General features: G+C 47.0%; 211 protein-coding genes, 1 tRNA gene, 2 pseudogenes and 1 other annotated feature (1 of these 215 cut by a window edge). Of the genes and pseudogenes, 52 read left to right on the top strand and 162 right to left on the bottom strand.

Annotation, left to right across the window (positions count from 1 at the left end; translation table 11 throughout):
• On the top strand, positions 1–162 hold the 3' portion of the coding sequence (locus tag AC58VC_RS25250; protein WP_497372505.1) for an endonuclease domain-containing protein. Its footprint begins 528 nt before the window's first position; only the last 162 of its 690 coding nucleotides appear in the window; its start codon lies off the left edge, out of view; the stop codon is at positions 160–162.
• 671 nt (positions 163–833) lie between these two features.
• Here AC58VC_RS25250 and AC58VC_RS25245 read toward each other — a convergent pair.
• Positions 834–2,594, bottom strand: coding sequence for a methyl-accepting chemotaxis protein (locus tag AC58VC_RS25245; protein WP_497372503.1), 1,761 nt, complete (start codon positions 2,592–2,594; stop codon positions 834–836).
• A 210-nt stretch (positions 2,595–2,804) separates the two neighbouring features.
• On the opposite strand from AC58VC_RS25245, the gene AC58VC_RS25240 reads away from it, so the two are divergent.
• Complete coding sequence (locus AC58VC_RS25240; protein WP_497372501.1) at positions 2,805–3,722, top strand: diacylglycerol/lipid kinase family protein; 918 nt, start codon at positions 2,805–2,807, stop codon at positions 3,720–3,722.
• On the opposite strand, the gene lplT is transcribed toward AC58VC_RS25240, so the two are convergent.
• The 4 genes from lplT to AC58VC_RS25220 all read right to left on the bottom strand — a co-directional run bounded on the left by lplT (position 3,719) and on the right by AC58VC_RS25220 (position 8,558).
• Positions 3,719–4,888, bottom strand: a complete 1,170-nt coding sequence (gene lplT, locus AC58VC_RS25235; RefSeq protein ID WP_497372499.1) for a lysophospholipid transporter LplT — start codon at positions 4,886–4,888, stop codon at positions 3,719–3,721. The genes AC58VC_RS25240 and lplT overlap by 4 nt on opposite strands.
• 14 nt (positions 4,889–4,902) lie before the next feature.
• Positions 4,903–7,062 carry an AMP-binding protein gene (locus tag AC58VC_RS25230; RefSeq protein WP_497372497.1) on the bottom strand — a complete coding sequence of 720 codons (2,160 nt, stop codon included), beginning with the start codon at positions 7,060–7,062 and terminating at the stop codon, positions 4,903–4,905.
• A 276-nt stretch (positions 7,063–7,338) separates the two neighbouring features.
• Positions 7,339–7,716 carry a VOC family protein gene (locus AC58VC_RS25225; protein ID WP_497372495.1) on the bottom strand — a complete coding sequence of 126 codons (378 nt, stop codon included), beginning with the start codon at positions 7,714–7,716 and terminating at the stop codon, positions 7,339–7,341.
• 107 nt (positions 7,717–7,823) lie between these two features.
• Positions 7,824–8,558: a glycerophosphodiester phosphodiesterase gene (locus AC58VC_RS25220; RefSeq protein WP_497372493.1), complete on the bottom strand. Its 735-nt coding sequence runs from the start codon at positions 8,556–8,558 to the stop codon at positions 7,824–7,826.
• A gap of 209 nt (positions 8,559–8,767) precedes the next feature.
• Here AC58VC_RS25220 and AC58VC_RS25215 point away from each other — a divergent pair, with 209 nt between their 5' ends.
• From AC58VC_RS25215 to AC58VC_RS25205, 3 genes are all read left to right on the top strand, one after another.
• Positions 8,768–9,715: a carbohydrate ABC transporter permease gene (locus AC58VC_RS25215; protein WP_497372491.1), complete on the top strand. Its 948-nt coding sequence runs from the start codon at positions 8,768–8,770 to the stop codon at positions 9,713–9,715.
• Positions 9,712–10,533, top strand: a complete 822-nt coding sequence (locus tag AC58VC_RS25210; RefSeq protein WP_497372481.1) for a carbohydrate ABC transporter permease — start codon at positions 9,712–9,714, stop codon at positions 10,531–10,533. The genes AC58VC_RS25215 and AC58VC_RS25210 overlap by 4 nt, the downstream gene beginning before the upstream one ends.
• Positions 10,534–10,619: 86 nt before the next feature.
• Positions 10,620–12,005 carry an ABC transporter substrate-binding protein gene (locus AC58VC_RS25205; RefSeq protein WP_497372479.1) on the top strand — a complete coding sequence of 462 codons (1,386 nt, stop codon included), beginning with the start codon at positions 10,620–10,622 and terminating at the stop codon, positions 12,003–12,005.
• A 127-nt stretch (positions 12,006–12,132) separates the two neighbouring features.
• Here the strand turns inward: AC58VC_RS25205 and AC58VC_RS25200 are convergent, their stop codons facing one another.
• Positions 12,133–12,261, bottom strand: a complete 129-nt coding sequence (locus AC58VC_RS25200) for a hypothetical protein (RefSeq protein ID WP_497372477.1) — start codon at positions 12,259–12,261, stop codon at positions 12,133–12,135.
• Between the two features lie 25 nt (positions 12,262–12,286).
• On the opposite strand from AC58VC_RS25200, the gene serC reads away from it, so the two are divergent.
• Complete coding sequence (gene serC, locus AC58VC_RS25195) at positions 12,287–13,381, top strand: 3-phosphoserine/phosphohydroxythreonine transaminase (protein ID WP_497372475.1); 1,095 nt, start codon at positions 12,287–12,289, stop codon at positions 13,379–13,381.
• Positions 13,382–13,467: 86 nt separating this feature from the next.
• Here serC and lpdA read toward each other — a convergent pair whose 3' ends face one another.
• Genes lpdA through pdhA form a run of 4 tightly spaced genes read right to left on the bottom strand, consistent with a single transcriptional unit; the run spans position 13,468 to position 18,354 of the window.
• Positions 13,468–14,883, bottom strand: coding sequence for a dihydrolipoyl dehydrogenase (gene lpdA, locus AC58VC_RS25190; protein ID WP_497372473.1), 1,416 nt, complete (start codon positions 14,881–14,883; stop codon positions 13,468–13,470).
• Positions 14,884–14,887: 4 nt separating this feature from the next.
• Positions 14,888–16,222, bottom strand: a complete 1,335-nt coding sequence (locus tag AC58VC_RS25185; RefSeq protein WP_497372471.1) for a dihydrolipoamide acetyltransferase family protein — start codon at positions 16,220–16,222, stop codon at positions 14,888–14,890.
• A 32-nt stretch (positions 16,223–16,254) separates the two neighbouring features.
• Positions 16,255–17,235 carry an alpha-ketoacid dehydrogenase subunit beta gene (locus AC58VC_RS25180; RefSeq protein ID WP_497372469.1) on the bottom strand — a complete coding sequence of 327 codons (981 nt, stop codon included), beginning with the start codon at positions 17,233–17,235 and terminating at the stop codon, positions 16,255–16,257.
• A 36-nt stretch (positions 17,236–17,271) separates the two neighbouring features.
• A complete protein-coding gene (pdhA, locus tag AC58VC_RS25175) occupies positions 17,272–18,354 on the bottom strand; it encodes a pyruvate dehydrogenase (acetyl-transferring) E1 component subunit alpha (RefSeq protein WP_497372467.1) in 1,083 nt (360 codons plus the stop codon).
• 263 nt (positions 18,355–18,617) lie between these two features.
• Between pdhA and AC58VC_RS25170 the strand changes: the two genes are divergently transcribed.
• A complete protein-coding gene (locus AC58VC_RS25170) occupies positions 18,618–19,349 on the top strand; it encodes an alpha/beta hydrolase (RefSeq protein WP_497372465.1) in 732 nt (243 codons plus the stop codon).
• Between the two features lie 86 nt (positions 19,350–19,435).
• On the opposite strand, the gene AC58VC_RS25165 is transcribed toward AC58VC_RS25170, so the two are convergent.
• Positions 19,436–20,260 (bottom strand): lipoate--protein ligase family protein, encoded by an 825-nt coding sequence (locus AC58VC_RS25165; protein ID WP_497372463.1) that lies wholly within the window; start codon positions 20,258–20,260, stop codon positions 19,436–19,438.
• Positions 20,261–20,614: 354 nt separating this feature from the next.
• Between AC58VC_RS25165 and AC58VC_RS25160 the strand changes: the two genes are divergently transcribed.
• The gene (locus AC58VC_RS25160) at positions 20,615–21,724 is read left to right on the top strand and encodes an ATP-binding protein (protein WP_497372461.1); all 1,110 of its coding nucleotides are present in this window, start codon (positions 20,615–20,617) and stop codon (positions 21,722–21,724) included.
• Here AC58VC_RS25160 and AC58VC_RS25155 read toward each other — a convergent pair.
• The 10 genes from AC58VC_RS25155 to alaS all read right to left on the bottom strand — a co-directional run bounded on the left by AC58VC_RS25155 (position 21,710) and on the right by alaS (position 33,572).
• On the bottom strand, positions 21,710–23,524 hold the full coding sequence (locus AC58VC_RS25155; protein WP_497372459.1) for a peptidoglycan D,D-transpeptidase FtsI family protein: 1,815 nt from the start codon (positions 23,522–23,524) through the stop codon (positions 21,710–21,712). The two genes, AC58VC_RS25160 and AC58VC_RS25155, sit on opposite strands and share 15 nt — an antisense overlap.
• 150 nt (positions 23,525–23,674) lie before the next feature.
• On the bottom strand, positions 23,675–25,852 hold the full coding sequence (locus tag AC58VC_RS25150; RefSeq protein ID WP_497372457.1) for a methyl-accepting chemotaxis protein: 2,178 nt from the start codon (positions 25,850–25,852) through the stop codon (positions 23,675–23,677).
• 189 nt (positions 25,853–26,041) lie between these two features.
• Positions 26,042–27,325: a peptidase U32 family protein gene (locus AC58VC_RS25145; RefSeq protein ID WP_497372455.1), complete on the bottom strand. Its 1,284-nt coding sequence runs from the start codon at positions 27,323–27,325 to the stop codon at positions 26,042–26,044.
• A gap of 26 nt (positions 27,326–27,351) precedes the next feature.
• A complete protein-coding gene (locus AC58VC_RS25140) occupies positions 27,352–28,281 on the bottom strand; it encodes a peptidase U32 family protein (RefSeq protein ID WP_497372454.1) in 930 nt (309 codons plus the stop codon).
• Between the two features lie 38 nt (positions 28,282–28,319).
• Positions 28,320–29,420, bottom strand: coding sequence for an endolytic transglycosylase MltG (gene mltG / locus AC58VC_RS25135; protein ID WP_497372772.1), 1,101 nt, complete (start codon positions 29,418–29,420; stop codon positions 28,320–28,322).
• Positions 29,421–29,528: 108 nt separating this feature from the next.
• Positions 29,529–29,825 carry a DUF1292 domain-containing protein gene (locus AC58VC_RS25130; protein WP_497372452.1) on the bottom strand — a complete coding sequence of 99 codons (297 nt, stop codon included), beginning with the start codon at positions 29,823–29,825 and terminating at the stop codon, positions 29,529–29,531.
• Complete coding sequence (locus AC58VC_RS25125; protein WP_056610485.1) at positions 29,822–30,130, bottom strand: DUF1292 domain-containing protein; 309 nt, start codon at positions 30,128–30,130, stop codon at positions 29,822–29,824. The genes AC58VC_RS25130 and AC58VC_RS25125 overlap by 4 nt, the downstream gene beginning before the upstream one ends.
• A gap of 6 nt (positions 30,131–30,136) precedes the next feature.
• Positions 30,137–30,553, bottom strand: coding sequence for a Holliday junction resolvase RuvX (ruvX, locus tag AC58VC_RS25120; protein ID WP_497372450.1), 417 nt, complete (start codon positions 30,551–30,553; stop codon positions 30,137–30,139).
• Positions 30,554–30,570: 17 nt separating this feature from the next.
• Positions 30,571–30,831: an IreB family regulatory phosphoprotein gene (locus AC58VC_RS25115; protein WP_028555746.1), complete on the bottom strand. Its 261-nt coding sequence runs from the start codon at positions 30,829–30,831 to the stop codon at positions 30,571–30,573.
• A 113-nt stretch (positions 30,832–30,944) separates the two neighbouring features.
• Positions 30,945–33,572 carry an alanine--tRNA ligase gene (gene alaS, locus AC58VC_RS25110; RefSeq protein WP_497372448.1) on the bottom strand — a complete coding sequence of 876 codons (2,628 nt, stop codon included), beginning with the start codon at positions 33,570–33,572 and terminating at the stop codon, positions 30,945–30,947.
• A 457-nt stretch (positions 33,573–34,029) separates the two neighbouring features.
• On the opposite strand from alaS, the gene AC58VC_RS25105 reads away from it, so the two are divergent.
• Positions 34,030–34,254 (top strand): DUF3951 domain-containing protein, encoded by a 225-nt coding sequence (locus tag AC58VC_RS25105; RefSeq protein ID WP_497372446.1) that lies wholly within the window; start codon positions 34,030–34,032, stop codon positions 34,252–34,254.
• A 233-nt stretch (positions 34,255–34,487) separates the two neighbouring features.
• Here the strand turns inward: AC58VC_RS25105 and AC58VC_RS25100 are convergent, their stop codons facing one another.
• The 5 genes from AC58VC_RS25100 to cymR all read right to left on the bottom strand — a co-directional run bounded on the left by AC58VC_RS25100 (position 34,488) and on the right by cymR (position 38,046).
• The gene (locus AC58VC_RS25100; RefSeq protein WP_497372770.1) at positions 34,488–35,558 is read right to left on the bottom strand and encodes an AI-2E family transporter; all 1,071 of its coding nucleotides are present in this window, start codon (positions 35,556–35,558) and stop codon (positions 34,488–34,490) included.
• A gap of 149 nt (positions 35,559–35,707) precedes the next feature.
• Positions 35,708–35,908: a YrzR-like zinc ribbon domain gene (locus AC58VC_RS25095; protein ID WP_477499452.1), complete on the bottom strand. Its 201-nt coding sequence runs from the start codon at positions 35,906–35,908 to the stop codon at positions 35,708–35,710.
• Between the two features lie 10 nt (positions 35,909–35,918).
• Entirely contained in the window at positions 35,919–36,440 is a 522-nt protein-coding gene (locus AC58VC_RS25090) for a PRC-barrel domain-containing protein (protein WP_497372444.1), read from the bottom strand.
• A gap of 28 nt (positions 36,441–36,468) precedes the next feature.
• Positions 36,469–37,617 carry a cysteine desulfurase family protein gene (locus AC58VC_RS25085; protein ID WP_497372442.1) on the bottom strand — a complete coding sequence of 383 codons (1,149 nt, stop codon included), beginning with the start codon at positions 37,615–37,617 and terminating at the stop codon, positions 36,469–36,471.
• Positions 37,618–37,626: 9 nt separating this feature from the next.
• Complete coding sequence (gene cymR, locus AC58VC_RS25080) at positions 37,627–38,046, bottom strand: cysteine metabolism transcriptional regulator CymR (protein ID WP_477499454.1); 420 nt, start codon at positions 38,044–38,046, stop codon at positions 37,627–37,629.
• 400 nt (positions 38,047–38,446) lie between these two features.
• On the opposite strand from cymR, the gene mnmA reads away from it, so the two are divergent.
• From mnmA to AC58VC_RS25065, 3 genes are all read left to right on the top strand, one after another.
• Positions 38,447–39,535 carry a tRNA 2-thiouridine(34) synthase MnmA gene (mnmA, locus tag AC58VC_RS25075; protein WP_497372440.1) on the top strand — a complete coding sequence of 363 codons (1,089 nt, stop codon included), beginning with the start codon at positions 38,447–38,449 and terminating at the stop codon, positions 39,533–39,535.
• 51 nt (positions 39,536–39,586) lie between these two features.
• Positions 39,587–40,270, top strand: coding sequence for an AlkZ-related protein (locus AC58VC_RS25070; protein WP_497372438.1), 684 nt, complete (start codon positions 39,587–39,589; stop codon positions 40,268–40,270).
• Positions 40,271–40,414: 144 nt separating this feature from the next.
• Entirely contained in the window at positions 40,415–40,789 is a 375-nt protein-coding gene (locus tag AC58VC_RS25065) for a DUF3889 domain-containing protein (protein WP_497372437.1), read from the top strand.
• Here AC58VC_RS25065 and AC58VC_RS25060 read toward each other — a convergent pair.
• The 5 genes from AC58VC_RS25060 to AC58VC_RS25040 all read right to left on the bottom strand — a co-directional run bounded on the left by AC58VC_RS25060 (position 40,784) and on the right by AC58VC_RS25040 (position 47,394).
• Positions 40,784–42,103, bottom strand: coding sequence for a replication-associated recombination protein A (locus tag AC58VC_RS25060; RefSeq protein WP_497372435.1), 1,320 nt, complete (start codon positions 42,101–42,103; stop codon positions 40,784–40,786). The genes AC58VC_RS25065 and AC58VC_RS25060 overlap by 6 nt on opposite strands.
• 680 nt (positions 42,104–42,783) lie before the next feature.
• Complete coding sequence (locus AC58VC_RS25055) at positions 42,784–43,536, bottom strand: tRNA threonylcarbamoyladenosine dehydratase (RefSeq protein WP_497372433.1); 753 nt, start codon at positions 43,534–43,536, stop codon at positions 42,784–42,786.
• 25 nt (positions 43,537–43,561) lie between these two features.
• A complete protein-coding gene (aspS, locus tag AC58VC_RS25050; RefSeq protein ID WP_497372431.1) occupies positions 43,562–45,340 on the bottom strand; it encodes an aspartate--tRNA ligase in 1,779 nt (592 codons plus the stop codon).
• Positions 45,341–45,384: 44 nt separating this feature from the next.
• Positions 45,385–46,650: a histidine--tRNA ligase gene (gene hisS / locus AC58VC_RS25045; RefSeq protein WP_497372429.1), complete on the bottom strand. Its 1,266-nt coding sequence runs from the start codon at positions 46,648–46,650 to the stop codon at positions 45,385–45,387.
• A gap of 438 nt (positions 46,651–47,088) precedes the next feature.
• Positions 47,089–47,394, bottom strand: a complete 306-nt coding sequence (locus tag AC58VC_RS25040; protein ID WP_127455345.1) for a winged helix-turn-helix transcriptional regulator — start codon at positions 47,392–47,394, stop codon at positions 47,089–47,091.
• Between the two features lie 122 nt (positions 47,395–47,516).
• Between AC58VC_RS25040 and AC58VC_RS25035 the strand changes: the two genes are divergently transcribed.
• Both AC58VC_RS25035 and AC58VC_RS25030 read left to right on the top strand, forming a co-directional pair.
• Positions 47,517–47,906: a DoxX family protein gene (locus AC58VC_RS25035; protein WP_497372427.1), complete on the top strand. Its 390-nt coding sequence runs from the start codon at positions 47,517–47,519 to the stop codon at positions 47,904–47,906.
• Positions 47,907–48,246: 340 nt separating this feature from the next.
• Positions 48,247–48,555 (top strand): hypothetical protein, encoded by a 309-nt coding sequence (locus AC58VC_RS25030; protein ID WP_497372425.1) that lies wholly within the window; start codon positions 48,247–48,249, stop codon positions 48,553–48,555.
• 106 nt (positions 48,556–48,661) lie between these two features.
• On the opposite strand, the gene AC58VC_RS25025 is transcribed toward AC58VC_RS25030, so the two are convergent.
• From AC58VC_RS25025 to AC58VC_RS24980, 10 genes are all read right to left on the bottom strand, one after another.
• Positions 48,662–50,608: an FAD-dependent oxidoreductase gene (locus tag AC58VC_RS25025; RefSeq protein WP_497372768.1), complete on the bottom strand. Its 1,947-nt coding sequence runs from the start codon at positions 50,606–50,608 to the stop codon at positions 48,662–48,664.
• A gap of 202 nt (positions 50,609–50,810) precedes the next feature.
• Positions 50,811–50,984 (bottom strand): hypothetical protein, encoded by a 174-nt coding sequence (locus tag AC58VC_RS25020; protein WP_175532206.1) that lies wholly within the window; start codon positions 50,982–50,984, stop codon positions 50,811–50,813.
• Positions 50,985–51,074: 90 nt separating this feature from the next.
• Positions 51,075–51,515 (bottom strand): D-aminoacyl-tRNA deacylase, encoded by a 441-nt coding sequence (gene dtd, locus AC58VC_RS25015; protein ID WP_497372423.1) that lies wholly within the window; start codon positions 51,513–51,515, stop codon positions 51,075–51,077.
• Positions 51,516–51,555: 40 nt separating this feature from the next.
• Positions 51,556–53,742: a RelA/SpoT family protein gene (locus AC58VC_RS25010; RefSeq protein ID WP_497372421.1), complete on the bottom strand. Its 2,187-nt coding sequence runs from the start codon at positions 53,740–53,742 to the stop codon at positions 51,556–51,558.
• 228 nt (positions 53,743–53,970) lie between these two features.
• The gene (locus AC58VC_RS25005; protein WP_497372419.1) at positions 53,971–54,483 is read right to left on the bottom strand and encodes an adenine phosphoribosyltransferase; all 513 of its coding nucleotides are present in this window, start codon (positions 54,481–54,483) and stop codon (positions 53,971–53,973) included.
• Positions 54,480–56,924 (bottom strand): single-stranded-DNA-specific exonuclease RecJ, encoded by a 2,445-nt coding sequence (recJ, locus tag AC58VC_RS25000; RefSeq protein ID WP_497372417.1) that lies wholly within the window; start codon positions 56,922–56,924, stop codon positions 54,480–54,482. The genes AC58VC_RS25005 and recJ overlap by 4 nt, the downstream gene beginning before the upstream one ends.
• 78 nt (positions 56,925–57,002) lie before the next feature.
• Positions 57,003–57,956 (bottom strand): cation diffusion facilitator family transporter, encoded by a 954-nt coding sequence (locus AC58VC_RS24995; protein WP_497372415.1) that lies wholly within the window; start codon positions 57,954–57,956, stop codon positions 57,003–57,005.
• 65 nt (positions 57,957–58,021) lie between these two features.
• Positions 58,022–58,948 carry a protein translocase subunit SecF gene (gene secF / locus AC58VC_RS24990; protein WP_497372413.1) on the bottom strand — a complete coding sequence of 309 codons (927 nt, stop codon included), beginning with the start codon at positions 58,946–58,948 and terminating at the stop codon, positions 58,022–58,024.
• Positions 58,938–60,170 carry a protein translocase subunit SecD gene (gene secD, locus AC58VC_RS24985; protein ID WP_497372766.1) on the bottom strand — a complete coding sequence of 411 codons (1,233 nt, stop codon included), beginning with the start codon at positions 60,168–60,170 and terminating at the stop codon, positions 58,938–58,940. The genes secF and secD overlap by 11 nt, the downstream gene beginning before the upstream one ends.
• Positions 60,171–60,271: 101 nt before the next feature.
• Positions 60,272–60,628, bottom strand: a complete 357-nt coding sequence (locus tag AC58VC_RS24980) for a post-transcriptional regulator (RefSeq protein WP_497372411.1) — start codon at positions 60,626–60,628, stop codon at positions 60,272–60,274.
• 165 nt (positions 60,629–60,793) lie between these two features.
• On the opposite strand from AC58VC_RS24980, the gene spoVB reads away from it, so the two are divergent.
• Positions 60,794–62,359: a stage V sporulation protein B gene (gene spoVB / locus AC58VC_RS24975; RefSeq protein ID WP_497372409.1), complete on the top strand. Its 1,566-nt coding sequence runs from the start codon at positions 60,794–60,796 to the stop codon at positions 62,357–62,359.
• Between the two features lies 1 nt (position 62,360).
• On the opposite strand, the gene AC58VC_RS24970 is transcribed toward spoVB, so the two are convergent.
• On the bottom strand, positions 62,361–63,053 hold the full coding sequence (locus tag AC58VC_RS24970) for a DUF421 domain-containing protein (RefSeq protein ID WP_497372407.1): 693 nt from the start codon (positions 63,051–63,053) through the stop codon (positions 62,361–62,363).
• A 106-nt stretch (positions 63,054–63,159) separates the two neighbouring features.
• Complete coding sequence (locus AC58VC_RS24965; protein ID WP_497372405.1) at positions 63,160–64,500, bottom strand: ArsB/NhaD family transporter; 1,341 nt, start codon at positions 64,498–64,500, stop codon at positions 63,160–63,162.
• A 109-nt stretch (positions 64,501–64,609) separates the two neighbouring features.
• Here AC58VC_RS24965 and AC58VC_RS24960 point away from each other — a divergent pair, with 109 nt between their 5' ends.
• Complete coding sequence (locus AC58VC_RS24960; RefSeq protein WP_246238978.1) at positions 64,610–64,990, top strand: TIGR04086 family membrane protein; 381 nt, start codon at positions 64,610–64,612, stop codon at positions 64,988–64,990.
• Positions 64,991–65,084: 94 nt separating this feature from the next.
• Positions 65,085–65,924: a phosphatase PAP2 family protein gene (locus tag AC58VC_RS24955; RefSeq protein ID WP_497372403.1), complete on the top strand. Its 840-nt coding sequence runs from the start codon at positions 65,085–65,087 to the stop codon at positions 65,922–65,924.
• A gap of 47 nt (positions 65,925–65,971) precedes the next feature.
• Here AC58VC_RS24955 and yajC read toward each other — a convergent pair whose 3' ends face one another.
• From yajC to AC58VC_RS24915, 8 genes are all read right to left on the bottom strand, one after another.
• Complete coding sequence (yajC, locus tag AC58VC_RS24950; protein WP_497372401.1) at positions 65,972–66,286, bottom strand: preprotein translocase subunit YajC; 315 nt, start codon at positions 66,284–66,286, stop codon at positions 65,972–65,974.
• A 15-nt stretch (positions 66,287–66,301) separates the two neighbouring features.
• Positions 66,302–67,441, bottom strand: a complete 1,140-nt coding sequence (tgt, locus tag AC58VC_RS24945) for a tRNA guanosine(34) transglycosylase Tgt (protein ID WP_497372399.1) — start codon at positions 67,439–67,441, stop codon at positions 66,302–66,304.
• A gap of 44 nt (positions 67,442–67,485) precedes the next feature.
• Positions 67,486–68,571 carry a tRNA preQ1(34) S-adenosylmethionine ribosyltransferase-isomerase QueA gene (gene queA, locus AC58VC_RS24940; protein ID WP_497372397.1) on the bottom strand — a complete coding sequence of 362 codons (1,086 nt, stop codon included), beginning with the start codon at positions 68,569–68,571 and terminating at the stop codon, positions 67,486–67,488.
• Positions 68,572–68,581: 10 nt separating this feature from the next.
• Positions 68,582–70,786, bottom strand: coding sequence for a SpoIID/LytB domain-containing protein (locus AC58VC_RS24935; RefSeq protein WP_497372395.1), 2,205 nt, complete (start codon positions 70,784–70,786; stop codon positions 68,582–68,584).
• 775 nt (positions 70,787–71,561) lie between these two features.
• Entirely contained in the window at positions 71,562–72,572 is a 1,011-nt protein-coding gene (ruvB, locus tag AC58VC_RS24930; protein WP_477501130.1) for a Holliday junction branch migration DNA helicase RuvB, read from the bottom strand.
• An 84-nt stretch (positions 72,573–72,656) separates the two neighbouring features.
• The gene (gene ruvA, locus AC58VC_RS24925; protein ID WP_497372393.1) at positions 72,657–73,286 is read right to left on the bottom strand and encodes a Holliday junction branch migration protein RuvA; all 630 of its coding nucleotides are present in this window, start codon (positions 73,284–73,286) and stop codon (positions 72,657–72,659) included.
• The gene (gene ruvC / locus AC58VC_RS24920; protein ID WP_145661431.1) at positions 73,283–73,786 is read right to left on the bottom strand and encodes a crossover junction endodeoxyribonuclease RuvC; all 504 of its coding nucleotides are present in this window, start codon (positions 73,784–73,786) and stop codon (positions 73,283–73,285) included. The genes ruvA and ruvC overlap by 4 nt, the downstream gene beginning before the upstream one ends.
• Before the next feature lie 119 nt (positions 73,787–73,905).
• Positions 73,906–74,571, bottom strand: a complete 666-nt coding sequence (locus tag AC58VC_RS24915) for a BofC C-terminal domain-containing protein (protein ID WP_497372391.1) — start codon at positions 74,569–74,571, stop codon at positions 73,906–73,908.
• Positions 74,572–74,688: 117 nt separating this feature from the next.
• Here AC58VC_RS24915 and AC58VC_RS24910 point away from each other — a divergent pair, with 117 nt between their 5' ends.
• Both AC58VC_RS24910 and sigW read left to right on the top strand, forming a co-directional pair.
• Complete coding sequence (locus AC58VC_RS24910; RefSeq protein WP_497372389.1) at positions 74,689–74,904, top strand: hypothetical protein; 216 nt, start codon at positions 74,689–74,691, stop codon at positions 74,902–74,904.
• A 183-nt stretch (positions 74,905–75,087) separates the two neighbouring features.
• Positions 75,088–75,699, top strand: coding sequence for an RNA polymerase sigma factor SigW (gene sigW / locus AC58VC_RS24905; RefSeq protein WP_145661437.1), 612 nt, complete (start codon positions 75,088–75,090; stop codon positions 75,697–75,699).
• Between the two features lie 72 nt (positions 75,700–75,771).
• Here sigW and AC58VC_RS24900 read toward each other — a convergent pair whose 3' ends face one another.
• From AC58VC_RS24900 to AC58VC_RS24880, 5 genes are all read right to left on the bottom strand, one after another.
• Entirely contained in the window at positions 75,772–77,172 is a 1,401-nt protein-coding gene (locus AC58VC_RS24900; RefSeq protein ID WP_497372387.1) for a LysM peptidoglycan-binding domain-containing protein, read from the bottom strand.
• A 190-nt stretch (positions 77,173–77,362) separates the two neighbouring features.
• Positions 77,363–78,226: a prephenate dehydratase gene (pheA, locus tag AC58VC_RS24895; RefSeq protein WP_497372385.1), complete on the bottom strand. Its 864-nt coding sequence runs from the start codon at positions 78,224–78,226 to the stop codon at positions 77,363–77,365.
• Complete coding sequence (gene thrB / locus AC58VC_RS24890) at positions 78,223–79,200, bottom strand: homoserine kinase (protein ID WP_497372383.1); 978 nt, start codon at positions 79,198–79,200, stop codon at positions 78,223–78,225. Before thrB ends, pheA begins: the two co-directional genes overlap by 4 nt.
• Before the next feature lie 27 nt (positions 79,201–79,227).
• Positions 79,228–80,514: a homoserine dehydrogenase gene (locus tag AC58VC_RS24885; RefSeq protein WP_497372381.1), complete on the bottom strand. Its 1,287-nt coding sequence runs from the start codon at positions 80,512–80,514 to the stop codon at positions 79,228–79,230.
• 33 nt (positions 80,515–80,547) lie between these two features.
• Entirely contained in the window at positions 80,548–81,030 is a 483-nt protein-coding gene (locus AC58VC_RS24880) for an ACT domain-containing protein (protein WP_497372379.1), read from the bottom strand.
• 166 nt (positions 81,031–81,196) lie between these two features.
• Here AC58VC_RS24880 and AC58VC_RS24875 point away from each other — a divergent pair, with 166 nt between their 5' ends.
• Positions 81,197–81,706 carry an NUDIX hydrolase gene (locus tag AC58VC_RS24875; protein ID WP_497372377.1) on the top strand — a complete coding sequence of 170 codons (510 nt, stop codon included), beginning with the start codon at positions 81,197–81,199 and terminating at the stop codon, positions 81,704–81,706.
• A 41-nt stretch (positions 81,707–81,747) separates the two neighbouring features.
• Here the strand turns inward: AC58VC_RS24875 and AC58VC_RS24870 are convergent, their stop codons facing one another.
• From AC58VC_RS24870 to AC58VC_RS24775, 20 genes are all read right to left on the bottom strand, one after another.
• Positions 81,748–82,779, bottom strand: a complete 1,032-nt coding sequence (locus tag AC58VC_RS24870; RefSeq protein ID WP_497372375.1) for a C40 family peptidase — start codon at positions 82,777–82,779, stop codon at positions 81,748–81,750.
• A 186-nt stretch (positions 82,780–82,965) separates the two neighbouring features.
• Positions 82,966–84,039: an anthranilate phosphoribosyltransferase gene (locus AC58VC_RS24865; RefSeq protein ID WP_497372373.1), complete on the bottom strand. Its 1,074-nt coding sequence runs from the start codon at positions 84,037–84,039 to the stop codon at positions 82,966–82,968.
• Positions 84,040–84,296: 257 nt separating this feature from the next.
• Positions 84,297–85,598, bottom strand: coding sequence for a GTPase ObgE (obgE, locus tag AC58VC_RS24860; RefSeq protein WP_497372372.1), 1,302 nt, complete (start codon positions 85,596–85,598; stop codon positions 84,297–84,299).
• Between the two features lie 54 nt (positions 85,599–85,652).
• Positions 85,653–86,408 carry a Spo0B domain-containing protein gene (locus AC58VC_RS24855; protein WP_497372370.1) on the bottom strand — a complete coding sequence of 252 codons (756 nt, stop codon included), beginning with the start codon at positions 86,406–86,408 and terminating at the stop codon, positions 85,653–85,655.
• A 189-nt stretch (positions 86,409–86,597) separates the two neighbouring features.
• Positions 86,598–86,909: a 50S ribosomal protein L27 gene (gene rpmA / locus AC58VC_RS24850; RefSeq protein WP_145661470.1), complete on the bottom strand. Its 312-nt coding sequence runs from the start codon at positions 86,907–86,909 to the stop codon at positions 86,598–86,600.
• Between the two features lie 4 nt (positions 86,910–86,913).
• Entirely contained in the window at positions 86,914–87,267 is a 354-nt protein-coding gene (locus AC58VC_RS24845; protein ID WP_497372368.1) for a ribosomal-processing cysteine protease Prp, read from the bottom strand.
• A gap of 11 nt (positions 87,268–87,278) precedes the next feature.
• Complete coding sequence (gene rplU / locus AC58VC_RS24840; RefSeq protein WP_127455312.1) at positions 87,279–87,590, bottom strand: 50S ribosomal protein L21; 312 nt, start codon at positions 87,588–87,590, stop codon at positions 87,279–87,281.
• Between the two features lie 12 nt (positions 87,591–87,602).
• Positions 87,603–87,693, bottom strand: a sequence feature (ribosomal protein L21 leader region).
• 53 nt (positions 87,694–87,746) lie between these two features.
• Positions 87,747–88,910 carry an Rne/Rng family ribonuclease gene (locus AC58VC_RS24835; RefSeq protein ID WP_497372365.1) on the bottom strand — a complete coding sequence of 388 codons (1,164 nt, stop codon included), beginning with the start codon at positions 88,908–88,910 and terminating at the stop codon, positions 87,747–87,749.
• Positions 88,911–88,933: 23 nt separating this feature from the next.
• Positions 88,934–89,809, bottom strand: coding sequence for a M50 family metallopeptidase (locus AC58VC_RS24830; RefSeq protein WP_497372363.1), 876 nt, complete (start codon positions 89,807–89,809; stop codon positions 88,934–88,936).
• Positions 89,802–90,701 carry a peptidoglycan DD-metalloendopeptidase family protein gene (locus AC58VC_RS24825; protein ID WP_497372361.1) on the bottom strand — a complete coding sequence of 300 codons (900 nt, stop codon included), beginning with the start codon at positions 90,699–90,701 and terminating at the stop codon, positions 89,802–89,804. The genes AC58VC_RS24830 and AC58VC_RS24825 overlap by 8 nt, the downstream gene beginning before the upstream one ends.
• Before the next feature lie 176 nt (positions 90,702–90,877).
• Positions 90,878–92,026 (bottom strand): FtsW/RodA/SpoVE family cell cycle protein, encoded by a 1,149-nt coding sequence (locus AC58VC_RS24820; RefSeq protein ID WP_161410219.1) that lies wholly within the window; start codon positions 92,024–92,026, stop codon positions 90,878–90,880.
• A gap of 7 nt (positions 92,027–92,033) precedes the next feature.
• Positions 92,034–92,828, bottom strand: a complete 795-nt coding sequence (gene minD, locus AC58VC_RS24815; protein ID WP_161410220.1) for a septum site-determining protein MinD — start codon at positions 92,826–92,828, stop codon at positions 92,034–92,036.
• Between the two features lie 42 nt (positions 92,829–92,870).
• Positions 92,871–93,530: a septum site-determining protein MinC gene (gene minC / locus AC58VC_RS24810; protein WP_497372359.1), complete on the bottom strand. Its 660-nt coding sequence runs from the start codon at positions 93,528–93,530 to the stop codon at positions 92,871–92,873.
• Between the two features lie 72 nt (positions 93,531–93,602).
• Positions 93,603–94,130, bottom strand: coding sequence for a rod shape-determining protein MreD (gene mreD / locus AC58VC_RS24805; protein WP_497372357.1), 528 nt, complete (start codon positions 94,128–94,130; stop codon positions 93,603–93,605).
• A gap of 13 nt (positions 94,131–94,143) precedes the next feature.
• A complete protein-coding gene (mreC, locus tag AC58VC_RS24800; RefSeq protein ID WP_161410223.1) occupies positions 94,144–94,995 on the bottom strand; it encodes a rod shape-determining protein MreC in 852 nt (283 codons plus the stop codon).
• 44 nt (positions 94,996–95,039) lie between these two features.
• On the bottom strand, positions 95,040–96,074 hold the full coding sequence (locus AC58VC_RS24795) for a rod shape-determining protein (protein WP_145661496.1): 1,035 nt from the start codon (positions 96,072–96,074) through the stop codon (positions 95,040–95,042).
• Between the two features lie 35 nt (positions 96,075–96,109).
• Entirely contained in the window at positions 96,110–96,799 is a 690-nt protein-coding gene (radC, locus tag AC58VC_RS24790; RefSeq protein ID WP_161410352.1) for a RadC family protein, read from the bottom strand.
• A 106-nt stretch (positions 96,800–96,905) separates the two neighbouring features.
• Positions 96,906–97,358, bottom strand: coding sequence for an RrF2 family transcriptional regulator (locus AC58VC_RS24785; protein ID WP_497372354.1), 453 nt, complete (start codon positions 97,356–97,358; stop codon positions 96,906–96,908).
• A 98-nt stretch (positions 97,359–97,456) separates the two neighbouring features.
• Entirely contained in the window at positions 97,457–98,065 is a 609-nt protein-coding gene (locus AC58VC_RS24780) for a Maf family protein (protein WP_497372352.1), read from the bottom strand.
• Between the two features lie 50 nt (positions 98,066–98,115).
• Complete coding sequence (locus AC58VC_RS24775) at positions 98,116–98,358, bottom strand: DUF4321 domain-containing protein (protein ID WP_161410227.1); 243 nt, start codon at positions 98,356–98,358, stop codon at positions 98,116–98,118.
• Positions 98,359–98,503: 145 nt separating this feature from the next.
• Here AC58VC_RS24775 and AC58VC_RS24770 point away from each other — a divergent pair, with 145 nt between their 5' ends.
• Complete coding sequence (locus tag AC58VC_RS24770) at positions 98,504–99,742, top strand: N-acetylmuramoyl-L-alanine amidase (protein WP_497372350.1); 1,239 nt, start codon at positions 98,504–98,506, stop codon at positions 99,740–99,742.
• Positions 99,743–99,798: 56 nt separating this feature from the next.
• Here the strand turns inward: AC58VC_RS24770 and AC58VC_RS24765 are convergent, their stop codons facing one another.
• The 6 genes from AC58VC_RS24765 to AC58VC_RS24740 form a co-directional block, all read right to left on the bottom strand.
• Positions 99,799–101,145: a hypothetical protein gene (locus tag AC58VC_RS24765; protein WP_497372348.1), complete on the bottom strand. Its 1,347-nt coding sequence runs from the start codon at positions 101,143–101,145 to the stop codon at positions 99,799–99,801.
• A gap of 578 nt (positions 101,146–101,723) precedes the next feature.
• Complete coding sequence (murC, locus tag AC58VC_RS24760; protein WP_497372346.1) at positions 101,724–103,169, bottom strand: UDP-N-acetylmuramate--L-alanine ligase; 1,446 nt, start codon at positions 103,167–103,169, stop codon at positions 101,724–101,726.
• A complete protein-coding gene (locus AC58VC_RS24755) occupies positions 103,120–104,505 on the bottom strand; it encodes a bifunctional folylpolyglutamate synthase/dihydrofolate synthase (protein ID WP_497372763.1) in 1,386 nt (461 codons plus the stop codon). The genes murC and AC58VC_RS24755 overlap by 50 nt, the downstream gene beginning before the upstream one ends.
• 61 nt (positions 104,506–104,566) lie before the next feature.
• Positions 104,567–107,236, bottom strand: coding sequence for a valine--tRNA ligase (locus tag AC58VC_RS24750; RefSeq protein WP_497372344.1), 2,670 nt, complete (start codon positions 107,234–107,236; stop codon positions 104,567–104,569).
• Positions 107,237–107,770: 534 nt separating this feature from the next.
• Positions 107,771–108,919, bottom strand: a complete 1,149-nt coding sequence (locus AC58VC_RS24745; RefSeq protein WP_497372342.1) for a LysM peptidoglycan-binding domain-containing protein — start codon at positions 108,917–108,919, stop codon at positions 107,771–107,773.
• Between the two features lie 110 nt (positions 108,920–109,029).
• Positions 109,030–109,926 (bottom strand): RluA family pseudouridine synthase, encoded by an 897-nt coding sequence (locus AC58VC_RS24740; protein WP_497372340.1) that lies wholly within the window; start codon positions 109,924–109,926, stop codon positions 109,030–109,032.
• Between the two features lie 265 nt (positions 109,927–110,191).
• On the opposite strand from AC58VC_RS24740, the gene AC58VC_RS24735 reads away from it, so the two are divergent.
• A complete protein-coding gene (locus AC58VC_RS24735) occupies positions 110,192–111,709 on the top strand; it encodes a phosphodiester glycosidase family protein (RefSeq protein WP_497372338.1) in 1,518 nt (505 codons plus the stop codon).
• Positions 111,710–111,806: 97 nt separating this feature from the next.
• Here the strand turns inward: AC58VC_RS24735 and hemL are convergent, their stop codons facing one another.
• Positions 111,807–113,105: a glutamate-1-semialdehyde 2,1-aminomutase gene (gene hemL / locus AC58VC_RS24730; RefSeq protein ID WP_497372336.1), complete on the bottom strand. Its 1,299-nt coding sequence runs from the start codon at positions 113,103–113,105 to the stop codon at positions 111,807–111,809.
• A 71-nt stretch (positions 113,106–113,176) separates the two neighbouring features.
• Between hemL and AC58VC_RS24725 the strand changes: the two genes are divergently transcribed.
• A complete protein-coding gene (locus tag AC58VC_RS24725; RefSeq protein ID WP_497372335.1) occupies positions 113,177–113,836 on the top strand; it encodes a Crp/Fnr family transcriptional regulator in 660 nt (219 codons plus the stop codon).
• Here the strand turns inward: AC58VC_RS24725 and hemG are convergent.
• The 15 genes from hemG to lonB form a co-directional block, all read right to left on the bottom strand.
• Positions 113,833–115,293 (bottom strand): protoporphyrinogen oxidase, encoded by a 1,461-nt coding sequence (gene hemG, locus AC58VC_RS24720; protein ID WP_497372333.1) that lies wholly within the window; start codon positions 115,291–115,293, stop codon positions 113,833–113,835. The genes AC58VC_RS24725 and hemG overlap by 4 nt on opposite strands.
• The gene (gene hemH, locus AC58VC_RS24715; protein ID WP_497372331.1) at positions 115,290–116,237 is read right to left on the bottom strand and encodes a ferrochelatase; all 948 of its coding nucleotides are present in this window, start codon (positions 116,235–116,237) and stop codon (positions 115,290–115,292) included. Before hemH ends, hemG begins: the two co-directional genes overlap by 4 nt.
• Position 116,238: 1 nt before the next feature.
• Positions 116,239–117,303, bottom strand: a complete 1,065-nt coding sequence (gene hemE, locus AC58VC_RS24710; RefSeq protein ID WP_497372329.1) for a uroporphyrinogen decarboxylase — start codon at positions 117,301–117,303, stop codon at positions 116,239–116,241.
• A 197-nt stretch (positions 117,304–117,500) separates the two neighbouring features.
• A complete protein-coding gene (gene hemB, locus AC58VC_RS24705) occupies positions 117,501–118,496 on the bottom strand; it encodes a porphobilinogen synthase (protein WP_497372327.1) in 996 nt (331 codons plus the stop codon).
• Positions 118,497–118,524: 28 nt separating this feature from the next.
• Complete coding sequence (gene cobA / locus AC58VC_RS24700; protein WP_497372325.1) at positions 118,525–120,057, bottom strand: uroporphyrinogen-III C-methyltransferase; 1,533 nt, start codon at positions 120,055–120,057, stop codon at positions 118,525–118,527.
• 5 nt (positions 120,058–120,062) lie between these two features.
• Positions 120,063–121,010: a hydroxymethylbilane synthase gene (gene hemC, locus AC58VC_RS24695; RefSeq protein ID WP_497372323.1), complete on the bottom strand. Its 948-nt coding sequence runs from the start codon at positions 121,008–121,010 to the stop codon at positions 120,063–120,065.
• Between the two features lie 13 nt (positions 121,011–121,023).
• Positions 121,024–121,755: a precorrin-2 dehydrogenase/sirohydrochlorin ferrochelatase family protein gene (locus tag AC58VC_RS24690; protein WP_497372321.1), complete on the bottom strand. Its 732-nt coding sequence runs from the start codon at positions 121,753–121,755 to the stop codon at positions 121,024–121,026.
• A gap of 16 nt (positions 121,756–121,771) precedes the next feature.
• A complete protein-coding gene (locus tag AC58VC_RS24685) occupies positions 121,772–122,602 on the bottom strand; it encodes a cytochrome C assembly family protein (protein ID WP_497372319.1) in 831 nt (276 codons plus the stop codon).
• A 33-nt stretch (positions 122,603–122,635) separates the two neighbouring features.
• Complete coding sequence (gene hemA / locus AC58VC_RS24680; protein WP_497372761.1) at positions 122,636–124,039, bottom strand: glutamyl-tRNA reductase; 1,404 nt, start codon at positions 124,037–124,039, stop codon at positions 122,636–122,638.
• Positions 124,040–124,195: 156 nt separating this feature from the next.
• Positions 124,196–124,732, bottom strand: a complete 537-nt coding sequence (locus AC58VC_RS24675) for an S-adenosylmethionine decarboxylase (RefSeq protein WP_161410244.1) — start codon at positions 124,730–124,732, stop codon at positions 124,196–124,198.
• Positions 124,733–124,858: 126 nt separating this feature from the next.
• The gene (speD, locus tag AC58VC_RS24670; RefSeq protein ID WP_161410245.1) at positions 124,859–125,266 is read right to left on the bottom strand and encodes an adenosylmethionine decarboxylase; all 408 of its coding nucleotides are present in this window, start codon (positions 125,264–125,266) and stop codon (positions 124,859–124,861) included.
• 325 nt (positions 125,267–125,591) lie between these two features.
• Positions 125,592–126,179, bottom strand: a complete 588-nt coding sequence (locus AC58VC_RS24665) for a non-ribosomal peptide synthetase module (RefSeq protein WP_127455281.1) — start codon at positions 126,177–126,179, stop codon at positions 125,592–125,594.
• A gap of 244 nt (positions 126,180–126,423) precedes the next feature.
• Entirely contained in the window at positions 126,424–127,092 is a 669-nt protein-coding gene (gene yihA, locus AC58VC_RS24660) for a ribosome biogenesis GTP-binding protein YihA/YsxC (RefSeq protein WP_497372316.1), read from the bottom strand.
• 23 nt (positions 127,093–127,115) lie between these two features.
• Positions 127,116–129,461 (bottom strand): endopeptidase La, encoded by a 2,346-nt coding sequence (lon, locus tag AC58VC_RS24655; protein ID WP_497372314.1) that lies wholly within the window; start codon positions 129,459–129,461, stop codon positions 127,116–127,118.
• 149 nt (positions 129,462–129,610) lie between these two features.
• Positions 129,611–131,329: an ATP-dependent protease LonB gene (gene lonB / locus AC58VC_RS24650; protein ID WP_497372312.1), complete on the bottom strand. Its 1,719-nt coding sequence runs from the start codon at positions 131,327–131,329 to the stop codon at positions 129,611–129,613.
• Between the two features lie 223 nt (positions 131,330–131,552).
• On the opposite strand from lonB, the gene AC58VC_RS24645 reads away from it, so the two are divergent.
• Complete coding sequence (locus AC58VC_RS24645) at positions 131,553–132,242, top strand: N-acetylmuramoyl-L-alanine amidase family protein (RefSeq protein WP_497372310.1); 690 nt, start codon at positions 131,553–131,555, stop codon at positions 132,240–132,242.
• Here AC58VC_RS24645 and AC58VC_RS24640 read toward each other — a convergent pair.
• From AC58VC_RS24640 to AC58VC_RS24615, 6 genes are all read right to left on the bottom strand, one after another.
• Positions 132,229–133,047: a divergent polysaccharide deacetylase family protein gene (locus AC58VC_RS24640; RefSeq protein ID WP_497372308.1), complete on the bottom strand. Its 819-nt coding sequence runs from the start codon at positions 133,045–133,047 to the stop codon at positions 132,229–132,231. The genes AC58VC_RS24645 and AC58VC_RS24640 overlap by 14 nt on opposite strands.
• A 163-nt stretch (positions 133,048–133,210) precedes the next feature.
• On the bottom strand, positions 133,211–134,308 hold the full coding sequence (gene ispG / locus AC58VC_RS24635; protein ID WP_497372306.1) for a flavodoxin-dependent (E)-4-hydroxy-3-methylbut-2-enyl-diphosphate synthase: 1,098 nt from the start codon (positions 134,306–134,308) through the stop codon (positions 133,211–133,213).
• A gap of 98 nt (positions 134,309–134,406) precedes the next feature.
• The gene (clpX, locus tag AC58VC_RS24630; RefSeq protein WP_497372304.1) at positions 134,407–135,675 is read right to left on the bottom strand and encodes an ATP-dependent protease ATP-binding subunit ClpX; all 1,269 of its coding nucleotides are present in this window, start codon (positions 135,673–135,675) and stop codon (positions 134,407–134,409) included.
• A 12-nt stretch (positions 135,676–135,687) separates the two neighbouring features.
• Positions 135,688–136,278, bottom strand: coding sequence for an ATP-dependent Clp endopeptidase proteolytic subunit ClpP (gene clpP / locus AC58VC_RS24625; protein ID WP_145661597.1), 591 nt, complete (start codon positions 136,276–136,278; stop codon positions 135,688–135,690).
• A 199-nt stretch (positions 136,279–136,477) separates the two neighbouring features.
• Positions 136,478–137,779, bottom strand: a complete 1,302-nt coding sequence (tig, locus tag AC58VC_RS24620; RefSeq protein WP_497372301.1) for a trigger factor — start codon at positions 137,777–137,779, stop codon at positions 136,478–136,480.
• 110 nt (positions 137,780–137,889) lie between these two features.
• Positions 137,890–138,783 carry a hypothetical protein gene (locus AC58VC_RS24615; RefSeq protein WP_497372299.1) on the bottom strand — a complete coding sequence of 298 codons (894 nt, stop codon included), beginning with the start codon at positions 138,781–138,783 and terminating at the stop codon, positions 137,890–137,892.
• A gap of 180 nt (positions 138,784–138,963) precedes the next feature.
• Between AC58VC_RS24615 and AC58VC_RS24610 the strand changes: the two genes are divergently transcribed.
• Positions 138,964–139,037 (top strand) — tRNA-Arg (locus tag AC58VC_RS24610).
• Positions 139,038–139,190: 153 nt separating this feature from the next.
• Here AC58VC_RS24610 and AC58VC_RS24605 read toward each other — a convergent pair.
• The 3 genes from AC58VC_RS24605 to AC58VC_RS24595 form a co-directional block, all read right to left on the bottom strand.
• Positions 139,191–139,322 (bottom strand): hypothetical protein, encoded by a 132-nt coding sequence (locus AC58VC_RS24605; RefSeq protein ID WP_268894400.1) that lies wholly within the window; start codon positions 139,320–139,322, stop codon positions 139,191–139,193.
• Positions 139,323–139,397: 75 nt separating this feature from the next.
• On the bottom strand, positions 139,398–139,511 hold the full coding sequence (locus AC58VC_RS24600) for a DUF4023 family protein (protein WP_082562468.1): 114 nt from the start codon (positions 139,509–139,511) through the stop codon (positions 139,398–139,400).
• A gap of 46 nt (positions 139,512–139,557) precedes the next feature.
• On the bottom strand, positions 139,558–139,914 hold the full coding sequence (locus tag AC58VC_RS24595) for a hypothetical protein (protein ID WP_497372297.1): 357 nt from the start codon (positions 139,912–139,914) through the stop codon (positions 139,558–139,560).
• 174 nt (positions 139,915–140,088) lie between these two features.
• Here AC58VC_RS24595 and asnB point away from each other — a divergent pair, with 174 nt between their 5' ends.
• Positions 140,089–141,933, top strand: a complete 1,845-nt coding sequence (asnB, locus tag AC58VC_RS24590; protein WP_497372295.1) for an asparagine synthase (glutamine-hydrolyzing) — start codon at positions 140,089–140,091, stop codon at positions 141,931–141,933.
• 48 nt (positions 141,934–141,981) lie between these two features.
• On the opposite strand, the gene AC58VC_RS24585 is transcribed toward asnB, so the two are convergent.
• The 3 genes from AC58VC_RS24585 to AC58VC_RS24575 all read right to left on the bottom strand — a co-directional run bounded on the left by AC58VC_RS24585 (position 141,982) and on the right by AC58VC_RS24575 (position 144,601).
• Positions 141,982–142,632, bottom strand: coding sequence for an XTP/dITP diphosphatase (locus AC58VC_RS24585; RefSeq protein WP_497372293.1), 651 nt, complete (start codon positions 142,630–142,632; stop codon positions 141,982–141,984).
• Complete coding sequence (gene rph, locus AC58VC_RS24580) at positions 142,616–143,374, bottom strand: ribonuclease PH (protein WP_497372291.1); 759 nt, start codon at positions 143,372–143,374, stop codon at positions 142,616–142,618. Before rph ends, AC58VC_RS24585 begins: the two co-directional genes overlap by 17 nt.
• Positions 143,375–143,551: 177 nt before the next feature.
• On the bottom strand, positions 143,552–144,601 hold the full coding sequence (locus AC58VC_RS24575) for a GerMN domain-containing protein (RefSeq protein ID WP_497372289.1): 1,050 nt from the start codon (positions 144,599–144,601) through the stop codon (positions 143,552–143,554).
• A gap of 274 nt (positions 144,602–144,875) precedes the next feature.
• Between AC58VC_RS24575 and AC58VC_RS24570 the strand changes: the two genes are divergently transcribed.
• Positions 144,876–145,838: a phosphatidylglycerophosphatase A family protein gene (locus tag AC58VC_RS24570; RefSeq protein ID WP_497372287.1), complete on the top strand. Its 963-nt coding sequence runs from the start codon at positions 144,876–144,878 to the stop codon at positions 145,836–145,838.
• Positions 145,839–146,119: 281 nt separating this feature from the next.
• Here AC58VC_RS24570 and AC58VC_RS24565 read toward each other — a convergent pair whose 3' ends face one another.
• Genes AC58VC_RS24565 through AC58VC_RS24555 form a run of 3 tightly spaced genes read right to left on the bottom strand, consistent with a single transcriptional unit; the run spans position 146,120 to position 148,561 of the window.
• Positions 146,120–147,103, bottom strand: a complete 984-nt coding sequence (locus tag AC58VC_RS24565) for an MBL fold metallo-hydrolase (RefSeq protein WP_497372285.1) — start codon at positions 147,101–147,103, stop codon at positions 146,120–146,122.
• Positions 147,104–147,113: 10 nt separating this feature from the next.
• Positions 147,114–147,845: a class I SAM-dependent methyltransferase gene (locus AC58VC_RS24560; protein ID WP_497372283.1), complete on the bottom strand. Its 732-nt coding sequence runs from the start codon at positions 147,843–147,845 to the stop codon at positions 147,114–147,116.
• 17 nt (positions 147,846–147,862) lie between these two features.
• Positions 147,863–148,561, bottom strand: a complete 699-nt coding sequence (locus AC58VC_RS24555) for a DUF6483 family protein (RefSeq protein ID WP_497372281.1) — start codon at positions 148,559–148,561, stop codon at positions 147,863–147,865.
• A gap of 194 nt (positions 148,562–148,755) precedes the next feature.
• On the opposite strand from AC58VC_RS24555, the gene AC58VC_RS24550 reads away from it, so the two are divergent.
• Positions 148,756–148,977, top strand: a complete 222-nt coding sequence (locus tag AC58VC_RS24550; protein WP_028556998.1) for a helix-turn-helix domain-containing protein — start codon at positions 148,756–148,758, stop codon at positions 148,975–148,977.
• A 194-nt stretch (positions 148,978–149,171) separates the two neighbouring features.
• Positions 149,172–149,357 (top strand): hypothetical protein, encoded by a 186-nt coding sequence (locus AC58VC_RS24545; RefSeq protein ID WP_127455261.1) that lies wholly within the window; start codon positions 149,172–149,174, stop codon positions 149,355–149,357.
• 1,158 nt (positions 149,358–150,515) lie between these two features.
• Here the strand turns inward: AC58VC_RS24545 and AC58VC_RS24540 are convergent.
• On the bottom strand, positions 150,516–152,540 hold the full coding sequence (locus AC58VC_RS24540; RefSeq protein WP_497372279.1) for an S-layer homology domain-containing protein: 2,025 nt from the start codon (positions 152,538–152,540) through the stop codon (positions 150,516–150,518).
• A 195-nt stretch (positions 152,541–152,735) separates the two neighbouring features.
• Between AC58VC_RS24540 and AC58VC_RS24535 the strand changes: the two genes are divergently transcribed.
• The gene (locus AC58VC_RS24535) at positions 152,736–157,088 is read left to right on the top strand and encodes a DEAD/DEAH box helicase (RefSeq protein WP_497372277.1); all 4,353 of its coding nucleotides are present in this window, start codon (positions 152,736–152,738) and stop codon (positions 157,086–157,088) included.
• Positions 157,089–157,097: 9 nt separating this feature from the next.
• Here AC58VC_RS24535 and AC58VC_RS24530 read toward each other — a convergent pair whose 3' ends face one another.
• From AC58VC_RS24530 to AC58VC_RS24515, 4 genes are all read right to left on the bottom strand, one after another.
• Complete coding sequence (locus AC58VC_RS24530; RefSeq protein WP_497372275.1) at positions 157,098–159,203, bottom strand: molybdopterin oxidoreductase family protein; 2,106 nt, start codon at positions 159,201–159,203, stop codon at positions 157,098–157,100.
• Between the two features lie 13 nt (positions 159,204–159,216).
• Positions 159,217–159,567: a nitrite reductase small subunit NirD gene (nirD, locus tag AC58VC_RS24525; protein ID WP_497372273.1), complete on the bottom strand. Its 351-nt coding sequence runs from the start codon at positions 159,565–159,567 to the stop codon at positions 159,217–159,219.
• A gap of 25 nt (positions 159,568–159,592) precedes the next feature.
• Positions 159,593–162,013 (bottom strand): nitrite reductase large subunit NirB, encoded by a 2,421-nt coding sequence (nirB, locus tag AC58VC_RS24520; RefSeq protein WP_497372271.1) that lies wholly within the window; start codon positions 162,011–162,013, stop codon positions 159,593–159,595.
• A gap of 310 nt (positions 162,014–162,323) precedes the next feature.
• Positions 162,324–163,565, bottom strand: coding sequence for a nitrate/nitrite transporter (locus tag AC58VC_RS24515; protein WP_497372269.1), 1,242 nt, complete (start codon positions 163,563–163,565; stop codon positions 162,324–162,326).
• Between the two features lie 474 nt (positions 163,566–164,039).
• Between AC58VC_RS24515 and AC58VC_RS24510 the strand changes: the two genes are divergently transcribed.
• Both AC58VC_RS24510 and AC58VC_RS24505 read left to right on the top strand, forming a co-directional pair.
• A complete protein-coding gene (locus AC58VC_RS24510; protein ID WP_497372267.1) occupies positions 164,040–164,687 on the top strand; it encodes an ANTAR domain-containing response regulator in 648 nt (215 codons plus the stop codon).
• A complete protein-coding gene (locus AC58VC_RS24505; protein WP_497372265.1) occupies positions 164,684–165,715 on the top strand; it encodes an anthranilate phosphoribosyltransferase in 1,032 nt (343 codons plus the stop codon). The genes AC58VC_RS24510 and AC58VC_RS24505 overlap by 4 nt, the downstream gene beginning before the upstream one ends.
• A gap of 59 nt (positions 165,716–165,774) precedes the next feature.
• On the opposite strand, the gene AC58VC_RS24500 is transcribed toward AC58VC_RS24505, so the two are convergent.
• The 5 genes from AC58VC_RS24500 to AC58VC_RS24480 all read right to left on the bottom strand — a co-directional run bounded on the left by AC58VC_RS24500 (position 165,775) and on the right by AC58VC_RS24480 (position 169,982).
• Positions 165,775–166,317, bottom strand: coding sequence for a nitroreductase family protein (locus tag AC58VC_RS24500; RefSeq protein ID WP_497372263.1), 543 nt, complete (start codon positions 166,315–166,317; stop codon positions 165,775–165,777).
• Positions 166,318–166,490: 173 nt separating this feature from the next.
• Positions 166,491–167,312, bottom strand: coding sequence for a peptidoglycan-binding protein (locus AC58VC_RS24495; protein WP_497372261.1), 822 nt, complete (start codon positions 167,310–167,312; stop codon positions 166,491–166,493).
• 78 nt (positions 167,313–167,390) lie between these two features.
• Positions 167,391–167,867 (bottom strand): MBL fold metallo-hydrolase, encoded by a 477-nt coding sequence (locus tag AC58VC_RS24490; protein ID WP_497372759.1) that lies wholly within the window; start codon positions 167,865–167,867, stop codon positions 167,391–167,393.
• Positions 167,868–168,266: 399 nt separating this feature from the next.
• Positions 168,267–168,593, bottom strand: coding sequence for a winged helix-turn-helix domain-containing protein (locus AC58VC_RS24485; protein WP_497372757.1), 327 nt, complete (start codon positions 168,591–168,593; stop codon positions 168,267–168,269).
• A 675-nt stretch (positions 168,594–169,268) separates the two neighbouring features.
• The gene (locus AC58VC_RS24480; RefSeq protein WP_497372259.1) at positions 169,269–169,982 is read right to left on the bottom strand and encodes a GT-D fold domain-containing glycosyltransferase; all 714 of its coding nucleotides are present in this window, start codon (positions 169,980–169,982) and stop codon (positions 169,269–169,271) included.
• A gap of 250 nt (positions 169,983–170,232) precedes the next feature.
• Between AC58VC_RS24480 and AC58VC_RS24475 the strand changes: the two genes are divergently transcribed.
• The 6 genes from AC58VC_RS24475 (at position 170,233) to AC58VC_RS24450 (ending at position 175,428) form a co-directional block, all read left to right on the top strand.
• Positions 170,233–170,916 carry a glycosyltransferase family A protein gene (locus AC58VC_RS24475; RefSeq protein WP_497372257.1) on the top strand — a complete coding sequence of 228 codons (684 nt, stop codon included), beginning with the start codon at positions 170,233–170,235 and terminating at the stop codon, positions 170,914–170,916.
• An 18-nt stretch (positions 170,917–170,934) separates the two neighbouring features.
• Positions 170,935–172,026 carry a non-hydrolyzing UDP-N-acetylglucosamine 2-epimerase gene (gene wecB / locus AC58VC_RS24470; protein ID WP_497372255.1) on the top strand — a complete coding sequence of 364 codons (1,092 nt, stop codon included), beginning with the start codon at positions 170,935–170,937 and terminating at the stop codon, positions 172,024–172,026.
• Positions 172,019–173,008 (top strand): polysaccharide biosynthesis protein, encoded by a 990-nt coding sequence (locus AC58VC_RS24465; protein WP_497372253.1) that lies wholly within the window; start codon positions 172,019–172,021, stop codon positions 173,006–173,008. The genes wecB and AC58VC_RS24465 overlap by 8 nt, the downstream gene beginning before the upstream one ends.
• Positions 173,005–173,859, top strand: a complete 855-nt coding sequence (locus AC58VC_RS24460; protein WP_497372251.1) for a sugar nucleotide-binding protein — start codon at positions 173,005–173,007, stop codon at positions 173,857–173,859. Before AC58VC_RS24465 ends, AC58VC_RS24460 begins: the two co-directional genes overlap by 4 nt.
• A gap of 20 nt (positions 173,860–173,879) precedes the next feature.
• Complete coding sequence (locus tag AC58VC_RS24455) at positions 173,880–174,629, top strand: class I SAM-dependent methyltransferase (RefSeq protein WP_497372249.1); 750 nt, start codon at positions 173,880–173,882, stop codon at positions 174,627–174,629.
• A 94-nt stretch (positions 174,630–174,723) separates the two neighbouring features.
• Positions 174,724–175,428, top strand: a complete 705-nt coding sequence (locus AC58VC_RS24450) for a glycosyltransferase family A protein (protein ID WP_497372247.1) — start codon at positions 174,724–174,726, stop codon at positions 175,426–175,428.
• 222 nt (positions 175,429–175,650) lie between these two features.
• Here the strand turns inward: AC58VC_RS24450 and AC58VC_RS24445 are convergent.
• The 3 genes and pseudogenes from AC58VC_RS24445 to AC58VC_RS24435 all read right to left on the bottom strand — a co-directional run.
• Positions 175,651–175,908, bottom strand: a pseudogene (locus tag AC58VC_RS24445) (IS4 family transposase); the annotation flags it as partial.
• Positions 175,909–175,985: 77 nt separating this feature from the next.
• Positions 175,986–177,149 (bottom strand): MFS transporter, encoded by a 1,164-nt coding sequence (locus tag AC58VC_RS24440; protein ID WP_497372245.1) that lies wholly within the window; start codon positions 177,147–177,149, stop codon positions 175,986–175,988.
• A gap of 42 nt (positions 177,150–177,191) precedes the next feature.
• Positions 177,192–178,187 carry an SDR family NAD(P)-dependent oxidoreductase gene (locus tag AC58VC_RS24435; RefSeq protein WP_497372243.1) on the bottom strand — a complete coding sequence of 332 codons (996 nt, stop codon included), beginning with the start codon at positions 178,185–178,187 and terminating at the stop codon, positions 177,192–177,194.
• A gap of 81 nt (positions 178,188–178,268) precedes the next feature.
• Here AC58VC_RS24435 and AC58VC_RS24430 point away from each other — a divergent pair, with 81 nt between their 5' ends.
• Positions 178,269–178,622, top strand: a complete 354-nt coding sequence (locus AC58VC_RS24430; RefSeq protein ID WP_497372241.1) for a winged helix-turn-helix transcriptional regulator — start codon at positions 178,269–178,271, stop codon at positions 178,620–178,622.
• Positions 178,623–178,813: 191 nt separating this feature from the next.
• On the opposite strand, the gene AC58VC_RS24425 is transcribed toward AC58VC_RS24430, so the two are convergent.
• From AC58VC_RS24425 to AC58VC_RS24400, 6 genes are all read right to left on the bottom strand, one after another.
• On the bottom strand, positions 178,814–179,182 hold the full coding sequence (locus tag AC58VC_RS24425; protein ID WP_497372239.1) for a hypothetical protein: 369 nt from the start codon (positions 179,180–179,182) through the stop codon (positions 178,814–178,816).
• A gap of 24 nt (positions 179,183–179,206) precedes the next feature.
• Positions 179,207–179,587 (bottom strand): VOC family protein, encoded by a 381-nt coding sequence (locus AC58VC_RS24420; RefSeq protein WP_497372237.1) that lies wholly within the window; start codon positions 179,585–179,587, stop codon positions 179,207–179,209.
• A 54-nt stretch (positions 179,588–179,641) separates the two neighbouring features.
• Positions 179,642–180,385, bottom strand: a complete 744-nt coding sequence (locus tag AC58VC_RS24415; RefSeq protein ID WP_497372235.1) for an MBL fold metallo-hydrolase — start codon at positions 180,383–180,385, stop codon at positions 179,642–179,644.
• Between the two features lie 65 nt (positions 180,386–180,450).
• Entirely contained in the window at positions 180,451–180,816 is a 366-nt protein-coding gene (locus AC58VC_RS24410; protein ID WP_497372233.1) for a DsrE family protein, read from the bottom strand.
• 108 nt (positions 180,817–180,924) lie between these two features.
• Positions 180,925–181,824: a pyridoxamine 5'-phosphate oxidase family protein gene (locus AC58VC_RS24405; protein WP_497372231.1), complete on the bottom strand. Its 900-nt coding sequence runs from the start codon at positions 181,822–181,824 to the stop codon at positions 180,925–180,927.
• 15 nt (positions 181,825–181,839) lie between these two features.
• Positions 181,840–182,328: an HPP family protein gene (locus AC58VC_RS24400; protein ID WP_497372230.1), complete on the bottom strand. Its 489-nt coding sequence runs from the start codon at positions 182,326–182,328 to the stop codon at positions 181,840–181,842.
• Between the two features lie 198 nt (positions 182,329–182,526).
• On the opposite strand from AC58VC_RS24400, the gene AC58VC_RS24395 reads away from it, so the two are divergent.
• Positions 182,527–183,501: a GntR family transcriptional regulator gene (locus AC58VC_RS24395; RefSeq protein WP_497372228.1), complete on the top strand. Its 975-nt coding sequence runs from the start codon at positions 182,527–182,529 to the stop codon at positions 183,499–183,501.
• A 137-nt stretch (positions 183,502–183,638) separates the two neighbouring features.
• Positions 183,639–184,628, top strand: coding sequence for a ketoacyl-ACP synthase III (locus tag AC58VC_RS24390; RefSeq protein WP_497372226.1), 990 nt, complete (start codon positions 183,639–183,641; stop codon positions 184,626–184,628).
• 74 nt (positions 184,629–184,702) lie between these two features.
• On the opposite strand, the gene AC58VC_RS24385 is transcribed toward AC58VC_RS24390, so the two are convergent.
• From AC58VC_RS24385 to AC58VC_RS24315, 15 genes are all read right to left on the bottom strand, one after another.
• Positions 184,703–184,936 (bottom strand): hypothetical protein, encoded by a 234-nt coding sequence (locus tag AC58VC_RS24385; protein WP_497372224.1) that lies wholly within the window; start codon positions 184,934–184,936, stop codon positions 184,703–184,705.
• Positions 184,937–184,950: 14 nt separating this feature from the next.
• The gene (locus tag AC58VC_RS24380; RefSeq protein ID WP_497372222.1) at positions 184,951–186,384 is read right to left on the bottom strand and encodes a glycosyltransferase family 2 protein; all 1,434 of its coding nucleotides are present in this window, start codon (positions 186,382–186,384) and stop codon (positions 184,951–184,953) included.
• Entirely contained in the window at positions 186,381–187,412 is a 1,032-nt protein-coding gene (locus AC58VC_RS24375) for a GT-D fold domain-containing protein (protein WP_497372220.1), read from the bottom strand. Before AC58VC_RS24375 ends, AC58VC_RS24380 begins: the two co-directional genes overlap by 4 nt.
• A 4-nt stretch (positions 187,413–187,416) precedes the next feature.
• On the bottom strand, positions 187,417–188,628 hold the full coding sequence (locus AC58VC_RS24370; RefSeq protein WP_497372218.1) for a CgeB family protein: 1,212 nt from the start codon (positions 188,626–188,628) through the stop codon (positions 187,417–187,419).
• A complete protein-coding gene (rfbD, locus tag AC58VC_RS24365) occupies positions 188,625–189,521 on the bottom strand; it encodes a dTDP-4-dehydrorhamnose reductase (RefSeq protein ID WP_497372216.1) in 897 nt (298 codons plus the stop codon). Before rfbD ends, AC58VC_RS24370 begins: the two co-directional genes overlap by 4 nt.
• Positions 189,521–190,561 (bottom strand): NAD-dependent epimerase/dehydratase family protein, encoded by a 1,041-nt coding sequence (locus AC58VC_RS24360; RefSeq protein WP_497372214.1) that lies wholly within the window; start codon positions 190,559–190,561, stop codon positions 189,521–189,523. Before AC58VC_RS24360 ends, rfbD begins: the two co-directional genes overlap by 1 nt.
• Positions 190,558–191,124 (bottom strand): dTDP-4-dehydrorhamnose 3,5-epimerase, encoded by a 567-nt coding sequence (gene rfbC, locus AC58VC_RS24355; protein ID WP_497372212.1) that lies wholly within the window; start codon positions 191,122–191,124, stop codon positions 190,558–190,560. The genes AC58VC_RS24360 and rfbC overlap by 4 nt, the downstream gene beginning before the upstream one ends.
• On the bottom strand, positions 191,121–192,332 hold the full coding sequence (gene lhgD, locus AC58VC_RS24350) for an L-2-hydroxyglutarate dehydrogenase (RefSeq protein ID WP_497372210.1): 1,212 nt from the start codon (positions 192,330–192,332) through the stop codon (positions 191,121–191,123). The genes rfbC and lhgD overlap by 4 nt, the downstream gene beginning before the upstream one ends.
• Complete coding sequence (locus tag AC58VC_RS24345) at positions 192,329–193,090, bottom strand: sugar phosphate nucleotidyltransferase (RefSeq protein ID WP_497372208.1); 762 nt, start codon at positions 193,088–193,090, stop codon at positions 192,329–192,331. Before AC58VC_RS24345 ends, lhgD begins: the two co-directional genes overlap by 4 nt.
• Before the next feature lie 28 nt (positions 193,091–193,118).
• A complete protein-coding gene (locus tag AC58VC_RS24340; RefSeq protein ID WP_497372206.1) occupies positions 193,119–193,847 on the bottom strand; it encodes a glycosyltransferase family 2 protein in 729 nt (242 codons plus the stop codon).
• Positions 193,844–194,938 (bottom strand): glycosyltransferase family 2 protein, encoded by a 1,095-nt coding sequence (locus AC58VC_RS24335; RefSeq protein ID WP_497372204.1) that lies wholly within the window; start codon positions 194,936–194,938, stop codon positions 193,844–193,846. The genes AC58VC_RS24340 and AC58VC_RS24335 overlap by 4 nt, the downstream gene beginning before the upstream one ends.
• Positions 194,939–194,943: 5 nt before the next feature.
• The gene (locus AC58VC_RS24330; RefSeq protein WP_497372202.1) at positions 194,944–195,753 is read right to left on the bottom strand and encodes a glycosyltransferase family 2 protein; all 810 of its coding nucleotides are present in this window, start codon (positions 195,751–195,753) and stop codon (positions 194,944–194,946) included.
• Between the two features lie 325 nt (positions 195,754–196,078).
• Positions 196,079–196,384, bottom strand: a complete 306-nt coding sequence (locus tag AC58VC_RS24325; RefSeq protein ID WP_497372200.1) for a hypothetical protein — start codon at positions 196,382–196,384, stop codon at positions 196,079–196,081.
• Positions 196,381–196,731: an alpha-helical endospore appendage domain-containing protein gene (locus AC58VC_RS24320; RefSeq protein ID WP_497372198.1), complete on the bottom strand. Its 351-nt coding sequence runs from the start codon at positions 196,729–196,731 to the stop codon at positions 196,381–196,383. Before AC58VC_RS24320 ends, AC58VC_RS24325 begins: the two co-directional genes overlap by 4 nt.
• Positions 196,732–196,754: 23 nt before the next feature.
• Positions 196,755–197,045, bottom strand: a complete 291-nt coding sequence (locus AC58VC_RS24315) for a hypothetical protein (RefSeq protein WP_161410297.1) — start codon at positions 197,043–197,045, stop codon at positions 196,755–196,757.
• A 453-nt stretch (positions 197,046–197,498) separates the two neighbouring features.
• Between AC58VC_RS24315 and AC58VC_RS24310 the strand changes: the two are divergent.
• Together AC58VC_RS24310 and AC58VC_RS24305 are read left to right on the top strand one after the other, a co-directional pair.
• A pseudogene (locus AC58VC_RS24310) lies at positions 197,499–197,784 on the top strand (glycosyl transferase); the annotation flags it as partial.
• 34 nt (positions 197,785–197,818) lie between these two features.
• The gene (locus tag AC58VC_RS24305; RefSeq protein ID WP_497372196.1) at positions 197,819–198,868 is read left to right on the top strand and encodes a hypothetical protein; all 1,050 of its coding nucleotides are present in this window, start codon (positions 197,819–197,821) and stop codon (positions 198,866–198,868) included.
• Between the two features lie 21 nt (positions 198,869–198,889).
• Here the strand turns inward: AC58VC_RS24305 and AC58VC_RS24300 are convergent, their stop codons facing one another.
• The 7 genes from AC58VC_RS24300 to AC58VC_RS24270 are packed head-to-tail and all read right to left on the bottom strand — an operon-like array spanning position 198,890 to position 206,655.
• A complete protein-coding gene (locus AC58VC_RS24300; RefSeq protein WP_497372194.1) occupies positions 198,890–199,096 on the bottom strand; it encodes an amphi-Trp domain-containing protein in 207 nt (68 codons plus the stop codon).
• A gap of 12 nt (positions 199,097–199,108) precedes the next feature.
• Complete coding sequence (locus tag AC58VC_RS24295; protein WP_497372192.1) at positions 199,109–200,125, bottom strand: CotS family spore coat protein; 1,017 nt, start codon at positions 200,123–200,125, stop codon at positions 199,109–199,111.
• The gene (locus AC58VC_RS24290; RefSeq protein WP_497372190.1) at positions 200,115–201,164 is read right to left on the bottom strand and encodes a CotS family spore coat protein; all 1,050 of its coding nucleotides are present in this window, start codon (positions 201,162–201,164) and stop codon (positions 200,115–200,117) included. Before AC58VC_RS24290 ends, AC58VC_RS24295 begins: the two co-directional genes overlap by 11 nt.
• 32 nt (positions 201,165–201,196) lie before the next feature.
• Complete coding sequence (locus tag AC58VC_RS24285; RefSeq protein WP_497372188.1) at positions 201,197–202,351, bottom strand: glycosyltransferase family 4 protein; 1,155 nt, start codon at positions 202,349–202,351, stop codon at positions 201,197–201,199.
• A gap of 49 nt (positions 202,352–202,400) precedes the next feature.
• Positions 202,401–204,392 (bottom strand): DUF707 domain-containing protein, encoded by a 1,992-nt coding sequence (locus AC58VC_RS24280; protein ID WP_497372186.1) that lies wholly within the window; start codon positions 204,390–204,392, stop codon positions 202,401–202,403.
• 27 nt (positions 204,393–204,419) lie between these two features.
• Positions 204,420–205,286, bottom strand: coding sequence for a UTP--glucose-1-phosphate uridylyltransferase GalU (galU, locus tag AC58VC_RS24275; protein ID WP_497372184.1), 867 nt, complete (start codon positions 205,284–205,286; stop codon positions 204,420–204,422).
• A gap of 43 nt (positions 205,287–205,329) precedes the next feature.
• A complete protein-coding gene (locus AC58VC_RS24270; protein ID WP_497372182.1) occupies positions 205,330–206,655 on the bottom strand; it encodes a UDP-glucose dehydrogenase family protein in 1,326 nt (441 codons plus the stop codon).
• 260 nt (positions 206,656–206,915) lie between these two features.
• Between AC58VC_RS24270 and AC58VC_RS24265 the strand changes: the two genes are divergently transcribed.
• The 6 genes from AC58VC_RS24265 to AC58VC_RS24240 are packed head-to-tail and all read left to right on the top strand — an operon-like array spanning position 206,916 to position 212,211.
• Entirely contained in the window at positions 206,916–207,692 is a 777-nt protein-coding gene (locus AC58VC_RS24265; protein WP_497372180.1) for a glycosyltransferase family 8 protein, read from the top strand.
• Between the two features lie 31 nt (positions 207,693–207,723).
• Positions 207,724–208,845 carry a UDP-galactopyranose mutase gene (gene glf, locus AC58VC_RS24260; RefSeq protein WP_497372178.1) on the top strand — a complete coding sequence of 374 codons (1,122 nt, stop codon included), beginning with the start codon at positions 207,724–207,726 and terminating at the stop codon, positions 208,843–208,845.
• A gap of 23 nt (positions 208,846–208,868) precedes the next feature.
• Positions 208,869–209,645, top strand: coding sequence for a hypothetical protein (locus tag AC58VC_RS24255; protein WP_497372176.1), 777 nt, complete (start codon positions 208,869–208,871; stop codon positions 209,643–209,645).
• 11 nt (positions 209,646–209,656) lie between these two features.
• A complete protein-coding gene (locus AC58VC_RS24250) occupies positions 209,657–210,436 on the top strand; it encodes a hypothetical protein (RefSeq protein WP_497372174.1) in 780 nt (259 codons plus the stop codon).
• A gap of 13 nt (positions 210,437–210,449) precedes the next feature.
• On the top strand, positions 210,450–211,220 hold the full coding sequence (locus AC58VC_RS24245) for a hypothetical protein (protein WP_497372172.1): 771 nt from the start codon (positions 210,450–210,452) through the stop codon (positions 211,218–211,220).
• A gap of 22 nt (positions 211,221–211,242) precedes the next feature.
• Positions 211,243–212,211, top strand: coding sequence for a GDP-mannose 4,6-dehydratase (locus AC58VC_RS24240; RefSeq protein ID WP_497372170.1), 969 nt, complete (start codon positions 211,243–211,245; stop codon positions 212,209–212,211).
• Between the two features lie 718 nt (positions 212,212–212,929).
• Here AC58VC_RS24240 and AC58VC_RS24235 read toward each other — a convergent pair.
• From AC58VC_RS24235 to AC58VC_RS24220, 4 genes are all read right to left on the bottom strand, one after another.
• Complete coding sequence (locus AC58VC_RS24235; RefSeq protein ID WP_497372168.1) at positions 212,930–214,102, bottom strand: glycosyltransferase family 4 protein; 1,173 nt, start codon at positions 214,100–214,102, stop codon at positions 212,930–212,932.
• Positions 214,099–215,232: a glycosyltransferase family 4 protein gene (locus AC58VC_RS24230; protein ID WP_497372166.1), complete on the bottom strand. Its 1,134-nt coding sequence runs from the start codon at positions 215,230–215,232 to the stop codon at positions 214,099–214,101. The genes AC58VC_RS24235 and AC58VC_RS24230 overlap by 4 nt, the downstream gene beginning before the upstream one ends.
• Positions 215,233–215,385: 153 nt before the next feature.
• A complete protein-coding gene (locus tag AC58VC_RS24225) occupies positions 215,386–220,122 on the bottom strand; it encodes a WIAG-tail domain (protein WP_497372164.1) in 4,737 nt (1,578 codons plus the stop codon).
• Between the two features lie 103 nt (positions 220,123–220,225).
• Positions 220,226–221,392 carry a glycosyltransferase family 4 protein gene (locus AC58VC_RS24220; RefSeq protein ID WP_497372162.1) on the bottom strand — a complete coding sequence of 389 codons (1,167 nt, stop codon included), beginning with the start codon at positions 221,390–221,392 and terminating at the stop codon, positions 220,226–220,228.
• Between the two features lie 297 nt (positions 221,393–221,689).
• Between AC58VC_RS24220 and AC58VC_RS24215 the strand changes: the two genes are divergently transcribed.
• The gene (locus AC58VC_RS24215) at positions 221,690–222,790 is read left to right on the top strand and encodes a YheC/YheD family endospore coat-associated protein (protein WP_497372160.1); all 1,101 of its coding nucleotides are present in this window, start codon (positions 221,690–221,692) and stop codon (positions 222,788–222,790) included.
• Positions 222,791–223,157: 367 nt separating this feature from the next.
• Here the strand turns inward: AC58VC_RS24215 and nagZ are convergent, their stop codons facing one another.
• Positions 223,158–224,426 carry a beta-N-acetylhexosaminidase gene (nagZ, locus tag AC58VC_RS24210; RefSeq protein ID WP_497372158.1) on the bottom strand — a complete coding sequence of 423 codons (1,269 nt, stop codon included), beginning with the start codon at positions 224,424–224,426 and terminating at the stop codon, positions 223,158–223,160.
• Between the two features lie 101 nt (positions 224,427–224,527).
• Positions 224,528–224,815: a transposase gene (locus AC58VC_RS24205; RefSeq protein WP_497372156.1), complete on the bottom strand. Its 288-nt coding sequence runs from the start codon at positions 224,813–224,815 to the stop codon at positions 224,528–224,530.
• Positions 224,816–225,046: 231 nt separating this feature from the next.
• Between AC58VC_RS24205 and asd the strand changes: the two genes are divergently transcribed.
• Positions 225,047–225,835: an archaetidylserine decarboxylase gene (gene asd / locus AC58VC_RS24200; protein WP_497372154.1), complete on the top strand. Its 789-nt coding sequence runs from the start codon at positions 225,047–225,049 to the stop codon at positions 225,833–225,835.
• A gap of 15 nt (positions 225,836–225,850) precedes the next feature.
• Entirely contained in the window at positions 225,851–227,104 is a 1,254-nt protein-coding gene (locus AC58VC_RS24195) for an MFS transporter (protein ID WP_497372152.1), read from the top strand.
• Positions 227,105–227,312: 208 nt separating this feature from the next.
• Here the strand turns inward: AC58VC_RS24195 and AC58VC_RS24190 are convergent, their stop codons facing one another.
• Together AC58VC_RS24190 and AC58VC_RS24185 are read right to left on the bottom strand one after the other, a co-directional pair.
• Positions 227,313–228,752, bottom strand: coding sequence for an NAD-dependent malic enzyme (locus AC58VC_RS24190; RefSeq protein ID WP_497372150.1), 1,440 nt, complete (start codon positions 228,750–228,752; stop codon positions 227,313–227,315).
• Positions 228,753–228,829: 77 nt separating this feature from the next.
• Entirely contained in the window at positions 228,830–230,518 is a 1,689-nt protein-coding gene (locus tag AC58VC_RS24185) for an aminotransferase-like domain-containing protein (protein ID WP_497372148.1), read from the bottom strand.
• Positions 230,519–230,686 lie beyond the last annotated feature (168 nt).

Below are 230,686 nucleotides of genomic sequence, written 5' to 3'. Positions count from 1 at the left end.
GTATGCGCTTTGCTTGACATTGGTTCACGTAAGTCCTACCAGATTCTAAAGGCAATGACTGATAAATCATTACTTAAACCTGCCGGCGACGGTAGAAAGTGCATTCGTAGTTACAATTTGCATGAACAAGCATACACAATCTGGGAGAAAAACAATCACTAAACCTCCAGCAAATCCGGTGAATCCAGTCTATTCGGCTCTCTCGCGTTTAATCGGCACACGGACGACTAACCAGAACTGCTGAGGCGGCCTTTTCGGACGGCTCGCACTTCATTTCCTCCGCTACACCTCCGGAGACGGCATTTTAGGCTCTCTCGGGCAGCCTTAGGCAGCTATCCGACTGCCAAACACTCCTGAGGCGGCCTTTTCGGACGGCTCGCTCATCATTTCCTCCGCTACACCTCCGGAGACGGCATTTTAGGCTCTCTCGGGCAGCCTTAGGCACCTGCCCGACTGGCAAACGCTGCTGAGGCGGCCTTTTCGGACGGCTCGCTCATCATTTCCTCCGCTCCACCTCCGGATCCGGCATTTTAGGCTCTCTCGGGCAGCCTTAGGCACTTGCCCGAATGGCAAACACTACTGAGGCGGCCTTTTCGGACGGCTCGTGCTTCATTTCCTCCGCTACACCTCCGGAGAAGGCATTTTAGGCTCTCTCGGGCAGCCTTAGGCACCTGCCCGACTGGCAAACACTGCTGAGGCGGCCTTTTCGGACGGCTCGCTCATCATTTCCTACGCCATAGCTCCAGAGACGGCCTTTTCAGCTCTCTCGGGGAACCGCGTAGCCCTCAGCCCAACCAACAAAAAAACCGCGAGCCTAAGCCCGCGGTCCCAAACTACACCGTAAATTTCTGCAGCGAAATTTGCAGTTCCTCAGCTAGTCCTGCCAGCGACTTAGCCGAATTCTCGATTTCCTCCGTCGTGGACATCTGCTGCTGGCTGGCAGCGGACGTCTCCTGACTGACGGAAATGCCTGTTTCCGAGACGCTGCTGACAATGCCCATCACGCGCTCAATGCGCACATTGGCATCCACCAGCTGGTGAATGTTCTGATTCACATTCTCCACCTTCGCGTTGACTTCATCAACGGAAGTCTCGATGTGAATGAACGATTCTTGCGCCTCGCCGGAAATCGTTAATCCGGCTTGCACTTTGCCCGCTCCATCTTGCATGGAGCTTACCGCGTGATTGATCTGTCTCTGAATCGTAGAGACCAGATTCGTAATATTGCGCGCTGACGAAGCAGATTGCTCCGCAAGCTTACGCACTTCACCAGCAACAACCGCGAAGCCGCGGCCCGCTTCACCCGCACGTGCAGCTTCAATCGCCGCGTTTAGCGACAGCAAATTGGTTTGCGTGGAAATCTCATTGATGACATTCACAATCTCGCCAATTTTATGAGCATTTTTCCCTAATGCTTCAATGACGCTATTCACTTCTTGAACCGCTTCCGAAATCTCGCCCATCTGGCCTGCGATCGATACGACAGAACGTTTACCGTTCTGGGCGGCAGCCGTAGCTTGTCCAACAAGTTTGGCTACTTCTTGCGCAGATTCATCAATCAACTTCGTGCTTGTAAGCATTTGTTGCACAGCCTCATTCGCTTGATTCACACCCGCAAACTGCTTCTCAAAATCTTCCGACAGCTGCTGGCTCGATGACGCGACCTGTTTGGCAGCTTGCGAACTTTGCTCCGAGCTCGCTAGAAGCTCTTCCGAGCTTGCCGAAAGTGTCAGTGCGTTGTCAGCGATTTGCGACACCAAGCTACGAAGGCTCCCAGTCATAACGTTAAAGGAGCCCGTTAATTTACCGACTTCATCTTCATAGGGGTAATCCCCTTTGACGGAGAGATCTCCGCTGGCTGCTTTCTCCATATGCTCCTGCAATTTACGAATCGGAGTCGTAATAATCATATTGAGTGCCATTGCGTTCACAGTCATCACAACAATGGCGATAATTACCGTGAGAATGATGACCCAATGGGATGTTTTAGAATCGCTGCTGCTTGTTTTCTGGAAATTTTCAGCCGCAGTCTCCTTCAGCTTCACCAATTTATCGAGTGCTACAATGGTCTTGTCACCATGCGGAGAGACCTCATTGTTATAAACCTGATAGGCAACTTGATTATTCTTCGTAGCATGTTCGATCGTCATTGTGACGATTTCGCGGTACTTCTTATTCAGCTCTTCAAAATCCTTGAAAGCAGCCGTCTCTTCCTCCGTTAACCGGATTCCTGACAGTTTCGTAACAAGTTCCTGGTTCATAGCGCTGTTTTCATCAAGTTTAGCCTTCAGCTTACCTTTATATTTCACATCTACGGATAACATCATTTCGAGCAAATTCGATTCCGTTTCATTAAAATTCGTTTTTAGTTGATTAATCCATTTGACAGATAACAGACTTTCCTCGTACATTCTAGTAGAATTACCAGACATCTTATCCATGAAGTAATAACCCGTAATACCTACAATCAGAAGGAATAAAATAGCAATAGCGTTCATGAAAAGTAGTTTGTAACGTAGTTTAAGATTGCGAAGGACGGACAGATTGGCTTTCACATTTCTTGTGTTCTTTAGCTGATTCACATTCAAACTCATGTTGAATTTCAAAGTCCAGTTCTCCCCCCGACATGTAGATCCTCTAATAATGTTAGATTACCTTACATGGAAAATATTAATTTACCTATGGTTTATTTTACAAACATGTGCACGTTATGTAAAGACAAAATTCGCCAAAATACGTTTATTTATAGAACTTTTCTCCTAGTCAATTACTACCACTTTCATCTGTAGATCGGGGATATTCTTATGGAATTAATAGGCTTTATTGTGAATCCGCTTTCGGGTAATGGCAGAGGAGCTAACATCTGGAAGGAGATTGAAACGCATCTACAGATGAACCAAATTCCCTATGTCGCTAAAATAACGAAAAAAGCTGGCGAAGCCAAAGAGCTCACCATCTCTATCATTCCAGAACATTCGGTTAAGAAACTCATCATAATCGGAGGGGATGGAACGATCCATGAGGCCACCTGCGGGCTAGCACATTTGCAAAAAGAAGGAATTCACTGCAGCCTTGCCGTCATTCCAGCGGGAACTGGCAATGATTTTGCCAAAGCTTACTGCATTCCCAAAGAGCCGATTCAAGCACTGGGTATAGCCTTATCAGAGAAAAAGAAGGTGCAAATCGACCTCCTCCGCGGGCTTAATGAGCTCGTTGCCGTCAATAGCATAGGAGCCGGATTCGACGGCATGGTAGCCAAGCTAACGAATGAGTCCAGCTACAAAAAATATTTGAATCGCCTCGGACTTGGCAAACTGTCTTACTTTCTGACGATTCTTCGTGTATTCGCCACCTATCAACCTTGCACTGTCTGGTTAGAAGTGGATGGTGCCGTTCATGAGCTGCCTCATACGTGGCTGGCTGCAGTAGCCAATATTCCCTTTTATGGTGGCGCTATTCAAATATGCCCATCTGCCTCGCCTCACGACGGCATTGCTAATATCGTCATTATTCAAAGCAGAGGGCGCTTCCGGCTGTTACCTGTTCTGTTCACCGTGTATCAAGGCAAACACACGAATCATCCCGCTGTTTCATTTTATAAAGGGACATCGATTTCACTTCGCACACAAATACCTTTGCTTATTCAAGCGGATGGCGAGTACGCGGGGGCTACACCTCTGCAAATCAGCTTGGAGCCGGCATCTATCACCGTCATTTGCTAAACGGATAGTTTCAACCGCTCACGCTGTACAATCAAGTACACGACGAAACCAGCGAGGATACACGCAATCCCTGTAATCGACAGGTCCGGTGAAATCCCATCTTTGGATATTTGTGTATAGAGACCAACTCCGGCAAGCATCATCGCATTTTCCAGAAAATTTTGAACAGCAATCGTTTTCCCTGCGCCCACCATTCCCTGGCCTCGATCTTGCAGGACGGCATTCATAGGTACAATAAACACGCCGCCGCTGAATCCTACAAGAAGGAGCAGCCCTATTGTTATATACAAATTGGTGATAAGCGGGAACAGCAGAATACAGATGATCATGAGAATACCGAATATAAATGAATTATAATACCGTCTGGCTGGAACTAGCTTCGGCGTCATCAGTGCCCCAATCATGATTCCTACGCCAGTTACAGCAACAAGCATAGAGATCTGATCGATGGACTCGATGCCAAGATGAGCCGGCACCCACGCGATGATCGCCAACCGAACAACCGAAGACGTCATCCAGAATGAGCCAGTGCCAACAAGCGAGAAACGGGTGGCGCGGTCTTTCAACAAAGCACTCATGTCAGAAAGGAATGTTCTCGCTGCCTTCCCATAGCGAATCGTCCTATCTCCTTGCATCTTCGGCATTTGCAATGTTAATTGCAAAGATAACAAGTACAAGGCGAGGCAGGCGATCATCGAACCTGATAGCGATATTTTAGCCAAAATACCACCACAAACAGAACCAAGCAAAATCGCCATGATCGTATAACCTTCCATGCGCGCATTGGCTCGGAGCAGCTCATGATCGGAATGCGTAAGCGCAGGCAGAATACCATATTTGGCCGGTGAATACACTGCGGCGCCTATGCCGACGATCCCATAACTGACAGCTGGGTCCACATGAAGGAACATCGCGATAATACCGATGCTTTTGATGGCATTTCCGACGAGAAGAATGCGGGATTTGGAGTTTTTATCAGCTAGAGCACCGACAAAAGGCGCCAACAGGACGAAAGCAACTAGAAATGATGCTTGAACAACTCCGATGTAATAGTCGGGAAAAGCATTTTGTTTGATGATAGCCAGCGTAATGAAGAGAATCATATTATCGGCAAAAGCGGAAAGAAATTGGGTCAAGTTGAGCGTCTGAAGCGGTTTCATTTTCATATCATTTCTCTCCCTTAAGATGCATGATGCTCCTCTAGCGCAATTCGCTTAATGGTGACATAGTCTACTTTCCCGCTGCCGAGTAGCGGCAATTTCTCCACGTAGCGCAGCTCGGAAGGCATATAAATCCCCGGATGCCCTTTCTCTTTCATCGATTCTCTAAGAAGCTGAATCTGAGTACCTGCACTATTGTGGTACACCACAATCCGCTCTCCCTTTCGCGCATCTGGAACAGCAACGGCTGCGCACACCGTTTGAGCCGGCAAGCTGGACGCTACGAGCTCCTCGACCATCGGCAGCGATACCTTTTCCCCGCCAATCTTGGCAAAAGACTGCATCCTTCCTTGGATCGACAAATAACCTTCTTCATCGATTTGTACAATATCACCGCAGCTGTACCATTCCGGGCAAGGAACAAATCCCTGTCCATGGATCAAATATCCTTTCATCACATTAGGACCTTTGACAAGCAAATTACCCCCAAGCTCGATGCCGTCCACCTTCTCAATCCTCACCTGAATACCTGGCAACACACGGCCTACGGTTCCCTTTTTAACATACATAGGTGTGTTGAGCGAAATAACTGGCGCTGTCTCCGTCGTGCCGTAGCCTTCCAAAATTCGGATGCCAAATTTATCGGCCCAGGTTTGACGAACTTCCTCTTTCAGCTTCTCGGCGCCAGCCACGACATATTTCAACGAACAGGCGAAATCATAAGCATGCGCCGTTCTCGCGTAAGCAGATAGAAACGTTGACGTACCGAACAAGATCGTAATATTCCGATCGTACACAATCTCTGGAATCACTTTATAATGCAGAGGATTGGGATACATGACCACCTTCATGCCAGAAAGAACCGGCAGCATCGTGCCTGCTGTTAAACCGAACGAATGAAACATGGGCATCGCCCCAAGAAGAATATCCGCAGCATTGAAAGCAATCACAGCCTTGGCCTGCTGAATATTAGCAAAAATATTTCGATGGGTCAGAACAACCCCCTTTGGTTTACTCTCACTCCCTGACGTGAAGAGAACAACCTCATTTTCCCCATCCCCGACTGGCCCTTGCGCTTTCGTCAAGAAATGACGGATTCCTGCCCATTTATGTTTCAAAGCAATACTCTCTTTCACCTCTTCCAGATAGATAACCGAATAAACTCCGCTTGCACTATGGATAAAATCGGTTAACCCCGCCTTCTCGATAAAAGCTCGTGACGTGATAATCGTTTCCGCAGATACGGTTTCGCACGCGTCCAGCATGGCGTTTTTTCCTGCGGTATAATTCAAAATCGCCGGTGTAATGCCTAAGCGGAATAATGAAAATAAAGTGACGACATGCGCCGCCGCATTCGGCAGTAAGACAGCTGCGCGCTTCTGATTACCAAGCAGCTCCTTCAATCGCTCCGCCATCGTATAGGTTGTTAACAGCAGCTTGCGGTAGCTTATTGACGTATCCGATATCATGTCTTCACAAATAACTTTTGAAACTCCGTGCTGTTTGGCAGCAATGAGCAGCTCATTGAATAAATTAAGCTCCGGCTTCATTCGACTGTCCACCAAATGACTCTGCATTCGGCAGCCGATGAGATCTGTTGCCCGCTCCTTCTGAACTCTTCTCGTAAGTGTCTCATTCACAGGCACTTGAAAAGATTCCCCAATCGTGATGGTCACAGCCGGAAACCAAATCTGTTTCATTTTACCGCGAAGATACGAGAATTTGGAATGCTCCAGCCCGCTAATCGCGATCGGCACCATATGAGCTTGAGATCTCGATGCAATGTAACCGATGCCGCCATACACCTTCATCATGCTGCCTGTGGTCGATATACGCCCCTCCGGAAAAATGACTAGCGGCGTACCGCTCTGCACCGTTTTTAGCATTTTCCGTACGGAGTATGGGTTGAGTGGATCTACTGGAATATGTGTACGAAAATGGAGCGGCCACGCAAAACGTTTGGCCATTCGTGTATTCACGACAAAGGCCACTTCCTCGGGCAGGATCAACGCTAGCAGAACAGCGTCCAGCAAAGAAACATGGTTAGGTATGAGCACTGTTTTATCTGTAAAATTAAGCCGCTGCATCCCTTTCACTTTTACACGATAACAAGCTAGTATGACAGGACGCAGCAGTGGAAGCAGAAGCCTTAACAATACAATAAACAACCATTTGATCATGGTGACTCCTCCTAAGCGTTCGCATGACAAAGCTGAGAAAACCTTGGTAAAACCTATTAAGAATCCATTCCTTTATTGGGCTTCTCTTAATACCAGGTCATAATCCCATTGTATGCATTTGGTGCGATTCTGATAGTACTAACTTTCCCTAGTACTACTCACCAATCACTCGCTGGATTCGCGCTGCTGCAACCTTTGTTGCCCTCCTCTCCCCTTTAAATCTTATGAAAAAAAGGACCACAGCATCCGAATGCAGTGGTCCTTCTTGCGACTTATTCATTTCGTAACTTCGCTCGTTAATGCTAGTGTATTCCCCTCGGAGTCCCGGAAGAACGCCATCCAAACATCCATACTGCCCATTTTTGCAACAACATGAGGTTCGCTAATAAATGCAACACCTCGTTCGATGAAAGTTTCATACACCCGCTTAATGTCTTCCACCCTATAATAGATGACCGATCCAGGATGATTAAATTCTGGTTTTTCAGGAAGGCTGAGCATCAACCGAATACCATTGCAATCAAAAAAAGCCATTTGCCCTGCTTGAAACATAAATTTCATGCCTAAGGTGTCGCGATAAAAAACAACTGCCCTTTCAATATCCACAGCATTAACCGAAATTTGCCCTATTTGAGCTAAGATGTTCTCGTTCATACGATTCCCCTTCCAAACCGATATCCCCATATTCTACCATATTAATCTAAGGTGCAATAGAATATCCATCAGAATAGTGAATCGTAGCACTCGCGAGCGTCTACCGCTTACTCGCTTTTTAATAACTCCTTAAGCTTGGCTGGAAAGTCCGTAATAATGCCAGTAACGCCAGCATCGATCATCTTCTTAAAATCTCTCGTAACGTTCACAGTATAAGGATACGTGGCAAGTCCAGCCTCTGCCGCCGATACACCATCTTCTTTTTCAAAATGGTGATAATGAGGGTGCAAGGAATGCACCTCGACCCCGATTTGCTGTGCATAAGCAGCATGGTCAATCAGGTTGGCCGCATACAGCAGCCCTACTTTTACCTCAGGCTCAGCCAGCTTGATCCGCTTAATCACTTTGTGATCAAAGGAGGAAATCACCACGTCTTCCATTCTGCCGCTTTCACGCAAAAAGGCGAGCAGCGCCTTCTCCATCAGTCCTTCATACGCGTGCTTCACTTCCACATTGATGAGGGAACCACGTGGGACCATCTCAAAAACCTCCCGTAGAAGAGGCACTCTTTCCCCAATGAACGCATCGGAAAACCATGAGCCAGCATCGAGTTCTTTGATTTCATCCCAGTTTTTTTCGCAAATAAGGCCAGTACCATTCGTCGTGCGATCAAGTGTAGTATCATGACAAACGACAATTTCGCCGTCTTTCGTGAGGTGTACATCCAATTCAATACCTTCTGCCCCTTGCTCGAAAGCAAGTGCAAAAGATCTTAACGTATTTTCCGGTGCTTCCCCGGCTGCTCCTCTATGTCCTATTACAATCGGTTGATTTGTGCTCATTATACATAACACGCTCCTCACATCATTAACAGCTTATCCTCAAATTATAGTAGAGTAGGTCCGTTTTTGCCCAGTAGTTATTCGTAAATATTATGTAAACAAGCAGGTAAAATTCACAAATCATTTATACCTATTTAACATTGGTCAAATAACAGGGCGTTAAGCTAATAGAGATCGAACTAGTCTAATAATTTTGTGGAGGGCAATAAATGAGTACGCTGGATTCAACTGCTCCAAAAAAAATAACAACACGCACCGAGTTTCCTACCCGTTCCATCTTTTTATCGAAATGGTCGGAGACGCTACTTGGTTATATTTTCTTATTCCCGTCCCTGCTGATCTTTGGCATTTTCCTGTTTTATCCTTTGATTCAAACCTTTTATCTCAGCATGCACGAAACTGACCCTAGAGGCAGGGTAGCTTCCTTTGTAGGCTTTGATAACTTTACGGCTATTTTCACGTCAGAGAAGTTTTATAAAAGCTTAGAGGTCACAGGCTTATTCACCATTCTGACGGTACCAACCAGCATCGCCCTTGCGCTTCTGCTCGCAGCTCTCACACACAATCATCTAAAAGGGATGCGTTTCTTCCAATTCATATTCTCGCTCCCTGTCGTTCTGTCGGTAGGGACCTCCTCTGTCATATGGATGATGCTTTTTCATCCAAGTGTTGGCATGCTTAACTACCTGCTGCAACTTGTGGGCCTAGAGCCTGTTGCTTGGCTTACAGATCCACGATGGGCGCTGCTTTCCGTGTCCATGATGACCGTATGGATGAATCTCGGCTTCAATTACATCGTCCTGTTCAGCGGCCTGCAAGGTATTCCTGATGAAATCTACGATAGCGCAAAAATCGACGGATCCGGTCCAATTCGTACGTTTGTGCAAATTATTATGCCACTGCTTTCACCAACAGTGTTCTTCGTCACGATTGTATCGATCATCGGTGCTTTCCAGTCCTTCGGACAGATTCATATTCTTACCAAAGGCGGACCAATCAACTCCACCGATGTGCTCGTTTATAACTTGTATCAAGATGCTTTCATTAACTTCCGATTTGGGACTGGAAGCGCGCAGGCCCTTGTTCTGTTCACAATCATCCTGATTTTCACCTTTGTGCAATTCAAAGTGTTCGAAAGGAATGTGCATTATCAATGAACCGTCCCTTACAAAAAATTACCGTTTATATCCTGTTGGCCATTGCTGCCGCACTTGTGCTTTATCCGATCTTTTACACGTTTTCAGCCACTTTCATGACGCCTGATGAAGCTTCGGCTTATCCGCCGCGCTTCTTACCGAGCGGGTTCTATGTGGGAAGTATTCTAGCCGTCTTTCAACTCGTCCCCATCGGCACATTTATTACAAACAGCTTCATCGTCTCGCTGCTCATCATGATCGGGCAGTTGATGACCTCTTCGATGGCGGCATACGCTTTTGCCAATATCCGGTTTAAAGGAAAAGCGTTCATATTCTCATTGTTCATGGCGACGATGATGATTCCTTGGGAAGTCACGATCATTCCAAACTATTTAACGGTCAAAAAGTGGGACTGGCTAGATAGCTTGCAGGGCCTAACGGTTCCTTTCCTAGCGACAGCATTCGGTACCTTCCTGCTGCGCCAATTTTTCCTGCAGCTGCCCAAAGAATTATTCGAAGCAGCCCGTATCGACGGTTGTGGTCATATCCGCATCTTTTTCCGCATCGTTCTGCCTTTGGGAAGACCCGCGCTTGCTACACTAGCTGTCTATGCTTTCCTGAACGCATGGAACATGTACCTCTGGCCGCTGCTCATTACGAACAGTGAAGAAATGCGGACTGCACAAATCGGCATCGCCATGCTGCAATTTGAAGAATTAACCGTGTGGAACCTCGTTTTGGCAGGCGTAACCATCGTCCTTTTGCCATCGCTAATTCTGCTCATCCTTGGTTTAAAGCAGCTCGTTCGCGGACTCACCGCTGGGGCTGTGAAAGGGTAATCTTGTTGGCTGCTCTGCGCAGCTATTCAGCTGTGTCAGATTTCCATAAATAAAAATAAAGTTAAAAAAGGGAGAGAAACAAATCAATGAAATCCGTAAACATAAGAGTCACTGCACTAACAGCGACAGCAATCATGATGATGCTGGCAAGTGCATGCGGCAAAGCAGAAGTAACGCCAGCTAGCAGCACTGCACCAGCAAGTTCAGCAGCTGCTTCAACAGCACCAACGAAAGCCGCAGAACCTGTCAAAGTTATCTGGTGGCACTCCATGAGTGGCGAACTTGGCCAAGCAGTAGACAAACTAGTGGCAGATTTCAATGCTTCCCAGAAAGATGTACAAGTTGAGGCTGTCTTCCAAGGTACTTACGATGAAAGCTTGAACAAAATGAAAGCTTCCATGGATACCAAAAGCGGTCCATCCCTCATTCAAGTCTACGAAATCGGTTCCCGTTTCATGATCGATTCCAAGGCCATTACACCGGTTCAAAAATTCGTTGATGCCGATAAATTCGATCTTTCTCAGCTCGAAGAAAACATTTTGAATTACTACAAAGTTGACGGTAAATTGAATTCCATGCCTTTTAATACATCAAACCCAATTCTTTACTACAACAAAGACATGTTCAAAGCTGCTGGATTAGATCCAGAGAAGCCGCCAACAACGTACGAAGAAGTAGCAAAAGCCGCGCAAGCGTTAAGCAAAGACGGTAAAGCTGGCGGGTCCTTCGCCATTTACGGTTGGTTCATGGAGCAATTCTTCGCTGGACAAGGTACAGATTTCTTGAACAATGGAAATGGACGTACAGCAGCAGCTACGGAAACTCTTCTCAACAATGAAGCAGGCGTCAAAACGTTGACTTGGTGGAAGGGAATGGTCGATAACAAGTCCCTCATGAATCTTGGTCGCAAAACCGATGATACGAAAAAGGCTTTCCTCGCCGGTCAAGTTGCGATGACACTTGATTCTACAGCATCTTTACGTGGTATTGTTACAGGTGCGGAAGGCAAATTCCAAGTTGGAACAAGCGTTATGCCTAAACCTGCTGATGCCAAAGACGGCGGTGTCGTTGTTGGGGGCGCAAGTCTCTATATCCTGAACAACAAATCCGAAGCTGAACAAAAAGGCGCTTGGGAGTTCATCAAATTCTTGACGACTCCAAAAACGCAAGCTTGGTGGAACGTTAACACGGGGTACTTCCCAATTACGAAAAAAGCTTATGATGAGCAACTTATCAAAGATAACTTAGCGAAATACCCGCAATTCCAAACGGCAATCGACCAACTTCACAACACGAAAGCAAACACAGCAACGCAAGGTGCGGTCATGGGTGTTTTCCCTGAAGCTCGTCAACTCGTTGAAACTGCCATTGAAGAAGCGCTCACTGGTAAAAAATCACCAAAAGATGCCTTGGATGCAGCTTCAAAAAGCATCGCTGAGAAGCTTGCCGCTTATAACAAAACAGTAAAATAAAGCATTGACCTTTTCAATCTAGAAGCATATACTTTTATTCAACTTCTATATTCGATCGTGCCTATGATGAGAATCCAACTCGGAGGCGTTATCGCCAAGTATGCTCCTAGCTTAGGGTCATGCTAAGTTAACCGGCACCGCCCGTTACCGCGGAACCAAGTGGAGAAGCATTCACGTAATGTTTCTTAAATTGGGTGGCACCGCGAGCAAACGCTCCTCGTCCCAATCGGATGAGGAGCGTTTTTTTGTTGGCCAAAAATCGGTTACGGGAGGAAACACACATGAACTTAACAAAACGCAGGTACAATTTTAATCCAGGTCCAGCTGCACTTCCTTTAGACGTTCTAGAAGAAGCTCAGCAGCAATTTATCGATTACGATGGCAAAGGAATTTCGCTGCTCGAAATGTCGCATAGAAGCCGGACAGTTGAGGAAATAAATCACGAAACTCAGCTCCTCCTGCTCTCACTGCTGGATTTACCTAATGGATATGAAGTACTTTTCATGGGCGGTGGGGCAAGCACGCAGTTCGCTCTCCTTCCGATGAATTTCTTACAGCTTCATCTTTCAGCTAATTATGTTTTAACTGGCAGCTTTGCTGAAAAAGCTTATAAAGAAGCTGCCTATCTAGGTCGCACCCACGTCGCGGCAAGCTCCAAAGAGCAAGCTTGGCGCGGCATTCCTGTCTGGGATACAAAGGATCTCAGCCCAGACGCTGCCTACGTGCATATCACCATGAACAATACCATCGAAGGATCGCGTTATGCCGAGATTCCCGAAGTCGGCGATATCCCTTTGGTTGGCGATATGACTAGCGAAATCCTCAGCCGCAAACTGGATCTTCAGAAGTTCTCGATGATTTATGCCGGTGCTCAGAAGAATCTTGGACCTGCTGGTGTCACGGTTGTCATTATCCGCGAAAGCTGGCTGGAGCAGGCTTCCAAGGAGATTCCGGAAATCATGCGCTACAGCACATTTGCCAAAAATAAATCCCTGTTCAACACGCCTCCGGTCCACGCCATTTATATGACTAATCTCGTGCTCAAATGGGCGCAAAAGCAAGGTGGCGTGGAACAATTAGAACGCCATAATCTTGTAAAAGCCGGTCTCATTTATGAGGTTATTGATAAGAGCGGCGGTTTCTATCAAGGGATTATTGATGCAAAAGACCGTTCTCCCATGAATATCACTTGGCGTATGGCAAATGAAGAGCTTGAACGCCGTTTTATCTTGGAATCCGAGACTCACGGCTTCGAGGGTTTGGCTGGTCACCGCAGCGTCGGCGGTCTCCGCGCTTCCGCCTATAATGCGGTCCCTTATGAAGCTTGCCAAGCTTTAGCTGAGTTCATGCATGATTTTGCCCGCAGGAACGGTTAAAACAAATAAAAGAGTCCCGTAGAGCGGCTTGCGCCATGCTCTCGGGACTTTTTATCTAAAGGTATTGGAAACCGCTCTAATGAAGCTTATTTACCTAGTTGGTGAATGGGGTGTCCAAGCGCGCCTTCAGCTGCATCCATGATCATTTCTGTCAATGTTGGATGTGCGTGAATCGTAAGCGCGATATCTTCCAGGTTAGCACCCATCTCAACAGCAAGAGCAAGCTCGCCAATTAAGTTTGATGCTTCTGGACCAACAATTTGACCACCAAGCAATTGGCCTGTTTCTTTGTCGCCTACAAGCTTCACGAAACCTTGTCCTGCGTTCAAAGAGTTAGCGCGGCCATTAGCTGCGTAAGGGAACTTACCGATCGTAACGTTGATGCCTTTTTCTTTTGCTTCTGTTTCGCTCAAACCAACACCAGCAATTTCTGGATCGGAGAACACAACAGCAGGGATCGCTTTGTAGTCAACGATGCTAGGGTGACCTGCGATAGCTTCAGCTGCCACTTTTGCTTCATAAGAAGCTTTGTGAGCTAGAGAAAGACCAGGTACCACGTCACCAATCGCAAAGATATGCGGGATGCTTGTTCTACCTTGGTTATCCACTTCGATCAAACCACGGTCCGTCAATTTCATGTTAATCAGATCAAGACCAAGCTCGCCATCTGTGTTTGGACGACGGCCAACTGTTACAAGTACGTAATCAGCTGTTACTTGTTTCTCTTCGCCTTTAACAGTGAAAGTTACGGTTACGTCGTTCTCTGTTTTTGTGCAGGATTGTGCTAGCGCTTCTGTATGAACCTCAACGCCAACTTTCTCCAGGTTGCGTGCTACAAGCTTCGTCAGTTCTTTCTCGAAGCCTGGCAGTACGTGATCTGATCCTTCCAAAACAGTTACTTTGGTACCGAACTTCGCGTAAGTTTGACCAAGCTCGATTCCGATGTAGCCGCCGCCGATAACGATCATGCTTTTCGGAACTTCAGGCAAGTTCAAAGCTTCCGTGGAAGAAATAATTCTTCCGCCGTAAGGGAATGCTTTCAGCTCAATCGGACGGGAACCCGTCGCGATAATACAGTGCTTAAAGCGGTAGCGCGGAGCTTCTGCATCATTGAACACACGTGCTTCGTGCTCGTTGATGAACATAACTTCGCCTTGGAACGTTTGAATTTTGTTGCCTTTGAGCAGCGCGCCAACGCCGCCCGTTTGTTTAGCAACAATGCTGTTTTTCCAAGCTTGTACCTTTGCAAAGTCCACTTTCACGTTCTCTACAGAGATACCCATACTGTCAGCGTGCTGCGCATGCTCATAGGTATGAGCAGCGGAGATCAACGCTTTGGAAGGGATACAGCCGCGGTTCAAGCAGACGCCGCCCCACTCCGATTTATCTACAATAAGTACACTTTGACCAAGTTGAGCTGCGCGAATGGCAGCAACGTAACCACCTGGTCCTGCACCTATGACTAGCAAGTCAATATCAAGAGAAGCATCTCCCACTACCATGTTGTTACACCTCCAAGACGAGAAGCTCTGGATCAGCCAGAAGCTGTTTGATGTAGTTCAAGAAGCTTTGCGCTGTCGCTCCGTCTACGATACGGTGATCGAAACTTAAGGAAAGAGCCATAACCGATGCTGCAACGATTTGACCGTTTTTCACGACAGGTTTTTCAGTAATACGGCCAGCACCCAGGATCGCAACTTCAGGGAAGTTGATAACCGGCGTGAAGAACATACCGCCTACAGAACCAATGTTCGTAATGGAGATCGTGCCGCCCTTCATCTCGTTCGGAGACAATTTGCCATCGCGTCCGCGAGTAGCCAAGTCTTTGATGGAAGAAGCGATCGACCATACATTTTTGCGGTCTGCATCATGGATAACAGGTACGAGCAAGCCGTTGTCTGTATCTGTTGCGATACCGATGTTGTAGTACTTTTTGTAGACAATTTCTTGTTTCTCTTCGTCGATCATCGCGTTCAACGCTGGGAATTGACGGCAAGCCGCTACCAATGCTTTCACAATGAAAGGAAGGTAAGTCAACTTCACGCCTTTTTTCTCAGCAAGAGGCTTCGTGCGCTCACGCAAAGCAACTAATGCGCTCACGTCGATTTCGTCCATCAGTGTCACGTGCGGTGCCGTGTACACGGATTTCACCATCGCGTTCGCGATCACTTTCCGGATTCCTTTGAACGGAACCCGCTCTTCTACGCGATCGCCCACAGCAACCTGCGTGCTAGCCGCAGGTGCTGCGCTGCCAGCTGCTTCCGCTGCAGCTGGCTCTGTTGCTGCCGGAGTTGCGGCGTTGCCGGCTCCGTTAAACCCAAGCACGTCCTCGCGTGTTACGCGGCCGTGCTTGCCAGTAGGCTTCACCTCTGCGAGTGTGATGCCTTTTTCTCTTGCTAGCTTGCGCACGCTAGGCGTCGCAAGCACTTCAAGGCCGCCGCCAGCGCTTGGCGCGGCTGGTGCCGGTGTTGCAGCAACTGCTGCAGGCGCTGCTGCAGGAGCCTCTGCTACGGCTACCGCTGTAGCAGCAGGTGTCGCTGCGGCAGCAGGCGCAGCGTTGTTGGAGCTGCCGTGATGCATGGACTCAGCCGGCATCTCGCCTGTTACTTCGATTGTCATCACGAGCTCGCCAATCGTACAGGTTTGTCCGTCTTTTACAGCGACGCTAACGACTTTACCTTCTACTGGACAAGGAACTTCAACAACTGCTTTGTCGTTCTGTACTTCCATAAGAATTGTTTCGTCTGTTACGGTGTCACCCGCTTTTACGAGCATCTTAACGATTTCGCCTTCATGTATGCCTTCTCCAAGCTCTGGGAACTTGTATTCAAACAATGCCACGTGTACTACCTCCTGTTACCTTCGACTGTGAATTAGAATTCGAGTACTTGTTTAATACCGGCAATAACACTTGCAGGGCTAGGCAACCAAGCATCTTCGATTTGTGCGAACGGATAAACGGTATCCGGAGGCGCAATACGCAGAACTGGAGCTTCCAAGTGAAGAATTGCTTTTTCATTAATTTGAGCAATAACCTCTGCGGCTACTCCAGAAGTTTTTTGCGCTTCTTGTACGATAATTGCACGGTTCGTTTTCTTGATTGAAGTGACAATCGTGTCGATATCAAGCGGAAGCAGGGTACGAAGGTCGATAACTTCAACTTTCACGCCTTGCGTTTTCTCGATCTCTTCTGCGGCTTTCACAGATGTGTGAACCATTGCGCCGTAAGTGATGATCGTTACGTCAGAACCTTCACGAACAACGTTCGCTTTACCAAGCTCAATCGTGTATTCACCTTCTGGTACTTCTGCGCGGAATGCGCGGTATAAGTTCAGATGCTCCATGAAGAAGACAGGGTCATTATCGCGAATCGCAGAAATGAGCAAGCCCTTCGCATCATAAGGGTTGGAAGGAACAACAACTTTAATCCCCGGAGTTTGCACCAATAGACCTTCAAGTGCATCCGTGTGAAGCTCAGCCGCTTTAACTCCGCCGCCGTAAGGTGTACGGAATACGATAGGTGCGTTGTAACGACCGCCGGAGCGGTAACGCATACGAGCTGCTTGCACGCAAATTTGGTCAAGCGCTTCGTAAATAAAACCTACGAATTGAATCTCAGCGATTGGACGGAAGCCTTGAACGCCAAGACCTACAGCAAGTCCGCCGATTGCAGACTCAGCAAGAGGCGTATCAAATACGCGCTCTTCGCCGAATTCTTTTTGTAAACCTTCTGTAGCACGGAATACGCCACCAACATGGCCAACGTCTTCGCCGAACAAAATTACATTTGGATCTCTTTCCAGTTCAACGCGCATTGCGTCTTTAATCGCTTGAATCATCGTCATTTGTGCCATGACTTCTCCGTGCCTCCTAAGAGTTTTTGCCAGATTTTATTTATACGCTTGTTTCTGTTCTTCGAGATGGGAAGGTGTAACTTCGAACATGGAATCGATTAAGCCCGGAACTGTCATTTTCTCAGTTTCCTCAGCTTTTTTAATGTGCTCAGCAACAGTTGCTTTTGCTTCTTCTTTCACTTTAGCCTCTTCTTCTTCGCTCCATAGACCTTTTTTGGTCAGGAAAATACGCATACGCGTAAGCGGATCTTTAGGCTCCCAATCGGATTCCTCATCTTTGGTACGGTATTTCGTCGTATCATCGGCTAAGGAATGCGGACGGTAACGGTATGTCAAAGCCTCAATCAATGTAGCGCCTTCGCCTTTGCGGCCTCTTTCAGCAGCTTCGGACACAGCTTGAACAACAGCCAGAACGTCCATTCCATCTACTTGCACGCCTTTGATACCTGCTGCAAGTGCTTTATGAGCAACAGAAAGTGCTCCAGTTTGCTTGGAGTAAGGCGTTGTGATCGCATAACCATTGTTTTGTACAAAATAAATGGCAGGCAGCTTGAATGCTCCTGCAAAGTTCATTCCTTCGTAGAAATCTCCTTCGGAGCTTCCTCCGTCCCCTGTGTACGTAATCGCTACACGCGGTTGGTTACGTTTCTTGAACGCCATAGCAACACCAGTTGCGTGCAGAATTTGTGCACCAATGATGATTTGCGGCATAAGAACGTGAACATCTTGCGGAATTTGTCCGCCATGTTGATGTCCGCGGGAGTATAGGAATGCTTGGTAAAGCGGAAGTCCGTGCCATACGAGCTGCGGCATATCGCGGTAACCCGGGCAAATAAAGTCATCTTTATTTAATGCAAATTCACTACCGATCATGGAAGCTTCTTGTCCGGATACCGGCGCATAGAAACCAAGACGTCCTTGACGACCGAGATTTACAGCTCTTTCGTCCCAAACACGTGTGAATACCATTCTTCTCATTAACTCTCTTAATTGGTCATCGCTAAGTTTAGGCATTTTGTCGGGATTTACAATTGTGCCGTCTGGAGCCAGTACTTGTAAAGGCTCAACCTTCTCTGTGGTCACTTCGTAATTTACTTGGCTGACAAGTGGCTTACTCATACCATTTCACCTCTTATATGATTTTGATGCCTGCTAGCTACACTTCTGTTATAGTATTATTATAAACCTGTTTTTGTGAATTGTACACCGCTATCCTTATGATATATGACCTTTTTTCGCGGAAGCGAATAGTACAGTTTAGGAAAATATATAATACAGTTAACATGAAATTAACAACTGATATAATACACCTTACCCAGATCTTTTCCAATTCACGCTTCACATACCACTTTTCCCCATTAGGATACAAAGGAGAATACGCGATGTCTGATGACGCTCGTTACTACCAAAGAACCATTGTGAAAGATGAACTCACCTCTGTCCTGCTTCAAGAAACACGCCCGCTTCGCATTTATTTGCCTCCCGGTTATAACGAGCTGCTCTCCTACCCAGTTATTTATTGCCAAGATGGCGAGCAATTCTTTAATTTCGGGCGCATTGCCACAACGATTACCCGCTGCATTTTGGATGAAGACCTGGAGCCAGCCATTGTGGTAGGTGTGGATGTGAACGCGGCTAATCGCACGTCCGAATATGCGCCGGAAGGTGAGCGTCATGACGCTTACTGCCGCTTTTTCGCGGAGGAGCTGCTCCCTTATGTGGAAAGCCGCTATCCTGTACGTACGGAGCGCAGTGAACGCATTGTCGCAGGTGATTCCCTCGGTGGGACCGTTTCCTTGCATCTCGCCTTAGATTATCCTAGCCTTTTTTGCCGCGTTATATCCTTATCTGGCGCATTTTTCGACATTACCCGCGAACGCCTTAAAGCGGAAGACGATTTATCTTGGCTTGAAATGTATATGTTGATTGGCTTGGATGAAACGGATGTCAAAACAGAACGAGGAACCTTTGACTTCGTCAGAGAAAATCGTTTGGCCAAAGAGGATCTGGAAAGAAAAAATGCGGTGCTTCATTATATCGAGAAACCTGGCAAGCATTTGTGGGGATTCTGGCAAGGGGAACTGAGCGCGGCGCTGCATTATTTTCTGGGGTAAAGTTGAGCGAGCCATCCCATCCTCCGCCGCCGTATTAGACAAAAAACGGCCCTGCTTGCGTCAGATGACGAAGTCAGACCGTTTTTTTAATTTTTGATCGCGTATCGCTCTTTCATCAGGTTCACCATGTCGCCAATCTGGCCATCCGTCGGATACCCTGGAATTGCTTCGGGACTCAACACTTGCAGCCCTCTGGCAACCATGACTTCAACTAAGTTCGCAGTAAATTGCTCTGCTGTTAACGGAATGTTCAAGCAATCTGCTAGACTTGCCATGCTCCCTGGTGCCACGTCAGGATACTGGCCTGGATCAGCAGATACAGCCGCGCGCTCGTAGAAGCCCCTAGCCAGCGCTGCCCTAGCCTCGCCATCACCATCGACGATAATAAACGCTTGGACTGATATAGCAAGCCGCTGTCTGCGCTGTGCGATCCCACAGAACTTACGACCGCCTACACTTAAGTCGAACTCTCCCGGACAAAAGGACCCCATCACCTCGCCTTGATCGATATGATCGGTAAGTTTGCTCATCACGTCGCGGATCAGGGTAACCATCGCTTCAAAATCCTTGCGATGCTCCATATCCCCCGCCTCTTTGGGCAGCAGTAAAGAGACATTTACAACACTCAGATCCAGCGGAACCGCTGCGCCCCCTGAATTTCTTACAGCCGTATCGTACCCTTGATCGAGTAACCATTGGTTAGCCAGTGCCGCTTCCGGGAGCCTACTATCTCTAAGTCCCATGACAAAAGCTCGCGGGTGCCGCCAAATGTGGAGGATCGGAGGTGCCATTTTACCAATGGATCGGCACAAAAGTTCTTCCAGCGCAAAAGCATATAGAATAGATCTTTCGTTCGTTTCCTGGGTTCGGTCAAGAATGACCATGGAAGAGGAAAGTGGTGTATTCGTCATTAAAATATTCTCCTGAGCCTGCTATTTAAGTCCGTCTTCCGAATTGTAAGCGAATCTAGCGTAAGCCGCAATGTAAAAAATCGGTGTATTTCGCCAAAAAACATCAAAATTTAGGATACAATTCGAAGGAATTCCAAGTTTTGTGTCGAATAAAAAGTGGAACATCAAATTATTATTAAGTAGGCGAGATCTTTGAACATATTTGACGATTTACTCCTTAATATCCTTGTGTTAACCGTCCCCATTGTTTTAACTCACATCTTTTGGCTCGAAAAACCCGGCTCATTAGACAATTATGATAAGTACCGTCAGGTATTTCTCCTATTCATCTGCTCATTAGCCGCCATTTTTTGCATGACCCATCCTTTTTTTAAACCCATAGGCAATCATTTCGATCTTCATATTATTCCCGTACTCATAGCTTTCCTATATGGCGGCATACGCTCAGGACTAGCGGTTTCTGGATTCATACTCGCCTATGTGTACATCATGAATGGCCCGAATTTCGTGTGGATCGTCACCTTATTAGCTCTTCTCGTCCCCTTCATCCTGGCTTTCATTGCACTAAGCAATTGGAAGCACCTAACCCCCAAAGTGATGTTTCCCACCCTGCTTGCTTTCATCAGTGCTCTAGCAACTTTCTGCATCACTCTGCTTTATAGAGTCGGTTCTTTTGTCGCGGTAGATCGTACTTTTTTGGTATACGGTATCTTGTATTGTCTCGTTCACTTATTTACGATGTGGCTGCTCACGTATTTAATTGCCCGAATCCGCGAAAATATCACATTGCGCCAAGAAATCCAGCGCTCTGAGAAGCTGAATGTCCTTAGTGAATTGGCAGCTTCTGTCGCCCATGAAATTCGCAACCCTATGACGGTAGCCAGGGGATTTATGCAACTCCTCAGTCAATCTCAAGTCACTGAAGAGAAGAAACATGTCTACACATCCATGGTCATCGAAGAAATTGACCGCGCCCAAAGCATCATTACCGACTACTTGTCTTTTGCCAAACCCGAGGCTGAGAAACTTGAACCGCTGAACCTATCTGACTTGTCGTCCAAATTAAGCAATCTGATTCTTCCATATGCGGCTATACGCGGGGTTGATATTCAAATCGACTTGAAATCCCCCCTGGTCATTCAAGCTAATGAAGAGAAAATTATGCAATGCCTGCTCAACTTAACAAAAAACGGTATTGAGGCTATGACGAACGGAGGAGCATTACAAATCATAGGCTTCAAAAAGGGCTCCAACGTTATCCTCCAAATTACAGATACTGGCGTCGGTATGACAGCTGAACAGATCAATCGACTTGGAACCCCTTTTTATTCCACCAAAAATAAAAGCACTGGTCTCAGCATGATGGTCTCTTACCGGATCATCCGCACCTTCGGAGGACTCATTGAAGTAACGAGCGAGCCCAATCAAGGCACCTGCTTTACGATCTCACTACCTGCTGTTTGATTCACTTGCCAGAATATCCATGATCCCTTTGAATAAAGGTATGGCCTTGTTGCTTTCGGCTGGGTCCGTGTTCTTGATAACAACGGATACCGCATACTTGGGAGAAGCTGCTGGGCCATATCCGATAAACCACTGGTTCACCTTTTCCTGTTTGCCAACCATCGTTTGTGCCGTACCGGATTTCCCTGCGAGCTGCCACTTCGCATCCTTCAACCCTTGGCCTGTCCCTTCGGTCACGACTTCTCTCATCCAGCTCAAAAGCGTTCGGCTGGTCGAGGCAGACACGTACCCTTCTTTGTCCTTTAATGTTTGCGGTTCAAACTTCTCCATCACGCGATCGGTTTGGTAGCGGATTTCTTGGACCACTCTTGGCGAATAGCCTTTTCCATTGTGCAGCAAAGTTACAATCATATTAGACGCCTGCAAAGGGGTCATCATGACGTCTCTTTGACCGATGGCTGTCTGCATAAGCACCCCCTCATCATCATGCGGGGTATGGGCGCCAAAGAGCTGTCCAGTCTCCTCGCTGTCTAATTGATGGAGAAGGATCTTCGTATCTGTTTTCCCTGTCCAACCGACCTCATCAAGCACGCCAAGCTTATGCGCGAAGCTTTCTAGTTGAGCAGCAGTTAAGCGCTGCATGACTTTGGCAAACACGATGTTGCAAGACTGTGCGAACCCTTGCTCCAAGGTTAAGGGCCCATGTCCCTCTTTCCTCCAGCATGTAAAACCGTACTTGCCAAGAGCTCCTTCACAAGTGAAAGTCTCTTTGGGATTAACTACACCTAAATCTAGAGCAGCGGCTGCCACAATGGTTTTGAAAATAGAGCCGGGAGCCGTCGCCTTAAGCGCATAGTTGCTCCAGCTATTACTGGCAAGATCCACGGACGTGGGATCATAGTTGGGCCTGCTCGCCATGGCGACGATGTCCCCTTGTTCGACTTCCTGAACGACGGCTGCTCCATCGCGTATTTTCAGTTTATCCATCAATGTCTCGATTTGCTGCTGCACGCTTACATCAAGAGTCGTAACTAACTTAACAGGATAAAAAGCATTATTCGGCGCAATCATACGCGCATCCAGTCCCGTCAGAGGCCTTTTCCCAGCATCCATAAAATAAGAGATTGATGTCTCTCCGATGCCGCGAAGCCAGAGATCGAACGTCTTCTCAAGGCCTGCTCCGCCAATCTTCGATGTCAGTGCGACCTTGCCTTTCTCCAAATCCGCGCCGTATAGGTTCATCACGCGATCCGGATTTTGCCCGATGAAGCCAATCAGCTGCCGCGCAGTCATCCCGCTCGGGTAGCGATCCTCCATCTGCACCACCTTCACATTCGGCAAATTAAGTGCTTCAATCTGATCTTCCTGTTCATCTGTTAATTCGACCGGCTTGCCCCCGCCAGCAGCGCTCCACACTTGCGGCTCTTTTAGATCTTTGGTGAATACGCGCCAAGACTCCGCATTCGTCTTCAAAATCTGAACAAGCTGTTTCACTTGCAGCGGCTTTGCTTGCAGTTCGCTATGAATGGGAAACACAACCAGGGACTTCACAATCTTCCCTGTCATCGGTTGCAGATCGCGATCCAGGATTTCTCCTCTTCCGCTTTCCAGCACAAGTGCGCGCTGCCTTTGAACGACTGAGTTTTTAAGCAAATTAACACCGTGTGAGCTGTAGTTTTCCGTTGCTGCGATCTGTATCCAGAATAGCTTACCCGCTATACCAATAAACAGGAGTACGATGGTTAGGAGAATAATAAAAATACGACGTTTTTCAAGTGAAGATAACTGTTTGACCCTCATACACCTAACTCCTTACGATGTCATTCATCATAATCTCAGATGTATTCAGTATCGTCATTCCTGCACGTAGACAAACCGTCCATACACCCTCTCTGAAACAAAAAAAAGCCCACCCTCTTAAACAGAGAGTGGACTTCGAACTGTATACGACTAGACTTCGAATTTGGATAGGGTGTCTGTAAGTGATTTGGAAAGCAGATCCAGTTTATCCGACAATTTCACTAATCCATCGCTAATGCTGAGCTGCTCAGAGCTCAAGGAAGCAACTTCCTCTGAAGTAGCAAGAGATTCCTCCGCTACCGCACTTACATTCGTCATGGCATCCGAAAGAACGACCTGCGATTGTTCCAATGTTGAGATCGAATCGCTCACTGTGCTCAATTGCTCAATGAAACCGCCCATATGGTTCGTTACTTGTTTGAAAATAATATCGGCTTCTTTCACCGCTAGAATCTGTTCTTTGAAAATCGGCGTAGCTGTTGAAAGCACTTTGACCGTCTCATCGATTTCTTTCTGGATCGTTTCTGTAATTTGACCTACGACATCAATCGATTGACGGGATTGGTCAGCCAGCTTCCGAATCTCATCCGCAACAACCATGAAGCCTTTGCCCGCAGCTCCGGCACGTGCAGCTTCAATTGTCGCATTCAAGGACAAAATATTCGTTTGCTTCGTCATATTATTCAAAACATCCAAGATTTTGCGAATCGAACGCGTGCTGTCTTTCAAGTTGTCGACTTTATCAACCATTGAACGAATCATTTCTTCCGTCAAATTCGTCTTCGAAATGAGCTCGGACATGTATTTCGTTCCTTGCTCACTGGAGCTCTGCACATCTGCTGCAGCTGTCCCCATCTCCAGGTTTGCTTCGATAACCTGCTTCATCTGAATACCGATATGATGCGTCAGCTCATTTCCTCGTTCGGACTCCGTCGCCAAGCCTCCGGCACCATTGGAGATTTCATCCGTAGCTACAGCAATTTCTCTAGCCGCAGTAGCAGTCACCTTGGAGGAATTCGTCAACTCTTGCGCTGTTTCAAAAACAGCTTGAGCAGAGGTACTAGTTTGTTGGACCAACGTGGTAATCTGCTGCATCATAACATCGAAACTTGCGCCCAACTGACCAATTTCATCCTGTGTTGTATAGTTTGCACGCACCGTTAACTTACCTTTGGCGCCTTGCTGCATCAAGTTGCGAAGATTAATCAGCGGTCGTCCAATCATTCTGGCAACGAATAATCCGATTAATACGGCCGCAATAGCCGCAAATAAAGCGATTAGAAGCGTGAGGTTGAAGATTTTCTTAGCATCTTTTACAAGTGAGCTAACCGGGATATCCCCAACTAGATTCCAACCTGATAAAGATGATTTGTAGTAGGCTACCAAATGATCGTCTTTCGTTACAAAAGAGCCATGTTCTTCATCCCTTTGCTCTTTCGTTAATTGAATGGCTGCATCTTTTTCGAGCTCTGCAGTTTCTGCAACTGCAACGTTCTTATTCTCTGCATTCGTAATAACGACCTTACTGTCATCTCCTAAAGACATACCCGTAATTTCTTTATTCAAGAGATCAGTGCTAAGTTCCAACATTAACACGGCAGTCGTGCTGTTCGTAAGCGTATTTCTCATAAGACGGCCAATGGCAAATGTATTCGTGGAAGAGCTGGAATATCCTTTGACTTTACTATCCAACCACGCTACTTTTCCCCCATTCTCCACAATCTTCTTAAACCAATCGCTCGTTCCGGAATTTTCACTTAACGTACTTCCACCGGAACCAGTAATGACAATAAGCTTGCCGTCTGGCCGATAAAGATGAAGCGTTTTAATTGACTTGTTAGCGAAGGTCACCACATTTAATTTATCCGTTAATTGGCGAATAACCTCCAGCGATTCGTACGAAGCAGGATCTAATGTAGGAACTTTCTCAAGAAGGTCCTGCAGCTCTTTGTTCAGCATAATTTGTAAAGATGTGTCTTCAAAGGTCTGATAAAGGAAATCCAACTTTTGACCTGCTTGTGTGACGGTTTGCAAGGAGGATTCTGCGACTTTGTTCTTAATGACACTTTTGGACACGCTGTAAGAAATCATCCCTACGATGAGAACGAAGAACAAAATGCTGATAAAAAACATTAAAAACAGCTTCATGCCTACGGATTTCACTGGATTTTCCAATTTAACCTGCCTCATTTCTTTAAAAGCGACTGTGCCCATTTCCTTGGATGTCTTGCCTGCCGCCCCCGCCATACGACCCCATGGAACATTTCGGATTGTTTGAGCGACAGCTTTGTTTACAAATGCGAGAATACTTTGGAGTCTCTTCTTCATCTTCTTCACCGCCATTAGTTTCTGTTCATTGTCCCCCGTACTTTCGTCCTAAAATGAAAAGGGTTACAACTCGTGTTTTTTATTCATTTCGACAACATGTAACAATTTCCTTTAATATTCGCTCTAAAAGAAAATAAAAAAAAGAAACTTTCTCCAATATAACCCAGTCTGGAGAAAGCTTCCATGGTACTATTTTCCTGTTTTCTTACGCATCATATCCCATTTTTTAACAGGTAATTCCGTTTTAAGTTTAATCACTTGAAGTGGATGCCTTGCTGCATCCAGCTCCTGCCCCTCTTCATTCCAGATCACGCCAACCTTTTGTTTAAATTGCGTTCCTTCTGGTCCGAAGAATTCAATTTCCTGCCCTGGCTTGAAATGATTTCTTTGCTGAATTAACGCGGTCCCCGTTGCCTCGTCATAGGACAGTACTAGACCGACAAAATCAAAACCAACTACTTTATCCTCTGGCTCGAAAATGTGATCTTCAGGGCCTGGAGCCTCGTAGAAGAAGCCCTCATTCAAAGGTCGATTGGCCGCTTTATGGATCTCCTCCTGCCAAACAGGATTGAGCTGGAAATGTTCCGGATCCTCAAAATAAGCATCAATCGCTTGACGGTAGGCATTAACAACCGTCGCCACATAATGAATACTCTTCATTCTTCCTTCAATTTTGAAGCTGTCTACACCGGACTCAATCATATCGGCAATATGTTCGATCATGCTGAGATCCTTCGATCCCATCGTAAAGGCATCATCTTCATCCCCAAACAAAGGCAAATCCGTCGCAAGTGGCGCTGATTCAGGCTGATCTTTGGCAAACAGATCATATTTCCAACGGCATGATTGCGAGCAGCCTCCGCGATTGGAGTCGCGATCCGTAAAATGATTGGAAAGCACACATCTGCCGGAGTACGAGCTGCACATCGCGCCATGAATGAAAGCTTCAATCTCGACATCGACATGAGCTTTAATCTGATCAATTTCCTCCATGCTCACTTCGCGGGCCAGAACCACACGTTCAATGCCTTGATCTTTCCAGAACTTCACGGTTTGCCAGTTCATCACTGACTGCTGCGTGCTCACATGAACTTCCAGCTTAGGCGCCACTCTTCGGCACGTTTCCATAATCAGCGGATCTGCTGCAATAATGGCTGAGATGCCTACCTCTTGCAGTCCCCGTAAATACTCATCCAGCCCTTCAATGTCCTCGTTGTGCGCATAAATGTTCGTTGCAACGAACACTTTGGCCCCGTACCCGTTCGCAAACTCAACCGCTTCACGCATTTCCTCGAGCGAAAAGTTGTCTGCGCTAGAGCGGAGACCATATTTCTGTCCGCCAATATATACCGCATCAGCACCGTAGTGGATGGCGAATTTCAATTTTTCCAAATTGCCCGCAGGGGCAAGTAATTCCGGCTTATGCAGTCTAACACGCTTCCCTCTCGCTCGTGCTTCTAATGCTGTCGTCATCTCGAAAACGCACCTTCTTCCATCTATCAATATACCTGTTCTTTATAGAAAAACCCGAAAGACAACTCACGCTCTGGGTCTTGCAATTCTGTTATAGCATCCAGCCACTCTTGCTGGAACTCAAATGCTTCAGGATCAGCGGCATAAGCGTCAATGACAGCACGATAGCTACGAACAACCGTTTCGTTATACGCAGTTGATTTCAAAAGACCTTCGATTTTGAAGCTATCAATCCCGCCATCCATAAGCTCAGGCAAATTTTCTAGCATGCAAAAATCCTCAGAACTCATGATGTGCGTGCCGTTACCATCCTCATACACAGGATAACGCTGATCGCGGCGTTCATGCTCAATTAGGAACAGTCCGCGTTCAATGGAGCGATCCTCTGTGGATGCATCTTTCCCTTGGTGTTCGATATAATTTTTCACTAACTCTCGCTTTGAGTGATAAATATTCGTGATACCGTGTACTTGAACTTCAACGGCTAGCTCCGTGTTCTCTTTAAAAGCCAATACCTGTTCCATATTCAGCTCTCTAGCCAGCACAACCCGGGTTGCCCCCTGTCTGCCCCAATAATTCGCTGTCGCGAAATTGGTTGAAGTCATCTCGGCATTCCAATGCAGCGCAAGCGGCTTTGGCAACGTACGAGCAGCCATGAGGACTGCGGGATCACCGAAAATAACGCCATCCACGTTATATGCTTGCAGCTTGCTTAAATACTCTGACAGCCCCTCCAAGGAGCCATTGTCAAAAATTTTGTTCACAGACACATACACCTTCGCCTGTTTCTCATGAGCCCAAGCTACTGATTCTCTTATCTCCTCCAGCTTCACGTCTCCAGGCAGACGCATAGCATAGCGCTCTTCCCCAATAATCACACTGTCTGCGCCGACTTCAATCATTCTTTTCAATTCAGCGACTGTGCCGCAGCTTATTACTAACTCTGGTTTTTTCACTTGCTTACCCTACCTTCTGTCAGCTTCCTAACGTGGTATTAATTCGCGGCCTTTTTACTATCCGCAATATTTTTTTTGTGCTCCTCAAATGTCTCCGCGAACAAATGCCCTTTGGTTCCGTCCTTCTTCGTTACATAAAACAAATACTTCGTTTCTTGCGGATAAATCGCAGCCTTCATCGAGGCAAGACTCGGACTGGCAATTGGCCCCGGAGGCAGCCCAGTATTTAAGTACGTATTATAAGGGCTTTGTATTTGCAAATCCTTTTCCAACAACCGCTCCTTGGACTTATCAAATAAATATTGCACCGTAGCATCAATTTGCAGAGGCATATTCTTATTCAACCTATTTTGGATAACGCCGGAAACAAGAGCCCTTTCTTCGTCCTGAACAACTTCTCGCTCAATTAAAGATGCTATAGTCAGCATCTGATGGACGCTAAGTCCGCGCTCCTTGAGCTTGTCCTTCCAGTCTGGCGGCAGCGTGGCAAGCATTTTGTCCAGTTGCTGCAGTGTTCGCTCAATAAACTCCTGTTCCGTTGAACCCTTTTTAAACTCATAGGTTTCCGGGAACAAATACCCTTCAAGCCGATGCTTCAGATTCTTGTTGTCCGGAATGCCGCTCGCGGCGTTCTCTTCTGTCAGGCCTGCAGGCGCATCTGCCAGCTTCAGAAAAACATCTTTGTTCCACGGCGTCTGTTCACTTAATTTAGAAGCAATTTGATCAACGGTGTACCCTTCAGGAATCGTTATACGAATAACCTCTTCCTTAACGGTATCCCCTTTATTCAGCTTTTCTATCATCTCTTCGAATGTTAAACCGGGCTTCATCTCATATTCACCAGCTTGAAACCTGGAGCCCTGCTTTTTTACTTTTAAATAATACGTAAAAACGGATGAATTCTTAATAAGTCCCTTTGTTTCAAGCTCCTTAGCGATTTGTACAGATCCGGCGCCTTGGGGAATGGATACCCTCACTGCTTCTTCAGAAGCTGCAACTGGCTGCAGTGCATTCACAATATATAATCCAATACCGCTTGCTGTCCCGATAATAATGAGCAGAAACAGACCCACAATTAGAAGAGTTAGCTTCAGTTTCTTTCGTTTCGTCGTACTCCCTGCATTCTCTTGATCAAGCATGTTGTTCACGATGATCCTCCTAAACGTTTTGCAGCAGCAGAACTCTGCTATCGCAAGTCTCCAAGCAAACAAAAACGAGCGGATGCGCTCCGCTCGGTTGTTTACTTCTTACAAGTCATCCTGATTTGGAAATACCATCTCGTCGTAGAGTTCCGAAACCGTTTCGTATTCGTCGTCATCTTCGATGGTTTCCAGCTCGTATTCGCCGTCCACATTCTGCGTCACTCGGAAAACAGCAACCTCGTCTTCCTTCTTGAGTTCATCGGATTGCAAAACAGCATACGTTCTATTGTCATAAACGAATTCTTTAAGAAGATGATACACCGTTGATTCATTTTGCTCATCAAACAAAATAATATCATCCCCGTAAGCTTTACGCAATACGTCAGAAAGCGTCGTACTCATGCTTCTTCTTCCTCATCGAATTCTGCCATTAATGTGTTAAATGTTTCTTCCACGATATTCCACTCTTCTTCATCATCAATGGTGAACAGCTTCAAATCTTCGCCGTCATCATCTTCTTCATAACGGAATGCATACACTTCGTCGGATTCTTCGTCTCCTCCGTCAGTAGGCACTACCATCATGTACTTCTTGTCAGAACCGTCCACTTCGAATTTCATGATAACCTCGAACTCTTCTTCGTTGCCTTCATCGTCCGGGATGTAAATGATTTCTGGTTCCTCTTCACGCAATTCTTCTTTGGACATGTTCATTCACCTCTTCATATTGGCATCCATATACCCTTGCAGGATGATCTGCGCGGCCATTTTATCAATGACCTGCTTCCGTTTCTTCCGGCTCACATCTGCTTCAAGCAGTGTGCGAGTGGCCGCAACGGTCGTTAAGCGCTCATCCCACAAGTGTACAGGTACACTTAATTTTTGTTCTAATTCTTTCGAGAACTGGATGGCCAATTCGCCACGAGGACCAATCGTGTTGTTCATATTTTTGGGTAAGCCAACGATAATTTGCGTGACACCATACTGCTCGACAATAGCTGCCAGCCGGTCAATGTCTTCTCCTGGCTTACGACGATGTATAACCTCGAGCGCTTGCGCGGTCCATCCTAGTTCATCGCTCATCGCTACACCAATCGTTTTATCCCCGTAATCCAAGCCTATCCATCTCATGCGGTTCTCATTTCCTTCTATTTGTGTTGACCCAGATAAGCACGAACCAACTCTTCAATCAGTTCGTCGCGTTCCCGTTTACGAATGAGGCTACGCGCATTATTATGCCGTGGAATATAAGCAGGATCTCCGGAAAGCAAGTACCCGACAATCTGGTTGATCGGATTATACCCTTTTTCCTGAAGAGCATCGTAAACCGCTAATAACACATCTTTGGGCGATGTCTCAATCTCTTCTGCTTTCACGTTGAATTTCATCGTTTTATCCATGGAACTCATCAGGAGCACCTCACTTTCCTTGTGATACCATTTGTAAATATTTGAAAACTGTTCCGTGTATACTGGTTTATATTCTCTATGGGTTTAAAAATTCCTGTCCCCCAAAAAAATAATTATGCAAATTGTGACAGAAGTCCCTCAACGCCGGAAAGTGCAGCTTGCAACTTGGAAGCGTCTTTACCGCCTGCTTGCGCCATATCTGGTCGGCCGCCACCACTACCGCCAACTGCTGTAGCTACTTCTTTAATAATTTTGCCGGCATGGAAGCCTTTCGCTACAAGATCCGGTGTAACAGCTGCAACCAAATTGACTTTGTCGTCAGCCACTGCACCTAGAACGATAACAGCGGAGCCTAATTTTGACTTCATTTCATCGACAATGTTACGAAGGGAATCCATATCTGCTGCGTTTACTTGGGCAGCCAGCATTGAAACGCCAGCTACTTGCTTCACTTGATCCGTTAGCGATCCCGCTTCAATACGGCCCAGCTTGCCGCGCAGCGATTCGTTTTCACGTGCCAGCTCCTTCACTTGCTGCAGAGCCGCTTCTACACGTTTAGGAACGTCCTGAACGTTCGTCTTGAGCATGCCTGCTGCTTCTTTCAACAATTGCAGCTGCTCGTCAAGGTAAACGTATGCGCTGCGGCCAGAAACAGCTTCGATCCGACGTACGCCAGATCCGATGCCGGACTCGCTTACGATCTTGAACAGACCGATTTGACCCGTGTTCTGAACGTGACAGCCACCGCACAGCTCTAAGCTGTAATCGCCGACTTGCACGACACGCACGATATCGCCATATTTCTCGCCGAACAATGCCATAGCTCCCATCGCTTTTGCATCAGCAATTGGTTTCAATGAAATATCAACATTGATGTTATTCCAAATTTGACGGTTCACGCGCTGTTCAACATCCTGCAATTCTTCGCTGCTAATGCTGCCGAAATGCGAGAAGTCGAAGCGTAAACGATCCGGTTCTACCAGGGACCCTGCTTGGTTAACATGCGAGCCCAGCACTTCCTTCAGTGCTTTATGCAGCAAATGTGTAGCCGTATGATTCTTGATGATATCTCCACGCTCAGCAGATGCTACGATAGCTTCTACCGTGTCACCTTTGCGTAGAACACCAGACTCCACTACAACTTTGTGAACATGCTGTCCATGAGGTGCTTTAATGACATCTTCTACCTTCAGCGTAACTTGACCATTACGGATTGTTCCGAAGTCGCTCACCTGACCGCCGCTTTCTGCATAGAAAGGTGTGCGGTCCAGAATTACCTGGCAGGTCTCGCCTACACCTACGATGTCGACAAGTTCATTTTCATGCACGATTGCTTCAATAATAGCAGTAACTACCAATTCATTATAACCAACAAATTCGCTTTTAACCGTCAAATCAGACAGCGGGCCGCCTTGTACCTTCATTCCGCCTTCTTTTTGACTAGCTGCTCTTGCGCGGTCACGCTGTTCCTGCATGGAGGTGTCGAATCCTGCACGGTCAACCGTCAAACCTTTTTCCGAAGCAAAATCCTCCGTCAAATCGAACGGGAAACCATACGTATCATATAATTTAAAGGCATCTGGTCCACTGATTTGATTCGTACCCGCTTGGCGCGTCTTTTCAACCATCTCCGCAAGGATGACCAAACCATCGCTTAACGTTTCATGGAACCGCTCTTCTTCGGTACGGATGACCTTCTCGATAAACTCGCGTTTGTCTACAACCTCTGTGTAGTAAACGCCCATGATTTCAGCGACAGTAGCAACCAGTTTGTACAGGAACGGTTTATCTTGACCAAGCACTTTCCCATAACGTACAGCACGGCGCAGCAAACGGCGGATGACATAGCCACGTCCTTCATTAGAAGGAAGTACACCGTCGCCTACGGAGAAGGCAACCGTACGAATGTGGTCGGCGATTACTTTAAGCGCCACATCGTGATCATCGTTCATATGATACGTTACACCTGTAAGTTCACAGGTCTTATCGATAATCGGTTTGAACAGATCCGTGTCGAAGTTGGAGTCGACATCTTGCAGAATCGAAGCAAAGCGCTCCAGTCCTGCGCCAGTATCAATATTTTTGTTAGGAAGCGGTGTGTAACTGCCGTCCTTATTATGGTTAAATTGTGTAAATACAAGGTTCCATACTTCCAGGAAGCGCTCGTTTTCTCCGCCTGGCCAGCACTCTGGATCGGATAAATCGCCATATTTGTCGCCACGGTCATAGAAAATTTCCGTACACGGACCACATGGGCCTTCTCCGATGTCCCAGAAATTATCTTCTTTGAGCTTGTAGATTCGCTCTTCCGGGATACCGATTTGGTTATGCCAAATCTCAAAAGCTTCTTCATCATCTTCGTGCACAGTAACGGAAATACGATTCGGATCAAAGCCGATCCACTGTGGATCCGTCAAAAATTCCCATGCCCATGGAATGACTTCTTTCTTAAAGTAATCTCCGATAGAGAAGTTCCCTAACATTTCGAAGAAGGTATGGTGACGGCGCGTTTTCCCGACATTCTCAATGTCGTTCGTACGAATACATTTCTGAGCATTGGTAATACGCGGATTCTCAGGGATTTCCCGTCCGTCCAAATAAGGCTTTAAAGGCGCAATACCGGCGTTAATCCACAGCAAAGACGGATCATTATGCGGAACAAGCGAAGAGCTGGGCTCTACTTTATGCCCTTTACTTGCGAAGAACTGCAACCACTTGGAACGAATTTCACTTGCCTTCATCTCTCTCAAGCCTCCATATTTAAAATGTTTGAAAACAAACAAAAAACGCCCCTGTAACATACAGGGACGAATCATCGCGGTACCACCCTGGTTATTGCGTTTCCCTCCCACCTAGCGTGCGGTAGAGGAAATCAAGCAATCTCCTTGTGCGGATCTGTAACGGGTCCATCCGGTGGAGTTCATCCACACTCCGAAATTAGCGTTCAGCCATCCTAGCACCGAGAGGTTCTTCCAGCCGGATTCGCGATAAAAGCTGCATTCCGGAACCTCATCTCTGACAGTGGACTATGACTTACTTCAATTTCATCAACGCTTTTGCAGTAGATCTAGATAAGGCAAATTATAACTTTATGCCTGAACCGTGTCAATATTCATAAATGTTCATGGAACCAGTTTGGTGTGGGCATCGTAAGTACAATATAAGATCGTCCCAACAAATTAGCGAGGAAGTGATGCTATGGATCTCTCAGCACTTACATTGTTAGGGTTAATTACACCTGTTTTTGTACTCGTGATCTATATCATGGCCAAAACACTAATTAAGAAGGAGATTCCGGATAGCCGTTATAATCCTTTCGATTATATAACAGGTCAGTCCCGCATTGAATTTCAAGAACAAAAGCAGGAAAAAGAAGAAAAAGATGATCAAGGAGACGACAAGGACAAAGGTTTAAAAACGTAGTTGACAATCGTTCTCAATGTCGATATACTAAATTCATTGATAATGATTTTCATTATCGAACAGAGCAACATAAGAATCAACGTATAATTCATTCCGTAGCCCATTCGATGGTTTACGTACGCCACACCCTTTAATATCCTCAACCCTCGTGCAAAACCCCTGTGTACCATGATCCCGCAAGTCATGATGCACGGGGGTTTTGTGCGTCTATTTGTGCTTCTACATTGGATCAGCTAAGTCGTAGGCCTATGAACATAATGCAAGAAGACGTGCTGAATAATTACTTTCATGACCGCGAAGAAGGGTACCGCTAATATTAATCCGACTATACCCGCTACTTCCCCACCTACCAATAAGGCAAAGATAATCATCAACGGATGCATATGCAGCTTTTTACCCACCACCTGCGGCGAAATGACATTCCCCTCAAGGATTTGGACGGTTAGGTTCACGAGCGCGACGAACAGCACCATTTTTAGCGAAATCGTTGAAGCCATAATGATCGCTGGCGCGGCTCCAAAAAACGGCCCAAGGTAGGGAATGATATTGAAAACCGCCACAACGCTAGCGAGCAAGAGCGCGTACGGCATATCAATGAGCCAATACCCCAAATAGGCGAGCCCTCCAATAATGACACAAACCAGCAGCTGTCCACGAATATAATTCCCAAGCGCAGTATCGATATCGATGAGAAGCTTCACTGTTTTCTTACGATGATCCTTCGGTACGATAGCAAGCGCCGTCTTCTCTATGATTTGAAAGTCCTTCATCATATAAAAGGCAACGAACGGCACGATAAATGCGACAAACAACATGCTGATCGTGCTTCCAATTTGATTCATGTAGTTCGATATGGCCATGGAAATGCTATTTTCCAACTTCGTCAATGAGTGATTAAAGCCTGTTCGCACACTGTCAGGCAGCAGCCGATTTTGGTTGAAACCATCCACAATGGATTGCGCGCGAATTTCCATCTGCGGCATGTGCTCATTCAACTCCGCGACTTGAGTCATAAATACGGGGGTCATATTCATGATAATGACAGTGAGAGATGAAATAAAGACACAATAAATCAGCAGTACGGCAATCGTTCTCGGCACTTTGCGCTGGTTCAGCATGTTCACTATCGGGTTCAATATGTAGGAAATAATCACCGCGATGAAAAATGGCGCTAATATCGCTTTCAAAAAAGCAAATAAGCTTAGCAAAATAGGTTTAATAAGCAGCAGCATATACACACATGCCAGTGCCAGAAGCAGGTACACCAACCCTACAAACCATCGATTTCTCCAAAAACGATCCATCCCGTTCACCTCAGTGATTCTAAATATGTCTACGCTCATACAGTATATGTACATGCTGGTCAAATTAACCTTGTGGCCAAAAACAAAGAAACGCTACTTATCAAGCACAGATTGTGCCGAAAAGTAACGTCTCTCGTTTGCTATTATGATTAATTCGCATGTTCTTCGATCAATGGCATTTCTTCTTCAAAAAATAAATCATCCAGAGAACTTAGCGTACCGTCTTCCTCTACTTGATACACGGACATTTTCTCTCCGTTGACGCTGAGTTCGATAAAGCAACCCCAGCAATAAAATTGATGGGAACCGATCTTTCCAATATCTTTGGAATTACAGTTTGGACAACGCATCTTGCTCACCCTATTCTTCTTTGGATACGAAGAGTTCTTCTACTTCCTGAGAGCAATGTACAGGCACTATAATGGCATCTTCACCTTTGGTTGCCGAATCCGGCATGGGAAGCCATTTACGCCCTTCCTTTAAATCAGAAATAAACCCTTCGGACAATTCATAACCTACTATTTGTTTACCCCAATCTTGGGTTAAATAAACATCTTCTACCACGCCTAATTTGTCTCCGCCGACTGTAACGACTGGAAGACCTTTAATTGGGTGGCTTCCTTCCAGAAAAGCATAGCATTCATCTGCCTGCTCAAACTCGACTATGACATTTGCGTTCGGTATGGTAACGGCATCTTCGCCTGCAGCGACAACTCCATCCCACGGTACGTACCGTAAGGAGGAAAACCACATCTTTGCTTCTAGAATAATGCCTCGTATGTTCCATTCAGGGTCAATCATCAAATCTTTCACTTGGCCAATTTGTTTACCGGAATCTACCGTCAGAACGGGAAGTCCGATCAAATCATGCGCTCTGCGCAAGGTGTTTTCCTCCTAGAACCACCCGGTACTAATTATTACGCAGCCGTTTGATAATGGTTGCAATTTTCTGGGCAGCTGTTTCAATTTGATCTTTAGAATTCCCCATTCCAAAGCTAAATCGAACGGCAGAGGCTGTAACATTTTCTGGGAGTTTCATCGCTTGTAGAACGTGAGACACTTCAAGTGAACCTGATGTGCAGGCAGAACCGCTGGCTGCAGCCACATCTTCAAGGTCAAGATTCATAAGCAGCGTCTCTGTGGATACGCCAGGAAAGCTGATGTTCAGAATATGCGGAACTTGTTGTTCGGCATGTCCATTTATCGTAAATTGATCACGGCCTAGTTGCTTCTCCAAGCTAGTAATCATGCACTGCCTAAGCTCTACAGCTTGCTCATAAAGAGCATCCGTCATAGGGAGAATCATCTCAATTGCCTTGGCAAACCCTGCTATGGCAGCTACATTCTCTGTTCCCGCGCGGCGCTTTCTTTCTTGTGCGCCACCATACACATGAGGAACCAACTTCGTGTTCTTGGACACATACAATGCGCCCACACCATTAGGACCATATATTTTATGTGCAGATAAGCTTAGCAAATCAACCGGCAATTCATGTAAATTCAGCGGTAATTTACCTAAAGCTTGAACGGCATCAACATGAAAAGGAATGTTTCGACTTTGTGCTAACCGACCTACTTCTACAATCGGTTGAATCGTGCCTATTTCATTATTCACATACATGATAGAGATGAGAGCCGTATCGGGACGAATAGCCGACTCCACATCTTCGACTTGAATAAGACCAGTCGGACCTACTGGAAGGTAAGTGACCTCGTAACCGAGGTCCTCCAGCCGCTCACAGGGATGCAGAACGGCATGGTGCTCAATCTCTGTCGTAATGATATGTTTCTTGCCATTATTGTTCGCATGGATGATCCCAAAGATCGCCATATTGTTGCTCTCAGTCCCGCCGCTCGTATAAATAAGCTCGCCAGGCAGACAGCCAAGTGACTTCGCCATAGCGTCACGAAACCGGTTAAGTGCGGTTCTCGTCGCTCTACCGAAGCTATGCGTGCTGGAAGGATTGCCAAAATAGGCTGTATAAAAAGGAAGCATAGCTTCCATAACGTCGGGATGCACCGGCGTGGTCGCCGCGTGATCAAGATAAATAGGGTTCATAAATCACCTTTAAATATAAAACATGTAGTTGTCGTGCTGGCCTGCGTCTTCAAAAGAGATCAGGTTCGCAAGCGTTGTAGAATCAAGCACTTCCGCAATGCTGTCGCGGATACGAATCCATAAGTCGCGCTTCGCCGGATCATCTTCCTCCGTAAAGTCGACAGGACTAATAGGCCCTTCCAACACGCGAATCACTTCACCAGCTGTTACTTGATCAGCAGCTTTGGAGAGAATATATCCACCGTACGCTCCACGAATGCTTTTGACCAATCCCGCGTTACGCAAAGGAGCAACAAGCTGCTCGAGATAATGCTCGGAGAGCTGATGCTTTTCGGCAATACTTTTGAGCGAAGTCGGGCCTTCACCAACTCGATTGGCCAGCTCCATCATGATCGTTAAACCATAGCGGCCTTTTGTGGAAATTTTCAAAATTACACCTCATTCAACATTTATGCCATCAAGGGGGCTAATTGATATTACGAGAAATTGTGAGTTGTTTACCTTATGCTTTGTCTACGTTCAGACATCATGCTCGTCCCTATCTAGGTAAACAGCGTTTCCATTTTTAACAAAAACATTCCTAAACATCCGTATATCGTATCTATGTTATCATAATTCCTTGTTCTGTGGGGGAAAAACAATGACATTCTCATGAAATATTTTAATTTTTAACTAGAGAGATGTATAATAGTAAGAGTTTCGAGGATAAACGACTTCGCCGTCCTTTTTGGACGAGCGCGTTTGTCAAGGTAGAGCGAAGCAAAAGTAAAAAACGTACTTTCTTATCTACTAAAAAAGTCTCACAGGATGGAAAAGAGGAACACAAGCCATGAATAAAAAAACACGTGTCATTCTGGGTATGTCCGGGGGTGTCGATTCTTCTGTGGCCGCACTGCTCTTGAAAGAGCAAGGTTATGAGGTCATCGGCATTTTCATGAAAAACTGGGACGATACAGATGAGTTTGGCCATTGCACAGCCGAAGAAGATGCAGAGGATGTCCGCAGAGTATGCGATCAGCTCGGCATCCCTTTTTATACAGTTAATTTTGAAAAACAGTACTACGACAAGGTATTTGCCTATTTCTTGGACGAGTACACCAAAGGTCGCACACCGAATCCGGATGTTATGTGCAATAGAGAGATCAAATTCGGCGAATTGCTCCAGAAAGTCATAGATTTAGGCGGCGATTATATCGCAACTGGCCACTATGCCCAAGTGAAAGAACAAGATGGCGAGTACGTGCTCCTGCGGGGCAATGATCCAGGCAAGGATCAAACTTACTTCCTCAACGTGCTTACACAGCAGCAGCTGTCGAAAGCGATGTTCCCGATCGGTCATCTACCGAAACCTGAGGTTCGTAAAATTGCCGAAGCAGCTGGTCTTGCAACTGCAAAGAAAAAAGACAGCACAGGTATTTGCTTCATCGGCGAACGCGATTTCAAAGAATTCCTCAGCCAGTACTTGCCTGCTAAACCCGGCAATATGGTTGATATTCGAAATGGCGAGGTAAAAGGACGTCATGACGGTCTCATGTACTATACGCTAGGCCAAAGACAAGGTCTTGGCATTGGCGGTTCAGGTTCTGGCGAACCCTGGTTTGTCTTGGATAAAAATTTGGAAACCAATGAGCTTCTGGTCGTTCAAGGGGAACAGTACCCAGGAATTTACTCTAAGGGGCTTACAGCGACAGATGTAAACTGGATCTCTCCGAAGAGACCTCAAGGCTCTTTCACCTGCACAGCCAAGTTCCGCTATCGTCAGCCTGACCAAGGTGTTGTTCTGACTTTTATGGAAGATGGAACGATTGAGGTCGTATTTGATAGCCCGCAGAAGGCTGTAACGCCTGGACAATCCGTTGTTTTCTATGACGGTGACGTTTGTTTAGGCGGCGGTGTAATTGATAAAGTTCATAAATAATATCAGGTAAAATTGATGGTTCAAGAAGGAAGGATGATCCGTTTGGTCAAAATGAATGAAGTGACTCTGCAGGCAGCTACGTACGAGGATGTTACAAAAATCGTGAAAGAGGTCGGCCTTCTGCCTCTCTCATCTTTCATACCGGATCATCCTTCACTTGAATCCATAACAACACAAGAACAATGGCATACGGGCTTAGAGACGGATCCTTGGCTTTGGCGGGATCGCCTGCCTGGTGACGGACTTGCTGCTTATGGTCGTTTTTTTGCAAAGAAACCCCTGTTAATTTCAGCGGACCTCTTCCCGTTAGTGAAAAATTTGTTGGAAGAACCTTATTCCGTGGAAGAACGTTATGAAGACGGGCAGCTTCCCAAATCAGCCGTCGAGCTGTTCCAAGCTATTGAAGCGAATGAGGGCATCGATGTCAAAGAGCTTCGGGCTGTTACTGGATTGAAAGCCAAGGAGTCCAAAAGTGAATTCGACCGTGCGCTCATTGAACTGCAAAGCAAAACGGATATTGTGATTGCGGGCATCAGCGAGCGCTTGAATGCCAATGGGACCAAAAACGGCTGGAACAGCACCTGCTACATGACCGCACTGCATTGGATGGAGCTTCACGGCCAAGCGGTGAACGCTGCCCCCACTCCTGAAGCGAAAAGCCAGTTCAGAGCCTATATTCAGGAGCGTTATAGCTCAAAAGCTGTTCAGTACCTTGGGAAGATTTTTAAGTTATAGGGATTTGGCAAACCAAACAGAGGGCCTCTTATGAGGCTCTTTTTTTGTCTCCTCAATCTGCAAAAAGTGCCCATATTTACCTCAGTGCCAGCAAGTATGCAGCCTCGCGCCTACGCCAACCATAAAGTCGAAAGGTGTGAGCGAATGAGGAAAATCTCAGCCGTGCTTCTCCTACTTGGACTAAGTTGGTGCAGCACAGCACAAGCGAGCATGGAAACAGACATCCTAGAAGCTATAGCCCATCAACCAACTCCGTCTCAAAAACCTGACCTAAGCTATGCCAAATGGAGCCGAGTCGCTTTTCATGAGGCCGGCAAAGTATACCTACTACTAGATTACAAGTATTTGGGACATTCCCGTGTAGCTCCAGGGGTGGATCAGCAGCAATTTCGCTTCTGGGTCAGACATCAAGGTGTCGAATTTCCGCTAATCGTATCCATACGGTATGATCCCGTGTCGGAAAAGCTTTTTACCATTGAAATGGAACAAGAAAGAAGAGGGAACTTACAGATCCTATAGATCTGCAGGCTTCCCTCTTCTTTTGTGCTGATTCTGCCTCATCTTATCTTCTGTTCCCTGCTCACTGGCCGCAAAGATGATTTCACGTTTAATTTCGTCCGGTAAATACTGCTGTTGCACATAATGTCCAGGATAATCATGCGGGTACATATAGCCTTTGTGCCCTAGCTTTTCCGCTCCTTTATAGTGCGTATCACGCAAATGAAGCGGCACGTCAGCAGACTTTACATGGTCCATTAACTGTTCCGCTCGAGAAATAGCGATTGGGATCGAATTCGATTTGGGACTCTCTACAGCGAATAAAATTGCCTGGGAAATGACGTACTTCGATTCCGGCCAGCCAATCTTGTGGTACGCGTCCATGGCTGTCACAGACTGCACCATGGCCTGCGGGTTGGCCAGGCCGATATCTTCGCTGCTGGCGACGATAAGCCGCCGCAGGAACGTCATAGGATCCATGCCGAGCTTCTCGACGGCATACAAGAACCAGAACAGGGCGGCATCGCTGGAGCCGCGCACGCTCTTGTGAAAGGCGGACAAAACGTCGTACTGTGTCGACTCGTCCGCTTTCACGATGGGGCGGCGTATTGACTCCTCCGCCACTTCAAGCGTGATCCGAACCGTACCATCCGGTTCGGGTGAGGTCGTTAGCGCTGCCAGCTCCAGCGCGTTCAAAGAGCGGCGGATGTCGCCAACGGCCATCTGCGCAATATGCTCCAGCGCCTCCTCGTCCACGTGGAGGTGCATGAAGCCGAGCCCCTTATCGGGATCGGCGATGGCTCTTCGCATGGCGATGAGCGCATGCTCCGCCGTGAGGGGCTCGAGCTGAAACAGCGTCGAGCGCGACAGCAGAGCCCCGTTCACATGGTGAAACGGGTTCTCTGTGGTCGCCCCGATGAAGATGAGGATGCCCTGCTCTACGGCAGGCAGCAGCGCATCCTGCCGCGAGGTGTTGAAGCGATGCACCTCGTCCAGGAACAGGATCGTCTTGCGGCCGTACATCGCTTTGTTGGTCTTAGCGAGCTCAATAATCTCTCGCACATCCTTGACCGAGGCATCGACAGCGTTCAGCTTCATGAACTCTCCCTTTGTCTTGTTCGCGATGATGTTAGCCAGGGTGGTTTTCCCTGTGCCCGGTGGACCATAGAGCAGGATAGAGCTCACCTGATCGGCTTCAATGGCTCTGCGCAGCAGCTTGCCTTTGCCGACAATCTGCTCCTGGCCGATATACTCATCCAGCGTAGTAGGTCGCATTCGGTCGGCGAGCAGCTTGCCAGTCGGTTCTTGCGATGAGGCATATGTAAACAAGTCCATATTGGTTATTCCTTTGCTTTGGGTTTAAATAGACATTTTCCATTATACCCCTCATGGAGTAGACTGTCATGTCTTGTAAGTTGATGGCTGTTTGGCATGGGCACGATTGGAAACTGTATTTTGTACAGTAAGTTTGATGCGAAAAGGATATTTCGAGATAGGTTACTGTATTTTCTACAGTAATTAATTGCAAATTGTTTGGAATCGAGAAATCTCTTTGGAATTTGCTGCATATTTTGCAGGATCTGAGCGGTTTAGGGTCGGATTACACATATTTGATGTACAAAATGCAACAAATAGTGGCGGGCGAGGTGGCGGGCGAGGTTGCGGGGTCGGGGTCGGGCTGCGGTTGCGAGTGCGATTGCAGTTCCGGTTGTGATTGCGGGGTCGGACTGCGGGTGCGGGTGCGGGGTCAGGTTAAAGGGAACTGCAGGACGTTATTTCCGCTAAATTAACTATTTCCAGCTCCTGACGGAACTACAGGGTCTTATATCCGCTCCAAGCACCGAATTTCAACAAAATCAGCGATATAGCGGACCACAGTTCCCTACAAGTGGAATAACACCAAATTCCAGCGTAAATAGCGCCCTATAGTTCCCATTATCCCTCCTACGACGCAAAAAGGGCCACCACAAAAGATCATTCCTGATCTTCTGCGACAGCCCCTAGGCCGTTCATCCTTATTTCTTCAAACCAATCTCCAGTAGATCTTTCACGGCCTCGCCCACCATGATCAATCCTGCCACCGGTGGAACGAAAGCGTTGCTCGCCGGAGGCTGCTTCGCTTTACGAATTTCTGGTGCATTCGCTGGTACGATTTGTTGCGTAACGTCTTCACGCGGTTTCATCGGCTCTTCGGTTGAGAAGACGACTTTAACGCCTTTTTTGATGCCTTCTTTGCGCAGTTTCTGGCGCACGACCCGAGCAACAGGATCCATGCTCGTTTTGGAGATATCTGCCACTCTAAACTGCGAAGGGTCCATTTTGTTAGCGGCGCCCATGCTGGAGATGATCGGAATTTTCCGCTCCAGGCATTGCTTGATCAGATGAATTTTATAGGAAATGGTGTCACTTGCATCAACCACGTAATCGATGTGATGAGCGAACACTTCCTCATAGGTTTCCTCTGTATAAAACATCCGCATCGAGATAACATCGCATTCCGGATTAATCAATTTGATGCGGTCGCGCATCAGATCAGCTTTAGGCTGCCCTACGGTCGTTGTAAGGGCATGGATCTGACGGTTAATATTCGTGATGTCGACAACGTCCTTGTCGATCAGAATAAGCCGTCCGATCCCTGTACGAGCCAACGCTTCAGCAGCAATTGCGCCCACACCGCCGATACCTAGAACGACAACGGTGCTGTTTTTCATAACGTCTAGGCCCTCAGGGCCAATGGCTAGTTCAGTCCGCGAAAATTGGTGAAGCATAGAAACACGTCCTCTTTCAATGTTCTTAGGCTTTAGCAGGCTGCTTAAGCGCTAAACGAATCGACAGCTGATCAAGCTGTTTGTCATCTACAGTTCCCGGTGCATCCATTAACAGGTCAGTTGCGCTCGCTGTTTTCGGGAATGCAATTGTTTCTCTCAAGTTCGTACGGCCTGTAATCAACATCACCAAACGGTCGAAGCCGAATGCGAAACCACCGTGTGGAGGCGTTCCATATTCGAACGCTTCTAGCAAGAAGCCGAATTTCTCTGTTGCTTCTTCTTTGGAGAAACCAAGTGCTCCGAACATTTTTTCTTGCACGTCACGTTGGTAAATACGCATGGAACCGCCGCCTACTTCATAACCGTTCAAAACTAAGTCATACGCTTGAGCGCGAATTTGACCTGGGTCCGTGTCAAAGAAATGAATGTCGTCTTCATTAGGACGCGTGAACGGATGATGTTCTGCGACATAACGTTTCGCTTCTTCGTCGTATCCAAGCAGCGGGAAATCTACAACCCATGCGTACTTGAACTTGGAATCGTCGATAAGTCCAAGTTGACGACCGATTTTCAGGCGAAGGTTGCCTAGAACGTCGGCGACGACTTTCTTTTTATCCGCGGAGAAAAGAAGTAGATCTCCCTCTTCAGCACCAAGACGCTCTGTTAAAGCAGCAATTTCAGCTTCGTTAAAGAATTTCACGATAGGCCCTTTGAATTCGCCGTCTTTCACTTGAATCCAAGCTAAACCTTTGGCCCCGTAACGCGCCGCGAATGGCAGCAGGTCGTCGATCTCTTTACGACTCCAAGTACCGCAACCTTTGGCATTCAGCGCTTTAACTTGGCCTCCGCCTTTAACTACATTCGCAAATACTTGAACGCCGGAAGTTTGAACGATATCCGATACATCTTCAAGCTCTAGGCCGAAACGCAGATCCGGTTTGTCTGAACCATATTTCGCCATCGCATCCGCATGCGTAATACGTTGGAAAGGACGCGGAATTTCGACTTGTGCAGTTTCTCTCATCAAGTTAACGACAAGTTCTTCCAAAATATCGAGCAGCTGATCTTGTGCTAAGAATGAAGTCTCAATGTCGACTTGTGTAAATTCCGGTTGACGGTCTGCACGAAGGTCTTCATCGCGGAAACAACGTGCGATTTGGTAGTAACGCTCCAAACCACTAACCATCAACAGCTGTTTGAAAATTTGTGGAGATTGCGGCAGCGCGAAAAATTCACCTGGGTGAACACGGCTTGGCACCAAGTAATCGCGAGCGCCTTCCGGTGTGCTTTTCGTCAAAATCGGTGTTTCCACTTCCACAAATCCTTGGTCATCCAAGAAATTACGGAAAATTTTGGACGCTTTCGAGCGAAGCATTAACGTTCTTTGCATTTCTGGACGACGAAGGTCCAAATAGCGGTATTTCAAACGAACGGCTTCATCCACATCTACACCGTCTTCAATGAAGAAAGGAGGTGTTTTGGCTGCGTTCATGATTTCGATTTCCGTTACTTGAATTTCGATCTCACCAGTTGGGATGTTTTTATTAATTGTTTCCGCATCACGTTCTACGATTTTCCCTTTTACTGCAAGCACATATTCGTTGCGTGCACGGTCAGCAATAGCTAGAGCGTCCCCTGAGAAATCCGGGTTAAATACAGTCTGTACAAGCCCGCTGCGGTCACGAAGATCAATAAATAGAACGCCGCCTAAGTCACGTCTTCTTTGTACCCACCCGTTTAATATTACAGTCTGTCCTACCTGGGCTTTCGTAAGCTGCCCGCAATGATGTGTTTTGAGCATCATAATGTTGTTGCCTCCTCATGAGTAGTTGAATAATTCAAAGCTATCTATTCGAATAGTGTCTTTGCAGCATTTGAGGCAAGATCCACTAGACTTACAATGACTTGAGAACCTGTTTCCATTTGCTTCAGCGTAATTTCGCCGCGGGCCAATTCATCGTCTCCGAGAATCGCTACATACTTCGCTTGAAAACGGTCAGCTGATTTCATTTGCGCCTTCATTTTGCGCCCTTGGTAGTCTTTCTCAGCTTTGAGGCCTTGAACCCTTAACTGGTGCAGCAGCTTCGTGACTTCCTTCTCAGCAGGCTCGCCTAACCCGATTAGGTATACATCAAGCGGCTCTGGTTTCGGGATCTCAACGCCTTGCGCCTGCAGCACAAGCAGAATACGCTCCAACCCTAACCCGAGGCCTACACCAGGCTGATCCGTGCCATGACCGCCAATTTGCTCAACGAGACCGTTGTAACGGCCACCGCCGCCAATCGTATCGATAGCTCCAATGCCAGCTGCTTTGTATTCAAAAGCGGTGTGCGTGTAATAATCAAGCCCGCGCACTAGGCGAGGATTAACTCGATAGGGAATGTCCATAGCGGTTAAGTGCTCTCGAACCAACGCGAAGTGCGTGGAACATTCTTCGTCCAAATAATCCAAAATCTCAGGAGCGCCTTCCCCGTACTTCTGATCGGTTTTGCAATCAAGAATCCGCATAGGGTTGCGGTCATAACGGGACTGACAATCTTTGCAAAGCAAATGTTTCACTGGTGCAAAAAATTCCTGCAGCTTCTCGCGGTAAACCGTTCTAACAGAAGGTGTCCCGACGGAGTTAATTTCAACGGTTACTTCTCTTAAGCCAATTTCCTTGTAAAAAGTGTACCCCAGCGCAATGACCTCTGCATCGATGCTTGGATCAACGGATCCGAAAGCTTCAATCCCGAACTGGTGGAACTGACGGTATCTTCCTGCTTGCGGCTGTTCATAGCGAAACATCGGTCCCACATAGAACAACTTTGTCAAATCTGGCACTCCATATAGCTTATTTTCTACATAAGCCCTAACAACGCCGGCAGTCCCTTCTGGACGCAAGGTCATACTACGATCGCCTTTATCCACAAATGTGTACATTTCTTTCTCGACAATATCCGTCGTTTCTCCGACACCTCTGGAGAAAAGCTCCGTACTTTCGAAAATTGGCGAACGGATTTCTTTGTAGTTAAATCGTTGACATAAGTCTCTTGCTTTACTTTCCAGGTACTGCCACTTCTCCACTTCGCCAGGAAGCAGGTCCTGCGTGCCTTTTGGCTTTTGAATGCTCATGTATTCAACCTCCCTTTATCTGTCGATCTTGGTTATATAACAAAAAAATCCCCCACCCCCGACGTTTGTCAGGGACGAGAGATTTGATTAACAAATTCACCCGTGGTACCACCCACATTCAGATCGTCTGTTCTCGCACCATAGGTACATTTAACAGAAATCTGCTCTTTACGGTTAACGCCCGCGAATACGCACTAGCCGCTACTAGACGGTCGATATAAGTCGACATGTCGTTCCCAGCAGGTCCTCGGGGAGGTCTTTTCGTTCGCTCATCATAGGAAGCTCGCAGCCTGGACTTCCTTCTCTGATAATGTGGGGGCGAAATACTTTATCCCTTCAACGGATCACAAAGGTATTGAATTATTGTTTATTGTAAACATTGGCAGAAGTAAAGTCAAGAGATATACGTCCACTTGACTTAGAACTGCCTTCATTTAATTAATGAGAGTCCGCCCATTTTTGCAACTCGTCCATAACAGGCTTAAGCCCTTTTCCTTTAGCTGTCAATTCGTATTCAATACGAACCGGAGTTTCCGGGTACACGTGTCGGACAATGATCTCTGCAGCCTCAAGTTCTTTAAATCTCTCCGAAAGCATGCGATCGCTCATACTTGGGATAAGCACGGATATGTCTTTAAACCGCTTCGGTCCAGTCAATAAGACATGTACGATGAGCCCCGTCCAACGCTTTCCCAGAAGTTCAAATGCATTTTCGAATTTCGGGCACAGTTGATAGTCTTCCATATAAATCATCTCCTTATAAACAATTTTAGCATAGTCGCTTGACAAAAGTAAGTGCTGCGTAATAATATACTAACATAAAGTAAGTAATTAAATAAAATTTATTTAAAGAGGAGTAGTTAGTCATGGCTTTAGGTCTTCTTATTATTCGTTTGGTGTTAGGTTTAACAATTGCCGCTCATGGCACACAGAAAGTATTTGGATGGTTTGGCGGTTATGGACCAAAAGGCACCGGAGGATTTTTCGATTCCATTGGTATTAAGCCCGGTGTTCTGATGGCCGTTGTTGCTGGTTTGTCGGAAATTGCAGGTGGCTTGCTCTTTGCTGCAGGACTTTGGACACCACTTGCTGCTGCACTTATTATCATTACTATGCTTGTTGCTATTGTAAAGGTTCACTATAAAAGCTATTGGTCGACTTCCAATGGGTTCGAGTACAACTTGCTTTTGATTGCAGCAGCATTAGGCGTCACGCTTATCGGTGCAGGTGATTATTCTCTGGATGCTTTATTCTAAAAAATAAAGAAAAGGGCTATCTCCTTAAGTCAAATGACTTGATGGATGATAGCCCTTTTCTATTTCCATGGCGATGCAAGGATGAATCTTACAAAGAAAATAGCCTGCAGCACGAGTGGCGGCAGGCCTCTAGACAATATATAAATTAAAGGGGGTCGAGTTTTATTATACCCGCGGTTAATTAACGCCATATCAAATTTAAATTACAATTTCATTACAAGTGTTTTCCCTGTATTTTCAATCATTTTCATTTTGCTACTGTCGTATAATCAAACTTTTTTCCACATATACATTACAACAAGGCAAATGGCCTTGAATTTATCACCAGGAGGCTGTAACAATGACAACACAAAACGAGTTTCAAGAGGAACGGCAGGATCTAGTGGTGCTCTTCTCTGAGGAATCCGAAACCGAAGCTGAAGTAGAAGATGAAGTAGCCGAAGAAGCAGAAGCAGCCGAAGAAGAGGCCATTGAAGATTCGGATGAAGCGGATGAAGCTGAAGAAGCAGCTGATGAAGAAGAAGTCGAAGCGGAAGAAGAAGCGGAAGTTGATGCCGACGAGGATGCTGAAGTAGATAGTGATGATTCTGCCGAAGAAGAAGCGGAAGAATCTGCGGAAGCCGAAGAGGATGCTTCAGAAGCTGACTGAAATTTGTAAGCGCAGTCATAAAAACTTCCATTGGCTTCGAAAAAAAGGATAAGAGCCTTATCGCCACATGCAACTACGGCGTAATAAGGCTCTTATTTGTTATTTATTAAGGCTTGCCTGTTAAGCCAACCTTTAGATCTTTGATGAGCAAGTACGTGTCCGCATTCGTTAACTTTTGCTTGTCTGCTATTAGCTTCAGTGAAGCGTCAGTCAGCAGCTTGCTCTCCATTAACTTTGCTTGCGCCTCTTGGGATGAAGCCGTCAGTCCCAAAGCTTGTGTTATCGTATAAGCAGCCTGCTCAAGAGATAACGGAACTTTATCGGCATTTTCCAGCTTCGCTATCGCCTGGGATACATCGCCTTTGAAGGCATCCGGCTTCATTTTCTTCGCGCCGCTCACGAGATTAACCATCCGCTTCGGATTCGCTGGGTCATCCAAGTGAAAATTATTGTCGTACGCACCGGAAGCCAATCCAAGCATAAGTGCGGATTTCAGACCCTCATAAGCTTTGTGCTCCATAAAAGGCTGCGGCTTGAGTGTCATCGGATGAATCTCCATGCCTTGTTTGTTCAGCTGCTCCTGTAGCTTCGCAATCACTTCTTTGGACGCCGACACCTGACGGAACGTCATCTTCTCCTGCTTCGCGAGCATCGCTGCAGCTCCTGCAGCCTCCCCTTCGGCCATGCCCGTAGGCATTACGCGGGCGCTTCCGTGCGGCAGTGTATCGTAACTGGCTGCTCTACCTACTACAAGCAGTCCATCCACTTTCTGCGGCACTAGGCTGCGAAATGGAATTGCGTATTGCTTCGGTTTACAAACAACGTTGCCGGAATCCGTCGGAGAGATCCTTTGGATATCCACGGGATAAGAACCGAATCCAATGCGGTCCCATTGATCATTGTTCGTACAGACGTCAACAATATTCAGTCTGTATTCCCCCTGCATATGACGCGTTTCCCGAACATACAGCTCTGGTGCAGATCCGTCGAGCTCAAGGCTTGCGAATTCAGGGAATGTTTTTTGCATATAAGTTAAAATATTAGGCAGTTCTTTTTTCCCAATGTCAAAAGCTTCCTGAACAGATTTCGGATCAAGGGTATCTACACCGAAAATTTGCAAGGCATTGATGAGGACGGTATCATTATTTTCCCTACCCATATTAAGCCCTCTCATCTTGGCTCTTTCTTTGTTAAGAGGCGGGTATTTACTCATTTCACCATAACCAAATACGCTTACTTCATTTACACCTGTATCCGGATTATTATCGCCGTTCAACCTTTTGGCCATCAGGTTCCAAACTTCCGGTGTTACGTTTTTCAGACGAAACGCAAGCGTCACGGCCATTTTGGAATTCGGGTCCCCGATATCCTCATGCCCGATCGTAAACGGTACTCCTGCTGCCGCCGCGAAATCACCATCCTGCGTCGCATCAATGACAGAGGCAGCCTTCACGACTTGCGTGCTCCCATTTTCGAGGGTGATCGTAGCCCCCTGCACAGCTTTTTTATCTTGGGAAAGGAGCGGATCGATCTTCTTCGTTTTGAGCAGCAGATCGATTTTAGATTCATTTTTAACCAAATCATAGAACGCATTAGCGGCTGTATTCACATCGAAGGAATCCCCTTCAATTTTGGCATACCACTCGGAGAAGAAGCCTTTGTTAAACACATCATCTTTCCCTAAAAGGTTCTTGTTTGGCGAATAATTCATATCAATGGAGTTAATCCAGCCGAGTGTCATTAGCCCTCCCAGAATCTCACGATTCCGTCCATCGACCAGCAGGGTAGTCAATCCATTACGCGCAGCTGAAACAGCCGCAGCAACCCCCTCAGGGTCGGTACCAACAACAATGATGTCATACGCCTCTTTTGTTTTCTTCACAGATTTCACTTCTTCAATTTCTTGCTTTGCCTGACTTTTTCCACCGCTTATGTGGTGTTTATATTGATAATACAAAGATGCTGCAGCTGCCAGCACCGCGAGCAGAATCAAGATCCCCATCAACCAAAGCCATCCTTTGGAAGCGGAATTGTTACGATTCGGATTTGCCATTAAAACAAAAGCACCCACCTTGTCCCCTGCTTTTCATACAGCTTACCGGTTAAAGGTTTGATAAGCTTTCTTGAGCAGTCGATTAATTTGTCAGCCAAAAACATCACTTGTTAGTTTACCACATTTTAAAGTCTTAGAGAAATCTTGCTATTGGAACAAATAAAGCCTCGCATTGCTGATGAGGCAGTGCGAGGCTTTACGATTAACGATATGATTTCTTGGGAATGCTTTTCATTTTCTCCTGCTCAGATGTGAACTCTGCACTAATTTCAACGTCCGCTAGCGCTGGTGCCTGACTCATCCGCTCAGCAAGTGTTGTATGCAGCAGCTGCTGCTCTGGGGCCGTCATGGCTTTATGCTTGATCGATTGACGCATCTGGATGCTCCTAACTGCAAGAATATACAGTTTTAGTATATCCAGGCTGGTCGCATCTTATCCTTTGCGCAAGACGTAACCGCATCTAATCTATTTGCTATCGATAACTAATGTGACAGGTCCCCAGTTCGTAAACGAAACATCCATCATTTCGCCAAATGCACCCGTTTCTACTTGCAAGCCCTGACCGCGAAGCAGCTCATTGAACTTGTCATACAGCGGCTGAGCAATCTCGGGTCTAGCTGCCGCCATGAAGTTGGGACGTTTCCCTTTGCGGCAATCTCCATACAAAGTAAACTGGGAAACGGATAAAATCTGACCGCCTGTCTCCAGCACGGAAAGATTCATTTTACCGGTCTCATCTTCAAAAATACGCAGTCCGGATACTTTGTCCGCGATATATTTCGCATCCTGCTCGGTATCCTCATGAGTAATGCCTACTAACAGCATTAGACCATGCTCGATCTGTCCGACAGATGCTCCATTCACAGTTACTTCGGCGCGTTTGCACCGCTGAACGACTACTCTCATGCTTCTCTATATCCCCTCGCGTGTGTTCGCAGCCGCAAGCTTAGCTTTGCATAATGCGCTGAACGGAATAAACGTCTTTCACCCGTTTAATTTTCTCGACAACCGACTGCAAGTGATCGATATTTTTAATCAAAATCGTCATGTGAATCGTTGCCATTTTATTTTTATCGGAACGGCCTGATACGGCCGAAATCATCGTTTTGCTCTCGGAAACGGCCTGAAGCACCTCGTTTAAGAAACCACGGCGGTCATGCCCTGTAATTTCAATTTCCACATTGAAATTAGATTCGACGGCTTCAGCCCAGTCGACCTCAATCACCCGTTCTTCTTCGCCCATGCTCGTTGGGATATTCGTACAATCCGAACGGTGCACGGACACGCCTCGTCCTCTAGTGATATAGCCAATAATCAAATCACCTGGTACTGGATTACAGCAACGCGCAAAACGTACTAAGAGGTTGTCTACTCCTTTTACCCGCACGCCGTTAGTTGGCCGGCTTTTGCGCTCTGTCGCGGATTGCGACTTAACTTCTTTGACCTCCGTAGAAAGCTGAAGCACCTGTGCTTCTTCCGCTTCCCTACGCAGCTTCTCTGTCAGCTTCGTGCAAATTTGTGCAGCTGTTATTCCGCCAAAGCCAACTGCCGACAGCATATCTTCAATATCGTTGAAATTGAACTTCTTCGCCGCTTCGATCATCTTATCGTCACTCATCAATGTCGGCGGATCTATAGCCAAACGCTTGAGCTCGCGCTCAATCATGTCTTTTCCTTTTTCGACGTTCTCTTCGCGCTTCTCTTTCTTGAACCACTGCTTAATTTTACTGCGAGCATGGGATGATTGCGCGAGTTTGATCCAATCCTGACTAGGTCCGTAGGAGTGTTTGGACGTCAAAATTTCAATGATATCCCCTGTTTTCAACTTGTGATCCAATGGGACAATGCGGGAATTGACTTTGGCGCCAATAGTCCGATTACCGACCTCCGTATGAATGCGGTAAGCAAAATCCAAAGGCACAGAACCAGCTGGGAGTTCAATGACTTCCCCTTTTGGCGTAAATACAAATACAAGATCAGAGAAGAAGTCCATCTTCATGGATTCCATAAATTCCGAAGCATCATTCGTTTCATGCTGAAGCTCCAAAATTTCACGGAACCAGCTCATCTTGTCTTCAAAAGTGCCTGATGGAACAACAGAGCCGCCTTCTTTGTAGGCCCAGTGTGCAGCAATACCGAACTCGGACGTTCTGTGCATTTCCCAAGTGCGAATCTGAACCTCTAAAGGCTCTCCCTTGGGACCTATCACCGTTGTATGAAGAGACTGGTACATATTCGGTTTCGGCATGGCGATATAATCTTTGAACCGTCCAGGCATCGGTTTCCACAATGTATGAATAATGCCCAAAGAAGCATAACAATCTTTGATGCCATCGACAATTACGCGCAGCGCCATGAGATCATAAATCTCATTGAACTGTTTGCCGCGGGAGCTCATTTTTTTATAAATACTGTAGAGATGTTTGGGTCTTCCGGAAATGTCTCCTTGAATTCCCATTTCATCCAGCTTCTCTTTGATGCTATGAATGACATCTTCAATATATTGCTCACGCTCAGTCCGCTTCTTCTGCATCAGATTCACGATCCGGTAATACTGCTGGGGATTCAAATAACGAAGGGCAATATCCTCCATTTCCCATTTGATCGTGGAAATCCCGAGTCGATGTGCAATGGGACAGAAAATCTCCAGCGTTTCCTCCGCTATGCGGCGCTGGCTTTCCTCCGATTGGTATTTCAATGTGCGCATGTTATGCAGCCGATCCGCCAGTTTAATCAGAATAACGCGAATATCCTGTGCCATGGCGACAAACATTTTGCGGTAATTCTCATTCTGCTGCTCTTCCTTGGACTTGAACTTAATCCGTTCGAGCTTCGTCAAGCCATCTACAAGCATTGCGCAAGTTTTCCCGAATTTATCTAGAACAGTTTCAAGTGAAACTGTTGTATCTTCAACGACATCATGCAGAAGCGCCGCAATCACGGATGTGACGTCCATCTGCATGTTCACCAGTATATCTGCAACAGCGAGTGGATGCAGAATATAGGGCTCCCCCGATTTGCGCACTTGGCCATGATGGGCTTCATCCGCGAACTCATAGGCCTCCCGTATCCTCTGCAAATCATTCTCTTTCAGATAGGTGGCTGCCTTCTCTAACAGCTGCTCTATACCCATGCATCTACCCATTCCCTTTAGAGGTTTAAAAAACGAACTTTTTAAACGCTCATCTTTAGTCGATTTTTATTCATTATGCCTGCAAGGCAGGCTCCGCGTCAACTATGCCATGCTAACCTTTCGACAAAAAACATCATTTTGCCTCATATCCCTTGAAATATTCCTTCCTAACGCCCTATACCTAAGTACAAAAAAGAATCGAATAAACATTCGATTCTTCGCTTTATTTTAATATTGAACTAAGGAAACAACATCTATACCACTAAACTTATTTCTGCCTTCCAAATAGGAAAGTTCGATGAGGAACGCAGCCCCTACAATATCTCCGCCAAGCTGCTCAATCAAATCAATTGAGGATTGAATCGTTCCGCCAGTTGCCAGCAGGTCATCGGCAATCAGAACTTTTTGACCAGGTTTGATGGCGTCCTTGTGCATCGCTAATTTATCTTTGCCATATTCCAAGGCATAATCCACTTCAATGGTCTCGCCAGGCAATTTACCGCTTTTGCGAATCGGAATAAATCCTACGCCAAGTGCATACGCAAGCGGAGCGCCGATTACGAAGCCGCGAGCCTCTGGTCCCGCAATGACATCAATTTCTTTCTCTTTTACCATTTCTTTCAATTGATCAATTGCTTCTTTATAGACCGTACCGTTCTGAAGCAGCGTTGTGATATCTTTGAAACGAATTCCTGGTTGCGGAAAGTCTGGGATGACGCGAATGTACTCTTTGAAATTCATATAATTTCCTCCAATATGTGGTTTTCTTTATGGATATGTTGGGCAATCCACTGCTCTAATTCTTTGGCTGAAGAATACATCACGATGGATTCGACTTCCTGACGATTCATTCTATGCTGATAAATGCGGGATGCCGTAAGATCTTTCTTGGCTGGTGCTGCGTGAAGCTTAACGAAAGCCCCTTGTCTTTCAATAAATGCTAATTCCTCGAACACGGATAAAATGAATTGAATCATAGCTGGCGACAAGCCCGATCTTTTGCTAAATGAAGTCATTAGACGGACATCCTGCACATTCAATGAGCCCTCTTTTTGCAAAGTACCGTACATCATCTTGAACATATCGCGAGAAGGCAGTGTGCTTCCGCTGTCAGGACCTAACTCTGCGAATACAGGATAACAGCGCATCATGCCAAGGGCTTGCTGTATCACGCCTTGTAAGCTAGCTAAACTCCTTGGGATCGTGTAGAGGATGATATCCTTCATTTGAGCAAAATCCAGCTGATTGGCTGTTTCATTACCTGGCCGTAACAACCCGCTGTCTTGAACGACCCAGTAAGGGATAGAGTCGCCAATTTGGAACGAGGTGGCAGCAAAAGTTTTCACGTCAGTTTCGTCAAAGAGCACAACACCAGGTACTTGATTCTTCGCGTTGCTTGTAGTCAGGTTATTTTGAAGCATATTCAGTTTGGCGCTTAATTGCCCCGCTCCACGCCAATCAAAGAGCTGCATATGCGTTATCTTCAAATCCTGCATAACAATTTGCGGCTTGCGGACGCCATTCCACTCATTGATGGACAGCTCGCCTAGCACATCAACCTTGGCTGCTTGCGTGATAAGTCCTGCCAGACTGCCTTTACCGAATCCAACGGCTTCCACCGAGCAGCTTATTTCATCTTTGGCCTGCGAGAGCGCAAGCTTCAGATGCTGCTTCTCTTTGCCCATGGTCCGGATATCGTCGAGCGACAAATCGGTGAACATGAACCTCGGCGCCGGGTTGCCCATGCCAAAGGGAGCAAGCTTCTCCAATCCCTCAATGCTGGCAATCGGAACATCAGGCAAGCTGCACACTGCATCAGCCTTCAATAGCGGGATAAAATCCTGCTCCGTCAGAGTCGCAGCTGCAAGCTCATTCAGCTTCTGTGTGAAAGCCTCCAAATGGCTGCTCTTTAAGCTCATTCCTGCTGCCGCTTGATGGCCACCGTAGTGGTCCAACCACTCTTCACAGACTGTCAGAGCCTTGTGTAAATCAAAGCCAGCAATGGAACGCGCTGAACCTTTGGCGATGCCTGTCTGTGGATCTATGCTAAGAACTAAGGTTGGCCGGTAAAATCTCTCCACGATTTTGGAGGCTACAATGCCGACTACGCCAACATTCCAGCCTTCTTTCGCAACGACGATCACTTTGTCCAGACCTTTGGCCTGCTGCTCCTCAGCCAGAACAAAGGCTTCTTTCACCATGTCTTCAACGATAAGCTGACGTTCTTTATTCAGCATATCCAATTCAAAAGCAATTTGCTCCGCTTCGGTTTCACTCTGCGTCGTCAATAGCTTAACCGCAATATCTGCGGCTTCCAACCTTCCGCTGGCATTGATTCTTGGCGCGAGCGAGAAGCCGATGTGCCCTGCTGTCACTTCTTTGCGCTCAATGCCCGAGACGCTAATGAGAGAACGGAATCCTGCGTAAGCCGAATCCTGCATGCGCTGCAGACCTTGTTTGACGATTAATCGGTTCTCGCCGTTCAGCGGCATTAAATCCGCCACTGTGCCAAGCGCCGCAAATTCCAGCAGTTCCTCTGGCAGCCTATCCAGCAAAGCATGTGCCAGCTTGAAAGCCACGCCAACACCTGCAAGGTGTTTATAGGGATAAGGACAGCCTGGCTTCTTAGGATTGATGATGGACAAAGCTTGCGGCAGGTGCTCTGGAGGCTCATGGTGATCCGTTACGATTACATCTATGCCTAGCTCTTGACAGTAGGCGATTTCTTGAACGGCACTAATGCCCGTGTCCACGGTAATTAATAGATCTACACCTTGCTCTTTGGCTAAGGCCATCGCTGAACGATTCAGACCATAGCCTTCACGAATGCGATGCGGGATATACGTATCGAACCGGGCGCCTAAACCTTTTAACAAATGATACATCAGCGAAGTGCTGCTTACGCCGTCCGCATCATAGTCCCCATATATACGAATAAATTCATTGTTCTGAAGGGCTTGCCGGATACGTTCAACAGCTGGAAGCATGCCGTCGAGCAAATATGGATCATGATAATACTGAACCCCGCCATGTATGAATTGTTCGGCTTCAGGTACCGTCCGAATGTCTCGGAGAACAAGCAGTCGGGCCACAAGCGGGTCGATCTGCAGCTCGCGCACAAAAGTTTCTATGAGCATCTCATCCGCATTGCCAATGCTCCATCTTGCCTTTGGTGCTAGCACTTGTGTGTCCTCCTCAGAGTTTTGCGTTTGCAAAACTTTCTTCGTAAGCAATAGCTTCGCGCTTTGCTCTTTACAACATTAGTGAATAACAGATGGGAGCTCACTGAGCTCAGAATCCGTTGAATGTTTATAGGGATAGCCAGCATCATAAGGGGCTACATGAACAAATACATCCGAAACATGATGGAATCTTTTCATCAACTGCTGTTTGACCCTTTTGGAAACTTCGTGACCTTCCCAAACCGATACCCTCGGATTCACGCTGATTTTGACTGAAACCACCACATAATGTCCATGTTCTCTGGCCCTTAAGTCATCTACGGTAATTACACCTTTAATCAATTGCACAACGGCAATCAGATCGTCAGCATCCTCCTGCTGTAGAACGTACTCTTGCTTCCTATGTAAAGCTTCCTTAACGAGCGAATACCCCATTTTCAAAATCAAAAGAGAAACAATGATTCCTGTTAGCGGATCCAAATAGGAAAGGAATGATACATTGAAAAGGTTGGCCAGCGATGCGCCGAATACTCCGATAAGAGCCACAATAGTAGAGTATATATCGGAACGATGCCCTCTGCTATTAGCAATTAATTCCTGAGAGCCTATTCGTTTGCCCATTCGGTTCACGTATTGATACATGATTTCTTTGACGACTAGCGAAAGTCCAAGCGCAGCGAGCGCGTAATTCTTGTCAGTATGTTCCTCGGCGGACCCTAAGGCATTTATCGCTGAAATCCCCATCTCGACTCCAATAATAAGAACGACGATAGCTAACAGAATGCTTGCGACAGAAATATTCTTTTCTGAACCTTGAGCATCCAGATCCTCTGGAGGCTGTTGATCCGATCTCAACCGAATTCGTGCAGCAGATAAAGCTATTGCTCTCGATGCCGAATGTGCAGCATCTGCTAACAAGGCTGAGCTCTGCGCCATAATCCCAACAATACCTTTCAGACACGCAAGAGCTGCATTACCGGTGATGCCGCTCCATACTGCGAGCTCCGTTTTTTGAAAACGCTCGTCTTTCACGCTGACACTCCCCCTGAACGGATACAAAGGCCGCGCAACATTCACGCGGCCGGTTATTATGGTTATTACGCTGCAGCTTTCTTTTTAGAACTACGTAGCGATTTTCTTTTCAAGAGATACCATAGCGAACAAGCAATTACGATCGAGGAGTAAGCACCGCTCGTTAATCCGACTAGCTTTGCAAGTGCGAACAACTTGATGGACTCGCTTCCGAAAATGTACAAACTGCCAGCAGCAATCAATACCACGAGAACGGTATTAATATTACGCGCCATCGTCTGCCAAATACTATCGTTCACCAAAGCAATGAGATCTTCGTCGGTTTTAAGCTTAGCGAATCTGAGATTTTCACGGATACGGTCAAAAATAACGATTTTATCATTAATGGAATAACCGATTGTCGTCAAAACCGCCGCCAGAAACGGAAGATTCACTTCCAGGCGGAAAATCGCAAAAACTGCGATAACCATGAATGCATCGTGTAGAATGGCAATAATGGCAGCAATCGCAAAACGCCACTCGAAACGGATACTGACATAAACACAAATCAATACGCTGGCAATTGCTACCGCATAGACGGCTTTTAACAGCAATTCCTTGGCTAATTGAGGGTCAACGGTATTGATCTCTTTGGAAACTTCAACACCGTATGTTGTTGCAAATGCTTTTTGAATTTTGTTAACCGCGTCATCGTTAAGCACGTCATCGAAGCGGATCGAGACACGATCACTGTTGTTCCCGCCGATTGTCGGGTCCGCATGGTGCGATTTCACGTCACCGCTCGTTGCAAGACCATCCAAAATCTCATCGACTTTGGCTTTATCGAGCTGCTTGCCTACGACTAGATCGATATTCGTCCCTGCTTTGAAATCGACCCCGAAGTTCATCCCCGAGAACAGCATGACAGCTAATCCTATGACAAGAAGAGCAATCGAAATACCAAAAAATCTGTTGCGTGATCTTACAAAATCAAACTTGTTCTTAGAGTCCACGGATTTCTGCCTCCTTCACGCCGAAATAACTTGGCTTTTTCAGCAAGTTGCCTCGTATGATCAGATGGAGCAGCCATCTGGAGAAAAGAACGTTTGTTAAGATACTGATAATAATACTTAACATTGTGATGACCGCGAATCCTCGAATTGCGCCGTTCCCTACATAGTAAAGAACAATACCGGCAATTAAGTTAGTAACGTTGGCATCCATAATTGTACGGAAGGAATGCTTGGAGCCTGCTTTCAAAGAGGAAAGAATGCTCTTGCCTGCGCGAATTTCTTCACGAATTCTTTCGTATGTAATAATGTTCGCATCAACTGCCATACCTGCTCCCAATACAAGGGCTGCAATACCTGGCAACGTTAAGGTTGCATTCATAAAGTCGAAGACCGCGAGAAGAACCCAAACGTACGTAATTAGTGTGAAAGCCGCAACAAGTCCCGGTGCACGATAATACAGGACCATGAAGAGGAAAATCAAGATCGATGCAATCAGTCCAGCTCGCGCTGTTTGATGCAAGGATGCTTGTCCTAGCGTTGCATCAACACGTTGAATATATTTTTCCGTTAACTTTAGCGGCATTGCCCCCAAGTTAATCATTTTCGCTACTTTAGTCGCTTCCGTTACACTTGTTTGTGTAATGATAGCGGAATCACTGTCGATCGGGAAATTAACAGATGCCGTCGATTGCACTTGATCATCCAAATAGATGGACAATGTGCTGCCTACTAGCTTAGTCGTAACTTCCTTGAATTTCTCTCTGCTTTTCATTTTGATCTCTACAATCGGCTGCTTCGTGTTGGGATCGTAGCTTAATTTCGCTGCGTTTTCCACGAAATCAGTACCATTCATGTAAACTGTTCCATCCGGGCCTCTGAAGGTAAGAACAGATGGCTTGGACATCAAGGATCTAACTTCTTCTTCATTCTCTACGCCTGCGAGGCGTACACGAATTCGATCTGACCCTTCAGTATTGACTTCAGGCTCTGCTACACCAAGGCTGTCAGCCCGTTTGGCAAGACTTTCCGCCGCTTGCGTAAGCGTTTCCTTCGTTAAAGGCTGCCCAGCAGATAGAGGCTCCGCGGTGTACAAAATTTCAAATCCACCTTTTAAATCTAATCCAAGCTTGATTCGCTCTACAAGTCTAGGGCTTGTTGCTCCGACTGCGCCGAGAACAATAACAACCGTTAGAAAAAAGAACGATATTCTTTTCCAATCCAGCATCTCTTGCTTGTCTCCCTTCGATACTCAATATGCCTATTATATACAGGTCTGAAAATCGAGTCAATTTAAGTCGTTACATGAAAAAATAAGCCCTATTCTTAGAATTGGGCCCCTTTATACATGCTTATCGTCATCCAGTTCATAAACTGGGTCGATTTCAGTGATAAAATGTCATTCACGATTTGATGTAGAGAAGGGACACCCGTTTTACGGTATTTGTCACTCACACAATCCCAGATCTCTTTTCCAGTGACATGTTCATAGCCAAGTAGTACAAATTCTTCCACTTTGCTCAAACATAGATTCTCGATAATCTCATTCAGTTCAAGATCAGAAAGGACAACTTCAGCTTCCTCCTCGCTTGCATTAGGGGGGGCTGACTCACTTTCCTCGTGCTCTGTATTCGCCTTGTCCTCAGGATGATGAGGAACTTGATCATTATCTTCTCCATTCATAGAGAGATCCTCCTAAGGTCATTTATCATGGTTAACTTGTCATCTTATTCGATATTCACCTGCCCATTTCCTGCCTAGCTTTGACCTGTCCATAAAATGTTAGCATGAGCTTGACCAACTCTCGCATATTCATAGGGTAAGACAAGTATCGGAAGAGGGTATGGCATGACCAAGCAGTCATTTATCAGGGGCACGATGATTCTTTTGGCCGCAGGCATATTGAACCGTATTCTCGGCTTCATACCTAGAATTACTTTGCCGCGTGTCATCGGCGCAGAAGGCATTGGCATTTATCATATGGGTTGGCCTTTCCTTTCCGTCATCTTGACGATCATAACAGGAGGAATCCCTGTAGCGATTGCCAAGCTGATTGCTGAGGCCGAAACCGAGCATAATGAATCGAGAATTCGCAGTATTCTTCGCATATCTTTAGCGATTACAGTTGGCCTGAGCATCGTATTTACAATTGCTTGCGTCGCGGGAGCCTCTTGGATCACTTCCCATCTGTTAACCGATTCACGCGTTTATTACACATTCTTATGTATGAGCCCGATGATCCCGATCATCGGAGTCTCCGCTGTTTATCGCGGGTACTTTCAAGGCAGACAGAATATGATTCCCACGGCCACGTCACAGATCATGGAAACGCTGATTCGCATTGTGATGGTACTTGTTTGCTCCTATGTAATGATCCCTTACGGGATCGAATATGCCGCCGCTGGCGCCATGGTAGGCGTTCTTGCCGGAGAAATTGGGGGTCTAGCCGTCCTGGCCATCCACTTCAAGTATGATAAGAAATCATCCCCCAAAGTACCTGTCGCACACATCGGCACAACGAAAACGAATGGCCGGCTGGCTAATTTCCGGCGAATTATGCGTATCTCCATCCCGATTACAGGCAGTAAATTAATTGGTGCAAGCTCTTATTTGTTCGAATCTATTCTAATTGCACAAAGTCTAGCTATCGCAGGTATTGCCACTTCGCTGGCAACAGCTCAGTATGGCGCCTTGCAAGGTATGATCATCCCCATTATCCTGCTGCCTAGTGCTCTGACAATGTCTTTATCGGTCTCGCTTGTCCCTTCCTTAAGTGAAGCTGCTGCTCGCAAAGATATGAAAACCATCCATGCGCGCCTGCACCAATCCTTAAAACTGGCTTTGGTTACGGGTGCTCCGTTCGCTGTCATCATGTTCGTGCTGGCAGAGCCCATCTGTAGGTATATGTACAATCAACCTGATGTAGGTATCATGCTGAAAATGATGGCTCCTATTGCCATATTCATCTATTTCCAAGCACCCCTGCAGTCGACTCTGCAAGCTTTGAACAAACCCGGATCCGCTTTGATCAATACATTGATAGGCTCTACAGTCAAACTTATTCTCATTTATTGGCTAGCAAGCAAGCCGGAGCTCGGTATTCAAGGAGCTGTTTTTGCGATCAATGTAAATATTGTGCTGGTAACTCTCCTGCATTGGAACAGTGTTGTGCGTTTACTGAAGTTTCGTATGGAAGGCAGTGATTTCGGGAAAATTGGAGCGGCTATGGCCCTCTCTGGTCTAGGCTGTTACTTCATCATGTATATCCCGTGGACTTCCGTTGAATGGCTTCGTTTTGTAACTTCTTCAGTCGTAGGATTTGTCATTTATATGTTTGCCATTACGGTTTTCCGATTGATTAGTTTGAAGGATTTGACCCGCATTATGAACATGGGCAAAAAAATGATCCGTTAGTTTATCTCTTACGGTCGAGAAACATTCTGCCTCTGTGATCAATGGAGCAGTAAAACACTTCTTTGAAATCGCGCGCACCTTTGAATTGAAGCTGGTTTTTTAGCCAAAACCTCGTTTTTCCTATTTTCTCCAAATTATCATCCTGTACTTTGCCATCCATAATGAGGGGCAGCGGAAGACCTTCATATCGAATCGTGCCTTTTAGGCCTTGTTCGTCAATCGCTGTCTCTGTCTCTTTCGCTTTCAAGCTTTTCTCCACGACGCTTAACTTCCCCGAAGGCTCAAGAACTGCAAACTCCACGTCCGCGACATTCATGATCTTATTCTGCCTTAACTGCTGCATCAAATCATCCAGATTATAACGGTGTTTCTTCATTTCCTCACGGTCGATTAGCCCTTGTTTGATAATCACGCTAGGTTTCCCGTCAAATAGAATCCGGAGATTTCTATTTTTTAAAGTTACATAGGCGATAATGATTTGGATGAGCACCAACGTCGCCATCGGGATAATCCCATCCATGACAGGCTTCTCTACATCTTCAAGCACGAAAACAGCAATTTCCGCAATCATAATCGAAATAACCAGATCAAACAGCGATAACTTCCCGATTTCTCGTTTCCCCATGAGCCGGAGCATCAGAAAAACGACAAAGTAGATCAGCACGGTACGTAAAAAAATGGTCAGAATATCCATCGATAGCCTCCCTGATCTAAGCTTCTTGCTTGTTCTCGGAGTTCACTGGTATTCTGACCGCTGATGCACTTCATCATGCAGATTTTACGTATTCAATTGTTGGGAATTAGAGCAGAAATAACTTGAAATAGATTGTGGCTACGATGAATAAAACCAAAGAGACCGGCCCTGCAATCATGAAATAATTGCGAGAATTCAGCCCTCCTCCTTCTTGTTCGGTGAGCGCTGCCGCATACATGTTCGAAATCGAGCCAAAGAGTGTGACCCCGCTTCCAATCGCGGTCCCTACAATGATTGACCACCACAGCGGTTGGATGGATGCTTGTGAAAAACTCTGTATTTCCGTCCCTAAATGTTCGATCACCGGAATCATAGCCGCGGTATAAGGAACATAATCCACAACCGATGATCCAAAGCCTGTTAGCCATAACAAAAGGATAGACAAGAACGAAATAGAACCTTGACTCAGTTCTAATCCTCTAACAGCGATGAATCCCGATATCCCGGCATACGTTAATCCACCAACCATGATAAACAAACCTAGGAAAAACAACCCTTGCGTTTCGAGAACGCCATTCCAGACGGAACGATAGTCTCTCTTTTTGAAAAGCTGGACTAAGTCATTGTAGTTGAGCGCGAGCAGCGCTACTGCACCACCTGCAGCAATATAGGAGGCTTGCCAGCCCAAAACACCTTGCAATAAAAAAGCCAGCAGCGTTGCTCCAGAAATGACACAACCACCAAGAAACTGTACACGATCTTCCGCTAAGTAGGCATCTGGCTGTAAGCTAAGAACCTCACGCTTGTACGTTTCAGGAATAATCATTTTCCTTCCATAGAGAAACCAAATCGTGAAGTACACGATGGCTAACATGAGAATAACAAGCGGTCCGATCTTCATAAGGATTTGTCCTGTTGTAATATGCTCTGATGCACCAATCATTCTATTGGACCAATTGCCCATAAGAGTTGCTGCACCACCTAGATTCGCTGATAAAAGCACCGATATCAGAAAAGGAACAGGCGACAATTTCATCATTTTCGTCGTTTTGAGCAGGATCGGAACGATAATAGCAACCGCGAGCAAAGCGTTTAATAAGGCTGAAGTTACAGCAGCTATTATCGACAAACTTACTAGAATCGTAAAGGGCTGTAAGCGAAACACACGTATGATTTTGCTAGCCGTAAAAGCGATAAGTCCTGTTTTCTGAAAAAGGCTGGCTATCACAAATAGACTAATAAGAAAGATAAGAACATGCCAACTGGCATAAGTCGTAAGTGCTTTCCCAATCGGAACAGTGCCCAGCAGAAGCATCAGTACAGCTCCCCCAAGCGCTGTGTACGTACGATCCCACTTCTCAATCAACATACAAACATAGGCTGCAAAAAAAATAATAAGAGCTGCAATAGCCTGCCATAGAGCGGGTCCTTGAGAAAATTCCGTCATAATTATTCACCTTCCCTTTGAACAGTCTGTACTAATTCTATGTGCTTGGCCATACAATGATGATAATGAAAAGAACGAATATACGAAAGGATTGGTGCCTGTGAACCCCATGAAAACGGTCAGTCAGGTTCGAATAACATCTCCTTTATTTTCCGGACTTGCCTATTCATTAAGCATGATGACAATTGGGACAATAGTAACATCGTTATTTTTGCTGCTAACTAGCACACAAGAGAGTTCCTTGCATACGTTAACTACGATTATCCATGCTGCTGCGCTGTTTATCGGAGGCTGGGTTTCAGGCAAAAGAGCCGGTAACCGCGGCTGGTACCACGGGGGACTCGTCGGATTCGTCTATTTTATCCTTATTTTCTTGGTTGGCTTTCTAGCTTTTGACGCTGGACTTAATCTTCAATCCCTGCAATTGCTCGGTATTTTATTCGCAGCAGGAGCACTTGGGGGCATCCTTGGCGTTAACACAACGAAATAAGACGTTTCCGTGAAAATATCACTATCCCCCTTTGATTGTGGTATAATATCATAGTTATATTCGCAATAATTTCCAATATTAGGGGGAAATCACCATGAGCCCGTTTCAGTCTATGACACATGCAACGGTCTATATAGTTATAACAGTCATTGTCTTTCTAATTGCCGCCACACGAAAAAACCCGTTCGTCATCGCCGGAAGTTTCGTACAAGAAATATTCACGTCCCGCAAATATCTCCTTCATTTCGTTGCACTCATCACGATTCTCTTCTTCAATAAGATTGAGATGTGGGTCGAAAAAAGAATTGATTATAAAGCTGATTTTACCAAATCTATCTACGGCATTGAAGGAAACTTTGTTTCAGCTATTCAACATTTCTTCCATAATGATATATTGACCGTGGTAAGCAGTTATTTCTATGTGGTTGTCTTTCCGTCCGTCATGATTGCATCTATTGCCCTTTATACGTTCAAGAAAAATTATAAGCTGTTCTACGCAATTTGTTACGCACTCATGTTCAACTATATGATAGCCATTCCGTTTTATCTGTTTTTTCCAGTTAACGAAGTATGGTCGTTTCATCCAAGTGTTAAGCTGCTCATTCTTGATGTATTCCCAACCTTCGAGCAGGACTATCGCCCGCTGTCAGGTCTGGATAATTGCTTCCCTAGCCTGCATACGTCGATCTCCGTATCGATGGCTGTCATTGCCGTGAAGAGCCGCAATACATTCTGGAAAATTTTCGTACCGATTTCTTCCGCTTTTATCATTTTCACAATTTTTTATCTGGGTATTCACTGGTTATCCGATATGTGTGCCGGTGTCGTGCTCGGTGTTGTAGCCGCAAGACTGGGACTGCGCATTTCCGAAGGACGCCTGATTCTTGGCGAGCAAGCGCTGCTTAAACGTTCTTTGAAAAATAATGAGCTTTAAAGCCAAACAAAAAGCGAGAGCCTGATGAAGGTTCTCGCTTTTTTATTTTATTCCTTTGCTGTTGATTGTGAAACAGCATTGATGGCAGAACGATCAAAAGTCATTTTCGTTGCATCGTTGACGCGAAGCACACAAATGTCGTCTGTGATCTCCATAATCGTGCCGTGAAGACCGCCAATCGTAACGACCTTATCTCCTTTTTTCAAAGAACCAAGCATTGAACTACGTGTTTTCTGTCTTTTTTGCTGTGGACGAATAAGTAAGAAATAGAGAACTACAAACATGAGCACTAACGGCCCGTATGTATACAAATATCCTACCGCGCCAGTATTCGCAGTTGTAGTTTCAGCCAATAGAAACATAGGTATCCTCCTCTCTTAAAATCCTCTTTCATTATCATTCAGCCCATAAGAAGCAAAGAATTCATCACGGAAATCGAGCAAGCGATCTTCCATAATGGCCCCCCTTACGTCACGCATAAGCTGTAGTAGAAAGTGAAGGTTATGAATCGTTGTCAATCTGATTCCAAAGGTTTCATCCGCTTTAATTAAATGACGAATATAAGCTCTGCTGTAATTTGTGCAGGTATAACACGAACATTTGGGATCCAATGGGCCAAAGTCAGTCGCATGCTTCGCATTCCGAATCACAAGACGGCCTTCGCTCGTCATGCAAGTCCCATTTCTGGCAATCCTCGTAGGCAGTACACAGTCGAACATATCGATCCCGCGGATAGCGCCTTCAATTAATGCATCGGGAGAACCCACACCCATCAGATAACGTGGTTTGTTAGCCGGCATCAAAGGTGTTGTATAGTCAAGTACTTCATACATCAAATGCTTAGGCTCTCCAACGCTCAGTCCACCAATAGCATACCCCGGGAAATCCATGGAAGTCAACTGCTCCGCGCTCATTCTGCGCAGGTCTTCATGCATCCCGCCCTGGATAATTGCGAACAGACCTTGGTCTTCTGGTCGGCCATGGCTTTTCAAGCAGCGTTCTGCCCAACGTGTCGTACGTTCCAATGATTTCTTAACATAATCGTACTCTGCCGGGAATGGAGGGCACTCATCAAAAGCCATCATAATGTCAGAACCAAGTGCGTTTTGTATTTCCATTGCTACTTCAGGGGAGAGAAAAAGCTTGTCACCGTTCAGATGCGATTTAAATGTAACACCCTCTTCGGTGATTTTGCGCATGTTGCTCAGGCTAAAAACTTGAAACCCGCCGCTATCTGTTAAAATAGGGCGATCCCAGTTCATGAATTTGTGCAATCCGCCCGCGGCTTTTACGATCTCATGTCCAGGACGAATGAATAGATGATACGTATTACTCAAAATAATTTGAGCATCCATCGTTTTCAACTCTTCTGGGCTCATCGTTTTCACGGTCGCTTGCGTCCCTACCGGCATGAAAGCTGGTGTTTCAACTACACCATGCGGCGTGTGAACCCGACCCAGACGGGCACCGGATTGTTTACAAGTTTTAATCGGTTCGTACGTTACTGCTGCTGCCATTACATCCACTTCCTATTCTAAGCTTCCTCTAGTCTTTGTTACTATTAGTAAATGAGCATTGCGTCCCCAAAGCTGAAAAAGCGATACTGTTCTCGAACAGCTTCCTCATAAGCCTGCATCACATTCGTCCTGCCAGCCAGAGCACTAATCAGCATAAGCAGAGTTGATTTCGGCAAATGAAAATTCGTTAAAAGTGCATCTACGACCCCAAAGGTATAACCTGGGTAAATAAAAATACTTGTCCATCCTTGGGAAGGCTGGATCATTAATTGCTCCCCAGCCTCAGCTCCTGCTTGCTCACGGCTGAGACCTGCAGCCGTTTCCAACGTTCGTGCAGAAGTCGTTCCTACAGCAACAACGCGGCTATCCTTCGCTTTGGTTTCATTGATCGCTGCTGCTGTTTCAGGGGAAAGCACATAATATTCCGCGTGCATTTGATGCTCTTCAATCGTGTCTACGGATACAGGACGGAATGTTCCTAATCCAACATGCAGAGTGACGAACGCGAGACGTACTCCCTTCGCTTTCAGCTTATCCAAGTAAGCCTCCGTGAAATGAAGTCCTGCCGTCGGTGCCGCGGCTGAACCCTCGTGCTTCGCGTACACAGTTTGATAACGTTCCCTCTCAGGCAGCTGCTCCTTAATGTAAGGAGGGAGGGGCATTTCTCCTAATCGATCCAAAATTTCATTGAAAATGCCCTTATAGCTGAATTGAAGCACCCGTGCTCCCATGTCACCAACTTCAACGACTTCCGCCGTCAATAGCGGCTCTTCATCTTGCGCGCCATCTTGGTTGATGCCAAAAACGGCTACAGCTCCAAGCTGCATGCGCTTCCCTGGCTTTACTAGTGCCTCCCAGCGATCCTCACCGAGCTGTTTCAATAGCAAAAGTTCAACCTTAGCTCCCGTGTCTTTCTTCACGCCAAAGAGCCGTGCTGGAATGACTCGTGTATCATTCATCACGAGCAAATCCCCGGCTTCTAGATAATCAATAAGCTGCTCAAAAGTCTGATGACCAATTGCTCCGGTCTGTTTATTCAGTGTAAGCAGTCTAGACGCCGTGCGATCAAGCAGCGGCGTCTGGGCAATCAAAGATTCAGGTAATTCAAAGTCAAATGCTTGTACATCCATGAGTGTGTATTCATTCCTTAGTTATGTTGACTCCAGCATAATATGTCTGAAGTATTTTTTTATAATCATAGCCTTGTTCAGCAAAACCTCTTGCTCCCCATTGGGACATTCCTAAGCCATGACCGTAGCCTGTGCCACGGAATACGAATTGTTTGCTGCCTTGTGTTGGTGTAACAGAAGGTGTGCCTGGAGTTCCTGGTGTACCTGGCTTATCCGTTGGTTTAGCCAATCCTGTGGTGCCTAATGCAGTCAAATCTGTTTTGTTTAGTACGGTAGGCTGGGCTTGATTACCGGATAGCACATAGACGGAGTCAGCGCTGATAGTACCTGTTTGGGCACTTCCTCCCCCCACGATCGCCAGATTCGTTCCTTGCGGGGTATTACCAGTATAACTTCCTGCTCCTTCAATTTCAAACAGGGTGCTAGGCAAGCCGCCAAGTACAGTGCGCAGAGCGTCAGGATATGGCACTTTCACCACAACGCCATTCGCTTTGAGCTCTGTAACCCTTCCAGAAGGACCGCGTGCAGATATCTCTAATGAGGTTAGTTCCCCGTTAACCGTTACCCCTGCCGCAGCTAATTTACTTTTCATCTCGCTCGGCGTATAAGGCCCTCTCATCCATGAGTAGGCATTGGACTCTTTTTCCTGACCTACGACTAGCACTCTTTCCTTGGCCGCAAGCTGATCAATTGAGGGATTCGCTGTATTGTCCACGTATGGCGCCAAACGAACATTTACGTTTTGATCGGTAGACTCATAGTAGGGAGTGCCGTTCTTGTCCTTCTGGCCGCTATCCTTCAAATACTCAGCTGATACATAGCCCATCCGGCCATCCGTTAATTGAATGCGATACCAGGTCGCTTTGCCTTTTTCGGCCCCTTGGTCAGGACTAACCACACTGCGTAAATAACCCACAGGATTTCCCCAAACCTCAGATGGATCTGCTGTCTTCCCACCTGAATTCGATGAGAACACAGGAGAAATCAATCCGCTTTTATCTGAAATGACTTCATCCTTCGTGGCATCAACCGCTTGATTGCCAGCTGCGAATTCTTTTTGCATACCGTAATAAGCTTGATCTAGCGTCGTATCCGTCACTTGAGCAATTTCATATTTATTCCCCTGTTTAATAGCAAACGTGCGGGCTGCGACCGCTTGGGCTTTCAACGCCTCTACTGGCCATCCAGAACTAAGCTCCGCTCCTAACACGCCATATAAGTAGGACTCCATCGGCACTTCATTCACCAATGCTAATTTATTCTGATATGTACTTATTTCCATGTTGCCACGGTACTTGCGGTCTGCTTTTTCTTTCACAGTGATCGCTTCACTTTTGGAGTGAATCAACGTTCTTTGCTGACCTGCTCCTGCTGCGAAATGCGGGACAGGCGTGGTTCCATTCGGCGATGCTGTTACGTCTGATTTGCGAATGAGATAGGATGCTTTGGTGTTGGCGGCTTGCAAAGGAATTGTAGGAACTAAACGCATTGCGGCCTGCTTCACCACTTCTAACTGGGCCGGAGTCGCTTCATTACCAATCCATACACTATAAGCTGGCTTGCCTGCTGCATCTTCCTGCAAGGCCAAGTCCGCTTGAATTCCAGCTCCGGTATACACAGCTACTTGCTGCAAAGCAGCAGCCTCTGACGCAAACGTACCTGCACTTAAGTGCAGCGGACCTGTTACCACAGGAGGAGCTTGCTTCGTGAATGCAGCTACAGTCGCATCCCTTAGCGCTTGGACTGAAGCGCTTTCTGCTGCTTCCATCGTAGGGAAGCTGCCGTAAAATACCTGAAATACCGTTTTCCCTTGCTTCACTCGGCTTAGCACGTAACCATCTGCCGACATCGTAGCAAGCTTTGCGCTTAAACCCTTAGCAGCAGTAAAGTCCGCCGTTTCCAGCATCATGACACTATACTGATCTAGCGACGTGCGGATGGTACTCTCTTGCACGGAAAGCCATAGCTGTTCGGACACACCGGCTGAACTGCGTACGCTTATATCCATTCCGCCTGTTGAACTGAGCGTGGTAACCGGTTCGATTAATTTATATTTGGCCGAATCTATGAATAGGGCAACACGCACTTCATCCAAATGCGATAATCCCGCTGCATGCGCAGGGATAGCCAGCACTTGAACTGTTCCAAAAGTTAAAGCAGCCGTCGTAATCAAAGCCAGTGTCCTAGGGGCTAACAGCTTTTTTGTTCGTTTCATTCGACAATATTTCCTTTCTTTTGCAGCATTCTACTAAGTTAGACTCTAGTAAAGCGCAGAAGTTTTGTTTCATAGAAGAATAAAAGGTACAGGTGTGGAAAAGGTCATGAATCGCACCAATCGTAACTCAGCCGTTAGCAGCCCCATCCCGCCAAAAGCTGCTCAGCCGCCAGTCCCCCACACCAACAACAACTTATCCCCCACCGCCCGTGTAGCCAGCCACTGTTCTGTTACGGACTCAATAGCCGTTATTTTGGCAAATTCGCTGGAATTGAGATCCTATCGGACCGAGGTGCCGTTATTCATGGAATTTGTCGCTGTTTTGGGCAAGATCATACTCAATAACGGCTTGTGAGTCCGTTAGATATTAAGCCTAGCCCAAAAGTGGCAAATAGGGTTATCTCAGTCCGTTAGCCAGCGGTTCGTGCTCCCAAGGGGTAAGCAAGTAGCTGGCGCACGCAAGGAGTGAACAGTAGCTGATACCCAAAGGGGGAAGGAAGCTTGCGGGCGAAATAAACTTAACTGTCGAAGGAAAAACATCACCAATAGTAGCCAGCTAGTTAAAGTGCCATAAATCCCACCAGTAAGCGCATAGCCGACAGCATCTAGTACGAGAGAGCGGTGTGAGTGTAGACTGGAAGTTGGACGAGTGAACGAGCGGTGCAGGTGTAGAAACTGGAAGTAGTCTGGCTCAGGTGTAAACACAGATACGAGGACACGGAGACGAGGCAACAAGGGACGAAAAAAAGGAGCCTCTCGGCTCCTTCTAATATCCTTATGACCGTTGTTCCGGCACGGGCAAGCCCAGATGATGATAGGCCTGCGGTGTAACAGTCCGCCCTCTCGGGGTACGCTGCAAAAAACCGATCTGCAGCAAGTATGGCTCATAGACGTCTTCGATCGTCTGACTCTCTTCACCGATGGTGGCAGCGATCGTCTCCAGCCCTACAGGGCCGCCCTGGAAGCTTTGAATGATCGCCCTAAGCATCTTATGGTCGATCTCATCCAGACCCAGGTCATCGATCTGGATACGCTTCAGCGCCTCTTTGGCGATGTCCAGCGTGATGATGCCATCGCCCTTCACCTGCGCGAAGTCGCGAACCCGCTTCAGCAAGCGGTTCGCAATACGCGGTGTTCCGCGCGAGCGCATGCCGATCTCGCGCGCAGCCTCACCGACGATGCCGACCTGCAGGATGTCGGCCGTGCGGGAGACGATGTAGGTGAGCTCCTCCACCGTATAAAACTCCAGCCGACTGACGACCCCGAAACGGTCGCGCAGCGGCGCAGACAACAAACCGACGCGCGTCGTCGCGCCGATCAGCGTAAACGCCGGCAAGTCCAGCCGCACCGAGCGCGCGCTCGGCCCCTTGCCGATAATAATATCAAGGGCAAAATCCTCCATCGCCGGATACAACACCTCTTCCACCGTACGGTGGAGGCGGTGGATCTCGTCGATGAACAGCACGTCGCCCTCCTGCAAATTGGTCAGGATGGCAGCCAAATCGCCCGGCCGCTCAATAGCGGGACCCGAGGTCGTTCGAATGCTCACGCCAAGCTCGTTCGCGATGATATTGGACAGGGTGGTCTTCCCTAGTCCTGGTGGTCCATAAAGCAGCACATGATCGAGCGCTTCCTTGCGCATCTTGGCGGCTTCAATATAAATCTTGAGGTTCTCCTTAGCCTGCTTCTGGCCGATATATTCAGCCAAATAACGGGGACGCAGACTGTACTCTATGACATTGTCCTCCATCATCAAATTAGCTGATATAATCCGGTCATTATCCATGGTGATCCTCCTAAGAGCTTTCCTTTCCCTAGGAAAGCTTTCTTCATTGATAGGAAAGCATTAGCTCAGGTAAGCTAATACTTGCTACATCGTATACAAGGCTTGCAAAGCAAGCTTCATCAAAACATCGACAGAATCCGAAGGGTTTGCTTTGGGCTTCACTTGCAGCCATGCGCGATCCGTTTCTGCTTCCGTGTAACCAAGCGTCATCAAAGCTTCTTTCGCTTCCGTCCAAACTTGACCGCCCTCTGTAATTTGCGCTGAGCCCACTACGCTTAAAGCAACAGCTGCTTCAGGACTTGAGAACGTGACTGAACCTAATTTGTCCTTGAGGTCCAAAATAATCCGCTGCGCCGTCTTTTTGCCGATACCAGGCAGCTTAGTTAGGAAAGCCAAGTTTTCTTGGCTAATCGCCAAAATGACAGCCTCTGGTCTTCCGCCTGCGGCAAGAATACCCAAAGCTACCTTAGGACCAATCCCCGTTACATCCAGCAGTAAACGGAATAAAGCTTGCTCATCTCGGGACATAAAACCGAACAACAAATGAGCATCTTCCCTTACGTGATAATGGATGAACATCGTAACGTCCTCATTATCCTTATGCGAAAGCGCATAGGGATTAGGACAAAATACTCGATAACCTACACCGTTCACATCCAGTACAGCATACTCACTCTCGCGCAGTGCAACTTTTCCTCGTAAGAAATCTATCATCTTTTCCTGACCTCATTTATTCTAGATTGCAAAGCAGAAGAATGGGCATGGCAAATAGCGATCGCCAGAGCATCCGCTACATCATCAGGCTTGGGCACCTGCGATAGTTTGAGTAGTATTTTGACCATTTCCTGGACTTGACGTTTCTCCGCATTTCCGTAGCCGACAACGGACTGCTTCACTTGCAGTGGCGTATACTCCGCAATCGGCAGACCTGCCTGAACACCGGCTAATATCATGACACCACGTGCTTGCCCTACGGTAAAGGCCGTCGTTACATTTCGGTTAAAAAAAAGCTTCTCTATGGACATAGCGTCCGGTTTATACTTTTCTATCAATTGCGTTGTAGCGTCATAGACATCCTTCAGTCTCAGACCTGGATCGGTATGTGCTTCCGTCTGAATTGAACCGTATTGCACAGGAACAAGCTTGCTGCCAATCTTATCAATAAAACCAAAACCTACAATCGCGATACCCGGATCAATCCCCAGAATACGCACAGCATTTCTCTCCCATCCAAAAAAAGCGAACATATGTAGTCATTTCTCATTATAGCAGATAACAAAAAAAAGAGATAGACATGGGATTTCCCCTCATCTACCTCAATTTATTTGCTCATTTATGGCCTTGTCATCGCTTTTTCTGTTTCTTCCACGGCATAATCGCTGAAGGTTGATAATACGCTATTATACTCCTCCATATCAGAGATGCGAATGCCCTCGCGCAGCTTCTCCACCGTATCTGGGGGTAGGCTGCTCTCCAAATGCTTGATGTTTAATTGAAAAAATGTCCGTATGACATTATCTTTCGCAGGCGTTCCGTTAAACAACGAGAGATTGCTGCTGCCATCGATACCGAATACCGCTTTCTCCTTGCAAGCCGGAGACAAATCTTCGATGTTTTCGGTAAATGTAACCTCACCGTTTGGACTGACACTGAGCAGCCAGTTCGGATGTTTCATTTGCATATTAAGCAGTTGCTCGGAGGTTTGCTGACCTAGTGTACTCTTCTCTTCTCCGCAAACGTACGACTTAAGCAAGTAGCTTTCTCTGGTATCTGTAATCCGCTTCAGCGTCGCTTCCGCTTCTTTCAGTCGTTCATCATCTTCCGGCGTTAATTGAGCCATCGTAGCCTGAGTCGGAGAATGACTTGAACCCGACAAATCGCCTTTTGCATATCCGATCCAACACACCGTACCTACAAGGAAGATCATCCCTAATGTCAACCAACTGCGTTTCCAACGCAGCCTTCTTTTCCAATGCTTCAAAAAACGTTGTACATTCACTGGTATCCCCTTCTATTCTCTTTTTCCGTATTGTTTCCATTTGCATGAGACACTATACATCATTTACCATAGAGAGAGCAGCATCAAACCAATCAAGACGGACGGTGAAGCTCTATCATGAAAGGTAAAAGAAAAATTAAGCGTACAACTCTTCTGATTATTGGGGTTGTCCTATTGTGGGGAGCCGTGGCCATTTGGAATGAAGTACTCAAAATTGAAAAAACCGTGCCAACACCACGTTCAACTTCAGCCTCATATCCGACCACAGACATGAAAAGTAACCAAACTTCCATAATTCCGGCAACAAATGGAAATATACTGAGTATAAAATAGCTATAAAATTTGACTGTAGCCACAGAAATGATATAGTCAGAAGTAGATGAAATATTCTCATACTTATCCATGGAAAACGATATATATTTGAAAAAGGCTGCCAGCCGGTTTTCTTTAAGAAAACGCTAAGCCTAATCTTTCGAAGACAGTTTTCTTACGAAAACTCTAAGGAGGGGAAACACCATGAATGTGGCAGAACTTCAATTAATTCAATTATCCAGACGAGGCGATCGCAACGCTTTCGTTGAATTAGTCGAGTTATACCGTAACAAAATACAAAAGCTTGCTTTCCGTATGCTTCATAACAGGCCTGATTCGGAGGATATCGTTCAAGAGACATTTATTCGCGTTTACTTGAATTTGAATCACTACGACGAGAGCCAGAACTTCTCTACTTGGATTTATCGGATCGGCAAGAATGTCGCCATTGATTTGCTACGCAAGAAACGGCCTGTTCAATCCTTAGATGCTGAGCTTAACGATCACGACGATGATTACAGCTATTACAGCAAGCTCGCAAGCCAGGATCAGTCACCTGAACACGCTGTTCTGCAAACAGAAATCCAAGATCACATGCACACTTCCATCAATAAACTGGCCGACAAATATAAAAGTGTCATTACGCTTTACTATCTGGAAGAGCTTTCACTTCAAGAAATTAGTACGAAGCTTAACTTGCCTATTACAACGGTCAAAACGCGTCTGCATCGCGGGCGGGAGCTGCTCCGCAAGAAATGGGGCATGAATTTCGTTGTTGGCCTCATGGTCTTCTTCACCATTGGGATGATTGCTTAAATTTTCTGGCAATTAAAATAATAAAAAGCCTCCAAATCCACAGACTGTGGATTCAGGAGGCTTCTTTTTTGTTCAGAAATTAATCCAAGGAACGTTTGGTCTAGATTCCTGCGAATCAAAAGGCGCTCTTTGCTGACGTCTTACGAACGCATTAAGTGCGTCTGTTCCAGTTGATTTCACTCTTTTGGAAGAGCTGCTGCTGTTTTTGGATTTCACTGACTTATTCGTGCGAATATCGATTTCTACGACTTCATCCTTGTCGCTTTCTTTCGTAAATTCATGCGTATGAACCTGCGGCATCATAGGCGACTCGAAAGGAGCTTGATAGTGACCCCCGGCATAAGGGATTCCATATGGACCCGGTTGAAAAGCAAACGGATTATGCCCAGCCTGCCCCATGTCAAAAGGAGTGCCTTGCGGATATAAGTCTGGCATGTAAGGCATGTTCGGCATAGCCGGCATGGTGTGCATGTCTGGCATGTTCGGCATATTTGACATCGTGTGCATATCAGGCATGTTAGGCATGCTATGGTGGTAGCCATGGTGGTAGCCATGCTGGTAACCATCCCATGGATTTCCTACAGGACCAGTCGGAAACCCTTCAGGAGCTGTCATCCATGGTTGTTCCATCATGGAAGGACCTCCACAGCCGCAACCCTCGTTGCTCACGGGGAACGTGTTCATCTGTGCATGATGAGGAGCCTGTTCCCAAGGCTGCTGTTGATATGGCGTAAATGCCGGATACGCTGCTGTTTCTTGCTGGTTAGCCTCTGGATAGGCGAATACTTCCGTCGCTTGAATATGGAACTGCTTGAAGGGATGAACGGCAGGCTGTTCATATGGTTCTTGCAGCGCAATAACCCCTGGCTCCACTCCTGGCATTTCAGGCATCAAAGTCTGCTCTGGCGCAGGTGCAGGAACAGTAGGCATTTGTTCCATTGGCATCGGTATATATGGCGGCGGGCTTGCGTCGCTCGGCATCATTGGCTGCGCCTCTGGCATCGTATCTTCCGGAACTGGGATATATGGCGGCGGGCTTGCATCGCTCGGAGCCATTGGTTGCGCCTCTGGCATATGATCGAAAGGCATCGTCGACGCTTTTGAATGCGAATGCGAGTTCATGCCATTAGTTTCATGATGCATTTTGGGAACAAATACAACTTCCCCTGTCATAAGTACGTTGGGATTCTTCAGCTGCGGATTAGCCCCAATCATCGCCTGAAGAGGTACATCCCAGGCTTTTCCAAGCTTCCATAAGCTGTCTCCCTGCTGAACAATATGCTTGTAAACGAACTCTGACGCAGGCGGATCGACCGGCTTCGGTTTCGAAGGTATTTTCACCTTCATGCCGATGTCTAGCACATTTGGATCTGCAATTTGTGGGTTGATTGCAATGATCTGATCCAATGTACTATGATATTTTTTTGCAAGCTCGTACAGGGTATCTCCCTTTTTGACAATATGGATTTTCAACACCTTACCTCCTTTTTTCGTTAGAAAAAACTGGCTTCGGAAGCTTATTCACAAGCAAATTCTCATGATAACCTGCTAGCTAAGCCGCCTACTTATTCACAATGATATTACATCTTATGCGCGTTTCTAGGCTTTTGCCCCTCTCGGACAAAAAAAATCCCCCGCGCTGGATAGCCGGAGGATCTTTGAATTAATTCGTATATGAATAGCTAGGATAACAGCCTAATATGCGGACCTGACACCCAATCGCTTCAATTTCCTGAATCGCCGATGGGAGCAGAACGGAGTCCAATGAGCCCGCAATATCAATATAAAAATAATAAGTACCCAATTTCTTCTTCGTTGGCTTGGACTCAATTTTGGAAAGATTGATTCTTCGCCATGCGAAAGCTGAGAGCACCTGATGAAGAGCACCTGGGTAATCTTCCGGCAGCGTGACTAGTATCGTCGTCTTCATGTCTTCCGAGGGTTTCAGCTCTGAAGCTTCCTTGCCGACCAGCAAGAAGCGTGTCATGTTGTCTTTGTGGTCCTGTATTTCTTTTTGCAGCATAGGGACGCCATAGTTTGTAGAAGCAATGGCCGTTCCAATGGCAGCAACCGACGGATCCTGCAGAGAAGAAACAATGCGCACTCCTTCTGCCGTAGAACTGACTTGTTCAAATTCTGCCCCGCTTAAGAATTGCTTCATGAAACGGCTACACTGTGCAGGTACGACGTGATGAGACAGCACCTTGCGAATATAACCGAAAGGGTTGGAATCATCCCTTTGCCCCTCAGGACTCGCGTATCCGATGAGATTCATATCGATGGGAAATACCCATTCCGCCCGAATCGGAAGATCCACTTCATGAACGAGCCAATCCACATGCAGATGGACTGAACCTTCTAGTGTATTTTCGATGGGGATAACACCCAAATCCGTTTCACCCGACGATGTCGCGTTGAATACTTCAGAAATTAACTTATAAGAGACGTATGAGAAATCTTCGCCCAAAAAATGGCGGGTAGCCTCTTCCGAAAAGGTGCTGGGTCCAAGAATCGCAACTCGCTTCATGCAAGAACCTCCTTTTCTACGAAGGACTGGAGATCCCCGTCACTTTCCTGCAGCGCAGTCGTTGTTACACCTTCACGGCTTGGCTTTAACCACAACGTCTGCGCCTCGATGCCTTCCTTAGCCAGCGTCTCTTTCAAAAATCCTTCCAGCTCCGCCTTGCGGCCGCTTCGCTGGTCCACTAGCGCAAGCATGGTTGGCCCTGCTCCGCTAAGTGCAACCCCAAGCGCGCCGTGATTCTCGGCTTGCTCAAGCAGCGTCTTCATGCCAGGAATAAGCGCCGCGCGATAGGGCTGATGCAGCACGTCCTTCATGGCATGACGGATCATCCCCAGATTGCCTGTGATTAACGCGGCAACTAGCAGAGATGAATGGCTGAGGTTGAACACCGCATCCTTCATCGGTACCATCTTCGGCATAACGCCTCTCGCCTTCTCTGTAGCAAGCTGGAAGGCTGGGATTGCCACCAGCACTTCCAAGTTCGGGTCCGGCTCGATCCGAATGGATTCCGCCTTCTCTCCGTCCCAGAACGCCACCACAATGCCGCCAAAAAGGCTTGCCCCTACGTTGTCAGGGTGCTTCTCTAAGCGGCTTGCGATTTGGAACAGCTCATATTCTGTGAACTTGTTACCAATCAGGGCGTTGGCGCCAGCCAAAGCGCCAACAATCGCTGACGCGCTGCTGCCCAATCCGCGAGTTAGCGGAATATCGCTGTACATCGAGATGTACAGTTCTGGGTGGGAGACGCCCGCTTCTTGAAATACCATTTGTGCGACTTTATAAATGAGATTCGTCTTGTCCGTTGGAATCCCGTGCATTTGATCACCGATCAAATCAATCGTTGTTTGCTCCGAGATGGCCATATCAATCCACGCATATAAGTTCAAGGCCATCCCCAGTGAGTCAAAGCCAGGACCTAAGTTTGCCGTACTTGCCGGCACTTTCACTCTTACCTTTTGCACTGCCTTATAACTCATTTCGAAATTGCGCCTCTTTTCAATAGATTAGCCTTCAACGCGGTAGACGCTTTTGATGGCGTGAATAACGTCCATGGATTCAAACTGTTTCAGCACATTTTTCATGCTGGCTTGGTTCGCGTCATGCGTAATGATGATGATCTCAGCTTTGGGATTGTGCTTATTGGGATGTTGGAAGACGGATTCCAAGCTAACTTCATGCTCCGCAAAAATTTGCGTAATTTGTGCAAGCACGCCTGCTTTATCTTCAACGTGTAAAAGAATGAAGTTTTTGCAAGCAATTTGCTCATCCGTTTTCAGCTTCTTCTCCTTGTACGGAGCAAGAACTCTGCGTCCATTCACCCCAAGCTTCAGGTTCCGCCCAACGGCAACCAAATCAGCTACAACAGATGTTGCTGTAGGCAGCTCGCCTGCGCCAGCCCCGTAGAACATCGTCTCGCCAACCGCTTCGCCAGTCACGTACACAGCATTGAAAACGCCGTTTACCGATGCAAGCGGGTGGGAGCTCTTCACCATCGTAGGCTGAACGCTCACCGAGATATGCCCGTCATGATTTTCAGCGATACCAAGCAATTTCACTTCATACCCTAATTTCTTCCCGTATTGAATGTCCTCTTTCGTTACGTTAGAAATTCCTTTTGCTTCAACATCACTTAAAGCAACATTGGCATGGAAGCCAAGTGTGGAAAGAATCGTCATTTTGCGGGCAGCGTCAAGACCTTCAACGTCGGAAGTCGGATCAGCCTCAGCATAACCAAGCGCTTGAGCTTCCTTCAGCACATCAGCGTAAGCAGCCCCTTCTTGGCTCATTTTGGTTAAAATATAGTTCGTTGTTCCGTTAACAATCCCCATGATCTTCGTAATACGGTCAGAGGAGAAGCCCTCTACAAGTGCACGAATGATCGGAATACCGCCAGCAACGCTTGCTTCATAGAAAACGTCACAGCCGTGCTCAGCTGCTTTCGCCAAAATTTCAGCACCATGCATCGCCATAAGATCCTTATTCGCCGTAACAATGTGCTTCCCATTACCCAGAGCGGTTAGAATGTGATCTTTCGTAGCAGCAACGCCGCCCATTACTTCAACAACGACATCAATTTCGCTATCGCTGATTACATCCCAAACGTTCTCCGTTAGCTTGTCTGCGTCAACAGAAATATTACGAAGCTTTGATTTATCTTGCACCAGAATTTTGGAAATTTCGATCGCTGAGCCTGTTTGACGTTGTAAATCCTCTTGATGTCCTTCAATAATACGTACAACACCAGTTCCTACTGTTCCTAGTCCAAGTAATCCAACTTTGATCGGTTTCATTTCGTTTGTCCTCCCGATTAATATTATGCTATCTTAACTGCCCTGACCTATAATCATGGCACGCTTAACTCCTTCTTGCGACTGAAGCCGGTCCAAAATTTGACGAATCTCTTCCCCCATCGTTGAGGTTTCAACAGAAATGACAACGTTGGCCATCCCTTGCAGTGGAATCGTCTGGTGAATCGTAAGGACATTACCTTCCAAATTAGCGATAAGTGCTAGAACGCGGGACAAAATCCCTGAACGATGTTCCAAATCCATCGAAATCGTTACGATACGCTCTCTTTCCAGCTTATTTAGAGAATGAATACCATCCTTGTACTTATAAAAAGCGCTTCGGCTAAGCCCAACCTGTTCAACGGCATCATGAATCGTCTTCACTTCACCCCGAGCCAGCAGCTCTTTGGCCTGTACCGTCTTCAGTACACCTTCTGGCAAAATATCTTCCCGGACTAAGTAGTACCTCTCAGGACCGGTGTGCTTGATCGTTTGTAAAAACTCTTTGTTTTCCGGCACGACCTTACCGTCCTCTCTAGAAAGACTATTGTATACCTATAGAGGACATTATATCGAATCATGGAGACTGAAGCAATAGGCAAATTACTCTTAAACTAGCTTCTTTGCAGGAGCTAGTTTACTTGTGCTAAGCTGAGTGTACTAGAAAAAGAAAGGGATCGCCACCATGATTACATTGCGTCTGATGTCTACCGCTCTCCTATGGAATAGCCGAAATGAATTACTAATGATGAAACGCTCTTTAACGCGCACACTGTCCCCAGGACTGTGGGCCGCTATCGGAGGCCATTTGGAACCAGATGAACTGAACAACCCTCGTGCCGCCTGCTTACGTGAAATATGGGAGGAAACTGGCATTGAGCATGATGAAATTCAAGGACTTCGCTTACAGTACATTTTACTGCGATTAAATGGACAAGAAGTGCGGCAGCAATTTTTCTACGTCGGCTCCACCGATGTGAATCCACGCATCACCACCCCTGAAGGTGAGCTCCACTGGGTCCCCAAAGATCTTGTTCTTGAGCGTCCTCTTCCATTTATTTTCCGCAATTTACTGGAACATCATTTAGTTGCTGGACCTACTACAACCCCGTGGATCGGCTCTGCCGGCGTAAATGAACAAAATCATTTACCCACCATTCATTGGCATCCATTTGTTGATCCTATGGAAGTATAAAAAAAGCAGACTTCGATTTCTCGAAGTCTGCTTTTTGGTCTTTAAAGGGCACTTCCGCCATATAAAAAACGGTACTCCCAGTGACGGTTTTCAAAGGAATCAATGCGAACTCCGCCACTTTCTTTGGAATACGTCGATAAAATCTGTCCATTGCCTAAGTAAATGGCCACATGTGAGATCGTTTGAGTCGATTTATTGATACCGCTGTAATTCGACTTGCTTGTCCCTTTGTAATCCATGAAAAACATGAGATCACCAGGTTTCAAGTCATGCCAATCGGTTTTGGCGTTACCGAGTGACTTCACATAACTCCCTTGCCCTCTGGAGTCGCTTGGCAACTTTAAGCCAATACCATCCAAGAAGGCTTGACGAACGAAGTCAGAGCAGTCAAACGTGTTGGTATTATCACGACTAGAGCCATATTCATAAGGCGTTCCTAAATATTTTTTACCAGCCGCAATCACTTTTTGCGCTTGTTCACTAGCTGATCCGCCGCTTGTCCCACCGTTATTGTTTGAATCTCCCGGCGATGTCACGCCTGAAGTCTTTATGTATTTGGAAGCGGTACTTATATAACCTTCTTGACCATCGGATGCTCTTACTTTGTACCAATAACTGTTCACTTTGGACAAGATGGTCACTTTCTCGCCTGCCTTCAAGTAACGAATACGTGCAGCATCCGTACTTGCCCCTTGGCGTAAACTGACGGAGCTTACGATTTGTCCGGTTGTCGTTGACCCGCTGTTAGAGCCACCGTTATTGTTCGAATCTCCTGGCGATGTCTCGCCTGAAGTTGTTATGTATTTGGTATCCGTGCTTATATAACCTTCCCGACCGTCGGATGCTCTTACTTTGTACCACCAATTGTTCACTTTGGACAAGATGGTCACTTTCTCACCTGGTTTTAAATAACGAATACGTGCGGCATCCACATCTGCACCTTGACGTAAACTGACGGAACTTATAATTTGCCCGGTTGAAGTAGCAGCCGAAGCCTCCTTGGGTAATGGGACGGTAATTGCGCCAAAAATAAGTGCTGGAACTAGCGCTAGGGTGAGTATTTGTTTCTTCATGTTGTATGCCTCCATAGCGTTCTGCTTTTCACGTAGTGCACCGACTTTCGTGATCTTGCTTATGCCAGGCTATCCGACACCGAAAGGCGCTGCCTGTCATATAAATTCGCATGAGGAGGCATGTTTCAGAGGGTACTAACAAAAAAAGACCATCTTTGCCGGATTAACAGCAACAGAATGGTCTTTCTAACCAATTTTAGCAGATGAATCATTGTGAGGATAATCTTGCAATGTGAAGCGGTGACTCTGATCCACCCATTTTTGCATCACCTTCTGAGCTTCTCTCCTTTGCAGCAACGATTCCGCTAATTGAAAACCTTCTTCGTAACTTCCCACTTTATCGAACCACGTCAACCGCAGTCCCGCATTAAAAATGACATGATCGCGCTCCCGCTTTAGCTCCTCCGAATTCTCACCGCCAATAATACGACGCAGCAGCGAAAGTTGTTCAGCCTTGTCCATGGGCTGCAAGGGTCCGCTCAGAAAGCCGAATTTCTGCGGTTCCACCACGCGTGACTCGTCTCCCCAAGGGGTGACAATGCGGATTGTGCTGTTTTGGTAAATGGGCAAATCTTCAGAACCTTCGATACCGTTCACCAGATATATACTCTGTACACCGGATCTCATAGAAATGGGAATGAGCGACTCCATCGTTTTCCGCTGATTGACACCGATAATCATATTCATGGACTGTACAGGATTCATCACTTTCTCAATCATATCAATAACCGTGCGCAGCCCTATCTGCTCACGAACCTGTTTCAGCTTCCCAAGCGGTGGACAGAGTTGATCGGTATGCAGAAAGCCAATGTGCAAGTGAAACAGCATAGTTTCCCATGCTTTTGCTGATAAATCCATGGCAACGCCGAAGCTTTCCAGAATCTCTTGCATAGCTGTCCCCTGTTTGGAAGGGATGGAATCACCTCCGTGCAGCACTTGAGAGAAACCAACCGAGGCAAGCAAGAGACTGACGGGTAGTGTAATAGGAAAAAATTGGCGACCTTCCGTAGGACCTGCACAATTGAGTGAATCCGCGAATGCATGATAATTTAAGGAGTAACTGCGGAAAACGTCAATAAATGCCCTCATCTCTTCATCAGCTTCACCTTTCATGCAAAGCGCCATCAAGAAAGCGGCACATTGCGCATCTGTAGAGTCTCCTCTAGCCATTTCATGCGCTGCTTCCAAAGCTTCTTCGTAGGTTAGATCACGCGTGTTCCCCTGCTGGCCCGAGCCAATGGCTTGAATCCATCTTTTCATCGATCACCCTCCTTCCTTATTGAACTCCGGTCATTTAATGAATGTTACATTTAATAACACGTTAAATATTTATATAAGGAAATCGTAATACTTTCCAGTTTATATGTCAAGTATTGTGACATAGATCGGGACTTCTATAACGTAAATGGTAGTTAATTCCTATTACATAAGCCACATTGACATCAAAGCTTACCCGACTTTTCGCAAGGATGCCTTTAAACAACAAAAACACCCATCCCAAAGGATGAGTGTTCCCATTAACTCTTTTCATCAAATTCGAAATCAAAATCACCAATCTGAATCGTCTGTCCGTGCACAGCACCACGGCTGCGCAAATCTTGATCGATCCCCATGTTCCGCAAAATACGAGCAAATCGCGCGACGCCATCCTGCGTGCTGAAGTTCGTACGTTTGATCAACTTCTCAATCGAAGGACTTTCAATCACGAAGACATCGTTTACGCGACGAATCGTGTAATCATTCTCTTCTTGTTTCTCGAAGCGATACACTTTACGCTCTTCTTTCTCTGCTACGCCTTCCACTTCAGGAGCATGCGGAATGCTCTCTACGATGTCAGAAATCTTATAGAGAAGCTCCTGCACACCGCCACGGGTCAATGCCGAGATTGGATACACCTCGAGCTCTCTGCCACTTTCGGCAAGCTGCTCCTTGAACAAGGCAAGGTTATCCTCGGACTCCGGCATGTCCATTTTATTAGCAACAACGATTTGTGGACGCTGTTCCAATTTAGCGTTATATAGCTTGATTTCCTCATTGATCATCAGGAAATCTTGATAAGGATCGCGTCCGTCTGCTGCGGACATGTCTACAACATGCACGATTACTCGCGTCCGTTCAACGTGTCGTAGAAACTCATGACCAAGACCCACGCCTTCGTGTGCGCCTTCGATCAAACCAGGAAGGTCCGCCATGACGAAGCTGCGTCCATCACCAACATCGACAACCCCAAGATTCGGGGTAAGGGTTGTAAAGTGGTACGCTGCGATTTTGGGCTTTGCCGCAGAAACAACCGATAGCAGCGTAGATTTCCCTACGCTAGGGAAGCCGACTAAGCCGACGTCGGCCATCACTTTCATCTCCAGCACAACCCAGCGCTCTACACCTTCCTCGCCGTTCTCGGCAATCTCAGGCGCTGTAATGCGCTGTGTGACGAACCGCGTGTTGCCCCGACCGCCGCGGCCGCCTTTGGCAATAACGACTTCCTGGCCGTGACGCGTCAAGTCCGCGATGATTTCTTGCGTATCATCGTCAATAACGGTTGTGCCCGGCGGAATACGAACGATCATGTCCTCCGCATTAGCACCGTGCATCGATTTATTGCGACCCTTTTCACCGCGATCAGCCTTAAAATGCTTCTGATAGCGGAAATCCATTAGCGTACGCAAACCCTCGTCGACACGAAAAATCACATTGCCGCCATTGCCTCCGTCACCACCGGCTGGACCGCCTTCCGGTACATACTTCTCGCGCCTGAAGGCAACTAAACCATCGCCGCCGTCGCCGCCTTTTACAAAAACCTTCGCTTTATCTACAAACATTTCTACACCTCAACTAAGATGAGACTTTGGTCTATAAAGTCCAAAATCCCTCTGTTATGTAAGAAACGGCAGTCGTACTGTAATAACCGCCTCTTCCTCTTGCCAATCGCTATCTTCGAGTGAAGATGAATGTGCATGAGAGCGCAACATTTCCTTCACTGCGTTTTCTAGCCGGTCCTTATGGTAGGGACCTTGATATACGAAATCAAGCAGTAAGCCATCTTCTTGAAGTTCAAATTCCAAGCTTAGTTTGCCGCTCTCATCGTCACCTGTTGCCGCATGCGCTTGTACGCATTCAGCCGTTTGCTTTACCAATCTTTCAATCAGTCCACTTCGCAAAGGAAGCTGTCCCAAATTGATCTCTTCGTCTAAGGCAACTTCGAGTTCTAAGGACTTAGACTGGACTCGGAACAACAGTAAGTAAGCAATTAAAGAGGGGATACCCAGCTTGGAGAGATTGCTTTCCTGCTGCATTGTCATTTTTATTTTTTCCATATAAGGCTGTAAATTATCAAACTTCTTCAACTGAATATAACCAAATAAAATCTGGGTATCGTTCATCCAATCATGACGCAATCTGTTGATGACCTGTATTAAATTTTTCTGAGCAAGCTCTTCCTGCTCCTGAAGCTCTTGGTTCCGTTTCTCTTGAACGCTGCTTTCCTGCAATTTAAAAGCCGCGTAACCGCAAATGACGATGATTAGGAGTAATGCCACCCTGACAATCCAGGGGTCTACAAATAACATTCCCGTTAATCCAATGAGCACAAGTACCAATAAATAAACCTGTGCGCTGCTCACTCGTTTCATCCCTCGTCCGCTCCGTTCTCCCTGCTTTGTAACCGTTTATCCAGTATAGCATGGCCATCTTGCAAACGTCACCAAACAAATGAGAAAACCTCTGCCCTTGGCCATCCCACAATGAGTGACCGCGTTTAGAGGTTTGCTTCATACTAGGAAAAAATCCCTGACGGGCTTATCGCTCGCCAGGGATTCTCATTACGCTTCTAGTGCTGCAGCCACAGGAGCTACATCAACTGGGTATACACTCACTTTTTTGCGATCGCGGCCAAAACGCTCGAATTTCACTACGCCTTGTACCAAAGCGAAAAGTGTATCATCCGAACCAATACCTACGTTCGTTCCTGGGTGAATTTTCGTACCGCGTTGGCGATAGAGAATGCTTCCTGCAGTAACAGTTTGACCGTCTGCACGTTTAGCGCCAAGGCGCTTAGAGTGGGAGTCACGTCCGTTCTTTGTGGAACCTACACCCTTCTTGGAAGCGAAAAACTGGAGATCCAATTTCAACATGATGTTATCCTCCTTTGTTATAGATTGTTTCAATCGTTATATAGTCACCGTAATTGTCTGCAATGGTTTGTAGCATGACGACCATCGATTCCAAAATCACTTGGATTTGGTTCCATTTCTCCGGTACAGCTCGAGCGCTATCTGGTATCGTAATATCCATAAAGCCTCGTTCCATCTCGTGAATAGGAATGACACCCGTTAAGGATTCAATCGAATTATATGTACCGAACGTTACCGCCGATACTGCAGCACAGACTAAGTCTTTGCCTGGTACGTCAAATTCAGCATGGCCTTCCACTACAAAAGATACAATTTGAGGTGAATCCGGTACTAGACGCTTTATGGTCACGTAGATCATAAGCTCGCCTCTTACGCTTGGATTTTCTCAACTACAACTCTTGTGTATGGTTGACGATGACCTTGCTTTTTGTGGTAGTTCTTTTTCGGTTTGTACTTATACACGATAACTTTCGCGCCTTTGCCGTGTTTCTCCACTTTCGCGGAAACTGCAGCACCGGATACCAATGGAGCACCTACAACTACGCCGCTCTCTTTGGATACCATAAGCACACGATCAAAAGAAACAACTTCACCTTCAGCTGCGTTCAATTTCTCGATGTAAAGAACATCGCCCTCTTGAACTTTGTACTGTTTACCACCAGTTTCAATAATTGCGTACATTTTCATGACCTCCTCATGTCTCAGACTCGCCTTGTCCAGGTGACGGCCAGGATGAATATCCAAACACCGTACTTCAACCCGTTTCGCGCGGTTACAGCATGCCTAAACAACACACTCCGAGTATTATATCACAGAAACATTTTGATATGCAATGTTTTATTTGCGTTTTCGCGTCATTTCCAGCAAGCCTAGCTTCGTCCATCCAACGATTATTGTTTTGGAACGATCCTTACGCACAGCCTGCGTAATGTTCTCCATAACCGCGGCACGGTTCACTTCCGAAATCATATCAATAAAATCAACGATAATAATGCCTCTAATATTCCGTAGGCGCAAAAGCCTTGGAATCTCACTTGCTGCTTCACGATTAATATCTGTGACCGTCTGCTCCAAATTAATGGATCCGGTATATCTGCCTGTGTTCACATCAATAACGGTCAACGCTTCGGTCTGATCAATGATTAAGTATCCGCCGCTTGGCAGCCAAATCTTCCGTCTAAAGCTTACATTCAGTTCTTCCGTTACGCCAAAATGATCGAACAGCGGAGTCTTCCGGTCGTAGAAGGCGATTCGCCCCCGCCAACTCGGGTGCTGCTTGCGAAGCAGTTGTCTCATCTCTTCGAACACTTTGGAATCATTGAGCCAAACTTCGTTCACTTCCGAAGTAATAACATCGCGGGCTAATCGGGGCAGGAGATCAAGATCTTGATAAAGCTGCGCGGGAGCCTCTGCTCCCTGTGCTTTGGATTGAATCATCTGCCACAATTCCCGCAAATTTTGCAAATCATCACGGATTGCTTCTTCACTTTGACCGAGTGAGCCCGTACGCAGGATAACACCTTCACCAGGAAGCAAGTTTCCTTCTGCCAGCTGCTTGAGTCGCTGTCTTTCGGCTTCTAAATCAATTTTGCGGGAGATTGCAATGTAATCGGCACCTGGCATGTACACAATCCAGCGCCCAGGAATAGAAACATGTGTCGTGACTCTTGCACCTTTGGTGCCTTGCGGATCTTTGGACACTTGTACCATAAGTGTCTGGCCTACTTCAGCAAGCTCCGTTATCGAAGGTTTAATCTTAGGTTGCTTGTCCAAATGGACAGGGAGGAGATCGTCTATATAAAGAAAGGCATTTTTCGCAAGTCCAATATCGACAAATGCCGCCTGCATGCCGGGAAGTACATTGACGATGCGACCCATGTAGATGCTGCCTGCTCTTTGGGAATCAAGCGGATACTGCGAATCATACTCAACAAGGCGACCTTCTTCCAGCAATGCCGCTTGTGTAAGCTCCGGTGCGCAGTGAATTATAAGTTGCTTCATACACGTTCACCTCACCAGTTATTTTACATGAAAAGATCGGAAACTGCACTCCCCGGTTTTTTTCCATCCAAATAACCGCTCACCAGCTGCTGTTCAGGCAATATAGCTTGAATGCGTCCTGCCTCGTTGACAATGTAAATTAAATGGTATTTTTCCCGCATAAAAAGCTTCAAAGTATCGGCCATTGTCCGATGCTTCGTAATGACGATCGGCTGCGCCAAAGTGCCGCGGCTCAGCAGCAGGCTTACCCGGCTCCCGCGGCCAATCAGAAAGCGGAAAAAGTGATACGGCAGCTGCCGGTACGCATACCAATTTGACACTAGCAGAAAGATGCCGATCACTAATATGTTCAGCGGAAGCTGCCCGCTAATCAGCTGTAAGATGGCCATAACAATGATGCCTAAGCTTAAGAACATGGATATCCAAACCGAATATAAAATCGTGTTGTGGTATGACAATAAATACCCTAATAAGGACTGCATCACTTTACCGCCATCCAGCGGCATGACCGGAAGGAGATTGAATAACCCGATCATGATGTTAGCTTCGATAAAATAATCCCACCAACTTGCTGTTCCAACCTCCAGCCATTTCATAAGAAGCGCCAGAGCAATCAGCCATACATGCTGCAGTGGACCTGCTAAAGCAACCACGAGCTCTTCCCTGGTTGGTACACTTCCTAGCTCATCTACAACAAGCACCCCGCCGAAGGGGAGCAGTTGGACCTCACGCACCCGCCAGCCAAAGCCGCTCGCAGCCGCCAAATGACCGAGTTCATGAACGAGTACGATACCGAATAAGGTAATGGCCTCAAGAAAATAACCCGTAAGAGCAGATCCAATTAAAACTAGCGTAAATAAAGGGTGAAACCGATATGTCGTTCCGGCCAATTTAATCAAAGGAGATCACATCCGTCGGGTTAACAGGGCGTCCATCTCTCGTAAAAGCAACATAAAGCGTGCCTTTAGCCGGATCTTTCTTGGAGGTTTTGCCGAGGGGTTCACCCACCTTCATCCAATCTCCCACCTCTACGCTAACCTCGCTTAACCCTCCGTACAGGGACTGCATCCCTCCTGGATGGCGTATGATAACCGTTGTACCTGTTTCAGCCGAAACCCCGGAGAAAACGACTTGTCCCGTGTCTAGCGCATAAACAGGTGCATACTCCGCTGTATTAAGCGTGACGCCCAGTTGATTAGTCCCATCGAACGGCTTGATGATACTTCCTTTTACAGGAACATAAAGGGTCCGTTTTGAAGTACTTACCTTTACAGCTTCATCCCCTACACGATTAAAACTCGGAATAAAGGAAGGCGAGCCCCCGAATTGATTCGCATACCAAGCCGATACCGCGGTGAAATCATAAGACTGCGTTAGCGAAGCGGCAACAAACTGCTTGCCTTTATTCGCCCATGGCTGATTGATCTGAAACATGCCGTACAGGGAGGCGAACAGCACACAGCTCACCAACAGCTTGACCGCTATTTTGCGTGGTGAAGGAGGGGCAAACAGCCCTCTCTCTCCATCACCCGGTGGGCCGCCGCCGCTAAGCGTCTTGTCCATTAATATTTTCTGCTGCCAAGCGTATTCAGGATCTTCCATACGCCGTTTCCAGTCCGCGTCTACATAAAGCGGCAGCTCTACATGCTGCTGCCTTGGCGGCACAGGCACATGCTCCATCAATCTGTTTGCTCTTGCTGGGCTCCCGTTGACGTTCGAATTCTCAGATGCTTCACGCAAATGGCGAAGTCGTTCTAATCGCCGTTGTTTCACTTTATCTTTGACTTCCATGGAAGCCCCTCCCAAACGTTTTCCTTCAGGAAAACAATCTTCATATCGTCGTACTAGCTAATCTCGCATAGTACAGCCTATGAGAAGAAGGACAAGATTATGTGATAATCCGCAATGAATCGCCTCCGAACGGACAGAAAAAAAGCCCTTGACCGATGGCCAGGTGCTTATCATTTTCAGAACAATTCCGGTTCACGTTCTTGATGCAGTTTAACGCTCATGACTAGACCAAGGGAAAGCATATTGATCAAGAGCGAGGTCCCCCCATAACTAACGAATGGAAGGGTAATTCCCGTTAAAGGCATAATGCCGATCATCATGCCAACATTTTCAAAAATTTGAAAGACGAACATGGAGACAACACCAACCACGATATACGCTCCGCTAAGCTGAGTGCTTTGAATCGAGATCAGAATCATGCGGTAGATAAGCAAGAAATAGATAAGCAATAGAACAGCTGAACCCCTAAAGCCGAATTCTTCCCCTACCACAACAAAAATGGAGTCCGAATAAGCAAAAGGAATGAAGTTACTGTGGACAGAAGTCCCCTTAAGAAAGCCTTCGCCTTCGAGACCGCCTGAACCGATTGCTCTAATCGCATTTTTCACTTGATAACTGTCATCTTCTGTTACATCTTGCGGATAGAGATAGGTGTCGATACGGTCCATCCAGTGGCTGAAGCCGTACCCTTTGAGAACCTCGAACAAACTCTCGTGAAACGTCTTATAAAGGGTGAGGAGCAGGAAACCTAAGCCTGCTAATATGACTATGCTCAGTAAGACATGCGTGTATTTGATATTACCGATCCAAAGCATACCGAGCAGGATAATCACAAAAATAATCGCATTCCCCAAGTCCGGCTGAATCAAAACGAGAATAAAAGGTAACAGAACAGCCGCGCAGACAGGGATCAGATCGTTCTTGATTTGCAGCAGATCACCGCCGCGTTTGGCCAGAAGTGCTGTCACGCAGATGATCAGAATCAGCTTCACAAGCTCAGCAGGCTGGAAGGTCAAGCCTCCCGGAAGTTCAAACCAACCGCGTGCGCCATGAATTTTTTTGCCAAAAAAATAGACAGCAATCAAGGATACAATGCCTATACCATACAAAAATGGGGCAATCCGGATAAGCACCCGATAATCAAAAAGGCTGCAGGCTAGAAATGCAATTAATCCCACGGCATAGAGAATAAGAATTTTGGAAATCGAGATGACAATGGATGGATGGTCTACGGACGCACTATAGACCGTCATCGTACTGATAACCATGAAGGCGAACAAAATGACAACAATAGGAATATCAATGTTTTTCAGTTTTGCGAGCACAGCAAGATCATCCTATTCCGATAAACTTTTTCATACGTTTGACCCATCCAGTCTTGTCTTCGAGCTGCATGAGAGGCACCGTGTCGCCTAAGATCCGGCGTGCCACGTTACGATAAGCAATCGCAGCGCGGGACGATGGGTTCATCACGGTCGGCTCACCTGCGTTGGCCGCTTTAATGACATGTTCATCATCTGGCACGATCCCGAGCAGATCGATGGCAAGCACCGAGCAGATTTCGTCAATATCCAGCATCTCGCCTTTCTTCATCATCATTGGACGAATCCGGTTAATGATGAGCTTCGGCGAAGAAATTTTCTCATTCTCCAGTAGCCCGATAATGCGATCCGCATCACGTACAGCAGCGTTCTCTGGGGTAGTTACAACGATTGCTTTGTCTGCGCCCGCTACCGCATTTTTGAAGCCTTGCTCAATGCCTGCCGGACAGTCAATGATGACGAATTCGAAATCTTTTTTTAGCTCAAGAATAATATCTCGCACTTGCTCCGGCGATACCGCATGCTTGTCTTTCGTCTGAGCAGCAGGCAATAGATACAGCTCATCGAAGCGCTTATCTTTGATTAAGGCTTGTGGTAAACGGCAGCGTCCTTCCGCGACATCCACAAGGTCATAAATGATCCGATTCTCGAGTCCCATGACAACGTCCAAATTGCGCAGGCCAATGTCGGTGTCTACCATGCATACTTTCTTCCCTAAAAGCGCCAATGCTGTTCCAAGATTTGCTGAAGTCGTTGTTTTGCCAACGCCGCCTTTTCCCGAAGTAACAACGATTGCCTCTCCCATATGTTCTCACCCCACGCGCTATTTTCTATAACGTATATAAGTCTATAATTTCAAATTCGAATCAGGCCAAATCCGATGAAGCTGATGCAGCTTATCGATTTCCATTTTACCATCTTTCACATAAGCAAACTCCATAAAAGCCTCTTCAATTCCCCATTCATCCGGAGAACGGCTTATAATTCCAGCGATCCGAAGTTGGGTCGGACGCATATGAGAAGCAGCAATAATCGCTTTATCATCGCCGTCAATCCCGGCATGCGCCATCCCGCGAAGCGAGCCCATAATATAAATGTTCCCGGTAGAGGTAATTGTTCCGCCTGGATTAACATCGCCTAAAAATAGTAAATCCCCCTCATGATGGAGGGTTTGTCCCGAACGAATCATGCCTTTAAGAGTTGACATTCTTGCAGCAGGCTCTATAACAGCTTCCTTGCGGGGCTCACTTTCGATCGATTGAATGAGCAGATTGCCCTTTTGCTTAATGACAGATCTGATCTCTTCTTTCTGCTCCTCAGTCGCTTCCCTGCTGCCTAATTTAACGTGCACATGAATAATCGGTCCGGTCAGTATTTGCTGATGCGTTTTCTCCAGCTTATGCTGCAGCTCTTTCAGCAAATCTTGCCAATCGCATGCATCGTTTAGTAAAAAAACAAGGCCATCTTTGACCCCTTTTATCATCACATGGTGCTTAGCTACAGACATAATTGAATGCCGACCTCCCAACCTATACATTTCGGCTCTTGTCGTGGATTCTCCTGCTAACCGCCTGGAAAATTAATCTTCGGTATTCGCAGGTACGATCCGCTTTCCTTCAAGCAGCTTGCGAATCGGTACGTAGCAAATTAAGGCGAAAAGCAAATTAAACAGCACACTTGGGAGCATGTAATGGGTGAGAGCAAATTTCAACTCAATATCAATGAGCTTAAACAAGCGGTTAATGCCATAATCGATGAACTCAAACAACAGCAGACCGACGCCAGTAATGAGCAGATTATAAAAGATGAGGTTAGGCTGCCTGCGCTGCGCCAGTCCTGCCAAATACGCGGTGAGTCCCATCCCGAAGGAATATACGCCGAGCATCGACCCATAATAGTTAAAATCATGCAGGAGACCGAACAAAAGCCCATAGATCAGTGCAGAATGTCGATGATGGAAAAGTCCAATAAACAAGATAAAGACCAGTGTAAAATGGGGGGTAACATGCACGCTAGCTTGCCACGCGGATGGGATCAGCCAAACCACAATGGTGCCTTGCAGGATAAACAAGCCTAATAGAATGAGCCACAGCAAATGTCGAGTCACGTAACGGCTCACCTCATTTCACTTCCGGAACTTCGACTACGAATACTTCACGAATACGGTTAAACGAAGCTTTAGGCTTCACCATAACTTTGTAGGTGATTCCGAATTCCCCTGGGCCGATGGAAGAGATTGTCCCTACTTCAATCCCCTTAGGGAATACTTGCCCCAAACCTGATGTAATAATCGTATCCCCGACTTTCATGTCGTCCGCATGTTCCACCTTGTTCATCACGAGTTCCCCGGTATTGCTGTCATAAGACTCAATCATCCCGAATGGTTGACTCTCATTGCCTTTCACGGTGACCGCTATCGCTTTGGAGTTGTTGTCGGAATCCGTGATCTCTTTCAACAGTTGCACATTGGAATGGAAGCCGAACACTTTACTCACTCTGCCAACTAATCCGTCAACAGTCATAACCGCCATATTCTCTTTGATGCCGTCCTTGTCGCCTAAATTAATCGTAACCGTGCTATTGTACGGATCGTTATCCACTGTAACAACCTCGGCAATCCGATACGTGTACACATTGGCTTGACGCTGTCGTTCTGTAAAGCCCAATGACTCCATCAGGCGCTTGTTTTGTGATTCCAGCTCATTCAGACGCTGCGTATCTCGCGCATACTGTGTCAAGGTCAGTTTCAGAGTTTTATTTTCTTCATAGATGACTCTAAGCTGCCGAATGTCTTCAAAGAAACCCGCTACCTGCGCAGCGGGCTTGTAGAAGAGTCCTTGCGTCCACGATACCGAGTCTTTGACGAATTTCTCCGGCCATGTCATCGGTCCCCGGTTTCCCAGCGTTAATCCCATCAATATAAAGAAGCAGACTAGCCCGAACATCAGGAAAATCAGCCTCTTGTTTCCCATGAATTTGAACAAAATGAGCACCTTCTAACGAATTCTGACGAATATTATCGCTTATAGCGCGAACCTGAACCTGATTTATTTTTAAATAAATGAATATTCTCCAAGGCGCGGCCAGTCCCAATCGCCACGCAATCAAGCGGATTCTCTGCAACTAGAACAGGCATGCCAGTTTCTCTAGCAAGCAAGCGATCCAGGTTGCGCAATAAACCGCCACCGCCGGTTAACACAATCCCGCGGTCCATAATATCCGCTGACAATTCGGGCGGACACTTCTCTAGCGTGACTTTCACCGCTTCAACAATCGCATTAACCGTATCTGTTAATGATTCTGTAATCTCATCCGAGGTTACACTCATTGTCTTCGGCAGACCAGAAACAAGGTCACGTCCACGGATCTCCAGTGTCTCTGGCTGCTCCATCGGAAGTGCAGAACCGATCTCCATCTTGAGTGTCTCTGATGTGCGTTCCCCAATCATCAGATTGTATGTACGTTTAATGTATTGAATGATGGCCTCGTCCATTTCATCCCCGGCAATACGGATGGAACGGCTCGTAACAATGCCTCCAAGCGAGATAACTGCTACCTCTGTGGTGCCCCCTCCGATATCGACAACCATGCTTCCGGTTGGTTCCCAAACCGGGAGATCTGCGCCGATCGCTGCCGCAAACGGCTCTTCAATCGTATAAGCTTCACGCGCCCCTGCTTGTTTCGTTGCGTCTTCCACCGCTCGTTTCTCAACGGCAGTGATGCCAGAAGGTACACATACCATCACATTAGGGTGCCGTTGGAATAACCAGCGCTGTTTTTGAGCCTGTCTCAAAAAGTAGCGAATCATCGTTGCCGTTGTTTCAAAATCAGCAATAACGCCATCTTTCATGGGGCGAATCGCACGAATGTTGCCTGGTGTGCGGCCGATCATTTTTTTGGCTGCGTCTCCGACAGCCTCGATTGTTTTCGTATCCGTACGTAGAGCAACCACCGATGGTTCTCTAACGATTATTCCTCTGCCTTTTACATAAACCAGTGTATTCGCTGTTCCTAAGTCAATCCCTAGATCTTTCGTAAAGCCTCCAAACATGGCAGTTACTCCTTTCCTATTGCCAACCTATTATATTACATAAAGCCTTCTTCCTTCAAACTTATGAATCTCTGATCACCTATGATAACATGATCCAACACTTCAATACCAATAATAGTTCCTGCTTCCACCAAACGGTGAGTTAGCTGTATATCTTCCGGACTTGGGGTGGGATCTCCACTAGGATGATTATGCACACAAACAATGGACGCGCTGCTTCTTTTTATTGCTGCACGGAAAACTTCGCGGGGATGGACGATGGACGCGTTCAAGCTGCCCATGGAGAGTGTTTCTTGCGCAAGCACATGATTTTTCGTATTCAAAAATAAACAAACAAAATGCTCCTTCTGTAAATAACGAAGCTCCTCACTCATTAAGTTAGCGATATCCTTCGGTGAACGAATCGTAATCCGTTCCGAGAATGTACTCTTGGCAATTCGCCGCCCGAGCTCGATACCGGCCAAAATTTGCAGTGCTTTGGCATCACCAATACCTTTGATTTGTGTAAGCTGATCTTTGCTCATGTCCACAAGGCTGCGCAAGCCTCCAGACTCGCTTAAGATGCGGCTTGCCAGACGAACCGCTGACTCCGAGACCGTTCCTGTTCGAAGAATGATCGCCAAAAGTTCGGCATGGCTTAGCGCCCCTGCTCCATATTGGAGCATCCTCTCTCTAGGTCTTTCCTCCGTCGGCACTTCGCGCAGCATTAAACTTGTAACTTCCATCAATTCCCCTCTTTCCATCTGTAGGTTGTGTTACTTATCCGTATCCCATTCGCGATAAGGGTCCTAAAACGACACAAAACCCCCGGATTATAAGATCCGAGGGCTTCTAGGATAACTGCTCATTATTCGATTCTGGGCATCCATAAGCTTTGATTCGTTCTAGCATACCGCCGATGGTGTAACCATCGAAGTACAATTCCATCTGCTTTTCGGCGTCATTGAAAACGTTGCCCATCAACTTATCCATCTTGGATGAGATGATGCAATCGTTATTCTTCTCATCGCCGGAGCACCAGCTTGGCTTCAAAGATCCATGACAGGTTAAGCGGTAAATTTCACCGAGTGTCACATCATCCGGGTTACGGCAGAAAATGAATCCGCCTCCGATGCCTTCTTTGGTAGTAACGTAACCTGCTTTTCGCAGAAAGCCCATAACTTTGCGTATACGAGCAGAGTGTGTAGATACATTCGTAGCAATTTCTTCACTCGTTGCCATATGATCAGGCAAATTTGCAAGAAATACGAGACTGTGGACGGCTATTGTAAATTCGCTGTTCATGGCCAATCCTCCCTGAAGAATGCGATGTCATGTTGCTTACTGTCATTGTAACCGTTACAGATTGCACAGTCAATGTGTGAACGATTGGAAAGGAGAGATTACAGGACTTGAATATCGAAGTTTAGCAGCAAATCACTAAGCAAGGAAAGCGGTAAGCCGACAACTGTAAAGTAGTCCCCTTCAATCGATTCGACGATTGTAGCGCCAATCCCTTGAATCGCATATGAGCCGGCTTTATCCTTAGGCTCCCCTGTTGCGATATATCGACGAATTTGCTCATCAGACATAGCTTTCATCTTCACATTCGTTACACTATGCGAAACAACATGTTTCCCAGTAGCTGCGTCGATGCAGGCCACTCCGCTGTAAACCTGATGCGTCGTGCCTTGCAGACCTTTCAACATCCGGAAGGAATCCTCTTCATCCACAGGTTTTCCAAGGACCTCATTTTGAAGAACAACGACCGTATCAGAACCAATGATAATCCCGTGTTTTTCACTGGACTCCAGCATCTCACGAACGGTTGACGCTTTGCGAATGGATAGAACTTCTACTAGTTCTGAAGGAGTTATTTTTCCTTCTACGGTCTCATCCGCGTCGCTCACCCGAATGATATAGGGTAGTCCAAGTCCTTGAATCAGCTCCTGCCTCCGCGGCGAGGATGAAGCAAGAATTAATCGTTGCTCGTGGTTTGGTAATTTACTCAAAAGAAACAACTCCTAGTTTATGATAATGTCCGAATAGGATTCAATGCCGATTACAACTTGCGATACAGGAGGAAAGCCCCTACTAATCCAAGAATACTGCACAAATTTAGTCTCACCAGAAGATGCAGCTCATATTTCACAACTTGCAGATCTGCCTTTGGATCCCAAGTAATCGAGGCCGATTTGGTCAAAAAAGATAGAGCAGGCACAGGAGCCAGCAGCTGGCCGACTATAATCCCGGTTATCAATCCGATGATTAAAAATATGACTAATGTAAACGTGTTTTTTTTCATCGCTGTCATCCTCTCTTCTATGTACAAGCCTATTATACGGGCACACTCTAATTTTTTCCATGAAAAATGTAGCCAGATGGTGATTCTTACCTGCTTACATCCTTAGCTGATCCTAGTAAGATAGATTATCGGAGGTACTTCAACTATGACTTTACTTAAAAGACTTGTTCTACTCACCTTTATACTTACGATAGCGTTTCCTTATCAAGCTTTTGCCTACAAAATTGTTCTCGATGCCGGACATGGCGGGAGCGACCCTGGTGCCTCCGGCGTGAATGGTTTGAAGGAAAAAGATGTCAACCTCGACATCACGCAAAAGCTGCGGGACGAGCTAACGAAGCGAGGTTACGAGGTCGTCATGACAAGAACCGATGACACGTATTGGTCACTCGCTCAGCGCGTGAATTTCACAAATGCCCTGCAAGCGGATTTATTCGTATCCGTCCACGCCAATTCGCATCCGAACGGAGCTGTCAAAGGCAGCATGGTGCTTTACTACGACAATGACTACCCCCAAGAAGATTATCCCGCAAGCGACAAAATGAAACAATTGACACCATACAGCAAAGATTTGGCCCAGCATGTATTGGATTCCTTGGTTTCCGCAGCTGGCACCAAAAATTTGGGCTTAGTCCCAAGCGCGGTTTACGTAGCTAGAATGGGCAGCATTCCAAGTATTCTTGTGGAAACAGCTTTCCTAAGCCAATCTAGCGATGCAGCTTTGCTTGCGAGTGACGCCATCCGAGCGAAAATGGCCGTTGGCATTGCCAATGGTATTACGGCTTATACGCCTCCTTTATTCATAGATTCCCTAGGGCACTGGGCAAGAGAATCCATTCTTCGCATGAAAAATAAAGGCATCATTGATGGAATTGCTAATCGCTATGAACCAGATCGCGCTTTGAAAAGAGCGGAATTCCTCACTCTAATGGATCGCGTATTTTCATTCGACAAACTAGAAACAGCTTGTACGCCAAGTGGAACCGTCACATCAGCGGTATACAGCTGCCAGACGGCTGATCGAACATACAAAGACCTGCCCGATTCTTACTGGGCAAGCCCTGTGTTCGCCAAGGCGGAAAAATTAAATCTGCTTCAGGGTTATGCCGATGGGACGATTCGCCCTGAACAGCCCATCACCCGTGGCGAAGTCGCTTATCTCTTCGACCGCCTCATCCAACTGTCAACAAAAAGCGGTGGGCAAAGCCCAGCTCCTAAAGTAACATTTGACGATGTACCAACGAACTTATGGAGCGCCAAAGCCATTTATGCGCTGAAGCAGAAAGGCATTATTAACGGCAGCACGGATACTTCGTTCAAACCGGAGCAAACGATGACACGCGCAGAGATTGCTGCCCTGTTAGATCGTTATTACACAAAATAAAAAGCAGTGTGTCTCCCAAGCTCCGATGAGCTATGGAGGCACCTGCTTTTTTTAGGTTAAGATACGCTTATTTTCTTGAGTAAGTCTTTCTGTGCAAGGATGTACTGCATCATGGAAGTTTGAGCTTGCCAGAGCATCGCCGTGGAAGGACTTTTCTTGTACTCATCCATCGATTGCACAGCGCTGTTCAAGGAGGATGTCATCTTCTGGACAATAGGCTTGGAGTCATCGCTTAAGCCTTCATTTATTGCCGTAGATAGCGTCGTCAACGATTGATGAGAAGCGTGAATCGATTGCAGAGAACTATCTGAAAGCGCGCTTGGCGTCGTTTCAGCTAGATGAATAAGAGCTAATTCATTAATCGTATTCACAAGCTTATTTCCTTCAGCTATGAAAGCAGGCACCGAATCGGGTTTTTGACCGCCCCAACGGATTCCTGTTGCTGCCGGGATGTCTAAACTTTTGATATACACTTCAATTGTTTTATCCACGGTTTGGACTTGTTGTCTAAGGGTTGTGGCGTCGTCTTTGTTATTGGCAAAGCCTACAAACACCGTGAGCTTATCCGAACTGTCCAGTGCGGATGCCAAGCCTTTCTTCTTCAGCGTATCCTGGATGGCTTGAGCCCCCTGCAAAGAGCTAAACACCCCATTTTGCAGGAATGTGAAAGATTTAGCCGGAATTTGAACAGGTGTTACAGCAGCAGCCGTTGCAGGAAGGCCAGCAGCTTGATCTGTTCCTGTTTTCGTAGCCCCGCCCGGCGCTTTTGATGGAACAGCCGCTACATTTGCCGAAGGAACAGCGATTGTATTTTTGCCGGATGCTGAATCAGTCGGCGTACGGTCCGATGGTGAAAACATTGAGAGAACAAAAAATCCGAAAGCGACTCCCGTCACGACAGCTCCTGCTACTGAGGTTGCAATACGAATCCATGGAGCACCACTTGATTTTGCATATCTAGCGCCTGTTTCCGGTTCTATATAAGGCCCTTTTTGCGTCCAGCTTGACCATTCATCGCGATTTTGCTCCTTAATCGGCTCAGGTCTTTGGGCAGGAACTTCTCTGCTCGCTTGCTGTTCCCGGATGGCCTGAGACTCGCGAATAATTCGTTCGACTCTTTCACCTTCCGTCTCAATCTGGCTATGCCAATTGCCGAAGTCCGTGGTAAACGTATTCAGCGCATGCGGTTCAAATAGGCTTTCTACTTGCTCTCTCTCAGCTTGTTGATAGGGTGTTATCTCTTCTGAGTTTTGCCCATCATTGGGAGAATTCGGTACTACCTTATATTCTTCCTGATAGAGTGGAATCACCTTCTCTTCAGGACCCGGAACTCGCGAGGCTTTACGGGTGGATTCTGCCGGCTCCTTGGAGTCGAAACGATACGTGATTCTTGCTTTACTCATTCAATTCACTCCTCATAAAATGTATTTGGAAACGGACCCGCCGTCATCTTGTCCAAATCTTCTGTTACTAGATTATGATTGAGAGAATTGAAATATGTTTGGTTAAACAAAAAAGCTTAGTTAGATCCATATTGGGGATCCAGCTAAGTTTGTTTGTTATCGAGATGTCCTGGCGTTGCCGTCAGGTGCCTTGTTACATCAGCCAATCGGGTAAGAGAATATTGCATTAGCGTTCTATGTTGTATTTTGTGCAACCATTTAGCTGTAATTAGGCCTAAGCACGCCCTACATTGTACTTTATACAGTGATTTAAGCAGGAAACTACTACAAATGACTTTTTCGCAACAAATGGTTGTATTTTATACAACGAAAGATCCCTTCCGTAGTCAGAGCATGTCATTATGTTGTATTAAATGCAATGTAGGCTCTCGACCTTACTGCTGCCAACCGTCCTGTGCCACCTAAATTGCCGTTATATCGCCAACGAACAAGAAAAAAGGCCGCTTACCCCTAAACATATAATGCTTAATGTCAAAAAAAGACCGCCTCCAGCCAATTGGCTTACAGCGATCTTTCCTCTAACCGTTCGTCTCGTATTTCTTGCGCAGTGACTTCGCTAAACCGTCAGCCGCTTTCCAGATATCCCCTGCACCCATGGTTAGCACCAAATCTCCTGGCTGCACATGATCGATTAAATATCCAAGAACTTCTTCCCTTGTAGCAATGTGCTGAACATTAGGATTGCTATTGCTCTTGATCAATTCAACTAGTTTAGCTGAATCTACTCCCTCTATCCGTTTCTCGCCCGCAGGAGAATAAATGTCGGTAATGATAACCTCATCCGCCTCATCAAAAGAGCGGCTAAATTGCTCAAATAGATAATAGGTACGCGTATAGCGTTGAGGTTGGAAGACAGCAATGATTCGTTTGCCTGTTGCTTTGGCAGCAGAAATCGTTGCTTGAATCTCAGTCGGATGATGCGCATAGTCATCAATGACTAGGATGTTTTCTACTTCTCCAAGTACCTGGAATCTACGCTTCGCACCCCGGAACTCTTGAATAGCCTCAGCAATCTTCTCAAAAGGCAGTCCTGCTTCCAAGCATGTGATTAATGTCGCTAATGCGTTATATACATTGTGCTTCCCTGGGACAGACAAGCTAACCTGCCCAAGCAGCGCACCTTTGCTGTGAACGTTAAACGTAACCTTACGGTCGCCTAACGAAATATCGCTGGCTACGTAGTCAGCATTATTATCTATTCCATACGTGATGACTTCGCTTTGAATGGACGGAATCATTTCACGTAAGAACATATCATCCTGACAAACAATCGCTTTTCCACCAGGTCTCACTTGGCTGAGGAATTGCTTGTAAGCTTGCTTTAAGTTCTCGAAATCACCGTTATAGTTCTCTAAATGATCTGCTTCAATGTTATTTACCAGCGCAAGCGTGGGATGATATTGAAGGAAAGTACCATCGCTTTCATCGGCTTCCGCTACAACGAATTCACCTTTGCCTGCTTTGGCATTGCTGCCCACATTCATGATTTCGCCGCCGATAATATAAGTCGGATCTATACCGCAAATTTCCATAACCAAAGCGATCATTGAGGAGGTCGTCGTTTTGCCGTGAGCTCCTGCAACGGCTATGCCTTTGCGTTCATTCATCAGTCTTGCCAGCATCTGTGAGCGGTGAATAACAGGAATATTTAATTCTTCCGCCGCTTGCATCTCCACATTATCTTTGGATAAGGCTGTCGAGTAAACGACCAAATCAGCACCTGATACATTGCGAGCTTCATGCCCTATGAAAACTTGCGCACCCTTCGCTTTTAGCTTTTCCGTTAACTCTTGGTGTGCTAGGTCGGAACCGGAAATCCGGTAACCCATTTCAAGCATGACTTTGGCAATTGCACTCATGCCGTATCCGCCGATGCCAATAAAATGTACGTGTTCTGCTTGACTCACGCCGTTCTCACCATCCTTTTTCAGAATCGGTTTGATAGGTAATCCAAGAACGAACATCGGAGATTAAATACAGCGTGCCGGATACGACCGCCAGATCATCCTGCTCAGTTCTGCTTGTAAGGATTTCTAATGCCCGCTTCCATTCGCGTTCAACCACGATATCCACCTGAAGATTCATATCATGAAGAAGTTCACGTGCTAGCTCGGCGAGCATTTCGGCATCCCCTTTTTTATGAAAATCAGGTTCCGTAATGATAAGTGTATCCACCAATGGTAGTATATGCCTGAGATAGCCCGTATGATTCTTTGTCGAAAGCATTCCCATCATCAGATTCAGCTTTCGGTAACTATAGACGGTTTGGAGTGCAGCCGCAAGTGTCGCAGCACCTTCAGGATTATGTGCACCATCCAGCAAAATACGAGGCTCGTTCGAAATCATCTCAAGCCGGCCAGGCCAGCGAGTCTCTCTCAGCCCTTTGTACAAGTCTTCATCATCTACGATGCATGCATAGTACTGACGAAGCACTTCCAGCGTCATCACGGCCACAGCGGCATTCTTCAGCTGATGTTCACCATTCAGCGAAATTGGCACGCCAGGGATTGGCCGGAATGGCCCCTTGAAATCAAAAGTCTGAAGATCCAATTGACTCGTCACATTCGCGATATCGAATTGATCTCCAAGCGAGTAAAGCGTCGCTTTCTTGGCTTTCGCCGTTTCTTCTATAACGCTCCAGCCTTCATGGGGCTGGGCTGCTGTAATCACTGGAACACCGGCTTTAATAATGCCGGCTTTCTCCGCGGCTACTTTTTCGATGGTATCTCCAAGGATGTCCATATGGTCATGACCAACATTGGTTATGACCGTTACGACCGGATTCACGATATTCGTGCTATCCAGCCTTCCCCCTAGGCCCGTTTCCCATACTACATAATCGGGATAAGCCACCTTGCCGAAGTACATAATAGCGAGCGCCGTAGAAATTTCAAACATCGACGGAGCGCCGAGTTCTGTTTCGGCAATCTCGTCAATAACAGGCAACATGTCATTCACTAGTCTCAGCAAATCAGCTTCTGGAATGTCCTCACCGTTCACTTGGATACGATTCGTATACTTTTCCAAATACGGGGACGTGAACGTCCCCACATCATAACCGCATGCTCGTAAGACCGAAGTTAAATAAGCGCATGTGGAGCCCTTGCCATTCGTTCCCGCTACATGAATGAATTTCAATCTGCGTTCGGGGTGACCGAGTTTCTCCATCAACATCTGCATCCGCTTCAGTCCCGGTTTGATACCGAGTTTCTCCATCCGTCCAACAATCCAAGCGATCGCTTCTTGCGCACTTTGGAAAGCTGCCGGATGGTTGTCTTTGAATTCGTTCATCGATCTCATCCTCATTTACTATATGAATCACCTTGTATACGTAACTAGGCAATCGTTGGTTTTATTGAAATTATCCCTTTAATTCCGCTAAACGAGCAATCACTTTATCCCGCTTATCCGCATAGTCAGCAAGCTTAGCCTTCTCTTCCTCGATTACCTTCGCAGGCGCCTTGGCCACAAAGCCTTCATTGCCCAGCTTTTTCTCAATACGTTCAACTTCCCCATGCAGGGATTGCAGTTCTTTATCCAAACGCACGAGTTCTTGGGCAATATCAATCAGCCCTGCCAGCGGCAAGAATAACTCCGCTCCTGTGATGATCGCTGTCATCGCTTTCTCTGGCGCAGCCATTTCAGCGTCGATTTGCAGCAAAGATGTGTTGCAGAAACGCTTCAGGTACTCTTCGTTCCTCTGAAGAATGTTTTGCGTTTCACTGCTAGCCGGTTTGATCAGCAGCTCAACCTTTTTGCTCATCGGAACATTAACCTCGGAGCGGATGTTACGAACGGAGCGGATTGCATCCATCAGCAGCTCCATCTCACGAACAGCATCTGGCGATTCGAACGCCGGGTTCTCTGCCGGCCAAGAAGCAAGCGTAATCGTTTCACCTTCATGCGGCAAATGCTGCCAAATCTCTTCGGAAATGAACGGCATGAACGGATGAATCAAACGTTGTGTGCGATCAAGCACGTAAGCCAGTACCGATTGCGTCTTCTTCTTCGCAGCTGCATCCGTGCCGTATAAGCTCAATTTACTAAACTCAATGTACCAATCACACAGGTCATCCCAGATGAAATTATACAGCAAGCGGCCGGTTTCACCGAATTCATAGCTGTCGATTAGGCGAGTTACATCGCGAACGGTTTCGTTCAAACGATGCAGAATCCAGCGGTCTGCTGTGCCGAGATGGCCTGTCAGATCGATATCTTCGGCTTTAACGCCTTCGAGGTTCATGAGTGCAAAGCGGGATGCATTCCAGATCTTATTGGCAAAATTCCGAGCTTGTTCCACACGCTCCCAACGGAAGCGGAGATCCTGCCCCGGCGTGCTGCTCGTAGATATCATATAGCGCATAGCATCTGCGCCATATTTCTCAATCACTTCTAACGGATCTACACCGTTACCAAGTGATTTGGACATTTTACGACCTTCGGAGTCGCGTACAAGACCGTGCATCAACACGTCTTTGAACGGAATTTGCTCCGTGAATTCAAGGGCAGTGAAGATCATTCTGGCTACCCAGAAATAGATAATATCATAACCCGTTACTAGAACATTCGTAGGGTAGTAGCGTTTAAGGTCTTCCGTATCATTCGGCCAGCCCAATGTGGAGAACGGCCATAGAGCGGAGCTGAACCAAGTATCAAGAACGTCGTTATCTTGTTTGAGATTCGTGCTTTGGCAATGTGTGCAAGCAGAAGCGTCCTCACGGGATACCGTAATTTGGCCGCAATCCGCGCAGTGCCAAGCTGGAATGCGGTGCCCCCACCAGAGCTGACGGGAAATACACCAGTCACGAACATTTTCAATCCAGTTCAAATAAATCTTTTCAAAACGATCTGGTACAAAATTAACACCTTTGCCTGATTTCTGCGCATCGATCGCTTGATCGGCAAGCGGCTGCATTTTTACGAACCACTGTGTGGACAAATAAGGCTCGATTACAGCACCGCTGCGCTCACTGTGACCTACTTGGTGAACGTGCTCTTCAATTTTGATCAGAACGCCTTGTTCTTTCAGGTCAGCAACGATTTGCTTGCGGCATTCGAAGCGATCTTTGCCTTGGTACGGGCCGCTATTTGCATTCATCGTGCCGGTTTCATCCATCACAAGAATTTGTGGCAGATCATGACGCTTCCCTACTTCGAAATCGTTCGGATCGTGAGCAGGGGTAATTTTGACCGCGCCGCTTCCGAATTCTTTCTCAACATACTCGTCTGCAATAACCGGAATCTCGCGGTTTACAATTGGCAGCAGTAATTTCTTGCCGATCAAATGCTTGTAACGCTCATCCTTCGGATGTACAGCAACCGCCGTATCTCCAAGCATCGTCTCAGGACGCGTTGTAGCGACAACGATGGAATCCAGGCCGTCTGTCGTTTTGTAAGACAAATGATAAAGCGCGCCTTGAACCTCTTTATATTCAACTTCAATGTCCGATAGCGCTGTGCGAGCCGCTGGATCCCAGTTAATAATATAGTTTCCGCGGTAAATAAGTCCTTTTTCATACAAACTAACGAAAACTTCACGAACGGCTTGTGACAACCCCTCATCAAGCGTAAAGCGCTCACGTGAATAGTCTAAGGAAAAGCCCATTTTCGCCCACTGCTCGCGAATTGTGTTCGCATATTGCTCTTTCCATTCCCATACTTTCTCAAGGAATTTCTCGCGTCCCAGATCATAGCGGGATTGGCCATCCTCGCGGAGCTTCTGTTCAACTTTGGTTTGTGTCGCAATGCCCGCATGGTCAGAGCCAGGCAGCCAAAGCGTGTCAAAGCCCTGCATCCGCTTCGTACGAACCAAAATATCTTGCAGTGTAAAATCAAGCGCATGCCCGATATGCAGCATACCTGTAACGTTAGGAGGCGGAATCACAATCGTGTAAGTTTCCGCATCTGGACGACCGCCTGCTTTGAAAAACTCATTTTTAATCCAGTAATCGTACCACTTTCGCTCCGCTTCTTTGGGGTCGTACGTGGTAGGCATTTGCAGCTGCTCTTTGGTTTCATTCGCTTCAGTCATAAGATTACCTCCATTACTTTTATCTCTGTTAAATAGGCTTATGAGGCCTGTAATTAAGCTCATTTACTTGGTTAAATCAAACAAAAAAAGCCCTCCGCCCGCAAAGGACGAAAGGCTTGCTTCCGTGGTACCACCTTTATTCCGCGCAGCTTCAAATAGGAAGCGCGTGGCTCTCAAACAGATAACGGCTGCGGCCGGCAAATGCTAAGTGAGCTAAACCGCGGACCGCGGGCGCTTACCGTCACATTCACAACTCCAGGGCGACTTCGTTCGGTTGCTTCCTATGGAACCTTTCAGCGCTGCAGTTCCACTCTCTGAAGGGCATTCCGCCTACTACTCCCTATCAACGTTTCCAATATTACTCAAAAAGGTTTACATCATATGATAACGAACATTTGAAATAGAGTCAATATATCATTCAAGTATTACCGTTTATAAGTAAAATATGCCGCTTTCAAAAAAGATGTTCCGGAATAGATTAAGAGCCCCCAGCCGTGAAAATGGCCAGAGGCTCTTGCCTATGTATCCAGTTAATTATCTGGGAAGATAAATAACCTGCCCTGCTGAAATCTCCTGATCGCCGAGTCTGTTCAATAGCTGCAGCTCACGAGGATTGAGCTGATAACGCTTGGCAATCGTCTCTAGCGTTTCTTCTTTTTGAACGATGCACATTTTCAGCTTTCTAAATTCTTGGGAATTTGTTTGGTTTTGAAGAAACAGACGTTTCCATTCAACGGCATCTATCCGCGACTCCTCGGCAAGAGCAGCTTGCGCTTCTTCCTCAGCCCGCCTTTTGTCCGTAAGGTAAGAGCCCGCTTTCGAGAGTAATGACTTGAGGCCATACGGGTTGAGGTCGACAGCCTCATTGGCCTTCTTACCGAACGCAACTTTGAGATCTTTTTTCTCTTCCGTAACCACCGTGTTGTCCGAATGGGGGGTCACCTTCAATTCAGTTTGCTCAATTTCTACGACTGCTGAGCCGCCGTCATCCCAGTCGTCTTCTTGTATAGACGATGGTGATGGCTGCAAAGAAGGCGCAGGTGCGGGCTTTTCATCCATTTGCATTGGCATTGGTGTAGGCATTTGCATTTGTGTAGGCATTTGTGTCATCGGCGTAGGCATTGGAGTCGGCATCGGTTGAACCATTGGCTGCTGAAACTGGGGAGTCGGCTGCATATAGGGCATTGGAATCGGTTGAATCGACGGATTCTCTTGAATCGGCTGAATCGGATAGGTTGCAGGCGGCTCGTACCGCGGGAAATTAAGCTCATGCACGAACGTAACTTCCTCTTCCTCCCGCCAGCTCTCGACCGGAGCCGAAACAATTTCGACGCCCTGCAGAGATAACACGCCGGTTACATTCAAACTTCTCGCTGATAATAAATCAATGTCAAAATTCTCAATATCCACTTGAATGTCTTCTACGCGATGAATCCGGTTCAGCGGCAATGTAATCTCTACTGGAATCAAATGCTCAAGTAGTCTTGGGGCTCCCCCTTCTTCGCTGGCATAATTGCCAGTAAGGAGCAAATTCCCTTTAAGTATCGCCTGATCATCCAAAGTAAGCACTTGAATGTGAGGAACCAATTCTACATCATTTAACTCCTGTATCCCCGCCAAATCCTCCTGCAAATGAACACGCTCATAGATATCGAATCTCAGACCTGGTTGTTGTTCAGACACCGGATTAATCCTCCCTTCCATCAAACCCGGATGCCGAAGGCATTCTCGGATTGCTGGTCCATTTACTTGTTTGTCTTTCTAAGTATATGGGTGGCAGGGGCGAGGCATGACTACATTTTTGTTGTCGCCTCTACTTTGTCCAGCAATTGCTGGAAATCAAGTGGCAACGGTGCATGAACCTCAATGAGTTCGTGTGTAACAGGATGCTCGAACGTAAGTCTCTCCCCATGTAGAGCCTGGCGACGAAACAAACGGGCAGAACCCCCGTACAAGACGTCGCCTATAAGCGGATGCCCTAAGTGGCTTAAGTGTACCCGAATCTGATGTGTGCGGCCTGTTTCCAGCTCCAGCTCCACAAGGGCAGCATGCTTCAATTGGCGAAGCACACGATAGTGTGTCATAGCTTGATCGCCGCCAACTGTTACTCTGCGCTTACCAGAATGATGGCGGTCTTTGCCGATAGGCGCATCTATGGTTCCTTGCTTTGCTTTGAATACTCCTTCTGCTAGAGCAACATAACGACGATCAATCCGCTTATCCCGCATGGCTTCATCAAGCAGCACATGTGCCCATTCATTTTTGGCGTATAAAACAGCACCAGTCGTATCTTGATCTAAACGATGGATATGCCGCACGGCGCAGGCTTGACCGGTCGATTCATAATAATAAGCGACGGCAGAAGCCAGCGTACCGCCTTGACCTGCTTCCGAAGGATGTACGGACATGCCTGCCGGTTTATTGACGACAAGGCAGAAATCGTCCTCATACAAGACATCAACGTCTTGGCGTTCAGCTTTGAATGCAGCCTCTTCGTTCGGAAACACATGAAGCCTTACCAGATTGTCTTGTACGCGGATACGCCCTTGGGAGGCTAAACGCAGAAAGTACTTGCGTGGAACCGGCAGCAAAGCTGCAATTTCATCTACAGCGCCGGGCTTCAAAGGTTTCCATGTCTCACTCGGAAGAGGAAGTTCCAGCCATTCCCCGCTGCGTTTCCACACGCTCATGAACGTGTCCCTCTATGAAAAGAAAATACGATCGCAAGTAAGATAAGCAGGAAAATGAGAGTCAAGGCCATTAAATCTATGGGAAAATCAAAAAAGTAGTAGCGTTTCATGAATCAATAACTCCTTAAGAATATTGGATGACGTACATTTTATTTTAACAATTACCAATATCAATTGCATGCAAAAATATGATAATATAAGTCTAGTATTGATTTTTTTCGACATTGAATCATCAAATAGAATACTAGAGCAGGAGAGGAACAACTTGGGTAGCTCAATATTAGAACATTTTCGCAACTACAGTTGGTTAAAGCGTATTTTACTTGTTATAGCTGTATGTACATTCCTTAGTTCAAGCTTTTTATTTCTGACGCCACCTGGGACATTTATTCGTGAATATTTAGCCAAGACGGTCATCACCACGCAGCATCGGGATTGGGCCTGGATTTTCGTAGGCGCACAGCGTAGAGACCAGATGGTCCTTGAAATGCAAAATTTAACTGAGGTCAACTCGGTAGAAAAACAAGATTTGCAAGCCGTTCAGTTTAATACGAATCGTTCCATTGAAAGTCTAGTGAAAGTCGAAGATATCTCCGGTCAGTTCTGGAAAGGTAAAAAGATGTATGTTTACGATCCGCGCACGATTCGTGTCGTCGTTCCTGCTAAGCAAGGCGAAGGCGAGAGAATCACCTCGATGGTTCAGCGCACAGGCGCTGTCGCAGGCGTCAACGGCGGCGGATTTAACGATCCGGACGGCTTAGGAAACGGATTTGCCCCAATTGGAGCTATTATGTCCGGCGGAGAAATTCTTTATACCGACCAAGAAGGCAGCATTCCTCAGCATATTGTTGGGTTTACCAAAGAAGGTACGCTCATTATCGGAAAATATACGATTGATGATCTATTGAAACTCGGCGTTACAGATGCAGTTTCTTTCTATCCGCGTGTTATCGCGAACGGTAAACCACTCATTACAAGCGGTGATGGCGGTTGGGGACGTGCTCCTCGTACAGCTGTAGGCCAAAAAGCGGACGGTACCGTTATTTTCATCGTCATCGACGGCCGCCAAACGCAAAGTGTGGGTGCAACACTGAAGGAAGTACAGGATATGTTCCTGGCAGATGGCGTTATTAATGCAGGTTTCTTGGATGGCGGAGCATCCTCCGAGATGGTTTACAACGACGAGTTGATTACGAAACCTTCCAGCCGTTATGGTGAGCGGCGCTTGCCGTCAGCTTTCCTTGTTTTCGATCATCCAGATGAAGTAAAAGTGAACAACGTTTGGGCAGGACTTACAAACATCGATCCAGGCGGTGCTTATGATCACCCTGATTTCTTGAGAGAACAAGCTGAGATCAAAGCCAAGCCGCCAAAAGCAACACCGAAACCAACAGCAACTCCAACACCGTCCCAAAAACCTGAATCCAGCAGTGATCCAGTCAAGAATGGCGGGACAACACAGAACCCTTCCGTATCAGATAACGGTTCTGGCAAACCAAGCTCGACGGGGAAACCACAAACTTCACCGACGACATCACCAACATCAACGACAACGACAACGCCAACACCAACGCCGACCCCACCAGCGTCATCGGCAACCCCGACTCCTACACCGGGAACAGACGGCGGCACAACAGGTTCCGGAGGCTCCTCAACAGGAGCTTCCGCAACACCAAAACCGAGCGCGACACCAACGCCGAGCTCGAACACTACACAAGGCCAGCAGGGTAATAGTAATGGTGCAATTCCTTCTCAGCCCGTGACTAGCCCTCCAGTGAAATAAGCTAGACTAGGTTACATAGGACCCAAAAGAGGCTGTATCCGAAGTCATCGATCGTAGATGACTCAGATACAGCCTCTTTTGTCGTACTTGCCTAGCCTTACAATCTCTTCAACGCCTCGCGATGAGCATCAATTGTAGCCGCGATATCTTCATCCGTATGAGCCGTGGATACGAACATCCCTTCAAACTGCGAAGGCGCAACTGAAACACCTAAATCAAGTAAATGACCAAAGTATGCATTAAATTTAGCTAAATCCGACGTTTTAGCCGTTTCATAATTCGTAACCTTCGTTTCAGTAAAGAACGGGCAAATCATCGATCCTACGCGATTAATCGTGCTTGCTACACCGAATTCAGCCGCATTGCGTGTGAATCCTGCTTCTAGCATCGCGGATTTGCGCTCCAGCTCCTCATAGACATTCGGCTCGCCTAATAACGACAATGTGGCATAACCTGCTGCCATGGCCAGTGGATTCCCGGACAAAGTCCCCGCTTGGTAGATCGGACCAGCCGGAGCCATTTGCTCCATAATGTCCAGACGGCCTCCATAAGCGCCTACAGGAAGTCCGCCGCCGATTACTTTACCCAGACATGTTAAGTCCGGTGTAACGCCGTACAGGCCTTGTGCGCAGTTCTTGTGCACGCGGAAACCTGTCATAACTTCATCAAAGATAAGCAAAGATCCATATTGCTTTGTAATTTCACGTAGTCCTTCCAAGAACCCCGTAGCAGGAGGAACAACACCCATGTTCCCAGCGATCGGTTCAACGATCAGTGCGGCGATTTCTTCACCGAACTTCTCAAATACGAGCTGTACAGAAGCCAAATCGTTATACGGCACTGTGATCGTATTGCTAGCCACACTGCTAGGGACTCCTGGACTATCAGGCAACCCCAACGTAGCCACACCGGAACCGGCTTTGATCAGCAACGCATCCGCATGCCCATGGTAACTTCCTTCGAACTTGACGATCTTGTCGCGCTTCGTATAGCCACGAGCCAATCGCAATGCGCTCATCGTCGCTTCTGTGCCTGAGTTCACCATCCGAACCATGTCGATAGACGGCACTCGGTCAATGACCAGCTGCGCCATTTGCGTCTCCAAAAGCGTCGGAGCACCAAAGCTCGTCCCCTTCTCGGCAGTCGCTTTAATAGCTTCTAGCACGGCAGGATGTGCATGTCCTACGATAAGCGGCCCCCAAGAGCCTACATAATCAATAAACGTGTTGCCGTCAATATCCGTAACGCGGGATCCAAAACCTTTGTCCATAAACAACGGAGTGAGTCCAACCGATTTAAAGGCGCGAACAGGACTGTTGACGCCACCGGGAATGACCTTCTTGGATTCTTGAAAAGCGGCTGAAGAACGCGTGTCGATTCTGCTCGAATTTTCCATAATTTAATACCCCCCGTTAAACTTTCTGTGCTAGAATGTTGACATAATACCTTTAAAAGGCGGTACCTACCATGCTTGATTATATTAAAAAAGTCCCTTTATTCGCTCGGTTAAATGAAAATCAGCAGCATGCACTGGCACAGATTTGCATAAGACGCTCTTATAAGGGGAATACCGTCCTTTTTTCCGAAAAAGAAATCGGCAACGTTTTTTATATGGTTGTTAGCGGATCCGTTAAGATCTTCACAACTGGCAGCTCCGGCGAGGAGAAAATACTGTCCATCTGCAAATCGGGCGAGAGCTTTGGCGAGTTGTCTCTGATCGATGGCAAGCCGCGCTCAGCTTCGGCGCAAACCTTGGAAAGCTGTGTGCTGCTCTCTATGACAGCGCAAAACTTTCTCGAGCTGCTGCGCAATCATTTTGACATTACTTTAGTCATTATGCAAGAACTTAGCAACCGGCTGCGCGATACGAATCAGCAGGTGTATGATTTGACCTTTTTAGATGCTAGAACGCGGGTCATCAAAAGCTTAATTACAATGGCTAATAAGCATGGCATTCGCTCAGAGAATAAGATCATCATCAAACTCGTGCTCAATTTCGATGAAATTTCACAGCTTGCCGGTGTGCAGAAAGTGATCCTCATGCAAGTCATTCGCGATTTAGAGGAGAAACAAATCTTGGCCATCTCCCCTTCCGACTTCAAGTTGGATCTGGCCAAGCTGCGCTAGACGGAGGCTGTTGTTACAGCTGGCTCCTCAGCGGATATGATACGGTCTGCAAGCTGCCAGGCAACCTCTTTGCCCTGCCTAATGCAGTCAGGTAGGCCAACGCCATGGAACCCTGCGCCCGTTACCAAAACCTGCGGCATAGCGGCATCCAGCTCTTCGCGGAAGCGTGCAATCTGCTCTAGATGGCCTACCGGATATTGGGGCATCGAATGGTTAAGGCGCGTTACCTCTGTAAACAGCGGCTCCGCCGTTAAACCGAGCAAGTTGCGCAGATCATGACGTGCTTTACTGATCAGCTGCTCATCTGACCACGCAGGCCACTCCTGCTCGCCGGAACGGCCGATATAGCAGCGCAGCAGCACCTTGCCTTCTGGCGCCGTGTGCAGCCATTTGGCAGAGGTTAGCGTGCACGCTGTAATCGTGCTGCCCTCATTCCTCGGAACTAGAAAACCCGAGGCATCCAGTTCAAACGGAATATCTTTCCGGTCAAACGCCATGATGACATTCGCGACAGAAATATAATCAATCTTCTTCAATTCGCTAGCTGCAGGGAAGTGCGCCAATATTTGGGCAGCCTGATAGGTCGGCGACGTTAGAATCACGCCATCGACGATTTCGCTGCTGCCATCTTCAAATATGACTTCTGCCTGCTGCCCCGCCTGACGAACAGAAGCAACTCCTACCCCCGAGCGTAGATCTGCTGAATCTAGTGCTGCCACAAGGCCAGTCACAAGCGTCTGCAGTCCTTTCTTGAACGTTACGAAGACTGAATTACGAATTGCTGCAGGTAAGTGCGCTGTTTCTTCGGGAACGTTTTTGCGGCTTGCCATCATCCCCAGGATCAAGCTTCGATGTTTCTGCTCCATCATTCGGAATTGAGGGAACGTTGATTTCAAACTAAGATTGAAAGTATCTCCCGCATAAATCCCCGCTAACAGCGGTTCCACAATACGCTCCAATACCTCTTTGCCTAATCGGCGTTCCAAAAAGTGTCCTAAGGACTCATCGTTCGTGATTTCACGCTTTGGTAAGACCAGATCTAAGGCTGCCCGTATTTTGCCTAGCGGAGAGATAAGGCCTGTCTTCATAAACGGTGTCATTTGTGTAGGAATACCAAGCACTAAACCCGGAGGCATGCGATGCAGCTTCCCTTGACGTACAATATAAGTCTTTTTGGCCTTAGGGTTCGTGCCCGTAAGCTCCTGCTCAAGTCCGAGATCATACGCTAGATCAATAATAGGCCGCTTCCGAGCAAGAAAGGAGTCAGGCCCCTTTTCAATGACGAAGCCCTCTTTCTCGATCGTGCGGATTTTCCCGCCAAACGCCTGTGATTTCTCCACCACAGAAATACGAAATGGAACACCCTCTGCTTCCAACCGTTTCTTTAAATAAAAAGCAGCGCTAAGCCCAGTTATCCCCCCGCCAACGATCATGTAGTGAGGTGTATGGGTGCTCATGACTGTCTACTTACTTCCTGCCATTCGGTGTAGACAACATCGCTTAATGTTTGCATATATAAAGGATCCGTATTGAGTGAGTCCGTTCTTTCTAAATGCAGGCCCAGCTCTTTAGCCAAAGCTTGTGCTTCAATATCTATATCGTAAAGAACTTCCAAATGATCGGAAACAAATCCGATTGGGCAGAGCAGAACGTTCTTCACGCCTTCTTCTTTATGAATTTGCTTAAGAACTTCCAAGATGTCAGGCCCAAGCCATGGCATTGCCGTTTGACCCGCACTCTGCCAGCCGAATTGCCAATTCGTCAACCCTACGCGTTCAGCAATCACCTTGGATGTCGCGAGCAATTGATCCGGATAAGGATCTTTCATTTCTAGAATTTTCTCAGGTAAACTGTGCGCCGTAAAAATAACACGGACGTCACTCTGTTCTACATCAGCGAACTTCGTGAGCGCCTTATCTACCCGAGTGCTTAAAGCATCGATCAATTTGGCATGAAGGTGGTAATTCAGTACGAAGCTCATGCTAAGTCCTAGCGCCTCGGCCTTATCCTTCGCTCTTTTCACATAGCCGCCGACGCTCATTGTCGAGTAGTGAGGCGCCAGAACGACACCTACAGCCTCTGTGATCCCATCCTTGACCATTTGCTCTACACCATCTTCTACATAGGGCTGAGCGTGCTTCAGGCCTTGATAGCACACAAACTCAACTTCCGGATGCTCGGCGCGTAAAGTGTCCTCGAGACCTTTTACCTGCTTATTCGTATTTTCACGCAGCGGAAAGAACCCGCCTACAATCGCTTCATACCGCGCAGTTAATTCGTGTAGCTGCTCAGGTGTAGGCGGATGCCCGCGTCTAATATGCGTGTAATACGCTTCCACCTGATCAAGGCTTTCTGGCGTCCCATAGGACATAACTAATACACCAACGCGACGTTTGGTCATCCTAAACACCACTCTTTTCTGCTTGTTGAGTTAACACGGAATGCGAATACGCATGAATGAATGCCGTCAAATCTTTGAGTTTTTCCAGCGACGCCTCCGGGAATAACCCATGTCCAAGATTGAAAATATAACCGGGCTTCTTCATTCCATCATCCATGATGGCTTTCGCCTGCTGCTCAATTACGTGCATAGGCGCCGTTAAAATATATGGATCCAAGTTACCTTGCACCGCAAAGCGTTCACCTACACGCTCACGTCCTACCGAGATCGGAATACGCCAATCCAAACCAATGACATCCGCTTGCAGATTATGCAAATAAGGAAGTAATTCGCCTGAACTTACGCCAGGGAAATAGATTTTTGGTTCCTTCAAGTGGGAAAACTCTTTGAAAATCCGCTCCATAGTAGGCAGTACATACAATTGGAAATCTGCAGGAGATAGCGCGCCTACCCAGCTATCAAATACTTGAACAGCTTTCGCACCTGCGGCAATGTGGGATTTCAAATAAGTAATCACCATGTCACCCAGTTTGTCCATCAAAGCAAACCAAACGGCAGGTTCGGAATACATAAGCTGCTTCGTACGAATATAGCTCTTAGAGGGTTTCCCTTCAATCAAGTAGCTGGCAATCGTAAACGGCGCACCTGCGAATGAAATAAGGGGAACTTCAAGCTCTTTGTCCAAAATGCGGATTGTCTCAATGATATGGGACAAGTCCTTGTCCACATCAATCGGACGCAAACGTTCAACATCCTGCGCTGTCCGGACCGGTGTATGGATGACAGGACCAACATCTTTGACGATATCAAAATCAATCCCAAGCGAAGCAACGGGATTCATAATGTCTGAATATAGAATTGCCGCATCAACACCAAGCTTCTTAATAGGCAGCATCGTAACTTCTGCAGCAAGCTCCGGCTGTTTACAAATCTCGAGCAAGGTAAACTTTTCTTTAATTTTCCGATAATCCGGATCGTAACGACCGGCTTGACGCATATACCATACCGGCAGTGTATCTACCTGTTCTTTCCGGCACGCTTTAATAAAATTGTCGTTGTAGCTCATGAGGCACCTTCCTCTGGTTTCCATCTATTCTCATTCATTATGCCCTAATTATACCCCTGTCACAACCGACGTAAGCTTACGTTTTGCGACAAATGTATGACAAAAGAACCATCCGCGTCTAGATGTGGCAGCCGTCCAATTTCCTCGGGAAACTGCTCAGATGCGCCTTCTAGGGTGAATGGTTCTGACTTTTAAAATTAGCTGTTTTTCAAATAGCGGGCAATATCTTTGGCAAAGTACGTCAGGATAATGTCAGCACCAGCGCGCTTGAAGCTTAGCATGGTTTCCATAACAATCGCCTCTTCATTAACCCATCCTTGTAAGGCAGCGGCTTTAATCATGGAGTATTCGGCACTCACATTATAAGCCACGACCGGCAGGTCGAAATTATCTTTGAGCATACGGATGACGTCCATGTAAGCAAGAGCCGGCTTAACCATTAAGAAATCTGCTCCTTCTACAACATCGCTTTCCGCTTCGCGCAGTGCTTCTCTTCCATTGGCAGGATCCATCTGATACGTCTTACGATCGCCGAATTGCGGCGTGGAATGCGCAGCATCCCGGAATGGGCCGTAATAAGCGGATGCATATTTCACTGAGTACGCCATGATTGGCGTGTTCTCGTAGCCTGCTTCATCTAGACCAGAACGAATAGCATGAACATAACCATCCATCATATTCGATGGGGCGATAATATCCGCGCCAGCTTTCGCTTGGGAAACTGCTGTTTTCACTAAAAGCTCAAGAGATGCATCATTCGCTACGTCAGCTGCGCCTGTAATTGGGTGATGATGAATGACACCGCAGTGGCCTGTATCCGTAAACTGGCACAGACAAGTATCCGCAATAATGAGTAAGTTCGGGCTCAATTCTTTGATAAAACGAGCAGCTTGCTGCACGATACCTTCGTCCATGTAAGCAGATGTACCTTTTGCATCCTTGTAATCCGGGACTCCGAATAGGAGAATGGCTTGGATACCAAGCGATGTAATTTCATCAATTTCAGCTTTTAGCATGTCTAGCGACAGATGATAAACACCAGGCATGGAAGCAATCTCGGACTTGACGTTGGTGCCATGGGTTACAAAAATAGGCTGAACCAAGTCATTAACTGTCACTTGATTTTCACGAACTAAATTACGAATAGCTGCATTACCGCGTAAGCGGCGATTACGAACAATGGGGAAACTCATGAGGATTCCGCCTCCTTATTTAATGCCATTATTTAGGTTGAATCATACTTTGAACAAGTGAAGTAACAGTGGCCTCTTCGGCCATATACGTAATCGGCAGCCCATATTGACGTACCGTTTCTGCCGTTTTGGGTCCGATACAAGCAATTTCAACACCTTGCAGCAGGGATAAAGGTTCTTCAATTCCGAGCTGCCTCAAGGCTTCAATCAAATTCGTAACCGTGGATGAGCTCGTAAAAGTAATAATATGAATGCTATGATTTTGAAGCAAATGAATGACTTCGTCCCCGTCGTCTGTGGTGAGCACATTCTCGTACACATCAACTTCGGTAACTTGCAAACCAAGCTCCCGCAGCTTAGCGGGTAAATAATCACGAGCCAAATCAGCTGTTGGCAAAAGGACCTTCTGGCCCGCTATCAGATCGCCTTGAATGGCTTCCAGCATGCCTTCACCTTGATATTTGCTCGGGAGTACATCGGCGATAATACCTCGCTCAGCAAGCGCCTCAGCCGTCTTGGGGCCAACTGCAGCAATTCGGGCATTACCCATTCTGCGAACATCAATTCCTCGCTGGCGCAAACGGTTGAAGAAAAACTCGACTCCATTCACACTAGTCAATAAAATCCAATCGAAAGTAGGCAGTTTATCTAATGCTTCATCCAAAGCTTGCTGGGCTTCCGGCCGACTTGGCGGCTGCAACCGGATAACAGGGAACTCGACAGCTTCTCCGCCAAAGTCATCGATCAGATCGACCAGCTCACTCGCTTGGCTTCTAGCGCGGGTCACCAAAATTCGGCGGCCAAACAGCGGCTTCTTCTCGACCCAAGCCAGCTTCTCGCGCAGCTTTACAACCTCACCGACAATAATGACAGCCGGTGATTTGAATTCGGCTTCTCTCACCTTCTCTGTGATGTCGGAGAGCGTTCCTGTGATGGTTGCCTGGTCTGCCCAAGTCCCCCACCTAACCAAGGCTACAGGCGTTTCCGGGGATTTGCCGCAGCGTATTAATTCGCGGCTGATTTGTTCGATATTGGCAACACCCATTAAGAAGACCATCGTGCCGATTGCTTTGGCCAGATGCTCCCAGTCTAGACCGGAATACGTTTTATTGGGATACTCGTGACCTGTAATAATCGCGAAAGACGACGTGAAATTACGATGTGTTACCGGAATTCCCGCATAAGCCGGAACGGCAATCGATGACGTAATGCCCGGAATGATGTCGAAAGTCACATCGTGCTCTGCGAGCAGTTCCGCTTCCTCGCCTACACGTCCGAAGACACTGGGATCGCCGCCCTTTAGACGCGTTACGATTTTGCCTTGCAAAGCCAAATCTACGAGTAAATGATTGATTTCTTCTTGCTTTAAAATATGTTTGTCCGGAAGCTTACCGACAAAGATCAACTCAGCCTCCGGTCTGCGATGCTTTAGTAAACGAGGATTCGCCAGACGATCATAGACAATGACATCTGCTTTCTGTATAGCTTCCAAACCACGAACTGAGATCAGCTTTGGGTCACCAGGACCTGCGCCGACGAGATAAACTCTTCCCTTGTTCAAGTGGCTCACTCCCTTACCTCAGCTAGGATACGTTCAGCACCTTGTTCAATGAGCTTGTTGGCAATAAGCTCGCCAAGCGCTTCCGGATCACGCCCGGAAGCCGTTTCCTTCAGCATGGTCACGCCATCCGGCGTTCCGACCATGCCTGTCAGTGTAAGCAGCAGCGCATCAGATCCGCTGCCTTCTTCGCTTACGCTCGCATAAGCGCCGAGCGGCACTTGGCAGCCTCCGTTGAGTCTGCCAAGGAAAGCCCGCTCTGCTCGCACCGCGAGCGCAGTAGGCTCATGCTGGAACTTGCCCAGCAGGTCCAGCATGAAGGCATCGCCGCCCCGGCACTCGATGCAGAGCGCCCCCTGCCCTACGGCAGGGAGGCACTCTTCGGGCGGCAAGTACGCGCTGATGCGATCCTGCCAGCCGATCCGGTGCAAACCGGCTGCGGCCAACATGATCGCATCAAAGTTCTCTTCATCGAGCTTGCGCAGCCTCGAATCAATGTTTCCGCGGACCGACTCGATGCGGAGGTCCGGGCGGAGATGCTGCAGCTGGCTGGCACGGCGCAGCGAGCTGGTACCCACAAGCGCGCCCTGCGGCAGCTCTTGGAGGGAGCCATATCCGCGTGTGATGAGCGCATCGCGCGGGTCCTCACGCTTCGGTATCGCTCCAACTACGAGCCCTTCAGGAAGTTCGAAGGGCATATCCTTCATGCTGTGGACGGCCATGTCGATATCGCCGTCCACCAGTGCTTGCTCGATCTCCTTGACGAACAACCCTTTGCCGCCTACCTTGGATAAGGTTACGTCTAGAATACGGTCGCCCTTCGTCACAATTTTCTTAATTTCAAATTGGCAGTCAATCCCGTGCTCCGCAGCTAGCTGCTTTAAGAATTCTACCGCTTGCCCCGTTTGTGTTAAGGCTAATGCGCTTTGTCTGGTACCTACTGTAATGGTTCTCATCTCTACCCGCCTCCTAAACTCGCTGTCCGAAATCTGTAATCGCTGACCATGAAGGCCGGTCTGTTTCCACTTGACCTGCTAGTCCTGTCCGCCAAGGTCCTCTCTCTATAGCCAAGTAAAGCTTGTCCTTCCAACTATCGAACGAACCATCGCGTATCTTGTCCAGCACATCCCAATCCAGCATTTCTTTGAACATCCGCTGTCTAGCTTGTTTATCTGTTATTTTACTTTGCACGAGATGACGCACTTCACTAAGGAAATCTAGATAAATAGCGTATTCCTCACCATAATTGTTATCAATCTCCCGAGCGATTTTACGCGCTGCAGAAGGACTTGCCCCCCCGGTTGATACAGCAATAACCAATTTCCCTCTTCTTACAACAGAAGGCTGTATATAGGAGCTAAGTTCTGGTTGATCAACCACGTTGACTAATTTTCCCTGAGCGGTTGCGAACTCATAGACCTGTGCGTTAACCTCAGCGCTATTCGTTGCTGCTACAACCAGGGTGAAAGGTATTAATTCGTCCACCGTCATCATAGACGGATGAAACGTCTGCCTGTGCAGGACTACTTCCGAGTTATTCGCTAATTCAGCTATTCCCTCTGTGAATTCCATGCTGATGAGTGTCACGCGAGCTCCCGCTTCGAGCAGCGAGAACACCTTACGCTCAGCGACTGGCCCGCCGCCAATGACCAAACATTGTCTGCCCGCGAGATTCACCATAATCGGATAAGGATACTTCATGTTCGTTAGCTCCATATTAGCTCCATATCCAGTCATGAAAACCCGAGAAGAAGTTGGAAACAACAAAGTTAAGCACGACAATGAAAAAAGCTGCAAGGTTCCAAGCCGCTAATTTGTAGCCGGATATCCGCATCGACTTCTGTTGAAATAAATAGAACGCATAGGCGGCCAATACAAAAAACGAATTGATAACCTTCGGATCATAAAGCAAATTGTGATTCCCCTCTAGGACAACCCAGACCACGCCGAGACTTAACGCCATTAGAAGCAAAGGAGCCCCAATAATGACGGAAAAATACGTATAATGCTCGATCTTCTCAAGCGAGGGCAATCGCATAACCGTTTGGGAAAACTTCTTAGCCTTTAACATATTGTGTAAAAACACATACATACAAGAGAAGATAGCTGCAATGGAAAATGCCGCGTAACTGCCAATCGCCAGGGTAATATGTATAAATAATAGCTCATCGTTGATGTCCCAACCGGCTTTAATTGGCATTACGTGCGGGTTTCCAAATATGTTTAAAGCGAGAATGGCAAAACCAAGAACGTTCACAAAAAACACGAACAATTCGATTCGGAAAAATCGGTTGACCAGCAAGGAAATCGTCACAATCAACCATGAAAACATAAACAAGACGTCTGACCGGGCAAAGGCCCATTCTGTCAAATGGCCATATAAGTTAATGCCTAAGTATGCGGTCTGCAGAACCCATACAAATAAAAGGAGCCCCGTCCCCATCCGTTTCGCGCTTCGGTTCGCATTCGCAAAGTCCGAAAAGTAAAACAATAGGCTCAGGGCATACATATAAATCATCGCATCAAACAACCAGCTACGAGTTACCATGGCACCTCTCCTAGGCGATTAGCGCCTTTATTCTCAAGATTTTGCCAGAATATCCGCGGTTTGTAAGCCGCGTACGGACAGTTTATCTTCCAGAAGCTGTTTCGCTTCCTGTGCTTTCTGTCCAGCTTCTAGCTCTTGTGCTAACTGATTGGCTTGCTCTTGTTGTTCTAATGTCTCTTCTAGGGCAAATAATTTCGTGAAGAGGTCGAGCGCTTCTTCCCCATGGCGTTCTCCCGCCATTTCCTTAATGCGTAGAATCGGGTCGCGCAACACTTGGTTCACGATACTTTTGGTTAATTTACGGATCACTTTTATTTCACGTTCATCGAGATCAGGCAGCTTATTCAGCATGCTTTCCATCGTCTCTTCATGAATCTGACTCGCTTTAGCTTGGAGAGCGTTAATAACAGGACTTACGCCAAGTGTCTTTGTCCATTGTTCAAACACACCGATTTCCGATTCAATCATCGTCTCAATCTTAGCGGCTTCTCGCTTTCTCTCCTGCAAATGCTTATCCACGATATGCTCTAGATCATCGATATCATAAAGGAACACATTCGGCAGTTCGCTAATTTGCGGATCCAAATCACGAGGCACGGCAATATCCATCATGAACAGCGGACGCGATTTTCTTTTTTGAACATAAGACTGAATATCATTTTTGGTCAGGACATAGCCCGGAGCACCTGTCGAGCTGATAATAATATCCACCTCTGGCAAATACGAAGCCATTTTGTCCATGGTGCATGGAATGCCGTTGAATTTATCAGCTAATTCCGCTGCGCGCTCAAACGTGCGGTTAACAACGATAACTTTGTTAGCCCCGTTCGCATACAAATGCTTAACTGTTAGCTCACTCATCTTCCCAGCACCGATGATCATAACTGTCTTATTATTATATGTACCAAAAATTCGCTTACCGAGTTCCACAGCCGCATAGGAAACAGAAACCGGATTATTGCTAATGCCCGTTTCGGAATGCGCCTTTTTGGCAAGTGTGACGGACTGCTTAAACAGCGTGTTGAAATAAGAACCCGTCGCTTTCATTTTTTGAGACGATAAAAAAGCTTCCTTAACCTGTCCTAGAATTTGGGTTTCCCCTATCACCATAGAATCCAAACCGCTTGTTACACGGAATAGATGCTCAATCGCCTTCTCATTTTCATGCATATATAAATGTTTCTGAAACTGAGCCTTGGGAACTTGGAACCACCGCTCAATAAAATGTGTTAAATAATGATTGCACATCTGTGGTCGATCCACAACGGCGTAAATTTCCGTGCGATTGCAGGTGGCGACAATTACACACTCTAAGATGCTTTTTGTTTCTTTCAATTCAGCCAATGCGATCGGCAAATCTTGTTCAGAAAAAGCAAATTTCTCGCGAATTTCAACTGGAGCTGTTCGATAATTTAGACCAACTGTTACAATATGCAAATGTACCACCTGCCTTTCTTTCATTTTCTATGAACATTATAGCACAGCAAACTATTCAATCCGACAAAATATTTGAATAAATTATGAATGCTTCGCTATGCTCGTTAGTTTTAACAGCATTCGGCTCGCCTATACCTGAATTGGCAAGAAGCCCTTTTATTGAAGCAGTTTTTTGCGAAGAAAAGCCGTTAAATTGCTATCAAGCTCTGCCAGTTTCGTGTTCTGGGAAGAAACAATGTCCCCATTGGATGCCATGATTTTCTCATATACCTCATACATACTTTTATATTGCAGCCCAGCTTCCTTCAGGGTTTGAAGTTCATCGGGTTTTAGTGCCCGCTCGCCGCCGATTTGAAGACGCTGCAGGTACTGGGATAACTGCATCATACTGGACATTGGAGTGAGATAATCCGATCCTCCTGCCGCCAGTACAAGACGTTCATGTGTATAGCCTGCGGAATATAAAGCTTGCTGGCTGCCGTCCAGCTCATCTGTCGTTTTGCTTTGCGCGGCTTCTTCTAGGTAGCTCATTAGTAGTTCCATTTGGAATAACGAAACTTGATACAGCAGATGGGATGCATCGTGTTCTTCTTTATGATGGCCAAGCATTTGAGACAGCTGATAGATGGGCCAGATTATGAGAAAAAGAACAAGACTGTACAGGATTGCTTTTCTGGTTATTTTTCGTCTCACTGTGTAAATCCCCGCTTCCCTTATTGGACATGTACCGCATGTGTCGCAATAACATTGTATGGGAACAAGGACAAACAAATAACCACGGATTTCTCCGTGGTCATCGTTATTGTTATGTGCAGAACCCTACTTCACAAGCTCTGCTAGCTTAATTTCAGGAGTTTCTACTTGCAATTCACCCATTCCACGAATTAACTTCTTCGCATGGAATGTTTCTGGTTTCAATACGGATACCATAAAATCAATTGCTAATTGAGGGTCCACTGTCTCACCGCATGTATAACAGTCAAGCGCGGCAAAACCTCTCTCAGGATAAGTGTGAATGGAGAGATGACTCTCGGACAACATAACAAGTACAGTTGCTCCTTGTGGTTCAAATTGCTTGGATTGTACAGATAGTACGGTTGCTCCGCATACCTCGGCAGCTTCTACCATCTGAGCTTGCAGCCAATCTGCATTGTTCAGAAGTTCGAAATCTACCCCCCAAGTATCTACAGCAACGTGTCTTCCGAAAGTTGAGTATTCTGTTTCCATCTTTCGGTTCCCCCTTCCTAGGAATAAAATGTCTGAAAAAAATTTCATCCGCTAGGACCTACGTCATTCACTTCCCGAGGGTATTATCTCTCGCAACATTCAATGTCCTGAGTGAATCCTGGTTCCTATATTGTTTCAACGAGAATAAAAATAACATCTATCGACGAGAATTGCAATAGTTTTTTTTGCCAAAGGCCTTCTCATCCAAGCAAGCAATAACTAATCTATGTAGAAGGCGATTAACTTGTTCATTCTACTCAAAAAGTCGTAATTTAGACACAAAAAAGACCCTTGCGGGTCTTCCATTTGCATGTATATGTGGTTGTTAAGCCTCCAGAATAAACAAACGATGTGTGAGCTCATTGAGGCGAGTGTCGATCTGCTGATGTTCTCCTTGATCCTGCACCATGTTGCGCAAGTCCAGAAGATGATTAATTTGGTCGTAGATCATTTCGATCTCTTGTTCGACTTCTCTCTTTTGGAACATTTCCTGCATGAGGCCAATAGTATCTCTGAACTCATAAATGACCGTTATTAATTGCCCTTTAACTTCCTCGATCTTCACAACAGTGCCGCGCTCGTAGTAGTAAACCATTGTATAGCTAGAGTAAATTCGGTTTACCGTTGCGCTTCCTTTGAACTCTGATACAGCTTTTCGCATTAAATTAGCCAGTAAAGTATTACTTAATCTGCAGGATCCTGTACATTCATATAGGCCCGATTTCTTCTCAAATGAAAGGACGATTTCTTGACCTGCACCATCTTGAAAAACAACCTCTTGATTGCCATTTTCCAAAACCTTCACTTGCAAAGTCACTTGATGGTCCACGAACATTTGAAAAAATCTGAACATCTCGGCTTCTGTTAACTGGAGGCAGGTCTTGACATATTCAGTCGCTAACCTTTGTGCCATAAAAATCCCTCGATTCTTTGTTTTCAAGCAATGAACAATTACCTTGTTTATTATTATACTACAAGCGGCATTAATATTCCTGCGTGCATTTCATGATAATCCGCCAAATATTCTGAAAAAACCAAGGAATTACGGAATGCCAGTAAATTTTCCCTAGGAAACCTCACTTTCCCGTGTACTTCTTCTTGATTTCCTCTCTCTTATGCCATCTTGCTCTTAAATACACAAAAAACCGCCCTTTGAATCAGGACGGCTCTCTTTCGCTTGTTGCTTCATTTGTTTCACTTGTATCAGGCAGGGTTTCAGCTGCATCTGCTTCCGGTTCTCCATAGGCCATAGCTTGCTCCAGGATCCCCCACAGCTCGTCCTTCCCAAGCCCAAGCTCGGAAGAGAACATCAATGGCTGCACACCCTTATCCATCCCTAGTGTTTCTCGCACGATTTTAAGATGTTTGGCCCATTGGCTTTTTGGAATCTTATCAGCCTTCGTTGCAACCACGAGAACAGGCACATCATTATGTCTTAGCCACTCGTACATCGCTTGGTCATCCTTGGATGGCGGATGTCTTAAATCCACCAGTTGCATAACGAGGCGCAACGTTTCACGGTTCATTAAGTAACTCTCAATGAATTTTCCCCATTGCTCCCGTTTTGTTTTGGATACTTTCGCGTAGCCATAACCGGGAAGATCTACAAAATATAAGTCCTGATTCACTTTATAATAGTTCAGTGTTTGGGTTTTACCCGGTTGGGAGCTGGTTCTAGCCAAATTCTTGCGGGAGATCAAACAGTTAATGAGTGAGGATTTCCCGACATTAGAACGCCCTGCCAGAGCAATCTCCGGCAAGGCATCCTCTGGATATTGGCTAGGTCCAACCGCACTGATAACAAACTCAGCTTGATTGACTTTCAAGAATGTTCAACTACTTTCTATGGTTATCCGACGTGAGCTGGCGGCCTATTCTTCACAAGTGCATGTTCGAGCACTTGATCCATATGGCTGACCGGTATAAAGGTCATCTCATCGCGGACACTTTCTGGAATTTCGACGATATCTTTCTCATTGTCCTGAGGCAGCAGGATGGTACGAATACCAGCACGATGTGCAGCGAGCGCCTTTTCTTTCAGTCCTCCGATTGGCAGTACGCGGCCGCGAAGCGTGATCTCGCCTGTCATCGCTACCGAACGGGAAACCGGGATATTCGTCAAAGCCGAAATCAAGGCCGTTGCCATCGTTATTCCAGCGGAAGGACCGTCTTTTGGTATCGCACCTTCTGGAATGTGGATATGGATGTCATTCTTCTCGTGGAAATCAGGAGCAATCCCCAGCACATCAGCACGTGTTCGAGTGTAGCTGAACGCTGCTTGTGCAGATTCCTTCATGACATCACCGAGCTTACCTGTTAGTGTCAGCTTGCCTGTGCCTTGCATCACTGTCACTTCAATGACCAGCGTATCTCCACCGACTTCCGTCCAGGCAAGCCCTGTGACCGCCCCGATCTGATCCTTCTCCTCCGCTACATTGTACCGGAACTTAATAGGACCCAGGTAGTCCTTCAAGTTCTCTTCCGTTACATGCACCGGTGTGGATGGGTCGGAAACGATTTTTTTGGCCGCTTTTCGATTCATACCAGCAACTTGCTGCTCTAAATTACGAACGCCGGCTTCTCGTGTGTAATCACGCACGATTTTCATCAAAGCGGAGTCATCAACTACGAGCTGCTCTTCCTCTAAACCATGATCTCGCTTTTGCTTAGGCAGCAAATATTTCTTGGCTATCTGCATTTTCTCAATTTCCGTATAGCCAGGGATGTAAAGAACCTCCATCCGATCTAGCAAAGGACGCGGAATATTGTGAACGGCATTAGCTGTTGTGACGAACATGACATTGGACAAGTCAAACGGAACTTCAATGAAATGATCACTAAAAGTGCTATTTTGCTCGGGATCCAGAACTTCCAGCAGAGCCGACGCGGGATCGCCGCGGAAATCCATGGCCATTTTATCGATTTCGTCTAACAAGAAAACGGGATTATTGGCTCCGGCATTTTTCATCCCTTGGATGATCCTGCCAGGCATAGCGCCGACATACGTGCGGCGATGGCCGCGGATCTCAGCCTCATCCCTCACACCGCCGAGCGAGATGCGGATAAACTGTCTGCCCATGGATCTTGCGATCGAACGGGCGATGGACGTTTTACCGACCCCTGGCGGACCTACAAGACAAAGAATAGGACCTTTCAGCTTCTTAACCAGCTTCTGTACCGCTAAGTACTCCAGCACGCGTTCCTTCGGTTTCTCAAGTCCGAAATGATCTTCGTTGAGGATGTCTTCAGCGATGTTCAAATCAAGATCATCCTCGGTCGATTTGGACCAAGGCAGTCCAAGCAGCCAATCGATGTAGTTGCGAATGACACCACCCTCAGCAGAAGTTGCCGGCATTTTCTCCAGACGATCGATTTCTTTCTCGACCTTCTCACGCACCTTGTCAGGCAGCTCAGCTTCCGCTAGCTGACTCCGCAGCTCATCAACTTCACCTGCACGGCCTTCCTTATCGCCAAGCTCCTTCTGGATCGCTTTCATCTGCTCGCGAAGATAATATTCCTTCTGCGTCTTTTCCATCTGCTTTTTGACACGTTGGCTGATCTTGCGCTCCAGCTCAAGAACTTCTCGCTCATTATTGAGAATGTTAAGCATTTTCTCGAGCCGTTCACGTACATCAACGGTCTCCAAAATATCCTGCTTATCTTTGATTTTGAGCGACAAATGACTACAAATGACATCAGCTAAACGTCCAGGCTCATCGATATCCGATACAGCCGCGAGCGTCTCCGGTGTCACCTTTTTGGACAAATTGATATAATGCTCGAATTGATTCAGGACGGTACGCATCAGCGCATCAATCTCTGGATCCGTTATTTCTTGCTCAGGCAGCTCTCTCGCCGTAACTTCATAGTATTCATCATTCACGAGGTACTCTACAATCTCAGCACGCAACACGCCTTCTACTAAAACACGAATGGTTCCATTCGGCAGTTTCAGCATTTGCCGCACCTTAGCAATCGTCCCGATGCGATAAATATCTTCTTTGGAAGGCTCTTCGATGTTGATCTCAGATTGAGAGCAGAGGAGTATCATGCTGTCATCCACCATTGCCCGCTCTAATGCTTTAACCGACTTTTCCCGCCCTACATCTAGATGTAGAACCATGCTCGGATAAACCAGCAGTCCCCTTAGAGGCAATAGCGGCAATCTGCGCACCTTGATTTTTCCGGGTCCCATCCTCTGCACCTCCATATATAGGGAGCTTTGAGTCTTGCTCAAAGTCTCTCATTATTGTATTCATCCGTTGCCCTTTACATTTTATCAAAACTGCACAGAAAACACCAATTGACATCTAACGCAGCATGTAAGGTAATCGCAACTTGGAATTAGGAATCAATCGTATGCTGTGAATTCGCATGCAGAATCGGCAAAGTCGTTGAAGCAATTGTTCTTTCTGCGGCAAAGGGCAAAGGAATAACATTGTCATGAAGCTCAATCCCCAGGGAGACGCTCAATACTTCCTCAATAGACTCCGCGGCAACTACTTCTACACCAGGTAAATCGGCGAACATCTCCTGCCAATTTTCTTTTGGGATGATGACTTTAGTCGCTCCAGCTTGGAACGCTGCTTCAACTTTCGCGACTACGCCGCCTACTGGTTTGACTTTCCCATGTATGCTCATTTCACCCGTCATGGCCAGTTTGTTATCGACTGGAATCCTATGTATCGCAGACGCGATAGCTGTTGCCATTGAAATGCCAGCAGAAGGTCCATCGATCGGCACACCACCAGGAAAATTAATATGCAGATCATAATCGGATGTGTTAAATCCGAGCTTGCGAAGCACTGTCAGCACATTTTCCACCGAGCCGCGAGCCATACTTTTTCGACGAATCGTCCGTGATCCTCCTCCCATTTCTTCTTCATCCACAACACCTGTGATGTTGAATTTCCCTGTACCTGCGACAGCAATCGGAATGGCCGATACTTCAATTTCAAGTAGGGTGCCCAAATTAGGGCCATAAACGGCTAACCCATTAACAAATCCAATTTGCGGTTGGGCAGGGACTTTTCGTTCAGGTCTGGGAGGAATTTGTGATGAATTTACAACCCATTCTATGTCGGAGGCCGTAATTTCATCTCTTTTATCCGATAAAGCGATACCAGCAGCAAGTTGAATAACATTCACGGCTTCCCTACCATTCGTTGCATATCTCATGACAACCGCAACGGCAGCTTCGCATTTTTTAAAACCAATCTTATCCAAAGCCTTACGAGCAATCTCTCCCACTTCTTCGGGTAAAAGAGGGCGGAAAAAGATTTCTAAGCACCGTGAGCGAATAGCTGGTGGAATCTCGCTTGGCGTACGGGTTGTAGCCCCTACCAAACGGAAATCCGCAGGAAGGCCATTCTGAAATATATCATGAATATAGCCTGGAATATTCGTATCCTCGGAGCTGTAATACGCACTCTCAAGAAATACTTTACGATCTTCCAGCACTTTTAATAATTTGTTCATTTGCGTTGGGTGCAATTCACCGATTTCATCGATGAACAGAATGCCCCCATGCGCCTTGGTCACAGCGCCTGGCTTCGGCTGAGGAATCCCCGCAACTCCCATTGCGCCTGCACCTTGATAAATGGGATCGTGAACAGAACCGATCAGCGGATCGGCAATCCCTCTCTCATCGAAACGAGCTGTTGTTGCATCGATCTCCGTGAACTTGGAATCTGGGCGGAAAGGAGATTCTTGATTTTTCTTAGCTTCCTCCAGTACGACGCGGGCAGCAGCGGTTTTTCCGACACCCGGAGGGCCATAAATTAGAACATGTTGAGGATTAGCGCCACACAGAGCAGCCTTCAGAGCTTTCAAGCCTTCAACCTGACCTACAATATCCTGCATGGAGGAAGGTCTCGTTTTCTCCGATAACGGCTTTGTCAGTGAAATGGATCTAAGCTTTCTGAGCTTCTCCAATTCTTTTCTGGATTCTCTATCGACAGCAGAACGATTCGTCTGTTGGTTGCGCAGTAAATTCCAGAAATACAGCCCGATAACAACCGCAAAAAACACTTGAATTACCATTAAAATAATACTTAGACTCATTTGTCATACCTCCTTAGAGTTTTGCCTTTTGCAAAACGGCATCCGTAAGTTCATCTTTGCTTTGGCAAAACGTTCGTAACGTTCGTAAACCTTAGCGATAACTTCCATTATTCCCGTGTAAAAGAAGGTTAATCCAATCCATGCAAACTTTTGAATGACGTATGTAAGCTCCCTTAATGAAGAAGGATAAGAGATGACCTTTCATGCAAAAGGATGTGGCATTTTGAAGCGCTTATTGACAATCGTCCTACTTTTTCTTTGCCTTCTTGCAGCAGCCGGCTCTGATGCCTATGCTTTTGCAGGAAACCCCCTGCTCCCTTATGCCGATATTATTATTGATGTAGGACATGGCGGCGTTGACTCTGGAGCTAAACACGGCAAATACCAAGAAAAAGATATGAACTTAGAAATCTCTAAGAAAACGTACAAGCTACTTCAGAAAAAAGGCTACCGTGTCATTATCAATCGAACCGATGATTATGCCTTAAGCCAAGATAATAAATGGTCCTTTGGAGGAAGACATCGCAAAGATTTGGCACAGAGATCCGGAATAGCCAACACGATTAAGCCGAAGTTGATGCTAAGCATGCATATTAACTGGTCGGGCAAGCCAGATCGACGAGGACCACTTGTTTTTCACCAAAATCGATCCGAAAGTATCCTGCTTGCCAATCTGCTGCAAACCTCACTTAATCGTGTGTATGGCTCAGAGGAACTCCCTATTCTCGGAAAAAAATATTATGTGCTCAGGAATACCAAATGCCCATCTGTTATCGTGGAGTTCGGCTTTATTTCCAATAAATCCGACCGCAAGCTGCTGAATAACGCTCACCATCAAGCCAAACTCGCAGATGCCGTGGCCCGTGCTGTGGATCAATACTTTGGGATGGTGCATCCCCCTACTTCACATTAAGGTTCACCGTTTGCGAAAGTGGAACAAAGTTTGCTTCTCTTTGAATCGTTGGAATAGCTTCTTTGATGACTTGGGCTGTTTTCTTGCCAGGCGGGCCTACATGTCCAATTGCAATGACAAGATCTCTGTCTTTCACAAACTTCTTAAACTTAACCATCTGCTTACTAATGTGGCTGTAGGTATAGAGGTCATCAAAAAAGAGCTGATTTTCCGAAAATGGGACACCCTTTTGGCCCGCCAATTTCCCGATCAAGCTATGCGGCGTCGTACGGCTGTCCAGGAGTATAAGATTCTTCTCTTTGCAGATATCAACGAGAATAGTCATGACTCTCTCATCGGCTGTCGCTTTAGAGCCCATATGATTATTGATGCCTATCGCATAAGGGACATCCTCGATCGCGGCCACGATTCGCTTATGAATCTCCTCGCTCGATAAGTCCGTTGTAATGGCTCCCGGGCCAAGCCAACTCTTCTTACCACGCACAGGCTCCATAGGCAGGTGTAAAATAACCTCGTGGCCTTTGTCATGGGCCAGTTGAGCGTCCTGCTTAGTTGAAGGCAGAAAAGGCATCACAGCCACTGTGAAAGGGATAGGTAAATTCAACATTTCTGTTGTGCCGTCCATATTGTTGCCGAAGTCATCAATGACAATGGCTACCTTCTTCGTCTTTGACTCGACAACAGGCTGATTGGGAATCAGACTGTCAGCAGCGCCAGAATGTACGGGCAGTAGGAGCAGCGAAATCCCCATCGTAACCGTGAGGGAAATTTGACGCGTTGCGGAGCTCTTTTTTAACAAAATCATGGTCATTCTCCTTCATCCATAGTAAAACTTACACGATTTGAGCAAGCTTTCCAGTTCTCTCATTATGCTTCTCTTGAGCCGCAAATATGCGTGCGCTGAATAACAAAAAGCCGCTAAGATACCCTGATGGGGTTCCTAACGGCTTTGCTATGTTAAAGGAAAATTAGTGCTTACGACCAGGAATAACGCCTGTTTCTTCATAGGCTTTGACAATGATATCAATTTCTTTTTTCAGCTCATTGAGAAGCTCAGCTTCCGGCACTTTACGGATCATTTCTCCGTAGCGGAACAGCATGCCTTCACCACGAGCACCCGCAATACCAATATCCGCCTCACGAGCCTCTCCAGGTCCGTTAACCGCACAACCTAAGACAGACACTTTGATTGGCACCTTGATCTTGGCAATGTAGTCCTCCACCTCATTAGCGATTGAGAACAGGTCAATGTCAAGGCGCCCACAAGTTGGGCAGGATACGAGCGTTGCTGCGTTCGTAATTAACCCGAACGTTTTGAGAAGTTCACGCGCAACCTTAATCTCTTCAACTGGATCCGCGCTAAGCGAAATACGAAGCGTGTTCCCGATTCCCTTGTTGAGAAGAGTTCCAATACCCGCGGCACTTTTCACTGCGCCCGTAAAGAGCGTTCCCGCTTCGGTAATCCCAAGATGAAGAGGGTAGTTAAATGCTTTCGCAGCTTGTGAATAGGCGGCAATCGCCATCGGTACATCAGAAGCTTTGAGGGAGACGATAATATCATGAAAATCTAATTCTTCTAGAATGTTGATATGAAATAAGGCACTTTCCACCATAGCTTCCGGCGTCGGGTAACCATATTTCTCAAGAAGATGGTTCTCAAGCGAACCTGCATTAACACCGATTCGAATAGGAATCCCGCGTTCTTTACAAGCCTTAACAACCGCTACTACCTTCTCGCGGCGGCCGATATTGCCTGGATTAATCCGCACTTTATCGATCCCATTCTCAATCGCAGCAAGCGCTAGACGATGGTCAAAATGGATATCGGAAACTAGCGGAATATGGATCTGTTTCTTAATTTCTTTAATCGCTTCAGCAGCTTCCTTGTTGTTCACGGTTACGCGAACCAATTGACAGCCCGCTTCTTCCAGACGAAGAATTTCAGCAACGGTGGCTTTTACATCGGCTGTTTTCGTCGTACACATGCTTTGCATGATGACTTCATTGCTGCCGCCGATCGTCAAATCGCCTACTCGAACCGGCCGCGTGTCTTTTCTATGGAACATTATGGTTTCTCTCCCCATGACACCAAACATCCTCCGCTCCAATTTCCTGCATAAGGAAACCGGATTGGAGGCTGTGTGTTCGTTAATGAAATTATGGGTTACGCACTTTCTTCTTTTTTCTTGCCTGCCGCTTGTGAGCCGTCTTTCGTTGTCAGCACAGGCGTGATCTTGTTCTGTACAGTCTCCTTGGAGACAACACAAGTGGAAACATCGGTTCTTGATGGGACTTCAAACATCACGTCAAGCATAATGCTTTCAATGATTGCTCTCAGACCACGCGCGCCGGTATTCCGTTTGATCGCCTCTTTCGCAATGGCGTCAAGCGCCTCTGCGTCGAATTCGAGTGAAACGTTATCCATCTCGAGCATCTTCTGGTATTGTTTCACAAGCGCATTTTTCGGCTCGGAAAGAATACGAACTAGCGCTGCTTCATCCAGCGGCTCTAGAGTAGAGATGACCGGCAGACGGCCTACGAATTCCGGAATCAATCCGAATCTAAGCAGATCTTCTGGAAGTACCATGGACAGGTACTCACCTGGTTTCAAATCTACTTTAGCTCCGTCTGTGCTGAAGCCAATTACTTTTTTACCGATTCTGCGTTTGATAATTTGCTCTAGACCATCGAAAGCCCCGCCGCAAATAAACAGAATGTTGGTTGTGTCGATTTGAATAAACTCTTGATGCGGGTGTTTACGTCCGCCTTGCGGAGGAACCGATGCAACCGTACCTTCAAGAATTTTGAGCAAAGCTTGCTGAACGCCTTCACCAGAAACGTCTCTTGTAATCGACGGGTTCTCGGATTTGCGTGCTACTTTATCGATCTCATCGATGTAGATAATGCCGCGTTCTGCTTTTTCCACATCGTAATCTGCAGCTTGAATAAGTTTGAGCAAAATGTTCTCAACGTCTTCACCTACATAACCCGCTTCAGTCAATGAAGTTGCATCCGCGATTGCGAATGGAACATTCAGGATTTTGGCAAGCGTTTGGGCAAGAAGTGTTTTACCGCTTCCTGTTGGTCCTAGAAGAACGATATTACTCTTTTGAAGTTCAACATCTTCTAGTTTGTTTTGCGAATTGATACGCTTGTAGTGGTTATACACCGCTACGGCAAGCGATTTCTTCGCTTGTTCCTGCCCGATGACGTACTGGTCCAAAATGTTGCGGATTTCCTTTGGTTTCGGAACATCCTTCAGATCCAGTTCTTCCTCGTGACCTAGTTCTTCTTCCACAATCTCCGTGCAAAGCTCTATACATTCATCACAAATGTAAACTCCCGGACCTGCAACAAGTTTGCGAACTTGGTCTTGGGATTTTCCACAAAAGGAACATTTGAGTTGGCCTTTTTCATCGTTAAATTTAAACATGGGATCACTCCTTTATTTCAAGTCGTTTCGAGTGATAACCTCGTCGATTAACCCGTATGCCTTCGCTTCATCAGCGCTCATAAAGTTATCCCGGTCGGTGTCTCTTTCGATCTTTTCAAGCGGCTGTCCCGTACGATCCACATAAATCTGGTTGAGTTTTTGTTTCGTTTTGATAATCCAATCCGCGTGAATCTTAATATCGGTCGCTTGACCTCTTACACCGCCGAGCGGTTGGTGAATCATAACTTCTGCATTCGGCAGCGCGTATCGCTTGCCTTTGGCGCCTGCTGTTAACAGCAAAGACCCCATGCTTGCGGCCATACCTACACAAATCGTAGATACATCCGGTTTAATAAATTGCATGGTATCGAAGATACCCATTCCAGCTGTTACAGATCCACCTGGTGAGTTGATATATAAGTGGATATCCTTTTCGGGATCCTGAGCAGATAAAAAAAGCAGCTGGGCAATGACCAAATTAGCCACATCATCATCAATGGCAGTCCCGATGAAGATAATGCGGTCCTTAAGTAGACGCGAGTAGATGTCGTAAGAGCGTTCCCCACGTGCCTCTTGTTCAACAACCATAGGAATAAGACTCATTGTACCAACTCCTTTTGTGGCCAAAGCCATGTTCTCCAAATTGGGATTCAGTAACAGTTTAACATGTTTGAGCAGCAAAGTCATTTTTTCAGAAGACTGCTATGTATTCAATGAAATTCTTATGTTTTTAGGCAGTTTGTGGCAAAAATAGGGTAAAAGAAAGGCACGTTGCTTACGTACGTGCCTTTACTTACCTTATTTATACTGCTGCGGAAACATGCTTGCTATTTTCAAGCAAGAAGTCAACCGTTTTTCTAATCACAAGATCATTGCTCAGACCATCTAGACTGCCGTTAGAAGCAAACAGCTCACGAAGTTCTGCCGTTGTTTTTTGGTAGGATGGTGCATATTTCTCAAGTTCCGCGTCAACTTCTTCGTCGGATACTGTGATGTTTTCTGCAGCTGCAATGGCTTCAAGAACAAGGTTGTTACGAACACGCTTTTCAGCATCTTCTCTCATCTGATCTTTCAGCACGCTCTCGTTTTGACCGGAGAACTGGAAGTAAATCTCAAGCGTCATGCCTTGGGAGCGAAGACGTCTTTCGAATTCTTTCACCATTACATCAAGTTCTGCTTCTACCATGGATGCTGGGATTTCAACATCTGCGTTAGCAGCAGCCTTATCAACAACAGCTGTTTCCAGAGCAGCTTCTGAATCTTTTGTTTTGCTCTCTTGAAGACGCTTTTTCAATTCTTCTTTGTACTCTACAAGCGTATCGTACTCGCTCACGTCTTTAGCAAACTCATCATCAAGTTCTGGCAAGTTTTTGCGTTTAATGTCGTGAATTTTCACTTTAAACACAGCCGCTTTGCCTTTCAGATCTTCGGAGTGGTAGTTCTCAGGGAAAGAAACGTTAACTTCTTTCTCTTCACCTTTACCAAGTCCTACAAGCTGCTCTTCGAACCCTGGAATGAAGGAGTTGGAGCCAAGCTCAAGGGAGTACTTCTCTGCTTTTCCACCTTCGAATGCTTCGCCATCAACGAAACCTTCGAAATCAAGAACAACTACATCGCCGTTAGCTGCTTGTCCTTCTTCAAGAACAACCAGTTCAGCGTGACGTTGTTGCAGACGGGAAAGCTCGCTGTCTAGTTCTTCGTCCGTTACATTAGCATCTACAGCTTCAACTTCGATGCCTTTGTAATCGCCAAGCGTTACTTCTGGTTTAACAGTAACCTTCGCTTTGAATTTCAGAACTTGTCCTTTGCCGAATTGCTCTACGTCTACTTCTGGACGATCAACAGGCTCGATTTTAACCTCTTCAATCGCTTGTACGTAAACTTCTGGCAAAATGATGTCTAGTGCATCTTGGTATAAGCTTTCTACACCAAATTTAGCTTCAAAGATTGAACGTGGCACTTTCCCTTTACGGAATCCTGGAACATTTACTTTCGCGGATACTTTTTTGAAAGCTTTATCCAATGCATCTGCGACGCGCTCTGCGCCAACTTCCACTTCAAGAACGCCTACGTTCTTCTCTATTTTTTCCCAACTTGCTTTCATTTTATGCTTTCCCCTTCCAAAAATGTACGATGACATATTTTCACGTTACGCTCATTATAACCATTCTATTATAACATATAACAAATTCATTTCAAGGCGGCCTTTCGCCCTTAAAAAGGATCGGGGTTAAACTGCTTCACAAACGCTTGCAGCACCAGATGTGCCCGCTTCCATTGCAGCGTCATCGACCCTACAATCCCGTAGTTATCTAGCAATTCCTCTCGATTAACGGTACCGAATAAACGCTCTTGCAAAATGGCGTGCAAAGCGGATGCCCATACGTCAACGGCGCCTTCTTCCACTTTCAGCAAATCTGTATAGATGGAGGTCCCATAGGCATAGGCCAAAAATTCCTGCCAAGTTTGCTTGGCAAAATAGACAAAATCCGGTTGGCTTATTTCACTAATATCCCCGACTCTGCGAATCATATCACGAATTTGGGATGGAAAATCCTCCGGGCATAGCGGCGTCTCCTCGATCTGGACGGCGATCATTTTCCCGTTTTTCGGATACTCAATGAATCCCTGCTCCCCCATTTGCTTAAGCGCTTGCAGTGCCTTGAACTGAATATGCGGATGCCGCGGCTTCTCACTAAGCCATTCCTTGATAGATGTGCTTACACCTGGTTGATCGATAAAGCCCAATTGTTCCAAACTACTTACTTGCTGCTCTAAGGTGCCTTCTTTAAGTAAGTCCAGCAGCTTCAAAGCATACGCGCCATCATCTGACGACTTTTCGTTTATGTACTGCCTTAATAAATCTTCTTCTCCCTCTAGATCCTCTTCCGATGGACTTGGCATAGGGAATAATTCTTCTGGAAACATGGTTTGCAGCCAAATCCGCAGTGCTTCCCACTGCTCGATCTTATCCGATTGGGCTGCTGGAAATTGAAGCAGGAAAGTTAGCAGTTGAAGAGCATCACTATACTGTTCGTTTCGCAGAAACCGGGTAAGTTCCTCTTCGTAATATTGCTCTGTTTTCGGAAAAAGAATAACATTGTTCATCGACAGCTCGGTTATGTGGATCACCTCAGAAATCTTGGTCTCGCTGGTGACAGTTTACTTGATTGTTCGGGTGATTGCAAAATAATTTTTAAACAAGTGTTGACTTCTCTTAAAAAGATATGATAATATAACTCTTGCTTCGCCAAACAGCTACACGCTGCTAGGTAAGAAGAGGTCTATGTCTCAGTAGCTCAGCTGGATAGAGCACACGCCTTCTAAGCGTGCGGTCGGGGGTTCGAATCCCTCCTGGGACGTTCTGCAAGGAGAGAAGGCCGCGAGAAATCGCGGTCTTTTTTGTTTTTCCAGCCGGAAGACACATAAAGTTCAAACAGAAAAAGCCGCCAACCCATGGCTGCGGCTTTCTGAAAGCATTATTTTATCATGCAAAATGCAAAAAATTCCCGTTCTTACACAGAAGGCCGATTAGGCTGATGGTGGCCAGGCTCTGTTGAATCCAAATTAGACTGCACGCGTGAAGATTGCTTCGAATGATCAATCGTGCTCTGCTCTCTTTGTTTCATGCTCTTTTTCTTGCCCATGATGAATTCCCTCCTATAAGGTAAGGTGAGCCCGTAGAGTGTACCTCTACAGGCTCTTGTTGGTGCCATTAGACTTTAGTGCTTCTTGTGAGGCAAGTTACTGCCTGGCTGACCGTCACCTTGTGTCCTGAAATTCTTCGCGGCTTTCCTCTGCTTGTCGTGCAGCTTGCTAATGAAATGACTATCCATGAGCATTCGCCTCCTGAAGAAAGAATGGCACTACCCCTTTAGAATGTCACACAAGCTCAAGATTTAAACGCATGGCTAAATTTAGAAGAGCGCCTCTAGCTTCTGCATCTGTTTTGACTTTTTCATAGAGTTCCTCGAAATTACTGCGATTTTCAATAAATTCAGGCTCAGTCTTAATGGCGACTTGCGTCCAATTGATCAACAAATTCTCCGCTTGTGTCAGTTCATTATAGGCACGGTGCAGGCCAACGCGTTCAATGATTTCTTCCAGTTCAGCCTGTCCGACTTCTTTGCCTGCCTCTTTCAAATCGGCAATCCGTTTATCCGCTTGATTACTAATTTGCAAAAAATGCTCTCTGGAGGCTAGATAATCGATTTGTGCTTTGGAATGTTTCTTTTTCATTGCCATCACCTTTACTGTTTAGTAAGTAATAATTAATTAATAATAACAGGCTTATAATTAAAACACAAAAACTGACTGATGACCGCCACGGCAACCTGGGACAGACATTATATATTCCCATTTTGCATACCCTTTATCATCATGCTCTCTTCATAAAGAAAGGAAGGAACGTCTATGTGCGGAATAACGGGTTGGATAGATTGGCGGAAAGACTTGACCGGGTACCCGTCCATTCTAGAAAATATGACGGAAACGCTCCATTTGCGTGGACCAGATGCTTCTGGCACTTGGATCTCACAGCACTGTGCCCTCGGCCATCGACGTCTTAGTGTAATGGATCCGGAAAACGGCGCTCAGCCTATGATCCGGAAACAAGGAGACTACACCTATACGATCGTATATAATGGCGAACTTTACAATGCCCCCGAGCTGAAAAAAGAGCTCGAACTGCGCGGACATCATTTCCGAACAACCTGCGATACCGAGGTGCTGCTTGTTGCCTTCATCGAATGGGGGCGGGCTTGTGTAGACCGTCTGAATGGTATCTTCGCCTTCGCAGCCTGGAACGATCAGGAGCAATCCCTCTACTTGGTCAGAGACCGGCTTGGCGTAAAGCCGCTTTTTTATTCTCATCAGAACAGTGTCCTTCTATTCGGTTCTGAACCAAAAGCTATTCTCGCTCACCCCGACTTTCAGGCAGAAGTCGGCGCGGAAGGCTTGGCAGAAATCTTCGCAGTAGGTCCTGCGCGCACACCTGGACATGGCATCTACCGCAATATGTCAGAGCTGAAGCCGGGACAATGTGCTGTTTTTGACCGCAATGGCTTATCCATCAGAACCTACTGGAAGCTGGAAAGCCATCCTCATCCCGATGATGTTGCGGCCACGGCGCTCCAGGTTCAGCAACTGCTGAGCGACACAGCCCAGCGGCAGCTAGTCTCCGATGTACCTATATGTACATTGCTTTCTGGAGGCCTTGACTCCAGTGCATTAACTTCTCTGGCCGCGGAGCATTACAAGGAAAGCGGTAAAGGCGCTCTGCACACTTTTTCTGTCGATTACAAAGATAACGATAAGCACTTCAAAGCCAACCTATTTCAACCAAACTCGGATGCGCCTTGGATTAAGCGGATGACCGAGCATCTTGGTACTGAGCACCATTATATCGAGTTCGACACTCCTGAACTAGTGGAATCCCTGAAAACAGCCGTTTACGCTCGGGATACGCCGGGGATGGCTGATGTTGACGGATCCCTTTATTTGTTTTGCCGTGAAATCAAAAAGGAAGCCACGGTCGCCATCTCGGGTGAAGCTGCGGATGAGATCTTTGGCGGGTATCCTTGGTTCCACAACGAAGAAGCCCTCTCGGCAAACACGTTCCCTTGGTCGCTTAAATTGCCTAATCGAGTCGATCTGCTGGCACCTGATTTGGTCGATTGGATTAAGCCAGTTGAATATGTCAGCAATCGGTATCAGCAAGCCTTAAGCGAAGTACCGCGGCTAGCAGGAGAAACACAGCAGCAGAATCGTATGCGGGAAATGTCCTACCTCAACATCACCCGCTTCATGCCGACTCTTCTCGATCGCAAAGACCGCATGAGTATGGCCGTTGGACTTGAGGTGCGTGTTCCTTTCTGCGACCACCGTCTCGTTGAGTATGTGTGGAATATTCCATGGGAAATAAAAACATCGGGAGATCGGGAAAAAGGCATTTTACGAAAAGCACTGAAAGGTGTTCTGCCTGATGATGTCTTAACCCGTAAGAAAAGCCCGTATCCAAAAACACACAACCCTAATTATTTGGCGGCTGTTCGTAAATGGGTGCTGGAAATTTTGGATGACCCCAGCTCACCTCTGCTGCCCTTCATTGATGTGAAAAAAATACGCGCGCTCGCTAGCTCCGACACGAACGACTTCGATCTCCCTTGGTTCGGCCAATTGATGACGGGACCTCAGCTGTTCGCCTATTTGGCCCAAGTGGATATGTGGTTACGACACTATAAAATATCCATCCGTTAATATAAAAAGGCCTGCTTTCCACCGCGATGGGGAAGCAGGACTTTTTTATTAGGATTCGTTTTGATCAGGAAGCCTATCCAAGAACAATCGTAACGCTTTAGCGCGATGGCTGATTTCATTTTTTTCTTCCACCGTAAGCTCCGCCATGGTTCTGCCTAGAGCGGGAATGTAAAACAGCGGGTCGTAGCCGAAGCCACTCTCTCCGCGCGGTTCCCCTATAATGTAACCCGGGCAAGAATCCTCGGCCTCAATGGTTTCATTCGCAACGGGGTCAATAAGCGTAAGCGCACAAACAAACGAAGCCTCGCTCAAAAACTTCGGATGTCCCGTTTCCATTGACAAGTCATTAGCTGGCGCTGAATCGCTCAAAGCTTGAAGCAGCTTGTTATTGTTGGCTGCATCCGTTGCGTTTTCTCCGGCATATCTGGCCGAGTAAACACCAGGATCACCGCCAAGCGCCTTCACGCACAAGCCTGAGTCATCTGCAAGCACCGGTACATGGAGATGCGCCGAAATAATTTGCGCTTTGATTCGCGCATTCTCCGCAAACGTCTTTCCGCTTTCGACGATTTCGGGAAGATCCGTATAATCAGCCAAACTGCGGACTTTGTACCCTTTTGCGCCAAAAAGACATTCAAACTCCTTAACTTTCCCTTCATTGCGTGTTGCAATTACAACGATATTACTTCGTAGCCGCATGTTGTACACCCCGAATACGATCCGCTATAGGGCCTAGCACTTTAGACTGCTCTTCAATCATGGTATGAATCCCTATCTCTGCAAGAGCAAGCAGCTCATCCAATTCCTTGCGTGAAAAAGGAGAATCCTCGCCGGTTCCCTGGATTTCTACAAATTGGCCCTGCCCCGTCATCACAACGTTCATATCCACCTTAGCCTGTGAATCCTCTTCATAGTTGAGATCCAGACGCGGTGTTTGGCCGATAACGCCAACAGAAACAGAAGCCAAAAAGTCGTTAATCGGAAACTTGGCCAAGTTTTTATCTGTGGCAAGCTTGTTAATCGCAAAAGCCATGGCTACGAATGCACCGGTAATCGAAGTGGTACGAGTACCTCCATCTGCTTGGATAACATCACAGTCTAATGTAATGGATCTCTCACCTAAAGCTTCTAAGTTAACTACAGAACGAAGCGCCCGACCGATCAAACGCTGGATCTCCATCGTCCGCCCGCCTAGCTTGCCTTTGGCAGCTTCACGTTGATTTCTAACTTGCGTGGCACGAGGCAGCATGGAATATTCCGCGGTTACCCAGCCTTTGCCTTGTCCTTTCATAAAAGGCGGGACACGCTCTTCCACCGTTGCTGTGCAAATCACTTTCGTATCCCCGACCTCAATTAGCACGGAGCCTTCTGCATGTTTTATATAATGGGGGGTTATTTTCATTGGGCGTAATTCTTCATTTGTTCTTCCGCCAATTCGCATAAATCGTGTTCTCCTCCTGTCGCTTCCAAGGGAAGCTGAATACTCTCGCCCCATTGTAACAAAGTAGCCGGAGAAAAGCACCCTTATCACGACAATGATGCCCGGCTGATCAAAAGAAAGAGAAAACCTCTATGCAAGAATTCTTTGCATAGAGGTCTATGGAGCGACGCAAGCTGATTATAACTTAGTCGGATTAATATGAGCTGGTCTCGCTACAGGCTTCGTATAGTTCTGAGTACTATCCGAAGATGTAAATTTCACTGCGCCATCTACTTTGATTTGAACTTCCTTAAAGCCGGTATTCTCCGTCAAGGAAAGAATTACCGATTTCAGAGCATCTTCTGGCGCTTTCTGATCGGCGCCAAGCAGCTTATTCGAGAAGTCAACCGTAATCAAAGCGTCAGCCGGATTAATGCTTTTCACTTCCGTTGCGGCGTTCAGAACGCTAGCCAGCCCTTTCTTCTGATCAGGCCCTTTTATCAGCTGGTCAACTACGGCTTTAGCGACATTATCCGTTCTTTTGACGAGCCTTGTCACAGGTACATAATATTTATAGTTTTGATCGTTTTGATTAAGGAAGTAGAGCGTGACCGGCGTGGATTGACCGAATTCCGCATCCTCTGCCTTCTCAAGGTTAATCCCCATTGAACGAGCCAACGGAGCATCTAGTGGGGTTTTGCCTTTTGGCATTTCCTTGAGGTCCTTACCATCAACACGCAGCTGTACTTTCTCTACCGTTGGGAAGTTTGTCAAATTCCAAGTGATAGCTTCTAATATTTTTCTTTCATTTTGCTGATCATACGTGAGAAACTCTTTTGAGAAATCAACGATCGCGCGTTTGTCTGATGTGACATTTAAACTAATGACTTTCGTTCCTTTCGGCAGCAAGGCCTCGAATCCAGATGGGAGCAAGCTTGCGACCGGACCGCCGTCCACCATGTACTCAAGCGTCGTCTTCGCAACCGACACCGATTTCGGTAATCCCAGACTGAGCGGAGCGACGAAACCTTTGGCATCCTTCACATACACCGTCATCTGAGATGAATTATCGTCGATCATATCGATCGTGACCGCGGCTGATGTCGTCTTAACGTCAGCTTCCGCACCCGTGGTCGGAGGTGCATCAATGTCAGCTTTCTTCCCAGTGCCCAGGACCGAACATCCTGTGGTCAGCAAGGCAATCACCCCCGCGATAGCGGCTGAACGAATCCAATGTTGATGTTTCATTTGCTTATTTCCTCCTTCGAGTTTTCGCAGAAGCCTCTTCTGAAGCGTCTGCCGCATATTTACTTTTCGGCATGGCCTGTACATTGCTTTTTCGTATTATTATGTATACGAGGCTTTGTCCGATTTATAACTACTTTTTGTCCACCTGCTCAAAAAAGTAGTTAAAGAGAATTCTCCACTCTTTTTCTGATGAATCCCTGCCTTTTTCGGCATCTTACCTTAATATGCTATACTTGTAAAAATAGACAGATTTGATCTAACTGGAGGCGCACAGATGAGAACATTCCTCAAAGATAAAACGCTCATTTTCAACGAATTCCGGGACGAAGTTTTCAGTCACTATCCGCAAGCCGTCATCGAAGAGGCTGTTGCCCGCCTGCTTGTGGAAATCAAAGGCACCAAAAAAATCCCTTATGACATGATCACCACGACTTTATTAGGAGTTTTGAGCAAAACAGAGACTTATAATGTGATGACTACACTCATGGAGCTGCAAAAAAAGGTCAAACATGATTCCGAGCTGCTAGCAAGTATGAAAGATCCTGCCTACAATGTGCACCGCACCATCGCCATGTCCATCTGTGGCTTGTATGGCAGCGGCGCAGCCTCCCTTTTTGGCTTCTTGGATTGTAAATTCCGCTTTTTCTTTCCGACAAAACGTCCTAAATCGTTTATTTCAAAAGGGATTTGCGCGATTGTCGCCTCAACAGCAAGTGTCATCATTTCGGAGAATGTAAAAGTCGATTATTCGCAGCGTAATCTCGCACTGCTTGCTGAGAGAGGCGTCCAGCTTGAGGATATGGTGGAGATTCTAGATCAACTTCAGCGTCCCTACAATCCGGACATGGAGCGGAGCCTATGTGAAGAACATATTGTCGCCGTGCTGCGCAAACAGATGACCTTCCACGCGCTGCAGCTGGCGATCAAAATAGATACCGCCGTCGAAGCCGGAGAATTCAATCCGCAATATAATCATATTGTCGGGCAAGACGAAGGGCTTTTCGGGGTAGATGAAAGCATCGCAACCGCTGTTCCGCTGATGTATGGAACGATTGCGCTTACGAATTTCGGTTACTTGGACAAAGAGAAAATCGGGATCATTAAAGAGCTGGACAGCGATCACTCCGAGGGGAAATGCAATACGTTTATTGACGATATGGTTTGCGGCATTGTGGCGGCGGCCTGCGGTCGGTTAGCGCATAATAATATTCCTACTTATAGCAAGCCTTTGAAATAAGGTGGGGTTGGTGCCAGTATGGAGCGGTTAGCTCCGCCATGAGATGTAAAAAGTACATCAAATTTCGCTTAGCGCTGAGGTTATGGACGGTTTTGATGTAATTGATACATCAAAAATTGTGATATTGTCCATTATCGCGATTAGCTGGCGAATTTGATGTACTTTTTGCTTGATTTGAGTTGTATTCGTGGATAAAGGCTGGATTTGATGTATGTTTTACATCAAATGGGCAGGTGCGGCCCATGAGCTGAGCTCATGGGCTAAGCGCAAGTGCTAAGAACCTACGCATCGCGGGTGGTGGCTACGTAGCGAACAAGCTCCGCGGCAGGATCGACCTGCTGGACGCGGCCCTCCGCTTCCAACAGGATGAGGTGAGCGATCGTCTCCGACAACGCGAACCTCATCTGATGCACGCTAAGCCGGTCGCCGAAGGTCGCGCGGCACACCTCATAAGCGCTAAGCGGCGCGCTTAGCTGACCCTCCATGAGCGCAAGCCGCTCATGATGATGGCGCACCAGCTCCTCTGTGCGTGCGCCAAAGCCAGACCAAGGCTCCCGGTGCCCCGGGTAAGCCATCTTGACCTGCAGCTTGCCGATCTCCTGCAGGCTGCGCAGGTACTCGCCGAGCGGGTTTTCTTCCACCTGCGGGAGGAAGGAAACGTTCGGCGATATTTGCGGCAGGACGTGGTCGCCGCAAAAAATCACCTCCGCCTCAGCGTCGTAGAAGACCAGGTGACCCGCGGCATGGCCGGGGGTCTCAATGGCTTCGTACACGCGGTTCCCGAGGCGCACAGGGCCTTCTCGCAGCAGCGTAACCTGCGGCTGCGGGGAAACCAAATCGACGAAGCTCACCATGTGCTTCGTCATCTCGACCAGCCCGGCTTCCGGGAAGCCATGCCGGGCAAAAAGCGTCAGCAACCGCTCCGACATCGGCTGCTCAGGTCCCCACAGGAGCTGCACTTGCGCAAGTCCGGTCTCCGAGAGGAGGACCGGCGCGCCCGTGCGCTCCTGGAACCAACCTGCCATCCCGTAGTGATCCGGATGGTGGTGGGTGAGCACGATTTGCTCGACGTGCTCGAAGCCGATTCCACGCTCCTGCAGCACCTGCAGCCAGAGCGCCTCTGCATCCGGGGTATGCAGTCCCGGATCAATGACGGTGTAGCCTTTGCTGCCGCGGATTAGGTAAGCATTCACCCATCGAAGCGGAAAAGGCAGCGGCACCTTCACTTGAGTAATTTCATCTGTATGTTCGGTTACGATGTTCATCTGCTAGTAGTCATCCTTCCTTATGCCCTACAAAAATCATCCGGCACGATACATCAGCCTCATAAGAATGACCGTCATAACTGCCATATACGTGATCAATATGTAAACCTGCTTTTTGCAGCATTGCCTCGAACGCCGTTCGGTCGTATAATTTCACCTGTTCCAGATACTGCCGTTCAGGAGTGCCCTGCTGCGATATCACAATTCGCTTACGCACGCAGCCATCTTCAATGGCTCTCGTTTCGAGAATTTGAATGTCTCCCTCCACCCGCTGCGATTGCGGAACAAGATGGGCTTGAACATAAATCGGATTCAGGAAATCGATAATAAAACGACCGTCCTCTTTTAAAAGACGATTCATCTCATAAAACACCTTGGCATTCTGGTCTTCCTCGTCAAAATATCCAAACGAAGTAAACAAGTTCACAACCGCATCAAACTGACGCCCCAGGGGAACTTCCCGCATATCACCGCGCACCCAAGTCACACGTTTCTGCTTATCCAGTTGTACAGCTTCATTCAAAAGCACTTCAGACAAGTCAACACCCGTAATTTCGTATCCAAAATCAGCCAGAGCGAGCGAGTGACGCCCCATCCCGCAGCACAAATCCAATACTTCGGCCCCTTGCTTCAGGTCAAGCCAATCAATCATTTTTTTCACTTCATGATAAGCGCCTTGCATATCCCGATGCTTATAAACTAATAAATAATCATTTCCAAAGCTTTCCTGATACCAAGCCATTTTATCACCTGCAATTTCTATTTATAATCGTTAGGAATTTCAAAAGAGTCCAATTTCCGCTGTACCTGTCGCAAGCTATCGGCGGCTTCTTCCTGACTAAAGTTGCCAGCTTCGAGCAAACCTTCTTCCTTATCTAACAATGTTTCATAAAATGCAACACCTTGCCACAGGAACTCCGATTGGTCCGGATGGTCCTCCATATAATGAAACAGCACGTCCTCGGCCTTCGCGTAATCGCCTTGTTTGTCATAATGGGAAAAAAGCAACCTCTTCATATCCTCCGGAACCATCCATGTCCTAAGTCGGTCCAGACTGGTTTGTATGCGAGCAGCTATCTCTACATTCTCATCATCCTTGGGATTAACCTCAGGAGACAGAGACAAGTGGAGCAGTAAATCAAGAGATTTTACATACGCACGATAGGCCTCATCCGTTTGATCATGCTGCTTCAGCAGATCTCCGTGGCCAACGAACATATCCCCAATGACCATTGCTTTTGCCGTATCCAAATTTCCGTTATAAGAGAGCAGTTCTAGGATATCCTTGCTTGATAAAGCCTGTAATGAACGAACATTGAGCCCGAGTAAATGCCGGCTAGCTTCATCCAGCTGCTGCTGGGCATCTGCCAGTGGAACATGTTCCTTATTAAAAAGAATCCGATGCAGTACCTGAGTCATCTGCTCAATCTGCCGCATAAAATAGTCACGTTTGAACATTAGAACATCCTCCTTTGCCCAAATGATATACCTCGTTTCAGCTTACCATGCCTCGGATAGAAACTCAAAAGCGGATATCGCCTATTTTTGCACATTGCCGCACCATTGGCAGCAGCCCTTCATAAACTAATTTTGACTGTATCCCTTAACCTTGTATTTCCCAATACCCGAGCAAGGAGGGGTGACACACATCCATGGGCAGCGACCACAAAAACAAATTTCTACTTACGAACCGCGAACGCGAAGTATTCGAACTATTAGTGCAGGACAAAACGACGAAAGATATCGCACAGCAGCTTTTTATCAGTGAAAAAACTGTGAGAAATCATATTTCCAATGTCATGCAAAAGCTGAACGTAAAGGGTCGTTCACAAGCGGTTGTAGAACTGATCAAGCTTGGGGAATTAAAGATCTGATTCCGTCAGCAAAGGGATCCATGTAAGCCTTCGAGGCCTCCTATTGGAGGATTCGAGGGCTTTTATGTTGCTACTGGCAGCCGTGAAAAAGTGAACGTTTTGTTAACCCAACGTTTCGACAGTATATGATCCTATGCATGTACTATGATAATAACAAACAAGTACATCACACCTTTAGGGGGCTATTTCAATCCATGATCGAAATGATTACCGAGCAAAAAAATGTGTTTTCCTTGTCAGAACTCCTGAATGTGGAACCGGGCATTCTTTTTCGTCTCTGCCAGTATATTGAGTCAAGGGGCCATCATTTCACGAAATCAGAGGAAGGCGCCTTCCAATTCAATGATAATGATATTGCTGTGATATTAGCCCATTATTAATGGGCTTTTTTGTTGCTCGGCGGTAAGTCAGGAGGGGTGGGGACGGTGCCTTTTTCGACCGCTCGCAGCATTGCCTCCGTTTTCGATGAAAATAATCTTCAATGTCAGCAAGAGCTAAATCTAAGAAGCGGAAAATGGTCAGTTTGTGCGTCACGTCAGTGAGACGTCCATTTTGGACTTCTCACAATAATGCTACGTCTTAGTGACGGAGTGAGAATGCCCTTTCTGACTGCTCACGCAAGCATGCCCCCTGTTTCCGAGGAAAAGTGCAGTTGAGGCAGCCTTTTCGGACGTTTCACGGCCTACACGACTTCTACTTCACTTGAGAAGGCCTTTTCGACATTCTCGAGTTACTGATCTACCCGGCTGGGGCAAACTAGGGTGACACACATCCATGAGCAGTGACCACTCGCGAATCGCTACAGCTTCCCTTGCGCCCAAATATGGGCCTTCCGCTAGAGTTAAGCTTGTTTTACAACGCTAAAGCGGCCAGTTTGCGCGTCGAGCATGCGATAGCGTCGAAAAACAGCGTTATAGAGTCACTTTGCGCCCAGGAGGGGCTCGCTGCGAGAGTTAAGCTTGTTTTTCAACGCTAAAACGGGCAGTTTGCTCGTCGAGCATGCGGTAGCGTCGAAAAACAGCGTTATAGAGTCACTTTGCGCCCAGGAGGGGCTCCCCGCGAGAGTTAAGTTGGTTTTACAAGCTAAAATGGGCAGTTTGCGTGTCGGTGAGACATTCGTTAGATACAGGGATAGCTCGGGTGGAGTTAGAGCCAGTGACAAAAGAAAAACCTGACGAATCAAACTCCGTCAAATTTTAGTGCTAGCTACTTTACTAACCCCCACCATCCAATCACGTGATTCACCAAACCGCAAACTTCCACTCAACTGCCAATAACAAATTCAAAAAAACCTAGCGCGGAATCCGGCTAAGACTTCTCAAGGCATTTCTCAGGGAACTAGACTCCTCTATTCGGAGAAAACCGAGCTGTTTCCTCCCTGAGCAGAACTACAGGGTCATTCGACCCGCATGGCGAGTTCAACAGGTAAAATCAGCAAAATAGCGCACCCCAGTTCCCACAAAAAAAAGAAGCCCCATCCAGGGCTCCTTCTTCTCTCTTTTTCTACCTTTTTCCCTATCTCCCCGAGTCCAGCACTATCACTTAACTGTTATAGAAGTCACGACCTTATTCGCGCCCTTCAACTGAACAAGCCGACCTTCCTTAAACAATGCCAAGTTGCCCGAAACGGTCACACTAGAAGCAACTTGATACACGGTCGTCTGATCCTTGCCATTAATGGATTGCACGATAGTAATCGTGGCAAGACCGCCTTGGGCATTGAGCGTGGTTCCTTTTAATTTCCCTTGCAGATCAAATGGCAAATTCTCGTCGACCATTTTCGTTACTTCAATGTAGATAACTTTATTGTCGGAGGTGCGGATATCAACTTCGTCGCCTACTTTAAGGTCAATGGCTCTAACCTTCACGCCGCCACGATAGACGATGACATCCGGATGCAAAGCAAAAGCCGTCGCTACACCCGACTTCGTTAGCTTCAATTCATTGTTGCTGACTGCGGCGCTAACCGTGCCGTTGTTCGTGATAGGCTGCACCATTTTGGTAACTTCAATATAAATGACTTTGTTCTCCGAGGTGCGAACGTTGACTTCATCGCCAATTTGAAGTGCAGCTAGCGCCACTTTCAGGCCATTGCGATAAACGACAACATCCGGGTGCAGCGCTATTTCAAAATTGAAGTTATCCTGCTTGAGTTTAAGTACATTATTCGTCACAGCCGCCGTGATCGTTCCGCTATTCGTAATCGCTTGCGCCGTTTGTGTTACTTCAATAAAGATAACTTTATTGTCCGAAGTCCGAACGTTCACCACATCGCCAACCTGTAGGGCAGAAGCAGCAACTTTTACCCCATTGCGATAAATAACGACTTCTGGATGCAGCGTATAGTCTGTTGTAACTCCTGATTTGATAAGCTTCAGCACATTACTGCTAACGACAGCAGAGACTGTACCGTTGCTGGATATTGGAACAACCGATTTGGTCACCTCAACATAGATGACTTTGTTATCCGAGGTGCGGATGTTGATTTCATCCCCAATTTTCAGCTCATACGGATTAATTCTCACACCATTACGATAAGCGACAACATCAGGGTGGAACTGTAAGGACGACGTAACACCCGATTTGGTAAGCGTTAGTGTATTGTTGGCAACCACTGCACTAACGGTACCGCTGTTGATGATCGTTTGCATGGGTTTGGTGACTTCAATATAAATAATTTGACTGTTAAAAGTCCGCACACTCACTTCGTCTCCAGCTTGCAGAGCAGAAGGACTGATTTTCACTCCGTTCTTGTAAACGTAAACTTCCGGATGCAAGGAAAAGGTGGATGTCGTGCCTGAAGTAGTCATCACTAATGCGTTCCCATTAACAACGCTGTTTACAGTTCCCGTCAGTGTGTTATTCCCTTGATCCGGCAATTGACCGCCTGTACGATCAAGCAATGCCGCAAGCTGAGCTCGAGTAACCGGCTGATTAGGCCTGAACGTGTTATCTTCGAAGCCATCTACTAGGCCTTTTTCAATAGCCACAGCAATATAACCAACTGATCCTGCTGGGATTTGCTTCGCATCCTTGAACGGCAGGGTCGTATTCATCTTTGCTTTGGCCTGAGCGTCCAGCTTCAGAGCTTTGACCAAAAGCGTTGTCGCCCATAACCGATCGCCTTCTTTCTGAGGCTGAACGGAGTCGTCATTTTCAGAAAACAAGTCGTTTTCTAATGCAACAGCTACATACCCTACCGCCCAAGCAGGAACTTGATTAGCATCTTTAAAATTGAGGTGAGTACTCATTTCGGTTGAAGATTCTGCTTGGCTGCGAAGCCCCATAAGACGAACAGCTGCCGTAATAGCTTCAATGCGTGAAACGGTGTTTTGCGGTTTAAATGTACCATCCTCATACCCCTCAAATACACGCTTCGACGCTAAACTTGCGATATAGCGTATGGCCCATTCCGCGGTTTTTAAATCGTTAAAAGTGAGATGGATTTCGACTTTTCCGTCATCTTTCCGATTTCCATTGCCATTGTCTTTGGCTAAAACGGCTGTGCTGCTCCCCATGATCGTTACAAAAGCAAGACCCGTCGCGATTACTTTTTTGAACATCAAGCTTCACTCACACTCCTTCACCTTAAATAATTACATGTATCAGATCAATTCGTCGAATTGGTTATTTTTAGGAGGGTGGACTTTTATTTTCCTTTCACTATTTCACGCAATAGACCCTAACGGACACCTAATTGGCGAAAGCGCCTACATTATGCTATGTTGGAAGAAATTACGAGCAAGGGAGCGAACGAAATGAAGGCACATGCAGAGGGACCTCTATCTCATTTTCACCCAATTCTGACAGAGTGGTTCCATTCACGCTTTGGCGAGCCCACCGACGTACAGAAGATGGCGTGGAAAGAGATTAACGCCAGAAAGCATACCCTCATCTCTTCCCCTACGGGTTCAGGTAAAACATTAGCAGCCTTACTGCCTTGTATGGACGGTGTTGTGAAAAAGAAACAGGCTGGCGGCGAGCCTTACGCACCTGGTGTTCGCGTGCTGGTGGTTACGCCGCTAAAAGCGCTAAATAATGATATTCATGATCATTTGTTTCATTTTATGACGGAGATCGAGGAGCTTGCTGCCTCATTTGAAAAGGACACGACCTGGCACGGGCTGCGTGTCGGCGTTCGCACTGGCGATACCACCCAGAGCACGCGAGCCTCTATGTTGAAGCATCCGCCTGATCTGCTGGTGACCACGCCAGAGTCACTCTACCTGCTGCTCACCTCGCCGCGCGCAAGAGAAATGCTCAAGAGCGTGGAACAAGTCGTCATCGACGAGATTCACGATCTGGCAGCGGATAAGCGCGGGATGCACTTGTCGCTGACGCTGGAAAGGCTAGACATGTGGTGCGGCCGATCCGTTCAGCGAATCGGTGTCTCCGCCACTCAAAAGCCAATCGAACGCGTCGCACGTTTTCTCGGCGGATGGGAAGAAGGCGAGCCGCGCCCTGTCGCAATTATCGAGAGCAAAGCCGAAAAGCACTACGCCCTGCAGGTGACGATGCCGGAGCCAGCGCGAGCCGCAGCGGATAAAGAGGCCATCTGGACGCCTCTTGTAGAACGTGTGCTGCAGCTAATGGAAGGCTGCCGCACGGTACTCATCTTCGCAAACAGCCGCAGGTTGTGCGAGCGGTTGACCTTGCGACTCAATGACCATGTCGGTCATGAGATCGCGCGAAGCCATCACGGCAGCGTAGCCCGCGAGATCCGGCTCGAGGTCGAGCGCCAGCTCAAAGCCGGCGAGCTTCGCTGCCTGGTCGCTACCTCGTCGCTGGAGCTCGGCATCGACGTCGGCCATGTCGATCTGGTCATCCAGATCGACTCGCCTTTCACCGCTGCCGCAGGCATCCAGCGGATCGGCCGTGCCGGCCATGCCGTCGGCAGCATCAGCCGCGGCGTGCTGCTCGCGCGCAGCCGCAGCCTGCTGCCGGAGCTCGCCGTGATCAGCCGGCGGATCGCCGCGCGCGACATCGAGGCCATCCGCATCCCGCGGGGCAGCCTCGATGTACTGGCGCAGCAGCTCGTCGCGATGACGGCGCTGGGCGATGAGCTGGATGTCGCGCTCCTCGCGCGCCTGCTCGCGCAGAGCGACTCCTTCCGCGAGCTGCCGCGGGAGCGATGGCTCGCGATGCTGGAGGTGCTCGCGGGTCTTTACCCCTTTGCGCGTCCGCTCATCGCATGGGACCGCGAAACCGGCCGCTTAGAGCGTGTAGCGGCCTCACAGATGGCCGCGCTGACGGGCGCGGGCACGATTCCTCAGAGCACGGCTTATCCCGTGCATCATAACGAAACTGGCCTTCATCTGGGCGAGCTGGATGAAGAGTTCATTCATGAATCGTCGATTGGCGACGTCTTCCAGCTTGGCACGGCTTCATGGCGAATCGTTCGCAAGCGTCCGGAACGCATATATGTGCAGGAAGCCGAGAACCGGTACAGCGAGATCCCCTTCTGGCGCGGGGAGACTGGCGGAAAGTCCTATCTGCTCGGGGTTCAAACGGGACTGCTTTGGCGCGAGCTGCGGGATCGTTTGAACGCACAGTCTCATACAGAAGGAGATGTCTCCGTCCAAGAATGGCTCGTGGAGCAGTACTTTTTTGATACAGAAGCCAGTCATGCCCTAATTGGGCTCGTTCGCAATCAAATTGCGGTCAATACGGTACCAACGGATCAAACGATTGTAATTGAGACATTTGCGGATGAGCAGAACCAAACCCATTATGTGCTGCACAGCTTGTTTGGGAGGAAAATAAACCGAACCTGGCTTATGGCGCTAGAGAAGCATCTGAGCCGCAACGGGCATTCGGCCATCTATACAAATGCGAAGGATAATGGCATCGAGCTGATTTATCCAAGCTATCAAGAATCTGTTGTGTATGCCATCATGTCCCTTTCTTATCAGGAAGCGGAACATTTGGTCATCGGAGCTGTTGCCGAGTCTGGCATGTTCGGAGCGGCCTTCCAGCGGCTTGCAGAAACCTCCTTGCTGCTTTCCCGCAGTTTTACAAGGATGCCAGCTTGGCTCAAGCGGCTTCGCGGTCAGGAGTTAATGAAAGAAGCGCTGCCCTACAAAGAGCGATTTCCACTTTTTCAAGAGGCCATGCGTGAATGCTTGGAAGAGCATGTAGATTTGGAACATTTACAGAGTATTATGGATGCGATTCATGCCGGTGAAATCCACTTTGCCGTTCATCGCAATCACTTCCCTTCCCCTCTGGCCGCTCAATTTCAATCCGACTATGTGGCCCAAAAAATATATGAATCCGATAGCTTATCTCAGGATTTGCAAGTAGAATTACTAGGCTTCAGCCGACAGATGGCAGCCGATATTTTTGGAGCAGAGACCGTTCGTCATGCCATTAGTCCTCAAGTTCTAGAAGCTGAAGAGACCAAACTATCCAGGGCGGAAGAAGCGTGGACGTCAGCTCAGTCTGTCTTTCTTTTTTTAAAAGAACATGGGGATGCCTCCATCACCGAGCTCGTCAAGGCTGGTTCAACCACCGAGTCCTCTGCTGAGGCCTGGATGAATGAACTGCTTGAGCAAGGCAAAGCCGCAGCCGCCTCCTTCACCGGCGAACCGCGTTATATATGCCGCGATGAAGTCGAATTCTATGCTTCGCTCACCTTAGATCCTCTTTCCAGAACGTTTATCTTCCAAAGATATGCGGACGGGAGGTTGTCTTTCACAGCTGAAGAACTTGCGGACCGCTACGATATAGAGGCTGTAATAGTTGAACGCTGGATCGAGGAAGCTGTCGCTGCCCGCCAATTGGAGCCTGCACCTTTCGCCGATCCTGATTTGGAGTCGCTTTGGACAAGCAGCAAGGTCGCTTCTCGCTTAATACGCCAGTCTCTTCAAATTCTCAGACGCGAGAGCTCTGCCATTCTTCCAATCACCTATTTGTCACACATGCCGCTTATGCGCAAACTAACTGATCGAACAGATGTTCCGGGGATGGAGCAACTGCGGGAAATTATCACGGATTTGCAAGGCTTCTTCCTGCCCGTTTCACTGTGGGAGTCCGTTTTCTTCCCGACAAGGCAGTTATCCTACCGGAAACAGGACTTAGATATGTTATGTTCATCAGGCGAGATTTTTTGGATAGGTCATAAAGAGGAAGGTGAAAAAGAAGGTCGTATCGCTTTCTTTCTCGCAGAAAGCTCCACACTTTTCGAACCTTGTCTTGCTGGGACGCGCCATAGACCCGCTTCTTCTCCTGAACTACTAAACCTTATGGAAGCTAAAGGAGCTGTTTTTCTAAGTAAGCTTGGCCTAGAAACGGGCAGAACCCCTTCCCTGTTATTAGAAGAGCTGCTCCAGCTCGTCTGGGATGGTCAGGCAGCTAATGATCAGTTCGCACCGCTGCGGCTTCATGCCACAGGCACTTCCCCCTCCAAGAGAGGGGACAAGTTCCAGTCAGGACTTGGCCGTTGGTATGCCTTAAGTACACTGCATAACGCCGCTTTTGATAAACAATCCTCATCTATGCAGTGGACGCATCATCTGTTAGAGCGTTATGGTCTCATAACCAAAGACCTCGTCTCTGCGCTTTGCCCGTTTCCTTGGGAGGCGATTCATACCGCTTTGCGTCAATTGGAAGAGTGGGGACTTGTCGTGCGCGGATTGTTCATCGCCGATTTACATGCACTCCAATTCGCAACGAAAGACTTTATCCGTCTGCTGCATCAACCAGCGGCACAAGCTTCTGACAATCCGTCTTCCTTCACGCTAGTTAGCGCTGTCGATCCGGCTAATCCTTTTGGACTGCTTGTCCCCTGGCCCGATAGGCACGGCATTTCCTTCTCACGCAAAAGCGGCAACTACTTAGCTCTCAAAGGCAGCGAATGGTTGTATTGGATCGAAAATAACGGTAAACGCATTTATCAGCTAACTGCACAGAACCATGACTTGTCGGAGGCCGCTCACGAACTCAAACTCATGTTTCGGCAATTGCTTAAACAGCATCAACTGCGCAAAATCGTGATCGACACTTGGAACGGTGTTCGTATCTCTGATGCGCCTGAACAGGAAGTTCTTAAGTTTCTAGGCGCAGAAAAAGATCGTACTAGCTTAGTTCTTTGGCCTAGCCAACTAAGCTGATACGGTCCCCTACGCACGTTCTACTTGTACAGCACATATTTTGAATTCCGGCATCCGGCTCGTTGGGTCAAGCGCATCGTTCGTCAACACGTTGATCGAATGCTCATCCCCCCAATGGAAAGGGACGAAAACGGTACGAGGCTGAATACCTTCAGTTACCTTCACTTCGAAAACAAGAGAACCTCGGCGGCTTGTAAGTCGGATTTTGCTATCCAAGCCAAGTCCGATTCGCTTTGCGAGCCATGGATGTATTTCTGCGACGGGAACGGGAGCTTTCTTGTGCAGAGCTTCCGTCCGGCGCGTTTGTACACCGCTCAAATAATGGTTCGCAAGACGCCCTGTGGTCAGAACGAATGGATACTCGCTATCGATCGGCTCTGCTGGCATTTTCGGCTGGATGCCGAACAATTTGGCTTTGCCATCCGGATGATGGAATTGTTCTCCGAATAAATAGGGTGTTCCCGGGTGATCAGGAGCTGGACATGGCCAGAATAGCCCTTTTTCTGCTTGGAGCCTTTGGTACGTGATGCCGCTGTAATCGGCTTTCCCGCCTGCGGTTGCGGCTGCCAGTTCGCGAAACACGTCTTCAATGCCTGCATATTGAAAATACATCCCGCGCCCCAATGCTTCAGCCAACTCGCAAATAATATGATAATCGAGCTTGCTGTTTCCTGGCAGCTCCATCGCTTTGGGACGATGGAACACACGCCCCTCCAGATTGGTCATTGTACCTTCCGCTTCTGCGAAGGAAGAGCCCGGCAAGATATAGTGAGCATATCGCGCCGTTTCCGTTTCAAACATATCCACAACAACAAGCAAATCTAACTTTTGCAGCGCCCGCTCCACCATGCGGTTATTCGGGCTTGAGACTAGAGGATTGGATCCAAGTACGATTAATGCTTTGATTTCACCCTCGTCGATCTTCTTCAGAAGCTCGTAAGCGGAGACGCCTTTACCGGGAAGTTCGCTGGGATCAATGCCCCATACTTTGGCAACATGCTCACGCGCAGCAGGGTCTTCAATAGAGCGATAGCCGGGCAGTTGATCGGCTTTTTGACCATGCTCGCGACCGCCTTGACCGTTTGCTTGACCGGTTACGGCGCCATAGCCGCAGCCCTGACGCCCTATTTTTCCAGTGACCAGAGATAAATTAATATAATTCAGCGTATTCTCCACACCGTTCGATTGCTGTTCCAGCCCTCTTGCCGTTAGGACGATTCCTGTATCCGCCTTGGCAAAGCCGCGAGCAATGGTACGAATTACAGGCTCTAGAACACCAGTCAGTTCCTCAACTCTCTCTGGCGTGAAAGATTTCACCGCTTCCTTCAAGCTCTCGAGGCCCGATGTCCGTTCTTGAATGAAATGTTCATCGACTAGTTTCTCATCCAACATGACATGCAGAAGGCCATTCACAAACACAGAATCAAATCCAGGCTGTAAACGAACGTGAATATCAGCAACCTTGGAAGTCATCGTATTGCGTGGGTCAATCGTGACAATTACTGCGCCTTTCTTCTTCGCTTCAAGCAGATACGGCATCATAGTCGGCTGACATTCAGCAATATTTGTACCGGCTAGTATAATGTATTTCGCATTCGGGATTTCAGACAAAGGCATCGACATTCCTCGGTCAATACCAAAGGCTTGATTGGAAGCCGCTGCTGCAGAAGACATACAGTAACGGCCATTGTAATCGATATATTTACTCCTCAACGCAACCCGAGTGAACTTGCCGAGCAAATAACAAACTTCATTGGTTAAAGATCCGCCGCCGTATACGCCGATTGCATCTGCGCCATACTCCGCTTGCAGGCTTTGGATGCGATTCGCAATGTCGGCATAGGCGTGATCCCATGTCACTGTTTGCCAGCGCTCTGGCCCGCTAGTTACCTTTGCCAAAGGCTCGAGTATACGTTCCGTATGAAAAACATGATCTAAAGCGTTCAGTCCCTTTTGACAGAGGCGGCCTGTGGCAACTGGGAAATTCGGACTTGGTTTGGTGATGAGACCCGATGTTTTGTCGCTTATTACAATCTCGAGCCCGCACTGCATGCTGCAGAAGCAGCAATGCGAGGAGGGTTGATCTTTCGGTATGGTTAGTAATGGTGATTTCATGTTCTCCCCACCCTTAACAAGCCAATTCTTTACCTACGGGAAAACCTATGAAAACAGTTCCATCATGAACTTTCGTCGAATAGGTCTGCACGCAGCCCGTATCCGGGGCTTGCACGAGCCCCGTAGAAAGATGAATTTTGCGATCATGCATCGGACAGAAGACGTGCTCGTCACAGACAATACCTTCCGCAAGCACGCCATCTTTGTGCGGACAACGATTTTGAATAGCGGTCAGCTTGCCGCTTTTCATCTTGAAAAGGGCTACTTCCTCCCCCTGATACCGAATCGTTTTGCCTGTATTCACCGCTAAATCCTCATAAGATACGGCCTCAACCCAAATCATTTGCTCTTCTTGTGTCTTCATGGTCTTCTCCTCCTGAGTGATTTAGTTAGGTAAGCTCGACGACTTCGTATAGATCACGTTGAATTTTTTTGCTATCGATCGCTTGTTTCCAAGGGTCCTTCGTAACGGCAAGCGCTTGTTCAATCCGGTCGCATAGTTGTTTGCGCTCTTCCTCATTTTCAACGACATCACGGATATGTTCGATCCCTAAACGGTGTACCCATTCGCTTGTACGTTCGCCGTATTTACCGGTTTCGCGATAATATTGCAGGTAAGCTTCGGTGTATTCAATAATATCCTGCTCTGTTTTCACGGTTGTTAAGAGCTCACCAACGCGTACCTTCACACCGCCGTTTCCTCCGGCATACAGTTCCCAACCGCCATCTACGGATACGATGCCTAAATCCTTAATACCGGATTCCGCGCAGTTCCGGGGACATCCTGATACCGCCAGCTTCACTTTGGCTGGTGTGTTTAAGCGCTCAAACCGCTTCTCCAGCTCGATGCCCACCGCCATAGAATCACCTGTACCGAACCGGCAGAACGTATCGCCGACGCATGTTTTGACCGTACGCAAAGCTTTGCCGTAGGCATAGCCGGAAGGCATATCCAGCGCTTCCCACATCGCTGTAAGGTCTTCCTTTTTCACGCCAAGCAAGTCTAGTCGTTGTCCGCCCGTGAACTTCACGGTTGGGACATTGAATTGCTCCGCTACTTCAGCAATCCGCTTCAATTCCGTGGGATTCGTTACACCGCCATAAATCCGTGGAACAACGGAATAAGTACCGTCCTTTTGAATATTCGCATGCATACGCTCGTTAACGAAGCGCGAAGTGCTATCATCCTTGTATGTTTCAGGGCTAATCATCCCCAGGTAGTAGTTAAGTGCAGGGCGGCATTTGGAACAGCCCTCTTCATTTTTCCACGCAAGCACGCTCATAACTTCACGTACATGCGACAAGCCTTTTTCGCGAATCGCTTCGACAACCTCATCCCGCGTATGTTCCGTACAAGAGCAAATGGATTCTTTAGCAGCATTTTTGTCGTAGGAAGAACCTAGCGTAAAGGCTAACAAATCACTGACAAGCGGTTTACAGCCGCCGCAAGAACGGGAAGCTGTCGTGCAGTTTTTCACCTCTTCAACGGAGGTTAAGCCCTGATCTTTAATGGCTGAACAGATCGTCCCTTTGGTTACCCCGTTACATCCGCATATAATCGCATCGTCTTTCATATCGGCAACACCGGAAGCTGCTCCGCCGCCGCTCGCTGAATCCGTCAAGATCGCTGTTTTAGCCATCCCGCTGACATCTGTTTCCTCACGAATCATTTGCATGAGCCGGGTGCCATCCGCCGTATCCCCAAAGAGCACGGCACCGACAATTTTGTTATCCTTGATGACGACTTTTTTGTATACACCTGTGAACTCATCATGAATACGAATCGCTTTGGTTCCTTCTTCATCCCCGAATTTCCCGCCAGAGAAAACGTCAACACCAGATACTTTCAACTTCGTATAAAGCACCGAGCCTTCATAAGGACCTGTTTCCACGCCTGCCAAATGCTTCGCTAACACAGCGCCTTGCTCGTAGAGCGGCGCAACCAGCCCGTAGGCAACGCCACGATGCATCGCACATTCCCCTACCGCGTACACATTAGGAACATTCGTTTGCATATAGTCATTTACAATAATACCGGGATTGCACGTTATGCCAGAATTCTTGGCCAGTTCTACATTCGGCCGAATCCCCACCGCCATGACGACCAGATCCGCTTCAGTCATAGTGCCGTCTTTGAATTTCAAACCAGTAACCCGTTTATGACCGACGATTTCTGCAGATTGCTTCGCTAACAAGAAATTAATTCCTTGTTCCTCCAGAGCTGCTTGCAGCATTTTGGACGCAGTACGATCCAACTGACGATCCATGATTGAGTCCGTGATATGAACGACATCTACTTTCATTCCCAAGTTCAGGAAACCTCTGGCTGCTTCCAGTCCAAGCAAACCTCCGCCGATGACAACCGCTTTTTTATACTTTTTCGCGGATTCCATCATGATTTCACAATCACGGATGGTCCGGTAGGCCATGACCCCTTCTTTATCTGCGCCAGGCATTGGTATCATAAAAGGATTGGACCCGGTTGCCAAAATCAATTTATCGTAGGACACCGTTACGCCTTTATCGCTCGTGACTGTTTGAGCTGCCGTATCGATTCCCGTCACTGTTTGGTTTGTATAGAGCGTTATATGGTTGTTTCTATACCATTCATAGGGATGGATAACGATATCCTCAACTTTGGAATCCCCCGAAAGGACATAGGACAGCAGAATCCGATTATAGTTCGGATGAGGCTCACTCCCAAAGATAGTTACCTCATATTTATCCGGAGCCAGTTTAAGCAAATGTTCAACTGCGTTAACACCAGCCATTCCATTTCCGACTAATACCAACTTTTCTTTTTGAGTCATGGTCTCATCTTCCTCTCTAGTGTTTCTATCTCTATATCCCATTTAGTTATCCATATCCTGCCCGCTAAAAAGGTCCACTTGGGAGCAGAAGTCTACGCGAATACTCCCAAATGGCAATGATGGGATATGGAGCTTAAGTAGCTCGATTGAACTACCAAAGACGGCAAGTCGTAAACGTCTTTGCTCATAAAGCCTGCACAAATGCCTCAAGCTGCATGAGCAAACACTTTACTTTAACTAGGTGCTGCTGCTGATCCTGTTGTTAACGCAATTGTTAACTCACCGCAGGATCAGCAGCTACTCCCCTTACTTAAGCATGCACGCTATCAATTGCTGCTGGAGCTACTTTCACTTTGCCGCCATCACCAATCCAGCTGCGCTTCCATTGTCCTTGTACAGATGCGATCAATATAACGCAGCACACAGCGATTGCACTCAAGATGAGGAAACCTGGTGCGAAAGAACCTGTTGCCAATTTCACATTTCCGAGAATTTTAGGCAGGAAATATCCGCCTAAGCCGCCAGCAGCACCGACAATCCCTGTGACCACACCGATCTCTGACTTGAAGCGCTGAGGCACAAGCTGGAAAACTGAACCGTTCCCCATTCCAAAAGCCATCATAGCGACGAATAACAAGACCGTTGTGACCGAGAGTGCTGGAAGTGTTGAAATCCCCGCCATCATTAATGCGACAACCCCATACAGTCCCATCAGCATCCGAATGCCGCCTATTTTATCGGCTAACCAACCGCCTACAGGTCGGAAGAAGCTTCCACCAATCACGCATAGGGTTGTAAAATCAGCCGCACGGATCGGTGAAAGTCCGTATTGGGTATTAAAGAAGATGGTTAAGTAGGTGGACATCCCGACGAAGCCGCCGAACGTTACGCTATATAAAATGCAGAACAACCAAGAATCCTTCTGTTTCAAAACTTTTCCGTATTCAGCAACGGTTTTGGGTGCTGGTTTATTCGGGCTGTCTTTTGCCAAAATACTGAAAACAACTAATGTAATCGCAATTGGAATCATCGCGATGCCGAAAACAACATGCCAATCGCCATAATGCTGAGCAATCCGGTTAGCAAAGAGCGTAGCGAAGATCGTCCCGCTGTTCCCTGCTCCGGCGATTCCCATCGCCAAACCTTGATATTGCGGGGGGTACCAGGAACTGGCTAATGGCAATGCGGCTGCAAAGCTTGCTCCGGCAATACCGAGCATTAACGCCACGAAGTACATATCGCCCATCGTGTCAGCGAACTGCCATCCCCAGAATAGTGGGATTAAGGTTAGCGTGAGTCCGATTTGTCCAGTAAGCTTAGGACCAATCTTATCGGTCAGTACGCCTAGCACCAGCCGAAGTACCGCTCCGCCTAATGTAGGCAAGGCAACGAGGTTCGCTTTTTCTGCAGCGTCTAAGTGGAAATCATTCGCGAGTACGACCGCCAGAGGTCCTAAAAGCACCCAGACCATGAAGCTCATGTCAAAATACAAAAATGCACTGAACAAAGACCCTTTGTGTCCAACTTGCATAAAACTTTTCCGATCAACCATGTGCTTCCCTCTCCTTTTGTGAGGCTTTTCGCCTTCTTTTTTTCCCTATCCTGATTTCTGCCTGTCTGGACACCTATGGACAGAAAAGGCCGACAAACATACCCCTACATACACTGGGATGTTTGTCGGCCTCTTTGCCACTGCTGCCACATCTTCGTGAACAGCATGTTAGATTATATTTCGTAAAGTAAACATAAAAAGCCTATCCGGTTACGTATTTGTAAGGGGATAGGCGCCATTGCCTGCGTTAGGGGCACATCATTGTGCCGATTTCTAACTTGATTATAGTACGGGTTTTCGCTTATGTCAATAAACATAACACAATAATTTTCAAACATGCCATGTCAGCTACTGTATCGACAAAAAACCGATTTATATGCTATAGTAATGCCGTATAATCCATTCATTTCATCAAAGAAACCTCACATAAAGTTACCATGGAGTAAAGAAGCTTACAACGATGGAGGTATTCAAATGTTGCAATCATTTATACTGATCGACGAGTTGAAGCAAACTCGCTCAGCTACCTCCTCGCCATCCACAAATGAGATGAGCTATTCTAATCGTACACAAGCATCCTTACCTGACGAGGTGTTGAAGGACCTGGGCTTTCGCGTCTATACAGCATCTGCGATCAAAGAAATTTCCTTCATTATTCCTAAAGTTGATGCTGTATTGTTAAGTGTAAGCCCCGATGAAGTGGAGACATGGCGCAAACGCGTATTGGCTGAACGCAGCCTTCCCGTCTTCTGGTGGTGTGATACGCATACTTTTCCTTCTAATGAATGCAGAATGGATGCAGGTATAGATGGTTTGATCGGTTCAACGATGAGTCCGCTTGAAATTCACTGCGCCTTGCTTCTTGGCGTGAATCACTATTTTCAGCGAACCGAATGGCAGCAGGAGCGCGAGCAACTCCTCTCCAAACTAGAGGAGCGCAAATGGGTCGATCAAGCCAAGCGGATCTTATGCGAGATTAAAGGGATCTCCGAAGCCGAGGCCTACGACTTTTTGCGAAAACAAGCTATGAATGAGCGTAAACGTATGGTAGATGTCGCTACCTCCATCGTCAAGGTGTATCAAATACTACGAGATCAAAGTCAAGGAGGCCGAAAACGATGATATCTTTACTAAAAGAAGTAGGCCGCGGAAAACGCGGAGCGAGAGATCTTACGTATGAAGAGGCTTCCCAAGCAGCAGAACTTATGCTTACCGGCGGTGCTACCCAGGCTCAAATGGGTGCATTTCTAGTGGCTGAACGTATTAAAATGGAATCGCCGGATGAGATCAAAGCCTTCATCCACGCCCTGCGTAAACGCACCTTTTCTTATCCGATACCTGGCAGCATGGACTGCGCAGGACCTTATGATGGTCGCACCCGTACGTTCATTGCGACCCTGCCTACGGCATTTGTGCTAGCGGCTTGCGGTCTCCCGACTACACTGCACGGCAGTCCGAGCATGCCGCCCAAATGGGGCATCACGCTGACGGACGTGCTGGACGCGCTTGGCGTACCGGCGCTAACCTCGTCGCGCGAAGCACTGGTGTCCGCAGCAGCACGAACAGGCTTCCTATTCGCGCCAACGGAAAGCTGGTGCGCACCGCTTGGTGAGCTGCGCGAACTCCGCAAGGAGCTTGGCTTGCGGACCGTATTCAACACCGCCGAGAAGCTGCTTCGTTTCACGGAAGCACCTTTTATGGCTGTCGGCGTCTTTCATGGCACTGTTTTCGAGAAAATTACGAATTTACTCATCGAACTAGGCATCACAAGTGGAATCGTTGTGCAAGGCATGGAAGGATCAGAAGATCTTTCCATCGAAAAACGTACGAGGACCTATGTTATTCAAAATGGCTCCAGTGAATTATTCATTGTAGATCCAGAGATCTATGAATTAATGGTGGAAGTGCCCGAAGTTGAATGGACGGCGCAGCTGCAGGGTGAAACAGCTATGGCCGTCTTGCGCGGAGAAGCTGAGCTTCCTTACTTGAACATGGTGCTGCTCAACAGTGCCGTTCGCCTCTGGGTATCCCAGAAAGCTGGTTCCATTGAAGAAGGTATTTACATGGCCCGTCACGCAATAGAGCAAGGAACTGCTCTTAAGGCTTATACCGATTGGACAGAAGCGATCAAGCCGGTATCTACAACTTAATAAACGCACTAATTCTTATATGCCCTCAGTAGTTTTTCTACTGAGGGCTTTTTAATACGCTAGGCTATGACCGTTAAACGCTCTTTAGCCGGAATACGTGCTTGCTCAGGGAGGATCTTGCCAGGATAGCCCGTATGGAGGCTGCCAATGATCCTTTCCTCAGGCTTCACTCCGAATGCTTCACGGAATGCATCCAGCTTGAGCAGCGGGTAGGTTTCCCAGACCATACCGATGCCCTGCTCCCAAGCCAGCAAACTGAAGTTCTGTATTAAGCAGGCAGTGGCCGCATAATCTTCTTCAGCGATAGCCGGATTTGCGTTCACATTTAAAACAACAGCGATGAACATAGGCACTGACATGAATTTGTCATACAGCTTTTGTCCGATCTCCTTCGCTTTCACAGGATCTGGCTCGTTAGCTTCTCTGAACCTGCGAACGATCTCAGCCAGATTCCGGCGGCCTTCCCCATGAATAATGACAAAACGCCACGGCTGCGTCATCCGGTGATTCGGCACCCAGACGGCTGTATCCAAAAGCTCAGTCACGAGTTCCACAGAAACAGGTTTATCTTCAAAATGGTGAACAGATCGCCGTTCTCTCATTATCTTTTTTAGGTCCATAATGGCTAAAGCCTCCCATCTAGTCTTCTAGTTGGTTATTTAATAATTAGTGCTTATCCATTTATAATAAGTGATAATGATTATCATTGTCAACATTTGATGATATACAAAAAGCCCCTGCCCTTCTTTCAGGCAGAGGCTGATAGATCGATATTTTACTTGCCGATGAACTGCTGGGTGAACATTTTGCCGCACGGTCCTCCGGCAACAATACCGATGCCAATGTGCGTGTAATCTTTGCTCAAGATATTCGCTTTGTGACCAGGCGAATTCATCAGCGCCTCATGGGCGGCTTGCACCGTTTGATTACAAGCGATATTTTCTCCTGCCGCGTTATAGGTAATACCGAATTTCTCCATCATATCAAAAGGCGAGCCATACGTCGGTGAATCGTGGGAGAAATATTTGTTATCGACCATATCCTGGCTTTTGAGCCTTGCTGTCTTGGTCAGCTCAGCATCGGCAACTAGCGCAGCTAGTCCCACAGCAGCGCGCTCCTTGTTCACCAAATCCAGCATTTGCTGTTCCTCTGCCATCAGATCCGTGCTCGGCGGAGCTTCCCCGGCTGGAGGAGGCTCAGGCGACGATGGTGGAGGCTCTGAAGGCGGTGGCGTTGGTGCCGGCGGCGGCGCCTGTTTCTTGGGAATTTTCAAATTCCCATATGCCCACAGGATGGACTGCAGCGTTTGATCATCGACGTTCCCGGTAACCGGAAGGCCATATCGACTTTGAAACGCTTTAACACCTGATTGTGTTTGATTACCATAGTAGCCTGTAATGGGTCCACTATAGTAACCCAGTGATTTCAGCATCCCTTGAACCGCATAAACATCCGGTCCCTTAGCCCCTTTTCCATAGGCAAAAGCGGTCGTTGAGGTAGAACAGAACAAAGCGATACAGATTAGTATGATCCAGACATGCTTTTTCTTGCCATGAAACATGCGTTTACGTTCACTCCCTGTCGTCGTCAGTATCATTCGCCCGACACGGGCGATAGCCCTTAGAGTGACCTATTTTTTGGATTTTATCCATTTTCATGAATAATCCGCACAGGACTAACCAGCATATCGGCAACGGCTAGTGCAAAGTGTTTTGTAAATCGTAACGATCTCTTTGGTTTGTAAAGTATTTAAATGAATGCGATCCTGAGCGCTTTGCGTTAAACGGTTTATCGGATCAGGTGTCTGCGTAAAAATAGGCGGATTGTGCGCTGCCTTATAGTGGATAGGAATGAGTGTCTTGGCTCCAAGGATTTCTGCCGCCATAACCGCTTGTTCCGGTGTGAGACAGATTGGCTGGTCACTGTAAGGCGCGACGCCAGGAAATTGGATAACCGCGCCATTTACCGGCAAACATGCGGCATCAAACGCGCCGTTAGCTAGAACCAGCTTCGACCAGTACTCATGCCATAACGTATCTCCAGCATGAATCATCTGCTTACCATCGCCGCGTACAACCCTGGATACTTGCGGGTCGCCTGAGACGTCCACGGATTGAGCTGCGATCATCGTAAATGACCCGACGGTGAAGATTTCGCCGATAGCGGCGCTAGTTTCGTGGTTTAAACCGCTGCTATATAAGTTGAACTAATGATTTACTAATTGTCCCGATTCCATCCGAACGCAGAGTCGATCAATAATCTTTCAAAGGATCGAGCATGATATTGTCCATAAAGACCCGAACATTCTTGCATTATTAATCACATCGGATTTTAGCCACTTCCAAAACCTTCTACAATATTGAGTTGTGGCCTATAAGGAGACAAAAATACTAAGCCAGACGATGATTCTCCTCCAAAAATGGTTGCAGCAGTCTGGCGTGATGGATGCGGGTATTATCTAAAGCATCACTATTTTTCCGCTAGGATAGACTTCCAAAACTTGCTTGAGGAATTTTAAAAATGTTTCAGCCGTGTACTCTTCATCTTCACGCTAAACGATTTTACCAGTCACATAATCCACCGTGGATAGCAATTTCACACCGCGATGCTTACCTGTTGTTTGAATAATGTGCTGCCGTCCTCTGGCAAACCAAGTCCGCTGCAAGGCTTGATAATCACGGATCATGCTTTCATCTTCAAACAATAAGTTTAACCCTGGAAAGGTTTCTTCGACAATTTCTCTTTGCTTCTCTTCGTCAGCAGATTCTAAGGTGTAAGTTGGTTTCGTGTAGTTCATGCCCATCCGACGCATGAGTTTGGATACACCGCGAATCGAGTAGGTATACCCGGACTCACGGAGGATATATGGACGCATGATTTCCAGAGTCCAGTTGAACTTGGCTGCAAAGCCAAGTTCAGGGGTACATGATCGATAATGGTTTGTTTGAGATGGGTTTGCTAATCCTTTGTTAAACGCGTGGGCTTTTCTGTCGAGTGTTTCATGATTAAACCGTTTAATCCGCGCTCTTTATAAACGTCAATATAAGCTTTGACTGTTTTGCTCGTTCGACCAAGAATCAATCAGTGCAATCTGAGTAACTGACTGTCTGATCAGGTAGAGGCGAATAGTTAGGTACCGTTCAAACAACCGACGATCTTTTGTTTGTTTGATTCTCTTCTCGACTGCTTGTAGCTCTGTTTCTTTATTTTTCAAGACATATCACCCATTCGAATGAATTTTGATATTCTCATTCGACTTGCGACTCTTGGGACATACTTCCAAGGATTTTGTGAGTTCAACTTATATAGTATGGTTTAACATGTTTACTTGAGTGTTGCGAAAATTTTACTGTCGAGCTGACGGAGTTAAAGTCAAGAAATTTGAACCTTCGTCGAACAAAAGAATATAAAAGGAGACTGGAATTTTCTAAACCGCTTGGGAACTCCCATAAGCAGTAACTTCGGTTACGTGCTGTCCATACTATTTCTACTATCTTTGTTATCCTCCATCTCTTATCATTTCCTTTCTTTTAAATCTGTATGGACTGGTCCTTCAGTTCGGACGGCCTTTGATTAAAATATTCGATGCCTTCCCGAAATCAATTCCTACTTTTCCTGCCAGCTCCGCGACCTGTTGTGCCAGTACGACCGCATTCACACCGCAGCAGATTAAGGCGATATCAAAGTTATTTTTATTCTTAGTAATGAAACTTAACGTGGCTGTCATTTGATTGTAGTGGGAAAAGGGAACCATCAGGGGGAATTCCAAATTATACGGTTCTCTTTGCAAAATTCCTTTTAATTCGTTTGCAGATTGATAGATAAGAAGAGTTCTTTTTCCTTTTAACAGGCTCCAAAACTCTGGCATTAGGGCGATTTGCCGGTTTATACAGGCATGGCAAGTATAGTTCGGGTTTATTTTATAATTCGAAAAAACTCTATCCGTCAATTCGCGCTTGAGATGATCCGGAGCACGAATCGTCGTATCTTGATAAGGAAGGACCCCCACCACATCTGCTTGATTAATCGATTTAATCATCAGGTCCCTTAACGGAAGATTGGGTAAATTGACTCCTTTTTGTCCGTTATTTGCTTTTATGGCCCAAGGCTTTTCCAGCACTTCCTCGATGCTCAAGACGGAATTTTGTGCCAAAACCAAATTTTCCCCGTCCCCAATCCTTACCAACGAAAAAGGTGAATTTGTTTCCAGAGCATACCCTATCTTTTGAATCACTTCCTCTAATTCCAAGTAGTCACTGTTACCCATAAATAAGAACACTCCTTTTAAAAATTAATGTAGCTTCTATTAATTCTAAAATATGTAAACTTGCTGCGAAATTCTTGTGCTATTTACCTGCCAATCTGTTTTTTTGACATTATTTCTATGAATAGAATTGATAAACAACCATTTTCTTCCATAGTGTTATATCGCCTATACCAAACACTAAATTTTGTCATAAGTATAATAGTGTGTTGCAAGAAAGATAGTTTTTAATTCCAAGAAGGGACGGAAAGACATGACTACAAGGAGAATCGTGATTGAAATTAATTTCAATAATTTCGGATTGAATCCGGAAAGATTAACGAAGCCGTGGATCGAAAACAGGATGTCCATATTTCAAAGGTCAACCCTGAAGAGCTTAAAGAAACAAACGAATCAAAACTTTATCACCGTTATAAAACTCGCTGGGGGATGTGACGAAATCATCAGTAACGCTCTTGGCCGGTACGAACCGCTTCCCGATAATATCAAATTCGGAACCAGTATTGAGTCTCAACGCCGAATTGAAGCCTATATCCAAGGGTACGATGAACTTTATATCGCTCGGCAGGATTCTGACGATTTGTTTCATAAAACTTACGTTCAGCAACTTCATGATTTTCGGCATAAACCGAGCACCGATATTTTAATCAATCAAGACGGCTATATGTGGGATACGGTAGATAACAGTTTGGTCCCCATACATTTCGAGTCGCCGCAATATTACACGTTCATCTATTCGGTTAAAGATTTTATGGAGGGGAAAAGGTATGTCCTTCCAGGGGGTCATGGTTACGCCATAAAATTGCCTCACGAAATCATCAAGAACCGCAATTTTGTAAATGTCGTACATCCTTCCATCACTTCGAAGAAAAGATTACCGGCAGGCAAAAGAATCGAGCCAACGATGATAAAGAAGATACTAGATGAGTTCATGTAAAAGCAGGGAGATGGAAACGTGAAAATCATGACAATTCTTGGAACGCGCCCGGAAATCATCCGGCTGAGCGTGATTATCCGAAAGCTTGATAGTCTTGCAACGAAACATATTCTGGTTCATACCGGGCAAAACTTTGATCGAAAATTAAGCGGAATCTTCTTCGAGGAAATGGGGATTCGCGAGCCGGATTTTTTGATTGCGTCCGAATTTCAAACCTTGGGGAAGCAAATGGGAAACATGTTCTCCGAAGTAGAGAAGATCATCGATAGCGAAAAGCCGGATCGCATTCTTGTGCTCGGGGATACGAACAGCGCTCTATGTGCAATTCTGGCAGAGCGAAAGGGAATTCCCGTATATCATATGGAAGCGGGAAACCGATGCTTTGACTCAAGCGTGCCGGAAGAAATCAACAGAAAAATCATTGATTCGATCTCGTCCTTTAATTTGCCGTATACGAACATCAGTAGAGATAATTTGCTGCGTGAAGGCATTCCTCCTCACCGGATCTGGGTATCGGGAAATCCAATAAATGAAGTTATTCAGTATTATCTAGAAAAAATTAATAACAGTGATATTTTGCAAAGACTGGGCTTGAAACCGGGAGAGTTTATGCTGGTTACAGCACATCGTGCGGAAAATGTTGATAATGAGGCACGTCTGAGAAACATCGTGGAAGGATTACACCTTGCAGCTAATGAGCATCAAATCCCGATCATTTGCAGTGTACATCCACGGACTCGAGACCGTATGAAAAAATTTTCCATCCTTTCCCCGCATTCGTTGATCCAATTTAGCGAACCCTTCGGTTTTATCGATTTTATCAAGTTGCAACAAAATGCCCGCTGCGTAGTGACGGATAGCGGGACCGTTCAGGAAGAAAGCTGCATTCTGGGTATTCCATCCGTCACGATACGAAATAGCACGGAACGTCCGGAAGCTATTTTATGCGGCAGTAACGTTGTATCGGGTTTGGAGCCTCACAGGATCGCGGAATGCGTGGGTTTAATGATGCACTCAAACCGCTCTTGGAAGCTACCCGACGGATATGATGAACCCGACGTTTCAACCAAAGTTATTCATTTTATTCTAGGAGGGGTCACCCATGTTTAAAGATAAGACAATTCTTGTTACCGGCGGTACCGGGTCTTGGGGTCACGAATTGACACGAAAACTGTTGTGTTATCAACCGAAAGAGATACGAATTTTCTCTCGCAACGAATTCTCTCAAGTCATGATGCAACGAATGTTTAAAAACTATTCTTGCTTAAAATATATGATTGGAGATGTAAGGGATTTTGAAGCAGTAAAAGAAGCTTGCAGTAATGTTCAATATGTTTTCCACCTGGCCGCGCTAAAACATGTGCCTATCTGTGAAGAGTATCCCCAGGAAGCATTGAAAACCAATGTGACGGGTACGGAAAACGTCATTCGGGCCAGCATTTTGCAACAAGTTGATAAGGTCATCGATGTTTCAACCGATAAGGCGGTCGATCCGATTAACTTCTACGGAATGACGAAAGCGATCGGCGAGAAGCTCATGATTAGAGCCAATCAACTTGGCGGTTCTACCCGATTTGTTTGCATCCGTGGCGGCAACGTTCTGGGAACGAACGGAAGTGTGGTGCCCCTTTTTAAGAAACAGATTTTGCAAGGTGAAGAAGTGACCCTGACCCAGAAAGAGATGACGCGATTCTTCCTTACGGTTTCGGAAGCGATTGACTTGCTTTTGCAAGCTTCGCATGCTGCGATTGGAGGAGAAACCTTCGTCATGAAAATGAACGCTTGCCGCATCACCGATCTGGCAGAAGTGCTCGGGAAACATCTCTTGAATAAAACGGTCACGTTTAAGGAAGTCGGAATCAGGCCCGGGGAAAAGCTTCACGAAGCCCTTGTTTCGAACTATGAATCTCCGAATACCTATCAGTTCAGCGACCAATATTACGTCATCCTTCCCTCGCACCCGTCGCCAGAGCTTTATCAAAAGTACCAACATCTGCATAAAGTATCCTTCCAATCATACCACTCCAATGATAGTTTGTTGGATTCCAACGGCATTGCAAGCCTATTGAGAAGGGGAGGAGTTATCGATTGAAGATTCTTGTCATCGGTGGCAATGGTATGGCGGGGCATATGATAATCGATTATTTGACGGAAGCGACTTCGAATGAAATCTTTTATACGGTCAGAGGCCGGTCGGATGAAGCGCGCTGCTGCTCGTTGGATGTGACGGATGAACATAGCGTGGAACAATTGCTGAAACGGATAAAACCGGAAATCGTCGTGAATGCGACAGGTTTGTTGAATGATGTTGCTACCTTGCGATTACCTGAGGCTATTTATGTGAACAGCCTCTTTCCCCATAAATTATCCCGTTTTGGGTTGCGTTACGGATTTCGAGTCGTTCATATCAGTACGGATTGCGTCTTTTCCGGTGCAAGAGGAGATTATGCGGAGAAGGATCCGAAAGATGGAACGACGATTTATGCAAAAACGAAAAGCTTGGGAGAGCTCATAGACGATAGAAACATTACGATTCGAACGTCCATCATTGGTCCGGAGCTTAAACAAGACGGCATTGGTCTCTTTCATTGGGTTATGCGCCAGTCAGGGAAAGTGTCAGGATACCAACATGTTTACTGGAACGGGATCACAACCTTGGAGTTGGCTAAAGTTATCGAATGGCAACTGCCACGAAGCCTCACGGGTCTGATTCATCTTACGGGTAAGGAAAAACTATCCAAACTGGAACTGCTGAACATTATAAAAGGAGTATTTAAACATGATGGAATCGATATTCAGGCTTATGGAGAAGTCAGATCGGACAAAAGCTTGGTCAATACCCGGTCTGATGTCACCTATTTGACTCCCGGGTATTCTGAAATGCTTGGGGAATTGAAAATATGGATGGATTCCAGTAAAAAGAGAGTCTATTCATATACGTGAAGGAGGGGCGAGAGGTTCTTATGCCCAATAACGATCAAGTCAACTTACGATACTACGGATTAATCAACTCCGAGACTTCCCATGAGGCCACTAGATTCAGGGTACATTGGATCTGTAAACAGGTATCAGGCAGAACGGTGTTGGATGTCGGCTGCAGCCAAGGCATCACCTCCATTTTATTAGGGCGGGAAGGGTTCCAAGTTACAGGGATAGATCTCGAAGAAACAAGTATCAATTATGCCAATGAAGAGCTGCAGAAGGAATCGGTACTCGTTCAAGAGAACGTGAAATTTCTCCTGCAGGATATATCCACGTTGGATAATAGCTTCGGAAAATTTGATACCGTCATTTTGGGAGAGGTGCTTGAGCACTTTTCTCAACCTCATAAGTTTCTAACCAAGCTCTATCATTTGCTAAATAATAAAAGCAAGGTCATTATAACCGTTCCCTTCGGATATCATCCTTTTCATGACCATAAGCAGACTTTTTACATTGGGAATTTCTCTTATTTTCTTCAACCCTATTTTGAAGAAATCAATATTGAAGTTTATCATAAATATATTTGCTATACCGGATGGAAAAGGGATCAGATCAAAACCTATAATAAAATTCAATGTACGCTGAATCAATTACAAAAATGGATGCAGCTGGATGAAGAGAATTTCCTTCTTATTGAAAGGAATAACGAGAAAATGTTAAGAGAACGAAAGGAACGTTTGGATGCAAAAGATAAAGTGATTAAAGAGCTGCAAAAGAAAATAGAAGATTGATGAAAGGTGGTCAACCATGAATTCGTTCGCTAACGGAACAAAAAAGCTGATCGTAAATATTAATTTAAATACTTGGGGGGGATCACCGGCCCGATTGACTGAGGAATGGATTGGCGTCAGGCTTTCCATCTTTATGAAGTACACGCTACACAGTTTAAAAAAACAAACCTCACAAAATTTCGATGCTTTTGTTCTGTACGATAAAATCACATCCAATATAATAAAGCAATTGCTTGCCAAATATGCCCCTCTTCCGAAGAACATTAAATTTGTCACTCCTGAAGAATATAAAAGCCATATAGAACAGCTCATTCAGGGTTATGATTATTTCTACATCGTATATTTGGACAGCGACGATATGTATCATAAATCGTATATTGATTTATTGCATAAATATACGCCAAAAGAGGGCACTAGAGCACTAGTCCCGCAATATGGTTACGCCTATGATTCCATACAAAATCGCATAGGCAGATTCTTTTTTTGGCTTCCGGCTTATGGAGCGACGATCTATGACGTAAAGGAATATCTAAAAGGGAACCAACCTGCACTTACATGGAGAGATGCCCTTAAAGTGCCTAATGAATTTATAAATATCAAAGTACCTATTTGGATTAATCATGTCCATTCACGAAATACGGGTATTGGGTTCGATAAAATACTCTCTTGGAAAATTAGAAGTGTAAACGATGCCTGCGACTTAGAGCCGTGGACTGATAGTGTAAAGCCTAGGGCTTATTTTGGACCACAAATTACTGATCAAAAAGAAATAATAGAAATATTGAAGGACTTCTTTTAGTTAACACTTCTAAATTATAGAAATGAATTCTCATAATTGACACACCACTCCATTGCAAGAGTGGTGTTGTTTGTTTGATGGGATGTATATTTATTAGCCAGACCTTGGAGAGAACCATACCGGAATCCCCTTCCAGCATTAACATCGCACTTTTCAGGTTTCAGATTACGACGGCTAATCACAGATGTAATATTATGCGCTAGATAATAGATATTCATAAACTCAACTTTCGCAGCTTGAAGTCGGCAAATAAGCCTTGATGTAGCTAGGCAGACCTGCAATCCACTGCTGGAGTTGACGCTGAATGTTAGCGGAAATCTTCTTTCCTGCCTTTGTTGCGATTTCGGTGATCAAATCGACCAATTGTTGCAGGGCGACAGCCCGATCAATCGTGCCAACTTCATCGCATAGCAATTAGAACAGTTTGCCAATAGATCGTTGAAATTCTTTTTGCAGGCGCAGCAAGGATTTAGCGCACTTTGCTTCTCATTTTCGCCCAAAATCCTGCCTCATCCATTTTCATGAATAATCCGCACATAACCAGGCATCCCCAGCAATCACGCGGAATGCGCGCGGCCTGAGGTGAAAGAAAATGAGTAAAGTACGGCTAACAAGCTGACAATGATACTCGCAGCTCCGAACCAGCTTAAATTCGTGACAGAGGTTTGGGTTACTACCCATCCACCTACACCCGCTCCCACGGCGATTCCAAGTTGAAGCACTGAATTATTCAAGCCCAGTGCTAATCCAGCAGATTCTGGAGAGAGTGAAACTAGATAATATTGCTGAGCTGGTGTAGTCGTCCAGGCAGCTCCAATCCAAATAGCTAGCATGCATAAAGCTCCTAAAAAACTGGTTGCCACCCACGGGAGCAGTATCAATGCTACAGCATGTATGACGATACTGAAAAGCAGAGTGCGATAAGTCCCCCATCGGTCTGCCCCGTACCCTCCTATACGCGAACCTACGACTGCAAATATGCCACATATTAATAACGCAATACTAATCTTAGTTGTATTCAGTCCTGCAGATTGCTGTAGAAATGGAGAGATATAAGTGAAGACGAATTGGTAGCCTATGATCCAAAAAAATGTAATCATTAATCCACTAATGATTCGTTTATTTTTGAGAGCCGCTACTTGAGCTTTCAATGAAACCGTATCTTTCATGTCCATTTTAGGAACGAATGCAGCAATACCGATAAAAGCAATGATAGATAAAATTGCGATCAACATAAAAACTAAGCGCCAACTCCAATATTCACCTACCAAAGTGCCAAGGGGAACTCCGACGACCAGGGCCGTACTGAACCCCATAATTATGATGCCAATGGCATTCCCTCGCCGCTCTGGAACCACGAGATTGGACCCTACTGTCAAAGCAACTACAGTGAATACACCTGCGCTTGCTGCGAGAACAACCCTTGATACAAGTAAAATGGAGAAATTGGGAGAAATAAATGCAATCAGATTACCAACAATAAAAAGAACTAAGGATAGAAGCAGAAGCTTCTTTCGTTCCATTTTCGAACTCAGTGCTAAAAGTAACGGTGAAGCAACTGCAAAAACAGCTGCATAGACAGTAACTAATTGACCTGCGACACCTACGGATACATTCGTATCCTTGGCGATCATGCCTAATATTCCGGCTACGACCATTTCCGATGTTGCCATGACAAAACAGCCAAAAGCTAGTAAATAAACAATCCAAATCTTATTCAAGTTGCAGACCCCCCTGTCACTTATATCTTTATACGCTCTTTTTTATATCGTAAACTTGAGGTCAATTAATTTCTCACTTAAATCCCAAAGTTTTGCTGCTGCGTCTGGATCAACACTCCTTGCATACACACCTGCTTCAAAAGCATTGCTATCTTCAGCAACCAGTTCGGCTATGTCAGAGTTCTCGCAGTAAATGCCGCCCATTCCATCCAACTGACGGTTTACAGCGCACCACACGATTGTTGCTGCACCTTCTTCAATCGTCTTGAACTCGTCGTTAAATTGAGGTAGAGCACGCTCACCTTTCTCATTCAAAGCGCCCATGACGCGCAGTTCTTCGTCTGACAAGCTGCGTGCCAAGTCCGTAATGATCGTACCTGGATGTACGGTGAATGCACGCACGCCATGTGCTTGCCCTCTTTTATCCATTTCAACTGTAAATAAAGAATTGGCTACCTTCGATCTCGCATAGGCCATCCATTTCTCATATTCTTGCTTTTCAAAATTAGGATCTTCAAGATCTATATGAAAGAGTTTACCTATCCTTGAAGTAACAGATACTATTCTTGCCTGTTCAGCTTTCTTCAAAGCGGGCCACAGGCGTGCGGTTAAGCGGAAATGTCCCAGATGATTCGTAGAGAACTGCGACTCATTACCGTGCGAATCCCTCGTTAGAGGAGTTGCCATAATAGCCGCGGCATTAATCAGGATATCCAGTGGTCGATTGGAGTCCAGGAACCTTTGTGCGAAAACATCAATCGACTCTGGCACCATAAGATCCAAGCTCACCAGTTCAACGCCAGGAATACCCTCAACAGCAATTCTTGCTTTCTCAGGCGTGCGAACAGGTACAATTACTTTTGCTCCTGCTTTCGCAAGTACCTTAGTAACCTCTAAACCAAGACCAGAATAACCACCTGTGACGATCGCTACTTTCCCTGTTAAATCTCGACCTCCCAATGCTTCTGTTGCTGTAGTTCTTGGTCCGAAGCTAGTAGGAATTGGTTTTTGCATCGTTCTTTGGTTATCATTAAACATGTTTAGTACCTCCACGTCGCAATAATTGCTTCAATTTGTAATTAGTAGGATGAACCCATAAACAATGAGGGTGGTTTTTTTATGATACATTTTAATAATGCTACCTATCGCTGCACTTCTGAAATTTTCCTGCACTTGATCAGTGGAAAGTGGAAGGTGCCCATCCTTAATCTATTATCCAATGGCACCTTACGGTTTAACGAATTACAGAGGCAGCTGCCTGAGGCCACCCAAAGGATGCTTACTATGCAATTAAGAGATCTTGAACGCGACGGGTTGGTTATCCGTAAAGTCTATCCGGTTGCACCGCCAAAGGTTGAATACTACCTCTCTGATTTGGGCATCCAGACCGTGCCAATATTGCAAATGCTATATGAATTTGGGGCGACATATATGGAAAATTTCCAGCCACAAGATCCAGATTCAACGAATTAAACTGATCTGTATTTAAAGCCTCCTTTCTTCTTTCATAGGTTAGCAATTCTTCGTAGTTCTGAACAGTACGCACATTTTTGTAGGAAAGGATACCTTTTGTACGATAGGATCAATTATGATCCTGTCACATTTCATAAAAAAACACGGACGCTAAAGTTTTCACGTCCGTGTTCCAATGAAATATCTCTCAACTATAGGAAAACATCGTCTCCGTAATCCGGTGAAAGCCTTTTTCCCAGTTCCGTTGATAGCCAGATGACAGATTCGATCGGACTTTGAGTAACGGATAGTTGCGAGACTGCTCCTTCATCGTTTTTGATCATAGAAATTAGTCCATGAAGCTTAAGTCCACCTGTCAACTCGGCGTCATACGCTATAAATTCCCGGTTGCCAATGGATTCATGAAAGCTGCGCGACAATGACGTATAATAAGAGCCCACCGTTTCGACAATCTTAATCGTGTCTGCTCGTCCGGTAATGCTTCTCTTCAGGAACGTTGAAGTTAGAACAACATCCTCGGCAAGGGCGTCCAAAAATGCAGGGCGAAGATTATTGCTCATCATGTTCTCCTTATCTAAGTGTGATCATACTCTTTGAATGAACTCGATCCATTCCTTTTCGGGTCCGTAAATGAAGAAATAACGAATCCCGCTAGGCATAGTTGCAATCTCTTGATCAATGAATTCGACAGCCAATTGCTTGACTCGGTCCCACTCCGCCTGAATATCGGAAACGTGTAGAGCGACGTGATGAACTTTACCTTCAGCGGGCAATTGGTCCTTAAAGCCATGAATCAATTCGATTTCGGTCTCCTTCTCCACGCCGTAACCCAGAAAAGCGACTTCAAGTCCACTCGTATGAACGTTTCGATCCTTCACGATTAATCCTGCAACCTCCGTGTAGAATCGGATGGATGCCTCCATGTCATTCACCATAATCCCAACATGATCGATGCTTCTCTTCATCAGCTTATTGCCTCCTTTTAGTCGAACGCTACGCTATTATCCTCAAAATTATCCTCAAATTGTAACGATCTCTTTGGTTTGTAAAATGCTTAAATGAATGCGATCCTTAGCGCTTTGAGTTAATCGCTTCATCAGGTCTGGTGTCTGCGTATAAACAGGCGGATGATGCGCTGCCTTGTAGTGAATAGGAATGAGTGTCTTGGCCCCAAGGATTTGTGCAGCCATAACCGCTTGTTCTGGTGTCAAACAGATTGGCTGGTCACTGTGAGGCGCCACGCCAGGAAATTGCAAAACCGCGCCATTCACGGGCAAACATGCGGCATCAAACGCGCCATAAGCTTGAACCAGCTTCCACCAGTACCCGTGCCATAATGTATCTCCAGCATGAATCATTTGTTTGCCATCGCCGCGTACGATCCAAGAAACTTGCGGGTCACCTGAACCATCCACGGATTGAGCCGCGATTATTGTGAATGACCCGACGTTGAAGGTTTCGCCGATAGAAGCGCCAGTTACGTGGTTTAAACCACTGCTAGTCGCTAAATCCACGATTTCCTTAGGGACGAATACCGAAACGTCGGCGCCGTAAGCTGAAATAATGGCTTGCGGATCGAAATGGTCCGCATGTTGATGCGTGATCAAGACGGCTATTGCTGAACCGAACGACTCCAAAGGAAAGAATGTCTCTTTAGGCTCGCCTAACCTGGAGGCAGGGAAATGATAAAGCGGGTCAATGGCAATTGCAAAACCTTCTAGTTCAACACGTATACCAGCCCAAGGGAGCTTTTGAATATTCATGGCTATCAACCTCTTTCAATTCTGGAATGTCCATCTATGCGAATTAAACTCATATCAATAACTTTTTACAAAATAATAGGTACGAAGCCATCTTTCATATATTGAGCAAAAGGTAAATGACCGCTGTTAGCTTCACTTCCAACTAACTTAACGCCAGCTTGCTGCACTTCCTCGACGACATCGAAAGCTCCTGCGCATGCTCCACAGCCACCTTTAATAATCCCGGTCTTCATGACTTGCTTATACAACGGATTGAGCATGTGTTCCGTTTTGCTAAATTCATTTGGCCACTGCGTTCCGGCTCCATCAAAGTAAAGTTCAACTTCCATCCCTGCCTCATGCAATTCTTGACCGTACAAAAGTCCATGCATAGCTTTCCCCATATCCTGCTGATTCGCTTGAATGATGATCAAATATTTATTCGTATTCATGCTTAAATTCCTCCCACAATTTATATTGTTAAATCGTTCAATTACTTGGTGAATCCATGCTAACGGCTCCCGCGCCACCTCACCCCCTTTCCTAAAGAACCCTCAGATTTAAGGGTTATACGGTGAGAATTCAGTATCTTCCCACTGTAATTCAGTAGCATTTTCCAATTGGACGACTTCTTCGATCGCAAATCGCACTAATCTTTCAGCACCAGGAAAGGCGGAGGACTCCTCCTCATCCCAAATAATCTCAGCCGATCCCGTTAGATGCAGCGAGTGACCGTGTTCATAGTCGATAAATAACAGCCCGGATGAGGGGTTCGAATAAATATTTCCCAATGTATTAAACATTGAATTACCGAAGTAATCGGGAAACATGATCGTCTTCGCATCCAATACATGTATAAAACCTGGATTTCCCCCCCGATGCGAGGCATCCATCTCTCCTTTATCACTCATGCTGCCAATATAAAACGTGTCGGCATGCGCAATCCGATCCTGCTGCTGCTGGCTCAGCTCTTTATTCCGTTGTGCCGACTTTAACAATCTGGAAGCTTCTTTCTCTGGTCGCAACGATCTTTTCTGAATATATTTGGGACAATTTCCGTAAATCTGATGAGCCGTCACAAGGAGTTGTTCCTTCTCCATAATGGCCGTTCCGTTAATCCGCAGCCTGATTCTCCGGATCGTATCAATAATCAGCAGCCCTATTTGTTTCTCTTTAGTAAGCTCCGCGGCAAGTGGATCAGCTTCAAGCAATCCCGCCCGGACGACCAGCCTCTGTTCATCCAGTACCTCCGCAAACCCCGGTTCTCCTGTCAACAATGTGACCCATACGTTTCCTTTATGATCTGTGGACGACAATATAGCGAACTGTTGCGTTTTGAGGAAATTAATCATCCCGTTCGAAAAATGAGAACTGATCATCTTCGAGTTCTGGGCAGCAACCGCTCCTTCGCCAGCGAGATTCTGAACGGACAACTCTCCTTGATGAAACACATCATTCATGCTGCTTCCCTCCAATCAAAGCCAAAATGTTGGATATCTACGATTCTTATCCAGATTGTTAATGATCAAAGCTATAACTACGATAACCACAGAACCGATCAATACCGGTGCAAACAGAAAAGACCAGCTGCTGCCGCTTAGAATAACCACCAGAGGATCTGCCCCTGCAGGTGGATGTGTTGTTTTGCTCAACATCATCAAGCCGATCGCCAAACCTACACCAACGGCCATAACCCAAATACTTCGGCCAAAGAGATGCAGACAAAGCAGCCCTACTAACGTTGAAATCAAATGCCCCCCGATAATATTGCGTGGCTGGGACAATGGGGCATCCCAGAGGCCAAAAGCCAAAACGCAGGTTGCACCAAATGGAGCCATGATCCACGCATCTGAGGTCAAATTCGTGAGGAGAGCTAATAGCGCTATGGCGATGAATCCGCCAATCGAGCCGATCAGTGCATTCTTTGGAACGACTTTTAATGGACTTCTGTCCTTGCTTCTCATTTTCTGCCAAAATCCTGCCTCGTCATTCTTATTGATGCCGCTCACCACCTTTAGTTAAAGAACTAGTAAACTAGTTATATAACGTATTTCTCTGCGTGTCAACTGTATTTTCCAACAAAATCCCCGCCAAGGTTGTTGGAATTCGAATAAATAAGGGTTATAATATAACTAGTCAACTATGAAAAGAGGTTGTTTGTAGTGGAAGAAGACAAAAAATTTTTCCTTCAGGTTAATCCCCAATTAACCTTTAACGTAAATACACAAATTAAAGAACAACTGAAATGGTTAATCGGAATTGGACAAATGGAAGCCGGAGATATGCTGCCTACAGCAAGTCAATTGGCAGATGAGCTCGGACTTAATCGAAATACAGTGAACTGGGTATACAACCAACTGCGTGACGAAGGACTTGTTATGATACAGAAAGGACGCGGTACGCAGATCGCTGGTGGGTTCGAGACCAAACATCTCTTGGAAGAACGCAAACCCATGCAGCAGCTTTTGAATGATACGATTCGCGAGGCCGCGGCAATGGGGTTTGATTTGTCATCCTTTTTCATCGCTGGTCTCGCCTACTCACTGCTGCAGCCCCCCTCCCCTGACCGCAAGCTGCGAATTTTGCTGGTAGAGTGCAGAGAACATGACTATCCTTTTTATCGCCAGGAAATCGAACGAGCAACCGAGGGTGAAGTAGAACCTTTATTTCTCGATGATAGTTCTCTAACTGATGACGTCGTAAGAGAAGCGGCCCTGCGTTCCGATGTCGTTATTACAACCTTGAATCATGCCGAAGAAACCAAAGCGCTGTTTGCTCGCTTCGACAGTAAAGTTATTGTCATCGGGGCAATCCTTGAAGCCACTGAGCTGCTTGAGATCGCCAAGCTGCAAGCAGGCACCCATGTTGCCTTTGTTTGTCTAGGAAGAACTGGCGGAGAATGGATGGCTAACCGCATTCGGGAAGCAGGCATAAATCAGCTTCACGTTGAGATTGTGGGGATGAACGAACCCGAACGTCTGAGTGAGGCCTTTCAGCACTCGCACAAAATTTATGCCTCCGCTGCCGTATATTCCGAATTGAAGAAGTTGCAACCCGATAAAACCGAACTTTTCCCTATGAAGTTGGAACGAAGCAGCGAAAATTTACTGCAGGAAATTGCAGCACAAAAGAAATGAATCCCCTGAACGAGGATTCATTTCTTTTGCATATTTATTGTGTTCATGTACCATTGACAGCAACCGCATTTTCAAGTAAAGTTTACTTATAATTAGTACCTGGTACTAATACTTGATAATAAAGGAGCGAGCTTCTCATGCCTGTCTCGAACCCCCTGAACGCCCGTATTTCAGCAATAGGCAGCTACGTGCCTTCCCATATTTTAAGTAACACCGACCTTGAAACTATGGTGGAAACAAACGATGAGTGGATCGTGCAACGCACCGGCATGCGGGAACGCAGAATAGCCGCTGCCGAGGAATTCACCAGCCATTTATGTATAGCTGCCGTCCAAAACATGCTTGACCGATATCCAGAATCGCTAAGCGGTGTGGAACTGATCATTGTCACTACGCATACGCCAGATCTGCCTTCGACACCAGTAGCTTGTATGATTCAAGCTCATTTCGGCCTCCCTGCTGTCGGCGCCTACGACCTTAATGCCACCTGCGCAGGGTTCGCCTATGCGGTCCATACCGCAAGCGGCTTAGTCGCGGCAGGCTTGCATCGCAAGGTGCTTGTGGTCGGCGGAGACTCGATGTCCAAAATCATCGACTACACAGACCGGTCGACCTGCATTCTGTTCGGCGACGGCGCTGGAGCCGTCGTTGTGGAACGCGAGGATGGACACCCAGCATTCCTAGCTCATCATGTTGGCTCTGACGGCTCCGGCGGCAAGGATGTTTATCGCACTGGCCTAGCAGAGCGGTGGCAGGACATACCGCTCACCGGCGACGGAAAGCTTGTCCAAAACGGCCGCGAGGTTTACAAATTTGCGGTATCTACCGTACCGGAAGGTATCGAGCAATTGCTAACCAAGAGCGGACTGCCGAACTCCGCGATTGATTGGTTCATCCCGCATAGCGCCAACCTGCGGATCATTCAATCGATTTGTGAAAAGAGCGAAATTCCTTTCGAGAAAGCTATATACAGCCTTGAGTATTACGGCAATACCTCTGCTGCCTCTATTCCTCTGGCGCTTGATCTAGGCGTAAAAGATGGCAGAGTGCAGGCAGGCGATACGCTCCTGCTATATGGTTTTGGCGGAGGACTTACGCACGCTGGAGTTATTTTACGCTGGGGATGAGTTGACGGGTTGATCTAGCTAAACAAAGGAGGCGGCAGTGAGGCAAGCCGAACGTTCAAGCTGCCGCCCCTTGCTTAAGAGGCTGAATATTGATGGTCGAAGCCCTGTTCAAAACCTTTGTGAAACCCATCCATATACCCTCTATCGTATCCATTATCAAAGCCTTTATCGAAGCCTCCTCTATGTGTAAGGAGCGCTTTGGCAGGGCTTTTTCTCTTTCTCAGGAGCACTTTCTTACCGCGAATCGGCTTCGCTTTCCTGAGAAGCTTACCTTTAGCCTTTCTGCGTACAGATGACTTCACTTTCAAGATTCCTCACTCCTTTAAACATTATTCGCCACGATAATGGCAGGTGCTATGATTGGCAATGCGGGTGCAAACCGATGAAAGTCATCCCAGCTAATGGTCGTTTGGTGACGCAAATCCAAATTCCAATAACGCAGCGGCCACTCATTAATGAAGCGCTGCAGCTTGCCGTTTTTGACTTGATAGACGGCATAATCCTCGGTCCGTGCTAGTGCACCTTCTTGCAAGTGCCCATCAACGTAAGCTCCCTGTGCAAGCGCAGCAAGCTTGTTCTGTACGTCATGTTGCGATAAGGAATGCCCCTTCGGCCAGTTCCGCAGGTCTACTTGCGAGACACGAGTAGCCGTTAAGTGATGCGTTTTCCCTTCAATCGGGTGGCGGTGACCATTCTCAATCCAATAAAGCTCCGGTGTTACCCCTCGAACGACGACATGGCTCGGATAGAAATCAAGCATCGCTGCACTCCCGCTACCTAACTTTTGCTGAACTTCGTGGAGCAAGCTGTGGGTGTCTCCCCATTTTCGAGCGTAAAATTCCAGATTTCTGCCATATACTTCTTCAAAACGACGTTCACCCAGCGCTTTGATAGAGACGCTTCCGACATGATGAATGAAGGTATCCATAGCAATAACGAGCTCTAATCCCATCATCCGCGTCCGGAAGCCGAAATCGTCATCCTCACAATTCCCAATCTCAAAGCCTTCATCCAGATATCCTAGCCGCTCGAAAACTTCACGCCGCATAAGTACGCAGAAACCTGTTAATCTCGTGGTCACATGCCATTTTGCAGCATTCGATTGATTAAAGTTTACAGCGAAATGGTGCATTTCCTCTGTTGAGGTGTAATTCGTCTGCAGCAGCTGCTCGCCGCTAATGTAATTCGTCATCGGGCCAACAAGGCCGAATTTCTCATTGCTGTTAAGGCAAGTGAGCATATTTTTCAGCCAATCCTTGGTCACAATCGTATCATTGTTCAAAAACAGCAGGTTGGAACCGCGCGCCATCCTTAGTCCTTGATTCGTCCCTCCGGCAAAGCCGAGATTGGATGTAAAGATCCGGTAGCGGATCTTTCCCGTCAGGGATTTCAGGTACTCAGCCGTATCATCCGTTGAGGCATTGTCGATGACGATGATTTCGAAGGGCTCCGGCGTATATTCATAAATGCTGTCGATACAATTCTGGAGGTGCTGGCGCTGATCATTCGTCGTAACGATAATGATGCTCGTTCCCTGAAAGTTCGAAGGGGTTATCCCTGCATCCCAGCCAAGCTGGAAGGCATGATCGTGCGCGCTGTCATAGGCCAGGTTAAAACCTTCATTGTAGCCGCGGTTATAACTTCCTATTGTGAGGGCAACCTTACCTTTGCCTAGCTTACCTAGTTTGCCAAGCTTACGAAACTTGCGTGATTTGCCCATGGATTTCCGGACACGCCGCTTAGTCGTTGTTCTCATCGGTAAGGAGCCTCCCCTTTCACGATAGAATCCGCCAAATGTCCGAAATCGATCGCTACTTTCCCCATGCTCGACGCAATCCATTCCGAAATAATGACGGCCGAGATTCCTGCGGATACAAGGGCGATATCGAAATCGTAGCCGGCGATGTTTTCCTTGATGTGCGGGATATCCTTCACCCCATGGACCGGTGTAATCTCGCCAACAATATTCACGCCATGCGCGCGGAGCACTTCTGCCAAATGCGGCGCCAAATTACCGACCAGCAGCACCCTTCTGCCTTGTGTAATACGCGACAGGTAACCCTCGTGATAAATATAGTAATTCACCAGCGAATCCGTCAAAGTAAGCTCGTGGTAGTTAATATGTTCCGCTTTAAACACCGCGAACGCGAGTGGTTGGAAGTTGCGTACCCGCAGCTTCGGAATGCCTACAACGCTAGCTCCGCGAATCGCCTGCACCAGTTCCGCTTTAATTTCCAAGTCTGGTACATCTACCCCGGCATAAGGGAGGAACGGGCCGTCTTGCTTAATCTGTTCAATCGGTAAAATGGTCTCCTGAGCTAAGGTCAGCAGCTCACCATCTCCTAGTCGCACGAGTGAAAATGGTGCTCTAGCATCAAGTGCAGCAATGATTTGATCCCCTAGATCCCTTGCGGTAAGCAGGTGATGGGTATGCGGCCGCAAATGTTCTACGCCTGCAGCAACTATTTGCTCAATCGTGATTTCGGGCAGGATCTGGTAGTCTGGCAGCAATCGATCGACAATCGCATCGCCACCGTCATGCTTTCCATCCCGGTAGCCTTTATCGAAGCCTCTGTCATATCCGGCATTATAGCCCTGGTCGTAGACCGTCACGGTTTCAATCGGCATGAACTGGCGCAGCGGAGCTACCTGCAGTCTCCGCCGTTTCTTCCTTTTGCGGAAAGAAGAGAATAGTCCTTTGCGCTTGCGAGAAAGCTTGCTTCGCCGGAAGGAGATCACTTTGCCTAACTTCTTACCGCTTTGTTTCTTTTTTATGGGCAACATACGTTCACCCGCCTTTGTTCGTTATCGTTAACAATTCATTCAATCGTTTGCGATACGTGTGATCCTTCAGCGTCCGCGCCAATCCTCGCAAAGCGATATGCTGCCGCTCTTCTTCATGCGTTAAATAGTACTCAATTTTCTGGATAAGCTCCTGTGGGGAACTGAAAGTGTCGAGTTCTTCCCCAGGTTTATAGAAATTTGTCAGCTCGTCACGGACATCCGTTAACTGCAAGGTCCCGGACCCTGTAATATCAAAAAGCCGTGGATTAGGCGAGAAAGCGGGGATTTGCCTGCTGTTGCTGTTATGGGATTTGTCATCGGTAGCCCGGTGAAGATTGATCACGATTTTGGCCCCATGGTAATACTTCATCGTATCTTGCGGGCTCAACCAGTAGCCTTGAATTTTGGAGGACAACTTGTTATAAGAACTTAGCCGATCCCACCAATAGCCGTTAATCATGACATCCTTGTCTTGCAGATAGTCAGCCATTTCATCGATGAATGCGACTCTATTCCAGAAAGCCGTGCCAATGAAACAAATATCCTTGCGAAAATTCGTAGGCACATAGTCCAGCTTAACCGCATCTGGATTAATGCCGAACGGCAAATAATGCACATTCTGGCAGCCAAGCAGCTTGTAAGGCTCAACACAGCTCTTCTCTAATGTGAATACATAATCAAAGTGCGGGACGAGTCCCGTCGATTGATCCGAGTGATAGGGGTCATCCGGCAGCCAGATTGCCGTGCGAATGCCATGCGCCCGAATCGCTTGCACCACATCTCCCGGCAATGATTGACCAATAGCATCGAGCACGAGCACCAAATCGGGTCTTGTCTCCGCCGCAATTTGAACAAGTGGATCAGCTGGATTGACGACAATGACTTCTCTCACCATATCTCGCAGACTGCCCTCGATACCTTCATCCATCGCCGTATAAGGCAGTCCGTTAGCCCTAACGAACATCACTTTCAGATCCCAAAGAATGCCACGCTCCTGCGGGATGTCCCGCATCAAACTTTGGCAGCGTCCCATGTGAAAGCCATGTGACCAGCCTTTTCCATACCCCTGGTCACTTCCCATACGCCACTCTTCCAGGTAGCGAGACCGAGGAGCCGGCTGCTTCCTCACTTTCACGACTCTGCGCACACGTTTCCGCTGACTCTTCAGCGTTCTGAGCGGTAGTTTCTTCGCTCTTACGGCTCTTAAAGCGCTCATTCCATCTCACCTCCACGGATAACGACATATCCTTTGCGCTGCAAATACTGCTCCAAGGCGCTTTGCCAGCTTCTCATCGGATAAATACGATTCAATTTGTTGTTGTCCAGCACACTGTATAGCGGTCTGCGCACTTTGGCCGCATATGCGCTGTTCATAATCGGTATTGTCTCGCAGGTGATGCCGCATATCGCGAACGTCTGGACCGCCAGCTCATACCAGCTGCAGGCACCTTCACCGGAGCAGTGATACACACCGTACGCGGTTATCTCTTGTTCGAGGAAGGCCCTCACGGTTTCAGCGACATCTTGTGTGTGCGTCGGTGACATGATGACATCCTGAACAACCGAGATGGGGTTCCCTTGCTTCGAAAGTCTAATCATGGTCTCTACGAAATTGCCGCCCTTCCCGCTGGCCCCAGCTTCGCCAAACAACGAAGATACACGAAAAATAAAATAGGTATCCAAGTAAGCTGCAATGGCTTCTTCTCCTGCTGCTTTGCTGCTGCCGTAAGCATTCAGAGGACTCACCCGATCTTCTTCCGTATATGGCGCTTGCTTGCTGCCGTCAAACACATAATCCGTGCTGAAATGAATGAAAAGCGAGCCATTCTGTTTGCAATAAGTCGCCATGCGCAGAACAGCGATAGAGTTAATGCGGAGGGCCTTCAGCGGGTCGGCTTCACACTGTTCGGTGTTATGAAACGCCGTGCAGTTAATGAGCACGTCAATGCGGCCAAGCTTTTCAAGAATGGGGATAATGGTTTCCGTATTCTCCACATCCAGCATATCCCGCGTAATCGGGACGACCTCGAACTGGCTGTTTTCTTTCAATACCCGATGGATATCGGAGCCTAGCTGACCTTTGGCGCCTAGCAGCGCAATGCGTTTCATTACTCACTCGTTCCTTGAATATCCAAAATACCGCCATACAGCGTGGCTTCCTTAATAATCTTGTGCCATTTGATAAGCTCGCTGTACCAGTCCAGCGTAATCGTTTGATCCATGCTCGGCACTTCGCCTGCAGCCAAAGCATTGTATATCTCCAGCGCCCCCTGAGCAGCCGTCCATTTGCCCTGCCATCCTAAGGCTTTCTCGATTTTGTCAAAACTAACGCGGTAAGAACGGTGATCTGGTGCTCCATACCAAGCAATAGTTACAGGCTTAGGAATTACTCCGGTAATTTCTTGTGCCAATTGACCAAGCTGATAATTGTTACTGTCCGAACCAACGTTGAATATTTCACCATTAATAACCTTCGGGTCAGCTTCCAGCAGCAAACACATGACATCCGTTGTGTCCTGAACATGAACGAACGGTCTCCACTGAGAACCGTCTCTCATTAAGGGAATAACCCCATTCTGATAAGCGCCTAATGCCATGCCATTAATGGCCAAATCGAAGCGAATTCGGGGGGAATGGCCGTAGACGGTGGCCTGCCGAATGACAACGACGGTGAAAGCAGCATCAGCCAATGGAAGCACGCCGTGTTCCGCCATTTCGTTTGCTTTGGCATACGTCGTGAGCGGATTCGTTGGAGAAGTTTCATCGACGATGACATCTGGCGCCTGAAAGCCGTATAAGCTGCAGGAAGACGGGAGAATATATCGTTTCACGCCAAGTTTCTTCGCCTTATGTGCCGTGCTCACACGGGAAATATGATTAATTTGGTGCGTTGCTTCCTGAAACAATTCACCGCTCGGATCATTGGAGATCGCAACTAAGTCAATGACGGCATAAACGTCAGCAAAGGCTTCCTCCTTCAGACGGCGGGAGTCCTCCTTGATCGTTATCAGATTCGGATGCTGCGGGAGCTTATCGATACCGAAGAAAAAGCGGTCAACGGCCTTCACAGCATAGCCTTTATCCAGCAGCTTCGGTACCAGCACACTGCCGATGTAGCCGCCTGCTCCCGTCACCATAATGGTTTTCATGATAAGTCCCCTCCATAAACAAAGTTATTGTCCGCCAGCGCAAGAGTAGGCTGTTGACGATCCCTATCCGACAAGATCGGATTCGATACAGGCCAATCGATACCAAGGTCAGGATCGTTCCACGCGATGCCTCGGTCATGCTCAGGGGAATAATAATCATCCACTTTGTACAGCAGCTGCGTATTCGGAACCAAAGTGCATGCGCCATGGGCAAAGCCCTTCGGAACTAAGATTTGCCGTTTGTTTTCCGCGCTTAAGATAACCCCGACCCACTGTCCATAAGTTGCGGAACCTTTGCGGATATCAACGACAACGTCATAAACCGCACCGGATACAACGCGAACGAGTTTCGTTAGCGCTTTCGGCGCCAATTGGTAGTGCAGGCCTCGAAGAACGCCCGATTCTGCGGAAAGGGAATGATTATCTTGAATAAAGGCATGATGAATGCCCTCGCCAGCTAACGTTTGTTGGTTGTAACTTTCCATAAAAAAACCGCGATGATCACCATGCGCTTTCGGTTCGAGCACCAAGACCCCCGGCAGCTTGGTCGAAATCACTTTCATGAAAGGGCTCCTCCTCGTTGTTTCATAATATGATCCACGACATAAGCAGCAAAAGGCATCGAACACGTAAATGCTGGTGAGACCGCATTGAGCACATGCATCGAGCGTTTGTCGCCTTCGATCACAAAGTCTTGAACAAGCTCCAAGGTCTCGACATTGAGCAGCTGCGCTCTAATTCCCGGTCTAAGAAAATGTCCGAAGCCCTTCGGGTCGATTTCCCTTACCATCCCCATCCCTAGCCCGACGAAATAGGATTTGATATATTTGCGCATTTCCTGAAAGGCTAAGCGTCTAAAGTTAAACGAATTGGTGATAAACAGCTTCAGCTCAAAGCCGACAATTTGCAGGAATTCCTTCAGGTTAAAGCCCTGTACGCCTTGGTAATTTTCCCGCCAAAAAGCCGGCATCGCCGTAGGCCCGATCTTAATGCTGCCATCCACTGTTTTGGTATAATGAACCCCGAGAAACGGGTTTTTCAAATTGGGAACGGGATAGATGTTCGTGACGACATCTGTTTTGTTTTTCGTATATTTCAAGTAAATGCCTTTGAACGGAATGATCGTATATTTCTCGCCGAATCCGAAATCATGCGCAATGCTGTCCGCATAAAGTCCGGCGCAATTGATCAAATAGTTAAACTTGAAGGTGCCTGAGCTCGTAAAAAGGAGATCTCCCCGATACTTGCGATATTTCGTTAGGAAATGAAACTCTACGCCGTTCTCTATATTTTCGCGCTTCAAGGTTCTACAAACCTCTACGGGATCAACCGACGCCGTTGTTGGTGAATACAGTGCTTTCCGGTATGTCTTCGCATTCGGATCAATGGAAGCAATCTCTTGCTCATTCATCCAAATGAGCTGTACGCCATTGATGTCTGCCCGCAGCTTCAGCTCTTCCAAGCCAGCTAACTCTGTCTCATCTTTGGCGACGACTAGCTTGCCGCATTCATTCAGCTGCAGGCCATTGAGCTTACAGTAAGCTCGCATAGCCTGGTTGCCTTCTTTCGTGAATTTCGCTTTCAAGCTGTTGGCTGAATAATAGAAGCCGGCGTGCAGCACTCCGCTGTTGCGTCCACTTGCATGTGCAGCCACATCGGACTCTTTTTCCAATATACAAATGGACACTCCCGGCTCTCTTTTCTTCAACTCACGGGCAATCGTTAAGCCAATAATCCCCGCTCCGATGATGATGTAATCATACTTCCTCACTTGTCATCACCGGCGCCGGGCTTAGGTGCTGCAGACTCTATATGCGGATACTCGCGCAGCTTATCGGATGCTTCAAACCAAGAAGGAAACGTGCCGGCGTCGATCCACCACCCTGTCAGCAGGTGATAGCTGAGCTTACCTTGCATCGCATATAAGTTATTCACATCGGTAATCTCCATCTCGCCACGCGCAGAAGGCTCCACCGTCTTAATTAAGTCGAATACAGTAGCATCGTACAAATAAATGCCTGTGACGCAATACGAGGATTGCGGATGCTCGGGCTTTTCTTCAATCCGCTTGATCAGCTCGCCTTCCATGACCGGAACCCCGTATCGTCTAGCGTCCTCCACTTCCTTCAAAAACACTTTGGCTCCTTCTGACTGAGCTTCAAATTGCTTCACATACCCAGCCAGCGAATCCTCGAACAGGTTATCGCCAAGCAGCACAAGCAGCTTCTCCCCTGGATGCACGAAGTTCTGCGCAAGCTCCAGAGCATCAGCAATACCGCCAGCCTCTTCCTGTATTTTGTAAGAAATGTTAACGCCCCACTCCTTCCCGCTACCCAAGAAATCCGTATAGAGGGAAACAGAATGCTTACCCGTGATCAGAAGGATATCGGTGATTCCCGCTGCTCTCAGCTTCTCAATCCCATAATAAATCATAGGATATTTACCGACGGGTAGAAGATGTTTGTTAATCATTTTCGTCAAGGGTCGCAGACGTGTGCCTGTTCCCCCTGCTAGAATGACTCCCTTCATAGCAACGACATCCTTTCCTCTTGCTTTCTCAAAACAATGCTTGGGGATCGACGCCCCACTTTTCTATAAAGAGCTTGCGCGAACGTTCCACAATGGCTTGCAGCTGACTTTCGCTTTTCTTGCCGAAGCTGGCGCTGCCATGATGGAAGATAAAGGTGTCCTCGGTCAGCATCAGCTTGTAGCCAGCTTTCCTTGCGCGATAGCAGTAATCGTCATCCTCGTAATGACCCGGACTGAACTGTTCATCCAGGTAACCGATCTTATCCATCACTTCTCGCTTGAATAAGAAGCAGAAGCCGATCAAACGCTTCACTTCCGTGTATTTCCCTTTATTTCCCACGTTGAATTTCAGGATCATATCCGACATATTCGTGTATGGCTCTTTCATTTGTTGGATCCCGCTGGCATAGTTGGTCATCGGACCTACGATCCCAATATCGTGTCGGTGATACAAACAGGTGAGCATGTGATCCAACCAATTTGGCGTAAGCAGGACGTCATTATTCAGCAAAAGTATGGTGCTGCCCCTAGCCAGCTTCATACCCGCATTACAGGCTGCAGGAAAACCTCGGTTTTCGGAGAAGGACACGAAGGGAATCTGCTCACGAACCAAATCATCCAGCGTCCCGTCGGTAGAGGCATTGTCGACCACAATAATTTCATAGGGGATCCGTGTATGCTCTCGGATCGAATAAATGCAATCTAGAAGCAGTTGTCTTTCGTTAAAGGATGGGATGATGATACTTGTGCTATTCATATGGATCCCCCCGCCAGTGCAGTTCGCGTACGAAGAACATCCCTAAACTCAAGTCTTCTTCCATGTTCATGAAGCAGCATATGGAGGGCTTCCAAATGATCGCCTACAATCAGATTAGAAACCGGATTCGTGGTCCCCGTGTTCAAGCGGGTAGGTTTGTTGGCAGTGACTACATCGATGCTTGTCGGTGCGCAAATACGCAATCCATAACGGATTGCCTTCGCCTGCGCTTTAGGAGGTACCATTAACGCTGCGCTGCCGATGATCTGAAGCGCTTTGCGGGAAAGCATGTGGGGAATCGCCGTCATGGAGTTCGCATTAAGCTCTGGTCGACCCTGAACACGGTTTACGAATTGTTTGACCATCGAGACGCCATCGCGATGCGTGAAGAAACCGAGATAGGGGGAAATATCGTTCAAAGCAATATCCCATCCTTGGTCGATGGCTCGAATGAAGGGCAGCAGTTCCTCGGTTTGAACAGGGATATCACCATCCAAGAACAACACCATGTCTGCTGAAGTGAGCTTGGCGCCAATAGACCTGCCAACATCATGACCAACCAGATTCGGATAATGAACGATGGTTGCATGAGGACACTGCTTAGCGATATGAACGCTGTTATCGGTTGATCCGTTAATGACGACAATGATTTCCTTAATCGGTAATCGTTCCAGCGCATTCAGCACGCGCGCAATCGTCTTTTCTTCATTAGATACCGTAATGACTGCTCCTATGGATTGCCTTGTCGGAACAAGTACGAGATTCGGAACCGGAATCCCCTGCTTCTCGCTATAGCCTTCAAGAAACGCCCGGGAGACATGAAGATACTGCCCCGTCGAAATAGTCCCAATTTCCCTTGATGTATAGAAGGAGTACCAGAGGGAGTTTATATACGAGCTTGGGTCCATTCCCTCTATCAAAGGATGATCCGTGGCATAGCGGGCGCCAATTGCGTGTACTCTTCTTCTTAATGCTACCAAGGACATAGACACCGTTCTCGTAGGTCTGGAGGACCTGCGCATACGGCGTACGGGGATGACCGTTCTCACTTTTGGCCTTTGTTTCACTCGCTTCTTCACTGGTTTATTCAACAGCTTCACCCCACAAAGGTTCGGTCCCTTGTTAAATCCGTTAGCTGACCACGCTCATTCGTCTGTTCATGCAGCCAATTCAGGGCTTCGAGGTGATCTCCAAGAATAAGATTTTGCAGCGGGTCCACCTTAAATTTTCTTCGTTTTCGAGGATTTGTCCGTCCCACATTTACGTTATATACCTTGTGGAGCGTGAGTCCCTTAACACTTGCTATCGTTTGAGCGAGTGGCGGCACAGCTAAATTAGCAGCTTGGATCTCGTTCAGTGCCTTACGACTAATGGCGTGCGGGATTGTCGTCATCGAAGCTCCTCGCAAGTCTGGCCGGGAGAGAGCCACGTTAAGCGCGTGTTTGGCTAGCACAACAGGATGTACATCTATCTTCTCTGTTTTGCCAGAGTAGCTGTTAAGCGCGACATCAACCCCACGATGCACCGCTTGCACAAAGGGCCGCAAATCTTTGGCTGCAATCACCATATCCGCATCAATGAACAGGATGGTGCTCCCTTTCGCATGACTCGCGCCAATACCTCGGGGGACATCATGACCTAATGATTCCTTAAATGAAATAACCCGTGCCCCCATCTGGCGGGCGATTCGCTCTGTCTCATCGTAGGAGCCATTGACGACCACAATGACTTCTGTAGCTGGATGCACCAATCGGGCTTGACGAATGACGGACGCGATTGTTTTCCTTTCGTTCATTGCAGGGATGACGACAGATACTTTTGGCGATTCATGATTTGAAATGGGCTTGAAAACAGGCCTCGTTCTCCTCCTGGGTATTAACAACTTTCGCTGCCCACGCTTTTTCATGTCCACACCCTCCCACTGTGATGTGCATTCGTTTTCGTACCCATTGTATGTTTATCCATCCCGATGGACACGGCATCCGTTTAAGCCCGTATCATCTCTAGCTCAAAATAGGACATCTATCACAGATCGCCTTCCTTTTCAAGGCAACTGGATCATGTACGTTCGACCTGCTTTTATAGTATGACTGCCTTGGGACAGATTCATATGCACTTACCTAGCTTGGCTAGAAATTGGCTAATGACTACTACCGTTTAGTGAAAGCGCTTATAGAAAAAAGCAAATCAGGGTCACTTGTTGGCTTAAATAAAAAAAGCCCCATCCTCTTCTATTCCTTCGAAGAAGTGGGGGGCTTGCGCTTACCTTGATGAACGCCGGTATTCGCGTTCAACCATGGTTGTCTTGGAGTTCCTTTTTGTTTCACACGAATCGGCAATCCTATGATTTTCCTTGTCAAAATCCATTGATAACCCACAATAGATGCCAGATTATCAGCGATTTGACCAGCTATCTGCGGCGAACTCTCTACCGAATCGGCGACACTCTCTATGATTCGTGCCAAGGCCCGCTGGCTCCTTGCGAGTGATTCTAGTATATCCAGCTTAATCTGCTGCTCTCTTTCATTTATCTTCATTTGGTATAGTCGAGGCCCGAACCTCCGAACAAATCATCCAAACCGCCACCAGCACTGCCGCCAAGGCTGGAATTATCTTCTTCCACAATGAGAACGCCCAGGTTTTTGGCGAAAGCTACCTCCATCTTGGTAATTCCATCAATGACTTCGATGAGTTGTTCATGAATATCTACCGCTTGTTTCACATGTTCGGCATTGCTTTCGTACGCAGCTGTAGACAGGTGCTGGCATATCCAGTTGCGTGATTTCTCGGCATGCAGCGCCTTAGCTTCTAGAATGAGAGCTACATTATATTGAATTTTGGCGGTAGCATCCAGGTAAGATAAGTAACTATCCGTTCTGCTCAATGTCTCCACTCCCTGCCCCTCATTTATTCATCACCGGGCTGTTCTTTCATGGCCTTCACAATCGGCGAAAGATTATCCGCGATGGCATCCTCTAAATCAGCAAGACTGTTTAAATAGCTGGTTAACCCTTTGGTAATACTCAGGGAATGTTCCATTAATGCTTCGATTTCTCCAAATGAAGGATTCTGGTCAGGGATTTCACTAACCATCTTCGCCATATGAGCAATCACCTCGCGTTTGGCTTCCAGAGTACGAGCCAACTCGTGCTGCGACTTCGCCATATGCTCCAGAATCGAAGTAATCTGATCCTGCATGTTTATTTCCCTCCTCGTGCGCTTAGGCTTTCCCATTTAGCATATGCGGCATAGGTTGAAGTGGGAATACCGTCGGGGTGATATGCTAAATACTTGTGCAAAGTGCATATAAGAAATAAGCTCCTTCCTAGAGGGAGCTTTTAGCCAATTGTGGTACCTTAGCTGGAATATACAGATATATCTATTAATCAAAAGAACGCGCTGTATTTCTGGTATTGTCAAAGCACTTTCATAATTTTTATAAAATCCATAATCCCTTTCATTCCCTAATATTTTCTGTAATAAAATTCAAAATGTATTTATTATTAAGTATTCAGTTGTTTTTCAATTGGTGCAGGCTTACAGGGACTTCAACCTACACACAACTTGATTATGCTGCATAAAATGAATGACTGAAACGAGACTAACAGAAGAGACGGGGTTACTAAATAGTGAATTCAGAACGCATGGTAGTACAGACCGAGTAGGGCCTAACCGCTAATGAACCTAGCAAAGATGTATCGAACTAAAATAACTTTTCCCAAATATGATGTTCTTTTTTATGGATTATCATGTCTATGACTATCTTTTTGATTATGAAATTTCCATATCCGCTTATTATATCGAGAGTAAACATCACTTAAGCCAATTCTTTCAGAAACGTCTTCTATTTATTATCCATCAGTTACCACAACATATAGCAACAGCTGATATGAATAACTCAAAGTTTATAGCTATTTCTGACATTCAAAAAAACTAAGCAGAAGTTAAATCATAAGGTGGTGTGTGCCGCAATGGATATGACTCCTACTCACATACATGAGCTGATCCAAAAAAGATTGGTCATTATCGTGATTGCTCACGAAAACGAACAGGCATTGGCAGCACAGGTCGAAAATATCCATTTTTTTAACCCTGAGGCCGGCATTCTTCTCTACAACGGCGGACACAATCCCGATTTTGGAAAAAACGTGAACATTTGGTCCTTTCCGCACAGCCACCCCTTAAAAGCTGGAATTATCGCGCCAGCTATGTGGGAAATCATGAAATGGCTAGAGGAAATTGACGCCGGCTATGAATATCTCATGTCGCTGGATCATGATGTTTTGTTCGTTAAGTACGGTTTTCAGCCCTTCTTAGATGAGGTGATGGCCGAGTCCGACAGTATGGGCTGGAGGCTGGAAAACAATCGGGATCATGCCTTCTCCCTCCCTGTAAGAAACATGATGAACGAATGGCATTTATGGCAGCCTGTCTTTCGGACAGACGGCTTTCTGACTTACTTTAATCCCGGCCAGGTCTACAGGCATGATATTGTCAAACGTATGCTCGCTCATGTGGACCATGCCACCGTAGATCACCTGCTCAGCCTATCAGAAGCTGCTGCCCTAGAAGAAGTTTTTTTCGTCACACTGGCTATGGCCTGTGGTGGCAGGGTCCGGGAATACCCCGAGGGAACCAAGTATAACGACATGGTCCGCTGGGGTGAGAATATCACATTCGAGAGCGTTCAGCAGCATCGAGATCATCCTTATTTCTATTGGATCCATCCAGTAAAAGGGGATAAACTGCTAGAGATGAATCAGCAATTGCTCCCTAGACCTGAACCAATTGCAAGTGTCCTACCCGCTACTCGCCCTGCTGCTCTAAGAAGAAGAAAAAGAATCAGGCGCAAGAAGCTTCTGAAGCGAGCCCTTCCTCGAAGACGCATCAAGCGGCGCAAGATCACGTCCGGACTACGCAGCCGGAAGAAAATAATAAAGCTGGCCAAAAAGCAGCTGCGTCCCAAAACGGTGACAAAGCAAAAAGCGGCAAAACCAAAAAAGAGGACGAAGATGGGATAGTCTCCCGCTCCGTCCTCTTGCCTATTTATCCACCCATTCAATCCCGATTGTCAATTTATTTGCTCCCAGATCGCGCTTATGACTCACTTTAAATTCCATATCCTTATCCGGCAAGGTGATTTGTTTGCCTCGAATAACAAGGTTGTCTGCCGTTATTTGATCAGCAATTTTTCTTAGCAGTTCAGCAAACTGCAAACCACGACCGACAAATTCCTCTTCTGACCTCATCATGATCCCTCCTTAAAATCCCTTGATCAGCTTCTTAAGAACAGGCAGCTTCTCCATTTCGAATAAAACAATCTTCTGCAGCTTTTTTTCGTCCCCTGGCTCGCCTTTTTTGAAAGGTGATTTGACATAGCCATAGTACTTATGCGGAAAAAGCAAATCAATATAAAGCACCTGCATTTGCTCAGGTGTAAATGGAAGAATAGCTTCATAATAGCTCATGCACCGTTTCAGCTCATCAGCATCCCAGCGTCCGAGTTCTTCCATGCGCTTCGTTAGGAGCTTCCGGATATCACGCAGAGGAATATCGTACGTCAAATTATCCAAGTCCAGCACACACACGCCTCGATCCGTCGCAATCGCGTTCCCTTTACCGTAATCCTGATGACACATGTAACCGTATTTGCCGATGTCGGCCACCCAGTCCGCATAGCAGGACGCTTCCAGAAGCTTGATGGCATGGCTTGCCATCTGAATCATAGCATCGCCAGTCTTCACATAAGAGAGATGAAAAGGTGTTTTCCCCTTCATAGCTTGGGCTTTCCACTGCTTAAGTTCCTCGCACATACCGCTAAAATGACTGGGCCATACCCCCATCCGGTCATAGATCTCACAATCGTCAGGGGGGATAAATCCTACGGTGTCCTTATGGAATTGAGCGAGACCCTTCAAACCCGTATAGAGATGTTCCGGAACCCGATCCATCTCCAAATCGCTTCCTTGGACCCAAGCATAGAGAACCAATGCATAGCCCTCATGGACAAAATGCAGCTGGCCATCCTTCGTTGGGAGAATTCCTGCAACAATAGCTCCTTTTTGAAAAAGATATGCTTGCGCTGCTGTCGTGAATTTGACGATCGGAATCGACTTACGTATCCGTTTCAAGCAAACGGTTCCTACAGAAGTCTCCATCTTCCATATCGTTTTTATGCCACCGCTTTGAATAACCTGGATGTGTTTAATCACTATCTGTGGATAACTTTCAGCCATGAGACGTTTCCCCAAATTGAGTTCTTCCTGACTAGGAACCACGTTTAACCACCTCATCGAGACGGGAGATGAACGATTTCAGAACCGTATTTTTACTCTGCTCGGTACTGATCATATCTTTTAATCGGACGATATGTTTGTCGACGGTCCATTGGTCCTCGCGATTTTCATAATATTTGGACACTTGTCCATAGAATAAATGGGGGAACTGAATATCGGCTGCTAGAATCATATATTGTTCCTTCGTTAAGGGATTGACCTGCTGGTAAAACTTCATCATTTTGAGCATCATGGGAAGATTCCAACTGGCATCCTTCTTCATGACTTTGTTTAATATTTTCCTCATATCGCGTACAGGCAAATCTACCGTCAGTGAGTCCATATCATATACGTAGAGCTTTCCATCTTTACCTACAACCAAATTACCCGCTGCAAAATCTTGATGACACAGTGTTTTGGTAATCTCCGTTTCCTTCACCCACTGTTCAAAATACGGTTGGTCCAGCGTCGTAAGCGCTGCTTGCGCTTGCTGCATGAAGGTATCTACATTCGCTAGAAATACACGGTCAAATTCATTTTTATTTTTAACCTGTTGTCGCTGTTCTTTCCAGGCCTTCAGGCGCTCCGTTCTTGTTTGCAAATCTGATTTCCATTTCGTCAACAGGTAGGAAGGGTAGAAACCATTGGGAGATTCGATCCCCCTTGATGCTCGGTGAAAGGCCGCCATTCCTTTTAGCATGAGGGATAAATCGCTATCATTGTTATATTCCGGTGAGCGTCCGTATACGGTTTCAAAAATGACGAAATATTCACCATTTAACTTCACATAACCTTGGCCTGAGTTAGTTTTGAGCACGCCGGGCGTGTTAACGCCATTGGATTTGAGATAGTTAATGGCATGGAGCATGAAATCAATATGAGTTTCATCGAATGGAACCTTTTTCATGATCCATTCACCCATGTCGGTTTGGATGGACCAGACTGCTTTTTTCCCCTTAAAGGATAAGAGGTAAATGTTTTTAACCTTCAAAGGATAGTGCGTCATAACCTTCTTCACTACGTCCGAAAAAGTAGTATCCATGCTGACACCTCCGTAGATGTATGGCCTCAAGTTCACTTTCTTTTATCTGTGGCATATAGGCTTTCAAGCCGCATAGCCGCATGCTCGAAACCAAAGTTTCCTTCTACAACCGCTCTGCCTGCCTTTCCTAGTCGCAGCGCTTCGGCAGGATTGGACAACAGAAATGTAATCGCCTTTACGAATGCCCCTGGATTGCTATAATCTTCGATCACAATACCGTTTGCATTCTGTTTGATAATTTCAGCATTCCCTCCGCGATTGGTAGTAATGATCGGAAGTCCTGCACCCATCGCCTCAAAATGAACCCTGGCTAACGGCTCCTGCCACTGGGAAGAGCAAACGAAAATATCGCCAAGCAAATAGTGGACAGGAATCTCGCTCGGTGGAACAAAACCTGTAAAGATGACCCGATCCCCAAGCGATTTGGCTAGCACGCGAAGGCTTGCTCCGTACTCATCCAACTGCTCATTATGGAACCACTTGCTTCCAATAATGACCAGAACGACATCTTTATGGGTTTTACTTATCTGCTCGACAGCTTTAATCAGAACGTCAGGGCCTTTCGTTTTACTTAATCGGCCCACGAACAAGATGACCTTTTTATTATCGACTCCAAATTTTTTACGGAGTTCCTTCCGAAGATCCTGCGCTTCAGGTGTCCAGATCGGCTTATAATGCTGTAAATTAATACCTGAATATACCGTCCTCACTTTTCCCTTGGCCGAAGGGAAACGGCTGGTAATCGTTTGGCCGATATAATTGGAGATCGACATAATCTTATCGACCGTTCGGATAACGGAACGCCCCATTTCGGGCGTAATTTTTCCTTCTCGGAACATCTCGTTATGACAGCTGACAAAAAAACGCGAGCGCGGCATGGCTTCTTTATAGACAGGTACATTTTTCGGACGGTTAAACACATGGATGACATCATACTTTTGGTTGTTAGCGCGCTGTTTGCTCAGCTCCTTGGCAACGCCGTTCACATAATCCTCGCGTGGAATCCGTATATATTTGACTCCGTCAACCACTTCCCGATTGGGAAGGTCGGGGTCCGTAATGCAGAAAATCGTGAGATCATGCCTACTGCCAATATGGGGGGTGATGCCATTGATTAAAATTTGAATGGCGCCACCCCTAATAGGCGGAACGGTAAGCATTTCAGTGCAAATGAATGCAATCTTCATCTTTACCACTCCAATCGGTATTTCTTAATGGAGGTTTTGTTCCTCGTGATTACGCCACACTTTTAGATTTACGCGCAACCTTCTTGCCAAATCTGCTCCACATTGTCGATTGGGTCATAGCCCAGCCTCCTCCTGGAGCTTGAGCAGGAGCTGAAAGTTTCTTCATGCCTGGATTAACCTGAATACGCTTCTTCACTCTTATGGGCTTCTTAGGAATGACAGCCTTCATTCTCTTCGTCTTCTTAGGAATGACAGCCTTCATTCTCTTCGTCTTCTTAGGAATGACAGCCTCTATTCTCTTCGTCTTATTAGGAATGACCGTCTTTACTCTTTTCTTCAGGAACGGTTTTTTATTGTTTAACACTCTCTTTTTCTTGCCTGCTGCTTTTTTCAGTATCGGCTTTTTCCTTGGAAGCAGCCTTTTCTTAGAGACAGCGGGCTTCCTCCGCACCCGTGGACGCTGCACATGCACCGCCGAACTCGGCTGCGGATGCGGCTGTGGCTGCGGCTGTGGCTGTGGCGGATTCGGATCCACATAAGGAATATCTCCAGCCATCAGTTGATTGTGCAGGTGCAGGAGCCGATCCCCTTTGACAGGATGGATTGTATGATACATGTAATGATGCATGGCAGCGTGCGCTTCATTCTGCTCAATTTCGCGCTCATGCCGCATGACATTCAACCGCTCATCACGTGGAAATTCACGGCATTTCCCACCTAGTGCTGCAGCGAAGGTGACAAAGAAAAATTCCTCCAACGCCACAACTTGGCTCTCAGAAAGCCATTGATCAACCAAGGAGACATCCGCAGCTTTAAGCATTTTCTTAACAATGCCACGCCGGTAAACCTGTGTTGGATTAAAATAGCGGACGAAGTGATCGGTTTGGAACAAAGAACCCCAACGACACCATTCTTCCCACATCGACTGCTTATTCATGTTGTCTGCATCACGTACGCTGCGACTGGTTTGCATATCCCATCCCATGCAGTCGTAACCTCGCATCGTTTGATCCAGATAACCCTCAAAGCCAGGCTTTACGAAGAGCATATCATCATCAAGATTCACCAAATATTCGTAGTCCACCTGGTGCTCATCGAGCCACTTCATTACGTCCCACAGAAAGGGAGCCAAGTGCCCCCAAGTCAAGTGGCGGCTGTACTCGCAGATGGCCGCATTCATACCTTTCCCGAATTGGCTGTCTTCGCCTCCGTTATAGAGAACAATGCCTGCTTCCGGGTTGAATTTACGAATATTTTCAATCTGTGCGGCCAGAACATGCTCATCTTTGTGAGCCAGCAGCGCGAACATGACGCGTTTGCTCTTCGGCTTGCCGCCATAATGGGTCATTCGGAAGTTAACGGCTGCATCATATTCGGCTGTGATTCGGTACAAATCGTCCCATTGAGAACCTGATATATTTTTATAAAGTTCGCCGCCTCCGACACGTCTAGTATGTTTGACAGCGACCTCATCGATAATGGCTAATTTCTGATGCGGATAACCCAGTACCTTAGGCCAAACAAAATCAAGGCCCCATCCCGACTCACTCTTTTCAAACGTAGGCAGCAGCTTCTTGAATGTCTCTCTGGTATAAAGGGGAACCATCGGTTCGATAAACTGGGAATATCGTAAAGAATAATTGCTATTTTGCAGCGTGATCCCATGCCCATAATAGGAGTCCCGTGTTAAGCTCGGCTGTGCCAGCTCTAGACCCTGCTCCATGAAGATCTCGAACATGCGATGAATGTCGTGTGCATTCGCGCTTATATCATCATCCGGCATCCAGATCGCATCATAGTGGTAGATTCCATCCCCAAAGGCTTCGATCGTATCCTTCACCGTAGGCCATTTCAACCCTGGGATTTCATGATAGAAGTCGCAATCATTCACATACCTTTGTGGCGTATTACCGAAATAACTAAGACAAAGATCGAAGTTTTTATACTCCGCAGGCTGCAACCATTGCTGATGGATAGAGGTATCGCCCACTCTGCCGATTACAAGAAACCTCTTGTCACCTTTGACTTCAAATCGCGTCATTTCGCTCGCTCCTTTTTAAGCCAATCGTTATTTCCTTTCAATAAACCTGATATAGTCCAAGATAGGCTGTCTCAAATCTTCTCGCTGCACAGCCATATCAAGAATTGCTTTCACGTAACCAAGATGATCCCCAACGTCATGCCAGACACCATTAATTTCACATGCGTGAACCGCCTCTTGCTCATTCAGCCTCGAAATCGCATCGGTCAGCTGGATTTCTTGCCCGACACCCGGCTCCTGCCCCTCCAAAATATCGAAAATAGCGGGAGTCAAAATATATCGGCCAATCATCGCGAGATTAGATGGAGCCTCCTGAGGTTTTGGCTTCTCCACAAGCTTCGTAATATTGTAGAAACGATCGAACAACAACTGCGCATCGATGATGCCATAGCTCGAAACATCCTTCGGATTGACAGGCTGCACACCGATAATTGATGTTTTGTATCGGTCGAAATAGTCCATCATCTGCTTCAAGCAGGGAACATCGGACTGTACGAATGTATCGCCAAGCAGTACGGCGAACGGTTCATCATTAATAAACTTTCTAGCGCACCAAATGGCGTGGCCTAATCCCTTCGGCTCTTTTTGGCGAATATAGTGGATATCGATCAGTTGAGCTGGCTCCTGCACCTTTTCCAGCATTCTCAACTTCCCTTTTTGCTGCAAATGGTATTCTAGCTCAAAGGCGTTGTCGAAGTGATCCTCCAGCGCGCGCTTGCCTTTGCCAGTCACAATGATGATATCCTCAATGCCTGAAGCAACCGCTTCCTCCACGATAAATTGAATCGTAGGTTTATCAATGATCGGCAGCAACTCTTTTGGCATCGCTTTGGTCGCCGGTAAGAACCGGGTGCCCAGACCTGCTGCAGGAATTATTGCTTTCCGAACTTTCATAATGATCATCATCCTTCTGTGTGAATTGGGATAGGATGAACGATCACTTCATCCTACCGATGCTTTGATAGACGAATCCCTCATCTTTCATCATGGAGGGATCGAATAAATTCCTTCCGTCAAACAGGACTGGCTGTTTCAGCAAACTCTTGATACGGCCAAGATCCGCCGATCGATATTGCTTCCACTCCGTAAATATCAACAGGGCATCCGCATCCATTAATGCTTGATAGAGACCTGTGAAATACGTGATATTCTCCTCGCCTAAAGACTGGTAGGCATTCTGCAGAGCAACCGGGTCGTGAACTTGAATCTGGACCCCACGCTTCCTTAACTGCTCGATGGTCTCGATGGACGGCGCTTCACGAATATCATCGGTTTCCGGCTTGAAGGATAATCCCCATACGGCCAACCTCAGTCCCTTCAAATCTTCACCAAAATGGCTTACAACCATCTCAAACAGCTTTTTCTTCTGCTTATGGTTGACTTTATCAACGGCTTCTAAGATATGCGTTGGAATGTTTCGCTCCGTGGCGCTTTGGATAATAGCCCGTACATCCTTAGGGAAACAAGAGCCCCCGTAGCCAACCCCAGCTGATAAAAAGTAACTGCCAATTCGATGATCGAGCTCCATCCCTTGACGCACCCGTTCAATATCTGCGCCGACAGCTTCGCAAATTTCAGCCATTTCATTCATAAAGCTTATCCGTGTGGCTAACATGGCATTGGAAGCATATTTGGCAAGCTCAGCAGAGGCAATATCCATATGGATGATTGGAAATCCCTTGCTCGTAAGCGGCAAATACAACTTCTCCATATAAGCAAGAGCTCTGGGGTTACTACTGCCGACAACAATTCGATTAGGGTTCAAGAAATCATTGACTGCAGCGCCTTCTCTTAAAAATTCCGGATTCGACACAATATCGAATTCCAAATCCATGCGCCCTCGTTTCTTTAGCTGCTCTTCAATGATGCCCCGTATGCGCTCACTGCTGCCAATAGGTACCGTTGATTTGGTAATCACGATGGCATAATCTCGGATACTTGCGCCAATCTGCTCTACAGCCTTCATCACATAAGTAAGATCGGCAGACCCGTCCTCAGCCGGCGGGGTTCCTACAGCGATGAAAATGAATTGGCTTTGTGTAACAGATTCGCTAATATCAAGCGAAAAGCTTAACCGACTCTCTAGCACGTTTCGTTCAACCAGCCGCTCCAATCCAGGTTCGTAAATGGGTAATTGTCCGTTCTGCAAAGCGGATACTTTGGCAGGATTATTATCCACGCAAATCACTTGATGCCCCATTTCCGCCAAACATGCCCCAACCACGAGTCCTACATAACCAGTTCCAATCATGCAAATCTTCATGGCCGCTCTCCCTTGTTGTGTAGAGTTCATTGACGCTAACCGCAAGTGCGGGTAGACATTAATCACTGTCATCTTAAAGTGTATGCGCCTTGTCTTACTACAAACTCGGACGGATAACCAAACCCTAGGAAAAATCAACTCTTACCCACCTCAGTAAGCTTTATTCTGCTTTTCGGGACAAACGTACAATCCACCCTTTCCTTCCGGTAATACAAATATCTAGACGGGTAAAAACCAGTGTGTATGAAGGAGGATTACGCTTGGAAAGAATCCATATCGTCGTGGCTACCAACAACAAGTACGTGAAACATTTAGCGGTGATGCTTACTTCTTTATTCGAACATAGATCAACGAGTCGACCCATCTCCCTTTATGTGATCGACGGCAATCTATCTAGCGAGAACAAGCAGAAGCTTCATAATGCCTTGAAATCATTCCAAGTGGAACTTGCTTTTTTAACGGTGGAGGACTCTCTCTTTCAGGATGTTGTCGTTCGTTATCATTTGAGCAAAGAAACCTACTATCGGATCGCCATTCCAGCTCTCTTGCCGAAGGACGTCCGCAAAGCGCTTTATTTGGATTGTGATCTCATTGTGAAAGCGGATATTGCCAACCTGTGGGATGTAAACATTGATAAATATCATCTCGGCGCTGTGCAAATCCCCGGTAAAGTGCTTCGTTTCGAAGAACTTTCCATCCCGGAAAGTTCTGGTTATTTTAACGCCGGCGTGCTGCTCCTTAACTTAAAAAAGTGGAGAGATAACCATACGTCGGAGAAAGTTCTACATTATATGAGAAAAAATCCGGAGAAGCTAAAATTCATGGATCAGGACGCTTTAAACGCTGTTTTGCACGAGAAATGGTTGAAGCTGGATCCCAAGTGGAACTATCAAGTGCACCGTTCCCATAACCAGCGTTTCGAGCCCGCCATCATTCATTACACAACCGATAAAAAACCGTGGAACAGCTGGCACAATCCCAAGTTCAAAGATGAGTATCTCAAATATGCGAAAAAAACCAATTGGAAGCTAGACTAGCAGCGCAGCCCAACGTTCAGGAGGTTGAGTCATGAAAACAGATTGGTTAATCATTGGCGCAGGATTTACAGGCGCAACGCTAGCAGAGCGAATTGCCTCCCAACTGGGAGAGAAGGTCCTGATTGTCGATAAAAGAGATCATATCGGTGGTAATTCCTATGACTGCTACGACGAACACGGCATACTTATTCATAAGTATGGCTCACATACGTTCCATACGAACTCAAGTATGGTTTGGAATTACCTCTCCTTGTTCACCCCGTGGCGCCCTTACTTTCATGAAGTACGCGTGGTTATTGACGGCAAGAAGGTGCCTGTCCCTTTTAATCTCAACTCCATCTATGCCTTATTCCCTCCCAAATATGCAGAAAAGCTGGAAGCGCTGCTGATTGACCATTTCGGTTATGGCGTTAAAGTGCCAATCTTGAAGCTTCGCCAAAGCGCGAACGGTGAATTAAGTGACTTGGCTGATTTTATTTATCAAAACGTATTCTACAAATACACGCTGAAGCACTGGGAGTTAGATCCCGAACAGCTCGCACCGTCGGTGACTGCAAGAGTTCCTGTCTACATCTCACGGGATAACCGTTATTTCCAAGATACCTATCAAGGACTCCCCAAACACGGCTATACACCTATGTTCAACAAAATGCTCAACCATCCGAACATTAAGACGCTGCTGAATACCGACTACAAAGAGCTCATTGGCGAAATAACGTACAAAAGGATGATCTATACAGGCCCGATTGATGAATACTTCGACTATATGCACGGACAGCTTCCTTACCGCAGTATGCGCTTTGAATTTGATACGCTGGATAAGGATTATCATCAAGAAGTCGGGACAGTCAACTATCCGCATGAATACGACTACACGCGGGTTCTGGAGCAGAAGCATCTCACTGGCCAGCAGTCTCCCAAAACAACCATTTCTTACGTATATCCTGAAACCTATACCATAGGAAAAAATGAACCTTATTATCCGATTCCGCGCGATGAAAACAAAGATCTCTACAAGCTGTACCAAGCAGAAGCCGACAAAATCAAGGATAAGGTGCTGTTTGCGGGAAGATTGGCCGATTACAAATACTACAATATGGATCAGGCCGTAGCACGTGCGTTGACACTATTCAACAATGAGATTCAGAAATAACGCATAGGCAGGAGGCTGCATTCATGATTTGTATGGCATTGTTAGCCCACGAGGATGAACAAGCATTGCGCAATCAAATTCGAAATATTCGTAAATATAATCCCCAGGACGTCCAAATCGTCTTCTACAACGGCGGACAGGATGCGAATTTCGGTAAAAAGGTTTGCGAAGACGAGAAGGTCATGTACTGCCCTTACAGCCGTCCTTTGAAGCAGCGTACCAGCGGTCGATTTTTCTATGATGTCATGAGGTTTCTTGAGGATAAAAAGATTTCTTATGAATACCTGGTCTATTTGGAATATGACATCATGTTTGTCAATACAGGCTTTCGCGAGTATGTGTTAAGTAAAATGGAAGGTTACGACTGCCTGGTTAAAATACTCCGTAAAGAGGTCAATCCGAAGAATGCCTCGTGGCCTCCTGCCAGAGACATGTGGAAGGACTGGGAACGGTGGAAGAAGATTTTCCAGTCAGATTCCTTCTACCGAACTTCCTCGCCGATGTCCGTTTTCCGTCATGGCATTATTAAGCAAATGCTCGCAGGACTGGATAAGAAGCGCCTAGAGCATCTGTTTGACACATCGAACATTCCTTGTTTAGGTGAAATGCTATACATTACATTAGTCAAAAAATACGGTGGAAAATGTAAACTTTACGGGGATAACACCAAACGGTTTCTTAGGTTCCGACCCTCTATTACACGGAAGGAAATCAAAGAAGCGAAAAGACGGCCTGACGTTATGTTCGTTCACCCCGTGAAGGATGCCGATGTTCGTGAATGGATTTTTAATCAACCCTAGGAGGCTGGAACATGCTCTGTTTTGCACTATTAGCGCATGCCGATGAAAACGCCCTCTACAAACAAATTCGAAACATTCGCAGATATAATCCGAATAACGTACTCATTGTTTTGTACAACGGCGGACAGGATGCAAACTTCGGCAAAGCCCTTTGCAAAAAAATGAAAGTCATGTACTGCCCGTACAGCAGGCCTTTGCAGAAGGGAAAGACGGGACGTTTCTATTATGACGTCATGAGATGGCTAGAGGAGAAGAACGTCAACTACGACTACCTAGTCTACACCGAATATGATGTGATGTTCGTCAATTACGGATTTGAACGAATGGTTGAAAATGAACTTAGGGACCACGACTGCCTGGTGAAATTGATCCGCCACGAGAAGGATCGGAAGCGCAACTGGTGGATTCCCGGCAAAACGATGTGGAAGGAATGGAATCGCTGGAAGCCCTTCTTCCAGTCGGACGATTTCTATGGAACCTTTAATCCGATGCAAGTGTATAGGCGTTCCATCCTTAAGCGGATGTTGGCCATAATCGATACGCCTATGCTGGAAGGGCTGTTTAGCGCTACGAATGTGTACGCCTTAGGCGAGATGCTCTATATTACGTTGGCCAAAAAGTGCGGCGGCCGCTTAAAGGCTTACCCTAAGCCGAGTGTAGAGTACCTGCGCGTATACCATCGCATTCGTCTGGAGGACGCCAAGCAGGCCAGTCATAAGTCAGAGGTCATGTTCGTGCATCCGGTCAAGGACACTGAAGTTCGCGACTGGATTTTTAACCTTAAAAAATAAAGGAGGAAGCTGCATGATTTGTTTCGCTCTGTTAGCTCACGAGAACGAACCTGCGCTTCGCCAACAAATTAGGAATCTTCGCAAGTATAACCCGAATGCTTTTATCGTTCTCTATAACGGCGGCACCGACAGGAGCTTCGGCAAAGAGGTATGCCAGAGCGAGCACATCCTCTACTGTCCATACAGCAGACCCCTACGCAGAGGACGGACCGGAAGATTCTTCTATGACGTCATGAGATGGCTGGAAGATACCCGGATTCCATACGAGTATTTAGTCTATACCGAGTATGATGTGATGTTCATTCACGACGGATTTGAGTCATTTTTAAGTAATCACATGGAGGACTACGATTGTTTGGTCGAGGCTCTAAAAACAGAGACGACGCCTCACAAAAGCAATTGGACAACGGCTTTGGGCATGTGGAAGGAGTGGGGGCTTTGGCAGCCGTTTTTCCAAAGCAACCACTTCTACGGCACGTTCAACCCGATGCAGGTTTATCGGCATAGTCTGGTGAAGCGAATGCTGGCCAGAGTGAACAAGCCGCTGTTCGAGCAAATTCTTGCCAAAACGGATGTCTTTGCGCTGGGTGAAATCCTGTACATGACGCTTGCTATGCAGAGCGGAGCCAAGTGCCAAGAATATCCCAGCAAAATCAGGCAGTGTTTCCGCTATCGGCCAAATATTTCCTTGCAAGAAATTCAAGCGGCTTCACAGAAATCAGAAGTCATGTTTGCTCATCCCGTCAAAGACGATTCTGTACGCGCTTGGATAAGTTCATTATGATCAAACAGCCAAGGAGGAAACCATGATGAAACAAAGGATTCTGGTTACCGGGGGCGCGGGGTTCATTGGAAGCCACCTGGTGGACTCTCTTCTCTTGGATGATAACTACGAAGTGCTTGTGATCGATAACTTTGATGACTACTATGATCGCAAAGTGAAGGAGAACAACATTCGTAATCACTTGCGCTCACCTAAATACGAACTGGTTGAAGCCGACATTCGGGACAGAGCCGGCATGGACCGCGTGTTCAGCACTTGGAAACCGGACGCCGTTGTCCATTTGGCCGCCAAAGCAGGTGTCCGGCCATCCCTCGAAATCCCGAGCACCTATGTCGACGTCAACCTTGCGGGCACGGTCAATCTGCTGGACGCATCCGTCAAATACGGCGTTTCCAAATTTGTTTTTGGATCTTCGAGTTCGGTTTACGGCTTGAATGACAAGGTGCCGTTCTCCGAAACCGATCCTACCCTGCTCATCGCCTCGCCTTACGGCGCTACCAAAGCTTCTGGCGAAGCGCTGTGCCGCAGCTATAGCCACTGCTTCGACTTGCCAATTGTCGCTCTGCGCTTCTTCACCGTATTCGGTCCCCGGCAGCGACCGGATCTAGCCATACATCTGTTTGCTAAAAAAATAGCAAAAGGCGAGCCCATCTCCCTGTTCGGAGACGGCACAACGAGTCGCGATTATACGTATGTAGCCGATATCGTTGCAGGCATTCGCAAATCTATCGATTTCGACCATCCCGGCTACGAAGTATTTAACCTTGGGAACGACCATCCGACTAGTTTGCTGGGCCTCGTCACCGTCTTGGAGAATGCGATGAACAAAAAGGCAATCATCAACTGGAAGCCGATGCAGATCGGAGATGTCCCACGGACATGGGCCAATTTCGAGAAAGCGCACACACTCTTGGGGTACACGCCATCGACGAGCTTGGAGGCGGGCATTGAGCGCTTTGTGCAGTGGCTGGAGGAACAGCCGGAGGAATGACCGATGGAAGGGTCGCTGGCATAAGCATGCGGTCTTAAAAGTTCAACAAAGAAGCTATCCCTCGGTCATTTGATGACTTTTGGGATAGCTTCTTTTCCTACGGCATGAAGGTTCATGCGCCTTGGCCGAACTGGCCACGCTAGGCGGATTATCTGGATCACTTGTAGTTAGCGCCGATTCCTCCTGATTCCTCCTGCTATTTACTGCAAATGTTCTACTTTTTCCTAATTAACTGGAATTTCTGGGGTTAATATTGCCGAATATACCTACATCACGTCGTCAGCCCACGATTTAGCTGGAGCTTTTCCCGTTATTTCGTTCCTTGCCACTGAGCAGCGCAAATTAACGGTAGTTTTTCCATTTATCTTAGCTGCGTGCGGCGCATTGAGGAACCTGAGGACGCTATTTGCGCCACTCAGGCCCGTTCTACAAATCTTGGGGAACTACAGGGCGTTATTTCTATGTAATTGGCGGAATATCCGCCCGTTGTATAGAAATAACGGATCATAGTTCCCCTCCCGTGCTACAACCTCCGACTCATCTGAGCCGGAACCCCAGCCACTGCTTCCGCCTCTGCCTCTGCTTCTCCCCCCGCTTTACCCAGCTACTTGCGCACCTTCGGCCCGTGTACCTCCATAAGCTGTCCCACTACCGCCAACCCAAAAAGGCCAACCTCATAGTTGGCCTTCACACTACACATATGCTGCTGTTTTCACCCTCATACATACAATTCTTGCAATCGCTTGGCAACATGCTGGAACCCATAGTCGCCTTCCACAAATTTGCGGCCAGCCCTGCCTAATTCATTCGCTTTCGCAGGATCCGTGAAAATGTGGCTGATCGAGTTGGCGAATGCCCACGGATCGGTATAGGCGCTTATGACGATACCATTCTTATGGTTCGTTATGATCTCGGCATTTCCCCCGCGATTTGTCGTAATGATCGGGAGGCCCGCTCCCATGGCCTCGTAGTGTACTCTAGCCAGCGGCTCCTGCCACTGGGAGCTGCAGACGAACACATCCCCCAGCAGATAGATGGAGGGAATCTTGCTTGGAGACACAAAGTTTGTGAACACAACTCTGTCTTTCCCCAGCGAATCGCCAAGCCTTCGCAAATTTGATATATAATCGTCGACCCGGTTATCACTGAACCATTTGCTTCCGACAATGACCAGCACCGCATCGTCATGCTTTTTGATGACTCGCTGCATGGCCTGCAGCAGAACATCCGCCCCTTTGTTGGCGGAAAGCCGTCCAACGAACAACACAACTTTTTTGTTGTCGACGCCGTATTTTTTGCGCAATGCCTTTCTTTCCGCCTGAGCATCTTCACGCCATATGGGTTTGTACTGCTCCAGATTGATGCCAGAGTACACCGTTTTCACTTTACTTGCTGCTTCAGGGAAACGGTCCACGATCGTTTTTCCAATGTAGTTGGAGATGGACATGATGTTGTGGGCTATTTTAACCACATTGCGTCCTTTATCGTCCGGCAGTTTCTCTTTGCGAAACATCTCATTATGGCAGCTCAGAACGACTCTGCTCCCGGGCATAGCTTGATTGATAAAAGGCACATATAAAGGCCGGTTAAACACATGAATAACATCAAAAGTCCGATTGTTAGCCCTCAACTTTTTCAACTCGTTGGCAACATTTATGTGATAATTATTTTTCTCAACCCGAATATACGTCACACCTTTTACTACCTCTCGGTTGCGAAGGTCATTATCTTTTATGCAAAATACCGTTATTTCATGATTCTCACTTAAATAGGGAATAACGCCATCGATGAAAATTTGAATGGCTCCTCCCCTGATGGAAGGAACGGTTAGCATTTCCGTACAAACTAAAGCAATTTTCACCCTGTTCACTCCAATCGTATACGGCTTCATGTGGTCTGATATAGACTCGATAGCCTCTGCGCATACTTCTCAAAATTGTAACGATCCGTAATCAACTTCCTGTTCTCGCGTCCTATTCTGATGCGTTTCTCGCGGTTGCTTAATAACATGATGATGGCCTGAGCATAAGCTTCTGGTTCTCTATAGAGATCAATGATATAACCGTTTCTCTCATTCGAAACAACCTCGGGATTTCCCCCTCGATTCGAGCTGATGATCGGTATGCCGGCTGCCATAGCTTCATACTGAACTCTTGCGAGCGGCTCCTGCCACTGGGATGGACAAACAAGCACATCGCTCATCGTATAATAGTTAGGGAGCCTGTCTACCGGTATAAAATTGGTAAAATAGATAAAAGAGGACACAGACAAAGCTCTTCTTCGAAGCTTCGTGACATAATTGCTAATGGTCCGGTCACCATACCACTTACTCCCTATGATCACTAGTGCTGTTTTCGGACACTTTCTGATAACGAGCCTCATGGCATTAATCAGATGATGACACCCTTTTTTGGGGAGCAGCCTGCCGACAAAGAGGACGACATGGTAGCCAGGCGGGATACCCAACTCTCTCTTTAACTTATCGGCAATCTTTTTACCTTCCATGGTGAAATGAGGCGTAAATCGCTTAGGATCTTCTCCCGTATAGAGCGTAGTGATTTTGCTGCTGACTGTAGGAATGGCTTTGATAATGTCCTGTGCAACGAATTTACTGACGGTAATGAGATGGTCAGCTAATTCGAAAGCGTGACGTGCAGCCTGATCCTGAATTTCGTGATTGATTAATAAGTTGTGAAGCGATAAATAAACACGGGTAGTCGGAACGGCTCTCTTCATTTCTTCAACCCAATTCGGTCTATTAAATAATTGAACTACGTCAAATAATCGTTTTTCACAGAAGCTCAGCACATCATTGAAATAACTGGATTGGTCATATCGAATAAATCTCACACCATTCATCCGTTCATCATTGCTAAGCGAGGGATCCTGTATCGAAAAAACCGTAACCGAGTGACCCAATTTGCTTAAGTAGGGAGCCATGCGATCAATCAATAACTCAATCGCTCCGCTTTTGATCGGTGGACACGGCAGAGAATCCGGGCAGATTAAGGCAATTTTCATGAAAGTCCTCCTTTCGTAGACGAATGCCATTTAGGGTTATTCTCTATCCTATTCTTCAAGACGCATAAATGATTGTACATATCCAAAAAAAGCTCCGCGAATTACACAAAAAAGGATCACGCCTATTAGACGCAATCCTTATCAAGGAAGTCATTACCCTTTTGTTCCTATGGAAATCCAGTTAATAATCCCGTACGCATCTGGTGAAAAACGGGAACGCACAATGATCATTTGCGCTGAATTCGTTTGTTTTTGTTTGATAACGGCATAACACGAAGGATGACTTGTTGTCGCTGTGATTACATAGTTAACATCAGCATACGGTTCATCAAAGAGTAACGTAACTTCGACGATTTCGTCCTGCACTTTTAATTCAAAAGGAACTAGCCCGAATTGTTGCAAAGCCGTCTGCTTCGCCACAGGAACATGCACAGTATTAAAGCTAAGCTTGCTTTCATCCACACTGCCAGCTGCCAGCTTTGTACCTTCGACTGCCCCTTCAGCCAGATGTTCCCCATGAACAGCGCCAGCGATGATTTTACTGCTGTCCACACTGTTTGGCGACAGATGGAAGCTGCTAATGGCGCCAAAAACCAACTTGCTGCCGTCTACACTGCTTGGCGCCAGCTTGCCGCTATCCACACTGCTATTCGCCAGTTTGGAACTGTCGATGCTGCCTGCTCCAAGATGGAAAGCGCTAATCGAGCCAGGAGCCAGCTTGCTGCCATCGATACTGTTTGCTCTGAGCTTGGCGCCATCTAGTGCACCCGCTGCCAGATGCTCGCTGCTTACCGAGCCTGCTGCCAGAATGCTGCCATCTATGCTGCCTGCCGCCAGCTTCGAGCCACTGAGTGCGCCGTCTGCCAAGTGGTCTCCCGTTACTGAGCCAAGTGCTAACTTACTGCTGTCTACGCTATTCACAGCCAGTTTACTGCTGTCGATCGCGCCATCCGCGATATGACTGCTACTCACTGCGCCAGTTGTCAACTTGCTGCCATCGATACTGCTTGCTTGGAGCTTGCTGCCATCTAAAGCACCTTCTGCAAGATGCTCGCTGCTTACGCAGCCAGCTGCTAGTTTGCTGCCGTCCACGCTGCCGGCGGATAAATGATAGCCGATGATCGCGTTCGGGGCTAATTTGCTGCCGTCAATACTGCCCGCCGCCAGTTTCGCGCCAAACAATGCACCGTCAGCCAAATGATCTCCTGTGACTGCGCCAGGGGACAATTTACTGCTGTCTACACTGTTCGCAGCCAGCTTGCCGCTGTCAATCGCACCATCTACGATATGGCTGCCATTCACGGAGCCAGCTGTCAGCTTGCTGCCATCGACACTGCCGGATGCCAGCTTCACCGCATCCACTACGCCGTCTGCGAGATGATAGTTGCTCACCGCACCAGCTACCAGCTTGCTGCCATCCACACTGCCCGTTGCCAGCTTCGCGCTAGTCACTGAGCTAGCACTTAGGTGCTCGCTGTTCACAGCGTTTTCCACAAGTTTGCTGCCGTCCACGCTGAGTGCCGCCAGCTTGCTGCCGTTCACTGCACCTTGTGCGATGTGATCGCTGTTCACTGCACCAGACACCAGCTTGCTGCTGTCCACGCTGCCAGGTGCCAACTTCGCTCCGCTGATCACTCCGTCAACCAGGTGATCTGTTTTTACAGCACCGACTGCCAGCTTAGAGCTAACTACACTGCTGTCTGCCAGCTTTGACGCATCAACAATCCCTGCAACTAGATGACTTCGAAGTACAGCCCCTTCAGCGAGCTTCGTGGAGTCAATGACACTGTCCGCCAAATGCTCCCGTTGAATGGCGTTTGGAACCACCTTGCTGCCATCTACGCTGCCTTTCGCAAGCTTGATGCCATCAATCGCTCCATCTACGATGTGCTCATGATTCACAGCGCCTGCGGTCAACTTGCTGCTGTCCACACTGCCTGTCGCGAGCTTCGCACCATACACCGAGCTATCCGCAAGATGATAGTTGCTAATCGCACCAAGACTCAATTTCGTGCCATCTACGGAATTTGCCGCAAGGTTGTCGTTCTCGACCGCACCAGCTGCCAGATGCTCACTTGCGATAACGCCAAGTCCGAGTTTCGCTCCGCTAACTGCGCCATCAGCCAGCTTATCGCCAGTCACAGCACCCGCTGTCAGCTTAGCGCTATCCACGCTTTCCTTCGCCAGCTTCGTGCTGGTCACAGCTCCGTCAGCAATATGCTCGCTGTCAATCGCCCGTGCAGCCAGCTTCGCGCTGCTGATCGCGCCATCAGCCAAATGCCTTGAGCTGAGCGCACCAGCTACCAGTTTGCTGCCATGGATGCTCTCATTGGCCAGCTTCGCAGCAGTGATTGCACCGTCAACAATATGCTCGCTGTGGACAGATTTACTAGCGATTTTGCGACCCGTTACGCTGGAGTCAGCCAGTTTAGCTTCTATAACGGCTTGCTCGCCTAGTTTGCCAGTCGTTACGGCTTGCTCCTGCAAAGCCCTCGCCGAGATCGCTCCAGGCTGCAGATGCTGCGCGCCGACTGCGCTATTCGCCAGCTTATCGTCGGTGACTGCCCCTTTCGCAAGGGTTTCTCCAGTAATGGATTGCTCCATTAACTTCGTTCCATCCAAGCTCCTGTCAGCAAAAATATTAAGAGTAATCGAACCTTGCGCCAGGTGCTGGGACGAAATCGACCCAGGCTTAACGTGGCTGCCATCAATACTATTTTCTTGCAGATGACGAGTTTCAATGCTCATGGAAGCAATTTTCGTACCGGTCACAGCTTCTTCAGCGATTTTGCTTGTTGTGATCGTTTGATCCTGCAAATGCTGAGTCGTAACCGCCTCTTCCGCAATGTGATCACGTTCAATCGCAGATTCCCCGATCAGTTCAGCGCCAATCACACCACTCCCGATATGCTCCGAACGGATAACGCCCAAGCCCAGCTTCTCACTGGTAACGGCTGCATCTAGCAAGTGTGTAGTTCCAATTGTTCCTGGCGAAACGTGTATCCCAAGTACCGCCCCTTCGGCCAAATGCTCGCTGGCCACGATGCCTTGGTGCAAATGCTCAGCTGTGATTGAACTTGCCGCAAGCTTATCAGAGGTCACGCTGTGCTGCTTCAGCTTCGATGTATCCACACTGCCAGCTGCTAGTAGATCTGTCGTCACAGCTCCCTCTTCCAGTTTGGCGGACGAAACGATCCCATCGGCCAAATGAAGCTGCGTGATTGCACCCTCGCTTATGTGCCTTTCCTCAATGATATTCTCCGTTAAATGGCTTGATGTAATGGACTGATTTTGCAGTTTCGAGCTAGAGACAATGTTATCAGCCAAATGCCAGTTTTGAATCACTTGCTGCCGGATATGTTTGCCCTCAACGGTGGCTTCAACCAGCTTCGAGGAAGTGATCGACTCATCCTGCAGCTTTGCATTTGAAATGCTGTTATTAGCGAGATGTCCGCTCTGAATTGCCTGTTGCTGGATATGTTTGCCTTCAATCGAGCCTTCCACCAGCTTCGAAGAGGTAATGGATTCATCCTGCAGCTTTGCATTAGAGATAACATCGTCGGCGAGATGCCCGATTTGAATCGCCTTCGGGAGAATATGTTTATCCTCAACCGCATTTGCTGCTAGTTTGGCTGATGTGATGGAGCCATCCTGAATCAGCTTGGTGTGTACGGCTCCTTCTGCCAGATGCACGGATTGTATCACGCCGGAAGCAAGATGCGTGGTTTGGATGGAACCATCTGCCAGATGCTCCGTGCGGATCGAAGACTTCACGATATGCTTAGCTTCAATCGACAAAGGGGCGATCTTATGATTCGTAACCGCTTGATTAGCCAGTTTTTCCTCTGTGACCGATGCAGGAGCGATTTTATCCTCAGTGATAACATGACTTTCCAGGTGATAACCATCGATTGCGCCATCAGCGATGTGAATGGCTTCAATCTGACCTGGCGCAATACTCCGACTCTGGATGCTTCCATCTGCCAAATGTTCGTTAAAAATGACTTTAGACTGGATATGAACGGAGCAAATGCTCTCATTCGCAATTTTTTCTTCGGTGACGGCTTGATCTCTTAACTTATCCGTCGTAATGGCTGCGTCCATTAGCTTGGCGGTGTCGATGCTGTAATTGGCGATATGTTTGGCTTGCACTGCACTGCTGCGTATTTTCTCAGCTGTAATCGACTGGTCATCAATCAGCTCATTCGTAATAACTAACTCGGATAAATGCTGCGACAGAATGGAGCCGTCCGCCAGCTTAATGGAGTCAATCGTTTGATCGGCGAGCTTATCCGCCGTAATGCTGTTATCCAGCAGTTTACTTCCGGGGATCGATTGATCCTGCATTTTATCACCGGAAATGCTGTGTGGAGCGATATGTTCATCATAAATGCTGTGACCGGCGATTTTATCACGAGTCACGCTAGCTGACGCTAGTTTAGACTGATCGACCGCAAAATCCTTAATAACTTTGGTCCCGATGCTTTGCGGCTTGATTTTACTTTCGTCAACCGAACGACTGGCGATTTTCTCCCATGTTATCGCTTCTTCCACGATATCATCTGTGTAAACTACGGGATTTACGAATTTGCCTGTTTTACGTTCAGAAAGCAGCAGCAATGGAGGCGCAGGCACTGGAGCCTGTGATACACTTACCACCGATGTGGGTTTACTCACTTTGGTCGTCTCAACAATCACACTTTTCGCAGGTGTTGTTTTGGGAGGTATACTTACTTCCACCTGTGCAACCTTTGGACTTGTTTCCGCTTTCTCCTGCTTAACCGGAGCAGGTGAAGGCTGTTCGTTATCATCGAGCCATTTCAACTCATTCGTTCGGGAGTTCACTTTTTGCACATAAGGCCTTGCTCTGTTGCTCTTACGCTTACTCATAGACTCCTCTCCATTCCACATAAATTGGTCATTTGTAACATATTCAAGCTCAATCAGAGATGTACGTTAGCCCTGAAAAATGTGCGGACACCCAGATAAATGGTTACCTCTCCAATTTATGCTTATATAAGTCATACCGCATCTCTGCCGCCTTATCCCATGTGAACAATTGCTCGACCCGGTGAATACCTTGTTCCCCCATGGCTCGTCTCAGCTCTTCATCTGCCAGAAGGCGCAATAAATAAAGGGGCAGATCCGCCTCAATCTTATCCAGATCAACTAAATACCCGACCGTCCCATTCTTAATAACCTCGCCAATCCCGCCTGAGTTTGTTGCTACGACGGGTACTCCAGAAGCCATAGCCTCAATGTTTACAAGTCCAAAAGCCTCTCCCTCCTCGGAAGGCACGGCGACAACGTCCGCAAGATGATACCATTTCGGGATATCGGCGTGCGATGTGTACGGGACAAACTTCACATTCTGTGGCATCTTGCTCCCTTCCCGGTACAATCTTTTCACATAAGCCGTCAATCTCTTAGAGCCATAGAAGGCACCGCCTACTAGAATTAAGACCGCATTCGGCTCAATTTGAATCACGGTTTTCATCGCTTTAAGTAGATGGTGCACCCCTTTTCTTGGGATAAACCGTCCTACAAAAAGAATGATTTTCCGGTTCTCATAGCCGAGCTCTTGCATCTTTTTGGCGCGGGATTCACTCCCCTCTGGGGACCACCTTGACGTAAATTTGGAAACGTCTACGCCCAAATGCTGCGTCACGATTTTATGTGCAGCAGACGGCACTTTCGCCTGCACCGCCTGTTTCAGATAATCACTGTTGACGATAACGACATCCGCCGCGGCTAGGCATACCTTCAAATATTTCTGCGAGATATAAGGCAACGAAATAAATACTTTTGAATGCAGCACCAGACTAATCAAGCATCTTGGAAAACGTTTGCGCAGGTAGAGCACGAAATGCGGTCGATTCTCAACCTGGATGATGCCAGGCTTTCGTATGGCGATTTGCCGAGAGATGGCGGAAATATAGGAACGTGAGCCCCCGTAAGGAACCCTTATATACGTACATCCATCCCGCACTTCACTTCTTGGTTGATACGATGTTCTTCTCCCCAGAACACACACGGGCATAAATTTGACGAGCTTCTCGGCCGTTTTCTGGACAACCTGCTCAACCGAAGAGCTTTTTCCTGAGGGGATGGGAAAAGAACCTGGCGTAACAATGACAACACGCATAGGTCTCTGGCTCACATGTCATTCCCCCTTCCTTCTTCTATACATATGCGGATATACAGGCAAAGTTTGGGCATCTGCCCTCTACTGAAGCAAAAGTATCAGCATCCGTACAAACAAGCTGCACTGCTTTTCCATAAGCTGTAAGGGAGCCTCTATCGCGTCGCGGTGTTTTGGCAAGCCAGTTCCGATGCCAGTTTTTCTGGCGAAAAACTCTAAGCGTATGCTTTCGATGCCAGTTTTTCTGGCGAAAAACTCTAAGCGTATGCTTTCGATGCCAGTTTTTCTGGCGAAAAACTCTAAGGAGTGAAGTAGATGGTAAATCCCTACGTGGGTATATTAGTGAACGATTCCTTATACGCAGGCATTCCCCTAGGGAACACAAAATATGAAGCCATCCATTTTTACAGTGACGCCGGCAGAGAATTTGGCATTACCCCTTGCTATTTCCGCATGCAAGATGTTCACATCCATACGATGAGAGTTCATGCCTACGTGCAAAGAGGAGCTCGATATCTGCGTGAATGGATTGCCTTGCCCAAGATCATTCATAACCGGGCCATTTACTTGGACCATGGTTCGGATCAGGAGTTGGAAACCTGGACACAGCATGGCATTCACGTTTTTAACCGATGGAATCGGTACAGTAAGCTGCAAATTCACGAAATATTGCTGCTCGATGAAACCATTAGACCCCATTTGCCAGGCACCTTCCCCGCCACCCTCAAAAACATGAAAGTCATGATGAGTGCCTACGACTCTATCATTATCAAACCAACGAACTCTAGCATCGGGCGCGGTGTTATGAAAATGGATCGAACCCCCACGGGCTGGCAGCTTGTTTATCCCGCGACACTTAGAATCAGCAATAAAGTCTGGCGGCAGGTCAACTTTCGCAAACAACTGCCTTTAACCCTGCGGCGCAAAATCCAAAGCCGCGCCTATCTCGTGCAGCAGCGCTTGCCTTTGGCTACCCACGACAGCCGCCCCTTCGACTTGCGAGTATCCGTGCAGCGCGGAGCCCGCGGCGATTGGTGTGTGACGGGAATCGTCGCCAAAGTCGCTTCACGCAAGCTGTTCTTGACCAATGTGGCACAAGGCGGCCAAGTGAAAACATTGACGGAAATTTTGGCGGCCGACTATCCGTCTCTGAATTCCCGCGCCGTGTGTGAGCAAATTTCAGAGTTTGCCCTTCAAGTAGCGAAGTTTCTAAGCATGCATTTGCCGCATTTGGCCGATCTCGGACTTGATATCGGTATCACCAAGGATGGCTATCCTTTATTCATTGAATGCAACGGCAAGGATCAGCGGTATAGTTTCCGCGAAGCTAACATGCTGGAAGTATGGAAGGCTACCTACTATAATCCGATGGCTTATGCCAAATATTTGTTGGATGGTGGTACCCCGGTTTATTAGCCCGACAACTGCCCCTATCCCTGTAATGGGAACTATAGTCTGCTATTTCATCTCAAAACAGCCTTTTGGAAAATCGGAGGGAACTAGGATCCGCTATTCCCCCGATTTCAGGCTCCTTGATGGCAAATTCGAGCAAATAGGATCCTGTAGTTCCACTAAAACAGCAAATTGGCCCATTTAGCACAAATAGCGCCCTCTAGTTCCTCTAGTTCCTCTAGTTCCTCTAGTTCTCCACCTCTCGAACTCTCGAACTCTCCATCTGCCCAACGCTCAAAATGACACCACTTTGGTCCCGCTCCTCCCCCAAAATCAAAAAGAGTTCCCCAAGAGTCATAATATGACTGAGGGGCACTCCTTTTTAGTTGTGCTACTTCGTGCTTAGCACTTGCTTCACAGCTTGATTGAGGGCGGCTACATCAACCGCACCGACGCTCTCATCCTTCAGCTTATACTTTTGCTTCAACTTCTGAATTCTCGCCACGCTCTGATCAATCGTTTCCATCGGAATCTGCTTGTCTTGTACAGCTTGTCGCAGCGCCTCAATGACCTTGACAACCTTATTGTAGTCATGTCCAACCATGATGACATTAGCTCCAGCCAAAACTGATTTTACAGCTGAAGCGCCGATATCGTAGTTTTGTTCAATAGCTCCCATCGTCATATCATCGGTCATGATCACGCCTTGGAAGCCCATCTCCTTGCGCAGCAAGTCCGTCATGATCTTCTTCGACATCGATGCCGGGTTCTGCCCGTCCACTTTGGGCAGCAAAATATGGGCAACCATCACAGCATCTGCTTCTTGTTTGAAAGCTTCCGCGAATGGGAGTAATTCAAGCTTACGCAATCTGTCCAAATCATTTTGAACCACAGGCAGCCCTACATGCGAATCGACAGATGTATCGCCATGCCCCGGGAAATGCTTAACGACTGACGTGATCTGCTGATCTCGCAGCCCCTTCATTTCTTGAATGCCCATAGCATTGACTACAGCAGCGTTTGCACCAAATGAGCGATCACCGATCACTGGATTTTTCGGATTGCTGTTAATATCCAGCACAGGAGCGAAGTCAACGTTCAAGCCATACGCTCGAAGCTCTGAACCAATCAAGTTGCCGATGTTATAGGCATACGTTTTGTTATTCGTCTTGCCAATCTCCTGATTTGTTGGCGTTTTCTGGAGCTCATCCGGCAGTCGCGTTACCCTTCCTCCCTCTTCGTCCACACCGATCCAGAGCGGCTGCTTATTTTTGGCATTCTTTTGCTTCAGTTCATTAACTAAGGAAACTAGTTGGCTTGAATCTTTGACATTTGGCTTATATAAAATAATGCCGCCCACGTGGTACGTTGAAATCAACGCTTGGGTATTGGCATTCACGCTGTATCCATCGATGCCAGCCAAGATCATCTGTCCGAGCTTTTCGTCCAGCGACATGCCTGCAGTAGGACTTGAAGGAGTTGGCGTTGGAGTCGGTGCAACCGTAGGGACTGGTGTAGCTGCCGGGGCAGATGCGGAAGGCGTTGGCGCCGGCGAAACAGGCGCAGCTGACGGCGTGTTACCCTTTGGGGAAGATGCACAGCCCATTAAAAAGAGAGATAACGCAGCCGCACACATCATACTCTTGGTATATCTAGACATAATAAGATTCACTCTAATACCTGCCTTTATTCTAAGATTTCCCTATTAGACGATATACGGAATGAAATAGTTACAGATAAAATTGGTGCTGCTACACAGGACTACTCTTTCCTAAGCTCTGTTAACAGACATTTCCACATCAAATAGATGCCATAACATCCCAAATAGGCTCCGCTTAAAAGGAATAATTGGTTGTTGAAAACCGCATGAATATTCGTCATAAATACCGTATCATCCTGCAAAATATCATTAACCGCCATAGCGGAAATGATGCCAAACACATAGGCACTGACTAAGGCAAGTACATGAAACCCAATACGACAGGCTGTGAACATCCAAGCCCCAACAAGCATGCAAGCCGGAATCAAAAACAGAAGTAATACGATCATAATGGACATTTACCAGTTCACCTCATTAACAGCATTGACAAGCATATTTCACCTCAAACAGCCCTCAAACTATTTTTTTAGCCACCTATCTTGCCGTTTCTTCTTCATTCGACAATTGATTCTTTTACCTTTCTGTGGCAAGATTAGCGAAGAACTATTAATAGGGATGTTTGAAGAAACTTGAACGTTGGTCAAAAGCCCGCCTAACCACGAATGAACAGGAGTTAATCTATGTCAAAACCGTTCTTCAAATTGCTAACCGAGCTCTCCTCACGTAAATGGGTATCCCAAGTGACAGGAGCCTTTGCCAGGTCCAGAGCAAGTCGGATGTTCATTCCCCGTTTTGCCCAAACTTACGGTATACGTATTGAAGATGCTGAGAAGCATCTAAAAGATTACAAATCCTTAAATGACTTCTTTACTCGCCGGTTAAAGCCGGGTTTACGTCCGATTCATGAAGACGAGACGCGTGTCGTAAGTCCTGTTGATGCCATGATTACAGGGATCGGGGACATTAAAGATGGCTTAATCGTCAATGTCAAAGGTCAAGACTACACCATCGAGGAGCTGCTTAACCGCTCGCCCCGCACAATTAATTACAAAAACGGCTTCTATTTCGTCTTGTACTTAAGCCCAACCGATTATCACCGCATTCATTCTCCGATTTCCGGGGACATCCTTGAAAAAGAGCACGTGCTCGGCAAAGTATATCCGGTGAACGAATTCGGTCTTCGCCACATGAAGCGAGTACTTAGTCGCAATGAGCGATTAATCACCTTCATCCAGCATCACACAGGTGAAGTTGCCGTCGTTAAAGTCGGGGCGCTGAACGTGAGCTCGATTCAGTACGTCAAGCCGCTTCCCAAAACATTGGAGCGCGGTCAAGAGCTAGCCTACTTCGAATTCGGCTCAACAGTTGTGCTGCTTTTTGAAGATGATATGTTTGAACCTCGCTCAGACCTTAAGCTTGGTTCCAAAGTGAAAATGGGAGAAGACCTCGGCCGTTTCCTAGATAAATAGCGAGAGGAGCGCATCATGGCTGCCATAACAACACCATCTTCCGAATCCAAAAGCTTGCAGGGTGCAGGAGATATTAAACCAACCGTTTATCGGATTCTATTTGCAATCGGCCTTGTCCATTTGTTGAATGACTCTATCCAATCTGTCATTCCCGCCATCTTCCCAATTTTGAAAAGCGAAATGGGATTAAGCTACTCCCAAGTGGGTTGGGTACAGTTCGCCATCAATTTCACGGCTTCTATCATGCAGCCCGTAGTCGGCTTATATTCCGATCGCAAGCCTTCCCCCTACATGCTGCCGATTGGCATGGCGTCCACCCTTACTGGGATGCTGCTGCTAGCCTTCGCTCATTCGTATTGGGTCGTTCTGGTGTCTGTATGCTTTGTGGGACTAGGCTCCGCTGCTTTCCATCCAGAAGGCTCCCGGGTATCCCATATGGCTGCCGGTGGTCGCAAGGGCTTGGCACAATCCATCTTCCAGGTTGGCGGTAACTTCGGCCAATCCTTGGCTCCGGTCATGACCAAATGGATTTTCATACCGCTTGGACTCTTCGGGTCCATATGGTTCACTGGCGTTGCAGCGATTGCGATAGCTGTACAGATGTTTATTGCACGCTGGTACAAAGCCGAGCTTGCTAACTTCCCAGTCAAGCCTAAATCAGCGGTGAAGCGGACTGTCAATCCCGTTCATCGCAAACGTGTCTTTTTCGCCATATACGTATTGATCTTCCTTGTTTTCGTCAGGTCATGGTATGGCGCTGCAATGAGCGGTTACTTCGCTTTCTTCCTGCAAGATAACTACGGCATGTCCATTAACCGTGCGCAGGACTTCATCTTCTTGTTCCTCGCTGCTGGCGCTGTGGGAACATTTTTTGGCGGTCCGATCGCAGACCGCTTCGGTAAGCGCAATGTCATCTTCTTCTCCATGCTGGGCTCAGCACCATTCGCATTACTGCTGCCGCATGTTGGTATTACTTGGTCTTATGTCTTACTTGTCGTCATCGGTGTTATTCTCTTGTCCAGCTTCTCCGTTACCGTTGTCTATGCCCAAATGCTGTTCCCTGGCAAAGTAGGAACCGTATCCGGTCTTATTACCGGACTCGCCTTCGGACTTGGCGGTATTGGTAGTGTCGTTCTTGGAAATCTATGCGACGCAATCGGCACAACGCGTGTGATGGAATTATGCGCGTTCCTGCCGCTTCTCGGCATTCTAACCTTCCTTCTTCCTACTGACAGTAAGTTAAGAGAGTGGACAGCGGAACAGAACTAACACAAAAAACCTTGCACAGCAGACTGGAAACAGCTGCTGTGCAAGGTTTTTTTGTGTGCAGACGCGCTAGTAGACGATTATTTGCAAATAAAGTTCCCCTGTATTTAAGTACCCAGATGACGTGAGATTACTGATCGAGACCCTACAACAAAAAACAGCCCGGTAGACTCCTCAAAAGAGCTTCACCGGACTGCTATTTTCATCATGTTTATTCGTGATGGGAGTCTTGGATCTCGCGTTGGCTGCGACGACGAGCCACACCAGATTCAAAAGCTGCTTCCATGACCGCTTCGCGTACTTTCTCAACAACCGCATGATTGAATACGCTTGGAATAATGTAATACTCACTCAGCTCATCTTCATTCACTACCGAGGCAATCGCTTTGGCTGCTGCAAGTTTCATTTCTTGCGTGATCCGGGAAGCGCGGCAATCCAGCACACCACGGAAAATGCCTGGAAAACAGAGCACATTATTGATTTGATTCGGATAGTCCGAACGGCCTGTTGCCATAACGCGAACGTAAGGCTCTGCCTCTTCTGGCGTGATTTCCGGTGTCGGGTTCGCCATAGCGAATACGATCGGGTCAGTCGCCATTTTCTTCACATCATCTACCTTCAAAACGCCTGGACCAGATAGGCCGATGAAAATATCAGCTCCAGCAATCACATCGGACAAAGTTCCTTTTAGCTCATAAGGATTCGTGTTATTCGCATACCAATCCCATGCGGAATTTGTGTAGCTTTCTCCGCGCACGATTGCGCCTTGGCGGTCTACACCAATGACGTTGGTGACACCAGCAGCTAACAGCATTTTTGTACAAGCAATTCCTGCTGCTCCAATGCCCGTAATAACAACCTTACACGACTCCAACTGTTTGCCCACCAGCTTAACTGCGTTAAGCAAACCAGCAAGAATAACAACCGCTGTTCCGTGCTGATCGTCATGGAATACCGGAATATCCAATTCATTAATCAATCGTTCTTCAATCTCAAAACAACGCGGCGACGAAATGTCCTCTAAATTAATACCGCCGAAAGCAGGTGCGATGGCCTTCACAGTACGAATGATTTCCTCAGTATCTTGTGTGTCTAAGCAAATCGGGAAAGCATCAACGCCTGCCATTTGCTTGAACAACATAGCTTTACCTTCCATAACCGGCATAGCTGCTTCCGGTCCGATATTGCCAAGTCCAAGAACCGCTGTCCCGTCAGAAACGACGGCAACTGTATTACGTTTGATCGTTAATGAGTGCGCTTTGGATGGATCTTCATGAATCGCCATACAAACACGAGCGACTCCCGGCGTATATACACGGGACAGATCGTCCCGATTTTTAATCGGAATCTTCGGAGTGACTTCAATTTTGCCGCCCAAATGCATAAGGAACGTTTGGTCGGATACGTTAATTAACCGTACACCAGGAATACCTTTCAATACTTTAACGATCACTTCGGTATGATCTGGATCGCTAACTTGAACAGTAATATCCCGTGTTGTTGTTGTTTTACTGGCTCGCGTCACGTCAACCGCGACGATATCGCCACCGGCATCGCCTATGGCTGTAGCAATTTTCCCAAACGTGACCTGTTCTTTATGTATTTCCAAACGCACAATCACGCTTGTGCCTCCACCATTTAATCCTGCCATTTAGGGATCACTCCTACAATAAAATGATTAATTGACCACATGTTAGATCATAGCATACTCTGTCAATCCTGCCAAAATCATATTGTTGATTTTATGACATTTTCTGAGACTTGTCGCAGGGCAGCGACGCCTTGGCGTATTTCCTGCTCAGTGAGATGTGCAAAACCGAAGCATGCCCCGGCCTTCCCCGGGGGGATACCGTAGGAGCTGGCGTCGCTCCACGTAATGCCAGCTTTACGGCACTCGGCTGCATAAGCGGCATAGGTGCGGGGGTCCCCCCGCCACCAGCCGAATTGATGCAGCCCCGCGTCACTCTCCACCCACTCGAAGAGGGTGGAGAGCTGCTCCTGCAGCAGCGCTTGCAGGAGCAAGAACTTGCTCGCGTACACCCGCCGCATGCGGCGCAGGTGTCGCTCGTAGCCGCCGCTCGCCATGAAAGCGGCGAGCGAGCGCTGTTCGAGCAGCCCCGAAGGGTGCGGCTCGTATAGCCGCTTCGCGGCCACAAAAGCGTCGTGCAGCGCCTCCGGCAGCACGACATATCCGATGCGCAGGTCCTGCAGCATCGTTTTGGAAAAGGTGCCGATGTAGACCACTCGGCCCTCTTGGTCTAGCACCTTGAGCGGCTCAATCGGCCGCCCGCGGTGCCTGAACTCGCTGTCATAGTCGTCTTCGACGATGACAGCGCCCTGCTCTGCCGCCCAGCGCAGCAATTGCTGGCGGCGCTCTAGACCCAGCACCGCCCCCGTAGGGAACTGGCGGCTGGGTGTCACGAACAGCAGCCGTGCGTTCCACGGCTGCGGGACAAGCCCTTGCCCATCCACCGCTGCGTGGATGGGCACTCCGCCAGCTGCCAGCACAGCGCGGCTGGCGCCTTGGTAGCCCGGTCGCTCCAGGATGACGGGATCACCTTCGTTCACAAGCATTTGGGTCAGCAGCGCGATCGCTTGCATCGACCCGTTAACAATCACGATGCGCTCTGGTGGCGCCTCGATGCCGCGTATTCGCCTTAGGTGCTGTGCGATCGCTTCGCGAAGCGCATAATGCCCCTCGGCGACGTGAGCTTCTACCTGCGGCGACTCTGTTATCCGCCGCACCTGCTCGTACATTCCGCGGTTCCATAGCTCCCGCGGGAATTCATCCAAGTGCGGACGACCCATCACGAACGCAATCTCTTTCCCTAGCTCTTGACCTTGCCCTTGCACTTGCACTTGCACTTGACCTTGCACTTGCTCCTGCCCTTGCTCCTGCTCCTGCCCTCGCCCTTGCACTTGCTCCCGCCCTTGCCCCTGCTCTTGCTCCCGCCCTTGCTCCCGCCCTTGCCCCTGCTCTTGCTCCCGCCCTTGCTCCTGCCCTTGCTCCTGCTCCTGCTCCTGCTCCTGCCCTCGCCCTTGCACTTGCACTTGCACTTGCCCTTGCTCTTGCTCTCTCCTTAACCCATCCGCCTCACAAACCCGCGTTCCCCAGTCCGAAAGCCGAATATCCTTCCCCTCAAACGGTACCTGCTTCTCCTGCACCCCATTATAAACAACATAAGTCCCTCTACCGACATCAGCTTGCAAATAACCCTCAGCAATCAGCATATCGTACACCTGATTAACAGTCCCCCGCGATAACCCATACAAGGCAGCTAATTCACGACTTGATGGCAACTTCGTATCTAGTAGCAGCTTATTCGCGAGTATGTTATCATGCAGGGCATGATACAAAGCCGCATATTTACTCGCATATTTCGCTTGATAGGTATGGTAAGGTATATGAAAATCCATACGTGCTCCCCCTTTGAAACTCCTACTGCCCTCTATTGGTTTTTGTCTTGTCTCTCTTCTCTTCTCTTCTCTTCTCTTCTCTTCTCTTCTCTTCTCTTCTCTTCTCTTCTCTTCTCTTCTCTTCTCTTCTCTTCTCTTCTCTTCTCTTCTCTTCTCTTCTCTTCTCTT

Source organism: Paenibacillus sp. J22R67 (assembly GCF_059692175.1).
Note: the sequence above shows the minus strand (reverse complement) of the source record. Positions and strands in the feature narration are given on the sequence as shown.

Excerpts from the sequence above, each read along its gene's own strand:
- AC58VC_RS25095 (WP_477499452.1), bottom strand. The coding sequence starts at position 35,908 with ATGCGTTGTCCAAACTGTAATTCCAAAGATATTGGAAAGATCGGTTCC.
- AC58VC_RS25155 (WP_497372459.1), bottom strand. The coding sequence starts at position 23,524 with ATGAGGGTCAAACAGTTATCTTCACTTGAAAAACGTCGTATTTTTATT.
- AC58VC_RS24970 (WP_497372407.1), bottom strand. The coding sequence starts at position 63,053 with ATGGATATTCTGACCATTTTTTTACGTACCGTGCTGATCTACTTTGTC.
- rpmA (WP_145661470.1), bottom strand. The coding sequence starts at position 86,909 with ATGTTGAAATTGGATCTCCAGTTTTTCGCTTCCAAGAAGGGTGTAGGT.
- AC58VC_RS24515 (WP_497372269.1), bottom strand. The coding sequence starts at position 163,565 with ATGGTTGATCGGAAAAGTTTTATGCAAGTTGGACACAAAGGGTCTTTG.
- AC58VC_RS24535 (WP_497372277.1), top strand. The coding sequence starts at position 152,736 with ATGAAGGCACATGCAGAGGGACCTCTATCTCATTTTCACCCAATTCTG.
- alaS (WP_497372448.1), bottom strand. The coding sequence starts at position 33,572 with ATGAAGGCAAGTGAAATTCGTTCCAAGTGGTTGCAGTTCTTCGCAAGT.
- radC (WP_161410352.1), bottom strand. The coding sequence starts at position 96,799 with ATGGAAGTTACAAGTTTAATGCTGCGCGAAGTGCCGACGGAGGAAAGA.
- AC58VC_RS24250 (WP_497372174.1), top strand. The coding sequence starts at position 209,657 with ATGCTCTGTTTTGCACTATTAGCGCATGCCGATGAAAACGCCCTCTAC.
- AC58VC_RS24775 (WP_161410227.1), bottom strand. The coding sequence starts at position 98,358 with ATGAAAAAAAACACGTTTACATTAGTCATATTTTTAATCATCGGATTG.
- AC58VC_RS24255 (WP_497372176.1), top strand. The coding sequence starts at position 208,869 with ATGATTTGTATGGCATTGTTAGCCCACGAGGATGAACAAGCATTGCGC.
- AC58VC_RS24960 (WP_246238978.1), top strand. The coding sequence starts at position 64,610 with ATGAAAACGGTCAGTCAGGTTCGAATAACATCTCCTTTATTTTCCGGA.
- AC58VC_RS24845 (WP_497372368.1), bottom strand. The coding sequence starts at position 87,267 with ATGATCTACGTGACCATAAAGCGTCTAGTACCGGATTCACCTCAAATT.
- murC (WP_497372346.1), bottom strand. The coding sequence starts at position 103,169 with ATGTTCGTTCTTGGATTACCTATCAAACCGATTCTGAAAAAGGATGGT.
- AC58VC_RS24410 (WP_497372233.1), bottom strand. The coding sequence starts at position 180,816 with ATGAATACGAATAAATATTTGATCATCATTCAAGCGAATCAGCAGGAT.
- AC58VC_RS24430 (WP_497372241.1), top strand. The coding sequence starts at position 178,269 with ATGATACATTTTAATAATGCTACCTATCGCTGCACTTCTGAAATTTTC.
- AC58VC_RS24770 (WP_497372350.1), top strand. The coding sequence starts at position 98,504 with ATGACTTTACTTAAAAGACTTGTTCTACTCACCTTTATACTTACGATA.
- ispG (WP_497372306.1), bottom strand. The coding sequence starts at position 134,308 with ATGTTCCATAGAAAAGACACGCGGCCGGTTCGAGTAGGCGATTTGACG.
- clpX (WP_497372304.1), bottom strand. The coding sequence starts at position 135,675 with ATGTTTAAATTTAACGATGAAAAAGGCCAACTCAAATGTTCCTTTTGT.
- AC58VC_RS24185 (WP_497372148.1), bottom strand. The coding sequence starts at position 230,518 with ATGGATTTTCATATACCTTACCATACCTATCAAGCGAAATATGCGAGT.
- AC58VC_RS24195 (WP_497372152.1), top strand. The coding sequence starts at position 225,851 with ATGGCTGCCATAACAACACCATCTTCCGAATCCAAAAGCTTGCAGGGT.
- AC58VC_RS24980 (WP_497372411.1), bottom strand. The coding sequence starts at position 60,628 with ATGAATGGAGAAGATAATGATCAAGTTCCTCATCATCCTGAGGACAAG.
- AC58VC_RS24935 (WP_497372395.1), bottom strand. The coding sequence starts at position 70,786 with ATGAAACGAACAAAAAAGCTGTTAGCCCCTAGGACACTGGCTTTGATT.
- AC58VC_RS24955 (WP_497372403.1), top strand. The coding sequence starts at position 65,085 with ATGAGCCCGTTTCAGTCTATGACACATGCAACGGTCTATATAGTTATA.
- hemH (WP_497372331.1), bottom strand. The coding sequence starts at position 116,237 with ATGACCAAACGTCGCGTTGGTGTATTAGTTATGTCCTATGGGACGCCA.
- AC58VC_RS25160 (WP_497372461.1), top strand. The coding sequence starts at position 20,615 with ATGACCCATCCTTTTTTTAAACCCATAGGCAATCATTTCGATCTTCAT.
- yajC (WP_497372401.1), bottom strand. The coding sequence starts at position 66,286 with ATGTTTCTATTGGCTGAAACTACAACTGCGAATACTGGCGCGGTAGGA.
- AC58VC_RS24865 (WP_497372373.1), bottom strand. The coding sequence starts at position 84,039 with ATGAAAAGATGGATTCAAGCCATTGGCTCGGGCCAGCAGGGGAACACG.
- AC58VC_RS25210 (WP_497372481.1), top strand. The coding sequence starts at position 9,712 with ATGAACCGTCCCTTACAAAAAATTACCGTTTATATCCTGTTGGCCATT.
- lplT (WP_497372499.1), bottom strand. The coding sequence starts at position 4,888 with ATGAAAATGAAACCGCTTCAGACGCTCAACTTGACCCAATTTCTTTCC.
- AC58VC_RS25020 (WP_175532206.1), bottom strand. The coding sequence starts at position 50,984 with ATGCGTCAATCGATCAAGCATAAAGCCATGACGGCCCCAGAGCAGCAG.
- AC58VC_RS24455 (WP_497372249.1), top strand. The coding sequence starts at position 173,880 with ATGCCCAATAACGATCAAGTCAACTTACGATACTACGGATTAATCAAC.
- AC58VC_RS25040 (WP_127455345.1), bottom strand. The coding sequence starts at position 47,394 with ATGGAAGACTATCAACTGTGCCCGAAATTCGAAAATGCATTTGAACTT.
- AC58VC_RS24615 (WP_497372299.1), bottom strand. The coding sequence starts at position 138,783 with ATGAACAATGTTATTCTTTTTCCGAAAACAGAGCAATATTACGAAGAG.
- AC58VC_RS25070 (WP_497372438.1), top strand. The coding sequence starts at position 39,587 with ATGAATGAAGTGACTCTGCAGGCAGCTACGTACGAGGATGTTACAAAA.
- AC58VC_RS24420 (WP_497372237.1), bottom strand. The coding sequence starts at position 179,587 with ATGAAGAGAAGCATCGATCATGTTGGGATTATGGTGAATGACATGGAG.
- AC58VC_RS24340 (WP_497372206.1), bottom strand. The coding sequence starts at position 193,847 with ATGAATAGCACAAGTATCATCATCCCATCCTTTAACGAAAGACAACTG.
- AC58VC_RS25065 (WP_497372437.1), top strand. The coding sequence starts at position 40,415 with ATGAGGAAAATCTCAGCCGTGCTTCTCCTACTTGGACTAAGTTGGTGC.
- AC58VC_RS25085 (WP_497372442.1), bottom strand. The coding sequence starts at position 37,617 with ATGAACCCTATTTATCTTGATCACGCGGCGACCACGCCGGTGCATCCC.
- AC58VC_RS24690 (WP_497372321.1), bottom strand. The coding sequence starts at position 121,755 with ATGAAGTATCCTTATCCGATTATGGTGAATCTCGCGGGCAGACAATGT.
- AC58VC_RS24530 (WP_497372275.1), bottom strand. The coding sequence starts at position 159,203 with ATGAAATCACCATTACTAACCATACCGAAAGATCAACCCTCCTCGCAT.
- AC58VC_RS24505 (WP_497372265.1), top strand. The coding sequence starts at position 164,684 with ATGATATCTTTACTAAAAGAAGTAGGCCGCGGAAAACGCGGAGCGAGA.
- AC58VC_RS24405 (WP_497372231.1), bottom strand. The coding sequence starts at position 181,824 with ATGAATGATGTGTTTCATCAAGGAGAGTTGTCCGTTCAGAATCTCGCT.
- ruvA (WP_497372393.1), bottom strand. The coding sequence starts at position 73,286 with ATGATAGATTTCTTACGAGGAAAAGTTGCACTGCGCGAGAGTGAGTAT.
- AC58VC_RS24510 (WP_497372267.1), top strand. The coding sequence starts at position 164,040 with ATGTTGCAATCATTTATACTGATCGACGAGTTGAAGCAAACTCGCTCA.
- AC58VC_RS24425 (WP_497372239.1), bottom strand. The coding sequence starts at position 179,182 with ATGAGCAATAATCTTCGCCCTGCATTTTTGGACGCCCTTGCCGAGGAT.
- hemE (WP_497372329.1), bottom strand. The coding sequence starts at position 117,303 with ATGAGCTACAACGACAATTTTATTAAAGCGTGCCGGAAAGAACAGGTA.
- AC58VC_RS24910 (WP_497372389.1), top strand. The coding sequence starts at position 74,689 with ATGAAAGGTAAAAGAAAAATTAAGCGTACAACTCTTCTGATTATTGGG.
- glf (WP_497372178.1), top strand. The coding sequence starts at position 207,724 with ATGAAAACAGATTGGTTAATCATTGGCGCAGGATTTACAGGCGCAACG.
- mreC (WP_161410223.1), bottom strand. The coding sequence starts at position 94,995 with ATGGGAAACAAGAGGCTGATTTTCCTGATGTTCGGGCTAGTCTGCTTC.
- speD (WP_161410245.1), bottom strand. The coding sequence starts at position 125,266 with ATGGAAACAGAATACTCAACTTTCGGAAGACACGTTGCTGTAGATACT.
- AC58VC_RS25180 (WP_497372469.1), bottom strand. The coding sequence starts at position 17,235 with ATGGCACAAATGACGATGATTCAAGCGATTAAAGACGCAATGCGCGTT.
- AC58VC_RS24225 (WP_497372164.1), bottom strand. The coding sequence starts at position 220,122 with ATGAGTAAGCGTAAGAGCAACAGAGCAAGGCCTTATGTGCAAAAAGTG.
- AC58VC_RS25005 (WP_497372419.1), bottom strand. The coding sequence starts at position 54,483 with ATGAATTTCAAAGAGTACATTCGCGTCATCCCAGACTTTCCGCAACCA.
- AC58VC_RS24305 (WP_497372196.1), top strand. The coding sequence starts at position 197,819 with ATGGATATGACTCCTACTCACATACATGAGCTGATCCAAAAAAGATTG.
- rph (WP_497372291.1), bottom strand. The coding sequence starts at position 143,374 with ATGCGAATTGGCGGAAGAACAAATGAAGAATTACGCCCAATGAAAATA.
- AC58VC_RS24495 (WP_497372261.1), bottom strand. The coding sequence starts at position 167,312 with ATGATACTGACGACGACAGGGAGTGAACGTAAACGCATGTTTCATGGC.
- serC (WP_497372475.1), top strand. The coding sequence starts at position 12,287 with ATGAACTTAACAAAACGCAGGTACAATTTTAATCCAGGTCCAGCTGCA.
- AC58VC_RS24550 (WP_028556998.1), top strand. The coding sequence starts at position 148,756 with ATGGGCAGCGACCACAAAAACAAATTTCTACTTACGAACCGCGAACGC.
- AC58VC_RS24785 (WP_497372354.1), bottom strand. The coding sequence starts at position 97,358 with ATGAACAGCGAATTTACAATAGCCGTCCACAGTCTCGTATTTCTTGCA.
- tgt (WP_497372399.1), bottom strand. The coding sequence starts at position 67,441 with ATGGCAGCAGCAGTAACGTACGAACCGATTAAAACTTGTAAACAATCC.
- AC58VC_RS24600 (WP_082562468.1), bottom strand. The coding sequence starts at position 139,511 with ATGGATAGTCATTTCATTAGCAAGCTGCACGACAAGCAGAGGAAAGCC.
- hemG (WP_497372333.1), bottom strand. The coding sequence starts at position 115,293 with ATGAGCACCCATACACCTCACTACATGATCGTTGGCGGGGGGATAACT.
- AC58VC_RS24375 (WP_497372220.1), bottom strand. The coding sequence starts at position 187,412 with ATGTTGCCCATAAAAAAGAAACAAAGCGGTAAGAAGTTAGGCAAAGTG.
- mltG (WP_497372772.1), bottom strand. The coding sequence starts at position 29,420 with ATGCTTGATCAAGAGAATGCAGGGAGTACGACGAAACGAAAGAAACTG.
- AC58VC_RS24475 (WP_497372257.1), top strand. The coding sequence starts at position 170,233 with ATGACTACAAGGAGAATCGTGATTGAAATTAATTTCAATAATTTCGGA.
- AC58VC_RS24190 (WP_497372150.1), bottom strand. The coding sequence starts at position 228,752 with ATGGCAGGATTAAATGGTGGAGGCACAAGCGTGATTGTGCGTTTGGAA.
- tig (WP_497372301.1), bottom strand. The coding sequence starts at position 137,779 with ATGAAAGCAAGTTGGGAAAAAATAGAGAAGAACGTAGGCGTTCTTGAA.
- AC58VC_RS25030 (WP_497372425.1), top strand. The coding sequence starts at position 48,247 with ATGACAACACAAAACGAGTTTCAAGAGGAACGGCAGGATCTAGTGGTG.
- lonB (WP_497372312.1), bottom strand. The coding sequence starts at position 131,329 with ATGAGTCTAAGTATTATTTTAATGGTAATTCAAGTGTTTTTTGCGGTT.
- AC58VC_RS24325 (WP_497372200.1), bottom strand. The coding sequence starts at position 196,384 with ATGAAGATAAATGAAAGAGAGCAGCAGATTAAGCTGGATATACTAGAA.
- AC58VC_RS24245 (WP_497372172.1), top strand. The coding sequence starts at position 210,450 with ATGATTTGTTTCGCTCTGTTAGCTCACGAGAACGAACCTGCGCTTCGC.
- lon (WP_497372314.1), bottom strand. The coding sequence starts at position 129,461 with ATGGGACCCGGAAAAATCAAGGTGCGCAGATTGCCGCTATTGCCTCTA.
- AC58VC_RS24435 (WP_497372243.1), bottom strand. The coding sequence starts at position 178,187 with ATGTTTAATGATAACCAAAGAACGATGCAAAAACCAATTCCTACTAGC.
- AC58VC_RS25035 (WP_497372427.1), top strand. The coding sequence starts at position 47,517 with ATGGCTTTAGGTCTTCTTATTATTCGTTTGGTGTTAGGTTTAACAATT.
- AC58VC_RS24765 (WP_497372348.1), bottom strand. The coding sequence starts at position 101,145 with ATGAGTAAAGCAAGAATCACGTATCGTTTCGACTCCAAGGAGCCGGCA.
- AC58VC_RS25115 (WP_028555746.1), bottom strand. The coding sequence starts at position 30,831 with ATGAGTTCCATGGATAAAACGATGAAATTCAACGTGAAAGCAGAAGAG.
- AC58VC_RS24205 (WP_497372156.1), bottom strand. The coding sequence starts at position 224,815 with ATGATCGTATTACTTCTGTTTTTGATTCCGGCTTGCATGCTTGTTGGG.
- AC58VC_RS24380 (WP_497372222.1), bottom strand. The coding sequence starts at position 186,384 with ATGAGAACAACGACTAAGCGGCGTGTCCGGAAATCCATGGGCAAATCA.
- AC58VC_RS24290 (WP_497372190.1), bottom strand. The coding sequence starts at position 201,164 with ATGGATACTACTTTTTCGGACGTAGTGAAGAAGGTTATGACGCACTAT.
- AC58VC_RS24560 (WP_497372283.1), bottom strand. The coding sequence starts at position 147,845 with ATGGCTTGGTATCAGGAAAGCTTTGGAAATGATTATTTATTAGTTTAT.
- AC58VC_RS24870 (WP_497372375.1), bottom strand. The coding sequence starts at position 82,779 with ATGAAGAAACAAATACTCACCCTAGCGCTAGTTCCAGCACTTATTTTT.
- hisS (WP_497372429.1), bottom strand. The coding sequence starts at position 46,650 with ATGAGCATTCAAAAGCCAAAAGGCACGCAGGACCTGCTTCCTGGCGAA.
- AC58VC_RS24605 (WP_268894400.1), bottom strand. The coding sequence starts at position 139,322 with ATGGGCAAGAAAAAGAGCATGAAACAAAGAGAGCAGAGCACGATTGAT.
- AC58VC_RS25130 (WP_497372452.1), bottom strand. The coding sequence starts at position 29,825 with ATGAGTACGACGCTTTCTGACGTATTGCGTAAAGCTTACGGGGATGAT.
- AC58VC_RS24330 (WP_497372202.1), bottom strand. The coding sequence starts at position 195,753 with ATGAAAAAGCGTGGGCAGCGAAAGTTGTTAATACCCAGGAGGAGAACG.
- AC58VC_RS25105 (WP_497372446.1), top strand. The coding sequence starts at position 34,030 with ATGGATCTCTCAGCACTTACATTGTTAGGGTTAATTACACCTGTTTTT.
- AC58VC_RS25025 (WP_497372768.1), bottom strand. The coding sequence starts at position 50,608 with ATGGCAAATCCGAATCGTAACAATTCCGCTTCCAAAGGATGGCTTTGG.
- AC58VC_RS24665 (WP_127455281.1), bottom strand. The coding sequence starts at position 126,179 with ATGGCACAAAGGTTAGCGACTGAATATGTCAAGACCTGCCTCCAGTTA.
- AC58VC_RS24740 (WP_497372340.1), bottom strand. The coding sequence starts at position 109,926 with ATGAGCGTGTGGAAACGCAGCGGGGAATGGCTGGAACTTCCTCTTCCG.
- hemL (WP_497372336.1), bottom strand. The coding sequence starts at position 113,105 with ATGGAAAATTCGAGCAGAATCGACACGCGTTCTTCAGCCGCTTTTCAA.
- hemB (WP_497372327.1), bottom strand. The coding sequence starts at position 118,496 with ATGAGTTTCCCCATTGTTCGTAATCGCCGCTTACGCGGTAATGCAGCT.
- spoVB (WP_497372409.1), top strand. The coding sequence starts at position 60,794 with ATGACCAAGCAGTCATTTATCAGGGGCACGATGATTCTTTTGGCCGCA.
- mnmA (WP_497372440.1), top strand. The coding sequence starts at position 38,447 with ATGAATAAAAAAACACGTGTCATTCTGGGTATGTCCGGGGGTGTCGAT.
- AC58VC_RS25220 (WP_497372493.1), bottom strand. The coding sequence starts at position 8,558 with ATGAGCACAAATCAACCGATTGTAATAGGACATAGAGGAGCAGCCGGG.
- AC58VC_RS25100 (WP_497372770.1), bottom strand. The coding sequence starts at position 35,558 with ATGGATCGTTTTTGGAGAAATCGATGGTTTGTAGGGTTGGTGTACCTG.
- AC58VC_RS25145 (WP_497372455.1), bottom strand. The coding sequence starts at position 27,325 with ATGACGACAGCATTAGAAGCACGAGCGAGAGGGAAGCGTGTTAGACTG.
- AC58VC_RS24280 (WP_497372186.1), bottom strand. The coding sequence starts at position 204,392 with ATGACGCGATTTGAAGTCAAAGGTGACAAGAGGTTTCTTGTAATCGGC.
- nagZ (WP_497372158.1), bottom strand. The coding sequence starts at position 224,426 with ATGTCTAGATATACCAAGAGTATGATGTGTGCGGCTGCGTTATCTCTC.
- AC58VC_RS24585 (WP_497372293.1), bottom strand. The coding sequence starts at position 142,632 with ATGCGGCTACGAAGTAATATCGTTGTAATTGCAACACGCAATGAAGGG.
- rplU (WP_127455312.1), bottom strand. The coding sequence starts at position 87,590 with ATGTACGCAATTATTGAAACTGGTGGTAAACAGTACAAAGTTCAAGAG.
- clpP (WP_145661597.1), bottom strand. The coding sequence starts at position 136,278 with ATGAGTCTTATTCCTATGGTTGTTGAACAAGAGGCACGTGGGGAACGC.
- AC58VC_RS24360 (WP_497372214.1), bottom strand. The coding sequence starts at position 190,561 with ATGAAAACCATTATGGTGACGGGAGCAGGCGGCTACATCGGCAGTGTG.
- rfbC (WP_497372212.1), bottom strand. The coding sequence starts at position 191,124 with ATGAAAGTGATTTCGACCAAGCTGCCGGGGGTCTTGGTGCTCGAACCG.
- ruvB (WP_477501130.1), bottom strand. The coding sequence starts at position 72,572 with ATGGATAATGACCGGATTATATCAGCTAATTTGATGATGGAGGACAAT.
- minD (WP_161410220.1), bottom strand. The coding sequence starts at position 92,828 with ATGGGAGAGGCAATCGTTGTTACTTCGGGAAAAGGCGGCGTTGGCAAA.
- AC58VC_RS24640 (WP_497372308.1), bottom strand. The coding sequence starts at position 133,047 with ATGATTTTGTTAAAAAAGAGCTCCGCAACGCGTCAAATTTCCCTCACG.
- AC58VC_RS24825 (WP_497372361.1), bottom strand. The coding sequence starts at position 90,701 with ATGGAAGTCAAAGATAAAGTGAAACAACGGCGATTAGAACGACTTCGC.
- lpdA (WP_497372473.1), bottom strand. The coding sequence starts at position 14,883 with ATGGTAGTGGGAGATGCTTCTCTTGATATTGACTTGCTAGTCATAGGT.
- AC58VC_RS24285 (WP_497372188.1), bottom strand. The coding sequence starts at position 202,351 with ATGAAGATTGCATTCATTTGCACTGAAATGCTTACCGTTCCGCCTATT.
- hemC (WP_497372323.1), bottom strand. The coding sequence starts at position 121,010 with ATGAGAACCATTACAGTAGGTACCAGACAAAGCGCATTAGCCTTAACA.
- sigW (WP_145661437.1), top strand. The coding sequence starts at position 75,088 with ATGAATGTGGCAGAACTTCAATTAATTCAATTATCCAGACGAGGCGAT.
- AC58VC_RS24885 (WP_497372381.1), bottom strand. The coding sequence starts at position 80,514 with ATGAAACCGATCAAAGTTGGATTACTTGGACTAGGAACAGTAGGAACT.
- AC58VC_RS24480 (WP_497372259.1), bottom strand. The coding sequence starts at position 169,982 with ATGGGTAACAGTGACTACTTGGAATTAGAGGAAGTGATTCAAAAGATA.
- AC58VC_RS24575 (WP_497372289.1), bottom strand. The coding sequence starts at position 144,601 with ATGAAACATCAACATTGGATTCGTTCAGCCGCTATCGCGGGGGTGATT.
- AC58VC_RS24500 (WP_497372263.1), bottom strand. The coding sequence starts at position 166,317 with ATGAGAGAACGGCGATCTGTTCACCATTTTGAAGATAAACCTGTTTCT.
- AC58VC_RS24215 (WP_497372160.1), top strand. The coding sequence starts at position 221,690 with ATGGTAAATCCCTACGTGGGTATATTAGTGAACGATTCCTTATACGCA.
- AC58VC_RS25245 (WP_497372503.1), bottom strand. The coding sequence starts at position 2,594 with ATGAGTTTGAATGTGAATCAGCTAAAGAACACAAGAAATGTGAAAGCC.
- AC58VC_RS24855 (WP_497372370.1), bottom strand. The coding sequence starts at position 86,408 with ATGAAACGAGTGAGCAGCGCACAGGTTTATTTATTGGTACTTGTGCTC.
- AC58VC_RS24555 (WP_497372281.1), bottom strand. The coding sequence starts at position 148,561 with ATGTTCAAACGTGACTATTTTATGCGGCAGATTGAGCAGATGACTCAG.
- AC58VC_RS25010 (WP_497372421.1), bottom strand. The coding sequence starts at position 53,742 with ATGGGTATAGAGCAGCTGTTAGAGAAGGCAGCCACCTATCTGAAAGAG.
- AC58VC_RS24400 (WP_497372230.1), bottom strand. The coding sequence starts at position 182,328 with ATGAGAAGCAAGGACAGAAGTCCATTAAAAGTCGTTCCAAAGAATGCA.
- AC58VC_RS24315 (WP_161410297.1), bottom strand. The coding sequence starts at position 197,045 with ATGCAGGATCAGATTACTTCGATTCTGGAGCATATGGCGAAGTCGCAG.
- AC58VC_RS24235 (WP_497372168.1), bottom strand. The coding sequence starts at position 214,102 with ATGAAGCCGTATACGATTGGAGTGAACAGGGTGAAAATTGCTTTAGTT.
- AC58VC_RS25225 (WP_497372495.1), bottom strand. The coding sequence starts at position 7,716 with ATGAACGAGAACATCTTAGCTCAAATAGGGCAAATTTCGGTTAATGCT.
- AC58VC_RS24465 (WP_497372253.1), top strand. The coding sequence starts at position 172,019 with ATGTTTAAAGATAAGACAATTCTTGTTACCGGCGGTACCGGGTCTTGG.
- AC58VC_RS24345 (WP_497372208.1), bottom strand. The coding sequence starts at position 193,090 with ATGAAGGGAGTCATTCTAGCAGGGGGAACAGGCACACGTCTGCGACCC.
- minC (WP_497372359.1), bottom strand. The coding sequence starts at position 93,530 with ATGTCTGTAGCTAAGCACCATGTGATGATAAAAGGGGTCAAAGATGGC.
- AC58VC_RS25150 (WP_497372457.1), bottom strand. The coding sequence starts at position 25,852 with ATGAAGAAGAGACTCCAAAGTATTCTCGCATTTGTAAACAAAGCTGTC.
- AC58VC_RS24545 (WP_127455261.1), top strand. The coding sequence starts at position 149,172 with ATGATCGAAATGATTACCGAGCAAAAAAATGTGTTTTCCTTGTCAGAA.
- AC58VC_RS24795 (WP_145661496.1), bottom strand. The coding sequence starts at position 96,074 with ATGTTTGGAGGCTTTACGAAAGATCTAGGGATTGACTTAGGAACAGCG.
- AC58VC_RS24415 (WP_497372235.1), bottom strand. The coding sequence starts at position 180,385 with ATGAATATTCAAAAGCTCCCTTGGGCTGGTATACGTGTTGAACTAGAA.
- galU (WP_497372184.1), bottom strand. The coding sequence starts at position 205,286 with ATGAAAGTTCGGAAAGCAATAATTCCTGCAGCAGGTCTGGGCACCCGG.
- asnB (WP_497372295.1), top strand. The coding sequence starts at position 140,089 with ATGTGCGGAATAACGGGTTGGATAGATTGGCGGAAAGACTTGACCGGG.
- AC58VC_RS24595 (WP_497372297.1), bottom strand. The coding sequence starts at position 139,914 with ATGAAAAAGAAACATTCCAAAGCACAAATCGATTATCTAGCCTCCAGA.
- AC58VC_RS24875 (WP_497372377.1), top strand. The coding sequence starts at position 81,197 with ATGATTACATTGCGTCTGATGTCTACCGCTCTCCTATGGAATAGCCGA.
- AC58VC_RS24755 (WP_497372763.1), bottom strand. The coding sequence starts at position 104,505 with ATGAGATCGATGAACGAATTCAAAGACAACCATCCGGCAGCTTTCCAA.
- dtd (WP_497372423.1), bottom strand. The coding sequence starts at position 51,515 with ATGAGAGTAGTCGTTCAGCGGTGCAAACGCGCCGAAGTAACTGTGAAT.
- queA (WP_497372397.1), bottom strand. The coding sequence starts at position 68,571 with ATGGATGTACAAGCATTTGACTTTGAATTACCTGAATCTTTGATTGCC.
- AC58VC_RS24270 (WP_497372182.1), bottom strand. The coding sequence starts at position 206,655 with ATGAAGATTTGCATGATTGGAACTGGTTATGTAGGACTCGTGGTTGGG.
- AC58VC_RS25215 (WP_497372491.1), top strand. The coding sequence starts at position 8,768 with ATGAGTACGCTGGATTCAACTGCTCCAAAAAAAATAACAACACGCACC.
- AC58VC_RS24750 (WP_497372344.1), bottom strand. The coding sequence starts at position 107,236 with ATGACTGAAGCGAATGAAACCAAAGAGCAGCTGCAAATGCCTACCACG.
- AC58VC_RS24965 (WP_497372405.1), bottom strand. The coding sequence starts at position 64,500 with ATGACGGAATTTTCTCAAGGACCCGCTCTATGGCAGGCTATTGCAGCT.
- AC58VC_RS25055 (WP_497372433.1), bottom strand. The coding sequence starts at position 43,536 with ATGCTTCACCAATTTTCGCGGACTGAACTAGCCATTGGCCCTGAGGGC.
- AC58VC_RS25165 (WP_497372463.1), bottom strand. The coding sequence starts at position 20,260 with ATGACGAATACACCACTTTCCTCTTCCATGGTCATTCTTGACCGAACC.
- AC58VC_RS25205 (WP_497372479.1), top strand. The coding sequence starts at position 10,620 with ATGAAATCCGTAAACATAAGAGTCACTGCACTAACAGCGACAGCAATC.
- asd (WP_497372154.1), top strand. The coding sequence starts at position 225,047 with ATGTCAAAACCGTTCTTCAAATTGCTAACCGAGCTCTCCTCACGTAAA.
- AC58VC_RS24300 (WP_497372194.1), bottom strand. The coding sequence starts at position 199,096 with ATGAGGTCAGAAGAGGAATTTGTCGGTCGTGGTTTGCAGTTTGCTGAA.
- AC58VC_RS25170 (WP_497372465.1), top strand. The coding sequence starts at position 18,618 with ATGTCTGATGACGCTCGTTACTACCAAAGAACCATTGTGAAAGATGAA.
- aspS (WP_497372431.1), bottom strand. The coding sequence starts at position 45,340 with ATGATGCTCAAAACACATCATTGCGGGCAGCTTACGAAAGCCCAGGTA.
- AC58VC_RS24725 (WP_497372335.1), top strand. The coding sequence starts at position 113,177 with ATGCTTGATTATATTAAAAAAGTCCCTTTATTCGCTCGGTTAAATGAA.
- AC58VC_RS25125 (WP_056610485.1), bottom strand. The coding sequence starts at position 30,130 with ATGTCCAAAGAAGAATTGCGTGAAGAGGAACCAGAAATCATTTACATC.
- pdhA (WP_497372467.1), bottom strand. The coding sequence starts at position 18,354 with ATGAGTAAGCCACTTGTCAGCCAAGTAAATTACGAAGTGACCACAGAG.
- thrB (WP_497372383.1), bottom strand. The coding sequence starts at position 79,200 with ATGAGTTATAAGGCAGTGCAAAAGGTAAGAGTGAAAGTGCCGGCAAGT.
- AC58VC_RS25230 (WP_497372497.1), bottom strand. The coding sequence starts at position 7,062 with ATGATCAAATGGTTGTTTATTGTATTGTTAAGGCTTCTGCTTCCACTG.
- AC58VC_RS25060 (WP_497372435.1), bottom strand. The coding sequence starts at position 42,103 with ATGGACTTGTTTACATATGCCTCATCGCAAGAACCGACTGGCAAGCTG.
- rfbD (WP_497372216.1), bottom strand. The coding sequence starts at position 189,521 with ATGAAACGCATTGCGCTGCTAGGCGCCAAAGGTCAGCTAGGCTCCGAT.
- pheA (WP_497372385.1), bottom strand. The coding sequence starts at position 78,226 with ATGAAGCGAGTTGCGATTCTTGGACCCAGCACCTTTTCGGAAGAGGCT.
- AC58VC_RS24390 (WP_497372226.1), top strand. The coding sequence starts at position 183,639 with ATGCCTGTCTCGAACCCCCTGAACGCCCGTATTTCAGCAATAGGCAGC.
- ruvX (WP_497372450.1), bottom strand. The coding sequence starts at position 30,553 with ATGAGATGGATAGGCTTGGATTACGGGGATAAAACGATTGGTGTAGCG.
- AC58VC_RS25240 (WP_497372501.1), top strand. The coding sequence starts at position 2,805 with ATGGAATTAATAGGCTTTATTGTGAATCCGCTTTCGGGTAATGGCAGA.
- nirB (WP_497372271.1), bottom strand. The coding sequence starts at position 162,013 with ATGACTCAAAAAGAAAAGTTGGTATTAGTCGGAAATGGAATGGCTGGT.
- nirD (WP_497372273.1), bottom strand. The coding sequence starts at position 159,567 with ATGAAGACACAAGAAGAGCAAATGATTTGGGTTGAGGCCGTATCTTAT.
- AC58VC_RS24540 (WP_497372279.1), bottom strand. The coding sequence starts at position 152,540 with ATGTTCAAAAAAGTAATCGCGACGGGTCTTGCTTTTGTAACGATCATG.
- AC58VC_RS24685 (WP_497372319.1), bottom strand. The coding sequence starts at position 122,602 with ATGGTAACTCGTAGCTGGTTGTTTGATGCGATGATTTATATGTATGCC.
- obgE (WP_497372372.1), bottom strand. The coding sequence starts at position 85,598 with ATGTTTGTAGATAAAGCGAAGGTTTTTGTAAAAGGCGGCGACGGCGGC.
- AC58VC_RS24370 (WP_497372218.1), bottom strand. The coding sequence starts at position 188,628 with ATGAGCGCTTTAAGAGCCGTAAGAGCGAAGAAACTACCGCTCAGAACG.
- AC58VC_RS24240 (WP_497372170.1), top strand. The coding sequence starts at position 211,243 with ATGATGAAACAAAGGATTCTGGTTACCGGGGGCGCGGGGTTCATTGGA.
- AC58VC_RS24835 (WP_497372365.1), bottom strand. The coding sequence starts at position 88,910 with ATGAAGCAACTTATAATTCACTGCGCACCGGAGCTTACACAAGCGGCA.
- AC58VC_RS24565 (WP_497372285.1), bottom strand. The coding sequence starts at position 147,103 with ATGAACATCGTAACCGAACATACAGATGAAATTACTCAAGTGAAGGTG.
- AC58VC_RS24230 (WP_497372166.1), bottom strand. The coding sequence starts at position 215,232 with ATGAAAATTGCCTTAATCTGCCCGGATTCTCTGCCGTGTCCACCGATC.
- AC58VC_RS24570 (WP_497372287.1), top strand. The coding sequence starts at position 144,876 with ATGAGAACATTCCTCAAAGATAAAACGCTCATTTTCAACGAATTCCGG.